The organism is Alloyangia pacifica, assembly GCF_003111685.1.
GTDB lineage: Bacteria > Pseudomonadota > Alphaproteobacteria > Rhodobacterales > Rhodobacteraceae > Salipiger > Salipiger pacificus_A.
The window spans coordinates 1,560,914-1,784,055 of the sequence record NZ_CP022189.1; the positions used below are offsets into that span (position 1 = coordinate 1,560,914).

General features: G+C 66.5%; 215 protein-coding genes, 4 tRNA genes, 1 other RNA gene and 1 pseudogene (2 of these 221 running past the window's edge). 111 read left to right on the forward strand and 110 right to left on the reverse strand.

What is annotated here, in order from left to right:
• From CEW88_RS07450 to CEW88_RS07460, 3 genes are all read right to left on the reverse strand, one after another.
• Positions 1–106 carry the start of a substrate-binding domain-containing protein gene (locus tag CEW88_RS07450; protein ID WP_108965564.1) on the reverse strand. The gene continues 935 nt to the left of window position 1, outside the view, so only the first 106 of its 1,041 coding nucleotides appear in the window; it begins with the start codon at positions 104–106; the stop codon falls past the left edge of the window.
• A 364-nt stretch (positions 107–470) separates the two neighbouring features.
• The gene (locus tag CEW88_RS07455) at positions 471–1,535 is read right to left on the reverse strand and encodes an ATP-binding protein (RefSeq protein ID WP_108965566.1); all 1,065 of its coding nucleotides are present in this window, start codon (positions 1,533–1,535) and stop codon (positions 471–473) included.
• Positions 1,535–2,716 carry a trans-sulfuration enzyme family protein gene (locus tag CEW88_RS07460; RefSeq protein ID WP_108965567.1) on the reverse strand — a complete coding sequence of 394 codons (1,182 nt, stop codon included), beginning with the start codon at positions 2,714–2,716 and terminating at the stop codon, positions 1,535–1,537. Before CEW88_RS07460 ends, CEW88_RS07455 begins: the two co-directional genes overlap by 1 nt.
• 313 nt (positions 2,717–3,029) lie before the next feature.
• Here CEW88_RS07460 and CEW88_RS07465 point away from each other — a divergent pair, with 313 nt between their 5' ends.
• A complete protein-coding gene (locus tag CEW88_RS07465; RefSeq protein ID WP_203594987.1) occupies positions 3,030–3,539 on the forward strand; it encodes a hypothetical protein in 510 nt (169 codons plus the stop codon).
• Positions 3,540–3,557: 18 nt separating this feature from the next.
• Here the strand turns inward: CEW88_RS07465 and CEW88_RS07470 are convergent, their stop codons facing one another.
• The 3 genes from CEW88_RS07470 to CEW88_RS07480 are packed head-to-tail and all read right to left on the reverse strand — an operon-like array spanning position 3,558 to position 5,606.
• Positions 3,558–4,079: a gamma carbonic anhydrase family protein gene (locus CEW88_RS07470; protein WP_108965569.1), complete on the reverse strand. Its 522-nt coding sequence runs from the start codon at positions 4,077–4,079 to the stop codon at positions 3,558–3,560.
• Positions 4,076–4,720, reverse strand: coding sequence for a guanylate kinase (gene gmk / locus CEW88_RS07475; protein WP_108965571.1), 645 nt, complete (start codon positions 4,718–4,720; stop codon positions 4,076–4,078). Before gmk ends, CEW88_RS07470 begins: the two co-directional genes overlap by 4 nt.
• Positions 4,721–4,727: 7 nt before the next feature.
• A complete protein-coding gene (locus tag CEW88_RS07480; protein ID WP_254694364.1) occupies positions 4,728–5,606 on the reverse strand; it encodes a YicC/YloC family endoribonuclease in 879 nt (292 codons plus the stop codon).
• Positions 5,607–5,885: 279 nt separating this feature from the next.
• On the opposite strand from CEW88_RS07480, the gene CEW88_RS07485 reads away from it, so the two are divergent.
• Positions 5,886–6,593: a PAS domain-containing protein gene (locus tag CEW88_RS07485; RefSeq protein WP_254694365.1), complete on the forward strand. Its 708-nt coding sequence runs from the start codon at positions 5,886–5,888 to the stop codon at positions 6,591–6,593.
• 108 nt (positions 6,594–6,701) lie between these two features.
• Here CEW88_RS07485 and CEW88_RS07490 read toward each other — a convergent pair whose 3' ends face one another.
• Positions 6,702–7,616, reverse strand: a complete 915-nt coding sequence (locus CEW88_RS07490; protein ID WP_254694366.1) for a UTP--glucose-1-phosphate uridylyltransferase — start codon at positions 7,614–7,616, stop codon at positions 6,702–6,704.
• Between the two features lie 450 nt (positions 7,617–8,066).
• Between CEW88_RS07490 and CEW88_RS07495 the strand changes: the two genes are divergently transcribed.
• Genes CEW88_RS07495 through ggpS form a run of 3 tightly spaced genes read left to right on the forward strand, consistent with a single transcriptional unit; the run spans position 8,067 to position 11,482 of the window.
• Positions 8,067–9,188 (forward strand): NAD(P)H-dependent glycerol-3-phosphate dehydrogenase, encoded by a 1,122-nt coding sequence (locus CEW88_RS07495; RefSeq protein WP_235940072.1) that lies wholly within the window; start codon positions 8,067–8,069, stop codon positions 9,186–9,188.
• Positions 9,185–9,961 carry an HAD-IIB family hydrolase gene (locus tag CEW88_RS07500; protein ID WP_108965581.1) on the forward strand — a complete coding sequence of 259 codons (777 nt, stop codon included), beginning with the start codon at positions 9,185–9,187 and terminating at the stop codon, positions 9,959–9,961. The genes CEW88_RS07495 and CEW88_RS07500 overlap by 4 nt, the downstream gene beginning before the upstream one ends.
• Before the next feature lie 3 nt (positions 9,962–9,964).
• Positions 9,965–11,482 (forward strand): glucosylglycerol-phosphate synthase, encoded by a 1,518-nt coding sequence (gene ggpS / locus CEW88_RS07505; RefSeq protein ID WP_108965583.1) that lies wholly within the window; start codon positions 9,965–9,967, stop codon positions 11,480–11,482.
• Between the two features lie 166 nt (positions 11,483–11,648).
• Here the strand turns inward: ggpS and CEW88_RS07510 are convergent, their stop codons facing one another.
• Positions 11,649–13,019 carry a class II 3-deoxy-7-phosphoheptulonate synthase gene (locus CEW88_RS07510; RefSeq protein ID WP_108965585.1) on the reverse strand — a complete coding sequence of 457 codons (1,371 nt, stop codon included), beginning with the start codon at positions 13,017–13,019 and terminating at the stop codon, positions 11,649–11,651.
• A gap of 260 nt (positions 13,020–13,279) precedes the next feature.
• Here CEW88_RS07510 and CEW88_RS07515 point away from each other — a divergent pair, with 260 nt between their 5' ends.
• From CEW88_RS07515 to CEW88_RS07550, 8 genes are all read left to right on the forward strand, one after another.
• The gene (locus CEW88_RS07515) at positions 13,280–14,281 is read left to right on the forward strand and encodes a GlxA family transcriptional regulator (protein WP_108965587.1); all 1,002 of its coding nucleotides are present in this window, start codon (positions 13,280–13,282) and stop codon (positions 14,279–14,281) included.
• Between the two features lie 202 nt (positions 14,282–14,483).
• Complete coding sequence (locus tag CEW88_RS07520; RefSeq protein ID WP_108965589.1) at positions 14,484–15,668, forward strand: ABC transporter substrate-binding protein; 1,185 nt, start codon at positions 14,484–14,486, stop codon at positions 15,666–15,668.
• A 127-nt stretch (positions 15,669–15,795) separates the two neighbouring features.
• Entirely contained in the window at positions 15,796–16,578 is a 783-nt protein-coding gene (locus tag CEW88_RS07525) for an ABC transporter ATP-binding protein (RefSeq protein WP_108965591.1), read from the forward strand.
• Positions 16,575–17,399 carry an ABC transporter ATP-binding protein gene (locus tag CEW88_RS07530; protein WP_108965593.1) on the forward strand — a complete coding sequence of 275 codons (825 nt, stop codon included), beginning with the start codon at positions 16,575–16,577 and terminating at the stop codon, positions 17,397–17,399. The genes CEW88_RS07525 and CEW88_RS07530 overlap by 4 nt, the downstream gene beginning before the upstream one ends.
• The gene (locus CEW88_RS07535; protein ID WP_108965596.1) at positions 17,392–17,814 is read left to right on the forward strand and encodes a hypothetical protein; all 423 of its coding nucleotides are present in this window, start codon (positions 17,392–17,394) and stop codon (positions 17,812–17,814) included. The genes CEW88_RS07530 and CEW88_RS07535 overlap by 8 nt, the downstream gene beginning before the upstream one ends.
• Complete coding sequence (locus tag CEW88_RS07540; protein ID WP_108965598.1) at positions 17,814–18,824, forward strand: branched-chain amino acid ABC transporter permease; 1,011 nt, start codon at positions 17,814–17,816, stop codon at positions 18,822–18,824. Before CEW88_RS07535 ends, CEW88_RS07540 begins: the two co-directional genes overlap by 1 nt.
• Complete coding sequence (locus CEW88_RS07545; RefSeq protein WP_108965600.1) at positions 18,821–20,113, forward strand: branched-chain amino acid ABC transporter permease; 1,293 nt, start codon at positions 18,821–18,823, stop codon at positions 20,111–20,113. Before CEW88_RS07540 ends, CEW88_RS07545 begins: the two co-directional genes overlap by 4 nt.
• A 226-nt stretch (positions 20,114–20,339) precedes the next feature.
• Positions 20,340–20,570: a hypothetical protein gene (locus CEW88_RS07550; RefSeq protein ID WP_108965602.1), complete on the forward strand. Its 231-nt coding sequence runs from the start codon at positions 20,340–20,342 to the stop codon at positions 20,568–20,570.
• Between the two features lie 52 nt (positions 20,571–20,622).
• Here the strand turns inward: CEW88_RS07550 and CEW88_RS07555 are convergent, their stop codons facing one another.
• Positions 20,623–21,243, reverse strand: coding sequence for a helix-turn-helix domain-containing protein (locus CEW88_RS07555; protein WP_108965604.1), 621 nt, complete (start codon positions 21,241–21,243; stop codon positions 20,623–20,625).
• Positions 21,244–21,331: 88 nt separating this feature from the next.
• Here CEW88_RS07555 and CEW88_RS07560 point away from each other — a divergent pair, with 88 nt between their 5' ends.
• On the forward strand, positions 21,332–22,843 hold the full coding sequence (locus CEW88_RS07560) for a class I adenylate-forming enzyme family protein (RefSeq protein WP_108965606.1): 1,512 nt from the start codon (positions 21,332–21,334) through the stop codon (positions 22,841–22,843).
• A gap of 37 nt (positions 22,844–22,880) precedes the next feature.
• On the opposite strand, the gene CEW88_RS07565 is transcribed toward CEW88_RS07560, so the two are convergent.
• The 5 genes from CEW88_RS07565 to pdxH all read right to left on the reverse strand — a co-directional run bounded on the left by CEW88_RS07565 (position 22,881) and on the right by pdxH (position 28,890).
• Entirely contained in the window at positions 22,881–26,483 is a 3,603-nt protein-coding gene (locus CEW88_RS07565) for a vitamin B12-dependent ribonucleotide reductase (RefSeq protein WP_108965608.1), read from the reverse strand.
• A gap of 584 nt (positions 26,484–27,067) precedes the next feature.
• Positions 27,068–27,144, reverse strand: a tRNA-Pro gene (locus CEW88_RS07570).
• Between the two features lie 48 nt (positions 27,145–27,192).
• Positions 27,193–27,663: a DUF192 domain-containing protein gene (locus CEW88_RS07575; RefSeq protein WP_108965610.1), complete on the reverse strand. Its 471-nt coding sequence runs from the start codon at positions 27,661–27,663 to the stop codon at positions 27,193–27,195.
• Positions 27,639–28,178: a cold-shock protein gene (locus CEW88_RS07580; RefSeq protein ID WP_095880456.1), complete on the reverse strand. Its 540-nt coding sequence runs from the start codon at positions 28,176–28,178 to the stop codon at positions 27,639–27,641. Before CEW88_RS07580 ends, CEW88_RS07575 begins: the two co-directional genes overlap by 25 nt.
• A 106-nt stretch (positions 28,179–28,284) precedes the next feature.
• The gene (gene pdxH / locus CEW88_RS07585; protein WP_108965612.1) at positions 28,285–28,890 is read right to left on the reverse strand and encodes a pyridoxamine 5'-phosphate oxidase; all 606 of its coding nucleotides are present in this window, start codon (positions 28,888–28,890) and stop codon (positions 28,285–28,287) included.
• Between the two features lie 115 nt (positions 28,891–29,005).
• Here pdxH and fabI point away from each other — a divergent pair, with 115 nt between their 5' ends.
• Together fabI and gpt are read left to right on the forward strand one after the other, a co-directional pair.
• Positions 29,006–29,812 (forward strand): enoyl-ACP reductase FabI, encoded by an 807-nt coding sequence (gene fabI, locus CEW88_RS07590; protein ID WP_108965614.1) that lies wholly within the window; start codon positions 29,006–29,008, stop codon positions 29,810–29,812.
• A 72-nt stretch (positions 29,813–29,884) separates the two neighbouring features.
• Complete coding sequence (gpt, locus tag CEW88_RS07595) at positions 29,885–30,394, forward strand: xanthine phosphoribosyltransferase (protein ID WP_108967619.1); 510 nt, start codon at positions 29,885–29,887, stop codon at positions 30,392–30,394.
• Between the two features lie 96 nt (positions 30,395–30,490).
• On the opposite strand, the gene CEW88_RS07600 is transcribed toward gpt, so the two are convergent.
• Positions 30,491–31,372 carry an SDR family oxidoreductase gene (locus CEW88_RS07600; protein ID WP_108965616.1) on the reverse strand — a complete coding sequence of 294 codons (882 nt, stop codon included), beginning with the start codon at positions 31,370–31,372 and terminating at the stop codon, positions 30,491–30,493.
• A 102-nt stretch (positions 31,373–31,474) separates the two neighbouring features.
• Here CEW88_RS07600 and CEW88_RS07605 point away from each other — a divergent pair, with 102 nt between their 5' ends.
• The 5 genes from CEW88_RS07605 (at position 31,475) to CEW88_RS07625 (ending at position 37,087) form a co-directional block, all read left to right on the forward strand.
• Positions 31,475–31,918, forward strand: coding sequence for a winged helix-turn-helix transcriptional regulator (locus CEW88_RS07605; protein ID WP_108965618.1), 444 nt, complete (start codon positions 31,475–31,477; stop codon positions 31,916–31,918).
• A gap of 63 nt (positions 31,919–31,981) precedes the next feature.
• Positions 31,982–33,208 carry an aminotransferase gene (locus CEW88_RS07610; protein ID WP_108965619.1) on the forward strand — a complete coding sequence of 409 codons (1,227 nt, stop codon included), beginning with the start codon at positions 31,982–31,984 and terminating at the stop codon, positions 33,206–33,208.
• Between the two features lie 37 nt (positions 33,209–33,245).
• Positions 33,246–35,093, forward strand: a complete 1,848-nt coding sequence (locus CEW88_RS07615) for a peptidyl-prolyl cis-trans isomerase (protein WP_108967622.1) — start codon at positions 33,246–33,248, stop codon at positions 35,091–35,093.
• 4 nt (positions 35,094–35,097) lie between these two features.
• The gene (gene trpE / locus CEW88_RS07620) at positions 35,098–36,612 is read left to right on the forward strand and encodes an anthranilate synthase component I (RefSeq protein WP_108965621.1); all 1,515 of its coding nucleotides are present in this window, start codon (positions 35,098–35,100) and stop codon (positions 36,610–36,612) included.
• Positions 36,605–37,087 carry a GNAT family N-acetyltransferase gene (locus tag CEW88_RS07625; protein ID WP_254694367.1) on the forward strand — a complete coding sequence of 161 codons (483 nt, stop codon included), beginning with the start codon at positions 36,605–36,607 and terminating at the stop codon, positions 37,085–37,087. The genes trpE and CEW88_RS07625 overlap by 8 nt, the downstream gene beginning before the upstream one ends.
• 39 nt (positions 37,088–37,126) lie before the next feature.
• Here CEW88_RS07625 and CEW88_RS07630 read toward each other — a convergent pair whose 3' ends face one another.
• The gene (locus CEW88_RS07630) at positions 37,127–37,627 is read right to left on the reverse strand and encodes a superoxide dismutase family protein (protein WP_108965623.1); all 501 of its coding nucleotides are present in this window, start codon (positions 37,625–37,627) and stop codon (positions 37,127–37,129) included.
• 215 nt (positions 37,628–37,842) lie between these two features.
• Here CEW88_RS07630 and CEW88_RS07635 point away from each other — a divergent pair, with 215 nt between their 5' ends.
• Together CEW88_RS07635 and bmt are read left to right on the forward strand one after the other, a co-directional pair.
• Entirely contained in the window at positions 37,843–38,916 is a 1,074-nt protein-coding gene (locus CEW88_RS07635; protein WP_108965625.1) for a site-2 protease family protein, read from the forward strand.
• Between the two features lie 106 nt (positions 38,917–39,022).
• On the forward strand, positions 39,023–40,036 hold the full coding sequence (bmt, locus tag CEW88_RS07640; protein WP_108965626.1) for a betaine--homocysteine S-methyltransferase: 1,014 nt from the start codon (positions 39,023–39,025) through the stop codon (positions 40,034–40,036).
• A gap of 163 nt (positions 40,037–40,199) precedes the next feature.
• Here bmt and CEW88_RS07645 read toward each other — a convergent pair whose 3' ends face one another.
• Positions 40,200–41,285: a PA0069 family radical SAM protein gene (locus tag CEW88_RS07645; protein WP_108967628.1), complete on the reverse strand. Its 1,086-nt coding sequence runs from the start codon at positions 41,283–41,285 to the stop codon at positions 40,200–40,202.
• Between the two features lie 138 nt (positions 41,286–41,423).
• Between CEW88_RS07645 and CEW88_RS07650 the strand changes: the two genes are divergently transcribed.
• The 3 genes from CEW88_RS07650 to CEW88_RS07655 all read left to right on the forward strand — a co-directional run bounded on the left by CEW88_RS07650 (position 41,424) and on the right by CEW88_RS07655 (position 43,143).
• The gene (locus tag CEW88_RS07650; protein ID WP_108965628.1) at positions 41,424–42,134 is read left to right on the forward strand and encodes a corrinoid protein; all 711 of its coding nucleotides are present in this window, start codon (positions 41,424–41,426) and stop codon (positions 42,132–42,134) included.
• A 144-nt stretch (positions 42,135–42,278) separates the two neighbouring features.
• The gene (locus CEW88_RS24720) at positions 42,279–42,452 is read left to right on the forward strand and encodes a hypothetical protein (protein WP_193989020.1); all 174 of its coding nucleotides are present in this window, start codon (positions 42,279–42,281) and stop codon (positions 42,450–42,452) included.
• Complete coding sequence (locus CEW88_RS07655) at positions 42,436–43,143, forward strand: DUF1638 domain-containing protein (protein WP_108965630.1); 708 nt, start codon at positions 42,436–42,438, stop codon at positions 43,141–43,143. Before CEW88_RS24720 ends, CEW88_RS07655 begins: the two co-directional genes overlap by 17 nt.
• 69 nt (positions 43,144–43,212) lie before the next feature.
• Here CEW88_RS07655 and CEW88_RS07660 read toward each other — a convergent pair whose 3' ends face one another.
• Positions 43,213–44,967 carry a divergent polysaccharide deacetylase family protein gene (locus CEW88_RS07660; RefSeq protein ID WP_159099570.1) on the reverse strand — a complete coding sequence of 585 codons (1,755 nt, stop codon included), beginning with the start codon at positions 44,965–44,967 and terminating at the stop codon, positions 43,213–43,215.
• Between the two features lie 174 nt (positions 44,968–45,141).
• Here CEW88_RS07660 and CEW88_RS24455 point away from each other — a divergent pair, with 174 nt between their 5' ends.
• The 7 genes from CEW88_RS24455 to lexA all read left to right on the forward strand — a co-directional run bounded on the left by CEW88_RS24455 (position 45,142) and on the right by lexA (position 50,737).
• Positions 45,142–45,723 (forward strand): anthranilate synthase component II, encoded by a 582-nt coding sequence (locus CEW88_RS24455; RefSeq protein ID WP_159099571.1) that lies wholly within the window; start codon positions 45,142–45,144, stop codon positions 45,721–45,723.
• Positions 45,720–46,742: an anthranilate phosphoribosyltransferase gene (gene trpD, locus CEW88_RS07665; protein WP_108965633.1), complete on the forward strand. Its 1,023-nt coding sequence runs from the start codon at positions 45,720–45,722 to the stop codon at positions 46,740–46,742. The genes CEW88_RS24455 and trpD overlap by 4 nt, the downstream gene beginning before the upstream one ends.
• Positions 46,739–47,392, forward strand: a complete 654-nt coding sequence (locus tag CEW88_RS07670; protein ID WP_108965635.1) for a uracil-DNA glycosylase — start codon at positions 46,739–46,741, stop codon at positions 47,390–47,392. The genes trpD and CEW88_RS07670 overlap by 4 nt, the downstream gene beginning before the upstream one ends.
• 32 nt (positions 47,393–47,424) lie before the next feature.
• Positions 47,425–48,228, forward strand: coding sequence for an indole-3-glycerol phosphate synthase TrpC (gene trpC / locus CEW88_RS07675; RefSeq protein WP_108965637.1), 804 nt, complete (start codon positions 47,425–47,427; stop codon positions 48,226–48,228).
• Entirely contained in the window at positions 48,225–48,701 is a 477-nt protein-coding gene (gene moaC / locus CEW88_RS07680) for a cyclic pyranopterin monophosphate synthase MoaC (RefSeq protein ID WP_108965639.1), read from the forward strand. Before trpC ends, moaC begins: the two co-directional genes overlap by 4 nt.
• Entirely contained in the window at positions 48,698–49,864 is a 1,167-nt protein-coding gene (locus CEW88_RS07685; RefSeq protein WP_108965641.1) for a molybdopterin molybdotransferase MoeA, read from the forward strand. Before moaC ends, CEW88_RS07685 begins: the two co-directional genes overlap by 4 nt.
• 174 nt (positions 49,865–50,038) lie before the next feature.
• Positions 50,039–50,737, forward strand: a complete 699-nt coding sequence (lexA, locus tag CEW88_RS07690) for a transcriptional repressor LexA (RefSeq protein WP_108965643.1) — start codon at positions 50,039–50,041, stop codon at positions 50,735–50,737.
• Here lexA and CEW88_RS07695 read toward each other — a convergent pair.
• The gene (locus CEW88_RS07695; protein ID WP_108965645.1) at positions 50,731–52,812 is read right to left on the reverse strand and encodes a ComEC/Rec2 family competence protein; all 2,082 of its coding nucleotides are present in this window, start codon (positions 52,810–52,812) and stop codon (positions 50,731–50,733) included. The two genes, lexA and CEW88_RS07695, sit on opposite strands and share 7 nt — an antisense overlap.
• Positions 52,813–52,890: 78 nt before the next feature.
• Here CEW88_RS07695 and gltX point away from each other — a divergent pair, with 78 nt between their 5' ends.
• Both gltX and gltA read left to right on the forward strand, forming a co-directional pair.
• Entirely contained in the window at positions 52,891–54,321 is a 1,431-nt protein-coding gene (gene gltX, locus CEW88_RS07700; RefSeq protein ID WP_108965647.1) for a glutamate--tRNA ligase, read from the forward strand.
• A gap of 107 nt (positions 54,322–54,428) precedes the next feature.
• On the forward strand, positions 54,429–55,724 hold the full coding sequence (gene gltA / locus CEW88_RS07705; protein WP_108965649.1) for a citrate synthase: 1,296 nt from the start codon (positions 54,429–54,431) through the stop codon (positions 55,722–55,724).
• Between the two features lie 62 nt (positions 55,725–55,786).
• Here the strand turns inward: gltA and CEW88_RS07710 are convergent, their stop codons facing one another.
• On the reverse strand, positions 55,787–56,914 hold the full coding sequence (locus CEW88_RS07710) for a citrate synthase family protein (RefSeq protein ID WP_108965651.1): 1,128 nt from the start codon (positions 56,912–56,914) through the stop codon (positions 55,787–55,789).
• An 85-nt stretch (positions 56,915–56,999) separates the two neighbouring features.
• Between CEW88_RS07710 and CEW88_RS07715 the strand changes: the two genes are divergently transcribed.
• Positions 57,000–58,337: a CoA transferase gene (locus tag CEW88_RS07715; protein ID WP_108965653.1), complete on the forward strand. Its 1,338-nt coding sequence runs from the start codon at positions 57,000–57,002 to the stop codon at positions 58,335–58,337.
• 4 nt (positions 58,338–58,341) lie between these two features.
• Here CEW88_RS07715 and CEW88_RS07720 read toward each other — a convergent pair whose 3' ends face one another.
• From CEW88_RS07720 to CEW88_RS07755, 8 genes are all read right to left on the reverse strand, one after another.
• Complete coding sequence (locus CEW88_RS07720; RefSeq protein ID WP_108965655.1) at positions 58,342–59,118, reverse strand: enoyl-CoA hydratase-related protein; 777 nt, start codon at positions 59,116–59,118, stop codon at positions 58,342–58,344.
• Positions 59,119–59,202: 84 nt separating this feature from the next.
• The gene (locus tag CEW88_RS07725; RefSeq protein ID WP_159099572.1) at positions 59,203–59,382 is read right to left on the reverse strand and encodes a DUF2087 domain-containing protein; all 180 of its coding nucleotides are present in this window, start codon (positions 59,380–59,382) and stop codon (positions 59,203–59,205) included.
• A 215-nt stretch (positions 59,383–59,597) separates the two neighbouring features.
• Positions 59,598–60,095, reverse strand: coding sequence for a cytochrome c-type biogenesis protein (locus tag CEW88_RS07730; RefSeq protein ID WP_108965659.1), 498 nt, complete (start codon positions 60,093–60,095; stop codon positions 59,598–59,600).
• Positions 60,092–62,059, reverse strand: a complete 1,968-nt coding sequence (locus tag CEW88_RS07735) for a heme lyase CcmF/NrfE family subunit (RefSeq protein ID WP_108965661.1) — start codon at positions 62,057–62,059, stop codon at positions 60,092–60,094. Before CEW88_RS07735 ends, CEW88_RS07730 begins: the two co-directional genes overlap by 4 nt.
• A gap of 97 nt (positions 62,060–62,156) precedes the next feature.
• Positions 62,157–62,708: a GNAT family N-acetyltransferase gene (locus tag CEW88_RS07740; protein WP_108965663.1), complete on the reverse strand. Its 552-nt coding sequence runs from the start codon at positions 62,706–62,708 to the stop codon at positions 62,157–62,159.
• A 111-nt stretch (positions 62,709–62,819) separates the two neighbouring features.
• Positions 62,820–63,089 (reverse strand): 50S ribosomal protein L27, encoded by a 270-nt coding sequence (rpmA, locus tag CEW88_RS07745; protein ID WP_108965665.1) that lies wholly within the window; start codon positions 63,087–63,089, stop codon positions 62,820–62,822.
• A gap of 23 nt (positions 63,090–63,112) precedes the next feature.
• Complete coding sequence (rplU, locus tag CEW88_RS07750; protein WP_095883877.1) at positions 63,113–63,676, reverse strand: 50S ribosomal protein L21; 564 nt, start codon at positions 63,674–63,676, stop codon at positions 63,113–63,115.
• 271 nt (positions 63,677–63,947) lie between these two features.
• A complete protein-coding gene (locus CEW88_RS07755; protein ID WP_108965667.1) occupies positions 63,948–64,757 on the reverse strand; it encodes a DUF2059 domain-containing protein in 810 nt (269 codons plus the stop codon).
• A gap of 185 nt (positions 64,758–64,942) precedes the next feature.
• Here CEW88_RS07755 and CEW88_RS07760 point away from each other — a divergent pair.
• Positions 64,943–65,032: transfer RNA gene (locus tag CEW88_RS07760), tRNA-Ser, on the forward strand.
• A gap of 311 nt (positions 65,033–65,343) precedes the next feature.
• Here the strand turns inward: CEW88_RS07760 and CEW88_RS07765 are convergent.
• Positions 65,344–65,853 carry a hypothetical protein gene (locus CEW88_RS07765; protein WP_159099573.1) on the reverse strand — a complete coding sequence of 170 codons (510 nt, stop codon included), beginning with the start codon at positions 65,851–65,853 and terminating at the stop codon, positions 65,344–65,346.
• A gap of 175 nt (positions 65,854–66,028) precedes the next feature.
• Positions 66,029–66,114: transfer RNA gene (locus CEW88_RS07770), tRNA-Leu, on the reverse strand.
• A gap of 164 nt (positions 66,115–66,278) precedes the next feature.
• Here CEW88_RS07770 and CEW88_RS07775 point away from each other — a divergent pair.
• From CEW88_RS07775 to CEW88_RS07810, 8 genes are all read left to right on the forward strand, one after another.
• A complete protein-coding gene (locus CEW88_RS07775; protein ID WP_108965670.1) occupies positions 66,279–66,857 on the forward strand; it encodes a YqaA family protein in 579 nt (192 codons plus the stop codon).
• 4 nt (positions 66,858–66,861) lie between these two features.
• Entirely contained in the window at positions 66,862–67,329 is a 468-nt protein-coding gene (locus tag CEW88_RS07780) for a disulfide bond formation protein B (protein WP_108965672.1), read from the forward strand.
• A gap of 144 nt (positions 67,330–67,473) precedes the next feature.
• Positions 67,474–67,722: a PepSY domain-containing protein gene (locus CEW88_RS07785; RefSeq protein WP_108965674.1), complete on the forward strand. Its 249-nt coding sequence runs from the start codon at positions 67,474–67,476 to the stop codon at positions 67,720–67,722.
• A gap of 74 nt (positions 67,723–67,796) precedes the next feature.
• On the forward strand, positions 67,797–68,348 hold the full coding sequence (locus CEW88_RS07790; RefSeq protein WP_368074591.1) for a cytochrome b/b6 domain-containing protein: 552 nt from the start codon (positions 67,797–67,799) through the stop codon (positions 68,346–68,348).
• Entirely contained in the window at positions 68,345–68,881 is a 537-nt protein-coding gene (locus CEW88_RS07795; protein WP_108965677.1) for a helix-turn-helix transcriptional regulator, read from the forward strand. Before CEW88_RS07790 ends, CEW88_RS07795 begins: the two co-directional genes overlap by 4 nt.
• 31 nt (positions 68,882–68,912) lie before the next feature.
• Entirely contained in the window at positions 68,913–69,056 is a 144-nt protein-coding gene (locus tag CEW88_RS24725; protein WP_193989021.1) for a hypothetical protein, read from the forward strand.
• Positions 69,057–69,141: 85 nt separating this feature from the next.
• Positions 69,142–70,143, forward strand: a complete 1,002-nt coding sequence (gap, locus tag CEW88_RS07800) for a type I glyceraldehyde-3-phosphate dehydrogenase (RefSeq protein WP_108965679.1) — start codon at positions 69,142–69,144, stop codon at positions 70,141–70,143.
• 669 nt (positions 70,144–70,812) lie between these two features.
• Positions 70,813–70,974: a glyceraldehyde-3-phosphate dehydrogenase gene (locus CEW88_RS07810; protein WP_108965682.1), complete on the forward strand. Its 162-nt coding sequence runs from the start codon at positions 70,813–70,815 to the stop codon at positions 70,972–70,974.
• 10 nt (positions 70,975–70,984) lie between these two features.
• Here the strand turns inward: CEW88_RS07810 and coaD are convergent, their stop codons facing one another.
• From coaD to CEW88_RS07825, 3 genes are all read right to left on the reverse strand, one after another.
• Positions 70,985–71,482 (reverse strand): pantetheine-phosphate adenylyltransferase, encoded by a 498-nt coding sequence (coaD, locus tag CEW88_RS07815; protein WP_108965684.1) that lies wholly within the window; start codon positions 71,480–71,482, stop codon positions 70,985–70,987.
• Between the two features lie 103 nt (positions 71,483–71,585).
• A complete protein-coding gene (locus CEW88_RS07820; protein ID WP_108965686.1) occupies positions 71,586–72,020 on the reverse strand; it encodes a CBS domain-containing protein in 435 nt (144 codons plus the stop codon).
• Between the two features lie 124 nt (positions 72,021–72,144).
• Entirely contained in the window at positions 72,145–73,041 is an 897-nt protein-coding gene (locus CEW88_RS07825; RefSeq protein WP_108965687.1) for a LysR family transcriptional regulator, read from the reverse strand.
• A 97-nt stretch (positions 73,042–73,138) separates the two neighbouring features.
• Between CEW88_RS07825 and CEW88_RS07830 the strand changes: the two genes are divergently transcribed.
• The 15 genes from CEW88_RS07830 to CEW88_RS07900 all read left to right on the forward strand — a co-directional run bounded on the left by CEW88_RS07830 (position 73,139) and on the right by CEW88_RS07900 (position 85,519).
• Entirely contained in the window at positions 73,139–74,638 is a 1,500-nt protein-coding gene (locus CEW88_RS07830) for a CoA-acylating methylmalonate-semialdehyde dehydrogenase (protein ID WP_108965689.1), read from the forward strand.
• A 260-nt stretch (positions 74,639–74,898) separates the two neighbouring features.
• The gene (locus CEW88_RS07835) at positions 74,899–75,249 is read left to right on the forward strand and encodes a hypothetical protein (RefSeq protein ID WP_254694368.1); all 351 of its coding nucleotides are present in this window, start codon (positions 74,899–74,901) and stop codon (positions 75,247–75,249) included.
• 127 nt (positions 75,250–75,376) lie between these two features.
• Complete coding sequence (locus tag CEW88_RS07840) at positions 75,377–75,793, forward strand: hypothetical protein (protein ID WP_108965693.1); 417 nt, start codon at positions 75,377–75,379, stop codon at positions 75,791–75,793.
• Positions 75,794–75,843: 50 nt separating this feature from the next.
• Positions 75,844–76,193: a transfer-messenger RNA gene (ssrA, locus tag CEW88_RS07845) on the forward strand.
• Between the two features lie 83 nt (positions 76,194–76,276).
• Positions 76,277–76,942 carry a DUF1194 domain-containing protein gene (locus CEW88_RS07850; RefSeq protein WP_108965695.1) on the forward strand — a complete coding sequence of 222 codons (666 nt, stop codon included), beginning with the start codon at positions 76,277–76,279 and terminating at the stop codon, positions 76,940–76,942.
• A gap of 67 nt (positions 76,943–77,009) precedes the next feature.
• The gene (chrA, locus tag CEW88_RS07855; RefSeq protein ID WP_254694369.1) at positions 77,010–78,236 is read left to right on the forward strand and encodes a chromate efflux transporter; all 1,227 of its coding nucleotides are present in this window, start codon (positions 77,010–77,012) and stop codon (positions 78,234–78,236) included.
• A 107-nt stretch (positions 78,237–78,343) separates the two neighbouring features.
• Entirely contained in the window at positions 78,344–78,814 is a 471-nt protein-coding gene (locus tag CEW88_RS07860) for an SspB family protein (RefSeq protein ID WP_095883724.1), read from the forward strand.
• Between the two features lie 226 nt (positions 78,815–79,040).
• The gene (gene fumC / locus CEW88_RS07865; protein WP_108965699.1) at positions 79,041–80,435 is read left to right on the forward strand and encodes a class II fumarate hydratase; all 1,395 of its coding nucleotides are present in this window, start codon (positions 79,041–79,043) and stop codon (positions 80,433–80,435) included.
• 136 nt (positions 80,436–80,571) lie between these two features.
• Entirely contained in the window at positions 80,572–80,772 is a 201-nt protein-coding gene (locus CEW88_RS07870) for a DUF4169 family protein (RefSeq protein WP_108965701.1), read from the forward strand.
• Positions 80,769–81,002: a ribbon-helix-helix domain-containing protein gene (locus CEW88_RS07875; RefSeq protein WP_108965703.1), complete on the forward strand. Its 234-nt coding sequence runs from the start codon at positions 80,769–80,771 to the stop codon at positions 81,000–81,002. The genes CEW88_RS07870 and CEW88_RS07875 overlap by 4 nt, the downstream gene beginning before the upstream one ends.
• Before the next feature lie 224 nt (positions 81,003–81,226).
• Entirely contained in the window at positions 81,227–82,534 is a 1,308-nt protein-coding gene (purB, locus tag CEW88_RS07880; RefSeq protein ID WP_108965705.1) for an adenylosuccinate lyase, read from the forward strand.
• A 168-nt stretch (positions 82,535–82,702) separates the two neighbouring features.
• Positions 82,703–82,858: an adenylosuccinate lyase gene (locus CEW88_RS07885; RefSeq protein ID WP_108965707.1), complete on the forward strand. Its 156-nt coding sequence runs from the start codon at positions 82,703–82,705 to the stop codon at positions 82,856–82,858.
• A gap of 131 nt (positions 82,859–82,989) precedes the next feature.
• The gene (locus CEW88_RS07890; RefSeq protein ID WP_108965709.1) at positions 82,990–84,039 is read left to right on the forward strand and encodes a flagellar motor switch protein FliG; all 1,050 of its coding nucleotides are present in this window, start codon (positions 82,990–82,992) and stop codon (positions 84,037–84,039) included.
• Positions 84,040–84,184: 145 nt separating this feature from the next.
• Positions 84,185–85,084 carry a lysophospholipid acyltransferase family protein gene (locus tag CEW88_RS07895; protein ID WP_108965710.1) on the forward strand — a complete coding sequence of 300 codons (900 nt, stop codon included), beginning with the start codon at positions 84,185–84,187 and terminating at the stop codon, positions 85,082–85,084.
• Positions 85,085–85,171: 87 nt separating this feature from the next.
• The gene (locus tag CEW88_RS07900; protein WP_108965712.1) at positions 85,172–85,519 is read left to right on the forward strand and encodes a hypothetical protein; all 348 of its coding nucleotides are present in this window, start codon (positions 85,172–85,174) and stop codon (positions 85,517–85,519) included.
• Between the two features lie 30 nt (positions 85,520–85,549).
• Here the strand turns inward: CEW88_RS07900 and CEW88_RS07905 are convergent, their stop codons facing one another.
• A complete protein-coding gene (locus tag CEW88_RS07905; RefSeq protein WP_108965714.1) occupies positions 85,550–86,257 on the reverse strand; it encodes a DUF1223 domain-containing protein in 708 nt (235 codons plus the stop codon).
• Positions 86,258–86,474: 217 nt separating this feature from the next.
• Here CEW88_RS07905 and acnA point away from each other — a divergent pair, with 217 nt between their 5' ends.
• Together acnA and CEW88_RS24460 are read left to right on the forward strand one after the other, a co-directional pair.
• A complete protein-coding gene (gene acnA / locus CEW88_RS07910; RefSeq protein ID WP_108965716.1) occupies positions 86,475–89,246 on the forward strand; it encodes an aconitate hydratase AcnA in 2,772 nt (923 codons plus the stop codon).
• A gap of 312 nt (positions 89,247–89,558) precedes the next feature.
• Positions 89,559–89,699, forward strand: coding sequence for a hypothetical protein (locus tag CEW88_RS24460; protein WP_159099574.1), 141 nt, complete (start codon positions 89,559–89,561; stop codon positions 89,697–89,699).
• Between the two features lie 114 nt (positions 89,700–89,813).
• Here the strand turns inward: CEW88_RS24460 and CEW88_RS07915 are convergent, their stop codons facing one another.
• The 4 genes from CEW88_RS07915 to CEW88_RS07930 all read right to left on the reverse strand — a co-directional run bounded on the left by CEW88_RS07915 (position 89,814) and on the right by CEW88_RS07930 (position 93,534).
• Positions 89,814–90,248, reverse strand: coding sequence for a PACE efflux transporter (locus tag CEW88_RS07915; RefSeq protein WP_108967634.1), 435 nt, complete (start codon positions 90,246–90,248; stop codon positions 89,814–89,816).
• Positions 90,249–90,417: 169 nt separating this feature from the next.
• Entirely contained in the window at positions 90,418–91,446 is a 1,029-nt protein-coding gene (locus CEW88_RS07920; RefSeq protein WP_108965718.1) for an LLM class flavin-dependent oxidoreductase, read from the reverse strand.
• Positions 91,447–91,537: 91 nt separating this feature from the next.
• A complete protein-coding gene (locus CEW88_RS07925) occupies positions 91,538–92,866 on the reverse strand; it encodes an ATP-binding protein (protein ID WP_108965720.1) in 1,329 nt (442 codons plus the stop codon).
• Positions 92,867–92,871: 5 nt separating this feature from the next.
• Positions 92,872–93,534 carry a response regulator gene (locus tag CEW88_RS07930; protein ID WP_108965722.1) on the reverse strand — a complete coding sequence of 221 codons (663 nt, stop codon included), beginning with the start codon at positions 93,532–93,534 and terminating at the stop codon, positions 92,872–92,874.
• Between the two features lie 286 nt (positions 93,535–93,820).
• Between CEW88_RS07930 and CEW88_RS07935 the strand changes: the two genes are divergently transcribed.
• Entirely contained in the window at positions 93,821–94,576 is a 756-nt protein-coding gene (locus CEW88_RS07935; RefSeq protein ID WP_108965724.1) for a L,D-transpeptidase, read from the forward strand.
• A gap of 139 nt (positions 94,577–94,715) precedes the next feature.
• Entirely contained in the window at positions 94,716–95,273 is a 558-nt protein-coding gene (locus tag CEW88_RS07940) for a L,D-transpeptidase (protein ID WP_108965725.1), read from the forward strand.
• 94 nt (positions 95,274–95,367) lie between these two features.
• On the opposite strand, the gene xylB is transcribed toward CEW88_RS07940, so the two are convergent.
• The 13 genes and pseudogenes from xylB to CEW88_RS08005 all read right to left on the reverse strand — a co-directional run bounded on the left by xylB (position 95,368) and on the right by CEW88_RS08005 (position 107,898).
• Positions 95,368–96,816: a xylulokinase gene (gene xylB / locus CEW88_RS07945; protein ID WP_108965727.1), complete on the reverse strand. Its 1,449-nt coding sequence runs from the start codon at positions 96,814–96,816 to the stop codon at positions 95,368–95,370.
• Positions 96,817–96,820: 4 nt separating this feature from the next.
• On the reverse strand, positions 96,821–98,287 hold the full coding sequence (locus CEW88_RS07950; RefSeq protein WP_108965729.1) for a mannitol dehydrogenase family protein: 1,467 nt from the start codon (positions 98,285–98,287) through the stop codon (positions 96,821–96,823).
• 11 nt (positions 98,288–98,298) lie between these two features.
• Complete coding sequence (locus CEW88_RS07955; RefSeq protein WP_108965730.1) at positions 98,299–99,075, reverse strand: L-iditol 2-dehydrogenase; 777 nt, start codon at positions 99,073–99,075, stop codon at positions 98,299–98,301.
• Positions 99,072–100,076, reverse strand: a complete 1,005-nt coding sequence (locus CEW88_RS07960) for an ABC transporter ATP-binding protein (protein WP_108965732.1) — start codon at positions 100,074–100,076, stop codon at positions 99,072–99,074. Before CEW88_RS07960 ends, CEW88_RS07955 begins: the two co-directional genes overlap by 4 nt.
• A 14-nt stretch (positions 100,077–100,090) precedes the next feature.
• Complete coding sequence (locus CEW88_RS07965; RefSeq protein ID WP_108965734.1) at positions 100,091–100,921, reverse strand: carbohydrate ABC transporter permease; 831 nt, start codon at positions 100,919–100,921, stop codon at positions 100,091–100,093.
• 85 nt (positions 100,922–101,006) lie between these two features.
• Positions 101,007–101,879 (reverse strand): carbohydrate ABC transporter permease, encoded by an 873-nt coding sequence (locus CEW88_RS07970; RefSeq protein WP_108965735.1) that lies wholly within the window; start codon positions 101,877–101,879, stop codon positions 101,007–101,009.
• Positions 101,880–102,165: 286 nt separating this feature from the next.
• The gene (locus CEW88_RS07975) at positions 102,166–103,482 is read right to left on the reverse strand and encodes an ABC transporter substrate-binding protein (RefSeq protein WP_108965737.1); all 1,317 of its coding nucleotides are present in this window, start codon (positions 103,480–103,482) and stop codon (positions 102,166–102,168) included.
• Between the two features lie 130 nt (positions 103,483–103,612).
• Positions 103,613–104,575, reverse strand: coding sequence for a sugar-binding transcriptional regulator (locus tag CEW88_RS07980; RefSeq protein WP_108965739.1), 963 nt, complete (start codon positions 104,573–104,575; stop codon positions 103,613–103,615).
• 2 nt (positions 104,576–104,577) lie between these two features.
• Positions 104,578–105,261, reverse strand: coding sequence for an HAD family hydrolase (locus CEW88_RS07985; protein ID WP_108965741.1), 684 nt, complete (start codon positions 105,259–105,261; stop codon positions 104,578–104,580).
• A 173-nt stretch (positions 105,262–105,434) separates the two neighbouring features.
• Positions 105,435–106,232, reverse strand: a complete 798-nt coding sequence (locus tag CEW88_RS07990; protein WP_108967637.1) for an ATP-binding protein — start codon at positions 106,230–106,232, stop codon at positions 105,435–105,437.
• A gap of 41 nt (positions 106,233–106,273) precedes the next feature.
• Complete coding sequence (gene tatC, locus CEW88_RS07995) at positions 106,274–107,200, reverse strand: twin-arginine translocase subunit TatC (RefSeq protein WP_108965743.1); 927 nt, start codon at positions 107,198–107,200, stop codon at positions 106,274–106,276.
• Positions 107,197–107,678 (reverse strand): annotated as a pseudogene (gene tatB, locus CEW88_RS08000) (Sec-independent protein translocase protein TatB). Before tatB ends, tatC begins: the two are co-directional and overlap by 4 nt.
• 4 nt (positions 107,679–107,682) lie before the next feature.
• Entirely contained in the window at positions 107,683–107,898 is a 216-nt protein-coding gene (locus tag CEW88_RS08005) for a twin-arginine translocase TatA/TatE family subunit (RefSeq protein ID WP_108965744.1), read from the reverse strand.
• Positions 107,899–108,160: 262 nt separating this feature from the next.
• Between CEW88_RS08005 and CEW88_RS08010 the strand changes: the two genes are divergently transcribed.
• Positions 108,161–108,823: a helix-turn-helix transcriptional regulator gene (locus CEW88_RS08010; protein WP_108965746.1), complete on the forward strand. Its 663-nt coding sequence runs from the start codon at positions 108,161–108,163 to the stop codon at positions 108,821–108,823.
• Positions 108,824–108,829: 6 nt separating this feature from the next.
• Here CEW88_RS08010 and CEW88_RS08015 read toward each other — a convergent pair whose 3' ends face one another.
• From CEW88_RS08015 to CEW88_RS08025, 3 genes are all read right to left on the reverse strand, one after another.
• On the reverse strand, positions 108,830–109,297 hold the full coding sequence (locus tag CEW88_RS08015; RefSeq protein ID WP_108965748.1) for an SRPBCC family protein: 468 nt from the start codon (positions 109,295–109,297) through the stop codon (positions 108,830–108,832).
• Between the two features lie 248 nt (positions 109,298–109,545).
• Positions 109,546–110,118 (reverse strand): YceI family protein, encoded by a 573-nt coding sequence (locus CEW88_RS08020; RefSeq protein ID WP_108967640.1) that lies wholly within the window; start codon positions 110,116–110,118, stop codon positions 109,546–109,548.
• Between the two features lie 304 nt (positions 110,119–110,422).
• Positions 110,423–110,641 carry a hypothetical protein gene (locus CEW88_RS08025; protein ID WP_108965750.1) on the reverse strand — a complete coding sequence of 73 codons (219 nt, stop codon included), beginning with the start codon at positions 110,639–110,641 and terminating at the stop codon, positions 110,423–110,425.
• A 305-nt stretch (positions 110,642–110,946) separates the two neighbouring features.
• Between CEW88_RS08025 and rpsF the strand changes: the two genes are divergently transcribed.
• The 3 genes from rpsF to rplI are packed head-to-tail and all read left to right on the forward strand — an operon-like array spanning position 110,947 to position 112,178.
• The gene (gene rpsF / locus CEW88_RS08030) at positions 110,947–111,309 is read left to right on the forward strand and encodes a 30S ribosomal protein S6 (protein WP_108965751.1); all 363 of its coding nucleotides are present in this window, start codon (positions 110,947–110,949) and stop codon (positions 111,307–111,309) included.
• 23 nt (positions 111,310–111,332) lie between these two features.
• A complete protein-coding gene (gene rpsR, locus CEW88_RS08035) occupies positions 111,333–111,560 on the forward strand; it encodes a 30S ribosomal protein S18 (protein ID WP_089844216.1) in 228 nt (75 codons plus the stop codon).
• Between the two features lie 12 nt (positions 111,561–111,572).
• On the forward strand, positions 111,573–112,178 hold the full coding sequence (gene rplI, locus CEW88_RS08040; RefSeq protein WP_108965753.1) for a 50S ribosomal protein L9: 606 nt from the start codon (positions 111,573–111,575) through the stop codon (positions 112,176–112,178).
• 84 nt (positions 112,179–112,262) lie between these two features.
• Here rplI and CEW88_RS08045 read toward each other — a convergent pair whose 3' ends face one another.
• The 5 genes from CEW88_RS08045 to CEW88_RS08065 form a co-directional block, all read right to left on the reverse strand.
• On the reverse strand, positions 112,263–112,946 hold the full coding sequence (locus tag CEW88_RS08045; RefSeq protein WP_108965755.1) for a DUF2270 domain-containing protein: 684 nt from the start codon (positions 112,944–112,946) through the stop codon (positions 112,263–112,265).
• 155 nt (positions 112,947–113,101) lie between these two features.
• Positions 113,102–114,433, reverse strand: coding sequence for a trigger factor (gene tig, locus CEW88_RS08050; protein WP_108965757.1), 1,332 nt, complete (start codon positions 114,431–114,433; stop codon positions 113,102–113,104).
• A gap of 268 nt (positions 114,434–114,701) precedes the next feature.
• The gene (locus CEW88_RS08055; RefSeq protein ID WP_108965759.1) at positions 114,702–116,135 is read right to left on the reverse strand and encodes an NAD(P)(+) transhydrogenase (Re/Si-specific) subunit beta; all 1,434 of its coding nucleotides are present in this window, start codon (positions 116,133–116,135) and stop codon (positions 114,702–114,704) included.
• A 15-nt stretch (positions 116,136–116,150) separates the two neighbouring features.
• Positions 116,151–117,728 carry a Re/Si-specific NAD(P)(+) transhydrogenase subunit alpha gene (locus CEW88_RS08060; RefSeq protein ID WP_108965761.1) on the reverse strand — a complete coding sequence of 526 codons (1,578 nt, stop codon included), beginning with the start codon at positions 117,726–117,728 and terminating at the stop codon, positions 116,151–116,153.
• Positions 117,729–117,864: 136 nt separating this feature from the next.
• Complete coding sequence (locus tag CEW88_RS08065) at positions 117,865–118,317, reverse strand: methyltransferase family protein (protein WP_108965763.1); 453 nt, start codon at positions 118,315–118,317, stop codon at positions 117,865–117,867.
• Positions 118,318–118,633: 316 nt separating this feature from the next.
• Between CEW88_RS08065 and kynU the strand changes: the two genes are divergently transcribed.
• Complete coding sequence (gene kynU, locus CEW88_RS08070) at positions 118,634–119,779, forward strand: kynureninase (RefSeq protein ID WP_108967643.1); 1,146 nt, start codon at positions 118,634–118,636, stop codon at positions 119,777–119,779.
• Here kynU and CEW88_RS08075 read toward each other — a convergent pair whose 3' ends face one another.
• The 5 genes from CEW88_RS08075 to CEW88_RS08095 form a co-directional block, all read right to left on the reverse strand.
• Positions 119,780–120,565, reverse strand: a complete 786-nt coding sequence (locus CEW88_RS08075; RefSeq protein WP_108967646.1) for a gamma-glutamyl-gamma-aminobutyrate hydrolase family protein — start codon at positions 120,563–120,565, stop codon at positions 119,780–119,782. It abuts the gene before it with no gap.
• A 65-nt stretch (positions 120,566–120,630) separates the two neighbouring features.
• A complete protein-coding gene (locus CEW88_RS08080; protein WP_108965765.1) occupies positions 120,631–121,059 on the reverse strand; it encodes a GlcG/HbpS family heme-binding protein in 429 nt (142 codons plus the stop codon).
• Positions 121,060–121,189: 130 nt separating this feature from the next.
• A complete protein-coding gene (locus CEW88_RS08085; protein ID WP_108965767.1) occupies positions 121,190–123,343 on the reverse strand; it encodes a malate synthase G in 2,154 nt (717 codons plus the stop codon).
• A 304-nt stretch (positions 123,344–123,647) separates the two neighbouring features.
• Positions 123,648–125,459: an ABCB family ABC transporter ATP-binding protein/permease gene (locus CEW88_RS08090; RefSeq protein ID WP_108965769.1), complete on the reverse strand. Its 1,812-nt coding sequence runs from the start codon at positions 125,457–125,459 to the stop codon at positions 123,648–123,650.
• 178 nt (positions 125,460–125,637) lie between these two features.
• Positions 125,638–126,948: a LysM peptidoglycan-binding domain-containing protein gene (locus CEW88_RS08095; protein WP_108965771.1), complete on the reverse strand. Its 1,311-nt coding sequence runs from the start codon at positions 126,946–126,948 to the stop codon at positions 125,638–125,640.
• Positions 126,949–127,054: 106 nt separating this feature from the next.
• Between CEW88_RS08095 and CEW88_RS08100 the strand changes: the two genes are divergently transcribed.
• The gene (locus tag CEW88_RS08100) at positions 127,055–127,606 is read left to right on the forward strand and encodes a TIGR00730 family Rossman fold protein (protein WP_108965773.1); all 552 of its coding nucleotides are present in this window, start codon (positions 127,055–127,057) and stop codon (positions 127,604–127,606) included.
• A gap of 92 nt (positions 127,607–127,698) precedes the next feature.
• Here CEW88_RS08100 and CEW88_RS08105 read toward each other — a convergent pair whose 3' ends face one another.
• The 7 genes from CEW88_RS08105 to CEW88_RS08135 form a co-directional block, all read right to left on the reverse strand.
• A complete protein-coding gene (locus CEW88_RS08105; RefSeq protein WP_108965774.1) occupies positions 127,699–128,154 on the reverse strand; it encodes a baeRF12 domain-containing protein in 456 nt (151 codons plus the stop codon).
• Positions 128,155–128,177: 23 nt separating this feature from the next.
• The gene (locus tag CEW88_RS08110) at positions 128,178–128,405 is read right to left on the reverse strand and encodes a hypothetical protein (protein ID WP_108965776.1); all 228 of its coding nucleotides are present in this window, start codon (positions 128,403–128,405) and stop codon (positions 128,178–128,180) included.
• 183 nt (positions 128,406–128,588) lie between these two features.
• A complete protein-coding gene (locus CEW88_RS08115; protein WP_108965778.1) occupies positions 128,589–129,494 on the reverse strand; it encodes a fructose bisphosphate aldolase in 906 nt (301 codons plus the stop codon).
• A gap of 102 nt (positions 129,495–129,596) precedes the next feature.
• The gene (locus CEW88_RS08120) at positions 129,597–130,955 is read right to left on the reverse strand and encodes a cytochrome P450 (RefSeq protein WP_108965780.1); all 1,359 of its coding nucleotides are present in this window, start codon (positions 130,953–130,955) and stop codon (positions 129,597–129,599) included.
• Positions 130,952–132,202: a hypothetical protein gene (locus tag CEW88_RS08125; protein ID WP_108965781.1), complete on the reverse strand. Its 1,251-nt coding sequence runs from the start codon at positions 132,200–132,202 to the stop codon at positions 130,952–130,954. Before CEW88_RS08125 ends, CEW88_RS08120 begins: the two co-directional genes overlap by 4 nt.
• A 94-nt stretch (positions 132,203–132,296) precedes the next feature.
• Positions 132,297–133,049 (reverse strand): cytochrome c biogenesis CcdA family protein, encoded by a 753-nt coding sequence (locus CEW88_RS08130; protein ID WP_108965783.1) that lies wholly within the window; start codon positions 133,047–133,049, stop codon positions 132,297–132,299.
• A 187-nt stretch (positions 133,050–133,236) separates the two neighbouring features.
• A complete protein-coding gene (locus CEW88_RS08135) occupies positions 133,237–136,089 on the reverse strand; it encodes an Rne/Rng family ribonuclease (RefSeq protein ID WP_108965785.1) in 2,853 nt (950 codons plus the stop codon).
• 604 nt (positions 136,090–136,693) lie between these two features.
• Between CEW88_RS08135 and CEW88_RS08140 the strand changes: the two genes are divergently transcribed.
• On the forward strand, positions 136,694–137,512 hold the full coding sequence (locus CEW88_RS08140; RefSeq protein WP_108965787.1) for an HpcH/HpaI aldolase family protein: 819 nt from the start codon (positions 136,694–136,696) through the stop codon (positions 137,510–137,512).
• A 3-nt stretch (positions 137,513–137,515) separates the two neighbouring features.
• Here CEW88_RS08140 and CEW88_RS08145 read toward each other — a convergent pair whose 3' ends face one another.
• Positions 137,516–138,388, reverse strand: coding sequence for an NAD(P)-dependent oxidoreductase (locus tag CEW88_RS08145; protein WP_108965789.1), 873 nt, complete (start codon positions 138,386–138,388; stop codon positions 137,516–137,518).
• A 128-nt stretch (positions 138,389–138,516) separates the two neighbouring features.
• Here CEW88_RS08145 and CEW88_RS08150 point away from each other — a divergent pair, with 128 nt between their 5' ends.
• A complete protein-coding gene (locus CEW88_RS08150; RefSeq protein ID WP_108965791.1) occupies positions 138,517–140,982 on the forward strand; it encodes a penicillin acylase family protein in 2,466 nt (821 codons plus the stop codon).
• A complete protein-coding gene (locus CEW88_RS08155; protein WP_108965793.1) occupies positions 140,979–141,917 on the forward strand; it encodes a phosphotransferase family protein in 939 nt (312 codons plus the stop codon). The genes CEW88_RS08150 and CEW88_RS08155 overlap by 4 nt, the downstream gene beginning before the upstream one ends.
• Before the next feature lie 27 nt (positions 141,918–141,944).
• On the opposite strand, the gene hflX is transcribed toward CEW88_RS08155, so the two are convergent.
• The 9 genes from hflX to dusB all read right to left on the reverse strand — a co-directional run bounded on the left by hflX (position 141,945) and on the right by dusB (position 153,915).
• Positions 141,945–143,198 carry a GTPase HflX gene (gene hflX / locus CEW88_RS08160; protein ID WP_108965795.1) on the reverse strand — a complete coding sequence of 418 codons (1,254 nt, stop codon included), beginning with the start codon at positions 143,196–143,198 and terminating at the stop codon, positions 141,945–141,947.
• A gap of 17 nt (positions 143,199–143,215) precedes the next feature.
• Positions 143,216–143,455: an RNA chaperone Hfq gene (hfq, locus tag CEW88_RS08165; protein WP_092420842.1), complete on the reverse strand. Its 240-nt coding sequence runs from the start codon at positions 143,453–143,455 to the stop codon at positions 143,216–143,218.
• A gap of 152 nt (positions 143,456–143,607) precedes the next feature.
• Positions 143,608–145,122, reverse strand: coding sequence for a TrkH family potassium uptake protein (locus CEW88_RS08170; protein ID WP_108965796.1), 1,515 nt, complete (start codon positions 145,120–145,122; stop codon positions 143,608–143,610).
• A gap of 3 nt (positions 145,123–145,125) precedes the next feature.
• The gene (gene trkA / locus CEW88_RS08175; RefSeq protein WP_108965798.1) at positions 145,126–146,502 is read right to left on the reverse strand and encodes a Trk system potassium transporter TrkA; all 1,377 of its coding nucleotides are present in this window, start codon (positions 146,500–146,502) and stop codon (positions 145,126–145,128) included.
• Positions 146,503–146,656: 154 nt separating this feature from the next.
• The gene (gene ntrX, locus CEW88_RS08180) at positions 146,657–148,075 is read right to left on the reverse strand and encodes a nitrogen assimilation response regulator NtrX (RefSeq protein WP_108965800.1); all 1,419 of its coding nucleotides are present in this window, start codon (positions 148,073–148,075) and stop codon (positions 146,657–146,659) included.
• Complete coding sequence (locus CEW88_RS08185) at positions 148,072–150,321, reverse strand: sensor histidine kinase NtrY-like (RefSeq protein ID WP_108965802.1); 2,250 nt, start codon at positions 150,319–150,321, stop codon at positions 148,072–148,074. The genes ntrX and CEW88_RS08185 overlap by 4 nt, the downstream gene beginning before the upstream one ends.
• 148 nt (positions 150,322–150,469) lie before the next feature.
• Positions 150,470–151,843, reverse strand: coding sequence for a sigma-54-dependent transcriptional regulator (locus tag CEW88_RS08190; protein ID WP_108965804.1), 1,374 nt, complete (start codon positions 151,841–151,843; stop codon positions 150,470–150,472).
• Positions 151,844–152,935: a two-component system sensor histidine kinase NtrB gene (locus CEW88_RS08195; protein WP_108965806.1), complete on the reverse strand. Its 1,092-nt coding sequence runs from the start codon at positions 152,933–152,935 to the stop codon at positions 151,844–151,846. It abuts the gene before it with no gap.
• Positions 152,932–153,915 (reverse strand): tRNA dihydrouridine synthase DusB, encoded by a 984-nt coding sequence (dusB, locus tag CEW88_RS08200; protein WP_108965808.1) that lies wholly within the window; start codon positions 153,913–153,915, stop codon positions 152,932–152,934. The genes CEW88_RS08195 and dusB overlap by 4 nt, the downstream gene beginning before the upstream one ends.
• A gap of 175 nt (positions 153,916–154,090) precedes the next feature.
• Between dusB and CEW88_RS08205 the strand changes: the two genes are divergently transcribed.
• Genes CEW88_RS08205 through CEW88_RS08215 form a run of 3 tightly spaced genes read left to right on the forward strand, consistent with a single transcriptional unit; the run spans position 154,091 to position 156,212 of the window.
• Positions 154,091–155,248: a bifunctional 2-C-methyl-D-erythritol 4-phosphate cytidylyltransferase/2-C-methyl-D-erythritol 2,4-cyclodiphosphate synthase gene (locus tag CEW88_RS08205; RefSeq protein ID WP_108965809.1), complete on the forward strand. Its 1,158-nt coding sequence runs from the start codon at positions 154,091–154,093 to the stop codon at positions 155,246–155,248.
• Entirely contained in the window at positions 155,245–155,730 is a 486-nt protein-coding gene (locus CEW88_RS08210) for a phosphatidylglycerophosphatase A family protein (protein WP_108965811.1), read from the forward strand. Before CEW88_RS08205 ends, CEW88_RS08210 begins: the two co-directional genes overlap by 4 nt.
• An 8-nt stretch (positions 155,731–155,738) precedes the next feature.
• Positions 155,739–156,212: a CinA family protein gene (locus CEW88_RS08215; RefSeq protein ID WP_108965813.1), complete on the forward strand. Its 474-nt coding sequence runs from the start codon at positions 155,739–155,741 to the stop codon at positions 156,210–156,212.
• A 21-nt stretch (positions 156,213–156,233) separates the two neighbouring features.
• Here CEW88_RS08215 and CEW88_RS08220 read toward each other — a convergent pair whose 3' ends face one another.
• The gene (locus CEW88_RS08220) at positions 156,234–156,680 is read right to left on the reverse strand and encodes a type II toxin-antitoxin system RatA family toxin (RefSeq protein WP_108965815.1); all 447 of its coding nucleotides are present in this window, start codon (positions 156,678–156,680) and stop codon (positions 156,234–156,236) included.
• A gap of 70 nt (positions 156,681–156,750) precedes the next feature.
• Between CEW88_RS08220 and hpt the strand changes: the two genes are divergently transcribed.
• The 6 genes from hpt (at position 156,751) to gluQRS (ending at position 161,683) form a co-directional block, all read left to right on the forward strand.
• Positions 156,751–157,305: a hypoxanthine phosphoribosyltransferase gene (gene hpt, locus CEW88_RS08225; RefSeq protein WP_108965817.1), complete on the forward strand. Its 555-nt coding sequence runs from the start codon at positions 156,751–156,753 to the stop codon at positions 157,303–157,305.
• 378 nt (positions 157,306–157,683) lie between these two features.
• Positions 157,684–158,145, forward strand: a complete 462-nt coding sequence (locus CEW88_RS08230; protein WP_108965819.1) for a c-type cytochrome — start codon at positions 157,684–157,686, stop codon at positions 158,143–158,145.
• 3 nt (positions 158,146–158,148) lie between these two features.
• Entirely contained in the window at positions 158,149–159,042 is an 894-nt protein-coding gene (locus CEW88_RS08235) for a c-type cytochrome (protein WP_108965821.1), read from the forward strand.
• Positions 159,043–159,238: 196 nt separating this feature from the next.
• Positions 159,239–160,591 (forward strand): methylenetetrahydrofolate--tRNA-(uracil(54)-C(5))-methyltransferase (FADH(2)-oxidizing) TrmFO, encoded by a 1,353-nt coding sequence (gene trmFO, locus CEW88_RS08240; RefSeq protein WP_108965823.1) that lies wholly within the window; start codon positions 159,239–159,241, stop codon positions 160,589–160,591.
• Positions 160,588–160,809, forward strand: coding sequence for a hypothetical protein (locus CEW88_RS08245; protein ID WP_092420792.1), 222 nt, complete (start codon positions 160,588–160,590; stop codon positions 160,807–160,809). Before trmFO ends, CEW88_RS08245 begins: the two co-directional genes overlap by 4 nt.
• Position 160,810: 1 nt before the next feature.
• On the forward strand, positions 160,811–161,683 hold the full coding sequence (gluQRS, locus tag CEW88_RS08250; RefSeq protein WP_108965825.1) for a tRNA glutamyl-Q(34) synthetase GluQRS: 873 nt from the start codon (positions 160,811–160,813) through the stop codon (positions 161,681–161,683).
• A 76-nt stretch (positions 161,684–161,759) separates the two neighbouring features.
• On the opposite strand, the gene hisI is transcribed toward gluQRS, so the two are convergent.
• Entirely contained in the window at positions 161,760–162,122 is a 363-nt protein-coding gene (gene hisI, locus CEW88_RS08255) for a phosphoribosyl-AMP cyclohydrolase (protein WP_108965827.1), read from the reverse strand.
• A gap of 69 nt (positions 162,123–162,191) precedes the next feature.
• Here hisI and CEW88_RS08260 point away from each other — a divergent pair, with 69 nt between their 5' ends.
• Positions 162,192–162,656 carry an iron-sulfur cluster assembly scaffold protein gene (locus CEW88_RS08260; RefSeq protein ID WP_108965829.1) on the forward strand — a complete coding sequence of 155 codons (465 nt, stop codon included), beginning with the start codon at positions 162,192–162,194 and terminating at the stop codon, positions 162,654–162,656.
• Positions 162,657–162,879: 223 nt separating this feature from the next.
• On the opposite strand, the gene CEW88_RS25105 is transcribed toward CEW88_RS08260, so the two are convergent.
• The 5 genes from CEW88_RS25105 to sciP all read right to left on the reverse strand — a co-directional run bounded on the left by CEW88_RS25105 (position 162,880) and on the right by sciP (position 168,909).
• Positions 162,880–163,002 carry a hypothetical protein gene (locus CEW88_RS25105; protein WP_255455521.1) on the reverse strand — a complete coding sequence of 41 codons (123 nt, stop codon included), beginning with the start codon at positions 163,000–163,002 and terminating at the stop codon, positions 162,880–162,882.
• Positions 163,003–163,209: 207 nt separating this feature from the next.
• Positions 163,210–165,300 carry an ATP-dependent DNA helicase RecG gene (gene recG, locus CEW88_RS08265; protein ID WP_108965831.1) on the reverse strand — a complete coding sequence of 697 codons (2,091 nt, stop codon included), beginning with the start codon at positions 165,298–165,300 and terminating at the stop codon, positions 163,210–163,212.
• Between the two features lie 7 nt (positions 165,301–165,307).
• On the reverse strand, positions 165,308–167,581 hold the full coding sequence (gene ligA / locus CEW88_RS08270) for an NAD-dependent DNA ligase LigA (RefSeq protein WP_108965833.1): 2,274 nt from the start codon (positions 167,579–167,581) through the stop codon (positions 165,308–165,310).
• 65 nt (positions 167,582–167,646) lie between these two features.
• On the reverse strand, positions 167,647–168,354 hold the full coding sequence (gene ctrA / locus CEW88_RS08275; protein ID WP_108965835.1) for a response regulator transcription factor CtrA: 708 nt from the start codon (positions 168,352–168,354) through the stop codon (positions 167,647–167,649).
• A 282-nt stretch (positions 168,355–168,636) separates the two neighbouring features.
• Complete coding sequence (sciP, locus tag CEW88_RS08285) at positions 168,637–168,909, reverse strand: CtrA inhibitor SciP (RefSeq protein WP_108965839.1); 273 nt, start codon at positions 168,907–168,909, stop codon at positions 168,637–168,639.
• 456 nt (positions 168,910–169,365) lie between these two features.
• Between sciP and mnmA the strand changes: the two genes are divergently transcribed.
• Together mnmA and CEW88_RS08295 are read left to right on the forward strand one after the other, a co-directional pair.
• A complete protein-coding gene (gene mnmA / locus CEW88_RS08290; RefSeq protein ID WP_108967649.1) occupies positions 169,366–170,508 on the forward strand; it encodes a tRNA 2-thiouridine(34) synthase MnmA in 1,143 nt (380 codons plus the stop codon).
• Positions 170,509–170,576: 68 nt separating this feature from the next.
• Entirely contained in the window at positions 170,577–170,909 is a 333-nt protein-coding gene (locus CEW88_RS08295) for a DUF1992 domain-containing protein (RefSeq protein ID WP_108965840.1), read from the forward strand.
• Here the strand turns inward: CEW88_RS08295 and CEW88_RS08300 are convergent.
• The 5 genes from CEW88_RS08300 to CEW88_RS08320 form a co-directional block, all read right to left on the reverse strand.
• Positions 170,906–172,744, reverse strand: coding sequence for a putative bifunctional diguanylate cyclase/phosphodiesterase (locus CEW88_RS08300; RefSeq protein ID WP_108965842.1), 1,839 nt, complete (start codon positions 172,742–172,744; stop codon positions 170,906–170,908). The genes CEW88_RS08295 and CEW88_RS08300 overlap by 4 nt on opposite strands.
• A gap of 265 nt (positions 172,745–173,009) precedes the next feature.
• A complete protein-coding gene (locus CEW88_RS08305; protein ID WP_095883317.1) occupies positions 173,010–174,344 on the reverse strand; it encodes a sigma-54-dependent transcriptional regulator in 1,335 nt (444 codons plus the stop codon).
• A gap of 72 nt (positions 174,345–174,416) precedes the next feature.
• A complete protein-coding gene (locus CEW88_RS08310) occupies positions 174,417–176,180 on the reverse strand; it encodes a sensor histidine kinase (protein WP_108965844.1) in 1,764 nt (587 codons plus the stop codon).
• Between the two features lie 46 nt (positions 176,181–176,226).
• Positions 176,227–176,895: a phosphoribosylformylglycinamidine synthase subunit PurQ gene (gene purQ, locus CEW88_RS08315; RefSeq protein ID WP_108965846.1), complete on the reverse strand. Its 669-nt coding sequence runs from the start codon at positions 176,893–176,895 to the stop codon at positions 176,227–176,229.
• 48 nt (positions 176,896–176,943) lie between these two features.
• Entirely contained in the window at positions 176,944–177,981 is a 1,038-nt protein-coding gene (locus tag CEW88_RS08320; RefSeq protein WP_108965849.1) for a zinc-binding dehydrogenase, read from the reverse strand.
• Positions 177,982–178,256: 275 nt separating this feature from the next.
• On the opposite strand from CEW88_RS08320, the gene CEW88_RS08325 reads away from it, so the two are divergent.
• The 5 genes from CEW88_RS08325 to CEW88_RS08345 all read left to right on the forward strand — a co-directional run bounded on the left by CEW88_RS08325 (position 178,257) and on the right by CEW88_RS08345 (position 182,740).
• On the forward strand, positions 178,257–179,216 hold the full coding sequence (locus tag CEW88_RS08325; RefSeq protein ID WP_108965851.1) for a homoserine O-succinyltransferase: 960 nt from the start codon (positions 178,257–178,259) through the stop codon (positions 179,214–179,216).
• A 3-nt stretch (positions 179,217–179,219) separates the two neighbouring features.
• Positions 179,220–180,164, forward strand: a complete 945-nt coding sequence (locus tag CEW88_RS08330; RefSeq protein ID WP_108965853.1) for an alpha/beta fold hydrolase — start codon at positions 179,220–179,222, stop codon at positions 180,162–180,164.
• Between the two features lie 54 nt (positions 180,165–180,218).
• On the forward strand, positions 180,219–181,088 hold the full coding sequence (gene ppk2 / locus CEW88_RS08335) for a polyphosphate kinase 2 (RefSeq protein WP_108965855.1): 870 nt from the start codon (positions 180,219–180,221) through the stop codon (positions 181,086–181,088).
• Positions 181,081–181,698 carry a TetR/AcrR family transcriptional regulator gene (locus CEW88_RS08340; protein WP_108965857.1) on the forward strand — a complete coding sequence of 206 codons (618 nt, stop codon included), beginning with the start codon at positions 181,081–181,083 and terminating at the stop codon, positions 181,696–181,698. Before ppk2 ends, CEW88_RS08340 begins: the two co-directional genes overlap by 8 nt.
• A gap of 178 nt (positions 181,699–181,876) precedes the next feature.
• A complete protein-coding gene (locus tag CEW88_RS08345) occupies positions 181,877–182,740 on the forward strand; it encodes a sulfotransferase family protein (protein WP_108965860.1) in 864 nt (287 codons plus the stop codon).
• Here the strand turns inward: CEW88_RS08345 and CEW88_RS08350 are convergent.
• The 4 genes from CEW88_RS08350 to CEW88_RS08365 form a co-directional block, all read right to left on the reverse strand.
• Complete coding sequence (locus CEW88_RS08350) at positions 182,727–183,761, reverse strand: glycosyltransferase family 2 protein (RefSeq protein WP_108965862.1); 1,035 nt, start codon at positions 183,759–183,761, stop codon at positions 182,727–182,729. The two genes, CEW88_RS08345 and CEW88_RS08350, sit on opposite strands and share 14 nt — an antisense overlap.
• 155 nt (positions 183,762–183,916) lie before the next feature.
• Positions 183,917–184,405: a 30S ribosomal protein S9 gene (gene rpsI, locus CEW88_RS08355; protein ID WP_095883698.1), complete on the reverse strand. Its 489-nt coding sequence runs from the start codon at positions 184,403–184,405 to the stop codon at positions 183,917–183,919.
• Positions 184,406–184,407: 2 nt separating this feature from the next.
• On the reverse strand, positions 184,408–184,866 hold the full coding sequence (gene rplM, locus CEW88_RS08360; protein ID WP_108965864.1) for a 50S ribosomal protein L13: 459 nt from the start codon (positions 184,864–184,866) through the stop codon (positions 184,408–184,410).
• A gap of 190 nt (positions 184,867–185,056) precedes the next feature.
• Positions 185,057–186,484: a PLP-dependent aminotransferase family protein gene (locus CEW88_RS08365; protein ID WP_108965866.1), complete on the reverse strand. Its 1,428-nt coding sequence runs from the start codon at positions 186,482–186,484 to the stop codon at positions 185,057–185,059.
• Between the two features lie 70 nt (positions 186,485–186,554).
• Between CEW88_RS08365 and CEW88_RS08370 the strand changes: the two genes are divergently transcribed.
• Positions 186,555–186,782, forward strand: a complete 228-nt coding sequence (locus CEW88_RS08370) for a DUF1127 domain-containing protein (protein WP_108965868.1) — start codon at positions 186,555–186,557, stop codon at positions 186,780–186,782.
• Positions 186,783–186,977: 195 nt separating this feature from the next.
• On the opposite strand, the gene aroB is transcribed toward CEW88_RS08370, so the two are convergent.
• Together aroB and CEW88_RS08380 are read right to left on the reverse strand one after the other, a co-directional pair.
• The gene (gene aroB / locus CEW88_RS08375) at positions 186,978–188,108 is read right to left on the reverse strand and encodes a 3-dehydroquinate synthase (protein ID WP_254694370.1); all 1,131 of its coding nucleotides are present in this window, start codon (positions 188,106–188,108) and stop codon (positions 186,978–186,980) included.
• Entirely contained in the window at positions 188,108–188,677 is a 570-nt protein-coding gene (locus tag CEW88_RS08380) for a shikimate kinase (protein ID WP_108965870.1), read from the reverse strand. The genes aroB and CEW88_RS08380 overlap by 1 nt, the downstream gene beginning before the upstream one ends.
• A 94-nt stretch (positions 188,678–188,771) precedes the next feature.
• Between CEW88_RS08380 and CEW88_RS24730 the strand changes: the two genes are divergently transcribed.
• From CEW88_RS24730 to CEW88_RS08390, 3 genes are read left to right on the forward strand one after another with little or no spacing between them, the layout of a single operon-like run.
• Complete coding sequence (locus tag CEW88_RS24730; protein WP_176476714.1) at positions 188,772–188,921, forward strand: hypothetical protein; 150 nt, start codon at positions 188,772–188,774, stop codon at positions 188,919–188,921.
• Positions 188,911–190,494 (forward strand): hypothetical protein, encoded by a 1,584-nt coding sequence (locus CEW88_RS08385; protein ID WP_108965872.1) that lies wholly within the window; start codon positions 188,911–188,913, stop codon positions 190,492–190,494. The genes CEW88_RS24730 and CEW88_RS08385 overlap by 11 nt, the downstream gene beginning before the upstream one ends.
• Positions 190,491–191,417 carry a site-specific tyrosine recombinase XerD gene (locus CEW88_RS08390; RefSeq protein ID WP_108965874.1) on the forward strand — a complete coding sequence of 309 codons (927 nt, stop codon included), beginning with the start codon at positions 190,491–190,493 and terminating at the stop codon, positions 191,415–191,417. Before CEW88_RS08385 ends, CEW88_RS08390 begins: the two co-directional genes overlap by 4 nt.
• Before the next feature lie 117 nt (positions 191,418–191,534).
• Here CEW88_RS08390 and pyrH read toward each other — a convergent pair whose 3' ends face one another.
• A complete protein-coding gene (gene pyrH / locus CEW88_RS08395) occupies positions 191,535–192,260 on the reverse strand; it encodes a UMP kinase (RefSeq protein WP_095883193.1) in 726 nt (241 codons plus the stop codon).
• 97 nt (positions 192,261–192,357) lie between these two features.
• Between pyrH and miaA the strand changes: the two genes are divergently transcribed.
• The 3 genes from miaA (at position 192,358) to CEW88_RS08410 (ending at position 195,776) form a co-directional block, all read left to right on the forward strand.
• Complete coding sequence (gene miaA, locus CEW88_RS08400; protein ID WP_254694371.1) at positions 192,358–193,251, forward strand: tRNA (adenosine(37)-N6)-dimethylallyltransferase MiaA; 894 nt, start codon at positions 192,358–192,360, stop codon at positions 193,249–193,251.
• A gap of 141 nt (positions 193,252–193,392) precedes the next feature.
• Positions 193,393–195,063: an ABC transporter substrate-binding protein gene (locus tag CEW88_RS08405; RefSeq protein ID WP_108965878.1), complete on the forward strand. Its 1,671-nt coding sequence runs from the start codon at positions 193,393–193,395 to the stop codon at positions 195,061–195,063.
• 113 nt (positions 195,064–195,176) lie between these two features.
• A complete protein-coding gene (locus CEW88_RS08410; protein WP_108965880.1) occupies positions 195,177–195,776 on the forward strand; it encodes a glutathione S-transferase family protein in 600 nt (199 codons plus the stop codon).
• Between the two features lie 4 nt (positions 195,777–195,780).
• Here the strand turns inward: CEW88_RS08410 and CEW88_RS08415 are convergent, their stop codons facing one another.
• Positions 195,781–196,947 (reverse strand): cytochrome-c peroxidase, encoded by a 1,167-nt coding sequence (locus CEW88_RS08415; RefSeq protein WP_108965882.1) that lies wholly within the window; start codon positions 196,945–196,947, stop codon positions 195,781–195,783.
• Positions 196,948–197,125: 178 nt separating this feature from the next.
• Positions 197,126–197,746 carry a lytic transglycosylase domain-containing protein gene (locus CEW88_RS08420; protein WP_108965884.1) on the reverse strand — a complete coding sequence of 207 codons (621 nt, stop codon included), beginning with the start codon at positions 197,744–197,746 and terminating at the stop codon, positions 197,126–197,128.
• A gap of 278 nt (positions 197,747–198,024) precedes the next feature.
• Here CEW88_RS08420 and ssb point away from each other — a divergent pair, with 278 nt between their 5' ends.
• Positions 198,025–198,552 carry a single-stranded DNA-binding protein gene (gene ssb / locus CEW88_RS08425; protein WP_108965886.1) on the forward strand — a complete coding sequence of 176 codons (528 nt, stop codon included), beginning with the start codon at positions 198,025–198,027 and terminating at the stop codon, positions 198,550–198,552.
• 117 nt (positions 198,553–198,669) lie between these two features.
• Here the strand turns inward: ssb and CEW88_RS08430 are convergent, their stop codons facing one another.
• Positions 198,670–200,754 (reverse strand): hybrid sensor histidine kinase/response regulator, encoded by a 2,085-nt coding sequence (locus tag CEW88_RS08430; RefSeq protein ID WP_108965888.1) that lies wholly within the window; start codon positions 200,752–200,754, stop codon positions 198,670–198,672.
• 326 nt (positions 200,755–201,080) lie between these two features.
• On the opposite strand from CEW88_RS08430, the gene CEW88_RS08435 reads away from it, so the two are divergent.
• Positions 201,081–201,389, forward strand: coding sequence for a hypothetical protein (locus tag CEW88_RS08435; RefSeq protein WP_108965890.1), 309 nt, complete (start codon positions 201,081–201,083; stop codon positions 201,387–201,389).
• 252 nt (positions 201,390–201,641) lie between these two features.
• Positions 201,642–202,970, forward strand: a complete 1,329-nt coding sequence (locus CEW88_RS08440; protein WP_108965892.1) for an HlyC/CorC family transporter — start codon at positions 201,642–201,644, stop codon at positions 202,968–202,970.
• On the opposite strand, the gene CEW88_RS08445 is transcribed toward CEW88_RS08440, so the two are convergent.
• The gene (locus tag CEW88_RS08445) at positions 202,927–204,093 is read right to left on the reverse strand and encodes a histidine kinase dimerization/phosphoacceptor domain -containing protein (RefSeq protein WP_108965894.1); all 1,167 of its coding nucleotides are present in this window, start codon (positions 204,091–204,093) and stop codon (positions 202,927–202,929) included. The genes CEW88_RS08440 and CEW88_RS08445 overlap by 44 nt on opposite strands.
• Before the next feature lie 315 nt (positions 204,094–204,408).
• On the opposite strand from CEW88_RS08445, the gene CEW88_RS08450 reads away from it, so the two are divergent.
• Positions 204,409–205,023, forward strand: a complete 615-nt coding sequence (locus CEW88_RS08450) for a nucleotidyltransferase family protein (protein ID WP_108965896.1) — start codon at positions 204,409–204,411, stop codon at positions 205,021–205,023.
• Between the two features lie 138 nt (positions 205,024–205,161).
• Here CEW88_RS08450 and CEW88_RS08455 read toward each other — a convergent pair whose 3' ends face one another.
• The 3 genes from CEW88_RS08455 to purC all read right to left on the reverse strand — a co-directional run bounded on the left by CEW88_RS08455 (position 205,162) and on the right by purC (position 209,151).
• The gene (locus tag CEW88_RS08455) at positions 205,162–207,270 is read right to left on the reverse strand and encodes an Ig-like domain-containing protein (RefSeq protein WP_108965898.1); all 2,109 of its coding nucleotides are present in this window, start codon (positions 207,268–207,270) and stop codon (positions 205,162–205,164) included.
• An 800-nt stretch (positions 207,271–208,070) separates the two neighbouring features.
• Entirely contained in the window at positions 208,071–208,301 is a 231-nt protein-coding gene (gene purS, locus CEW88_RS08460) for a phosphoribosylformylglycinamidine synthase subunit PurS (RefSeq protein ID WP_095881779.1), read from the reverse strand.
• 88 nt (positions 208,302–208,389) lie between these two features.
• On the reverse strand, positions 208,390–209,151 hold the full coding sequence (purC, locus tag CEW88_RS08465) for a phosphoribosylaminoimidazolesuccinocarboxamide synthase (protein WP_108965900.1): 762 nt from the start codon (positions 209,149–209,151) through the stop codon (positions 208,390–208,392).
• A 162-nt stretch (positions 209,152–209,313) separates the two neighbouring features.
• On the opposite strand from purC, the gene CEW88_RS08470 reads away from it, so the two are divergent.
• Positions 209,314–209,625, forward strand: a complete 312-nt coding sequence (locus CEW88_RS08470) for a DUF1476 domain-containing protein (protein ID WP_108965902.1) — start codon at positions 209,314–209,316, stop codon at positions 209,623–209,625.
• Between the two features lie 46 nt (positions 209,626–209,671).
• Here CEW88_RS08470 and CEW88_RS08475 read toward each other — a convergent pair whose 3' ends face one another.
• Positions 209,672–210,955 carry an ATP-binding protein gene (locus CEW88_RS08475; protein WP_108965904.1) on the reverse strand — a complete coding sequence of 428 codons (1,284 nt, stop codon included), beginning with the start codon at positions 210,953–210,955 and terminating at the stop codon, positions 209,672–209,674.
• Positions 210,956–211,009: 54 nt separating this feature from the next.
• On the opposite strand from CEW88_RS08475, the gene CEW88_RS08480 reads away from it, so the two are divergent.
• From CEW88_RS08480 to CEW88_RS08490, 3 genes are all read left to right on the forward strand, one after another.
• Positions 211,010–211,924 carry an MBL fold metallo-hydrolase gene (locus tag CEW88_RS08480; protein WP_108965906.1) on the forward strand — a complete coding sequence of 305 codons (915 nt, stop codon included), beginning with the start codon at positions 211,010–211,012 and terminating at the stop codon, positions 211,922–211,924.
• 80 nt (positions 211,925–212,004) lie between these two features.
• Positions 212,005–212,079: transfer RNA gene (locus CEW88_RS08485), tRNA-Asn, on the forward strand.
• Positions 212,080–212,345: 266 nt separating this feature from the next.
• Positions 212,346–214,319 carry a site-specific integrase gene (locus CEW88_RS08490; protein WP_159099575.1) on the forward strand — a complete coding sequence of 658 codons (1,974 nt, stop codon included), beginning with the start codon at positions 212,346–212,348 and terminating at the stop codon, positions 214,317–214,319.
• A gap of 271 nt (positions 214,320–214,590) precedes the next feature.
• On the opposite strand, the gene CEW88_RS25190 is transcribed toward CEW88_RS08490, so the two are convergent.
• On the reverse strand, positions 214,591–214,818 hold the full coding sequence (locus tag CEW88_RS25190; RefSeq protein ID WP_108965910.1) for an MbcA/ParS/Xre antitoxin family protein: 228 nt from the start codon (positions 214,816–214,818) through the stop codon (positions 214,591–214,593).
• Between the two features lie 137 nt (positions 214,819–214,955).
• Between CEW88_RS25190 and CEW88_RS24465 the strand changes: the two genes are divergently transcribed.
• The 3 genes from CEW88_RS24465 (at position 214,956) to CEW88_RS08505 (ending at position 218,926) form a co-directional block, all read left to right on the forward strand.
• Positions 214,956–215,171, forward strand: coding sequence for a hypothetical protein (locus CEW88_RS24465; protein WP_159099576.1), 216 nt, complete (start codon positions 214,956–214,958; stop codon positions 215,169–215,171).
• A gap of 6 nt (positions 215,172–215,177) precedes the next feature.
• Entirely contained in the window at positions 215,178–216,494 is a 1,317-nt protein-coding gene (locus CEW88_RS08500; protein ID WP_108965912.1) for a hypothetical protein, read from the forward strand.
• A 143-nt stretch (positions 216,495–216,637) separates the two neighbouring features.
• Positions 216,638–218,926 carry a hypothetical protein gene (locus tag CEW88_RS08505; RefSeq protein ID WP_108965914.1) on the forward strand — a complete coding sequence of 763 codons (2,289 nt, stop codon included), beginning with the start codon at positions 216,638–216,640 and terminating at the stop codon, positions 218,924–218,926.
• 510 nt (positions 218,927–219,436) lie between these two features.
• On the opposite strand, the gene CEW88_RS08510 is transcribed toward CEW88_RS08505, so the two are convergent.
• A complete protein-coding gene (locus CEW88_RS08510; RefSeq protein ID WP_108965917.1) occupies positions 219,437–220,147 on the reverse strand; it encodes a Crp/Fnr family transcriptional regulator in 711 nt (236 codons plus the stop codon).
• Between the two features lie 122 nt (positions 220,148–220,269).
• Between CEW88_RS08510 and CEW88_RS08515 the strand changes: the two genes are divergently transcribed.
• The 3 genes in view from CEW88_RS08515 to CEW88_RS08525 are tightly spaced (at most 9 nt apart) and all read left to right on the forward strand, a layout consistent with a single transcriptional unit that may run on beyond the window.
• Positions 220,270–222,090 carry a DUF3604 domain-containing protein gene (locus tag CEW88_RS08515; RefSeq protein WP_108965919.1) on the forward strand — a complete coding sequence of 607 codons (1,821 nt, stop codon included), beginning with the start codon at positions 220,270–220,272 and terminating at the stop codon, positions 222,088–222,090.
• Positions 222,091–222,099: 9 nt separating this feature from the next.
• Positions 222,100–222,969, forward strand: a complete 870-nt coding sequence (locus tag CEW88_RS08520) for a peptidyl-prolyl cis-trans isomerase (protein WP_108965922.1) — start codon at positions 222,100–222,102, stop codon at positions 222,967–222,969.
• Positions 222,966–223,142: the start of a HupE/UreJ family protein gene (locus CEW88_RS08525; protein WP_217626429.1), read on the forward strand. Its footprint extends 816 nt past the window's final position; 177 of the gene's 993 nt are visible here — the first part of the coding sequence; it begins with the start codon at positions 222,966–222,968; the stop codon falls past the right edge of the window. Before CEW88_RS08520 ends, CEW88_RS08525 begins: the two co-directional genes overlap by 4 nt.

Here is a 223,142-nt window from a genome sequence, read left to right on the forward strand (position 1 = left end):
GCACGGTCGACGAGCCGGCAACCTGCACATTGTCACGTGCGGCAGCAGCCGTGGCCGAAGCAGCGGCGAGCGCGAGTGCCGAAACGGCGAGTTTCACGGATTGCATAGGAATGCTCCTGTTGGGTCAGATACAGCCCCCCGGTCGGGGACCTCGAGGCGGTGCCTAGGCGTCCTGCGCAATCCTTTTGTGACACTAGCGTAACGGTTTTATGACAATAGAAGGAGAGTCAGAAGAAAGCTCCTCAAGAAGAGTCCAATTACTAGTTATTTCAATTACTTAATCAACTCACACCGATATGAGAAATTCTGTAATTTTCCGCGACGGAAGCCCGCAGGTGCAAAGCTCTCGCGGGCATACGGCAGATTTTTACACGCAGAAGCTGCGCATTCATGACAGCCCGCCGCGACAACGGGAAGCGCCTCTGCGGCGCCAACAAAAAGAGCGGTCAGCAGAATCGCCGTAGCGGGGGTCAGGCCTCTTCGCCGCGGGGTGGGCCCGCCCGCAACGGCAGGATTACCCGAAAGGTGCTTCCCTTGCCGGGGGTGCTCTCGATGCGCAGCCGGCCGCGATGGCGGTTGACGATGTGCTTGACGATCGCCAGCCCAAGTCCGGTGCCGCCCATCTCGCGCGATCGGTGGCTGTCGACCCGGTAGAAGCGCTCGGTCAGGCGCGGGATATGCAGCGGATCGAAGCCAGGGCCCGTGTCGATCACTTCGACCTCGACGCCATCGGCGCGCAGCCGGGGGTGGTAGGCGGGTCCCGAGAGCCGCAGAGTCACCTGCGCGCCCTTCCCGGAGTATTTCACCGCATTCTCGACGAGATTCACGAAGACCTGCCGCAGCTGGTCCGGGTCTCCGGCGATCTCGAGCGGCGTCTCGGGCAACTCGGGGATCAGCGTCACCCCGGCCTCTGCCGCCACCGGCGCGAGGCTGCTGAGCACGGAGCTCAGAAGGTCGGCCAAGTCGACAGGGTGGGTCGGGCGCACCCGTTCTTCGGCCTCGAGCCGGCTGAGCGACAGCAGATCGCCCACAAGGCGCTCCATGCGCCCGGCCTCGTTGCCCATGATCTCGAGAAAGCGCTCGCGGGCGGCGGCATCCTCGCGCGCCGGGCCGCGGAGTGTCTCGATGAACCCCAGAAGCGCGGTGAGCGGCGTGCGCAGCTCGTGGCTGACATTGGCGACGAAGTCGCGGCGCATCTGCCCCGCCTGCTCCATCTGCGTCACGTCGGCGAAGGTCAACAGCACCCCCGGCCCCTTGGACAGCGCGACGGCGCGGCACGAAACGTCGAAAGTGGTGTCCTGCCGCCCGTCGCTTGTCAGGTAACGGGTCTTGCGCGGCGCCCCGTCGCGCATCGTCCCTTCGATCGCATCGAGCAGCACCGGCTGACGCAGCACGGTGATGAAGTGGCGCTCCACGAGCCCCTCGCCCAAAAGGGCGACGGCCTCGGCATTGGCGGCATCGATCCGCTCGTCCCAGCGGATCAGCACCGCCGGGAGTGGCATGGCAGCGATCAGATCGCGCGCCTCGGCATGCATCAGAGCGCGCTCGCCGCCTTGAGGCCGGCCTCGAAGACCTCGAGCAGCGCCTCGGGCTCCTCAAGGCCGACCGACACGCGGAAGAAGCCCTCGGAGATGCCGAGCGCGGCCCGGCCCTCCGGTGTCAATGCGCGGTGTGACGAGGACGCCGGATGCGAGAGCGTGGTGCCCACGTCGCCCAGCGTCGGGGCAAAGGCGATGCCCTGCGCCGCCTCGGTAAAGGCATTTGCCGCGGCGCGCCCGCCCTCGAGCTCGAAGCTCAGCATGTTGCCGGGGTTGCCGCGCAGCACCGATTGCGCGCGGGCGGCATCGGGGTGGTCGGCGCGGCCCGGATAGAGCACGCGCTTCACACCGGGCTTACCGGTGAGGAAGTCCGACAGGCGCTGCGCCGTCTCCTGGCTCTGACGGAAGCGCATCGGGAAGGTCATCAGCCCGCGCTCGGCCAGCCAGCAGTCAAAGGGGCTGGCGGTCAGGCCTGCGGTGACTGCAAAGACGCGGAGGCGCTGGTTCAACTCGGGGTCCTTGGCCGCGACCCAGCCCAGCGTCACGTCGGCATGGCCCGCAAGCAGCTTGGTCACCGAATGGATCACGATGTCCGCCCCGCGTTCGACCGGCTTGATCGCTGCGGGCGTGGTGAAGGTGTTGTCCACCGCCAGCAGCACGCCTTTGTCCTTGCAGAGCGCGGCGATGCCGTCGAGATCGGCGATGCGCAGCGTCGGGTTCGACACCAGCTCGATCAGCACCAGCTTGGTCTCGGGGCGGATCGCGGCGGCGAAGGCGTCAATGTCGGTCGGATCGGCCAGAGATGTCTGGATACCCAAGCGCGGCAGATCCTCGGCCATCATCCGCAACGAGCGCCCGTAAAGCTGATCGGCCCCCAGCACGTGGTCGCCGCTCCGCAACAGGCCCAGCAGGACGGCGGTAACCGAGGCCATGCCCGAGCCCATGACGATGCCGCCGCTCATCCCTTCCAGCGCGTCGATACGCTGCGCAAGAACGTCGGCGTTGGGATGACCCTCCCGCGCGTAGGTGTAGCCGGAGGTCACGCCATTGTACTGGTCGTCGAGCGAGTCCGGGCTGTCCGAGGCGTAGACCACCGCCGGCATGATCGGCGTCACAACCGCCGAGGAGACCGAGCCGGGAACGGCGATTGGGCGGATGAGCGTCTTTCGGGTGTCCATGGGGCCTCCATATTTCGGCCACAGGCTTTGCACAGCGCCCCCGTCAGGACAAGGGTGAGAATGTCGGCGACTTTCCGCCCAGGTCGGTTGGTAAACAAAGCCCAGAGAATGCCCGACTTTCACTGACAAAGGGTCGCTTTCATCTTCACAAATGGAGACAAAGATACGATTTTTGTGAGACTGTTTACTGTCGCCTGATTTACACTCATGTAAGGAGAAGTTTGCAAAAATTTGGGTTGCCTTTTGCCCAATTCTTAACACATCCTTAAGGTGTAGGTGGGGGCACCTACAACCCACAGGAGCGTCGATAGAGATGCAGAACGATCCTCTCGATGTACGCTGTAGTGAGTGTGGAAAGGCTGCTCAGTTCTTCGAGCCTTTCCGGTTTACCTGTGTCGTACGGCTCCCTGAAGTGCCGGAGAACTCCCACGTCTGGGGCCGTGTCATCGTCGAAGAACTCTTTCCCGAGCAGTTTAGCTGGGAACAACCTGCCTGCGACAAGCCGAAATTCCTGCAGCCGGGAGAGACCGGCGAAGGCTACAGGCTGAACACGCGCGGCATGGTGTGGTGCAAGGCCTGCAAGACCTTCGAGGCCGCCACGATCTCTTGGCCGGAAGACGCTTTCTGGAAACTGAACGTGAAGGGCCATGAGCTGGTTGCCCGCAATCGCGAGCACGCCGAGCAAATCCTCGGGTTCCTGCAGGAAACGCAGCGCGCCCCGAACCGGAAGCCCGCCCTGCGCGGCATTCCGACCGCCCTGCTCACCCGCCGGCTTCAACAGGAAGTCAGCAGCAGGCTGGAGCGTGCGCTGGCCACCGCGTGACGGCCAGCAAAACTCTTGTCAGATGGCACAAAGCCCGGCGCGGAAGCGTCGGGCATTTTTCTGGTAGCCCTTCGCCGATTTGCGCAGGCCCTCGATGGCGGCCTCGTCGAGCTGACGTACCACCTTGCCCGGCATGCCCATCACCAGGCTGCCATCCGGGATTTCCTTGCCCTCGGGGATCAGCGCGCCCGCGCCGATCAGGCAGTTGCGGCCGATCTTCGCGCCGTTGAGGATCGTCGCCCCCATGCCGACCAGGGAGTTCTCGCCGATCGTGCAGCCGTGAAGCATGGCCTTGTGGCCGATGGTGCACCCCGCGCCGATCACCAGCGGATAGCCCATGTCGGTATGGCACACGACGTTTTCCTGAATGTTGGAGCCGGCGCCGAGGCGAATCTCCTCGTTGTCGCCGCGCAGGGTACAGCCGAACCAGACCGAGCTGTCTTCTTCCAAAACGATCCTGCCAATCAAGTTTGCATCTGGCGCCACCCAGGCGCTCTCGTGCACCTCGGGGGCGACGCCGTCCAGCGCGTAGAGAGTCATTGATCGCCCTCCTCGAATTCCGCCTGCAGCGCCCGCACGTGGTTCAGCAGGCCCGGCTGCTGGGTGCGGCGCAAGCGGGTCGCGGTGATGATGCTCTTGAGCTGCGCCTCGGTTTGGTCGAGATCCTCGTTCACCAGCACGAAATCATACGAGCCCCAGTGCGAGATCTCGTCCCAGCTCTTCTGCATCCGGCGGTCGATGACATCCGCGCCATCCTGGCCGCGCGCCTCGAGCCGGCGCTTGAGTTCGGCGATCGACGGCGGCAGCAGGAAGATCGACAAGGTATGCAGCCCCAACTCGGAGTTGGTGATCTGCTGCGCGCCCTGCCAGTCGATGTCGAAAAGCACGTCCTGCCCGTCGATGATCGCATCGCGCACCGGCCCCTTGGGCGAGCCGTAGAAATTGCCGAAGACATGCGCGTGCTCGAGCATGTCGCCGTGCGACACAGCCTTCTTGAACTCGCTCTCGGTCATGAAATGGTAGTCGTCGCCATCCACCTCGCCCGGCCGGGCGTCGCGGGTGGTGGCCGAGACCGAGAAAATGATCGAGGGGTCCCAGGCGCGCAGCCGCTTTGCCAGGGTCGATTTGCCCGCGCCCGAGGGCGACGAGAGGATGATCAGGAGGCCGCGCCGTTCATTCATGTTGGTCTTACTCCACGTTCTGCACTTGCTCGCGCATCTGGTCGATGACCGTCTTGAGGGTCAGGCCGATCTGCGTCAAGGCGGCGGAGCCGGATTTCGAGCAGAGCGTGTTCGCCTCCCGGTTGAATTCTTGCATCAGGAAGTCCAGCCGCCGCCCCACCGCGCCTTCGGCGGCCAGAAGCTCGCGCGCGGCGCCGATATGGGCGGTCAGCCGGTCCAGTTCCTCGGTGACGTCGGATTTAACCGCGATCAGCGCCAATTCCTGCGTCAAACGGGCCTCGTCAAACCCATGGGCCGGATCCAAGACCCGCGCAAGTTGGGCGCGCAGCCGCTCGGCCTGCTCGTCCTTGCGTGCCTCGACCGCCACAGCCGCCTGCTCCACCAGCGCCTCGACCTCCTCGAGCTGTCCGGTCAGGATCTCGGCCAGCGCCGCGCCCTCGTGGCGGCGCATCTCTCCGAATTCCGCCAAGGCCTCGCCAAAAGCCACCATCAGCTCCTCCCGGAGCGGCCCGACATCCGCCGGCGTCGCGTTGCTGCTGAGCACCCCGCGCAGGGCCACGACCTGCGCAGACGTAGAGGGCGACAGCACCAGCCCCCTCCCCGCGGCCGCGCCCTCGATCCGCGCCATCGCGGTGAGAATGCGCGTCAACACCGCCTCGTCGAGTTCCGCGGAGCTGTCCTCGCCGCCGCCCTGCACCCGCAGCGAGATCTGCACGCTGCCGCGGGTCAGCGCCTTCTGCGCGGCGGCGCGCACCAGCGGCTCGAGCCCCTCGATCCAGTCTGGCAGGCGTAGGCGCAGCTCCAACCCCTTGCCGTTGACCCCGCGCAGCTCCCAGCCCCAGCGCAGCCCCGCTGTCTCGCCGCTGCGCGATGCGAAGCCGGTCATAGATTGCCGCATTTGAGCCCCTTTCAAAATTCACCCCGGGCAAATCCAACCGCCCGCTTTTCAATCGCCTATCCGTCTCGCGCCGCCCTGTCCACCCGGCAGGCCAAAGCGGACGTTAACCTTTCAGCCACAATTGGGGCGAAAACAGGTCGCATTTGAGGTAACTTCGTCTCCAATGCTCGTCAGACTGTTTCGGGGGTACAGCCGGGCTGCGCAAATGTTACGATTGGAGTAAGCAAGATGTTCGGACTGGGTGGCAGTGGCGAAGGTGTGGTATCGATGACGGAGCGTGAACAGGAGCGGCGCCTCGCCCCCCTGCGGCAGATCGAGTCCTATTGGCGGAATCTTCTCGGCGATGAGGGTCAAATCCCGCTGCGCAGCCAGATCGACCCGAGGAACATCGAGGAAGCCCTCGAGTACGCCTTTCTCGGCGAGCGCATTGCGCCGATGCTGGCCAAGGTCCGCGTTGCTGGCACACATCTCAATGACCTCATGGGCCTCGACATGGCGGGCATGCCGCTCTCGACGCTCATCGCCCCCGAGGACCGCGAGCAACTTGGCGCCGCGGTGAGCAAGCTGTTCTCCGACGGGCTGGTGATCCGGCTGCATCTCGTTGCCGAAGAGGGCTTCGGCAAGGGCCGATTGAGCGGCGACATGTTGCTGCTGCCCTTACGCTCGGATCTGGGCGACATGAGCCGCATGATCGGCGCGCTTGTGACCCACGGGCGGATCGGCCGCACGCCGCGACGATTCCGGATCGAGAGCATCTCCATGCAGGCTCCGAGGCAAGGCGAGGCCGTGCCCGCCCCAGCGCCTTCGGAAAAGCCAGATCCCGCACCGAGACCCGTGTACAAGCCAGCGCTCAAGCCCGCTGCTGCGCCCCGCGGCCTCGCAGAAGGCGCCACCCCCTTCCGCGGGGCACCGCCGAAGGAGACCAAGGACAAGCGTCCACCATACCTGCGCCTGATCATTTCCAACGACGACTGAGCGGGTTTTGCTCCCCGCCTCACACCATGAGGCGCGACAAAAAAGGCGCGGCACCCATCGGGGCCGCGCCATGTCACTCGCCAATCAGACTTCTCTGAACGCCTGCTGTCACTCCGCGGCCATCGGCATCGGCTGCATCTCCTGCAGCACCGGATGGAATTCCTTCTGCGTGCCAGCATAGGCCAGCGTTGCGCGCAGCATCCCAGCCTTGGAGCCACAGTCGAAGCGGTCGCCAGAGAAGCGGAATCCGCAGAGGCCCACCTTTCCTGCGCCGAGCGCGATGGCGTCGGTCAACTGGATCTCTCCGCCACGACCTGCCGGCAGGCCGTCGAGTTCCGCAAAGATCGACTCGTCGAGCACGTAACGCCCGACCACTGCCTGTAGCGACGGCGCCTTGTCGGCCTCGGGCTTCTCCACCATGCCGGAGGCGCGCAGCATCTGGCCCTCGGGCTCGCCTTCCGGGACGAGCACGCCGTAGGCCGACACCTCGTCGCGCTTGACTTCCATGGTGGCGACCATGTGACCCGGTTCGCTCGTCTCATAGGCGGCGATCATCTCGGAAAGGCACCCCGGCTCGCTGATGATGAGATCGTCGGGCAGGATCACTGCCACCGGTCCCGGCAGCGCATGCTCGACCGCGCAGAGCACGGCGTGGCCCAGTCCTAGCGGCTCGGGCTGCATGACAAAGAACACCTCTTCCTGCTCGGGGTCGATCGCCGCCGCGTGCAACGTGTCGGCGATCTGGTGTTTGCCGCGCTCGCGCAGGGTTGCGCAGAGGTCCAGGTCTTGGGTCACGTAGCGCTCGATGGCCCCCTTGCTGGGGTGCGACACGAAGATCATCCTCTCGATGCCGGCGGCACGCGCCTCGTCGATGGCGAACTGCAGCAGCGGCTTGTCGAGCACCGGCAGCAATTCCTTCGGTGTCGCCTTGGTGGCGGGCAGGAAACGTGTGCCAAGGCCGGCAACGGGGAAGATCGCAGTGCGGACCTTTGACTTGCTGGTCTTTTTCTTGGGCGTGCTCACGTCGTGGTCTCCTTTCGTCAGCCCGGTCGGGGCCGAGAAGCTGATGAGGCCGCATCCTCGCTGGGGCGCCTGAGGGCGCATCCGCTGCGCTGCGGCGAATGGGTAAGAGCGTATGGCCATTTCTGGCCAGGTCAAATCCGGGCACTCACACATGAGCGGCGCACCGCCCAAGTCATTGTAATTGCGTACGTGAGGTAAACGCCCAAGCCGCCAAAATGGTTCCATGCCTAAAATTTAGGCACTCACTGAGGGTGGAAACATCCCTTTCACGACAGGGGTTTGGCGAAAAACGCTCTCGCAGCTGCAGAAAAATCACGCGTGCAGCGGTGGCCATCGGGGAACAAAGCCCTATTGTCAGCGTTATCAAGCAAACAGAACGGAGAGAGCCCTCAGGGCCGTCAACGATGCCATTTCGGCAGCGGCCCCTCATGTGTCATGGACGGACAGAGCATGCAAACCCCGCCCGCGCAGCCTCGCGGCCTCACCGGCCCGCGCCGCGCCACGCCCTACTCCCGCCTCACGGTGATCGGCATGGGGAGCTGGGGGACCGCCCTCGCAGCCACCGCCGCGCGTGCTGGATGCGACACCCGGATTTGGGGACGCCGCCCCGATCTCGCCCGCGCCATGGCCGAGACCGGCGAAAACACCGACCACCTGCCCGGCATCAAGCTGCCGGCCACGCTGAGGCCCACCTCGGACCTGCGCGAGGCGCTTGAAGGTACCGAGGCGGTGCTGCTGGTCACCCCGTCGCATACGCTGCGCGACGTCGCCCGCTCGATGCGGGACTTCCTGCCCGCGGGCGTCCCGCTGGCGCTCTGCTGCAAGGGCATAGAGCGCGGCACCGGTTATCTGCTGAGCCATGTGGTCGAGGAAGAACTGCCCGGCCATCCGGTTGGCGCCCTCTCCGGCCCGACATTCGCCACCGAGACCGCGCTGGGGCACCCCACCGCCGCCACAGTCGCCTTCAACTTCAGTCACCACGACCGCATCGAGCCGGAAAAAGCGCCTGCCGCCCGGCTGGCGCTGACCATGCAGACCGATGCGTTCCGCCCCTATGTGTCCGACGATCTTGTCGGCGTCGAGGTTGGCGGCGCAGTGAAGAACGTGATTGCCATCGCCTGCGGCATGATGACCGGCGCCGGTTTTGCCGAAAACACCCGCGCCGCGCTGATCACCCGCGGCATGGACGAGATGAAATTCCTCGCCGAAGCGCTCGGCGGGCGCCGCGAGACCGTCACCGGCCTTTCCGGGGCGGGCGATCTCACCCTCACCTGCTCGTCCACCACCTCGCGCAACATGGCGCTCGGCACCCAGCTCGGGCGCGGGCTGGCGCGCGAGGAGTGTTTTGACGGCAAGCCGGTTGTGGTCGAGGGCGAGGTCAACGCGGTCTCTGTGGTCGATCTTGCACGGCGGCTCGGTGTCAGCATGCCGATCTGCGAGGCGGTGCATGCCGTCCTGCACGAGGGCGCTCCGCTTACCGCCACCTTCCAGCAGCTCTGGGCCGCCCCGATCGAGGGCGAGCCCCGCGCGCTCGATCTTTTCCTGCATCCCCACGAAGGAGACCCCGCATGAGCCTCGATACCACGAAGGCCCGAGACATCGCCACCTGCCGCTTCGTGCTGGCCACCGATCTCGACGGAACCTTCCTCGGGGGCTCCGAAGAGGACAGGAAAACGCTCTACGATTGGATCGAGGCCAACCGCGACACGGTCGGGCTGATCTTTGTCACCGGACGCGACCCGCGGTTCATCCGCGAGCTCTGCGACGGCGGCGTGCCCTGGCCCGAGTTTGTCGTGGGCGACGTCGGCACCACGATTGCCGAGGTCGTGGATGGCGAGATCCACCCCATCGAGCGGCTCGAGGAAGAGATCGCCGAGACCTGGGGCAACGCCGGCGACACCGTCCGCGCTGCGCTTCATGGCCATCCCGGCCTGACGCTGCAGCCCACCGACTTCCGCTACCGGGTGAGCTACGATCTCGATGCAGAGGCCTATGACGGCGCGGCCCACGACAAGGTCCGCGAAATGGGCCACGACCCGCTGGTGTCTGACAACCGCTATTTCGACGTGCTGCCGCGCGGCATCTCAAAAGGGCCGTCGCTGCGGCGGCTGGTCTCGCATCTGAAGATCGAAGAACGCCGGGTGCTTGCCGCCGGGGACACGCTGAACGACCTGTCGATGCTGCAATGCGGCCTGCCCGCCGTTGCCGTCGGCGGTGCCGAGACCGCGCTTCTCAAGGAGGTGAACGCCCTGCCCCATGTCCACAAGGCCGAGCGCATCGGCGCCGCGGGCATCCTCGAGGCGATCCGCACCTTCCAAATGCACGACCTTCCGAAAGGAGCCTGAGCCATGTCCAGTGATCTGGTGATCGTCTATCATCGTCAGCCCTACGAAGAAGTCGAGGTCGACGGCAAAATCGAATACCGCGAGAACAAGAGCCCGAACGGCATCGTCCCCACGCTGAAGAGTTTCTTCGGCTCGGTCGAAAAGGCTGCGTGGGTCGCGTGGAAAGAGGCCGAGGATCCCTCCAACCCCGGCTTCGACCGCGTGGTGGAGATCGAGGACAGCTTCGGAGAGTACACCGTCTCGCGCCTGCCGTTGACCGCCGAGCAGGTGCGCAGCTTCTATCACATCACTTCGAAAGAGGCGTTCTGGCCGATCCTTCACGGCTTCAAGGAGAAGTACAACTACGACCCCGTCGACTGGCCGACCTTCCGCGAAGTGAACTGGGCCTTCGCCGAGGCGGCGGCATCGGAGGCCGCGCAGGGCGCATCGGTCTGGGTGCACGACTACAACCTCTGGCTGGTGCCCGGCTACCTGCGCCAGATGCGCCCCGACCTGCGCATTTCGTTCTACCACCACACCCCCTTCCCGGCCGCCGATATGTTCAACGTGCTGCCGTGGCGCGGCGAGATCATCGACTCGCTGCTGGCGGCCGATGTCGTCGGCTTCCACATCCCGCGCTATGCGGCGAACTTCCTGAGCTGCGTGCGAAGCCTGCGCGATGTCGGCAACGTACCTCGCGCCAAGGTGGCCGATGACATGATCTCGGAGGGCTCTGCCCTGTCCGACCGCACTGTGCCCACCGAAATCCACATGGATGACGGGCACATCGTGCAGCTCGGAGTGACTCCGGTGGGCGTCGACGTCGAGTACATCAAGGGGCTTGCCGGCACCGAGGACACGGACAAGCTTGCCGCCCGCTTCCGGTCCGAGATCGGCGACGGCAAGCTGCTGCTCTCTGTTGGCCGCACCGACTACACAAAGGGGGGCGCCGACCAGCTGCTTGCCTTCGAGCGCCTGCTGGAACGCCGACCCGAGCTGCGCGGCCAGGTCCGCCTGCTCCACGTCTCGGTCCCGGCCAACCGGAATATGACCGTCTACGAGCCGATCCAGAAAGAGCTCGAAGAAATCGCCGGCCGGATCAATGGTCGCTTCGGCAGCTTTACCTTCCAGCCGGTCGCGCTGATTTCCCGCGCGATACCCTTTGTCGAACTGGTGGCATGGTACCAAGTGGCGGATGTCGCCTGGATCACCCCGCTGGCTGACGGGATGAACCTCGTGTGCAAGGAATACGTCGCCTCGCGCAAGGATGGTGACGGCGTGCTGGTGCTCTCGGAATTCGCAGGTGCGGCAGTGGAGATGGGGGCGGCCGTGCTCACCAACCCCTGGTCGACCCGCGCCATGGATTTCGCCATCGATCTCGCGCTCGACATGCCCGAGGAAGAACGCCGCGCCCGCATGGCCCTCCTGCGTGCGGCGGTCGAGAAGCGCGACACGCGGCATTGGGCGTCGGACCAGTTGTCGCTGCTGTCGCCGGAGAACTTCGGCAAGAAAGCCGGAAAGGGCGAGACCGAAGCCGCCTGATCCCCTTCGGACATCGCTTGATCACCCCGCCGCGACCAGCGCGCGGGGTGATTTGTGTTTGCCCGCGCCCGGCGCGCAATGAACAAACGGAAAAGGCGGGCCCGAAAGCCCGCCTGATCACATTCGTCTGACACCTGCCCGTCTGGGACGAAGGCCGCAGCCCGCCTCAGGCGGAGGCCACATCCCCTTGGGTTTCGCGCATCGCCGTCAGCTCCTGCGCGACGAGGAAGGCGAGCTCCAGCGACTGCGAGGCGTTGAGGCGCGGATCGCAGGCGGTGTGGTAGCGGTCCGACAGGCTCTCGTCGGAGACGGCATAAAGCCCGCCGGTGCATTCCGTCACGTCCTGGCCGGTCATCTCGAAATGCACGCCGCCGGGCACGGTGCCCTCATCGCGGTGCACTGCAAAGAACTCGCGCACTTCACTCAGCACCGACTCGAAGGGCCGCGTCTTGTAGCCCGAGGCCGACTTGACGGTGTTGCCGTGCATCGGATCGCAGGTCCAGAGCACCTTGGCGCCCATTTCCTTGACCGTCTTGATCAGGCGCGGCAGATGATCGCCCACCTTGCCCGCGCCGAAACGCGCGATCAGGGTCAGGCGGCCCGCCTCGTTCTCGGGGTTCAGCTTCTCGATCAGGACCTTGAGATCCTCAGTGGTCATCGAGGGGCCGCACTTCAGGCCGATTGGGTTCAGCACGCCGCTGGCGAACTCGACGTGCGCGCCGTCGGGCTGACGCGTGCGGTCCCCGATCCAGACCATGTGGCCCGAGCCCGCGAGCCACTTGCCCGAGGTCGAGTCGACCCGTGTCAGCGCCTCTTCATATTCCAGCAGCAGCGCCTCGTGGCTGGTGTAGAAGTTCACCTGGTGCAGCGCCGCCGAGCGCGAGCTGTCGATGCCCGCGGCCTTGATGAAGTCGAGCGTGTCCGACAGGCGGTTGGCCATCTCGCGGTAGCGCGTGGCTTTCTCGCCCTCGACGAAGCCGAGTGTCCAGGAATGCACCTGGTGCACGTCGGCGTAACCGCCGGTCGAAAACGCGCGCAGCAGGTTCAGCGTGGCGGCGGCCTGGGTGTAGGCCTGCAGCATCTTCTGCGGGTTGGGCTGGCGCGCTTCGGGGGTGAAGGCCAGTTCGTTGATGATGTCGCCGCGGAAGCTCGGCAACTCGACACCGTTCACCGTTTCGGTGGGGGCAGACCGCGGCTTGGCGAACTGGCCGGCCATACGGCCCACCTTCACCACCGGCACCTTGGCGCCATAGGTCAGCACCATTGCCATCTGCAGCATCACCTTGAAGGTGTCGCGGATGGAGTTTGCCGAGAACTGTTCAAACGCCTCGGCGCAGTCCCCGCCCTGCAGCAGGAACGCTTCGCCGCGCGACGCCTTGCCAAGCTCTTCGCGCAGCCGCCTGGCTTCGCCGGCAAAGACCAGCGGCGGATACTTCGCAAGCTGTGCCTCGACTGCGTTCAGCTCTGCCTGGTCCTGATAGTCCGGCATCTGAATCCGCGGTTTTGCTCTCCAGCTCGATTTGCTCCACTCGGTCATGGCTCTCTCCCAGCGACACTCCGTTAGCGTAAACGTCTTGGTAAAAACGTCCTGTGGCTATACCGAAGAGGCGGTCCTAAAGCCATAGGAAAAAGCGCCCGATCTGCCTCGGCGGAAGGCGCCCCCGGACGCGCAGAAAAAAAGCACTTCACTCTGCATCTTTTGTCACGAAAACGACATCCCTTGACGCTGCGTGGCTTTCCTGCCCATGTGACCTTCGCCCGCCCCCGCGCGGCGGGTGCCCATCAAGGATCCGCGCGATGTCCGACCCGCGAGTGCCCGCCGCACCAGCCAGCGTCCCGAAGCCGCGCCGCTTCGTCTTTGTCCTGCTTCAGGAATTTACCCTTCTGAGTTTCTCGGCCGCCATCGAGACACTGCGGATCGCCAACCGCATGGCGGGGCAAACGCTCTACGACTGGCGCCTCACCGGCGCCGAGGGCGACAGCGTGCGCTGCTCGGCGGGGGTCGAGTTCCGGCTCGATTGCGCGCTGCCCGAGCTCAGCCGCGACGACACCATCATGGTCTGCGGCGGCATCGACGTGCATCTCGCCACCACCCGCAAGCTGCTGGGCTGGCTGCGCCGCGAGGCCCGGCGTTGCCAGGCAGTGGGCGGGCTCTGCACCGCGAGCTGGACGCTGGCCAAGGCCGGGCTGCTCGACGGCAAGCGCGCGACCATCCACTGGGAGAACCACGACGGCTTCTCCGAGGAGTTCGAGGAGGTCGAGCTTTCAAAGCGAATCTTCGTGATTGACGGCAACCGGATGACCGCCGCGGGCGGAACCGCCTCAATCGACCTCATGCTGAAGATCATCGCCGACGACCACGGCTCTGATCTGGCGAACGCGGTGGCGGACCAGCTGGTCTACAGCTCGATCCGCACCGATCAGGACACCCAACGCCTGTCGGTGCCCACCCGCATCGGCGTGCGCCACCCCAAGCTGAGCCAGGTCATCCACCGCATGGAGGCCAATATCGAAGAGCCGGTCAGCCCCGCTGTGCTGGCCAAGGAAGTGGGCATGTCCACCCGCCAGCTCGAGCGGCTGTTCCGCCGCTATCTCAACCGCTCGCCCAAGCGCTACTATATGGAGCTGCGCCTGCAGAAGGCGCGCAACCTGCTGATGCAGACCGACATGAGCGTGATCAACGTCGCACTGGCCTGCGGCTTCGCCAGCCCGTCGCATTTCTCGAAGTGCTACCGCGCGCATTACCAGACAACGCCCTATCGCGAGCGCGGCACCTCCGGCACCCGCGCCGAGGAATAACGCCGCGCGCCCTCCGGCGCCCGAGACGCAGAGGCGCCGCACTATAATCCCCCTGCTCAGCGCGCACGCCATGGTTTGCGCAGCGGTATCCACATTGACGTTACTGGAGCGTATTTTTGCTGCGCTGAACGCTCTTTTCTTTTGCAATTTGCCCGCATAGGCTCCCGACTTAATAACAAGTAACCAATTCGGGAGATACTACATGAAGAAGTGGCTTCTGGCCTCTGCGCTTCCGCTCGTCACCGCCGGTGCCGCCTATGCGGATGAGGCCAAGATCGGCGTCATCCTCGGCTTCACCGGCCCGATCGAATCCCTGACGCCCTCGATGGCGGGGAGCGCCGAGCTGGCGCTGGCGGAAATCAACGAGAGCGGCAACTTCCTCGAAGACGTGACGCTGGTTCCGGTCCGCGCCGACTCCACCTGCATCGACAGCGCAGCCGCCACCGCCGCGGCCGAACGACTGGTGACCACCGATGGCGTCGTCGCCATCATGGGCGCGGACTGCTCGGGCGTGACAGGCGCGGTTCTGTCGAACGTAGCCCTGCCGAACGGCGTGCCGATGATCTCGCCCTCGGCGACCTCGCCGGCGCTGTCGGCGGCCGAAGACAACGGCCTGTTCTTCCGCACGTCCCCCTCGGACGCCCGTCAGGGCGAAGTGCTCGCCGGCATCCTCGGTGAGCGCGGCATTTCGTCGGTGGCGGTGACCTACACCAACAACGACTACGGCAAAGGCTTTGCCGATGCCTTCGAGGCGGCCTTCAAGGACGCCGGCGGCGAGATCACCCTCGCCTCCCCGCACGAAGACGGCAAGGCCGACTACTCGGCCGAAGTCGGCGCGCTGGCCTCGGCCGGCGGCGACGCGCTGGTGGTGCTGGGCTACTCGGACCAGGGCGGCAAGGGCATGATCCAAGCCTCGCTCGACACCGGTGCCTTCGACACCTTCGCGCTGGGAGACGGCATGTATTCCGACGCGCTCCTCGCGGACCTCGGCAGCGACATCGACGGATCCTTCGGCTCGGTGCCGTGGGCGGAAGGTGAAGGTGCAGAGAAGTTCAAGGCGGTTGCGGAAGCCGCCGGCGTGAACTCCGAAAGCTCCTACACCCGCGAAAGCTACGACGCCGCGGCGCTGATCGCGCTGGCGATGGCCAAGGGCGGCGAGCCCTCCTCGGCCGCGGTCGCCGCGAACATCCTCGACGTCGCCAACGCACCGGGCGAGCCGATCCTGCCGGGCGAGCTGGGCAAGGCCCTCGAGATCCTCAAGGCGGGCGGCGAGATCGACTACGTCGGCGCCACAAACGTCGAGCTGATCGGACCGGGCGAAGCCGCCGGCACCTACCGCTATTACGAGATCAAGGACGGCGCCTTCGAGACCGTCTCGTTCAAGTAAGCGAAAGACCACAGCGCCCGGAGCCAGAGCTCCGGGCGCTTCTCAACGCAAGGCCGCGGAAGAACACGCGCCGCGAAGAACCAAACAAAAACACGGGCAAAAAACGGGCCCGCTGGGAAAACAAGATTTGATCCGCGTCGAAAACCTTCACCGCCATTTCGGCGGTTTTCGTGCCGTTGACGGGGCCAGCCTGGAGATCGCCAAGGGCTCGATCACCGGGCTCGTCGGGCCCAACGGCGCCGGCAAGACCACGCTGTTCAACGTCGTCGCCGGGGCGCTCGCGCCCACCTCGGGCCGGGTGCTCATGGATGGCGAGGACGTGAGCGGGCTGCCGCCGCACGAGCTCTTCCATAAGGGGCTGCTGCGCACCTTCCAGATCGCGCATGAATTCAGCTCGATGAGCTGCCGCGAGAACCTGATGATGGTGCCGGGCAGCCAGTCGGGCGAAAGCCTGTGGAACGCCATTTTCGGCCGCGGCCGCATTGCCCAGGAAGAGGCCATGCTGCTGAAGAAGGCCGACGAGGTGCTCGACTTCCTGACCATCTCGCACCTCAAGGACGAGAAGGCGGGCAACCTTTCGGGCGGTCAGAAGAAGCTGCTCGAGCTCGGCCGCACGATGATGGTCGACGCCAAGATCGTCTTCCTCGACGAGGTCGGCGCGGGGGTCAACCGCACGCTGCTCAACACCATCGGCGACGCCATCCTGCGGCTCAACCAGGAGCGCGGCTACACCTTCTGCATGATCGAACATGACATGGATTTCATCGGGCGGCTTTGCGACCCGGTCATCGTCATGGCCGAAGGCAAGGTTCTGGCCGAGGGCACGGTGGACGAGATCAAGGCAAATGAGGCGGTGATCGAGGCCTATCTCGGCACCGGACTGAAGAACAAGGAGATGATCGGCGGATGAGCGGCGAGATCTACGGCGATCGCGGCAACAAGGACCGCTCGATCACCAATCCCAAGGGCATGGGCGACGCCTGGCCGGTGAAACCCGGCGGCGCAGCCCATGCGGCCCCCGGGGGGCCCTTCCTCATCGGCGATGCGATGACCGGCGGCTATGGCAAAGGCGCGGACATCCTGCATGGCTGCACCATCGCCGTCGAACGCGGCGAGATCGCCGTCATCGTCGGACCGAACGGTGCCGGCAAGTCCACCGCCATGAAGGCGGTCTTCGGCATGCTCGATCTGCGGTCGGGCTCGGTGCGACTTGATGGCGAGGACATCACCGAGCTCTCGCCGCAGGACCGCGTGCGGCGCGGCATGGGCTTCGTGCCGCAGGTGCGCAACATCTTCCCCTCGATGACGGTGGAAGAGAACCTCGAGATGGGCGCCTTCATCCGCAAGGAAGATTTCCGCCAGACCATGGAACAGGTCTACACGCTGTTCCCGATCCTGCGCGACAAGCGCCGGCAGGCGGCGGGCGAGCTCTCGGGTGGCCAGCGTCAGCAGGTGGCCGTGGGCCGCGCGCTGATGACCCGGCCCAAGGTGCTGATGCTCGACGAGCCGACCGCGGGCGTTTCGCCCATCGTCATGGACGAGCTTTTCGACCGTATCCTCGAGGTGGCGCGCACCGGCATCCCGATCCTCATGGTCGAGCAGAATGCCCGGCAAGCGCTGGAGATCGCCGACAAGGGCTACGTGCTGGTACAGGGCGGCAATGCCTTCACCGGCACCGGCAAGGAGCTGTTGGCCGATCCTGACGTGCGGCGGAGCTTCCTCGGTGGTTGATCTGCATCGCCGGCTGACCGGCGCAGCGATCTGCGGGGCACTCTCCCTCGCGGCGCTGCCCGCCTTCGCGGAAGGCGCGCGCGTCTCGCTCGCGTGCGATCGCGTCACCGTCTGCTCCGAGGCGGGAACCTGCGCCGATGCGGAGGGCCAGGTCAGCTTCGTTCTGGCGCCGGTCGACACCGATGCCACCGGCGCGGGCGCCTACGAGCTCACCATCGACGGCGGCGCCTCCCTGGCGGCGCAGGCGATGAGCTTTGCCGGTCCCTATCTCTGGGCCCCGGCGCTCGGCCACCGAGAGACGCTGACCTTCACCAGTGAAACCTCCGCGCTCTGGCTCCGCCAGACCATCGAGACCGGCACCACTGCGCCGCCCTCGGCGGAGATCGACTTTCTGACATGCAGGATCCTACCCTGATGGACTTCCTCAACGCATTCGTGGCCTTGGCCAATTTCGTCATCGTGCCGGCGCTCGCCTACGGCAGCCAGCTGGCGCTCGGCGCGCTCGGCGTGACGCTGATCTACGCAATCCTGCGTTTCTCCAACTTTGCCCATGGCGACACCATGGCCTGGGGCACCATGTGCGCCGTGCTGGCCACCTGGGGCCTGCAGGCCGCGGGGATTAGTCTCGGACCGCTTCCGACCGCCCTGCTCGCCATCCCCGCCGGCATCGCCGGGGCCGCGGTGCTGGTGCTGGCGACCGACCGCGTGGTCTACCGCTTTTATCGCGCGCAAAAGGCCAAGCCGGTGATCCTGGTGATCGTCTCGATGGGCATCATGTTCGTCTACAACGGGCTCACGCGCTTCGTGATCGGCCCCGATGACCAGAACTTCGCCGACGGCGAGCGCTTCCTGATTTCTGCGCGCGACTTCAAGGCGATGACCGGCCTCGATGAGGGCCTCGCGATCAAGACCACCCAGGCGCTCACCGTTGTGGTGGCGCTGATCACCGTCTCGCTGCTGTTCTGGTTCCTCAATCGCACGCGCACCGGCAAGTCGATGCGCGCCTATTCCGACAACGAGGACCTGGCGCTGCTCTCGGGCATCAACCCCGAGCGTGTGGTCACCGTGACCTGGCTGATCGTGGCGGCGCTGGCGACCATCGCCGGGGTGCTCTACGGGCTCGACAAGAGCTTCAAGCCCTTCACCTACTTCCAACTGCTGCTGCCGATCTTCGCGGCGGCCATCGTCGGCGGCATAGGCAACCCGCTCGGTGCCATCGCCGGCGGCTTCGTCATCGCCTTCTCCGAGGTCGGCATCACCTACGCCTGGAAGAAATTCCTCACCTACTTCCTGCCGGAGAGCATGGCGCCCGACGGGCTCGTGCAGCTGCTTTCCACCGACTACAAATTCGCGGTCAGCTTCGTGATCCTGGTGATCGTTCTGCTGTTCCGCCCGACCGGACTGTTCAAGGGGCAGACCATATGACCCGCACCATTGGTCTTTTCGCGCTGGTCGCAGCGCTGATCCTCGGCACCGGCTTCCTGCAGAGCTGGAACTCGGCGCTGATCATCCTCAACATGGGCCTCGTGAGCGCGATCATGGCGCTCGGGGTGAACCTGCAGTGGGGTCTTGCCGGTCTCTTCAACGTCGGCGTCATGGGCTTTGTCGCCGTCGGCGGCCTGGCCGTGGTGCTGGTCTCGATGGCGCCGGTCCCCGAGGCTTGGAATGCTGGCGGCCCCCGCGTCATCGGCGCGATCCTCTTCGGCATCGCCGTGGTCGTCGCGGCCGTGCTGGCCTGGAAGAAGCTCGGCACCGGCGTGCGCGGCTGGGCCGTGGCGGCAATCACCGTGGCGGGCTTCTTCGCCTACCGCGCGCTGCTCGACCCGGCGGTGGATGCCATCGAGGCGGTGAACCCCGCAGCCACCGGCTATCTCGGCGGGCTCGGCCTGCCAGTGCTGCTGGCCTGGCCGGTGGGCGGCGTGATGGCGGCGGGTGTGGCCTGGGCGATCGGCAAGACCGCGCTCGGCCTGCGTTCGGACTACTTGGCCATCGCGACGCTGGGCATTGCCGAGATCATCATCGCGGTGCTGAAGAACGAGGACTGGCTGGCGCGCGGCGTGAAGAACGTCATCGGCCTGCCCCGCCCCGTTCCCTACGAGATCGACCTGCAGGCCGATCCGGGCTTCGTCGAAACCGCCGGCTCGCTGGGCCTTGATGCCACCACGGCCTCGACGCTGGCGGTGAAGCTTGGCTACTCGCTGCTCTTCACCGTGGTGCTGGTGGTGCTGCTGATCCTCGCCCAGCTGGCGCTGAAATCGCCCTGGGGTCGGATGATGCGCGCGATCCGCGACAACGAGACCGCCGCCGAGGCCATGGGCAAGGACGTCACCCGTCGCCACCTGCAGATCTTCGTGCTCGGCTGCGCGCTCTGCGGCATGGCGGGGGCGATGATGACCACGCTCGACGGCCAGCTCACCCCGGGCACCTACCAGCCGCTGCGCTACACCTTCCTCATCTGGGTGATGGTGATCGTCGGCGGCTCCGGCAACAACCTTGGCGCGGTGCTCGGCGGCTTCCTGATCTGGTTCCTCTGGGTGCAGGTCGAGCCGATGGGCCAATTCGCGATGAACCTGATCACCTCGGGCATGGCCGACGGCTCGGCGATCAAGGCCCATCTTCAGGACAGCGTCCAGCACATGCGGCTGCTGACCATGGGGGTGATCCTGCTGCTGGTGCTGCGCTTCGCACCGCGCGGGCTGCTGCCCGAGAAGTAAAACGTGCCGCTGACCCCGCCCCCGGCGGGGTCAGCGACCTTTGGCCGAGAGCCTCCCCGGGGCTGCGCGGGCTTTGGCCGAACGGACAGCGTGTCGCAGCCTAAGACTATGGTAATCTGCCCGTTTCATCTTAGGTGGACGTCACCGCCGACGAACCTGCCCTCCGCCGGTGCGCAAGAGGCCGGGAACATCGTCCCGGCGCATTCGTTCAGGAGTCATGAGACACATGAATTGGCAAAGCATCACCCGCAACTGGGGCCTCACCGCCGAACGCCTCCCGCAACGCTTCCCGCATCTCGACAGCGACGAGCTGCGCGCACGCCCCCGGAGCCGCGAGGAACTCACCGCCGAGATCGCCCGGCGCCACGACCTGACCCTGCAAGAAGCGGAACGCGAGCTCGACGATTGGGCCTTCGCGCTCGGCGCGGCCCAGAAGCTCGACCGACTTGCTGGCTAAGCCATCCCGAGGACTGTGTGGCCGGGCCGCGTGACCCCGCCCGCGCGCCGTTTCACCCCAGCGAGGTCACCCAGAGGATGCTCGCATCCTCGGCACTGACCGACACCACGTTGTGCCCCATCGAGGCGTCGTAATAGGCAGAGTCGCCGCGGCGCATCTCGATGGGCTCATAGAACTCGGTGTAAAGCGTTACGACGCCCGTGAGCACGTAGAGGAACTCTTCTCCGTCGTGCCGAACCCAGCCGTCGAATTCGTCCATGGACCGGGCGCGCACCCGCGCGCGGTAGGGCAGCATCTTCTTGCGGGTCAGCGATTCCGCCAGCAGTTCATGCTCGTAGGTCGTAGTGACCTGCCGCAGCCCCTCGCCGTCCTTGACGTGCACCATCCGGCCCGAGACCTGCTCGCGCTTCGGCGGGGTGAAAAGCTGGGGCACTGATATTCCCAGCCCTACCGCCAGCTTCTTGAGCGCCTCGTAGGTCGGAGACATCTGCCCGTTCTCGATCTTCGAGAGCGTCGAGCGCGCCAGCCCGGCTTGCTTGGCGGCCTGTTCCAGCGTCCAGTCCCGTTCCTTGCGCAGCTCGCGCACGCGCGCGCCCAGATCGAGCGGCTCGGCGGAGTGTTCCTGCCCGGACTCGCGGGCAATGCGGATGAGGGTACGGGGATCACGCGACATGAAACTGCCATAGCCTTCCGCCGCCACGCTTGCAATGCCGCTTGCGGCGGGGTTGCGCGACTCCCGCCGCCCGCCTAAGCCTTTAGCCATGCTGTCCGTTTTCGATGAGGGCGCCTTTGCCCCCTGTCCCGCCCGCTTCAATCTCGCCGCCCATGTGCTTGCGGCGGGCGCGGCCACGCCCGACAAGATCGCTTTGTCGATCCTGCGCCCCAGCGCGGCCGAGCACTGGTCCTACGCGCGGCTCATTGCTGCGGTGCGGGGCACCGCAACCGGGCTCCTGCAGGCGGGGCTCGAGCCAGGGCAGATCCTGCTGCTGCGGCTGGGAAACACGGTGGATTTTCCAATCAGCTACCTTGGCGCCATCGCCGCAGGCATCGTACCAGTGCCGACCTCCTCGCAGCTGACCGAGCCCGAGGTGGCCCGCATCGTCGCGCAGCTTTCCCCCGCAGCGATCCTGCTGGGCGAAGGGATCGCCTGTCCCGCCACGGAAATCCCGACCCACACACCCGAGCGTTTCACCCCCTGGCACGACCTGCCGCCCGCAGACTACGCCGTGGGTGATCCGGAGCGGCTTGCCTACATCATCTACACCTCGGGCACCTCCGGCGTACCCCGCGCCGTCGCCCATGCGCATCGCGCGATCTGGGCGCGACAGATGATGATGGAGGACTGGTACGGTCTGCGCACCGACGACCGGCTGCTGCACGCCGGCGCCTTCAACTGGACCTACACGCTGGGCACCGGCCTCATGGACCCCTGGACCCGCGGCGCCACTGCGCTCATCCCCAAGGCCGGCACCGATCCTGCGCAGCTTGCAGTGCTGATGAAGCGCAACGATGCCAGCATCTTCGCCGCCGCGCCGGGCGTGTTTCGGCAGGTGCTGAAATTCCCCCTCCCGCCTCTGCCCGAACTGCGCCACGCGCTCTCCGCCGGAGAGAAACTCTCCGACCCGATCCGCGAGCGCTGGCGCGCGGCGACGGGCAGCGAGATCTACGAGGCCTTTGGCATGTCCGAATGCTCGACCTTCATTTCGGAATCCCCCGAAAGGCCCGCCGCCGCCGGCACGCTCGGCCGTCCGCAGAGCGGGCGGCGCGTGGCCGTTCTCGGCCCGGACAACGCGCCGGTCCCACTCGGAGAAGCCGGTACGCTCGCGGTGCATCGCACCGACCCGGGCCTCATGCTCGGCTACCTCGGGGCGCCCGAGGAAACCCGGGCGCGGTTTGCCGGCGACTGGTTCCGTACCGGCGATCAGGCCGCAATGGCCGAGGATGCCTCGATCAGCTACCTCGGCCGTGGCGATGACATGATGAACGCCGGCGGCTACAGGGTCTCGCCGCTGGAAGTCGAGGCGGCGCTGGCGGGTCTGCCGGGAATCCTCGAACTGGCGGTCACCGATCTTGCGGTGAAAGAGGGCGTGCGGGTCATTGCCGCTTTCTACGTCGCCGAAACCGAGCTTGATCCGGACATGCTCAAGGCTGCCGCGGCCCAGAAACTCGCGCGCTACAAGCAGCCCCGCGCCTGGGTGAGGGTCGAGACCCTGCCCCGCAACGCCAATGGCAAGCTGCGGCGCAAGGCGCTTCAGCTGTTCGCACCGGAGTGACGATAGGGGCCGGGCGCGGTGCCCGGCCGCCGATGGCTCAGCTGCAGCCCGACGTGCCGCCGCACGTGTTGCACTTCATGCAGGTGCCGTTGCGCACCAGCGTATAGTTGCCGCATTCGCCGCAGGCCTCGCCCTCGTAGCCCTGCATGCGTGCCTTTGTGCGCGCGTCCATGGCGAGCGACGAGGTGCTCATCGCCACGGAGCTCACCGCCGGGCGCTCCTCGGAGATCAGCGTGCCGAGCGCCGAAAGCTCCTGCGGCAGCCGCTTGCGCAGATACCCCGACGAAGAGATATGCTTGAGCACCTCTAGCGAGCGGGTTGCGGCGCTTTCGCTCAGTTCTTCGACATTGCCGAGCCCGTCTTCCTCGCCGCGTCCGAGATCGTCGAAGGACGCGCCCGAGGGTTTCACATGGGCGAGATCCGTGCGGTCGAGATAGGACACCGCCAGCTCGCGGAACACGTAATCGAGGATCGAGGTCGCGTTCTTGATGCTGTCGTTGCCCTGCACCATGCCCGCCGGCTCGAACTTGGTGAAGGTGAAGGCGTCGACGAATTCCTCCAGCGGCACGCCGTATTGCAGGCCCACCGACACCGCGATGGCGAAGTTGTTCATCATCGCCCGGAAGCCCGCGCCTTCCTTGTGCATGTCGATGAAGATCTCGCCAAGCGAGCCGTCGCCGTATTCGCCGGTGCGCAAATACACCTTGTGGCCGCCGACAACCGCCTTCTGGGTGTACCCCTTGCGGCGGTCGGGCATCTTTTCGCGGTGCGAGCGCACCAGCTCCTTGATCACCACCTTCTCGATGACCTTCTCGGCCAGCACCTGCGCCTTGGCGGCGGGGGTGCCGGTCTCCAACACCTCCTGCGCCTCCTCGTCATCCTCCACCAGCGCCGCGGCGAGCGGCTGACTGAGCTTGGAGCCGTCGCGGTAGAGCGCATTGGCCTTGACCCCCAGCGACCACGACAGCTCGTAGGCCTTCTGGCAATCCTCGATGGTGGCCGAGTTGGGCATGTTGATGGTCTTGGAGATCGCCCCCGAGATGAAGCTCTGCGCCGCGGCCATCATCTGGATGTGGCTGTCGACACTGAGGTAGCGCTTGCCCCTCTTGCCGCAGGGGTTGGCGCAGTCGAAGACGCCGAGATGCTCGTCCTTGAGGAAGGGCGCACCCTCGAGCGTCATGGTCCCGCAGACATGGTCGTTCGCCGCCTCGATCTCGGCCTTGCTGAAGCCGAGGTGCCGCAGCAGGTCGAAGCTGGGGTCCGAGAGCTTCTTGGCCGGAATGCCCAGCGTGCCGCGGCAGAACTCCTCGCCCAGCGTGAACTGGTTGAAGACAAAGCGGATGTCGAAGGCGGTGGCCAGGGCGGCCTCGATCTTCTCGAGTTGCGCCTTGCCGAAGCCATGGCCAATCAACGCCGTGTGGTTCACGCCCGGCGCATTGCCGAGCGAGCCGTGGCCGACTGCATAGGCGGTTATCTCCTCGATCTGGCTGGGTGTGTAGCCAAGACCCGCCAGCGCTGCAGGCACCGAGCGGTTGATGATCTTGAAATACCCGCCGCCTGCGAGCTTCTTGAACTTCACCAGAGCAAAGTCGGGCTCGATGCCGGTGGTGTCGCAGTCCATCACGAGGCCGATCGTGCCGGTCGGTGCGATCACCGTGGTCTGGGCATTGCGGTAACCGTGTTTCTCGCCCAGCTCCAGCGCCTCGTCCCATGCGGATTTCGCAAGCTCGACAAGGGCTTGGTCGGGACAGTTCGCGTGATCCAGCGGTACGGGTGTGACTGCCAGCGCCTCGAAGCCATCCGACTTGCCGTGGGCGGCGGCGCGGTGGTTGCGGATCACCCGCAGCATGTGTTCCCGGTTGCGGTCGAAGCCTGCAAAGGTGCCCAGTTCTGCGGCGATCTCGGCCGAGGTGGCATAGGCCGTGCCGGTCATCACGGCGGTCAGCGCGCCGCAGAGCGCCCGACCTGCGGCGCTGTCGTAGCTCAGCCCCATGGTCATCAGCAGCCCGCCGATGTTGGCATATCCAAGTCCAAGGGTACGGAAATCATAGGAAAGTTGGGCAATTTCCTTGCTCGGGAACTGCGCCATCAAGACCGAGATCTCGAGCGTCAGCGTCCAGAGCCGCGTGGCATGCACATAGCTGTCCGCGTCGAACTTGCCGTCCTTGAGGAAGGTCAGCAGGTTCATCGAGGCGAGATTGCAGGCGGTGTCGTCGAGGAACATATACTCCGAGCACGGGTTCGAGCCACGGATGGCGCCGTCCTCGGGACAGGTGTGCCAGGCGTTGACCGTGTCGTGGAACTGGATCCCCGGATCGGCGCAAGCCCAGGCAGCATGCCCGACCTGCTCCCAAAGATCGCGCGCTTTCAAAGTTTTGGCGATGGTTCCGTCGGTGCGCCGGATGAGCTTCCAATCGGCATCGTCCCTCACGGCCTGCAGGAAGGCATCGGTGACGCGAATCGAGTTGTTGGAGTTCTGTCCCGAGACGCTGGCATAGGCCTCGCTGTCCCAGTCGGTGTCGTAGGTCGGGAACTCGATGCTGGCGTAGCCCTGCTTGGCGTAATCCAGCACCCGCTTGATGTAGGTCTCTGGAATGGCGAGCTTTTTCGCATCGCGCACCGCCGTCTTCAGCGCCGTGTTGACCGTGGGCTCATAGCCATCCGCCTCGGCCCCATCCCATTGCCGGATCGCGTCGAAGATCGCGTTGAGCATCTTTTCGTGCATCTTCGAGCCCGCAACGATGCTGGCGACCTTCTGCTCTTCGCGGACCTTCCAGTTGATGAAGTCCTCGATGTCCGGGTGATCGGCATCGACGATCACCATCTTCGCGGCGCGGCGGGTGGTGCCCCCGGACTTGATCGCCCCGGCAGCGCGGTCGCCGATCTTGAGGAACCCCATGAGGCCGGAGGATTTGCCGCCACCCGAAAGCCGCTCGTTCTCGGCGCGCAGCGACGAGAAGTTGGTGCCGGTGCCCGAGCCGTATTTGAACAGCCGCGCCTCGCGCACCCAGAGGTCCATGATGCCGCCCTCGTTCACCAGGTCGTCGCTGACCGACTGGATGAAGCAGGCATGCGGCTGCGGGTGCTCGTAGGCAGACTTGGACTTGGTGAGCTTGCCGGTCTTGTGGTCGACGTAGAAATGTCCCTGGCCGGGGCCGTCGATGCCGTAGGCCCAGTGCAGCCCGGTGTTGAACCATTGCGGCGAGTTCGGCGCGGCGGTCTGGCTGGCCAGCATGTGGCGCATCTCGTCGAAGTAGGCCCTCGCGTCGGCCTCGGCGGTGAAATAGCCGCCCTTCCAGCCCCAGTAGGTCCAGGCACCTGCCAGACGATCGAAGACCTGCTTGGCCGAGGTCTCGCCGCCGCGCGGTGTATCGGTCTCGGCGGGAATCGCGCGCCAGAGGAACTCGGGAACACCGGCTTCCCTCACCTTCTTCAGCGCCGAGGGCACGCCCGCCTTGCGAAAGTACTTCTGCGCGATCACGTCCGAAGCAACCTGGCTCCAGCCGGCGGGCACCTCCATGCCCTCGAGCTTGAAGACCGAACTGCCGTCTGGGTTACGTATTTCGGAGGTGGTGGTGACGAAGTCGATGCCCGCATAGGCGTCCTGCCCCGCCGTGGTATACCGTCTCTCGATCTTCATGGTCTCTGCCCCTGCCTGCTGACCCTAGTCAGAATTCGGACTGCAAGGCACGGGAGGCCCGACGACGGACGCACTCTCGCACGCGCCGCCGTGTTCTGGCGTTTCCATATGGTCTGTCCCTGCGGAAGGCCACTACATATTGTGGCTCTTGGTCCGTTGATAACAAGTTGGCTCACATCCCCGTCATCGGTCAACGGAAAATTCCGGCCACAGTCATATATTTGGTGATGCGCCAGAAATAAGGCACTATGGCTATGGGCCCTCCAGAGGAGTGGCGAAATTCCGGTGCCTACAGCAGCCCCGGCCACCTTCGAAGGTTCAGACCTTATCTGACACAGTCTGTGTCAGATAAGGACAAGATGTGGTTTATTGTCTCTTACGGCGCCACAGTGGCTTTAGCTTCGCCGGACCGGGTGTGATGCACGAAAGACACGCGTTTCTGCCCAGCATTTAAGCAAGACGCCACGTCACAATCCGAGTGCAAAACGCGCGACAGCGCCATCCTCCTGACGATTGCGATGCAACGGACGTCGATGTGAGGAGAGGAGGATGTCGATGTGAGGAAGGGTGAGCGCCTTGCGCTGTGGTCGGGGCGAGAGGATTCGAACCTCCGACCTACGGTACCCAAAACCGTCGCGCTACCAGGCTGCGCTACGCCCCGACAAGAGAGCCAATACAAGGCTCTTCCGGGATTGAAAAGCCGAAAATCCTAGTCGCAGGGCCAAGCCGCTTCGGTGATTGCCGGGTGTTGCATCTGGCTGCCTTCGGCGATGCCGAGACGGGCCGCCATGCCGCCGTTGATCTCGAGCACGTATTGGGTCGGCGCTTTGCTGTCGATGCTCGTGAGATCGCCCGGAATCGCGTTCTCATGCACCGAGACCACGACGCCACGCGCGTCAGCAAAGACCATATCAAGCGGGATCAGCGTGTTCTTCATCCAGAAGGACACCGGATGCGCCTCGTCATAGACGAAGAGCATCCCGGCTGCGGACGGCATCTGCTCGACGAACATCAGCCCGCGCGCGCGTTCCTCGACGCTGTCGGCCACGGCGACGGCGAAACGGGCGCTGCCCCAGTCGCCGCGGAGTTGCACCTCATTGACGTCGCAGGCGGCATAGGCCGCCTGCCCGCCGATCAGCAGCGCCGCCGCGAGGCTCAGTGCTCCACCGCGGTTTCCCATGCGCAGACCTCCGTGGCCATCTGGCCTCGCTTGCCCTGGATCACCCGGATGGCCAGCGCCTCTCCCGGCTGCAGATCCGCGAGCCCCGAGCGCCGCAGCACCTCGATGTGGATGAAGACGTCCTGGTCGCGACCGAAGACATTGGCAAAGCCGAAGCCCTTGGCCTTGTCGAACCATTTCACCCGGGCCGGCTCGAGCGGCGCCGACCGAATGATCTCGGGGTCTATCTCCTCGAAATCAGCCAGGGGAACACCTGCGGGCGCCTCGGGCGGTTCAATCCTAAAGACCTCGGTGGCCTGGATGCCACGTTCGGTGCTCTGGACACTCACTTCAATGCGGGCGGCGTCAGCCACGGAACTCTGGCCGAAATTGCGCAGCACGTTCGCATGCAGCAATATGTCCGGTCCTCCCTCGTCCGAGATGACGAAGCCGAACCCCTTCACGGGGTCGAACCACTTCACCCGGCCAAGAACGCGCCGCGTTTCACTCTCTTCTTGTGTCAAATGCGTTTCCACTGGTCGTCTTGCGTATCCCCGCCCCCAATTGCGTTAGGGTGACGTAAAATTGCAAGTCATTGAAACCTATATTTTCTACCAAATTGCTTTTCGCGTATGATGATTTTTACGGATTTAGCCTGGTCACTGTCCACTGATCCGAAACACTTGTGCGCCTCCAGACGAACCGGTCATGCAACCGGAACGCGCCATCGGCCCAAAATTCAATTTCTACGGGAGTGATACGAAATCCCCCCCAAAAATCGGGCCGCGGCGGGTTCGGCCCCTTCGTTGCCGTAATCTTGGCAACCTCCGCCATTAGCGATGCCCGTGACGCTAGAGGCCTGGACTGCTTGGACGCCCATGCCCCTAAACGAGATTTCAGCGAGCGCGACGCGTAATATGCGTCTGCCTGCGGGCCATTCTCCTTAATAACATGTCCACGAACCCGGACCTGACGCCGCAGTGTTTTGGAGTGTAACACAAAGGCTGCCTTGCTGCTGCCCAAAATTTCCTCTGCCTTCGCACTTTCGTAATTAGTGTAGAAAACGAAGGCATTTGCCTCGATTTCCTTCAGCAGAACCATGCGCACGTTGGGCATTCCCTCGGCGTCCACCGTCGCCAGCGCGATCGCATTGGGATCGTTGGGCTCGGTCGCCTCGGCCTCGGTGAGCCAGCGTTGCGCGATGACGAAAGGGTCGTCTCCTGCAAAAATTCCGCCCCGATCGCTCATCTGTCGTCTCCTTTTCCCGCCGGGCGTTGCCCGGAACGGACGTCCAAACTCTTGATGCCTCCGGGCCAATCGCCTAAAGGACACAAATAAAATCAATGCCGGGTAGAGGTCAGGTATGTCAAACACTCTGATGGCCGGGAAGCGCGGCCTGATCATGGGTCTCGCCAACGACAAGTCGATTGCCTGGGGCATCGCGAAGAAACTGCACGAAGCGGGGGCGGAGCTTGCCTTCTCCTACCAGGGCGAGGCGCTGAAGAAGCGCGTCGATCCGCTGGCCGCGCAACTGGGCTCGGACATCGTGCTGCCCTGCGACGTCTCCGACGAGGCTTCGATCGACGCGCTGTTCGACGGGCTGAAGGAGCGCTGGGACAACCTCGATTTCGTGGTCCACGCCATCGGCTTCTCGGACAAGAACGAACTGCGCGGCCGTTATGTCGACACCAGCCGGTCGAACTTCAACCTGACCATGGACATCTCGGTCTACAGCTTCACCGCGGTGATGCAGCGCGCCGAGAAAATGATGAACAACGGTGGTGCCGCGCTGACGCTCACCTACTACGGCGCCGAGCGGATAATGCCCCATTACAACGTGATGGGCGTGGCCAAGGCGGCGCTTGAGGCGTCGGTGCGTTATCTCGCCGAGGACCTCGGCAAGGATGGCATCCGGGTCAACGCCATCTCGGCCGGCCCGATCAAGACGCTGGCCGCCTCGGGCATCGGCGACTTCCGCTACATCATGAAGTGGAACGAGTACAACTCGCCCCTGCGCCGTAACGTGACCATTGACGACGTCGGCGGATCGGCGCTCTACCTGCTGTCCGAACTCGGCGCAGGTGTGACCGGCGAGACGCACCACGTCGACGCGGGCTACCATGTCGTCGGCATGAAGGCCGTCGACGCGCCCGACATTTCCAAGGGCTGAGCCCGTTCACCTGACCAAGGGCCCAGCCCTTCCGACCGACAGACATCCGACAGGGAGAGCCCCATGCCCGAGATGACCGACCGCCTGCCCCATGAAAAGGGCTTCCACGTCAGCTGGGACCAGCTGCACCGCGACAGCCGTGCACTGGCCTGGCGCCTGCAGAGCCACAAGCCCGAGGGCGGCGGCGATTGGCGCGCCGTTGTCGCGATCACCCGCGGCGGCATGGCCCCGGCGATGATCGTGGCACGCGAACTCAACGTCCGCATCGTCGACACGATCTCGGTCAAGAGCTACAACCACCAGGCGCAGTCCGAGCCCAAGGTCATCAAGTTTCCGGACATGGAGGTGATGGGCGACGGCGAGGGCGTGCTGATCATCGACGATCTGGTCGACACCGGCCGCACCCTGGAAGTTGTGCGCAAGCACCTGCCCAAGGCGCATGTGGCCACCGTCTACGCCAAGCCGATGGGCCGCCCGCAGGTCGACAGCTTCATCACCGAGGTGAGCCAGGACACCTGGATCTTCTTCCCTTGGGACATGGCCCTGCAATACGTCAAGCCGTTCCACGGCACCAACGACTGACCTTCGGTCTGAATGATTTCTTAAGGGGCGCGGTCATGCTGGCCGCGCCCCTTTCCGTTTGCAGAACCCGCGTCGCGAAAGCTGCGCTCGACTGGCTCAGGACTCGACCGTGACGCCGGCGGCCAGAGTGTCCTTCCACGGCGTCGTCGGGCGCCCGATCAGCGTCGAGAGCGTCGTGTTCTCGCTGAAAAGTCCTCCCTGCGCCGCGCCGTTGTCACTGTCGGCGAGCATCTGCGCCACCGGCACCGGCAGGCCAGCACCTTCAAGCGCCGCGGCGTAGTCCGCCTCGCTCATGTTCACATAGGGAATTTCCCTGCCCGCGATCTCCGACAGCGCCGCCGCGAATTCTGCCAGCGTGTAGCTCTCGGTCCCCGCCAGCTCATATATCGTGCCGCGGGCTGGCGTCGCGCCGGTGAGGACCGCAACGGCGGCCGCCGCATAGTCGGCCCGCGCCGCAGAGGAGATGCGGCCTTCTCCGGCGGCCCCGATCAGCGCTCCGTGCTCCAGCGCCGCACCCGCGCCCATGACGTAATTCTCTGTGTACCAGCCGTTGCGCAGCAGCGCGTAGTCGAGGCCAGAGGCGGCAAGCGCCCGTTCAGTCGCCACGTGCTCCCCCGGAAGCACGGTCAGCGGCGAGCTGTCCGCATTGAGGATCGAGGTGTAAGCTACGAACCTCACGCCAACTTTCTTCGCCGCATCAATCACCTTCGCATGCTGATCCGCACGTTTGCCGACCTCGCTCGAGGAGATGAGGAGCAATTTCTCGACCCCGGCGAAAGCCGTTTCCAGCGCCGCCGGATCGTCATAGGCAGCAACGCGCACCGTGAAACCCTGTGCTTCGAGAGCGGCGACCGCTTCGGGGCGGCGCACAAGCGCGCCGATGGTTGCATCCGGCGCAGCCGCCTTGAGCTGCTGCAGAACCAGCGCGCCGAGTTGGCCGCTCGCACCGGTGATGAGGTAGTCGACTGTGTCGGACATGGTCTTTCCTTTCCAAGGTCCCGCACTGGCGCAGGGTTCCGATTCGAGATATGGTCTCATAAATAGACCTTCTATCCCGACCTTGTAAGGAGGCACTTTCACATGACAAGGATACACGCAGGGAACCACCTCCCAGAGATCTCGGATCCTGTCCGCGCAATGCTCGACAGCATGGCCGCCTGGACGGGCGCGCCCGAGGACGAGGCGCAATGCCCCGTGCGCGACGTACTCGACCGGGTCGGCCAGAAGTGGACGCTGCTGATCCTCGTCGCTCTGGAGCCGTCCCCAAAACGATTTTCGCAACTGCAGCGACAGGTTGGCGACATTTCCAAACGCATGCTGACGCAAACCCTGAGGCAGCTCGAGCGTGATGGGCTTGTCTCCCGGCAGGTCTTCCCGACCAAGCCCCCATCGGTGGAATACGCGCTCACCGAGCTTGGCCGCTCGGCGCTGGCGCCCATTGGCGCGCTGCTGGTCTGGGCCGACAGCAACCACCAGACGATCCGTGCCGCGCGCGCCGCCTTTGACGCAGAAGAAGTCTCCTGAGCCCTCTTCCCCCTGACTTGAGCCGCTGATAGCGTCCGCGCAACACTCAGGGAGAGACAGCACATGACCAGCAAGAGCCGCACCCAAACCACCTTCGCCCCACCGGTGATGGAGGCGCGGCGCTGGCTCGACGGCGTCACGTTTTCTGCAGACCGGCCCCTGATCAACGTCAGCCAAGCCGCCCCCATCGACCCGCCGCCCGCGCCGCTTGTTGCCGCCATGGGCGAGGCGCTGGCCGATCCGGCCACCCACCTCTACGGACCGGTGCTCGGCATGCCCGAGCTGCGCGAGGAACTGGCGCGCCATTGGTCCGCCCATTATGGCGCAAATGTGTCAGCGGAAAACGTCGCAATTACATCTGGTTGCAACCAGGCCTTCGCGGCCTGCATTAGCGCGCTCTGCGGCGAGGGGGATGAGGTTCTGCTACCGACGCCCTGGTATTTCAACCACAAGATGTGGCTCGACATGTCCGGCGTCACGACCGTGCCGCTGCCCACTGATGCCGAACTCTTGCCGCAGGTGACGACGGCCGCTTCCCTCATCACATCAAGAACGCGCGCCATTGTTCTGGTTTCCCCGAATAATCCCGGCGGCAAGGAATACCCGGCAGAGACCCTGAGGGCCTTCTTCGACCTCGCACGCGCGCACGGGATTAAGCTGATCGTCGATGAGACCTACAAGGATTTCGACAGCCGCAGCGGCGCGCCGCACGACCTGCTGAACGCGCCCGAGGACCGTGACACGCTGGTCCAGCTTTACAGCTTCTCCAAGGCATACCGCCTCACCGGCCACCGGGTCGGCGCGATCATCGCCAGCGAAGACCTCCTGCCCGAGGTTGAGAAGTTCCTAGATACTGTCGCCATTTGCGCGACGCAGCTCGGGCAGCGCGCGGCGCTCTGGGGGCTGCGGAACCTTGCCCAATGGGTCGCGGGCGAGCGCGACGAGATCCTCGACCGCCGCGCCGCCATTGCCGACAACATGCCGCGGCTCGACGCCAAAGGGTGGAAGCTGCTCGGCCTCGGCGCCTATTTCGCCTATCTTGAGCACCCCTTCGCGGAAAGCTCGGCGCAGCTCGCACCAAAGCTGGTGAGAGAGGCCGGCGTCCTCTCTCTTCCGGGCACCATGTTCATGCCGGAGACCGACCCGCGCGGCGCCCGGCAATTCCGCTTTGCCTTTGCCAATGTGAACCGCGCAGAGATCGGCGATCTTTTCGGACGGCTCGAAGCGCTGGACTGGCCAGTCCGGCCGCAGCGCGCGACAGCCCTTGCGAGCAAGGACTTGGCCCAGTAAACCCCGACGCCAGAAACACATGATCAAGAGGCAGCGCATGGCACGCGGCAAGAGCAGCATCGGCAAGACTCTGGTATGGGGTCTTCTGATCCTCGTGGTGATGGGCTTCGGCGCCTTCGGCACGGTGAATTTCAGCGGCGGCCTGCGTGGGATCGGTTCGGTCGGCGACACCGAGATCTCGGTGAACGACTATTCGCGCGCGCTGCAGAACGAGATGCGCGCCTTCGAGGCGCAGACCGGCCAGCCGATGACCCTTGATCAGGCACAGCAGTTCGGTCTCGACCGCCAGGTTCTGGCGCAGGTGGTGACCAATGCCGCGCTCGACGACGAGGCCGCCCGCATCGGTCTTTCGGTCGGCGACGACCAGGTGGCCGAAGCGCTGAGCCAGGTCGGCGCCTTCCAGGGTCCCGACGGCAAGTTCAACCGCGAGAGCTATGCCTTCGCGCTGCGCAACACCGGCCTCACCGAAGCCGAATTCGAAGACGACCTGCGCAGCGAAAGCGCCCGGAACCTCCTGAACTCGGCGGTTTACTCCGGCACCACCCTGCCCGACACCTATGTCGACACGCTGCTCGGCTGGGCCGGCGAGACCCGTGATTTCACTTGGGCTCGCCTTGGCGCCGACGCGCTGAAAACCGGCCTGCCGGTGGCCACCGACGAGGAGCTTCAGACCTGGTACGACGCCCATGTCGCGCAGTTCACCCTGCCCGAGACCAAGGTCATCACCTATGCCTGGATCACCCCGGACATGATCGTCGACAGCGTCGAGCTGGACGAGGCGACCCTGCGCGCCGCCTATGACGAGCGCAGTGCCGAGTTCAACCTGCCCGAGCGCCGCCTGGTCGAGCGCCTTGTCTTCGGCAACGAGGCCGAGGCGCAGCAGGCAATGGACCGCATCACCTCGGGCGAGATTGGCTTCGAGGGGCTGGTCGAGGAGCGCGGCCTGCAGCTGGCAGACACCGATCTCGGTGACGTGACCAAGGGCGAACTCGACGAAGCCGGTGACGGCGTCTATGCGCTCGACACCGGTGAAGTCGCGGGCCCGCTGCCCTCGAACCTCGGCCCGGCGCTCTACCGCGTCAACGCCATCCTGCACGCGCAGGAGACCCCGTTCGAGGAAGCCGTGCCGTCGCTGCGCGATGAACTGGCGCTCGACCGCGCCCGCAGGGTGATCGAAGGCATGGCGCAGAGCCTCGACGACGAACTGGCCGGTGGCGCGACGCTGGAAGAGCTGGCAAGCGACACCGAGATGGAGCTTGGCACGATCGCCTGGACCCAGCAGAGCGACGAGACCATCGCCGGATATGACGCCTTCCGCGAGGCCGCGCAGGCGGTGACCGCGGACGACTACCCCTCGATCTCCGATCTCGGCGACGGCGGCGTCTTCGCGCTTCGTCTCGACGAGATCCGCCCGCCCGCACCGCGCCCCTTCGAGGAAGTGCGCGACGAAGTTGCCGCGGGCTGGGACAAGGACAAGACAACCGAGATGCTTGTCGCGCAGGCCGAAGAGCTGGCGCAGCAAATCGCCGGCGGTGCGAGCTTTGCCGACCTCGGTCTCGAGCCGATGCAAGAGCAGACCCTGACCCGCGACGCGCAGATCCCCGACATGCCGGGTGGCCTGCTCGAGGCTGCCTTCGAGATGCAGCCGGGCGAGGCACGCGCGCTTCCGGGCGACGGTGCGGCGCTGATCATGCAGCTCGACGCCGTGACCCCTGTCGACCGCGAAAGCGACGCCTCCAAGCAGCTCGAGGGGCTGCTGAAGGATCGCGCCGCGAGCAGCGTGGCGCAGGATCTCTTCCGCGCCTTCGTCACCGACATTCAGGAACGCGCCGGGGTCAACATCGACCAGCAGGCGGTGAATGCCGTCCACACCAACTTCCGATAAGACCATGGCATCTCTGACCCCCTCCTATGACGACTTCGCCCGCGCCTACGAGGCGGGCGAGAACCAGGTCGTCTACACAAGGCTCGCCGCCGATCTCGACACGCCTGTGTCGTTGATGCTCAAGCTCACGGGGGCAGCGAAGGACGCCTTCATGCTCGAGTCGGTCACCGGCGGCGAAGTCCGCGGGCGCTACTCGATCATCGGCATGAAGCCCGACCTCGTGTGGAAGTGCCACGGCAAGGAGGCGCGGCTGAACCGCCAGGCGCGCTTCGACCCCGAGGCCTTCGACGACGAGCCCCTCGATCCGCTCGCTTCGCTGCGCGCGCTGATCGCCGAGAGCAAGATCGACCTGCCCGAAGACCTGCCGCAAGCCGCGGCGGGTCTTTTCGGCTACCTCGGCTATGACATGATCCGGCTGGTCGAGCGTCTGCCCAACGTGAACCCCGACCCGCTCGGCCTGCCCGACGCGGTGATGCTGCGCCCCTCGGTGGTCGCGGTGCTTGACGGGGTGAAGGGCGAGGTGACCGTGGTTGCCCCGGCCTGGGTGCAGTCGGGACTTTCCGCCCGCGCCGCCTATGCGCAGGCCGCCGAGCGGGTGATGGACGCCGTGCGCGACCTGGAGCGTGCCCTGCCGCAGGCGGGCCGCGAGCTGGGCGAGGCACGCGAGGTCGGGGAGCCTGTGTCGAACTTCACCCGCGAGAGCTACAAGGCCGCGGTTGAAAAGGCCAAGGACTACATCCGCGCGGGCGACATCTTTCAGGTGGTGCCGGCGCAGCGCTGGACGCAGGATTTCCCGCTGCCGCCCTTCTCGCTCTACCGCTCGCTGCGGCGCACCAACCCGTCGCCCTTCATGTTCTATTTCAACTTCGGTGGCTTCCAGGTGATCGGCGCGAGCCCCGAGATCCTCGTGCGGGTCTTCGGTCGCGAGGTCACCATCCGCCCGATCGCCGGCACCCGCCCGCGCGGCGGGACCCCCGAGGAGGATCGCGCGCTCGAGGCCGACCTGCTGGCGGACAAGAAGGAACTTGCCGAGCACCTCATGTTGCTCGATCTGGGCCGCAACGACACTGGCAAGGTCTCGAAGATCGGCACCGTGCGCCCGACCGAGCAGTTCACCATTGAGCGCTACAGCCACGTGATGCACATCGTGTCCAACGTTGTCGGTGAGTTGGCCGAGGATCAGGATGCGCTGTCGGCCTTCTTTGCAGGCATGCCCGCGGGCACCGTCTCGGGCGCGCCCAAGGTCCGCGCGATGGAGATCATCGACGAGCTCGAGCCCGAGAAGCGCGGCGTCTACGCCGGCGGTGTCGGCTATTTCAGCGCGGGCGGCGATATGGACATGTGCATCGCCCTGCGCACCGCCATCGTGAAGGACGAAAAGCTCTATATCCAGGCGGGCGGCGGCGTGGTCTATGACAGCGACCCCGAGGCCGAGTACATGGAGACCGTCCACAAGTCGAACGCCATCCGGCGCGCGGCGGCGGATGCGGCGCGCTTCACCGGCTCGGGCAATGGCTGAGGCAGACGCGCTGACGATCCGCCGGGCGGTCCCGGAGGATGCGCCCGCGCTCTCGCGCTTGCTGCAGGACCTGGTGTCCGCCGGCACGCGCAGCGCACGGGCGGACGCGGAATTTGTGCTGTCGCAATACGTGCAGAACCCCGATGGCATCTGCTGCTTTGTCGCCGAGGATGCCGACGGTGCGTTGCTCGGGCTGCAATCCATGAAGCGCACCGCCGAGGGGAATGAGTATGGTACGCCCGGCGGCTGGGGCTTCATCGGCACGCATGTCTCGCCGAGCGCGGCGCGACGCGGCGTCGGCTCGGGCCTCTTCCGCGCCACCCGAGAGGCGGCGCAGACTGCGGGGGTACCTGCCATCGAGGCTTATATTGGCGCCGGCAATGCAGGCGGTCAGGCCTATTACGAGGCGATGGGCTTTCGCACCTGGCGCAAGCCCGAGGGCGCGGTCTGCAAGCGCTACGATCTGGCCCCTTGATGCGCCGGCGAGGCGCCTAGGCGCCCCGCCGATGTTGCGTCACTCGCTCTCGAAGACCCCGCAGGCGAGCCGGCTGCCCGCATCACCCGAGGGCTGACTTTCGTAGTCGTCGGGTCCCGCGTGCACGATGAAGGCCGAGCCGTCGTCATCCAGAAGCATTTCGGTAACGTCGAAATCGGGGAGGAAGGCTTCGACGGTCAGCGATCCATCCGGCGCGATGTGCGCATTGGGCAGATCCCCCGGGTGCGGGCCGTTTTCGGCCATCACGCCGTGATCCGCGTCCCCTGCGAGATGACCCCCCGCAGAGGTGAAGTCGCTCGCCGAACAGTCGCCGGTTTCGTGGATGTGAATGCCATGCGCCCCCTCCGGAAGTCCCTGCAACTCGGCAACGACATGGCCCATGCCCGAAGGTGTGTCGGTGACAGTGACGGTTCCGATGTTGCTGCCATCGGTCCCCGCGAGCTGCGCGGTGGCGGTGGCGGCGATGGCCGGGGCACCGGCAAGCCCGAAAAGAGCGGTGGCAATAGCAATGGTTTTCATGACATCCTCCGTTGGCAAAGGGCGCGGCGACGCGATAAGCCCGCCTCCTGCCCTGCAGTCCCAACGCGGGGCAAGAGCCTCGGTTGCGCGGGCACGCAGAAAAGACCTCGGCGGCGGGACGTGTCGGTGCATGGCCCCTTACCTGACGGCGCGACGACTTTATCTTTGTCAAAGAGGCCCGGACGAGTTTCGCCACAGCCCCAAGGAGACGCCCCATGCACTGGTCTTTTCCAATCGGCCGCCTCTTCGGATCGGAGCTGCGTGTCCATGCGACGTTCTTCCTGCTGTTGCTCTGGATCGGCGTCGCCGCATGGTCGGCGGGCGGTATGGCGGCGGCGGTGCAGAATGTGCTCTTCATTCTCGCGCTCTTCGCATGCGTCGTGGCGCATGAGTTCGGTCACGCGCTGACCGCCCGGCGCTTCGGCATCAAGACCCCGGACATCACCCTGCTGCCCATCGGCGGGCTCGCCCGGCTCGAGCGCATGCCCGAGAAACCCGCGCAGGAGATCGCCGTCGCCATTGCCGGCCCGCTGGTCAACGTGGCGATCTGGCTGGTTCTGCTGTTGCTCGGCGCGAGCTCCGACATGGGCGCTCTGTCGCGCCTTGGCGAGGGGACCGGCGCCTTTCTCAGCCAACTCGCCTCGATCAACCTCGCGCTGGCGCTCTTCAACATGCTCCCGGCCTTTCCGATGGATGGCGGGCGGGTTCTGCGCGCGGTGCTCGCACTGCGCACCGACCGGGTGAGCGCGACCCGCGCAGCGGCGATCACCGGCCAGATCCTTGCCTTCGGTCTTGCCTTCTGGGGTCTGAGTTCGGGCAATTTCATCCTGATCCTCATCGCCATCTTCGTCTTCTTCGCCGGTCAGGCCGAGAGTCAGGACGTTGCCAGCCGCGCCGTTGCGCATGACCTGCTGGCGCGCGATGCGATGATCACCAGCTTCGAGACCTTGCGGCCCGAGGATACGCTGGCCACCGCCGGCCAGACCTTGATCAGGACCACTCAGCACGAGTTCCCCGTGCTAACCCCGGATGGACAGCTCGCCGGTTTCCTGACCCGCGACGCGCTCTTTCGCGGCATCGCCGAGGACCACGCCACGCGGCGCGTCTCTGAATTCATGACCGAGGTGCCCCAGTTGCCGCTCGCCGCGCCGCTGCAATCGGTGCTCGACGCGCTGGCGCAGGCACCGGCGGTGGCGGTGATCGACGCGGGCAGCCACGTGCTGGGCTACGTCACCCGGGAAAACGTCGGCGAGCTCATGGTGCTGCGCGGCCCCGGCATGGCCGGCTGAGACACGCCGGGCATGAGCGCCCCGCCGCTTGCCCCGCACCAACGATTGCGGCCCACAGCAGGATGTGGAATTCCCCGACCCGAAGAAGATTTTCTAGAGGCATTTCATGACCGACGCGCTTTCCACGCTGCTTGCAAAGCGGGACTGGCTGCTCGCCGACGGCGGTATCGGCACCAGCTTGTTCAGCATGGGTCTGACACCGGGCGACGCCCCGGAATTCTGGAACGAGACCTATCCGGACCGCATCCGCGCACTGTACCAAGGCGCGGTCGACGCGGGCTCCGACATTTTCCTCACCAATTCCTTCGGCGCCAATGCCGCGCGGCTCAAGCTGCACGAGGCTGCGCCCCGTGCCCGCGCGCTGTCGCGGAGTGCCGCCGAGCTGGGGCGCGAGGTGGCCGAGTCCGCCGGGCGTCCGGTCGTCGTGGCGGGCTCGGTCGGCCCCACCGGCGAGATCCTCGCGCCCATCGGCCCGTTGCCGCACGCGCTGGCGGTAGAGATGTTCGAAGAGACCGCGGCGGGCCTCAAGGAGGGCGGCGCCGATGTGCTCTGGCTCGAGACCATCTCGGCACCCGAAGAGGTCCGCGCCGCTGCCGAAGCCTTCGCGACCGTCGGCCTGCCCTGGTGCTGCACAATGAGCTTCGACACCGCCGGGCGTACGATGATGGGGCTCACCGCTGCCGACTTCGCGCGGCTCGTCGAGACGCTGCCGGCACCGCCGATCGCCTTTGGCGCGAACTGCGGCACCGGACCGTCGGACCTGCTGCGCAGCGTGCTTGGCTTCGCGGCAAGCGGCACCGAACGACCGATCATCGCCAAGGGCAACGCCGGCATCCCGCGCTACGAGAACGGGGAACTGCATTACGACGGCACACCCGAGGTGATGGCGGACTACGCGGTCATGGCCCGCGACGCCGGGGCACGGATCATCGGCGGCTGCTGCGGCACCACGCCCGAGCACCTGCGCGCCATGCGTGCGGCGCTCGAGAGCCGCCCGCTCGGGCCGCGCCCGACGCTGGAGCGGATCGCCAGCACGCTGGGCGCCTTCAGTTCGGAAAGCGACGGGCTCGGCGAAGACGGTCCCCAGCGCGTCCGGCGTGGCGGGCGCCGCCGCAGCTGAGCCGGTTCGGCGCGCATCCCCAAGGACGTGGCAGGGTGACCGCATGACGGCCCCGCCGCGTGCGATTGAATCCGACGCGTGGCCGCGCACTCTCGGCCTCAGCCGCGCTGCGGCACAAGGCGAAGGCTACGCTCGGCCCCTCCATCGTTGGGGTGAGGCCAATTCAGAAAAGCGACAGCTGGTCCCCCGCCCGCGGCGGCGGGCGAAACAGATCGCTGCGCAGCGCCGGCTGTTCCGCATCCAGTCCCAGCCGCCGCACCGCCTTGTCGAAGCGCTGCGCGATGAGCTGCGCATAGATGCCCTCCCCGCGCATCCGCCGGTGCCACTGCGCCGAGTAATCCTGTCCGCCGTGCATCTCGCGCAGCCGCGCCATGACCCGCGCGGCGCGGCCCGGATAGTGCTCCTCGAGCCAGGCGCGCCAGAGCGGCGCGACCTCGAGCGGCAGGCGCAGCATGATCCAACTCGCCGAAACGGCCCCCGCCTCGGCCCCGGCCTGCAGGATGTGTTCTAGCTCGGGATCGGTCAGCGCGGGCACGACGGGCGACGCCATGACCCGTACCGGGATCCCCGCCTCGCTCAGCCGTCGGATCGTCGCAAGCCGCCGGATCGGCGAGGGCACACGCGGCTCCATCCGGCGCGCGAGATCGGCGTCGAGCGTGGTGACCGAAAGGCCCACGCGCGCCAACCCCTGCGCCGCCATCTCCGAGAGGATGTCGATGTCGCGCTCGATCAGCGTGCCCTTGGTGACGATGGCAACCGGGTGGCGGAAGTCGCGCAGCACCTCGAGGCAGGCGCGCATGATGCCCCGGTCCCGCTCGATCGGCTGGTAGGGATCGGTATTGGTGCCGATGGCCAGCGGCGCGGGCGCGTAACGCTTGGCCCCCAGTTCACGCGCCAGCACCTCGGGCGCATCGGGCCGGGCGATGAGCTTGGTCTCGAAATCCAGCCCCGGCGAGAGCCCCAGATAGGCGTGGCTAGGCCGGGCGAAGCAGTAGATGCAGCCGTGCTCGCAGCCGCGATAGGGATTGATCGTCCGGTCAAAGGGCAGATCCGGCGAGCGCACGTAGTTGATCAGGCTGCGCGGGCGCTCTTCGCTGACCTCGGTGCGCAGCACTGGCAGCTCCTCGGAGATTTCCCAGCCGTCATGGGCATCCTCATAGGCAAGCCGCTCGAAGCGCCCGCTGTCACGGGAGCCGGCGCCGCGCCCCTTGCGGCGCTCCTTTTCGATGGATCGGCTGGCGGCGCACATGCGCCAGATATGGAACATATAGAGAACATTGACAAGCCCCACCGACGCGGCGTCGCCTCCGTCCCCGGCCATGTCGCAATCGGCCATGTGGCGCAAGCGTCCGGGGCGCAGGCTGGAGGGAGCGCAAGGGAGGTGCCCATGTCCGAAGACGAACCCGGCGAAGAGATCATCCTGGCTGATCTCGACGATGCGGAGCTGGTCGAGCAGATGTTCGACGATCTCTACGACGGCATGCGCGAAGAGATCGAAGAGGGCGTGCGGATCCTGCTGGACCGGGGCTGGCCGCCCTACAAGGTCCTCACCGAGGCGCTTGTCGGCGGCATGAAGATCGTCGGCGAGGATTTCCGCGATGGCATCCTCTTCGTCCCCGAGGTGCTGCTGGCGGCGGGCGCGATGAAAGGCGGCATGGCGATCCTCAAGCCGCTGCTGGCCGAGACCGGGGCGCCGACCATCGGCAAAATGGTGATCGGCACGGTCAAGGGCGACATCCACGACATCGGCAAGAACCTCGTGTCGATGATGATGGAGGGCGCGGGCTTCGAAGTGATCGACCTCGGCATCAACAACGCCGTCGAGTCCTACCTCGAGGCGATGGAGGCGGAGAAGCCCAATATCCTTGGCATGTCCGCCCTGCTCACCACCACGATGCCCTACATGAAGGTGGTGATCGACACGATGGTCGCAAAGGGCCTGCGCGACGATTACATCGTACTGGTCGGCGGCGCGCCTCTCAACGAGGACTTCGGCCGGGCCATCGGCGCCGACGCCTATTGCCGCGATGCGGCGGTCGCGGTGGAGACTGCAAAGGCGCTCATCGCGCGGCGCCACGACCGGGCCGCAGCGGGATGAACCCGCGCCGCTCTGGCTCCGAAGCCCATGCCGATAAGCGAAAATTTGCAGGGCTTTGCGCGGAGAACGTGACGGAAATTTGGATTTCTCTTTGCTTTCGGGGGGTCCGGCACCTATCTTCAATAGCAGGGAAAGGAGACCCCGATGCCGGTGACCACTCTTGTAACGCTTCTGATCGCGGTGATTGCCTCCGCAGGCTTCACCGTCTGGGCCCTGTTTGCCTGGGGGGCGAGCAAGGTCATCCCGCTGTTGCTCGGCATCGCCCTGCTGATCCGCTGGGGCATGGCCTCGGTGCCCGCGGATGACACCCGCGCCTGACGGCGCCCAAGCCGCCGAAGCCCACCAGAATTCCGAATTCGCGCCTTCTGACCAGGCGCTTGCCGAGCGCTGTTTTGGGCTGTCCACGGCGCGTCGTTGCACGGGCCGCATCCTGCTCATTGCCTGCGGCGCGCTCGCCCGCGAGGTGCTTGCGGTGACCCGGCAGAGTGGGCTCGACCACCTCGACCTCGTCTGTCTGCCCGCCCAATTGCACAATACGCCCGAGCGCATCCCCGGCGCCGTGCGCGCCGCCGTCGCCCGTCACCGCGGGACACATGCCGAGATCAAGCTGCTCTACGCCGATTGCGGCACTAGCGGGCAGCTGTCCGCGCTTTGCGACGAGCTGGGGATCGAAATGCTGCCCGGCGCGCATTGCTATGCCGTCTTCGACGGAGTCGCGCGCTTTGCCACGCGCGGTGAGATGACCAGCTTCTACCTCACGGATTTCCTGGTGCGCCAGTTCGACGCTTTCGTCTGGCGCCCGCTTGGCCTCGACCGGCACCCGCAGCTAAGGGACGCCTATTTCGGGAATTACCGAACCTTGGTGCATCTCGCGCAGGTGGAGGACGCGGCGACAGCGGGCCTGGCCGCGCAGCACGCCGCCCGGCTCGGGCTCGCCTTCGAGCGGCGGGTCACCGGCTACGGCGATCTGGGCGCCTCGCTGGAAGCCTGGGCGACGCCGCGCGATTAAAGAAGGCTCCACTCCGCGCGGCTCGGCGTTTCTAGCACTCGGACGCTTGCGCCCCTAAGATCGCGCCGGTCAGTCTTGGCGCGCCTGCCGGAGCAGCAGCGCCGAGACCGGGACCAGGGCGACGCTGTTCGCGCGGTCCTGCAGCCCCCAGAGCAGCAGCGCCGAGACCGTGTCGGCGCGCAGACGGCCCAGCATCACCACGTTCTCGTCCTGCCGCGCCCGGAAGGCCGCCTGGTCGAGGAAGCGCCGCATGACCCGCGGCTCCTGCCCCTTGCCGTCGAAATCGCGGAAAACCGTCAGGCTCGGCACGCCGGCGCGGCGGGCCAGCGCCTCGGCGGTGTTCAGCCCGTTTGGCATCATCACCAGCCCGTGGCCGGAGTCGGCAAGGAACTCCGCCGCCTGCTCCGAGATCGCCCGGTTGTGTTGCAGCGCCAGATCCGCGCTCTCCAGCACCGCGACCGCGCCGGGAACGGTGCTGAGCGCGCCTTCGAGCGCGATCTCCGTGTCGGAGGGGATCGCATTCTCGGGCAGCGCGGCCAGGGCCAGAACCTCGAAACCGCGCGCGCGATAGGCCTCGGCGGCGCTGGCGGGATCGGGATGCGAGGGCGCGATCGCGAAGCTCACCGGGAAGGGAAAGGCCTCGACCGTTTCCGGACCAAGCGGCCCGGTGCCGTCGTCGATGAGCAAGATGGACATGGCCGCGTCGCCGGGAGCAAGGTCGGAGGCGGCGGCATAGAGCTGCAGCGGTGAGGCCCCGGCGTCAGGCGTGGCCGCGGGAGCGTCTTCGGTGATCACCGGCAGGCGGCTATCCGGCGAGGAGCCGATGCCCGGCGAGGCAGGTTCTGCCGCTTGTTGCGGGGTGTCTTCGGGCGCACGGGTGATCAAGGATGACGCCGGCGTGCCGACGCTCGGTCCGTCGGAGGGGAGCGGCTCCGCCGGGCGGCCTGGCACAAGAGTGGTGACCCGGGGGAGCGCGGCCCCTGCAGGCGGTGCCTCCTCCGGCGAGATGACAGGCATTTCGGGCTTTTCCGAAACAGCCTCCCCGGTGGGTGCTTCCACGGCAGCCTCAGGCGTGGGCTCGGTCACGGGCTGCGGCTCTGGCTCGGGCGCGAGGCCGCTGTCCTGGGTCGGAGTTGGCGGCTGCGCGGGATCGGTCGAGAGCGATGGCTGCGCCTCGACCAGGGGGGCTTCCGGTGGGAGCGCGGGCAGACCGGGCTGCACCGGGGCGTCGCCGCCGACCGCGAGCCGTGCAGCCTCGGAGGCGCCGGGCGCATCCGGGGCATCGGGCATCGGGATCGGGTCGGGACGCTGCAGCGGATTGGTGTCGGGAGCGCTGCCCTCGACGAGCGAGGGCGCCGCGAGCGTCGGTCCCGCGTCGGAGGGAGCCACCCCCTGCTCCTCGGCAGGGCGGTGCGCCGGCGGCGGCGTTTCGGCGTCTTCCGAGGTGGCGCCCGGCGCGGTTTCGACCGGAGGCTCTTCGGCGCGTGCCTGAGAGTCTTCGGCGCGTGCATCCGGAGCCGCCGCCGTGTCTTCCGAGCTTCCAGTTTCCGACGCGCTGTCCGCCCCCTCGGTCGCTGGCGCAGAGTCCGGCCGTTCGGCCGTCTCCTCTGCGATGTCCGGCGCATCGCTCTGGGGCGCTCGGGTGACCGGTGCGGCGCGCTCGCCCAGGCTGTCGACCGCCTCGGCAACGGGATCGGTGGCGATGGGCATCTCGGGGCGGGTCGGACGGTTGGCGGGCGGCCCCATGGCCACCGACAGCACTCCAGCGCCCACGCCCGAGACCACCAGACCCCAGATCGCCCCTGCCAAGAAACCGCGTGCCATGTCCCTGCCCGTCCTCTTCTCTGCCGCGGGTCCCGTTGCCGGACCCTTTGTCGCCGTGCTACGGCGCGCGTGCCGGTCCCGATCAGAGTTCGGGACATGGCCTTGACGCTGCACCACCTGCGGGCGCATGTATACCCCCACCGCGGGTGCGCCCGCCAGTCTGAAGAGTCTACCATGCTGCTTCTCATCGACAATTACGACAGTTTCACCTGGAACCTCGTGCATTACGTGGGCGAGCTGGGCGTGGAGACCAAAGTCGTGCGCAACGACCAGATCGACGTTCAGTCGGCCATGGCGCTGAAACCCGCGGGCATCCTGCTCTCGCCGGGGCCCTGCACACCGACCGAGGCAGGCATCTGTCTCGCGCTCACCGAGGCCGCCGCCGAGACCGGCACGCCGCTTTTCGGCGTCTGCCTCGGCCACCAGACCATCGGCCAGGCCTTCGGCGGCACCGTGAAGCGCCACGACGAGATCGTGCACGGCAAGGTGGGGCTGATGCATCACGACGACACCGGGGTGTTCGCCGGGCTGCCCTCGCCTTTCGAGGCGACGCGCTATCATTCTTTGGTCGTCGCCCGCGAGGACCTTCCCGAGGAGCTGATCGCCAATGCCTGGCTCGAGGACGGCACGATAATGGGCCTGCGCCACCGGGAGCTGCCCATCCACGGCGTGCAGTTCCACCCCGAGAGCATCGCCTCCCAGCACGGCCATGCGCTGATCGAGAATTTCCTGAAGACCATGAAAGTCCCTGCATGAGCGATCGACTGAAGCCGCTGATCGGCGCCGCCTGTACCCGTCCGCTGAGCCGGCAGGAGGCCGAGGCGGCCTTCGAGATCCTCTTTGCGGGCGAGGCCACCCCGGCGCAGATCGGCGGGCTGCTGATGAGCCTGCGCACCCGCGGCGAGACGGTCGAGGAGTACGCCGCCGCCGCCGCGGTGATGCGCGCCAAGTGCAACAAGGTTGTCGCGCCCGCGGGCGCCATCGACATCGTCGGCACCGGCGGCGACGGCAAGGGCACGCTGAACATCTCGACCGCCACCGCCTTTGTGGTGGCGGGCGCTGGCGTCACCGTGGCCAAGCACGGCAACCGGAATCTCTCGTCGAAGTCGGGCTCGGCGGATGCGCTGGGACAGATGGGCATCAACGTGATGCTGCCCGCCTCGGCCATCGCGCCCATCCTCAACGAGGTCGGAATCTGCTTTATGATGGCCACCATGCACCACCCGGCGATGAAGCACGTGGGCCCGCCGCGCATGGAGCTGGGCACGCGCACGATCTTCAACATTCTCGGGCCGATGACCAACCCAGCCGGCGTGAAACGCCAGCTGACCGGCGCCTTCTCGCGCGATCTCATCCGGCCCATGGCCGAGGTTCTGGGCCAGCTCGGCTCGGAGCGCGCCTGGCTGGTGCACGGCTCGGACGGCACCGACGAGCTCGCGATCTGCGGCGTGAGCTGGGTTGCGGCGCTGGAAGAGGACGGCTCCATCCGCGAGGTCGAGCTGCACCCCGAGGACGCGGGGCTTCCTGCACACCCCTTCGAGGAGATCATCGGAGGCGACCCGGCCGAGAACGCTGCGGCAATGCGGGCGCTTCTGGACGGCGCAGAGAATGCCTACCGCGATGCGGTGCTTCTGAACTCGGCCGCGGCGCTGGTGGTCGCGGGCAAGGCGGCCGACCTGCGCGAGGGCGTCGCCATGGCCCGCGAGAGCATCGACAGCGGCGCGGCCAAAGCCAAGGTCGAGGCGCTTGCCAAGGCGAGCCAAGCCGCCGCATGAGCCTGCCTGAAAGCTGGGGCCACCTGCCCTTTTTCACCAAGGAGTTCCCGCGTATCGCCGCCGCGCTGGCAGAGGAGACGCGGGAGATCCTGCCGGCGGAGCCGCTGCGCTTCGCGGCGCTCGACGCCTGCGCGCCCGAAGAGGTGCGGGTGGTGATCCTCGGACAGGATCCCTACCCAACGCCCGGCCACGCCCATGGGCTCGCCTTTTCGGTAGAACCCGAAATACGGCCCCTGCCGCGGTCGCTCACCAATATCTACAAGGAATTGCAGGAAGAATTCGGCGCGGTCCCGCCGAACGGCGACCTGCGCTTCTGGGCCCGTCAGGGCGTGCTCCTGCTCAACACCGCGCTCTCGGTGCCCGCCGGCAACGCGGGCGCACACGCCAAGCTTGGCTGGTCGACCCTGACCGCGCAGGTGCTCGAGGCGCTCTCGGACCAGCCGCGCGCCTTCATCCTTTGGGGTGGCCACGCGCAGAAATTCGCGCCGTACATCCGCGGCGAGGATCACCTGATCCTCACCTCCGCCCACCCCTCGCCGCTCTCGGCGCGACGCGGCTTTTTCGGCTCTCGCCCCTTTTCCCGCGTCAACGACTGGCTTAAAGCCAGAGGGGAGACGCCGATCAACTGGACCACGCCCGGCGCGGCCTGACCGACCGGCCCGAGAACGATACGGAGCCCGCCATGACCCAGACGATCCTCGACAAGATCAAGGCCTACAAGCTCGAAGAGGTCGCCGCCGACAAGGCCGCGAAACCGCTGAGCGAGGTCGAGGCGGAGGCCCGTGCCGCAGACCCCGTGCGCCCCTTCGCGCAAGCGCTCTTCGAGGCTGCCAAGACCGGCTATGGCCTGATCTCGGAAGTAAAAAAGGCCTCGCCCTCCAAGGGGCTGATCCGCGAGGACTTCGACCCCGCGACGCTGGCCCGGGCCTATGAACGCGGCGGTGCCACCTGCCTGTCGGTGCTCACCGATACACCGTCGTTCCAGGGGGCCAAGGCCTTCCTGACCGAGGCGCGCTCGGCCACCAACATGCCCGCGCTGCGCAAGGACTTCATGTACGACCCCTACCAGGTCGCCGAAGCCCGCGCGCTTGGTGGTGACTGCATCCTGATCATCATGGCCTCGGTCTCCGACACGCTGGCCGCCGAACTCGAGGATGCCGCTTTCCACTGGGGCATGGACGCGCTGATCGAGGTGCATGATGCCGAGGAGTTGGAGCGCGCGCTCACGCTCAAATCGCCGCTGATCGGGGTCAACAACCGCAACCTCAAAACCTTTGAGACCACGCTCGACACCACCCGCGTGCTGTCGAAGGGGGTGCCCGAGGGCCGCTTCCTGATCTCCGAGTCAGGGCTCAACACCCCGGCCGATCTGGCGGACATGGCGCACTACGGCGCCCGCGCCTTTCTCATCGGCGAGAGCCTGATGCGGCAGCAAGACGTCGAATCCGCGACCCGCACGCTGCTCGCCGACCCGGTGCCCGCATGAGCGGCCTCACACATTTCGACGCCAAGGGCGATGCGCATATGGTCGACGTTTCGGACAAACCCGTAACGTCCCGCATCGCCACCGCTGCCGCGTGGATCCGCATGGAGCAGGCGACTTTCGAGCTGATCTCCGAGGGCAAGGCCAAGAAGGGCGACGTCCTCGGCGTGGCGCGTCTCGCCGGGATCATGGGCGCCAAAAAGACATCCGAGTTGATTCCGCTCTGCCACCCGCTTCCGGTGACGAAGGTCACCGTCGAGATCACTGCGGATGCCGCGCTGCCGGGCCTGCAGATCGAAGCCACCGTCAAGACCACCGGCCAGACCGGCGTCGAGATGGAGGCGCTGACTGCCGCCTCGACCGCTGCGCTGACCGTCTACGACATGGTCAAGGCGGTGGACCGCGGCATGGAAATCGGCGGGTTGCGCGTGCTCCTGAAGGACGGCGGCAAGTCGGGGCGCTACGAAGCCAAATGATCCCCGTCTCGGAAGCGCTCGACCATCTCTTCGCCCTTGCCCGCCCATTGGATGTGGAGGAGGTGCCCCTGCGCGAGGCCGGTGGCCGCGTGCTCGCGCGGTCGGTCGCGGCCCGCCGCGACCAGCCGCCTTTTGCGGCATCGGCGATGGATGGCTACGGCGTGACCGAAGCGGCGCCGGGTCTGCGCTTCACCGTGATCGGCGAAGCTGCCGCGGGACGCGGCTTCCAGGGAAAGGTCGGCGCCGGCGAAGCGGTGCGCATCTTCACCGGCGCGCCGGTGCCGGACGGGGTGAAAACCGTTGTCATTCAAGAGGATGTCACCCGCAACGGGGATGTCATCACGATTACCGACCAGCTTGCTGCAGGCGACAACATCCGCCCCTACGGCAATGACTTCCGCGCCGGCCTCACACTCGATGCCCCCCGTCTTCTCGGCCCCCAGGACATCGCCCTTTTGGCCGCGATGAACATCGCCCGCGTGCCCGTGACGCGCCGCCCGAAGGTCGCCCTGATCTCAACCGGGGACGAGCTGGTCATGCCCGGCGAAGACCCTGGCCCCGACCAGATCATCGCGTCGAACACCTTCGGCCTTTACGTGCTGATGCAGCAGCTCGGCGCCGAGCCGCGCCTGCTTCCCATCGCCCGCGACAACGAGGCCTCGCTGCGCACGGTCTTCGGCATGGCCGGTGACGCAGACCTCGTGGTGACCATCGGTGGCGCCTCGGTCGGCGATCATGACCTCGTGGCCCGCGTGGCCGAGGGCATGGGGCTCGAGCGGGCCTTTCACAAGGTCGCCATGCGCCCCGGCAAGCCCCTGATGTCCGGCCGTTTCGGCGAGGCGATGATGGTCGGCCTGCCCGGCAACCCGGTGTCGGCCATGGTCTGCGGACATATCTTTCTTGCCCCGGTGGTCCGCGCCATGCTCGGCCTCGGCGCTGCGCCGGCCCGGCGCGAGACGCTGCGCCTCGCGGCGCCGGTCAGCGAAAACGGCCCGCGCGAGCACTATATGCGAGCCCGGATCACGCCCGAGGGGGTCTCGATTTTTGATCGTCAGGACAGCGCCTTGCTGAGCGTTCTCGGCGCCGCCGATGCGCTGGCCGTGCGCCCTCCGCGCGATCCCGCCCGCGCCGCCGGGGACGAGATCGAGGTGATCCGCCTCTGAGGCACCTGTCCGCTTCATCCGAAACGCAAGGTTTCCCGGTCGAAGCATTTGGATAGCCTCAAGAATTAATCTCGCTTTAACCTTGCATTAATGATCACGGGGATTGACACAAAACGGGAACAGGTCTAGAACAAATTCGAACATCTCTTCAGGCAAAGACTCGGGACAACGCGCATGCTGACCAAGAAACAGCTCGATTTGCTGGATTTCATCAACAGGCGCATGGCGCGCGACGGCGTTCCGCCCAGCTTTGACGAGATGAAGGATGCGCTGGACCTGCGCTCCAAGTCGGGCATCCACCGGTTGATCACGGCGCTCGAAGAGCGCGGCTTCATCCGCCGCCTCGCCCACCGCGCCCGCGCGATCGAGATCGTGAAACTGCCCGACAGCCTTGCGGGGCGCCCCACCGGCTTCGTGCCACAGGTGATCCAGGGCGCCCGCGGTGCCGCTCCGAAACCGCCGGCCAATGACACCCTGGAAGCCGTCGGCGCGATGGAGCTGCCGCTGATGGGCCGGATTGCCGCGGGTGTGCCCATCGAGTCGATCTCCGATATCCCGCCGAATGTCGCCGTACCCTCGGCCATGCTGTCCAGCAGCGGCCGCCACTACGCGCTCGAGGTCAAGGGCGACTCGATGATCGAGGCCGGGATCAACGATGGCGACGTGGTGATCATCCGCGAGACCAGCTCGGCCGACAACGGGCAGATCGTCGTCGCACAGGTCGAAGGCTACGAATCCACCCTCAAGCGCTTCCGCCGCAACGGCAGCAGCATCGTGCTCGAAGCCGCAAACCCTGCCTACGAGCCTCGCGTGCTGCCATCGGGGTCGGTTTCGGTGCAGGGCCGCCTCGTCGGGCTGATCCGCTCCTACTGATCGCCCCCTGCGCCGCCCTCCCACAGGCGCGGTGGATGGCCGCGCGAGGGGTGCATCTTCAGACCATCGGCGCCTCGTCGAAAGGCGACGGCCCCGGTGGTCCTGAGCCTCTCGACATCGAAGACCTCGCAGTGCAGCCCCTCCAGGATTGACACATTTGCCACGAGGATCCCGGCGCCTCCACAGCCCGAGATGCTGCCAGCGGCCCGGTGTCCGGAGACATGCAGCACCTCGACACCCTCGACAAGCGCACGGCGCAGCCGCCCTGCCGCATCGGGCCAGAGTGCCGCGGCAGCGGCCTGATCCGCGGGCTGTCCATCGTTCTCGAGCCAGAGCTTGGCGACGAACCCCTCTCCGACATCGCGCGAGAGCGCGCGGCCTTTTTCGGTCATCACGCCGACCAGCCCGCCGCTTTCCGAGATCAGCAGCGCCGGGCGCTCGGACTGCACCCAGACCCCCAGCGCCAGCGCCAGCGGCAGCAGCCCGCCCCAGCGCCCGCGTCCCTGCCAAAGCAATAGCAAGAGCCCGCCAGTCGTGATCAGCGGCAGCACCGCGGGACCCGGTGCCACCACCTGACCGACGGCGCCCTCCCAGCCGGAGGCGGTCTGCGCCACGCTCAGGATCCAGTGCAGCGCCAGCGCCATCCCCCGCAACGCCACCCCGTCTAGCCCGAGCGGCATCAGGACCGCCGCCAGCACCGCCATCGGCACGGCGACAAGTCCCATGGCCGGCACCGCCAGCAAGTTGGCCAGCAACCCGTAGCGCGAAACGAGATTGAAATGCGCCATCGAGAATGGCGCCGTCGCGGCAGAGGCGACGGTCGACGAAAGCAGCAGCGCCAGCAGCGGCCGCGCCCATCGCGGTCCGGCAAGCCGTGTCTCGACCTTGCCGAACACGCAGATCAGCGCGGTTGTGGCGGCGAAGGACATCTGGAAGCCCGGGCCGAGCAGCGCCTCCGGGCGCAGCAGAAGCACCAGCAGAGCCGCCAAGGCCACCGCCCGCAGGGAGAGCGCCCGCAGGTCCGCGAGCACCGCCCCCAGCATCACCGCCACCATGATGAAGGCGCGCTGGGTCGCGACATTGCCCCCTGAAAGGGCTAGGTAGCCCGAGGCCGCCGCCAGCGCTCCCACCGCCGCGATCTTCTTGCCGGGCCAATGATGACGGCTGAGCGGGACCAGCAGCAGCGCCACGCGCAGGGCAGCGAAAACGAAACCGGTCAGCAGTCCCATGTGCAGGCCGGAAATGGCCAGAAGATGCGCGAGGTTCGAGCGGCGCAGCGCGTTCAGCGTCTCTTGCCCGATGCCACTGCGGTCGCCGGTCATCAGCGCCGCGGCGAAGCCGCCGATTTCGCCCGGCAGCCGCGTCTGCACGTGCCGTGACAGCGCCAGACGCAGGCGCAGAAGCCGCTGGCTGCCCGCGGCCTCCCTCAGAACCACCGGCGTTCGGCTGTAGCCCACCGCCCCGATCCGCTCGAACCAGGCGTGACGGCGGAAATCGAAGCCGCCAGGCTCCACCGGGCCTCCGGGCGGGACGAGGTGGCCGGTCAGCGCCACCCTCTGCCCAGGCGCCAGGTCGAGCGCACGCCCCTGCAGCTCGGGCGGCACGTGCAGCGAGACGCGGACCCTCGCCGGAGTGCTCGCAGGGGCGACCCGCAGCAGCGTTACCTGATCGAGCGTCAGCCGCGGCACGTCCGAGGCGGAGCGGTCCAGCGCGATCACCCGCCCTTCGATCGGGCCGTAGTATCGAAATCCAAGCTGCGGGGCGGCGACCAGATGCGCCCGCGCCCCGGCATGCGCCAGACCGAGAAGAAGCACCCCCGCGCCAATCGCGATCGGCGCAACTTCGGCCGGGAGTCGGCGCGACCACAGCAGGAGAGCGGCCCCGACGCAGGCGCAGGCAAGGAGCCAATGCGCCGCCAGTTCGAGCGGCAGGGCAAAATAGACCCCGATACCGGCACCGAGGAAGACCGGCACCCAGGCGAAGAGATGCCCCCGCTGCGCCGCCAGCGCCGCCCCGGCCCGGCGCGGCAGGCGCAGAGCCCGGAAGACCGCCAGCAAGGTCAGCAGCCGGCCCATGCTTGCCCCCGCCCCCCGCGCTGTTTAAGGAACCTGCAAAACCCTAGGCCCACCACGGTTACCGCGAGGTTAATTCCCATGACGAGCCCCTCTCCGAGCCCCCAGGCAGTCGTTACCCGTTTCGCCCCTTCTCCGACCGGCTACCTCCACATCGGCGGTGCCCGCACGGCGCTGTTCAACTGGCTCTACGCCCGTGGCCGCGGCGGAAAGTTCCTGCTGCGCATCGAGGATACCGACCGCGCGCGCTCGACCCCGGAGGCGACCGCCGCGATCCTCAAGGGACTCGACTGGCTCGGGCTCGACCATGACGGCGAGGTGATCAGCCAGTTCGAGCGCGCGCCGCGCCACGCCGAGGTGGCGCACGAATTGCTCGCCAAGGGCGCGGCCTACAAGTGCTTCTCGACCCAGGAAGAAATCGAGACCTTCCGCGAGGCCGCCCGCGAGGCCGGGAGCTCGACCCTGTTCCGCAGCCCTTGGCGCGACGCCGACCCGGCGAGCCACCCCGATGGACCCTACGTGATCCGCCTGCGCACTCCCGAAGAGGGCGAGACGGTGATCGAGGACCAGGTGCAGGGCACCGTGCGGATCCGCAACGACCAGCTCGACGACATGATCCTGCTGCGCTCGGACGGCACGCCGGTCTACATGCTCGCGGTGGTGGTTGATGACCACGACATGGGCGTCACACATGTCATCCGCGGCGACGACCACCTCAACAACGCGGCGCGACAGATGGGCATCTACACCGCCATGGGCTGGCCGCTGCCGGTCTATGCACACATCCCGCTGATCCACGGACCGGACGGCAAGAAGCTCTCGAAGCGTCATGGCGCGCTCGGCGTGGACGAGTACCAGAAGCTCGGCTACCCGGCCGCCGGAATGCGCAACTATCTCGCGCGGCTCGGCTGGAGTCACGGCGATGACGAATTCTTCACCGATACTCAGGCACAAGAATGGTTCGACCTGTCGGGAATCGGGAAATCGCCCGCGCGGCTTGATTTCAAGAAACTGGAAAACATCTGCGGCCAGCACATCGCGGTCGGAGACGATGCCGCGCTGCTGCATGAAATCGAGGCATATCTGGATGCGGCGGGTCTGCCCGCCTTCACCGAGGCACAAAAATCCGGGATGACGCGGGGTATGTACTGCCTCAAGGACCGCGCCAAGACTTTCCCGGAACTTCTTGAAAAGGCTCACTTCATCCTGACGGAAACCCCGATCGTCCCGGATGAGAAAGCGGCCAAGAACCTCGATCCAGTATCCCGTGGTATACTGGTCTCGTTGACGCCGCAGTTGCAAAGTGCTAGCTGGTCGCGAGAAGAGCTCGAGGGGGTAACGGCGCGCTTCGCCGAGGAACAGAACACGAAATTCGGAAAGCTGGCCGGGCCGCTTCGCGCGGCGCTTGCAGGCCGCTCCGTCACCCCGAGCGTGTTCGACATGATGCTGGTACTCGGCCGCGAGGAAACGCTCCTCCGGCTCGAACAGGCAGCGGCTTCCGAGGCGGCGTGACGGTCTGGCAAACCGGCCTCTCCGACCCCGCCACGGGCCATGTGTGACAATACCGACCGGGCGCGCCCGACGCGCCTGGCCTTATCCAGATGAAGGGACAAGCAAGCATGGCTGACACAGCGAAAAGCGCGACACTGACCATCGGCGAGCAAAGCTACGACCTGCCGATCTATTCGCCCACCGTGGGCCCGGACGTGGTCGACATCCGCAAGCTCTATGGCCAGGCCGGGGTGTTCACCTACGACCCGGGCTTCACCTCCACCGCCAGCTGCGACAGCACCATCACCTTCATCGACGGCGACGAAGGCGTGCTGCTGCACCGCGGGTATCCGATCGACCAGCTCGCGTCGAAGTCGCATTACCTCGAAGTGTGCTACCTGCTGATGTACGGCGAACTGCCGACCGCGGCTGAGCTCGAGGACTTCGAGAACACGATCACCCGTCACACGATGATCCATGAGCAGATGCACAACTTCTTCCGCGGTTTCCGCCGCGACGCGCATCCCATGGCAACCATGGTGGGTGTGGTCGGCGCCATGTCGGCCTTCTATCACGACAGCACCGACATCTCGGACCCGCGCCAGCGCGAGATCGCCTCGCACCGCCTGATCGCCAAGATGCCGACCATCGCGGCGATGGCCTACAAGTACTCGATCGGCCAGCCCTTCGTGTACCCGCGCAACGATCTCGATTACGCGGCGAACTTCCTGCACATGTGCTTCTCGGTTCCGGCCGAGAAATACGAGGTGAACCCGATCCTCGCCCGCGCCATGGACCGGATCTTCACCCTGCACGCCGACCACGAGCAGAACGCCTCGACCTCGACCGTGCGTCTCGCCTCTTCCTCGGGCGCGAACCCGTTTGCCTGCATCGCGGCCGGCATCGCCTGCCTTTGGGGCCCGGCCCACGGCGGCGCCAACCAGGCCTGCCTCGAGATGCTGAAAGAGATCGGCTCGGTCGACCGCATCCCCGAGTTCATCGCCCGCGCCAAGGACAAGAACGATCCGTTCCGTCTGATGGGCTTCGGTCACCGCGTCTACAAGAACCGCGACCCGCGCGCGACGGTGATGAAGCAATCCGCAGACGAGGTGCTCGACCTGCTCGGCGTCGAGAACAACCCGATCCTGCAGGTGGCCAAAGAGCTCGAGAAGCAGGCGCTGGAAGATCCGTATTTCATCGACAAGAAGCTGTTCCCGAACGTCGACTTCTACTCGGGCATCATCCTCGAGGCGATGGGCTTCCCGACCTCGATGTTTACCCCGATCTTCGCGCTGTCGCGCACCGTCGGCTGGGTTTCGCAGTGGAAAGAGCAGCTCGCCGATCCGCAGCACAAGATCGGCCGTCCGCGCCAGCTGTACCTTGGCTCCGCGCAGCGCGACTACACGGACATCGAAAACCGCTGATCCGGATTTCATTGAGACCAAAGGCCCCGCTCTGGCGGGGCCTTTTGCTTCTCGGCAGGGAATTATTCTGCCGCGTAACGCGCCCTGGGCCGGATCGGCGCGCCGCTGCTGGCCTGCTCGAGCGCATGGGCGATCCAGCCCGCAAGCCGCCCCGCCGCAAAGATCGTGAAGCCCGCGTCTCGCGGCAGGCCCCAACCCAGCTCCAGCGCCGCCAGCCCGGTGTCGACGTTCGGTGCCAGCCCGAGCGTCCGGGCAAGCTCGCGCTGCGCCTGGCGCACCGGATGGTCATGGGGCAGTCGCTCGAGCAACAGCCGCGCCCGGGGATCGCCGTCGGGATAGAGCGGGTGGCCATGGCCGAAGCCATAGGGAGACTGGCCCGTCCGCGCTGACAAAAATGCCTCTAAGTCGCCCTGCAGCGCGGCCTCCAATGCGGCGCGCGCAAGCGCTGAGGCACCGCCGTGGCGTGGCCCGCTCAGCGTCGCCACTCCGCAAAGCAACGCCGCCGGCAGGCTCGCCCCGGTCGAGGCCGCGATCCGCACCGCGAAGGTCGAGGGGTTCAGCTCGTGATCGCTCAGCAGCACCAGCGCCCGACGTATCTCGTCCTCGCCGCCTCGATCCAGCCCCCAGGCTCCAGCGAAACGCGCTTGCAACGCGCCGCCTCCAGCCTGCCCCAGCAGCGCGTTGATCACCAGCGAGATCAGCCGACCTGCCTCTGCCGCCCGTTCGCTTGCGCCGAGGTCAGCGATCGGAACCGCCCCGCCGACCGCGCCCGCGAGCGCCTGCATGGCCCGTCCGACTGGCGTGCCGCCTTCGCCGGACCATGGCACGTCGGGCAAATCCAGCCGATCGAAACCGCAAAGATGGGCGGCCATTTGCTCGGGGGTCATGGTCTCGGCGCAGGCCTCGACCGAACGCCCACGCAGCCACAGCATGCCGTCCCGAACCTCGGAGATAGCGGTCACCAACACCGGATCGCCCCAGCGGATCGCCTGTTCGGCAACTTCGGAGCGCGCGCGCGGGCGGCGGTTCTGGCGCAGCAGAGCCTCGACGTCGGGACGGAAGTAGAGGCTGCGCCGCGCATCCTGCGAATCCGCCTCGGCCCGCAGCTGGCCGCGGCTGACATAGGCGTAAAGTGTCTGGGGCTTCACCCCGAGCAGGGCGCAGGCCGCGCTGGCGTCGATCCAATCCATGACATTCATATTGATTATATTGATCAAGATTTACAACCGGTCAATCCGCGCGCTTGATGGGGGCAGACAAGACTAGGAGGCCGTGATGACATCCCCTTTCGATCCACAGATTTCCCTGGCACTCGGCACGGATCTGCCGCCCGGCCCCGAGGTAGACGAGCATGGAAACGCCGAGCTGCCCTCCTGCTTTCAGGTCTCGGAACTGGCCACCGCATCGCTGAAAGCGGCGACGCGGGAGATGGCTGCGCTGACCGGCGCTCGAAGGGCGACACTCGACCGGTGCCTCGCCTCGATGTGGTTCGATCGGACGTTGCGCCCCGTCGGATGGGAGTTGCCCGCGGCCTGGGACCCGATCGCCGGAGATTACGCGGCGCAGGATGGCTGGATCCGGCTGCACACCAACGCGCCGCACCATCGTGACGCAGCGCTCTCGGTGCTCGGCTGCGCCGCCGAGCGCGCACAGGTCACCGAAACCGTTTCGAGATGGGAGAAATCCGCGCTCGAAGCCGCCGTTGTGGCGGCCGGGGGCGCCGCGGCGGCGATGCATGCTCTGGACGAGTGGGCCGCACATCCGCAGGGCGAGGCGGTGGCCGCCGAGCCGCTGATCGACTGGCGCGAGACCGGAAGCCGCGCGGCCCCCGTCTCGATGCAGGGTCTGCGGGTGCTCGACCTGACCCGCGTGCTCGCTGGGCCGGTGGCGACGCGCTTCCTTGCCGGCTACGGCGCCGAAGTGCTGCGCATCGACCCGCCCTGGTGGAACGAGCCAGGCGTCGAGCCGGAAGTCACCTTGGGCAAGCGCCGTGCCGGACTCGACCTGACCCAGAGCGCAGACCGCGCGACCTTCGAGGACCTGCTGAGACAGGCCGACGTGCTCGTCCACGGCTACCGCCCGGGCGCGCTGGAGAGGCTGGGCTACGGCGGGCGCAAGCTGGTTCCCGGGCAGATTGAGGTGAGCCTTTGCGCCTATGGCTGGACCGGCCCCTGGGCCGGGCGGCGGGGCTTCGACAGCCTCGTGCAGATGAGCTGCGGCATCGCCGACGAGGGCATGCGCCGCAGGCAGGCCGCGCGCCCGGTGCCGCTGCCGGTGCAGGCGCTCGACCATGCCACCGGCTATCTCATGGCCGCGGCGGTGCTGCGCGCGCTGCGTCGCCGGCAGGCGAGCGGACAGATATTCTCGGCCCGGCTGTCGCTGGCACGCACGGGCGCCCTGCTGGTCTCGGGCGGGATCCGCGACGTCACCGGCGCGCCCATCGAGGTCACCGAGGCCGATCGATCCACGCAGGTCGAGGCAACCGGCTGGGGCGCGGCGCGGCGGCTGCGGTTCCCGGCGACACTGGATGGCCACCCCCCGCGTTGGGATATTCCTGCGGGACCGCTGCGGGTGGATGCGCCGTGCTGGCGGTCGACGCTGACCGCAGGCTAGGCGCTCAGCGCCCTTCGAACTTCGCGGGGCGCTTTTCGTGGAAGGCCACCACGCCCTCCTTGAAGTCCCGCGTCATGCCGCATTCCCCCTGCAACTGCGCTTCAAGCAGCAGCTGGCCGTCGAAATCCTTCTCGAAGGTCCCCCGGATCGCGCGCTTGATGCGGGCATAGGCCTCGGAGGGGCCCTGCGCCAGATGCGCGGCGCGGGCCTTCCAGATCGCCTCGAACTCGGCGTCCGGCACCGCCTCCCAGATCATCCCCCAGCGTTCGGCCTGCGCGGCGCTGATGCGGTCGGCAAAGAGCGCAGCGCCCATGGCCTTGGCGATGCCCATCTGCCGCGGCAACATCCACGTGCCTCCCGCGTCAGGCATCAGTCCGATGCGGGTGAATGCCTGCATGAAGAAGGCACTTTCGGCGGCGATTACCACGTCGGCCGCCAGCGCGAGGTTGGCCCCGGCGCCCGCTGCCGCGCCGTTCACCGCGGCGATGGTCGGGCGCGGGCAGTCCACCAGCGCGCTCAGCATCGGCATGTATTCGTCGCGCAGCACCCGCTCGAGATCGATGTTCGCCGCGCTCTCGCGGTCCCCCAGATCCTGCCCCGAGCAAAAGGACCGGCCGTCGCCGGTCAGCACCACCACCCGCGCGTCCTTGCCACCCGCTTGGATGGCATGGGTCAGCTCGGCCCGCATCGGCGCCGAGAGCGCGTTCATCACCTCGGGCCGAGCCAGGGTGATCAGCGCCACGTCGTCGGCGATTTCGTAACGGATGGTGTCATAGTGCATGGGATCCTCCGGATTGGCGCGGCCGCGCAGGGAAACTCTCCCCCGCGCACGCCCGGGGTGCAAGACCCCTTGGCCATAGCCGTCTCAGACCTGCCAGAGCGCCGCGATCAGCGCCAGCGCGTCCGCGCTCGGGCGGGCCTCGATGCGGGTGTAGACAGCCTCGTGGCGCGTACGCTCAAGCATGCGGTTCTCGACCATTGTCCGGCGGATCTGAGCCGCGTCGCGGAAGGCGCGGAACCCATGAGACGCGCTACGGGTCAGCACGCGGGGCCGTCGTGGTCTGCGCGCGCAGGTGCGGTTAATTGCGATACCCCGCTGCCCGGGCAATCAACCCGAGTATCTTCTGGTGCGACGGCAGGGTCTCGAGCCCGGCACGCAGCCGTCGGGCGAATCCCGAAAGGTCGCCTATGGAAAGCGGGGATGCTGGTGCGTTTCTGGGCGTCACCCCTCGGATCCTCCCGACCCTGCCGGCAGTCCTGTCAGGAGGAGGGGTGTTCGTCCAGAATGCGCTTCAGCCGGGCCTCTTCCTCGGGGCTGAGCCCGGCCTCGGTGCTGGCCTCGGCACGCGAGCGGCCGCGCAGGTAGGCCCCTGCAAGGATCAGCGCGATCACGAAGAGGATCGGCCCGGCGGCCCAGAGCAGCCAGTTCCAGCCGCGCGTCGTGGGCTGCAGCAGGACGAACTCGCCATAGCGGTCGACCAGGTAAGCGACCGCCTCGTCGTCGGTGTCGCCCGCCACAAGCCGCTCGCGCACCAGCAGGCGCAGGTCGCGGGCGAGCGCGGCGTTGGAATCGTCGATGTTCTCGTTCTGACAGACAAGGCAGCGCAGGTGCTTTGAGAGCTCACGCGCCCGCGCCTCGAGTGTGGGGTCCGAGAGCATCTCGTCAGGCTGCACGGCATGCACCACCGCCGTCTGCACCAGCGGCAGCGCCAGAAGCGCCAACAGAAGCAGCGCGCGGAAGGGTTTCAGCACGGTCATTCGGCCGGAACCCCCTGCGCCGAAGCGGACTTGCGCGCTCCGGCGGCGACGCGGAAACGTCGGTCCGAAAGGCTGAGCGCCCCGCCGATCGCCATGAGCAGCGCCCCGCCCCAGATCCAGTTGGCGAGCGGTTTGACGTAGACCCGCATCGTCCAGCCGCCGCCCGCCTGCGCATCACCGAGCACCACGTAGACGTCACGCAGGAAGCCGTTGTCGATCGCCGCCTCTGTGGTCGGCATCCCAGCAACCGGGTAGCTGCGCTTCTCCGGGTAGAGATGCGCGATCTCGGCGCCGTTCCTGCGCAGCGAGACCTCGCCCATGTCCGAGACATAGTTCGGCCCTTGCACGCGGCTGACACCAAGAAGGTCCAACTCGTAGGCGCCCACAGCGAAGGGCTCCCCCACCTGCGCAACCCGGATGTCTTCCTCTTGCCAGGCCATCAGCCCAGCAATGCCCAGCATGGTCACGCCGAGGCCCGCATGGGCCACGGCCTTGCCCCAGTCGGCGCGCGGCAGCCGCGCGAGGCGGCGCCAGTCGCGGCTCTGGCCGATGCGGCTGAGAAGATCGGTGATCGACCCCGCCACCAGCCAGGTGCCGAGGAAGACCCCCACCGGCCCCATCAGGCTGCGCCCGCTCTGCATCGCCCAGACCAGCCCGGCAAGCGCCACCGCCAGCACCAGCGCCGGCACCAGCTGCTGCACCGCGCGGCCCAGCTTGCCGCGCTTCCAGCTCAGCAGGCCGCCGATCGGCAGCACCAGCCCCAGCAGCACCATGAAGGGGGTGAAGGCCATGTTGAAGAAGGGCGCCCCGACCGAGAGCTTGCGGCCAAAGAGCATCTCGGCGACCAGCGGCCAGAGCGTGCCGGTAAAGACCACGAAACACGCCACGGCAAGCAGGATATTGTTCACCACGAGTGCCGACTCGCGGCTGACGAGGCCAAAGACCCCCTTGGCCTGCATCACGCCCGCGCGGGCCGCGTAAAGCGTCAGCGCGCCGCCGGTGAAGAAGACGAGGATGCCGAGGATGAAGACCCCGCGCTGCGGATCCGAGGCAAAGGCATGCACCGAGGTCAGCACGCCGGAGCGCACGATGAAGGTGCCGATCAGCGAGAAGCCGAAGGCGAGGATCGCGAGCAGGATTGTCCAGCTCTTCAGCGCCTCGCGCTTTTCCACGACGATGGCAGAATGCAGCAGCGCGGCTGCCAGCAGCCAGGGCATGAACGAGGCGTTCTCGACCGGATCCCAGAACCAGAAACCGCCCCAGCCAAGCTCGTAATAGGCCCACCAGGAACCGAGCGCGATGCCGATGGTCAGGAACACCCAGCTCAGCAGCGTCCAGGGGCGGACCCAGCGACCCCAGGCGGCGTCGACCCGTCCCTCGATCAGCGCCGCGACGGCGAAGCTGAAGCAGATCGAGAGGCCCACATAGCCGAGATAAAGGAACGGTGGGTGGAACGCGAGCCCCGGGTCCTGCAGCAGCGGGTTGAGGTCCTGCCCGTCAAAGGGCGGCACCGCGAGGCGCAGGAAGGGGTTGGAGGTAAAGAGGATGAAGGCGAAGAAGGCCACCGCGACCGAGGCCTGCACCGCCAGCACGCGCGCCCGCAGCGTCGGCGGCAGGTTGCCGCCGAACCAGGCCGCCATCGCCCCGAAGAGCGCCAGGATCAGCACCCAGAGCAGCATCGAGCCCTCGTGGTTCCCCCAGACGCCGCTGATCTTGTAGAGCAAGGGCTTGGCGGAATGCGAGTTCAGCACCACCAGCCGCAGCGAGAAGTCGGCAACAATGAAGGCGTGCATCAGCGCGCCAAAAGACAGCGCGACGAGCAGGAACTGGGCGGTTGCGGCGGGCTCGGCGACGGCCATCCAGCCGGGCCAGCGCTTCTGCGCCCCGATCATCGGCACCACCGCCTGCACGCAGGCGACGAGGAAGGCGAGGATGAGCGCGAAATGTCCGAATTCGGTGATCATGCCTTGCTTATAGGCGGCAAGACAACGCCCGGCCAACGGAATTCGTCGGCCGGGCGGGATCACTTTGTCGCGGGGCTGCGCGGGCCGAGGCCTACGTTCAGTCCATCCGGCGCAGATAGGTCCAGGTGGGCACGGCCGAATTGCGCGCCACCGAAAACGCCTCGGCATCACCGATGTACTCGAAACCGCAGTTGGTCAGCACCCGGGCCGAGGCGGCGTTGTCCTGGAAGACCGAGGCGAACATCGTCGCGCTGCCGAAGGGATTGGCCTGCACCATGGCACGCACCGCCTCGGACGCGTGGCCGGTGTTCCAGAACGGCGGCGCGACCCAGTAGCCGATCTCGGCCTGGTTGCCATCCGTCAGGCGCTCGAGCGAAATCAGCCCCATCACCTCGGCGCCGCCCTGCTCGGAGGCATCCATCGCCCAGACGTCCTCGACCCTGTTGGTCTCCGTGGCTCGGGTGATGAAGGCCTCGGTCGCGCCCGGCGGCAGCGGGTGCGGAATCGAGGTGGTCATGCGCGCGAGGCGCAGCTCGGACGTGTAATGCGCAATCAGCCCGGCATCCGAGCGGCGCAGCGGCCGCAGCAGGAAACGGGGTGTCTCGATGACCGGTTGCGCGGTCAGCTGGTCGTCTTCGGCCAGGCTCATCGTCTTACTCCTCTTGTGCGAGAAATCTCGCGGGCCGCTTCGTCTCCCCCCGAAACGGAGAAGGGGACCGGCCCGTGCCGATCCCCTCCAATTTTTCGATCCGGGATCAGCTTACTCAGCAGCCTCCGCCACCGGCAGGACGGATACGAAGGTGCGGCCCTTGAGGCCCTTGTGGAATTTGACCGAGCCTTCGGCCACGGCAAAGATCGTGTGATCCTTGCCCATATCCACGCCCTCGCCCGGCCAGAACTTGGTGCCGCGCTGACGGATGATGATGTTGCCCGGGTTGGCCGCCTGGCCACCGTAGAGTTTCACGCCGAGACGGCGGCCAGCGGAGTCGCGGCCGTTACGGGAGCTACCGCCTGCTTTTTTATGTGCCATGGGTTGGTCTCCTTAACTGTCTATCAGGCCAGGGTCTTGGCCTGTTCAACCCACTCGGGCTTCACCTTGACGGCGTCGAAGCTCTCGGGGTCAACGGCTGCGAGCTGTGCGAAGGTGGCGATGCCGGCTTCGTTCAGCTTCTTGGCGGCGGCGGGGCCGACACCGGTGATCTTGGTCAGGTCGTCGCCTGCGGCAGCAGCAGCCGCCTTAGGAGCAGCGGCTTTCGGTGCGGAGGCGGCGCCAGCGGCGGCTTTCACGCCGGTGCCTTCGGCGCCGGATGCGAGGATCTCGGTCACGCGCAGCAGGGTGAGCTGCTGACGGTGGCCGCGGGTACGCTGCGAGCCGTGCTTACGGCGACGCTTGACGAACTTGATGACCTTCTCGCCCTTGATCTGGTCGATCACGGTCGCCTGAACGGCAGCACCGGACACGAGCGGAGCACCCACGGTGACGCTGTCGCCGCCGAGGATCAGGACTTCGTTGAACTGAACGGTTTCACCCGCGTCTGCAGCCAGCTTCTCCACGCGGAGCACGTCGCCCGCCTGGACCTTGTATTGCTTGCCGCCGGTTTTCATCACCGCGAACATCTGCGTCTTCCTTTGTCTACCGCGTCCTGTGGCGCCCCGGTTTCTTGGGGACTTCGTGGTGCGGGTTGGTCCGCTCCGCCGTCGAACAGCGCGCCCTTGCGGGCTGTATGGATGTAAGAATCGAAAGCGGGGCGCGCAATGGCCCCGTCACGAGGCCCGGCTTATCGGGGCAATTTGCCCATGTGTCAACCCGCGCACAGCGGTTTTCCCGCCATATTTTGCAGGTGGTCCACCCCGGCTTTCTGCCCCGAGCCGCCCGGCCCGCCCCGCCTCAGAGGTCCTGCGCCAGCATCTCCTGTGCGGCCGCGAGGCCGAGGCCATAGGAGATCTCGTTGTACATCGCGTTGAACCCGGCAAACAACGCCCGGTTCATCGCCTTTCCCTCGGGCGTCGCGGAAATATCGATATAAGCGTCAAGCTCCGCGTCGCTCAGCGGCCGGTAGGCCAGCAGGAGATAGCCATAAAGCCATTCGAGCGTGTCGGCGCGGGTGACCTCTTCCTGCATCCAGACCTCCTCGAGGATCTCGGGCTCGGTCATCTCGAGCCCGCCGCCGTCGACGAGGCCGAGATAAAACTGGAAGCTGGCGTTGAGCGCGCCGACCACATTGGTCTCTAATAGGTCGTTGGCCTCGACGAATTCATCGAGTTGGTCCAGCCGCGTATCGCCGCTCCCTGCCCGTTCACGCCAGGCTTCGCGCGCCGCCGACTCGACGTCAGGATCGACCATCGCGCGCCGGGCCTCGATCTCCAGCGTCACGACCTTCTGCCCGGCTTCGCTGGCGAAATACGCCAGAAGCGTCGCGGGATCGGTGTCACCGAAGCTCTCGAGGAATCCCGCGCGCACCACTTCCTCCATGGCGTTGGGCGTGTAGAGCCGGTCGACCGACTGCCGCCATGTCTCGGATTCGCCCGCCGGAAGCAGGTCCGTCGCCATCTCCTCGGCATAGCCCTGCCCCTCAATTCGCATGAGTTCGACGATCTCGTCGATCTTGAGCGCGTCCAGCAGATCCCCTGCGGGTTCCGCGCGAACGGGCATGGCTAGGATGACGGCAAAACCGCAGGCGGCGAGACGCGAGAACATGGGACAGGACAACTCCGGATATGGCTGACGACAAGCCTAGGGCCCGGCCGCGGCATTTCCAAGGTGAGCAAAAAGCCCACTGGCGGAGCTTCGCCGGAAAAGAAATCCGCCCGGATGAAAAAACTTCAAAATTCCCTGTTGCACCCCCCCGAGCTTGTCGTTAAACGGCCCCCCACGACCCCCGCGGAGAGGTGCCGGAGTGGTCGAACGGGGCGGTCTCGAAAACCGTTGACCCTTCACGGGGTCCCAGGGTTCGAATCCCTGTCTCTCCGCCACTTTCCTTCGGGAAAGTCGCCACTTACTTCGGATAGTGCCATGGTTGTCCAGCCGCGTTTCAACAGCGCCGCTGGTCACCATGGCCCTCTGGATCCACCTTCGGATACATCCCCAAGAATGCCGCTCCGTGGCCCGCGCACCTGCTTCCTCCGTTGCCCCTACAGCATCGGCGAACGGGTGCTGCGTTCCGCCCGGAAACCCGCCCGCTCGCGAGACGAACGACGCGGGACAGACCGCCCGAAATGACAACGCGGCGCACGGGGTCTTCCGCACGCCGCGTGTCTGGGTGCCCGCCCTGGGGCAGCCCGGTTCAGGCCTCGACGCTGGCGCGTTGCGGCGCGCGCTCCCCGGCTTCCGAGGCGCGGGTGGTGGCGTAGCCTTCGGCACCGCGGCGCAGCCGTTGGGCAAGTCCGTCCTCGTCGGCGCCGGCGCCCATCTGGGCGATCACCAGGGACTTCATGAAACTCTCCTGAGTGGCGAGCGCCTGCGCGCGCGCCTTTGCGAGCGACTCCGTGGTCTCGAGCTCGTCATCCACCGCGCGCGAGTCGGCCTGTGCCGCGACCTCGGGAGCTTTGACATTGGCTGCCGCAGCCTGTCCGCTCTCGGTCGCCGTCGGCTTGGAACTGGCATTTTTGACCGGGCTGGCCTCGGCCGCGACGACGGTTTCCCCTGTCTCCGCTTCGCGCGACGCCTCTACAGCCTGCGCCCCGTCCTCCTTGGACACCGCGCCGGTCTGCCGCCCCGCGTTGATCGCATTGGCGATCCCGCCGAAGAGACCGGCATAGCCCCCAGACCCGGAGCCCGAAATCAAACCTAACATTCAGATAGACCTTTCTAGTCAGTGCCGGGACGGTCTGATTTCGAAATGAGGAACAAATACGGCAGCAGCGCGGTGTCTCCGCGGCGCGACGAGGAAATTCTGTCGCGGAACCAGCCCCTACGCGCTTACCCTTGCGGCTGCGCATCGGATCTTCGACACGACGGGATGCGGGATGTGGTACCCAAGGTCGGACTCGAACCGACATGACCTCACGGCCGGGGGATTTTGAATCCCCTGCGTCTACCATTCCGCCACTTGGGCACTGACCCCGATTTATCCGCCACGCCGCGCCGCGTAAAGCGGCAATCGTCACCTGTGACGCCGCACTGACGGAACTGTCACAGCCAATGCCGCTTCAATGGGTTGCACACCGCCGCCCCGCGTGCTTCCTGCCATACAAACAACCGCCGGAGACCTGCCCTTCGATGCTGCGCCGCCTCTACGACTGGACGATGTCGCTTGCCGATCACCCCAAGGCGCTCTGGGGCCTGGCGGCAGTCTCCTTCATCGAAGCTTCGGTCTTCCCGATCCCGCCGGACGTGTTGATGATCCCGATGATCCTCGCGGCGCCGCGCCGTGCCTGGCTGATCGCGCTGGTGGCCACGCTTGCCTCGGTGGTCGGCGGGCTCTTCGGCTATGCCATCGGGCACTTCTTCTTCGACAGCATCGGCCGGCCGATTCTCGAGACCCTCGGCAAAGCCGACTCGATGGAGGCGTTCAACGCCCGCTTCAACGGCGTCGGCTTCTGGGCGGTGCTGATCGCCGGAATCACCCCCTTCCCGTTCAAGGTGATCACCATCATGTCGGGCTGGACCGCGATGCCGCTGGGCGTCTTCGTCACCACCGCCATCATCGCCCGGGCCTTCCGATTCTTTATCGTCGCGGGGCTGCTGCGGGCCTTTGGCGCGCCGATCCGCGATTTCATCGAAAAGCGGCTCGGCCTGGTGTTTACTGTTTTCGTGCTGCTGCTCGCCGGTGGCTTCTTCTTGGTGAAATACCTCTGAGCCCATGACTGACCTGCGCAAGTTCCTCATCCTGATCGCCGCCGGCGGATCGGCTGCCGTGCTGCTCGCCGCGATCGGCTCGCAGTACATCGGCGGGCTGGCGCCCTGCCACCTGTGCATCCTGCAGCGCTGGCCCCACGCTACGGCCGTGCTGATCGGCGCCCTGGCGCTGGCCTTCCGCGCCCGCATCCTGCCGCTGCTCGGCACGCTCGCGGCGCTGACCACCTCGGGCATCGGCATCTATCACACCGGCGTCGAGCGCGGCTGGTGGGAAGGTCCGACCACCTGCACCTCGGGCCCGGTTGGCGGCATGTCCACGGACGATCTTCTGAACCAGATCATGAACGCGCCGCTGGTGCGCTGCGACGAGGTCGCCTGGCAACTCTTGGGCCTATCGATGGCCAGCTGGAACGCCTTGATTTCCTTTGGTCTTGCGCTGGTCTGGGTTGCCGTCTGGCGCCGGACCGCCTGAGGTCCCCCACCGGAAGACTCATCTGAACCAAAGTTGCAGGGGGCGGTTTCTGCCCCCCGAGTGGCATGGCGGAGGCGCTAAGGCCGCGTCAGATCGGTCTTCGAGGCGCGGATGCCCCGCGTCTTTCCTACAGGAGACCCATAGATGACCTACCGCCTTCTGACCTCCGGCCTCGTCGCCGCCCTTCTCACCGCCGGCACCGCCTTCGCCTCCCCCGAGATCCCCGAACAGACCCAGGCCCAGGTGCGCGAGAAGCTCACCGCCGAGGGCTACGAGGTCCGCCGCATCGACAGCGAGGACGGGATGATCGAGGTCTATGCCATGAAGGACGGCCAGAAGGTCGAGCTCTACCTCGACCAGACCCTGCAGATCGTGCGCAGCAAGACCGACTGACGCCCGCCCGGCCCCGCCACCGCGCGGGGCCGCGCCGCCTGATCTGTCCACCCTTCCCTTCAAGGACCGCCCCGATGCCCGAGCGCATGACACGTCATTTCGTCTGGGACCCGCTTCTGCGGATCTTCCATTGGAGCCTGGTGACCCTCTTTGCCGCCAACGCACTCTTCGACGACCCCGAATCTTCCCTGCACCGCTGGGTTGGCTACACCATCGGAGGGCTGATTCTGCTGCGGCTGATCTGGGGCTTCACCGGCCCTCGTTCGGCCCGTTTCTCGAGCTTCTTTCCCACCCGCGCCGGCCTCATCCGGCAGATCACCGACATGGCCACCGGACGGCGCCGCGTGCATCTCATGCACACGCCGCTCGGGGCGCTGATGATCTTCAACCTGCTGCTCACCCTCTGCGGCATCATCGCCACCGGGGTGATGATGACCACCGACGCCTATTGGGGAATCGCTTGGGTCGAAACCCTGCATGAAGCGCTGGTAACCTGGGCCGAGGTCTCGGTGGTGCTGCACCTGGGCGCAGTGCTATGGGAAAGCCGCCGCACCGGGGTAAATCTGCCCAAGGCCATGGTTACGGGTGTCAAATGCGTCCCGGATGACGCAAAGATCGAGGTATGACGCCGCAAAGCTCCGAACGCCCGATCATCCTCACCCTGTTGATCGCCGTGCAGATGATCTGCACGGCCTTCTTCGTGGTCGACGTGATCTTCGATGCTTCCGAGGCCGGGTGGAACCCGGTGGCCGACCCCGAGGCGTTTCTCGAGGGCAGCATGGTGCTCTGTCTCGCCGCCGCGATCTGGGTCGAGTTGCGCTTCCTGATGCGGCTGCTGCGTCACAATGCACATCTTGCGCGCCAGGTCTCGCTGGCCACCGGCGCCTTCCACGAGATCGTCGAGGCACAGTTTTCGGCCTGGGAACTGACCGGCGCGGAACGCGACGTCGCCATGTTCACGCTCAAGGGTCTGACCATCCCCGAGATCGCCGCGCTGCGCGGATCGGCGGAGGGGACGGTGAAATCGCACCTCAATGCAATCTACCGCAAGGCGGGCGTGTCGGGGCGCGGCGCGCTTCTGAGCCACTTCATCGAGGAGTTGATGAGTGGGGCCGAGCCTTCCGACTCCCCCGCCGCAGCCACGCAAGAATGCAGATGACATTGCGTCAAGTCTCTGGCATCACGACAAAATGACCAACCGCATCGCCGTCTGGCTCGCAGCCCTCCTGATCCTTGCAATTGCGCTGGATGTGACGCTCTTCGACAGCCGCCACCTGCTGTTCCTGGGCCGGAAGGTTTTCATTCTGCTCGACTGGATGGCGTTTTGGCGGTGAGCGCTAACAGTCCAAGTATTGACTTGCCTGACGTATCCTGTTGACCTCTGGGCAATCCCAGACTCTCGGACAGCGAGGAGACATCATGACCGTCAAGGTAGCGATCAACGGCTTCGGCCGCATCGGGCGCAACGTGCTGCGCGCAATCATCGAATCCGGCCGCACCGACATCGAGGTCGTGGCGATCAACGACCTTGGCCCGGTCGAGACCAACGCGCATCTGCTGCAGTTCGACAGCGTGCACGGACGCTTCCCGCACCCGGTCAGCGTCTCCGGCGACACGATCGACGTTGGCCGCGGCCCGATCAAGGTGAGCGCCGAGCGCAACCCCGCCGACCTGCCCTGGGCGCATGTGGACGTGGTGATGGAATGCACCGGCATCTTCACCGACCGTGAGAAGGCCGCCGCGCATCTTGCCAACGGCGCCAGCCGCGTGCTGGTCTCTGCCCCCTCGGCCGGGGCCGACAAGACCATCGTCTACGGGGTGAACGATGACACGCTGACCAAGGATGACCTCGTCGTCTCGAACGCGTCCTGCACCACCAACTGCCTGTCGCCCGTCGCCAAGGTGCTGAACGACACCGTCGGCATCAAGAAGGGCTTCATGACCACGATCCACAGCTACACCGGCGACCAGCCGACGCTGGACACGATGCACAAGGATCTCTACCGCGCGCGCGCCGCGGCCATGTCGATGATCCCGACCTCGACCGGCGCGGCAAAGGCCGTGGGGCTGGTCCTGCCCGAGCTCAACGGCAAGCTCGACGGCGTGGCGATCCGCGTGCCGACGCCCAATGTCTCGGTTGTCGATCTGGTGTTCGAAGCCGAGCGCGAGACCACCGTCGAAGAGATCAACGACGCGATCCGCGTCGCCGCCAACGGCAAGCTCAGCGGTATCCTGGGATACACCGATAAGAAGAACGTCTCGATCGACTTCAACCACGACTCGCACAGCTCGATCTTCCACACCGACCAGACCAAGGTCATGGAGGGCACGATGGTGCGCATCCTGTCGTGGTACGACAACGAATGGGGCTTCTCGAACCGCATGTCCGACACCGCCGTGGCGATGGGCAAGCTCATCTGACCACGCGGCGCGGCCCGGAGCCGACAGAAATATCCCAGACTGCAGGGCGGGGCTTTCGGGCCCCGCCCTTTTGCTTGTGCAGCGGTGGCGCGCCGACGCGCCGGTGGACGTCATTCCCGGACGATTCCCAACGCTGCGCCGTATCCACGTTCCGCAAGCAGCCCCGCCGGCCGGCCGCGGGGCCGCACCTCAGACAGCATCGAGAGCGGCAACACATGCGTGCTCACCGGGACCGGCGGCGGCAGCGGGCGGTGCGCCGCCGCCGCCGAGCCGGTCGAGGGCGCGGCCCGTGCGGAGGGTTTTCTTGGAAAATTGGGCCGGGCATAGCCGGCGCTGTCGCGCGGGATTTCCATCGCCTGTTTCCCTTCTGGCACAGCTTGCGCCGGGCTTCTCCAGCGCTGCGTCGGGGCGCGGCACGCCCCTTTCATCTGGGAGTAAGGTTAATCGGCAATCCTTTACAAAGGCTTGCCCTGCACCTTCCGCGGCGCTGCATGTCGCCATGCACAAAGCGCAAGGCGGGTGTGGGAAACCGACAATTGTTCTGCAGCGCGGCAAGACCTAGGTTAGCGCCAACGCAGACGGAAACGTCCGCCAGAGTTTTCAACCGGTGCCAACCGCAAACGCAGCGCCTTCCCGATGGAGGTGCCCCCGATGAGATGGAACAGAGCCATGACCAAAGCCATCAATGCCGTCCGTGACAGCTTCGCCCGCCGCTTCGCCTATCGCCGCACCCACCAGGCGCTGATGTCGCTGCCGATGCGCACCCGCATCGACTGTGACCTCCTCGGCCGCGAAGAAGAAACCGCCCGCGCCGCCGTCTACGGCCGCTGATCCGCCCGGATCAGCCCTTCGCGAAGCGCATCTTCAGCGCTTCGTTGACGGTGGGCGTGACGAATTTGCTCACGTCACCGTCAAGCCGCGCGATCTCCTTCACCAACTTGGAGGCAATCGCCTGGTGCTTGGCCTCGGCCATCAGGAAGACCGTTTCGATACTGGTGTCGAGCGCGCGGTTCATCCCCACCATCTGGAACTCGTATTCGAAATCCGCCACGGCGCGCAGCCCGCGGATGATGATCTGAGCCCCCACGTCGCGGGCGCAATCGATCAGCAGGTTCTCGAAAGGATGCGGGACGATTTCGGTCCCCGTCTCCTTCGAGAGTTCCGCGCATTCCATCTCGATCATCGCCACGCGCTCTTCGAGGGTGAAGAGCGGTCCCTTGTCGCGGTTGATCGCGACCCCGATCACCAGCCTGTCGACCAAGGCCGCTGCGCGGCGAATGATGTCCATATGGCCCAGCGTGATCGGATCAAAGGTGCCGGGATAAAGGCCGATGCGCATGAGGGTCCTCCAGGAGTGCCAGCCGGGGCGGTCCGGCGCACGCAACGATATTGCGTGCCGGAATGCAACCCCGAAACCGGCAGTTCCCGAGCGCAGTCCCCGCTCAGAACCCCATGATCATGCCCTGCAGGGCGTCCTTCTCCATGGCGAGTTCGGCGATCTGCGCCTTGACCACATCGCCGATCGAAATGATGCCGACCAGCATGCCATCTTCAACCACGGGCATGTGGCGGAACCGGCCCTCGGTCATCCGGGCGAGCACGACGTTGGTATCCTCGTCGCGGGTGCAGACCTGCAGCTTGCGAGTCATCAGATCCTCGCAGGTCAGCGACAGAACGCTTGCGCCCTGCGCGGCCAGCGCGCGCACGATGTCGCGCTCTGAAAGGATCCCCAGCGGAGTTTGCCCGTCTTCCGAGATCACCACCCCGCCGATCCGGCGTTCGGCCAGCACCTGCGCGGCGTCACCGACGCTGCTGCCGGGGGTGACGGTGACCACGCCGTCGTCGGACTTGTCCTTGAGAATCTGTTGTACCTGCATGCGGCTTTCCTCCTAAGCGCTGCTCACATTCCCTAGCGTCCGCCCGACGCGAACTTCTGTCAACACCGACATCCGGTCGATCCCGCACCCCGCCGTTTGACGCCCAACCGAAGACTGCCCGGCATCAGGCCGCCGCTTCGAGCGCCGCGAGTTCGCGCCGGACAGAGTCGGCGAGAAGCGCTGCGAATCCGTTAAGCCGCGCGTGACGCCGGTCGTCGGCATGGCGCACCAGGTAGAAACTGCGGGTGAGCGAGACCTCCTCGGGCAGCACCCGGCACAAGCCCGGCGCCGCGGGCAACGCGAAGTCGTGCACGATCCCCAGCCCCGCGCCGAGCCGCAGCCAGTGGAACTGCACGGACACCGAGTTCGACGCCAGCCGCACGCGTTCCAGTCCGAGATCGCTGAGGTAATCGAGCTCGCGGTCAAAGATCATGTCGGGGATGTAGCCGACGATGCGATGCCGCTGCAGGTCATCGCGGGACCGGATCGGCGGGTGCTGCGCGAGATACTGCTCCGAGGCCGCGAGATGTAGCCGGTAGTCCGAGATCTTCTGCACCACCAGCCGCCCCGCCGTGGGCGCCGAAACGGCGATCGCCATGTCCGCCTCGCGCCGCGACAGGTTCACCACGCGCGGCAGCGAGACGATCTGCAGGTCGAGCCCGGGGTTGGCCTCGGCGATCTTGGCGCAGACTTGTGGTAGCAGGAAGTTGGCGCAGCCGTCGGGCGCGCCAATGCGAATCTGCCCGGCAAATCCCTCGGACGAGCCCATGAGCGCCTGCGCGCCCTGCCCCAGCGCCTGCTCGGCGCTCTCGGCGTGGACCAGCAGACGAGCGCCTGCCTCGGAGAGCGTGTAGCCCTGCGGCGACTTGGCGAAGAGCGGATGCCCCAGCGCCTGCTCGAGCCGTGCGACGCGCCGCCCGACCGTGGCCGGGTCCATGCGCAGCACCCGCCCCGCCGCCGAGAGGCTCTCGCCCCGCGCCACGGCAAGAAAAATCCGCAGGTCGTCCCAGTTCTCGCGCATCGCGCACCTATATTTTTGCAAAACCTCTTTGTTGAATTACCCCTGTCGCCTGCATTTCCGCAAGGCTACTGTGCTGCTCAACATATAGGAGGCTGCAATGCAGGAACTGACCCATTTCATCAACGGCGCGCATGTGAAGGGCACCTCGGGCCGCTTCACCGACATCTTCAACCCCGCCACCGGCGAGGTTCAGGCCAAGGTGCCGCTGGCGACCGTCGAAGAGCTGAACGAAGCGGTGGCCAAGGCCGCCGAGGCGCAGAAGGCCTGGGGCGCGACCAACCCGCAGCGCCGCGCCCGCGTCATGATGAAGTTCGGCCAGCTGATCAACGAGCACATGGACGAGCTCGCCGAGCTGGTTTCGCGCGAACACGGCAAGACCCTGCCCGACGGGCGCGGCGACGTGCAGCGCGGTCTCGAGGTGGTCGAGGTCTGCATGGGCGCGCCGCACATGCTCAAGGGCGAGTTCACCGATGACGGTGGCCCGGGCATCGACCTCTACTCCATGCGCCAGCCGCTCGGCGTGGTCGCGGGCATCACCCCGTTCAACTTCCCGGCGATGATCCCGCTGTGGAAGATGGCCCCGGCGTTGGCCTCCGGCAACGCGATGATCCTCAAGCCCTCCGAGCGCTGCCCTTCGACCTCGCTGCGTCTGGCCGAGCTGATCACCGAGGCCGGCCTGCCCGCGGGCGTGCTGCAGGTGATCAACGGCGACAAGGAAGTGGTTGACGCGATCCTCGACAACGAGACCGTGCAGGCCGTGGGCTTCGTCGGCTCGACCCCGATCGCACAGTACATCTACGGCCGCGCCGCCAGCAACGGCAAGCGCGCGCAGTGCTTCGGCGGCGCGAAGAACCACATGATCATTATGCCCGACGCCGACCTCGACAAGGCCGCCGACGCGCTGGTGGGTGCCGGTTACGGCGCCGCGGGCGAGCGCTGCATGGCGATCTCGGTGGCCGTGCCGGTGGGCGCGGAAACCGCCGATGCCCTGATCGAGAAGCTGGTGCCGCGCGTGGAGAAACTGAAGGTCGGCCCCTATACCGCCGGCGAAGACGTGGACTACGGCCCGGTCATCACCGCCGCCGCCAAGGAGCGGATCAACGGCCTCGTGACGTCGGGTGTCGAACAGGGCGCCAAGCTGGTCATCGACGGCCGCGACTTCTCGCTGCAGGGGTACGAGGACGGCTTCTTCGTCGGCCCGTCGCTCTTTGACAACGTCACGCCCGACATGGACATCTATCGCGAAGAGATCTTCGGCCCGGTGCTGAGCACGGTCCGCGCGGACTCCTACGAGGAAGCGCTCGAGCTGGTGATCGACAACCCCTATGGCAACGGCACGGCGATCTACACCGCCGATGGCGACACCGCGCGCGACTTTGCGCACCGGGTCAACGTCGGCATGGTCGGCATCAATTTCCCGATCCCGGTGCCGCTGAGCTACCACACCTTCGGCGGCTGGAAGAAATCGGCCTTCGGCGACCTCAACCAGTATGGCCCCGACGCCTTCCGGTTCTACACCAAGACCAAGACCGTCACGGCGCGCTGGTTCTCGGGCATCAAGGAAGGCGGCGAGTTCAACTTCAAGGCCATGGACTGACCCCGGCGCCTGGTCCGGCCTAGAAGAGCGAGACCTTTGGTTGAAACGCGGGCCGTCCGGACTCTTCCGGGCGGCCCATCTGTACGCGCGGGCGGAGGGTTCACCGCTAAAATATACATTCAAAATTTACCATTGACGTTAACGAAACCTCACCGCAACCATCCCCCAAGCCTAATGTCTATCGGTGGGAAATGTCCGTCAGCTTCCGCATTCTTAGGACTCACGGTCTTGTCTATGTGCGATATGAAGGTCGCGCCAGCTTGACCGACACGACCCGGGCTCTCGGAGACTACCTGTCGCATCCCGATTACCGCCGCGGACAAAAGCAGCTCGTGGACCTGTCGCGGCTGACCGGCTGGGACAGCGACTATCCCGAGCTGATGAAAGTCCAAGCCCTGAAAGCCGAGGCATTCTTTGGAGGCGAGAATGCCACGCTCCTGCTCTATTTCGCTCCCACCCCGCTGAGTTTCCAACTCAGCAAGCTGGCCATCAATTCCTGGGACGGGCTCGACAGCGTCGTGGCGCGGGTGCAGCAGAGCGAACTCGGCTGCCTGACCCTCTTGGGCCTGGCGGAAAGCAGTTTCGCTCAATTGCTGGAAAACACGGAATGACTTCACTTCCGTTCGGTCACGCCACCACAAATGTCGCATAGGCGACATACCATTTGACACCGGCTTCCGGACATAGGAAACGACTCAAAGGCTCACCCCCTTTTTCCTCGTCTTCGGGAGAGACAATATGCCAGGACATTTCAAGGTTTATGCCGAGCACCGATTGGCATTTTTGAAATTTTCCGGCGCCGCCCACATCGACGACTGCTTTGAAATAGTATCGGCGCTCATTGCTTCGCCCGAGTGGTGCTCCGAATACGCGATATTCATCGACAATTCCGGGGTCACGACCTACACCGGCGATTTCGAGGACCTGCAGCGCTTTTGCGGTCACCTCACGGATACCGGCGCCTTCGAGAACCCGCGCATGGATGTCGTGTACTATGCCCCCTCCGATCTCTCCTTCGGTATCGCACGGATGACCCAGCAGGTGCTCGGCCCGCGCTTTCCCTTCCGGATCCATGTCTATCGCGATGCGGGGCCGGCGCTGGCCAAGCTCGGCCTAGAAGGGACGGACCTCGCCAAGTGTTCCACCTTCGCCTGACCCTTCCCCTGCGCCCGCCGGAGCCATCCTAGCCACCGCTGCGCAGATCCCCCATTGAAAGCCGCGCGGCCCCGTCCTATATCAGTCTTGTTCCGCAAGGGACTATGGGCATAAACGCGCATGTAATAAACGGATCGGACCCGGGGGCGGTACCCGGCGGCTCCACCAATAAACCCTTGTTGGGGGTTCATGGGGCCGAAATAGGATCGACGAACGCGTAAAGATGTAGCTTTGTCCCGGTGAGATACCACCGTTATCGGTTCATAAAGCATAGTTGCCAACAACAATCGTGCTCCGGTTGCTCTGGCTGCGTAAGCAGTCCGAAAAACCGAAAATTAAGCCCTTGGGCCTAGCAGCTTAAGGCGGGGTTCGCAGGTACCTGGCAACAGAAACCTGCACTTCTCTCCCCCTTCATCCGCGACATTCGGCCAGCGCATTTCGGCGTGATTGACCGAACGGTGACCGCCTGTCAGCATGACCGGCATGGCCCCGGTGTCCGTTGTCAGTATCGCCCTGCTCGCAGCGCTTTGCGCGCCGAGGCTCCACGCCTGCGAAACCGCGCTGCTGCTGGCCATGGATGTCTCCAACTCCATCGATCCTTCCGAATACGCCATCCAGACCGAGGGTCTTGCCCTTGCCCTGGCCGACCCAGAGATCGCTGCGATTATGGTCGATGACCGCGTCGCCCTCGCCGTCCTGCAATGGTCCGGCCCCGGCCACCAGGTGCTCACGCTGGGCTGGACCGAGATCGCCGAGCCCGCCGATCTTGCCGGTTTCGCCGCTGCCGCCGGCGCCATGGAGCGCGCCTTTGTCCTGTCGGACACCGCGCCCGGCGCCGCCCTCGGCGCGGCGCTCGACGCCATCGAGCGCGCCCCGCCCTGCAAGCGGCGGGTGATCGACGTGTCGGGCGACGGCACTCCGAATTCCGGACCCCCGGCGTCGGCGGCGCGGGTGCGGGCCGAGCGCATGGGGGTGACGATCAACGGGCTGGCCATCGAGGGTCCGGGCAGCGGCCTGCCAGTCAGCAACTACTATCGGCAAGTGCTGATCACCCGCGACGGCTTCGTGATGACCGCGCGCAGCCACCGCGCCTATGCCGAGACCCTGCGCCGAAAAATCCTGCGCGAGATCGCGCAGATCCTCGGCTGAGCGCGTCATGAAAACGTCACGGGTGCCGGTGCACATGCCTGCTATGGCGTCTTTTTCCCAGTTATTCATGACCTTCCTGCGGATCGGGTTGCTAAGCTTCGGCGGCCCCGCCGCGCAGATCGCCCTGCTGCACCGCGAAATCGTCGAGGAGCGTCAGTGGCTCAACGAGCGGCAATACCTGCAGGCCCTCTCGTTCTGCATGCTGCTGCCCGGCCCCGAGGCCATGCAGCTTGCCACCTGGATCGGCTGGCGGCTGCGCGGCACCCTCGGTGGGCTGATCGCGGGCGGGCTTTTCTTGCTGCCCGGCGCGGTGCTGATCGCGGTTCTGGCGCTGGCCTATTCCAGCTACGGCGCCCGCCCCGAGGTCGCCGGGCTGATGCTCGGCGTCAAGGCCACGGTGATCGCGCTTGTCGCACAGGCGCTGCTCAAGCTCGGGCGCAAGGTGCTGCGGCGTCGCGGCGCGCTGCTGATCTCGCTCGCCGCCTTTGCTGCGCTCTACGTGCTGCACCTGCCCTTCCCGGTGGTGATCGCCTGCGCCGCGCTGACAGGCTGGTTCAGCCAGCCCTCCGGACCGGCCCCAGACGTGCAGCCCGTTCCCGCCCCGGTGACCGACCGGCTCTGGGTCTGGCCGCTCTGGGTGACGCTCTGGTTCGCGCCGATGATCGCCGCGGCGCTGGCCGGGCAGACGCTCCTCTATGACATCGGCATGCTCTTTTCCAAGCTGGCGGTCTTCTCCTTCGGCGGCGCCTACGCGGTGCTGGCCTGGCTGGCGCAGGAGGCGGTGACCGCCCGCGGCTGGCTCGAGGCCGCGCAGATGGCCGATGCGCTGGGTCTGGCCGAGACCACCCCCGGTCCGCTGATCCTGGTGACGCAGTTCGTCGGCATGATCACCGGCTTCGCCGCGGGCGGCTGGCCCATGGCACTGGCGGCGGGCGGCATGGTGCTTTGGGTCACCTTCATCCCCTGCTTCCTGTGGATCTTCGCCTTTGCCCCGCATCTCGAGCGGCTGCTCGCACGCCCCCGGCTCCAGGCGGCGCTCGAGGCGATCACCGCCGCGGTGCTCGGCGTGGTGGCGAATCTGGCGCTATGGTTCGCGCTGCACGTGCTCTTTGCCGAGACCCGGATTCCGCACCTCGGCCCGCTCGCCCCGGAGCTGCCCGTGCTGCAAAGCCTGCAACCCGCCGCGCTCGGCCTGACGCTTCTGGCGGCGCTGCTGCTAGGCCCGCTGCGCCGCTCCGTGCCGCTGACCCTTGCCCTCACGGCAACCGCATCCTACGCACTAACCAATTATTAAAATTACAATTTTCATGAAATAGCGCACCCATGGTATTTTTCCATCATGTCCCCTTTTCCTCGCCGCCAAATCTAATATGGTGAAAAGAAAGCGACGAGGAGCAGCCAATGCCCGGCGGCATCGACTATGGCAATCTCATGCACCGCGCCATGCGCGGGCTCATCAACGACGTGCTCGCAGGGGTCCAGGAGACCGGTCTTCCGGGCGATCACCACTTCTTCATAACCTTCGACACCCAGCACCCCGACGTGGAACTGGCCGACTGGCTCTCGGACCGCTACCCGGGCGAGATGACCGTGGTCATGCAGCATTGGTACGAAGACCTCGAGGTCACCGAGGACGGCTTTACCGTCACGCTGAACTTCGGCGATGCGCCCGAGCGGCTCTATATCCCCTATGACGCGATCAAGACCTTTGTCGATCCGTCGGTGGAATTCGGTCTGCGCTTCGAAACCCACGAAGAAGAGGATGACGACGACGACGAGCCGACCCCGCCCGAGGGTGGCCCGGACGACGGACCGCGCGAGACGGTCAAGCAGGATGCCGAGGTCGTGCGCCTCGATTCTTTCCGCAAGTGAGCCGGCGGGGCCCTCTGCGCCCCTGCCGCTGCCCCTGCCTAGGTCCAAGTCCAGCGCGCCGGTCCCCACGGGTCCCGGCGCGTTTGCATTTCTGCCCCCAGGTCCGGGAGGCCCCAAACCCGCGTTTTCGTGGCGCTAACAGCCGCATTGCCCGCCGCTTGCCCGTTGCCCCCGGACCGGGAGGCGGCTAAACGGCACACAATGGTATGCTTTGCAGGAGGCACAGATGGCCAACACCCGCACCGAGACCGACAGCTTCGGCCCGCTCGAGGTTCCCGCCGACAAGTACTGGGGCGCACAGACCCAGCGGTCGATCATGAACTTCCCCATCGGCTGGGAGAAGCAGCCGGTTCCGATCATCCGCGCGCTCGGCGTGGTGAAAAAGGCCTGCGCCATGGCCAACAAGGAACTGGGGACCATGGAGGCCGAGGTCGCCGACGCGATCATCGCCGCCGCCGGTGAGGTCATCGAGGGCAAGTTCGACGACAACTTCCCGCTGGTGGTCTGGCAGACCGGCTCGGGCACCCAGTCGAACATGAACGCCAACGAGGTGATCAGCAACCGCGCCATCGAGATGCTGGGCGGCGAGATGGGCTCTAAAAAGCCCGTGCACCCGAACGATCACTGCAACATGGGCCAGTCGTCCAACGACACCTTCCCGACCGCCATGCACGTGGGCATCGCCATGCAGGCACGTGACGTGCTTCTGCCCGGCCTGCGCAAGCTGCACGCCGCGCTCGAGGCGAAGTCCAAAGAGTTCAAGGACATCATCAAGATCGGCCGCACCCACACGCAGGATGCCACCCCGCTGACGCTGGGCCAGGAATTCGGCGGCTATGCGCATCAGGTGAAAAAGGGCATCGAGCGGGTCGAGGCCTGCCTCGGCGACATCTACGAGCTGGCGCAGGGCGGCACCGCCGTGGGCACCGGGCTCAACACCCAGAAGGGCTGGGCCGAGATGGTCGCGAAGAACATGGCAGAAATCACCGACCTGCCCTTCGTCACCGCCCCCAACAAGTTCGAGGCGCTCGCCGCGCATGACGCGATGGTGATGTTCTCGGGCGCGCTGAAGACCGTGGCGGCCTCGCTGTTCAAGATCGCCAACGACATGCGCCTGCTGGGCTCCGGCCCGCGCTCGGGTCTGGGCGAGCTGATCCTGCCGGAAAACGAGCCCGGCTCGTCGATCATGCCCGGTAAGGTCAACCCAACCCAGGCCGAAGCGCTGACCATGGTCTGCGCCCATGTCATGGGCAATGACGCCGCCGTCGGCTTCGCCGGCAGCCAGGGTCACTTCGAGCTCAACGTCTACAACCCGATGATGAGCTACAACGTGCTGCAGTCCATGCAGCTGCTCGGCGACAGCGCCTCGGCCTTCACCGACAACATGGTGGTCGGCACGCAGGCCAACACCGCGCGCATCGACAAGCTGATGAAGGAATCGCTGATGCTGGTGACGGCGCTGGCGCCGACCATCGGCTACGACAATGCCACCAAGGTCGCCAAGACCGCGCATAAGAACGGCACCACGCTGAAGGAAGAGGCGATCGCCCTCGGCTTCGTCGACGAGGAAACCTTCGACCGCATCGTGCGCCCCGAGGACATGATCGGCCCGAAGGGCTGATCCCTCCCTGAACGAGATCGAGAACGGGGCCCGCGTGGCCCCGTTTTTCTGCGCGCCGCGCGAAGCCGCCCGACCCTGCCCGGCTTTTCCGCCTTGGCCATTGCCGCTCTGCGGCGCCACGCTATTCTTCCCAGCCATGACCAACGTGATCAACCTCAACCGCTTCCGCAAGGACCGCGCCCGCGCCGAGAAACGCGCGCAGGCCGACGAGAATGCCGCGCGCCACGGACGCAGCAAGGCCGAGAAGCAGCACGAGGCCGACGCGGCCGCGAAATCCGCGCGCGCGCTCGAGGGTCACAGGCTCGACGCTCCGGGCGACGAGAAGCCCGAGACATGACGGGCCGCCCGGTCAAGCACTCTCTCACCATCCGTGGCCACCGCACATCTGTGTCGCTGGAGACGCCGTTCTGGGACGAGTTCCGCCGCCTTGCCGAGGCCGAGGGCAAGACCCTGAACGCGCTCGCCACCGAGATCGACGCCGGACGTGGTGTCGAGGCGGGCCTGGCCTCGGCGATCCGCGTGCATGTGCTTGAACACCTGCGCGCGCGCCTCGACCAGCTGAGCTGAACCCCGTCGCGGCCCGCACGCCCGCGCTTTCTTCCAGACGAAAAATACCCTCGGGGAGTTTGCGCAGCCGAGGGGGCAGAGCCAGCAGGGGCGCCATCACCCGACAGTCCCGAAGGGCACCGGCGCCACGCCCCGACCCCGCCGCGCCGTCACCGGTCTTGCCGCCGCGCGACTTCCGCCCTATGACGCCCGCGTCTGCCCTGCACAAGACGGAAGGTTAGCCGATGATCCCCCGCTACGCCCGCCCCGAGATGACCGCCATCTGGGAACCTGCCACCAAGTTCCGCATCTGGTACGAGATCGAGGCGCATGCCTGCGACGCCATGGCCGAGCTGGGGGTGATCCCCAAGGAAAACGCCGAGGCCGTCTGGAAGGCCAAGGACGTGGAATTCGACGTCGCCCGCATCGACGAGATCGAGGCCGTCACCAAGCATGACGTCATCGCCTTTCTGACCCACCTCGCCGAGCACGTGGGCAGCGAGGAAGCGCGCTTCGTGCACCAGGGCATGACCTCCTCGGACGTGCTCGACACCTGCCTCAACGTGCAGTTGGTGCGCGCCGCCGACATCTTGCTCGAGGGCATGGACAAGGTTCTGGCCGCGCTCAAGAAGCGTGCCTTCGAGCACAAGATGACCGTTCGCGTCGGCCGCAGCCACGGCATCCATGCCGAACCCACCACCATGGGCTTGACCTTCGCGCGCTTCTACGCCGAGATGGACCGCAACAAGAACCGCCTCGAGAAAGCCCGGTACGAGATCGCCACCGGCGCGATCTCGGGCGCGGTCGGCACCTTCGCCAACATCGACCCGGCGGTCGAAGAGCACGTCTGCGAAAAGCTGGGCCTGCGCCCCGAGCCGATCTCGACCCAGGTGATCCCCCGCGACCGCCACGCCATGTTCTTCGCCACGCTCGGCGTCATCGCCAGCTCGATCGAGAACGTCGCCATCGAGATCCGCCACATGCAGCGCACCGAGGTGCTCGAAGGCGCAGAATTCTTCTCGATGGGCCAGAAGGGCTCCTCGGCGATGCCGCACAAGAAGAACCCGGTGCTGACCGAGAACCTGACCGGCCTCGCCCGTCTCGTGCGGATGACCGTCATCCCGGCGATGGAGAATGTTGCCCTCTGGCACGAGCGCGACATCTCGCACAGCTCGGTCGAGCGCGGCATTGGCCCCGACGCGACCATCACCCTCGACTTCGCGCTGAACCGCCTCGCGGGCGTGGTCGACAAGATGATCATCTACCCGCAGAACATGCTCGACAACATGAACAAGTTCCCCGGCCTCGTGATGAGCCAGCGCGTGCTGCTGGCGCTGACGCAGGCGGGCGTGAGCCGCGAGGATGCCTATTCCATGGTGCAGCGCAACGCGTTGAAGGTCTGGGAAGAGCGCGTCGATTTCCGCGAGCAGCTGCTGGCGGACGAGGATGTGGTCAAGGCGCTCGGCGTCGAGCAGATCAACGAGAAGTTCGACATGGGCTATCACACCAAGCACGTGGACACGATCTTCCGCCGGGTCTTCGGCGAGAGCTGATCCTGCCAAGGCGTGCGGGGCTTCTGCCCCGGACCGGGATATCTGGACCTGAACGCAAGGGCCGGCGCCACGCTCGCGGAAACGTGAGGAAAGGCGCCGGCCCGTTTCGTTTTGGCAGATGAGGCAAGCCGTGGTAGCCTTCTTCCCAGTCACGACGGAGGACGACGCATGACGATCAAGATCCTGCTGACTGCCGCGGCTCTCGTCGCCGCCCCGCTCTCTGCCTGGGCGGACTGCAGCTATCACAATGAGGCCAAGATGACCTGCGCCGGCGGATCGGAATACGATTCCGCCACCGGCACCTGCAAGGTCGTCTCGGGCTGACCGCAGAGCCCGCACATCCGATCCCACGTCAAAGGGCAGCCCGCCGAGGTTGCCCTTTTCCGTGTGGGAATGAGGGATCGTTAACCTCGCTGCGTTAGCTCTGGCAGTCGCAAGAGCCCGGATGTCCCGCCATGTCGCAGCTGCCTTCCCCGTCCGATCTCGCGCCTGCCGGCGGACGGCGGCCGCTGTCGCGACGCGCCAAGGCGGCGATCATCGTGCAATTCCTGCTCAACGAGGGGGCGGATGTACCGCTCTCCGCCCTGCCCGAGGATCTGCAGGCCGAGCTGACGCTGCAGCTCGGGCGCATGCGCTACATCGACCGCGCCACGCTCAACGCCGTGGTCGAGGAGTTCTCCGAGGAACTCGACGGCGTTGGCCTCTCCTTTCCCGGCGACATGGCCGGGGCGCTTTCCGCGCTCGAGGGCAAGATCAGCGCGCGCACCGCCGCACGGCTGCGCAAGGAAGCGGGCGTGCGCCAGAGCGGCGATCCCTGGGAGCGCATCGGTGCCCTGCCAGAGGAGCGCATAGCCGCCATCGCCGGCGCCGAGGCGATCGAGGTGGCGGCGGTCATGCTCTCGAAGATCAACACCGCCAAGGCCGCCGCCGTGCTGGCGCAGATGCCCGGCGACCGCGCCCGGCGCATCACCTATGCCGTATCGATGACCGCAGGCATCTCTCCCGAGGCGGTGGACCGCATCGGCCTGAGCCTCGCCGCCCAGCTCGACGCCGAACCGCCCCGGGCCTTTGCCAAGCGCGCCGACGAGCGGGTGGGCGCGATCCTCAACTACGCCGCCTCGGCCAAGCGTGACGAGGTTCTCGAGGGGCTGGAAGAGACCGACAGGGATTTCGCCGAAGCGGTGCGCCGCGCGATCTTCACTTTCGCCGACATCCCTTCACGGCTGCGCAAGCAGGACGTGCCGAAGATCACCCGCGACGTGGCCCCCGAAGATCTCACCGTCGCCATCGCCGCCGCCAGCTCCGACGCCGATCTACCCGCCGCCGAATACCTGCTTGAAAACATGTCGAAACGCATGGCTTCCGCGCTCCGCGAGGACGCGGCTGGCATGAGCGTCAAGGGCAAGAAGGGCGAGGCCGCGATGAACGCCGTGGTCAGCGCCATCCGCGAACTGGTCAGCGTCGGAGAGATCGAGCTGAAGTCGGACGATGACGACGAGGACTAGTCCCGGAACTTGTGCCGCGCCCATCCTCGGCTTAAGTCTGCCGCTCAGACCAGCGGAGCGGGATGTGACCAAGGGCACGACACATAGGCCAGCAAAAGACGACGGCGCGACCCCGGCCAAGGCGGCCGTGCAGGACCGCGGCAGTATGGGCGATTTCCTGTCCGACAAGGCGCTGCGGGCGATGATCCGGCTCGCGCTGCTGCTGCCAGCCACGCTCCGCGGCCGGATGATGGCAACATTGGTCTCGCGCGTGCTCGCCCCGCTGACCGGCTACCGGGACCGCGCCATGGCCAACCTCGCCCACGTCTGGCCCAAGATGCCCGAGGACGAGCGCCGCCGCATCGCCCGCGAGGTGGCGCAGAACGCCGGGCGTACGATGATCGAGAATTACGACATTCCGGGGCTGCTCGAGCGCATGAAGCACACGCCGGTCACCGGCGAGGGCGTTTCAGCCATCGAGGCCGCGCAAGCCGAGGGCAAGCCGATCCTCTTCGTCACCGGCCACTACGGCAACTTCGAGGCGCCGCGCGCCGCGCTGGTCGCCCGCGGCTGGCGCATCGGCGGGCTCTACCGGCCCATGGCCAATCCTTTTTTCAACGAGCATTACGCCGCCAACATGCACGCGCTCAGCGATCCGGTCTTCGAACAGGGCCGGCGCGGCACCATGGGGCTGCTCAAACACATCCGCGGCGGCGGCATGGGCGTGCTGCTCTTCGACGTCTACGACAGCGCGGGCGTGCCCATCGATTTCCTCGGCCAGCCCGCCCCCACGCTGACCTCTGCCGCCGAGATCGCGGTGAAGACCGGCGCGCTTTTCGTGCCGTTCTTCGGCATCCGCCAACCCGACGGGGTGAACTTCGAAGCGGTCTTCGAGGCACCGATCCCGCATGGAGATCCGGTCGAGATGATGCGCGAGCTCACCCGGAGGCTCGAGGCGCGGATCGAGGCGGACCCCGGTCAATGGTTCTGGATTCACCGCCGCTGGAAGCCGAAGCGCCAGCGCAAGCGAGCGGAAAAACGCGCGCGACAGCAGGACGGCAGGTGAAGCTCCCAGCGGCCTCTTGATCGCCGAACAAGGCAAGCCCTAAGCTGTATCACTGCCATTGTTCAGAAAATTTCGAGGACCCCTTACATGCCATTCATCAGGTCAGCAGCCGTGCTCGCCGCGATCACGCTCGTCGCCGCCTGCGACGGTACCGCCACCCCCTCTGCCAGCGCGCCGATGCCCGCGGCTCCGGGCGGACCGCCCTTCATCGAAACCATGGCCCCCGAGGTGACCAACGCCGCGGTGTCGTCATGCCAGTCCGCGCTCGAGGCGCAGACCGAGGGCGGTGTCATGGTGGTGGGCAGCGAAACCTCCGAGGCGGCCACCGCGATCTACATGCGGGTCGGCACAAACGGCGCCCCCTGGCGCTGCCTCGTCGCGCCGGACGGCAGCGGACCGGACCTGATGTTCATGGGAAGTGAAGGCGCGGCCTGAGGTCGCGGACGGTGCCTTTGCTGGCGCGGCTCAGTCGCGCCAGCGCGCGGCGGCCAGCACCGGGCCGAAGGGCGGCTCCTGCACCAGCACCACCGCCGGATCGTCGCCCTCCAGCGGCACCGAGGTCTCGTAGGCGCCCTGCCCGTCCCAGCTGCCGATCACCTGCCAGCCATGCGCGATATTGGTGTAAGTCATCTCGAGCCCGGCGTTCTCGCCATCCTCGATGTCCACCGTCTTTTCCGGCGCGTAGCGCACCAGATGCACCACCGTCTCGGGCGGCAAGGGAGCCAGCGGCTCGGCGCGGATCACCAGCGTGTCACCGTCGCGCGCCAGCAGCAGCTTCACCGGAGGCGGGGTCTTGGCGGCGGCGCGGATCGCATCCACCACCTTCATCGGGCGCGAGCCGACGACGTCGTAGCGGCCCGCCACGATCATCTGCGGCGTGTAGAGCGAGCGGCGGCCGGCGGCGCGAGCATATCCCTTCTGGCGCTTGGTAAAGGCCGGATCGGCGAAATCGTCCTTCCAGCCGATGTAATCCCAGTAGTCCACATGCAGCGCCAGCGGGATGACATCCTCGCGCCCGCTCAGCTCCGAGAGCACGGCATCGGCGGGCGGACAGGCGGCGCAGCCCTGTGAAGTGAAGAGCTCGACGAGGACCGGCGTGTCCTGCTGCGCCTGCGCCACGCTGACGGAAAGCAGCATGGCTATGGGCGCCATCCAAGTCGTGAGTCGGATCATCTGGCCAGCTTTCCCCGTAGCTTCTCCCCAATTGGGGTACAAAACCCTCATTGAAATAACCAATCAAGGTTTTGCGAGAGCGGGTGATGGTGGTTTTTCGGCAAATGTATACCATCGAATACAATTTATATCCCTACGGACTTGATCCAACATGGTCTCTGCGCCATCTACCCGGTAGCGACCCAGTTTTTCTCCACCCAAGAAGAGGGAGCCACACATGCCCATCACGGTTGGTCAGGATACATCCAAGACGCGCAAGACGCTCGAGGTGAATGGCAAGACCATCGCCTATTACTCGATCCCCGCGGCAGAGGCCGCCGGGCTCGGCGACTTCGCAAATCTTCCCGCAGCGCTCAAGGTTGTGCTTGAGAACATGCTCCGCTTCGAAGACGGCAAGACCGTCTCGGTGGACGACATCAAGGCCTTTTCCGAATGGGGCAAGCAGGGCGGCAAGAACCCCCGCGAGATCGCCTATCGCCCTGCCCGCGTGTTGATGCAGGATTTCACCGGCGTTCCGGCGGTGGTCGATCTGGCCGCCATGCGCGATGGCATCAAGGCGCTGGGGGGCGATCCGCAGAAGATCAACCCGCTGAACCCGGTGGATCTGGTCATCGACCACTCGGTAATGATCGACGAGTTCGGCAATCCGCGCGCCTTCCAGATGAACGTCGACCGCGAGTATGAGCGCAACATCGAGCGCTACGAGTTTCTCAAGTGGGGGCAATCCGCCTTCAACAACTTCCGCGTGGTGCCGCCGGGCACGGGCATCTGCCACCAGGTGAACCTCGAGTACCTTGCGCAGACCGTCTGGACCGATGAAGACCAGACCGGCACCGAGGTCGCCTACCCCGACACGCTGGTCGGCACCGACAGCCACACCACCATGGTCAACGGCGCCGCCGTTCTGGGCTGGGGCGTTGGCGGCATCGAGGCCGAGGCAGCGATGCTGGGTCAGCCCATTTCCATGCTCATCCCCGAGGTCGTCGGCTTCAAGCTGACCGGCGAGATGATGGAAGGCACCACCGGCACCGACCTCGTGCTCAAGGTCGTCGAGATGCTGCGCGCCAAGGGCGTGGTCAGCAAGTTCGTGGAATTCTACGGCGACGGGCTCGACAACCTGCCGCTGGCGCAGCGCGCCACCATCGCCAACATGGCCCCCGAATACGGCGCCACCTGCGGATTTTTCCCGATCGACTCCGAAACCCTGCGCTATCTCGAGCAGACCGGCCGCGACAAGGACCGCATCGCGCTGGTCGAAGCCTATGCCAAGGAGAACGGCTTCTGGCGCGGCGCGGACTACGATCCGATCTACACCGACACGCTCGAGCTCGACATGGGAACCATCGTGCCCGCCATCTCCGGGCCGAAACGCCCGCAGGATTACATTGCGCTCGACGGCGCGGCGACCGCCTTCGGCGAGTATGTGAAAGGCGTACGCGACGGCAAGGATGCCTCGGCCAACGCCGAAGTGCGCTGGGAAGGCGAAGGCGGCGCTCCCGAGCCGCGCGACGTCCCCGGTGACGAGGGCCACCATAAGAAAGGCTGGTACAAGTCCGACGACAATGCCTACCAGCTGCACGACGGCTCGATCGTGATCGCCTCGATCACCTCCTGCACCAACACCTCGAACCCCTACGTGATGATCGGCGCCGGTCTCGTCGCCCGCAAGGCACGCGAACTGGGGCTCAATCGCAAGCCCTGGGTGAAGACCTCGCTGGCGCCGGGCTCGCAGGTCGTCTCGGAATACCTCGAGGCCGCGGGGCTGCAGGAAGATCTCGACGCGGTGGGCTTCAACCTCGTGGGCTACGGCTGCACCACCTGTATCGGCAACTCCGGTCCGCTCGATGCGCCGATCTCCAAGGCGATCAACGACTACGACCTGATCGCCACCTCGGTGCTCTCGGGCAACCGCAACTTCGAGGGCCGCATTTCGCCCGACGTGCGCGCCAACTACCTCGCCTCGCCGCCGCTGGTCGTGGCCTACGCGCTGGTCGGTGACATGAACGTCAACATCGCGACGGATGTGATCGGTCAGGACAAGGACGGCAACGACGTATACCTCAAAGACATCTGGCCCTCGAATGCCGAGATCGCCGAGCTGGTCGAGAAAACCGTGACCCGCAAGGCGTTCCAGGAGAAATACGCCGACGTCTTCAAGGGCGACGAAAGGTGGCAGGGCGTGGAGGTGAAGGGCGGCGAGACCTATGACTGGCCGCCGACCTCGACCTACGTGCAGAACCCGCCCTACTTCCAGGGCATGTCCAAGGATCCGGGCGTGATCACCAACATCGAGGGCGCGCGCATCCTTGCCGTGCTTGGCGACATGATCACCACCGACCACATCTCGCCCGCCGGTTCGTTCAAGGAAAGCACCCCGGCCGGCCAGTACCTTGTCGAGCACCAGGTGCCCGTGCGCGAGTTCAACTCCTATGGCTCGCGCCGCGGCAACCACGAGGTGATGATGCGCGGCACCTTCGCCAACATCCGCATCAAGAACGAGATGCTGGACGGAGTCGAAGGCGGCTACACCAAGGGGCCCGATGGCCAGCAGACCTCGATCTACGAGGCGGCCATGGCCTATCAGGATCAGGGCACGCCGCTGGTGATCTTCGGCGGCGAGCTCTACGGCGCCGGCTCCTCGCGGGACTGGGCAGCCAAGGGCACGGCCCTTCTGGGCGTCAAGGCAGTGATCGCCGAGAGCTTCGAGCGTATCCACCGCTCCAACCTCGTCGGCATGGGGGTCATCCCCTTCGAGTTCACCGGCGGCGACACCCGCAAGTCGCTGGGCCTGACCGGCGAGGAAACGGTGAGCATCGAGGGGCTCGACACGGTGACCCCGCTGGCCGAGGTGCCCTGCACCATCACCTTCAAGGATGGCTCGACCAAGACCATCCAGCTCAAGTGCCGCATCGATACGGCGATCGAGAAGGAATACGTCGAGCACGGCGGCGTGCTGCACTACGTGCTGCGCGACCTCGCGGCCTCCTGATATCGCCGCGGCGGCCCGCCCCCGGGCCAGGTCGCTTGGACAACTTGTCGCAAATTGACCGCCCGGAGCTCCCCGCTCCGGGCGGTTTTTGGTGTTCTGGCGCAACGTCAGGCGCAAATACGTGACATCAAGGCCACATTCTGCTGGATTTTCGCGCAAATACTCAGGATTTGAGCAAAACTCTGCGCTCACGTCGCAATCGCGACACCGGCCTGTCCGCACCCTGCTGTATTCTGGCGGAAAGCTCTCCATCTGAGGGAGCAACAAAGGGACTGGGGCAACGACCCCGACTTTCCCGGACGAGGCAGAAAAATGAAACGAACAACCCTTATCCAGTTGGGGGCGCTGGTGGCCCTTGCCGTCTTTGGTGCCTACCAGGGCGCCCGCGCGCAAAACCCCGCACCAGCGCCCGCGCCGCTTTTTGCCGAGGCAGAGGACAGCTGCGCGCTGTAGGTCGAAGTAGCGTCCTCCCGCTGGGTCGAGGCGGGCCGCCCCGCCGCGTGATGCGCGGCGCTCTAGAGTAGTCTTGCGAAGAGGAAGGCTTGGAGCGGCACGACGGCGACCGCCTCAGCCGCGCGCCTCGGCCCGGGCCTGCGGGATCGGGAAGACGAGATCGTAGAGCCAGTTGAAGACGAAGGCATAAACCAGGTAAAAGCCCGCGAAGCCCATGTCCATGACCAAGGCATGGCCAAGGCTCACCCCCAGCTCCCAGGCGATATAGGGCGCCAGCGCCACCAGCAGGCCAAGCTCGAACAGCACCGCGTGCCCGACGCGCAGAAGGACGCTCTTCCGCGTGTGGCCATAACGGCGGCTCATCCACAGATCGAAGAGCAGGTTGTAGACGTAGTTCCACCCCATCGCCACAGTGGCGCAGACCAGCGCGACGAGGCCGATCTCGTGCATGTCGCGATCAAAGGCCCAGGCTCCAAGCGGGGTGACGAGGGCAAGGCCGAGCAGCTCGAAGCTGAGGGCGTGACGAATACGATCGGACCGGCTGCGCATGACACTCTCCATGGCGTCGGGCCGTCCCGTCTGCTGTCCCAGTATGGGGGAGGTCGTCCTCTCTCGGGCAAGTTACCTAGAGGCCCCGGCGCGGCAAATCAAGCGCGCCGAAGGCAGGGCGGTGTTGCACCGGCAGCAAATCACGCCACCGGCGCCGGGGTCGCAGCGGTCAGCCGGCCTTGCGCAACTCCGGGGCGACCTTCGTGCCCAGCACCTCGATCGCCTTCAGCATCTCGGCGTGTTCGATGACACCGATGGCCATCTGGATGGTCACCCGGTCGAAGCCGAGATCCTCGCGCAGCCCGAGGATCTTGTCGACCAGCTGCGCCGGGCTGCCGACGAACATCGACCCCTCTGCGCTCATGCTCTCGTCGTATTGCGCGCGGCTCTGCGGTGGCCATCCGCGCTCGCGGCCGAGCTGGTCCATCACCTGCTTCTGCGCCGGGAAGAACAGGTCGGCGGCCTTCTTGCTGTCCTCGCCGACGAAGCCATGCACGTTGAGCGAGACACGCGCCTGCTCGGCGTGACCGGTCTGCGCGGCGGCCTTGCGATAGAGGTCGGCCAGCGGCTTGAAGCGGCGCGGCTGACCGCCGATGATCGCCAGTGCCAGCGGCGCCCCCAGCGCGCCAGCGCGCACCATGCTCTGCGGTGTGCCCCCCGCCGCAATCCAGATCGGCAGCTTGTCCTGCGCGGGACGCGGGTAAACCCCGAGCCCCTCGACCTTGGGCGTATGTGCAGTGCCCGGCCAAGACAGCCGTTCCTGCTCGTTGATGGCGAGCAGCATCTGCAGCTTTTCCTCGAACAGCTCGTTGTAGTCGTCGAGATCATAGCCAAAGAGCGGGAAGCTCTCGATGAAACTGCCCCGTCCGACCATGATCTCGGCCCGCCCGCCGGTCAGGTTGTCGAGTGTCGCATACTGCTGGTAGACGCGGATAGGATCGTCCGAACTGAGCACCGTGACCGCCGAGCTGAGCTTGATGGTCTTCGTGGTGCGCGCCGCGCCGGCCAGCACCGTGGCGGGCGACGAGATGGCGTAATTCGGGCGGTGATGCTCGCCGAGGCCGAAGACATCGAGCCCGACCTGGTCGGCGAGCTCGATCTCTTCCATCAGGTTCTGCAGCCGTTTTGCCGCGTCCACCGTCTCGCCGGTGACCGGGTTCTTGCCCACGTCGCCGAATGTGTAAAGTCCGAGTTCCATTGCACTCTCCTTGTCTTGGAGCGCAATCTAGGGCGCCCGACGGCGGCGGGACAGCCCCCTGCCGCGCACATGCCATGTGCGGCAAGGAAGATCAGGCTGCGGGCAAGTGCAGCTCGGCCCGCTGGCCCTGCCCGGCGCTCGGCGGCAGCTCGAGCCCTCCGCCGAGCCGCTCCATCGCCGCGCGGGCAATGGCGAGCCCCAGACCGCTGCCGTCGCCGCCCCGGGTGCCGCGCACGAAGCGCTCGCAGGCGCGGGCGCGCAGGGTCTCGGGGATGCCCGGACCGTCATCCTCGACCAAGAGCACCGCGCCGCGCCGCGATATCCGAACCTTACCGCCCTCGGACGACGCCTGCAGGGCGTTTTCCACGAGGTTGCGCAGGGCGGTGTGCAGCAGGAAGCCGCTGGCGGGCAGCGTCTGCTCGCTGCCTTGGGGAATGTCACAGATCAGCGCAACGCCGCGCGTCTCGGCCAGGGGGGCAAGATCGGCGCAGATCTCGGCGCTGAGCTGCCCGAGATCCACACGCTCCGCCGCCGCACCCTCGCGCTCGACCGCCGAGAGTTCCAGCAGCTGCCGCACCAGCCGGTCGGTGCGGTCCACCGAGCGCTCGATGCTCTGCAGCGCGCGGCTGCGCGTGGCCTCGTCGGGGGCAATGCGGGCGATCTGCGCCTGCGTCCGCAGACCCGCCAGAGGCGTCTTCAGCTCGTGCGCGGCAAAGGCGGTGAAGTCGCGCTCGGCCTCGCGCGCCTTGGCGAGCCGGGCGAAGAGATCGTCGAGCGCGCCGCGCATCGGGCGCATCTCGGCGGGCACCGGTCCGGCTGGCAACGGCGACAGATCGGAAGGGCTGCGCAAACGCAGCGCCTCGGCCAGCCGGTGCATCGGCGCCAGCCCGCGCCCCAGGCTCACCCAGAGCGCCGCCGCCAGCAGCGGCAGGATCAACGCCATGGGCAGCAGCAGCCCCTCGATCACCCCCGAAACCAGACGATCGCGCACCCCGAGGCTGTCGCCCACCATGACCCGAACCCCGAGCGCGGGGTTCTCGACGGTGTAAACGCGCCAGGTCTCGCCCCCGACGGTGCTTTGCGAATAGCCCGTGCCCTGCGCCCCGGTGAGCTGGACCTGCGGCGCGCCCTCGGACTGGCCGACCAGCGTGCCCTGCAGCGACCAGATCTGGCACGACAGCTGATGGGCGTAATCACCGTGCGGATCGAGCGGAATCGCCACCGGCGCGCCGTCTCCGGCCATGGCAATGCGCCGATCCTCGAGCAGCGACGAGACCATCCGCGCCGCCTCGGCCAGCCGCGCGTCGAGCACGCGGGTCACCTGCGCGCGGGTGGAATGCTCGATCCAGATCACCGCCGAGAACCAGATCGCGCCGGTCGCCAGGGCGAGGATCAGGAAAAGGCGCAAGCGCAGGGACATGCGGCTCATCCCTCGGCGGCGACGCGGTAGCCAAGGCCCCGCACCGTCTCGATGAATCCACGGCCGAGCTTGGCGCGCAGGTGGTGGACATGGACCTCGACGGTGTTGCTTTCGATCTCCTCCTGCCAGCCGTAGAGCCGCTCTTCCAGCGCCGACTTCGACAGGATCTGCCCAGGGCGTTCCATCAGCGCATGCAGCACCGCGAACTCGCGGCGCGAGAAGCTGATCGGCGCGCCGTTGAACTCACCGCGCATCCGCGATGGGTCGAGCTCAAGCCCGTTCCAGCGCAGAACCGACGCCGCGCGACCCTCGGCGCGGCGCAGGATGGCGCGCAGCCGCGCCGCCAGCTCGTGCAGGTCGAAGGGCTTTCCGAGGTAGTCGTCGGCCCCGGCATCCAGCCCCTCGATCCGGTCGCGCACCTGGTCGCGGGCGGTGAGCAGCAGCACCGGCAACTCCGAGCCGCCACGGCGGATCTCCGAGAGCAGCTCCAGCCCCGAGCCATCGGGCAGCATCAGGTCGAGCACCAGACCGGCGAAGTCCGAGCCCGCCAGCGCCGCGCGCGCGTCGCCCAGCGTGGCCACGGCGTCGGCGGTGAAACCGGACAGGCCGAGGCCGACCGAGAGTCCCTCGGAAAGCACAGGGTCATCCTCGACGATCAAGATGCGCATGAAACCTCCTTGCGCGGGCGGGCTCGCTGGTCAACCTTAAGACTTACTTAAGCACCAATTCCTAGTTGCCTCCGATGTGTCCCAGAGCCTTTCCCCAGCAGCGCGCCGCGCGCGCAGACCCTTTTCCTGTTGCCCGCCCGCCACAGGCTGGCACCAGCCAGCGGACAACCGCCGAATTCACCCTACTTCCGTCCCATCGACGTGACGCCGCGCCCCTCGCTGCGCCACACGCACCCCGGCGCGCAGCCGCCCTGCGCCCCAATTCCAAGAGCAACGGACCCGCCAGATGACAGACACCCTCTCCGGCCGCCTTACACGACGCCTCCCCCTCGCCGCCCTTTCGCTGAGCCTCTTCGGCCTGCTGTCGGCCTGCGCCACCACCTCTGCCCTGCCGCCCAACACGCCCGGCGCGATCACCGACGAGACCCGGATGATGTATGCCGAAGTCCAGGACGGTGACATCACCATCCCGGCGATCGAAGACAAGTACCTAACCGAGGAGAAGAAGCGCCAGGTGGTCGACTACTGGTCCGACGAGAAGCCCGGCACGATCATCGTCGATCCCGGCGCGCGCTGGCTGTACCAGGTTCAGGAGGGCAACACGGCCATGCGCTACTCGGTCGCCGTGGGTGCCGAGGGTCTGGCCTTTTCCGGCAATGCCAACGTGGCGCTGAAACGTCACTGGCCCAACTGGACGCCGACCGCCAACATGATCCGGCGTGAGCCCGAGACCTACAAGCCGCTGGCAAACGGGCTTCCGGGCGGGCTCGAGAACCCGCTCGGCGCGCGCGCGCTCTACCTTTACAAGGGCGGCCGCGACACGCTCTACCGGATCCACGGCACCCCCTCGCCCTGGACCGTCGGCCATGCCACCTCCTCGGGCTGTATCCGCATGTTCAACCAGGATTCGCTCCACCTTTACGAGAACACCCCGAAGGGCACCAAGGTCGTGGTCCTGCCCGCGGAGCGCTCCGGCGAAGGGACCGTGCCGCCCTCTGACATGCTGTCGATGAGCGGCGATGTCGTGGAAAGTGGCGCCTGATCCGCGACACGCGCCCACGCGGGATCGCATTCGCGTGAGGCGCGGCAGGCGGCGGTGAAAGCTTAAGCTTCGGTTAAGCAGGGGCCGGTCTCACGCGGCAAGGACGGGGCATACCCCCGCCGCAAGACAGGAGACCAAGATGAGCCCCTCGCTGACCCGCCGCGCCGCCCTGCGCGGCTCCTTCGCCGCCGCCTCGCTGCTGGCCACCCCCGCGCTGCTGCACGCGCAAGGCGCCTCGCGCCGCAACGCCTCGAGCTGGGTGCGGCAGGACTGGCGCGACCATTTCGACACTCTGGGCAAGGCCACGCTCGTTGCCGATACCGCCTCGCGCACCCTGCACTACTGGAATTCGGACGGCGGCGACTACCGCGCCTACCCAACCTCGGTGCCCCTGACCGAGGAGCTGACCAAGCGCGGCTACACATCGATCGTGCGCAAGAAGGTCGGCCCGTCCTGGACCCCGACCGCCTCGCAGATGGAACGCTACCCGGATTGGAAGCCGATCGGCCCCGGCCCCGAGAACCCGCTCGGCACGCATGCCATGTACCTCAGCTGGCCCGCCTACATCATCCACGGCACCCATGACACCCGCAAGATCGGCCGCCCCTCGTCGGACGGCTGCATCGGGCTCTACAACGAGAAGATCGCCGAGCTGTTCCAGCTCTGCCCGGTGGGCACACAGGTGCGGGTGATCTGAGGCTCCGCTTCCAGAGGTGCAGTATCCGTCCCCGCCGCCCCTTGCGGCTCCGGCGGGGATAGTCTTGCGCGGAAGGAAACGCCTGACCGGGCGGTCACTGGATCTCGCGGATCGCCCGATAGGCCGGGCCGAAGCGACGGTATGCGGCCTCATAGGCGTCCACCAGCTCGGCCACGGGCTCGATCACCTCGGCGGTGGCGGGCGGGGTGATCACCTCTTCGGGCGCGGCGCCGGTGGCGGCGAGCTGGCCGAGCCGGGCGGCGCCAAGTGCGGCGCCGAACTCTCCCGAGGCCGGCAGGTGCAGCGGCATGTTCAGAACCGTCGCGATGAGTCGCAGCCAGTACCGAGAGCGGCTGCCGCCGCCGATCGCCAGCAGATGGCCGAGCTCCGCCTTGGCACCGCGCAACGCCTCGGCGCTGTCGCGCAATCCGAAGGCGACGCCCTCGAGCACCGCACGGGTCATGTCGTCTCGCCCGGTCTCGGCGCCGAGCCCGGTAAAGGCGCCGCGGATCATGGCATCGTTGTGCGGCGTGCGCTCCCCCGACAGATACGGCAGGAAGCGCACCCGCCCCGGCGGCTGCAGCGCCTCGCCCAGGGGCGCGGTCAACTCGGCGGGCCGCATCCCCGCAATGCGGGCGAGCCAGTTGAGGCTGTCGGTGCAGGAGAGCATCACCCCCATCTGGTACCAGCGCCCCGGCACCGCGTGGCAGAAGGTATGCAGCGCACTGCCGGGCAGCGGGTGGTAGCCGCTGCGCGCTGCGAGCAGCACGCCCGAGGTGCCGAGCGAAACGAACCCCTGCCCCTCGTCGAGCGCGCCGGTGCCGCAGGCCGCGGCGGCATTGTCGCCCGCCCCGCCGGCGACGGTGACCTGCGGGCCGAGCCCCCAGGCCTGCGCCAGCGCCGGGCGCAGGCGGCCGGCCGCCGCGCACCCCTCGACCAGCCGGGGCATCTGCGCGCGTGCCATGTGCCCGGCCTCGAGCAACGCCTCGGACCAGTCCCGCGCGCCGGTGTCGAGCCAGGCGCTGCCGGCGCTGTCGGACATGTCGGCCACGTGATCGCCGGTCAGGTAGAGGTTGAGATAGGCCGCCGGCAGCAGCACCTTGGCGACCTGCGAAAAGATCTCGGGCTCATGCGCGCGCACCCATTCGAGCTTGGGCGCGGTGAAGCCGGGAAAGACGATATTGCCCGAAAGCGCGCGGAACGCCGGGATGGCATCGAGCTGCGCGGCCTCGGCAAAGGCGCGGGTGTCGTTCCAGAGGATGCAGGGACGCAGCACCGCGTCATCTGGCCCCAACAGGACCGCGCCGTGCATGTGCCCCGCGACGCCGATGCCGCGCAGCCCTGCCCAGGCCGGGTGATCGCGCAGTTCGCCCAACGCCCCCTCGAGCGCGGCAATCCAGTCGGAAGGGTCTTGCTCGGACCAGCCGGGGTGCGGGTGGCGCGCCTCATAATGGCGCTCGGCGCTGGCGACGGGCACCCCGGTCGCGTCGCAGAGCAGCGCCCGGAGGCCGGAGGTCCCGAGGTCGATGCCGAGATAGGACATGAGATCAACCGTTCAAATAGGTTTCTATGCTGCGCCGAGCGCCATCGGACCAGAGCAGGTGCAGCCACTTCGAGAAACTCTCTTCGAAGCGCGCATCCCCCTGAACCTCGCCGTAGACCGCGCGCTGCGTCAGCCAGACCGCGGGGGTCTCGCGGGCCTGCGCCGCCAGGGTGGTTAGGGACTCCCAGTTGGGATCGTTGGGTGCGATCTCGGTACCGTCCTCGAAGCTGCCCGCGCAGTAGCGGCACCAGAGCGCGCTTTCCAGCGCCAGCCCCTCGATCGGCGTGCCCTTGCGCAGCCCGTCGGCAATCGAGGGCACGATGAACTTCGGCTGGCGGTTCGACCCGTCGAGGCAAAGCCTGCGGATCGTGTCCTTGACCGCCGGGTTGGCAAAGCGCTCCTCGATCAGCTCAAGGTAGGCTGGCGGCGCGAACTCGGGCACCGGCGCAACATGCGGCAGGATTTCCTCGGTCTCGACCTTCCGCAGGTAGGCGCTGACCAGCGGGTGCGCCATGGCATCATGGGCGAATTCGCAACCGAGCAGCGCGCCGGCATAGGCGATGATCGCATGCCCGCCGTTGAGGATGCGGATCTTCATCCGCTCGTAGTCATGCACATGCCCGGTGAAGGTGACCCCCACCTCCTCGAGCCGCGGACGACCTTGCGGGAAATTGTCCTCGAGCACCCATTGCCGGAAGGGCTCGCAGGTCACCGGCACCGAGTCGTCGAGGTCAAAGTCACGCGCCAGCGCACGCTCGCCTTCGCCGGTCGCGGGCGTGATGCGGTCGACCATGGAGTTCGGAAAGGCGACATTGGTCTCGATCCACAGCGCGAAGTCGGGGTCCGACAGCCGCGCCGTGCCCGCCACCGCGTCGCGGGTCACCTCGCCGTTGCCGGGGATATTGTCGCAGCTCATCACGGTAAAGGGTGGCAGTCCCGCCGTGCGGCGCGCCTTGAGCGCGGCGACGATGGCGCCGAAGACGGTCTTCGGGCGTTCGGGCGCGGCGCCATCGGCAAGGATGTCGGGATGGCTGGGATCGAAGGTGCCGGTGGTGGCATCGACGTAGTAGCCGCCCTCGGTCACCGTCAGCGAGACGATCCGCGTCGCGGGATCAGCCATGCGGTCGATGAGCGGGCCGTTCTCGGGGTCGACCGGGCAGAAATCCACCATGGCGCCGATGATCCGCGGGCGCGGACCCGAAGGATCGAGTTCGATCACCGTCGAGAGGTAGTCCTGCGCCGCCAGCGCATCGCGCATCTTGCCATCTGGTGCGCGCACGCCGGCGCCGCAGATCGCCCAGTCGTGGTCGAGCCCCTTGGCGAAGAGGTCGTCGAGGTAGACCGCCTGATGCGCGCGGTGGAAATTTCCAAGGCCGACGTGCACGATGCCCGGCGTCAGGGAGGACCGGTCGTAGGCCGGGCGGGAGATGCGGGGATCAAGCGCGTCAAGCGCGCCGGTGTGGAGTTTCATGAGACTCTCCGTCAGCTCATCCATTGGCCGCCGTCGACGTTGTAGGTCTGGGCGACGATGTAGTCGGCCTCGTCCGAGGCAAGAAAGACGGCCATGCCGGTGAGATCCTCGGCACGGCCCATGCGGCCGTAGGGCACGGCCAAGCCGACCTCGCGCTTCTTCTGGCCGAGCGGCTTGTTCTCGCACTTGGCGAAAAAGGCATCGACACCATCCCAATGCTCGCCATCGACCACGCCGGGGGCGATGGCGTTGACGTTGATGCCGTGCTCGATGAGGTTCAGCGCCGCCGATTGCGTCAGGCTGATCACCGCCGCCTTGGACGCGCAGTAGACCGCCACCAAGGGCTCGCCACGGCGTCCGGCCTGGCTTGCCATGTTGATGATCCGCCCTCCGCCGCCGCGTTCGATCATGTGTTTCGCCACGGCCTGCATGGTGAAAAGCACGCCGGCGACGTTGATGTCGAAGACCCGGGCGTACTCGGCGCGGGTGATCTCGACCAGCGGCGCGGCGCTAAAGAGCGCGGCGTTGTTGACCAGGATGTCGATGCGACCAAGCCGGGCGACGGTCTCGGCGACCGCGCTGTCGATGCTGGCCTGATCGGTGACATCCATGTGCACCGCGACCGCCCCCTCGCCGAGCGCCGCCGCCGTGGCCTCGGCCCGCGCAAGGTCGATGTCGGCAATCGCCACCTTCGCCCCCTCGCGCAGGTAAGCCTCGGCGAAGGCCGCGCCGATGCCGCGGGCCGCGCCGGTGATCAAGGCGCATTTGCCTTGCAGGCGCGTTGTCATGCCCGCAGCCCCTGCTTGTCGAAGCGGTGCAGCTTGCTTTCGTCCGGGGTCAGGAAGATGCGGTCGCCATGGCGCACGGGCATTTCGCCGTCCACCCGCACGGTCATCGGCTCGTCGCCCAGCCCGTGGTCATGCACATGCAGGAAGGTGTCGGACCCGAGATGCTCGGCCACGCCCACGGTGCCCTGCCAGAGGCCGCCCTCGGTCGACGCCGCAAGATGCTCGGGGCGGATGCCGATGGTCGCGACGCCGTGCTTCTCGGCCTCCGCGCCGCGGATCAGGTTCATCTTCGGCGAGCCGATGAAGCCCGCGACAAACTCGTTCTGCGGCCTGTGGTAGAGGTCCAGCGGCGAGCCGACCTGCTCGATGTTGCCCGCCCGCAGCACGACGATCTTGTCGGCCATGGTCATGGCTTCGACCTGGTCGTGGGTCACGTAGATCATCGTTGTCTTGAGCGCGTTGTGCAGTTCCGAGATCTCGAGCCGCATGTTCACCCGCAGCGCCGCGTCGAGGTTCGACAGCGGTTCGTCGAAGAGAAACGCCGAAGGCTCACGCACGATGGCCCGGCCGATGGCAACGCGCTGACGCTGGCCGCCCGAGAGCTGGCCGGGGCGCCGGTCGAGGTAGTCGGTCAGGTTGAGCGATTTCGCCGCCGCGTCGATACGGCGGTTCTGCTCGTCCTGCGGCATCCCCGCCATCTTCATCGGAAAGGCGATGTTCTTGCGCACCGACATGTGCGGATAGAGCGCGTAGCTCTGGAACACCATGGCCAGTCCGCGCTTCGCGGGAGGCATGTTGGTGGCGTCCGCGCCGTCGATGCGGATCTGGCCCGAGGTCACATCTTCGAGCCCCGCGATCAGCCGCAGCAGCGTGGACTTGCCGCAGCCCGAGGGGCCGACGAAGACCACGAATTCGCCGTCGTCGATGGTCAGATCCAGAGGCGGGATGACGTTCACGTCACCGAAGCTCTTGGTCACCTTGTCGAGGGTGATGCGTCCCATGTCTGGCTCCTATCTTATTTCACCGCGCCGAAGGTCAGGCCGCGGACAAGTTGCTTCTGGCTGAACCAGCCCATGATGAGGATCGGCGCGATGGCCATGGTCGAGGCCGCCGAGAGCTTGGCGTAGAACAGGCCCTCGGGGGACGAGTAGCTGGCGATGAAGGCGGTGAGCGGCGCCGCCCTGGCCGCCGTCAGGTTCAGCGTCCAGAAGGCCTCGTTCCACGCCAGGATGATGTTGAGCAGCAGGGTCGAGGCGATCCCGGGCACCGCCATCGGCGTCAAAACGTGGATCAGCTCGTTCTTCAGCGAAGCGCCGTCCATGCGCGCGGCCTCGAGGATCTCGCCGGGGATCTCCTTGAAGTAGGTGTAGAGCATCCACACGATGATCGGCAGGTTGATCAGCGTCAGCACGACGACCAGACCGAGGCGTGTGTCGAGCAGGCCGAGGTTGCGGAAGATCAGGTAAATCGGCACCAGCACGCCGACGGGGGGCAGCATCTTGGTGCTCAGCATCCACATCAACACGTCCTTGGTGCGCTTGCCGGGCACAAAGGCCATGGCCCAGGCCGCCGGGATGGCGATCGCGAGGCCGATCAACGTCGAGCCCAGAGAGATCACCACCGAGTTCCAGAAGTGCCGGACGTAGTTCGACCGCTCCTGCACCGTGGCGTAGCTCTCGAAGGTCCAGGCCGAGCTCAGCACCTCGAAGGGCGTCTTGATCGCGTCACCCTCGGATTTGAACGAGAGGATGAATATCCACAGGATCGGGAAGAAGATCGCGAGCCCCACGAGCCAGGCCAGCACGGTCACCACGGCCTTGCGCCGGTTTGTCACTTTGCGTGCCATGTCATCCCCTCCCACTCAGTTTGTCGATAATTTGCGGGGCCTTGGCGGCAATGCCCGCGCGCGGATTTGCAGGTACCGGCATCGCTCAGGTCTCCAGGTTCTTGCCGATCATCCGCATCAGGAAGATCGCCACGATATTGGCGAGGATGATCGCCACCACGCCCCCGGCCGAGCCGCCGCCCACGTCGAACTGCAGCAGCGACTGCATGTAGATGAGGTAGGTGAGGTTGGTGGAGGCCACGCCCGGCCCACCGTTGGTGGTCACGAGGATTTCGGCGAAGACCGACAGCAGGAAGATGGTCTGGATCAGGATGACCACGGTGATCGCCCGCGCCAGGTGCGGCAGCATGATGTAGAAGAAGCGCGACAGCGGTCCCGCCCCGTCCATCTCGGCGGCCTCGAGCTGTTCCTGGTCGAGCGACTGCAGCGCGGTCAGCAGGATCAGCGTGGCGAAGGGCAGCCATTGCCAGCTGACAATAAAGATGATCGAGCCAAGCGGCGCCTGCGCGAGGAAGTCATAGGGTTGCAGGCCGAAGAATTTCGCCAGATGGGCGAAGAGCCCGTTCACCGGGTTCATGAACATGTTCTTCCAGACCAGCGCCGAGACGGTGGGCATGACGAAGAAGGGCGCGATCACCAGGATGCGCACGATGCCCTGCCCCCAGAATGGCTGGTCCATCAGCAGTGCCAGCAGCGTGCCGCCGATGGTGGTGATCAGCAGCACCCCCCCCACCAGCAGCAGCGTGTTCCACAGCGCCGCGGTGAAGGCGGGATCGGTCAGAAAGAACTTGTAGTTGGTCCAACCGGTGAACTCTTCCATCCCCGGCATCAGCAGGTTGTAGCGCAGGAAGGAGAAATAGAGCGTCATCGACAGCGGCACGATCATCCAGCCGAGCAGCAGCAGGACCGCGGGCGAGATCATGAGCCGGGCAGCGGCGCGGGAAGCTTTGGTGGCCATGGCCTGTCTCCCTGGGACTTGGGGCTTGGGTATCGGGTCTTTGAGGTGGGGAATGAGCGCTTCCGGGGCGCCCGCGCTGGGGTGGGCCGGCGCGCGTTGCCCCGGAAGCAGTGGACACCGACCGACCGCCGCCGCCCGGGTGAGGACGGGAGGCGCGGAGCCCCAGGGCGCGGTCTTGCGCCGCGTTTCCAGGGTCGGCCGGGCCGGGTGTGCCATCGGACCTGGAGGGGGCGGGCCCGTCGATCCCCGGAGGGCCCGCCGGTCCGTGGCTGTCCGCGAGGCGGGCTTACTTGATGTAGCCTGCCTTCATCATTTCACGCTCGGTGAGCATCTGCGCCGACTGCAGCGCCTGTTCGGCCGTCACCTGCCCCGCGAGCGCGGCAGAGAACTGCTGGCCAACCGCGGTGCCGAGCCCCTGGAATTCGGGGATGGCGACGAACTGGACACCCACGTAGGGCACTTCGTCGACGGTCGGGTTCTGCGGATCGGCCGCGTTGATCGACTCCAGCGTCATCTCGGCGAAAGGCGCGGCTTCGAGATACTCGGGGTTCTCGTAGAGCGAGGTGCGGGTGCCCGGCGGCACGTTCGCCCAGCCCTCTTTCTCGGCGACGAGCGCGAGGTACTCTTTCGAGGTCGCCCATTCGACGAAGGCCTTGGCCGCGTCTTCCTTCTGGGTGCCGGCGGGGATGCCGAGGTTCCAGGCCCAGAGCCAGTTGCCGCGCTTGCCGAGACCGTTGTCGGGCGCCAGAGCGAAACCGACCTGATCGGCCACCGAGGATTCCTCGGCATTGGTCACGAAGGAAGCCGCCACGGTGGCGTCGATCCACATGCCGCATTTGCCCGACTGGAACAGCGCGAGGTTTTCGTTGAAGCCGTTCGACGAGGCACCCGGCGGGCCGTAGTTGTTCATCAGATCGAGATAGTCGGTCAGCGTCGCCTTCCACTCGGGGCTGTCGAACTGCGGCTTCCAGTCCATGTCGAACCAGCGCGCGCCATAGGAGTTGGACATGGCGGTCAGGAAGGCCATGTTCTCGCCCCAGCCGGCCTTGCCGCGCAGGCAGATGCCATAGACTTCGCCTTCCTTGTCGGTCATCGCCGCCGCGGCTTCCTTGATGAAGTCCCAGGTCGGCGCCTCGGGCATCTCGAGCCCGGCGGCCTCCATCAGGTCCTTGCGGTACATGACCATCGAGCTTTCGCCGTAGAAGGGCGCGGCATAGAGATTGCCCTCAACCGTCAGACCGCCGCGGATGGCGGGCAGGATGTCATCGGCATCGTAGCTTTCGGGCAGGTCATCGAGGCTGACCAGCCAGCCGCGCTCGCCCCAGATCGGAACCTCGTAGGTGCCGATGGTCATCACGTCGAACTGACCGCCCTTGGTGGCCACGTCTTGGGTCACGCGCTGGCGCAGCACGTTCTCTTCCAGCGTCACCCATTCGACTTTGATGTCGGGGTGCGCCTCGTAGAAGGCGTCCATCAGACCCTGCATGCGGATCATATCGCCGTTGTTCACCGTTGCGACGGTGATCGTGGTCTCTGCAAGCGCCGCAGTGCCGAGGGCACCCAAAGCGCACGCGCCCATGAGAGCGCGGATGGTAACTGACATGAGAAATCCTCCCTGAATTCCGACACTGGGCTTGCGCTCGCTCTCCCTTTGGTGAGCAACTGCCCGCGTGATGGGCAAATGCTCACTCAAAGCCATGAGTCGAGTCAAGCCCATTTTGGACGCAGAGCCTTTAAGAAGTGCTGAGGATTTCCGCGGCGGTGAGTTCGTCGGTGATCAGGCCCTGGATCAAATGCCCCTTAAGAGCGGCCCGCAAGGCCTTGATCTTGCTGACACCTCCGGCAACGCAGATCACCGGATTCTGGTTCTGCGGCACGCGCACGCCAACCATGAATTCATTGACAGGATGATCGAGGTACCGCCCTTCGGCGTCGAAGACATGGCCCCCAAGTTCCCCTGCGGCCCCTGCCGCCCGCAGGCTAGAGAGCTCTTCGGCGGTGATAAACCCGTCGACGAGGAGCGGTGCATCATCCGCCATCTGGCCGATTCCGACGATCGTCACATCCGCCTCCTTGGCCAGCGCGCGCGAGCTCACCACGTGCGGGAGGCTGCGGTAGGTCGCGAATTCCTCGGCGTCGCGGGCCATCACCGGCACCGACATCGGGTAGTGCGGCGCGCCGGTCTTGTCGGCGATGCGCATGATGACCTCGTAGAAGGAGGCCGAGCCGTCGGGCGCCACGTTGCCGATCAGCGAGACCATGCGGTGGTGCCCGGCCGAGATGGTCTGCATCTGGTCGATCATCGCCCGCAGCGTCCGCCCGGTGCCGAGCGCGATGAGCTGCGGCGTCTCCTGCGCAAAGATCCGTTCCATCTCGGCGGCGGCAAAGGGCGCGATGGCGCGCAGCGCGTCCTGCCCCGAATCCGCCCGCGGTGCGACGCGCGCGCGCGACAGCCCGAAGCGCTGGCGCAGCCCGCGTTCGAGCTCGAGACAGTCGGCGATCGGATGGTCGATGCGAACCTTCACCAGACCCTCGGCCACGGCCCGGGCCACCAGCCGCTGCGCGCGCTGGCGCGAGATGCCAAGCTCATCGGCGATCTGGTCCTGCCGCAGGCCCCCCACGTAGTAGAGCCAGGCCGCGCGCGCCGCCAGATCGTCGGGAGAGGCGTCATCGCTGTCGAGGGTGCGCAGGGCCATGGTCACGTGCCTGTGAGAAAGAGATCAGGGGCAAGATGCGGGAGTTCCGCGAAACTTGCAAATTGACGGTGCGGCAGCGTCTGGGGGTCCTGCGGCACCGCCCCGTTCGCAAGGTGGCTGCCGCCGGTGAACTGCCAGACCGCCATGCCCGCCGCCAGCCCCGCGCCGATGCCGGCCAAGGAATCCTCGATCAGCAGGCAGCGCTCCGGGGGCACGCCTGCCTTTTCGGCGGCGCGCAGCGGCAGGTCGGGCGCGGGCTTGCCGCGTTTGACCTCAGAGGCCGTGGTGATCCGCCCTTCGAAGGCCGCCGTCAGCCCGGTCATTGCAAGGCTCGAGGCAACCCGCGCCGGGCTCGAACTGGTGGCAAGGCAATAGGGCACCGCGAGCGCCCCGAGCACCTCGCGCAGGTGCGGCATGACTTTCAGCCCCTCGGCCTCGAAGGCGGCGATGAGCCGGGCGCGGTAGTCGGCCTCGAAGCCAGCGGGCAGCGTGATGCCGAATTCCTCGCGGATCTGCGCGATCACCGTGGGGTAACTGCGGCCAAGGAAATGCCGCGCGACATAGGGGATGTCGACCGTGACGCCCTGCTGCGCCAGTTCGGTCACCAGCATGCGCAGCGAGATGATCTCGCTGTCCACGACGACACCGTCGAAATCAAACAGCACCAGCTCTATCGGCTGCGACATGCCTAGGCCCCCAAAAAGTCTTGCGCATTTCGCCCGAAGGGCCACCCGGCTGCAACCTCGGAGTCGCGCATTTCCGAAAAGACGAGAGGGCGCGCAACGGTAAAGAGGGCCGGAAAAAAGGCCGGGGAAGATCCCCGGCCCTTTGCTTTCTAGTCAAATACCCGATCGCGGCCTCAGCCGATCGTCACGCCCTTGCGTCCCGCGAGATCGAGGAAATACTGCCAGGCCACCCGGCCCGAGCGGGCGCCGCGCGTCGCCTGCCATTCGATCGCCTCGGCCCGCAGCGTCTCGTCGTCGATCTCGACGCCGTGCTCGGTGCAGTAGCCCCGGATCATCGCGAGGTACTCGTCCTGCGTGCAGGGATGGAAGCCCAGCCAGAGCCCGAAACGGTCCGACAGCGAGACCTTCTCCTCGACCGCCTCGGAGGGGTTGATCGAGGTGCTGCGCTCGTTCTCGATCATGTCGCGCGGCATCAGGTGCCTGCGGTTCGAGGTGGCGTAGAAGAGCACGTTCTCGGGCCGCCCCTCGATGCCGCCGTCCAGCACCGCCTTGAGGCTCTTGTAATGCTGGTCGTCATGGCTGAACGACAGGTCGTCGCAGAACAACACGAAGCGGTACGGCGCGCCGCGCAGCAAGTTCAGCAACCGGCCCACCGAGGGCAGGTCCTCGCGCTGCAGCTCGACCAGTTTCAGCGGCTGGCCCTTCGCACGAACTTCGGCGTGCACCGCCTTGACGATGCTCGATTTTCCCATCCCGCGCGCACCCCACAGAAGGGCGTTGTTGGCGGGCAGTCCGCGGGCGAACTGCAGCGTGTTGGACAGCAGCGTGTCGCGCGAGCGGTCGATGCCGACAAGCAGTTTGAGGTCGATCCGGTTCACCTGCGGCACCGGCTCGAGCCGGTCCGGCTCAGTGTGCCAGACAAAGGCATCCGCCGCGCCGAACTCCGGGGCGGCAAGAGGCGCCGGAGCCATTCGCTCCAGCGCCTCCGCGATGCGTTTCAACGCGTTCTTCTTCACGTGGTGCGGTCCTCCTCGACCTCTTCCTCGTCATCTTCGAACCACAGGCCTTGGGCGCGCAGCTCCTTCTCGCGCTTCTTCTCGACCAGGCGGACGAGGAAGATCGAGATCTCGTAAAGCCCGTAGACCACCACGAAGAGGATCACCTGCGTGGTCACATCCGGCGGGGTGACCAGCGCGGCCAGCACGAGGATCGCGACCACGGCGTATTTGCGCACCGAGCCCAGGCCCTCGGCCGAGACCAGCCCGGCCTTGCCCATCAGCGTCAGCAGCACCGGCAGCTGGAAGCACAGGCCAAAGGCGACGATGAACTTGAGCGTGATGTCGAGGCTTTCATTCACCTTGCCGAAGAAGGTGATCTTCATGCCCTCGGCGGTCTCGGGCACGACGGCGGTGTCCGCAGGCAGATCGGCGGGCATGCCGTCGGTCGCACGCTGCAGCAGGTCGGCGAAGATCGAACTCACGTCGGCAAAACCGAGGAAGAACTGCATCGCCAGCGGCGTCACGATGAAATGGGCAAAGCTCGCGCCGAGCAGGAACATGATCGGCGAGGCGATCATGAACGGCAGGAAGGCGTTCTTCTCGGATTTGTAGAGCCCCGGCGCGACGAAGCGCCAGAGCTGGAACGAGATCACCGGGAAGGCCAGGCCGAAGCCGAAGACCATCGAGATGCGGAACAGCGTGAACAGGTATTCCTGCGGCGAGGTGTACTGCATGGTGGGCGACGGATCGCCAAGCGCGCGCAGCGTCTCCTCGATCGGGCCCAGCAGGAATTGCAGCAGCGGCTCGGCCACGGTGAAGGCCAGCACGATGCCCACGATGAACGCCAGAACAGCCCGGATGAGCCGCGTGCGCAGCTCAGCCAGGTGCTCGATCAGCGGCGCCGAGCTGTCGTCGATTTCGTCATGGTCCAGTTGGCTCATGCGTCACCGTCTTTCTTAAGGTGCGATTCCAGCTCCTCGGCCTTCTTCGCGGACTCTTCTGCGCGCTTCATCGCCGCTTCCGCCTCGCGCTTCTGGCGCTCGGCGGCGGCGCGGGCGGCGCCAGCCTCGATCTTCTGCTTGTTCGCGGCCCGCTCGGTCTCGAGCGCGCCGGGATCCTCTTTCAGCCCCTCGGTCTTCTTCGGGGGGTGGGGTCGGTCATCGACTTGGCGGCATCGCGCACCCCGTCCATGGCCGAGCTCATCGGGTTGGTCGCCGTCTTGAGGGTCTTGGCAACGTCGCGCACGCCCGCCTCGTCCGCCGCATCGTTCATCGCGCGGCTGAACTCGCGCGCCATGCCGCGCGCCTTGCCCATGAAGCGACCTACATTGCGGAACAGCACCGGCAGATCCTTGGGGCCCACGACAATGAGCGCCACGATCCCGATGACCATGAGTTCCGACCAGCCAAGATCGAACATGGGATCAGACCTTGTCCTTCTCGCTCTCCGGGGTCACGTCCTTGGCCCCGTCGGCCTTTTCGTCCTCGAGTTCCTTCGAGCCCTCGCTCACGCCCTTCTTGAAGGCGGTGATGCCCTTGCCGACTTCGCCCATGAGGTTGGAAATCTTGCCGCGGCCGAACAGAACCAGCACCACGACGGCGATGAGCAGAAGGCCCGGAAGGCCGATGTTGTTGAGCATGTCCTTAGTCTCCCTTAGGCCGCTCCAACCCTGTGCGGGCGTCCCCGAAGCGGCGCGTCGAAATCTGTTCCCGGGTTGTAGGATCCTTCCCGGCGGCGCGGAAGGCGCAAAGCCGGGCTGCCTGGCACGTCGGAGGGGTTTTCTTTCTGCTTTATGACAGTATTCTGTCAGGTGACAATAATATGTCAGTTGGGGCGCTCCCGCGCTTCGCCGCTCGCGCGAATCGACCCGCCCTGGATGCCCTGCCCCCGGAACGCCACAGATGAAGAAGTCCGACCGCCTCTACACGCTGATGACCCGCCTCAAGGATGGAACGCTGCACACTGCCGAGGCGCTGGCCGAGGAACTGGGCGTCTCGGTGCGCACCATCTATCGCGACATGGACACGCTGGCGGCCTCTGGCGTGCCGATTGAAGGCGAGCGCGGGCGCGGCTACACCGCCCGCGCGGCCTTCACCCTGCCGCCGCTGAACCTGAGCGAGCTGGAACTGGAGGCGCTGCACCTTGGGCTCGCCGCCGTCGGACAGGGCGGCATGGCCGACCTCGCCGAAGCCGCCGAGGCGCTCTCGGCCCGGATCGACGCGCTGCTGCCCGAGGATGGCACCACGGGCGGCGCCTTCGGCTTTGCCACCTACCCCTTTCGCGAGGCCGCCGAGGGATTCCGCTTCATGCCCGACTTCCGCGCCGCCATCCGCGCCCGGCAGAAGCTGCGGGTCACGCTCAAGGATCGCGCCGGCCCGCAGGACCTGCGTCCATTGCACATGGATTACTGGGGCCGCATCTGGACCTGCGTCACCTGGAACGAGACCGCGCGCGGCTTTGAAACGCTCCGCATCGACCAGGTGACCGGCGTGACACCCCTGCCCGGGCTTTTCGTCGATGAGCCGGGCAAGAGCCTTGCCGACTTCCGCGCCGGACGTGGCTGAGCGCGCTCAGCGCAGGGTCTTGGCGTAGGCCTCGAGCTGGGTCGCCACGGCGCCCCAGCCGTCGTAGAAGCCCATCTGCTCATGCGTCTGGCGCGACTCCGCGCTGCGATGGCGGGCGGTCGCGGTGTAGAGCGTGCCGCCCTTGCCGTTGTCCTCGAAGTCGATGATGGCGGTCATGAACGGGTCGGGCGCCGGCTTCCAGCCCTCGGAATAGCTGTCGGTGAAGACCAGGCGGCGGTTCGGGACCACCTCGAGCCAGACCCCGGTGTTCTGCATCTCATTCCCCTCGACCTCGAAGGTCGTGTTGAAGCGCCCGCCAACCTTTAGGTCGATATCGCAGGAGGTGACCTTATGTGGTTTCGGCACGAAGAAGTGCTTGATGTGCTCGGGGGTGGTCCAGCACGCGAAGAGCACCTCGGGGCGCGCGTCAATATCGCGGCTGAAGGTCAGGTCCGTCTCGGGGTCGAGGGTCATCGGGGTCGCTCCTTGCTGCCCGGCCCTCCGGGCGTGGCGTCGAAGGGCGGTTGGCACCGCCCACCCCGAGTAGAGCGCAGGCCGCGCCGCTTTGACAATCACCCGTTCGCGCGCCTGCAGCTTTGCAGGGCTGTGCATAAAAAACCACCCCCCGAAGCCATGGGCTCCGGGGGGCACTGGTAAAGCTCTTGACGCGTCTGCTCGTTACCAAAGACACCCTGTCCCCGCGGGGACAGGGTCAAACGGCCTTACTCGGCCTTCATCGCCTCGATCGAGATCTCGACCTCGACCTCGTCGCTGACGTAGGGCGCGAACATGCCGAGGTTGTAGTCCGAGCGGATCAGCGTGGTGGTGGCGTGGAAGCCGAGCCAGGGCTTGCCTTCCATCGGGTGTTCGCCCGCCTGGGTCAGGACCGCGTCGAGCACGACCTCCTTGGTCACGCCGTTGAGGGTCAGATCGCCGGTGATCAGGCCGGTGTCATCGCCGGTCACTTCAATGGACTTCGAGGTGAAGGAGACGGTCTTGTCATCCGAGGCGCCGAAGAAATCGTCGCTCATGAAGTGCTCGTAGCGGCCTTCCCAGCCGGTGAGCATGGTGGTCACGTCCCAGGAGGTGGTGACGCTGGACGCGGCCGGGTCTTCGGCGTCGTACTGGATCTCACCCTCGAAGCCGCCGAACATGCCGTAGCCGGTCGAGAAGCCGAGGTGGTTGTAGGAGAAGACAATCTGCGTGTGGCTTGCGTCGAAGACATAGGTCTCGGGGGCGGCAAAGGCTGCGATCGGGGCGAGCGCGACGGCGCCGGCGAGAAGAAGGGATTTCATATCGGATATCTCCGGGAGGATTGCGTTGCGATGCCCGACCATGTCGTCATTCGCCGCGCCGCGGCAATCCGGCCTGCCTCCACAGGGTCTGTGGAAAATCGAACAGTTGTCGGCGCGCCCCGTCGCACAGGTCGGACCGGGGCTCGAGCCGGCGCCCTCTCCGGCCACACGAGACCAGCCCCGCGAGAGCCAAGCCGCGAAACCCCAAGAAGGCCCGGGATATCCCGAGCCCTTCCCGTCCGCCGATCCTATTTTTTGTTTGCCCGCCTATCGGCCCAGATACCGGCCCGACGAAATCCGCGTTCTAGCGCCGGTCAGCACAGAGCAGAACGGCACTCACCCCGGTGAGCAGCAACGTCAGCGAGAGCAGCAGCCGCCCAAGGGAGAGCCCCTGCTCCGCCTCGGGCACCAGCCACAGCGCGAAGGCCGAAAGCGCCAGGGCAAATCCGACGAACTGGCCGCCGAGGCGAAGCAGATGGGCCGTGGCCTCCCGTTCGGGGTTATGAAAACTGCCAAGGGACATCCTGCCCGTCTCCTTCACTCGTCACGCCGTACGCCCCCAGAACTGACGCCCGATCGCGACAGCATTGGGGCAATTCCGCGAAGCTATGCCGGCGTTTTTCAGCTCTGCCGCAAGGTTATCGGGCCGAACTCTTGAGAAACCATTAATCAATCTGTCCGCGCCCGATGGAGGCTTGTATCCCCGGGCTGAGCGTGTATAGAGCACCATCCCTCTGCAAGATGATGTGAACCGCGCAGACTCTCGTGGGCAGGAGCGGAGTGGATTGCCTGCCCTATGAAATGCGCCCGGATAGAAATGGAGCACACATGCCGCTTTATGAGCATGTTTTCATTGCGCGTCAGGACCTTTCCAACGCGCAGGCTGAAGGTCTCGTCGAACATTTCGGCACCGTCCTCTCGGACAACGGCGGCAAGGTCGTCGAATCCGAGTACTGGGGCGTGAAGACCATGGCCTACAAGATCAACAAGAACCGCAAGGGCCACTACGCCTTCCTCAAGACCGATGCCCCCGCATCGGCCGTGCAGGAAATGGAGCGTCTGATGCGCCTGCATGACGACGTTATGCGCGTTCTGACCATCAAGGTCGATGAGCATGCCGAGGGCCCCTCGGTGCAGATGCAGAAGCGCGACGAGCGCGAGGGCCGCGGCGACCGCCGTCCCCGTAACTGATCTGAACGAGAGGAGCTAAAACCATGGCTGCAAAACCGTTTTTCCGCCGCCGCAAGGTCTGCCCCTTCTCGGGCGACAATGCACCCAAGATCGACTACAAGGACACCCGTCTGCTGCAGCGCTACATCTCTGAGCGCGGCAAGATCGTCCCGTCCCGCATCACCGCAGTGTCGGCAAAGAAGCAGCGTGAACTGGCCCGTGCCATCAAGCGCGCCCGCTTCCTCGCCCTGCTGCCCTACGTCGTGAAATAAGGAGAGAGACCCATGCAAGTCATTCTTCTGGAGCGCGTGGCCAAGCTCGGCCAGATGGGCGATGTCGTCGACGTCAAACCCGGCTATGCACGCAACTACCTGCTGCTGCAGGGCAAGGCGCTGACCGCCTCGAAAGAGAACATCGCCTCCTTCGAAGCGCAGAAAGCCCAGCTCGAGGCGCGCAACCTCGAGACCAAGCAAGAAGCCGAAGCGCTCGGCGCAAAGCTCGACGGCCAGCAGTTCGTCGTGATTCGCCAGGCGTCGGACGGCGGCAACCTCTACGGCTCGGTCACCACCCGTGACGCCGCAGATGTCGCCACCGCCGAAGGCTTCTCGCTGGACCGCAAGCAGGTGGTCATCCGCCAGCCGATCAAGGAACTCGGCGTGCACGAAGTCGAGGTGCACCTGCACCCCGAGGTGATGGTCACCATCAACCTCAACGTCGCACGTTCGCCCGAAGAGGCAGAGCTCCAGGCATCGGGCAAGTCGATCCAGGAACTGGCCGCCGAGGAAGAGGCTCAGGCCGAATTCGAGATCTCCGAACTCTTCGACGAACTCGGCAGCGCCGCGTCGGACGAGGACGAAGCCGCTCCGGCGTCGGACGACGAAGAGGCCTGATCCGCTTTCGGATCGCCGCTTGAAACATGGAAAGCCGCGCCGGTCCCCCCGGCGCGGCTTTTTCTTTGCCCGGAATTGACGCGCTCAGCCCATGCTGGTCTTGTCGTGGCGCATTCCGGCGCGGCGCATGTCGTCGCGCCAGCTCCAGAGCGCCGCAGCGCCCCAGACCAGGCAGTAGAGCAGCCCCGCGGCCAGAACGAAGCCGCCGTGGATGGGCCCCACCGAGGCGCGCGCCACGAAGTCCCCGGCCGAGGTCAGCGGCTCGGGATGGACCAGCAGCTTGCCGATGTAGGCGATGCTCTGGATCAGCAGAATCCACACGTAGTTGCGCCTTATCCGTCGGCCGATCGCAACGCTGACCGAGACATGGTAGCGCGGCTTCCAGTAGTCCTGCGCCAGCACCTCCTGCCATCCCTCCTCCATGTGCAGATCGCCGTCATGCAGCATCGGCGCGAAGAAGTGGGTCTCCATCCAGCGGCAGCGGGCGCGCCAGACGTTGAAGTAGCGGTAGCGCCGCGCCTCGAGCATCAGGAAAAAGAGGATCAGGATGCCGACGAGGATCAGTGGCAGCGGCGAGGCGGCGGGCGAGCTGTAGGAGATCGAGAGCGCGATGCCGAGCGTGACCACCGCCCAGTTCGTCGTTGTGTCAAGCCGGGTGCGCCAGATCGTCGAGCGGTAAACCTCGCCGCGGTAGAGATGCGCCAGCGCGCCGATCTCCGCCGCATCCAGCACCTTGCGGCGCGCGTCACCTGCGTGCGTTGACTTCATCGGGCGCCCTCCCTGACCGCAGGATCACATGCAAGCGCGCGATCCGGCAAGGAAATTCCCTGCCGCAGATGCAGCCTGTCCGGCGAAGGCCACGCCGCACATGCAAAAGGGCCGCCCCGGAGGGCGGCCCTTCGTTCCGGCGCTGAGGCGCGGAATTACTCTTCGTCGAGCGCTTCGACAGCCTTCATGAGGTCGTCCTTGGAGACCTCTTTCTCGGTCACGGTCGCGCCTTCGGCGATGTGGTCGATGACCTTGTCTTCGAAGATCGGCGCGCGCAGCTGCTGCTGCATCTGGGCGTTCTGGCGCACGAAGTCGAAGAAGGCACGTTCCTGGCCCGGGTACTGACGCGCCTGCATCATGATCGCCTGGGTCATTTCCTGATCGGTCACCTCGATTTCGGCTTTCTGGCCGATCTCGGCGAGCAGCAGGCCAAGGCGCACGCGGCGCTCGGCGAGCTTGTTGTGCTCGTCGGTGGGTTCGATCTCGCCGTGGTCGTGGCCGTGATCGTCCGGGTGCTCTTCGTGGTAGAGCTGGTGCGCGATCTGCTTGGCTTCGGCTTCAACGAGGCTCGGCGGCAGCTCGAAGCTGACTTCCTTGTCCAGGGCGTCGAGCATGGCGCGCTTCAGCACCTGGCGCGAGGCACCGGCGTATTCGGCTTCGAGACGCTCGCGGATCTGGCCCTTCAGCGCTTCGAGATCCTCGGCACCGAACTTCTTGGCCAGCTCATCGTCGATCTCGGCGGCAACCGGCTCTTTCACGGCCTTGACGGTCACGTCAAAGACGGCAGCCTTGCCGGCGAGGTGCTCTGCACCGTACTCCTCGGGGAAGGAAACCTCGACGGCCTTCTCTTCCTCGGCTTTCAGGCCGACCAGCTGCTCTTCGAAGCCGGGGATGAAGGAGTTCGAGCCCAGCACCAGCGGGTAGTCCTCGGCGGAACCGCCTTCGAAGGCCTCACCGTCGACCTTGCCGACGAAGTCGATGACCACCTGGTCGCCGTCTTTCGCCTTGGAGCCCTTGCGGCGGTCCTTGAAGTCCTGCGCGTTCTCGGCGAGCTGCGCCAGCGCCTCGTCGACGGCGGCGTCATCTGCCTTCACCACGAGCTTCTCGAGCGACAGTTTCGACGCGTCGATTTCCGGAACTTCCGGCAGCTTCTCGTAGCTCATCTCGACGGTGACGTCGTCGCCTTCTTTCCAGTCGTCGTTGGTCATCTTGACCTGCGGCTGGAGCGCCGGACGGTCGCCGGTCTTCTCGAAGTGCTCGTTCATCGCACCGTCGATGGCTTCCTGCATGCTTTCGCCCAGCACGCGCTGACCGAACTGCTTCTTCAGCAGCGGCATGGGGACCTTACCCTTGCGGAAGCCCTTCATCTCGATTTCCGGCTGCGCCTCGACGAGCTTTTCGTTCACCTTCGCATCGAGCTCTTCCGCGGTGAGGATGAGTTCGTAGGCGCGCTTCAGACCTTCGTTCAGCGTCTCGTTGACCTGCATGCCAATTCCCTTGTGGTCGTGATACGGGGGCACGGACTCCGGCCCACCGCGAAATTCGAATTTGCGGTCTTCTATGCGTCCCAGAGGGTCCATGCAAGGCGGAAACGCTCTGTATGACAGGCCAAGGCGCCGCGAAGCGGGTAAACCTCCGATTTCGCGAAAAAGCCGCGGGCCGGCGGCGCGGCGCCCTGCCCCCATGCCGCAATGCAGCAACGCAAAGGGCCCCGCCATCGCTGACGGGGCCCCCTGTCTCGATCGTTCAACCGGGTCAGCTGATCTTGTTCAGCAGCTCGCCGATCGACTGTTTCGCGTCACCGTAGTACATCCGCGTGTTGTCCTTGTAGAACAGCGGGTTCTCGATGCCCGAGTAGCCGGTGCCCTGACCGCGCTTCGACACGAAGACCTGCTTGGCCTTCCACACTTCCAGCACCGGCATGCCGGCGATGGGAGAGTTCGGGTCTTCCTGCGCCGCGGGGTTCACGATGTCGTTCGAGCCGATGACGATGACCACGTCGGTGTCGGGGAAGTCCTCGTTGATCTCGTCCATTTCGAGAACGATGTCATAAGGCACCTTCGCCTCGGCCAGCAGCACGTTCATGTGGCCCGGCAGGCGCCCTGCCACGGGGTGGATTGCGAAGCGCACCTCCTTGCCCTTGGCACGCAGCTTGCGGGTGAGTTCCGCGACGTTCTGCTGCGCCTGTGCCACGGCCATGCCGTAGCCCGGCACGATGATGACGCTGTCGGCTTCCTCGAGCGCCGAGGCCACGCCGTCGACGTCGATCGCCACCTGCTCGCCCTCGACCTCCATCGCGGGGCCCGAGGTGCCGCCGAAGCCGCCCAGGATCACCGACACGAAGGAGCGGTTCATCGCCTTGCACATGATGTACGACAGGATCGCACCCGAGGAGCCCACCAGCGCGCCGACGACGATCAGCAGATCGTTCGACAGCGAGAAGCCGATGGCCGCCGCGGCCCAGCCCGAGTAGCTGTTCAGCATCGAGACCACCACCGGCATGTCGGCGCCGCCGATGCCCATGATCAGGTGGTAGCCGATGAAGAGCGCGCAGAGCGTCATGATCAGCACGGGGAAGAGCCCGCCGGTGTTCATGTACCAGATCAGGCAGATCACCGAGAGCGCCGCGGCGCCCGCGTTGAGCAGATGCCCGCCCGGCAGCTTCTCGGCCTTGGAGGTCACCTTGCCGGCGAGCTTGCCATAGGCGATCACCGAGCCGGTGAAGGTCACCGCACCGATGAAGATGCCGAGGAACAGCTCGACCTGCAGGATGCTCAGCTCGACCGGCGTCTTATGCGCGACCAGTTCGGCGAAGGTGCCGTGCACCGCCTCACCGGCGGCACGCGCCTTCTCGACCGTGCGCATGGTGAGATGCGCGTTGAAGCCGACGAAGACCGCCGCGAGGCCGACGAGGCTGTGCATTGCGGCCACCAGCTGCGGCATCTCGGTCATCTCGACCTTCTTGGCCACATAGGTGCCGATGATGCCGCCCGCCGCGATCAGGATGACCGACAGCAGCCACAGACCCGAGCCCGGGCCGATCAGCGTGGCAAAGACCGCGAGGCCCATGCCGACGATGCCGTACCACACGGCGCGCTTGGCGCTTTCTTGCCCCGAGAGGCCACCCAGCGACAGGATGAACAGAACGGCCGCGACCACATAGGCCGCCGTCGTGAATCCGAATTCCATAGTCCCCACCTCTCCTTACGATTTCTGGAACATGGCGAGCATGCGCCGTGTCACGAGGAAGCCGCCGAAGATGTTGATCCCGGCCATGAAGACCGAGAGCGCGGCAAGGATGATCACCAGCCAGTTGCCCGAGCCGATCTGCATCAGGGCACCAAGAATGATGATCGAGGAGATGGCGTTGGTGACGGCCATCAGCGGGGTGTGCAGCGAATGCGAGACGTTCCAGATCACCTGGAAGCCAACAAAGACCGAGAGCACGAAGACGATGAAGTGCTGCATGAAGCTGGCGGGGGCAACGAGGCCCACGGCGAGCAGCAGCACCGCACCGATGGTCAGCAGGGTGACCTGCTGCTTGGTCTGCGCCTTGAAGGCGGCCACTTCCTGCGCGCGCTTCTGTTCCGGCGTCAGTTCGGGCGCCTTTTCCTTAGGCTTCTGCGCTGCGATCGCCTTGGTCTTCGGCGGCGGCGGCGGGAAGGTGACGTCTTTGCCGTGCGCGATGGTCGCGCCGCGGATCACGTCGTCTTCCATGTTGTGCACGACGGTGCCGTCGGTCTTGCCGGGCGTCAGGTCGGACATCATGTGCCGGATGTTGGTGGCGTAGAGCGTCGAGCTCTGCGTCGCCATGCGGCTGGGGAAGTCGGTGTAGCCGATGATGGTCACGCCGTTGTCGGTGACGATCTTCTCGTCCATGACCGTCAGCTTGCAGTTGCCACCGCGCTCGGCCGCCAGATCGACGATCACCGAGCCGGGCTTCATCGCCTTGACCATGTCCTCTGTCCACAACTCCGGGGCTTCCCGGTTGGGGATCAGGGCGGTGGTGATGACGATGTCCATCTCGGGGGCAAGTTCACGGAACTTGGCGAGCTGGGCTTCGCGGAACTCGGGGCTGGAGACCGAGGCATAGCCGCCCGAAGCAGAGCCGTCGGCCTGCTCTTCCTCGAAGTCGAGGTAGACGAATTCGGCGCCCATGCTCTCGACCTGCTCGGCCACTTCGGGCCGCACGTCGAAGGCGTAGGTGATCGCGCCGAGCGAGGTCGAGGTGCCGATGGCCGCAAGACCGGCCACGCCTGCGCCGACAATCAGCACCTTGGCGGGCGGCACCTTGCCGGCGGCGGTCACCTGACCGGTGAAGAAGCGGCCGAAGTTGTTGCCCGCCTCGATCACCGCGCGGTAGCCGGCGATATTGGCCATGGACGACAGGGCGTCCATCTTCTGCGCGCGGCTGATGCGCGGGACCATGTCCATCGCGATCACGCTGGCGCCCACATCGGCGGCCTGCTTCATCAGTGCCTCGTTCGAGGCAGGATAGAAGAACGAGATCAGCAGTTTCTCGGGCGTCAGATGCGCCACTTCCTCTTCGCTCGGCGGGCGGACCTTGGCGACGATATCCGCCTGCGCCCACAGGGCGGCGGCATCCTGAACCACGGTCACGCCAGCGGCCTCATAGGCCGCGTCGGCAAAGCCTGCCTTCGCGCCGGCGCCTGACTGGATCAGGCAATCATATCCCAGCTTCTGCAGTTGCAGCGCCGAGTCCGGGGTCATGGCGACGCGCGCCTCTCCCTCGAAAATCTCTGTCGGCGTTCCGATCTTCACTTAGTTCGTCCCCCTTTTAGGCCGAGTGTCCGACCCTTCCTGGTGTCTTGGTTGCTGTTCGGTTGACGTATGGTCTACCCGCGCGGTGCCATGCTCACAACCGGAACGATCCGGTTAAACACATGGCGAAGAAAATTCAAAGCCACCTTCTGGTTTGTGTCTCATACTTACGGAATTCCGCAACAAACTTTCGTCGCAAACGCGCCTCCTCCGGCTCGATGAAGCGCTTTTCGAGCAGCCAGACGTAAATCGGCAGCAGCACAAGCGATGGCACCGCGTCCCAGAAGAGGAGGAAGCCGGCCAGAATCATCACGTCTCCCAGATAGATAGGATTGCGCGACAGGCGGAACACGCCAGAGGTGACAAGCCGCTCCGGCTCCTGGTGCGGCATGAAGGTAGTTCGGGCGCGCCGCAGGTCCAGCAGCGCCAGCAGCGACAGTAGCACGCCGCCCCCGACCAGCAGCCCGCCCAGCAGGTCGGCCCAGACCGGGCCGAAGCCAAGCCCCAAAGGTAGCAGGCTCTTTTGCACCCAGGCAAGGCAGAGGCAGCCCAGAAGCCAGAGCGGCGGCAAATCGACTTTCCTGAGCATCCCGTCTCGCCTCCTATGCCCGCGCTGGTGTGTCTGCGCTTGTCCAACGCGCGGTTCCGATAGAGCTTTTCGATGTCTAGCGCGGTGTTGCCGCGACGTCGCGCAGGCGATATGCCGCAGCCCGATCTTGCCTCCCCGGCAAATCCCGGCCACTTTCCCCGCCAACACTCAAGGGGCCGCAGGAGGCACCGCGCGGACACCCGGGGCTCCGGGCCCGCTGCGCAGACCGGCCCCGCATTGCAGGAGGCGCATCTTGACCACCCCCACAGGCTCCATCTTCGACTGGACCAAGGAGCAGTTCCACCTTCCGCTCGGGATGATCTATCTCGACGGCAACTCGCTGGGGCCTCTGCCCAAGGCGACCCCGGCCCGCATCCAGAAGATGCTCACCGAGGAATGGGGCGAGCACCTCATCACCGGATGGAACGCCTGCAGCTGGATGGAGATGCCGACCCGTCTCGGCGACCGAATCGGCCGACTGATCGGGGCGGAGACCGGCCACACGGTGGTCGGCGACACACTGTCGATCAAGGTTTTCCAGGCGCTAGCCGCCGCCGTGGCGCTGAACCCCGGGCGCAAGGTGATCCTGTCCGACACCGGCAACTTCCCGTCGGACCTCTATATGGCCGAGGGGCTGATCGAGCTGCTGGGCGAGGACTACGAGCTGCGCCTCGCCGAGCCGCATCGGCTGGAAGAGGAAATCACCGAGGAGGTCGCCGTGCTCTTGGTGACCGAGGTCGACTACCGCACCGGTCGCCGCCACGATGTCGCTGCGCTCACCGCCAAGGCACACGAGATGGGCGCGCTGGCGATCTGGGATCTGGCGCATTCGGCCGGCGCCGTGCCGGTCGACGTGGCGGGCGGCAAGGCTGACTTCGCCGTCGGCTGCACCTACAAGTACCTCAACGCCGGCCCCGGTGCGCCCGCCTTCATCTACGTCGCCCCGCGCCACGCCGAACACGCCGAGCCGGCGCTCTCGGGCTGGCTCGGCCATGACACGCCCTTCGCCTTCGAGCGCAGCTACCGCCCCGCCCCCGGCATCGAGCGGATGCGCGTCGGCACCCCGCCGGTGATGCAGATGGCGGCGCTCGACGCGGCGCTCGACGTCTGGGACAGGCTCGACATGGCCGAGGTCCGCAAGCGCTCGCTGGCGCTGACCGGGCTGATGATCGAGGAGGTCGAAACCCACTGCCCGGGCCTCAAGCTTGCCACCCCGCGCGACAACGACATGCGCGGCAGCCAGGTCAGCTTCCGCTTCGAGCATGGCTACGCGGCGATGCAGGCGCTGATCGACCAGGGCGTGATCGGCGACTTCCGCGCCCCCGACATCATGCGCTTCGGCATCACCCCGCTCTACATCGGCGAGGACGAGGTGCGCGAGGCGGTCGAAATCCTCGCCCGCATCCTGCGCGGCGCACTCTGGGACCAGCCCAAGTACCAGCAGCGCAAGCGGGTCACCTGATCAGGCAGACGCCACCTGGGGGGCCTGGTGCCCCTCGGCCCGGCCGGCCCAGGCCCGCACAGCATCGCCGAAGGCGGTGAACAGCGGCCGCGAGACCGGATCGTTGGCGGCATCCCACTCGGGGTGCCATTGCACCGCCATGGTGAAGCCCGGCGCGCCCTTCACGTAGAGCGCCTCGGGGGTGCCGTCGGGGGCGTGTCCCTCGATCTCGATGCGCGCGCCGGGGCGGTTGATGCCCTGCCCATGCAGCGTGTTGGTCATCACCTCGGTGGCACCGAAGAGCTTGTGAAACCGCCCGCCCTCGCTCAGCGTCACCTTGTGGCGCAGGGCGAACTTCTCCTCGAGCGTGCCATCGGGGGGCATCCGGTGGTTCATCCGCCCCGGCAGGTCGCGGATCTCGGGGTAGAGCGTTCCGCCCATCGCCACGTTGACCTCCTGGAAACCGCGGCAGATGCCGAGGAACGGCTGGCCCCGCTCGACACAGGCGCGCACCAGCGGCAGAACGATGGCGTCGCGGGCGCGGTCGAAGGCGCCATGCGCCTCGGTCGCCTCCTCGCCGTATTCCTCGGGGTGCACGTTGGGCCGCCCGCCGGTGAGCAGGAAGCCGTCGCAGGTTTCCATCAGCTCCTCGACCGAGACGAACCGCGGGTCCGCCGCGACCAGCAGTGGCAGGCAGCCCGAGACGCATGACACCGCTTCGGTGTTCATCACGCCGCCCGCATGGGCGGGATAGGTCTCGTTGATCAGGTGCTGATTGCCGATGATACCGACGACGGGGCGGGTCATTTCCATGCCTCTCCTTGCCTGTTTCGGTCAAACATAAGGCACGGAGAGGCACTTAGAAAGATGGCTCAGATGAGTGCCGTCAGCCCCACCGCCTCGATGCCCGCTTTTGCGGCAGCCGCATCGTTGTCCGAGCTGTCGCCGGTGACTCCCACCGCGCCCAGAGTGCGGCCCTTGGAATCCTTGACCAATACGCCGCCCGGCACCGGGATCAGCTTGCCGCCGAACGCGCCGTTGGCGGCGGCGATGAAATAGGCCTGGCTTTCGGCCCGCGCCATCTGCGCCGAGCCGGGCATCCCCAACATCACCGCGCCATAGGCCTTGCCGAAGGCGATCTCGAAGCGCCCGGGCGAGGCGCCGTCCTGCCGCTCGAAGGCCTGCACGTGGCCGCCCTCGTCGAGCACCACCACCGACAGCGGCGCCATGCCCGCCTCTTTCCCGGCCTCGAGCGCCTTGCGGATGATCGTCCGCGCCCGGCTCAGCGAAATTCCAGCCATCTTCTCTCTCCCTGTCTTCCGGCAGACGTGCCGCGTCCGCCCTGTCTTTTAGGTGACGATATCCTCGGGGACCCGCGAGGGGGCAGACCGCCCCCTCGCGATGGCGCACATCACAGGCGCTATGCCCTGATCAGCCCGCCTTCAGCTCCAGCCGGCGCTTGTGCAGCACCGGCTCGGTGTAGCCCGAGGGCTGTACCCGGCCTTCGAAGACCAGGTCGCAGGCGGCCTTGTAGGCCACGGAGTCGAACCCCGGTGCCATCGGGGTGTAGGCCGCATCCCCGGCGTTCTGACGGTCCACCACGACGGCCATCTTCTCCATAACGCCGCGCACTTCGTCGGTGGAAACCACGCCGTGGTGCAGCCAGTTCGCCAGATGCTGCGAGGAGATGCGGCAGGTCGCGCGGTCCTCCATCAGCCCGACGTCGTGGATGTCCGGCACCTTGGAGCAGCCGACACCCTGGTCGACCCAACGCACCACGTAGCCAAGGATGCCTTGCGCGTTGTTCTCGATCTCCTCGCGGATCTCCTCGTCCGACCAGTTCGCCCCGGCGGCGACCGGGATGGTCAGCAGGTCCTCGAGCGTGCCGCGCGGACCGCCCGCGGCGATCTCGGCCTGGCGGGCAAGCACGTCGACCTGATGGTAATGCAGCGCGTGCAGCGTGGCGGCGGTGGGCGACGGCACCCAGGCGCAATTGGCCCCCGCCTTGGGATGGCCGATCTTCGCCACGAGCATGGCCTCCATCAGGTCGGGCATGGCCCACATGCCCTTGCCGATCTGCGCCTTTCCGCGCAGCCCGCAGGCGAGACCGATATCGACGTTGCGATCCTCGTAGGCGGCGATCCACTTGGTGCCCTTGATGTCGCCCTTGCGCAGCATCGGGCCCGCTTCCATCGCGGTGTGCATCTCGTCGCCGGTGCGGTCGAGGAAGCCGGTGTTGATGAAGGCCACGCGGTTCTTCGCGGCACGGATGCACTCCTTGAGGTTGGCCGAGGTGCGGCGCTCCTCGTCCATGATCCCGAGCTTCACGGTGTATTGCGGCAGGCCGAGCGATGTTTCGACGAAGCTGAAGATCTCATCGGCGAAAGCCACTTCTTCCGGCCCGTGCATCTTCGGCTTCACCACGTAGACCGAGCCTTCGGTCGAGTTGCGCGGACCGCTGTCCTTGGCCAGATCGTGCTTGGCGATGAGCGTGGTGATCATCGCGTCCATCAGCCCCTCGAAGATCTCCGAGCCGTCCTTGAGCAGGATCGCCGGGTTGGTCATCAGGTGACCGACGTTGCGTACCAGCATGAGGGCGCGGCCCTTCAGCACCAGCTCCGAGCCGTCCGGCGCGGTGTAGCTGCGGTCTGCGTTGAGGGTGCGGGTGACCTGTTTGCCGCCCTTCTCGAAGGTGTCCGACAGGTCGCCCTTCATCAGGCCGAGCCAGTTGGTGTAGGCCAGCGTCTTGTCTTCACCATCAACGCAGGCGACCGAGTCCTCGCAGTCCATGATCGCCGAGACGGCGGATTCCATCAGCACGTCCGCCAGCCCCGCGGCGTCGTCCTTACCGATGAAATGGGTGTGGTCGATGACCAGTTCTACGTGCAGCGCGTTGTTGACCAGCAGCACTGCTTCCGGGGAGGCCACCTCGCCACGGTAGCCGGCGAATTGCTCGGGCTTGGCAAGCGGCTTGCCCCCCACCAGCAGCGCGCCGCCCTCGACGGCGTATCCCGCCGCCTCGGCGTGGCTGCCGCCCGCGACCGGGAAGTTCTTGTCGAGGAAGGCCTTGGCCTTGGCGACGACCTCTTTGCCACGCGCCGCATCGAAACCACCCTTCGGCGGCAGCGAGCCCATGGCGTCGGTGCCGTAGAAGGCATCATAGAGCGAGCCCCAGCGCGCGTTGGCGGCGTTGAGCGCATAGCGCGCGTTGGTGATCGGCACCACCAGCTGCGGGCCGGGCACCGAGGCGAACTCGGGATCAGTGTTCTCGGTCTCGATGTCGAAGTCCGGCCCCTCGGGCAGCAGGTAGCCGATCTCCTCAAGGAAGGCGGTGTAGCTCGGCAGGTCGGGCACCCCGGGGTTGGCCTTGTGCCAGGCGTCGATTTGCGACTGCAGATCGTCGCGCTTGGCCAGCAGCGCCGCGTTGCGCGGGCCGAAGTCATGCGCCAGCTGCGACAGCGCCGCCCAGAAGGCATCCGCCTCGACGCCGGAGCCCGGCAGGGCCTTTTCCTCGACGAATGTGCAGAGCACCGGGTCGATCTGCAGGCCGTGGCGATCGATGCGGGCGGACGTGCTGGCAGTCATGGGAACTCCTCCTTCGGAATCTTGGTCATGTCACGTTTAGGAAACAAGTTTCCGATAGGCAACAAGGGTGGTCAAAAATTCTAACCAAAATACGCAGCTCACCCTTTGGTGGGCCAGACCTCGGCCCCCCACCATGCCTCCGGTGCCCATTTCTCTGGGTGCAAAGGATAGGCAAGGGCCGGCGCAACCGCCAAGTCCAATACGGAAATCGTCGGGCGCCAGAAAATGAAAAGAGGCGTATGCTTGCCGCATACGCCCCTTGTTTGATCCCTCCGGTCTGATCCCTCCGGCAGGCCCGCTGCGCTCAGGCCGCGCGCTCCTCGGCCTGCTGCAGCGCCCATAGTTGCGCGTAGCGCCCGGCGCGGGCGAGCAGCGCCTCGTGGGTGCCCTCCTCGACCACCTCGCCCTTTTCCAGCACGACGATGCGGTCGGCATCGGCGATGGTCGACAGGCGGTGCGCGATGGTCAGCACCGTGCGCCCCTCGCCTGCCCGGCGCAGCGCGGTCTGGATCGAGGCCTCGGTCTCGGTGTCGAGCGCCGAGGTCGCCTCGTCGAGCAGCAGGATCGGCGGATCTTTGAGCAGCGTGCGGGCGATGCCGACGCGCTGCTTCTCGCCGCCCGAGAGCTTCAGGCCGCGTTCCCCGACCATCGTGTCGTAGCCCTCGGGGAGCGAGCTGATGAACTCGTGGATCTGCGCCGACTTCGCCGCGGCGATGACCTCGGCCTCGGTGGCGTTGTCCTTGCCGTAGGCGATGTTGTAGCGGATCGTGTCGTTGAACAGCACCGTGTCCTGCGGCACCACGCCGATCGAGGCGTGCAGGCTGTCCTGCGTCACATCGCGCAGATCCTGCCCGTCGATGCGGATCGCCCCGCCCGAGACGTCGTAGAAGCGAAACATGAGCCGCCCGATGGTGGACTTGCCCGAGCCCGAGGGGCCGACCAGTGCAACGCTCTCACCCGCACCAACGCTGAGCGAGATGCCCTTGAGGATTTCCCGCTCGCGGTCGTAGCCAAAACGCACCTTGTCGAACTGCACCGCGCCGCCGCCGACGTGCAGTGCCGCGGCGCCGGGCTTGTCCGAGACCTCTGCGGGCTGGTCGAGCAGGTCGAACATCTGGCCCATGTCGACGAGGCTCTGGCGGATCTCGCGGTAGACCGTGCCGAGGAAGTTGAGCGGCATGGTGATCTGGATCATGTAGGCGTTGACCATGACGAAATCGCCCACCGTCAGGCTGCCGTTCTGCACCCCCATCGCCGCCATCACCATGACCGCCACCAGCCCGAGGTTGATGATCAGCGCCTGGCCGAAGTTCAGCATGGCGAGCGAGGTCGCGGTCTTCACCGCGGCATCCTCGTAGCCCTCCATGGCATGGTCATAGCGCGCCGCCTCGCGGTGCTCGGCGTTGAAGTATTTCACCGTCTCGAAGTTGAGCAGGCTGTCGATCGCCTTCTGGTTGGCGTCGGTGTCCTGCGCGTTCATCTTGCGGCGCAGGCGCACGCGCCATTCGGTCACCGCGAAGGTGAACCAGACGTAAAGCGCGATGGTCACCGCGACGACTGCCAGATACCACACGTCGAAGAGCCAGAAGAGCACGATGCCGACGAGCAGAAGCTCGAGCACCAGCGGGCCGACCGAGAAGAGCATGAAGCGCAGCAGGAAGTCGACGCCCTTGACCCCGCGCTCGATGATCCGGCTCAGCCCGCCAGTCTTGCGGGTGATGTGATAGCGCAGCGAGAGCCTGTGTATGTGGGTGAAGGTTTCGAGCGCCAGCTTGCGCAGCGCGCGCTGTCCGACCTTGGCAAAGACCCCGTCGCGCGCTTGCTGGAACGCGGCGTTGAGGATGCGGGCCATGCCATAGGCGAGCGTCAGCCCGACCGCGCCCAGAAGCAGCGTCGGGGTCTCGCCGCCCAGCCGGTCCACCGCCTGCTTGTAGAGCATCGGCGTGCCCACGGCGATGAGCTTGGCGGCGACCAGCATCAGCAGCGCGATCACCACCCGGCGCTTTACCCAAGGTTCGCCCTCGGGCCAGAGATAGGGCGCGACGCGGCGCATGGTCCGCAGGGCGGAGCGGCGTTCGGCGTCTTCGACGGCGGTCTGATCGGTCTCGGGAGGCATGGCTCGGCTCTCTTGGCTTGGCGGATCATGCCCTTATCGCGGCCACCGGCCGAAGGCCATAGGACCGGAGCGCACAGGCTCCTGTGCACGTCCGGCTGTGGTTTCGAGGGCAGCGTCGGAACCCCCTTTCAGGACACCCGGCTGCCGCGCGCTTCGAAGCCGGGCTCAGCGGCCGCGATCACTCGGGAAAGGCAAAGACCTGCCCCGGGTAAATCAGGTCGGGGTCGCGTATCTGCGTCTTGTTGGCCTCGAAGAGCCGCACGTAGGCCGTGCCGTCGCCGTAGCGTTCGCGGGCGATGGCCCAGAGCGTGTTGCCGGGCTGGACGGTCACCGCGGTGACCTCCTCGGCTCCCGGCAGCTCGGCGGCGGCTGCGGCAAGCTTCTCGGGCGGTTCGCGGCGGAACGGGCTCTCGGCGCGGGCCGAGACCTTGCCGCCCGCGTCGATCTGGTCCACGCGCAGCGTGTAGGTGCCCGCCGCGATCTGCGGCAGCGCCACCTGCCAGCGTCCGTCCGCGGCAACCTGCAGCGTGGTGACCTCGCTGTTGTCGAGGTAAACCCGCAGGAAGGCCTCGCCGCTGCCGCGGCCCGAGAGCGCGACGCCGCCCTCGTCATCGTAGGTGATCGCGTCTATGGCCACGCCTCCCGGCGCCATGGCCTGGGCGCTCTGCATCACCTCGACACCGCCCGCATCCTGCAGCAGCACGGTAGGCGCGGCCTGCTCCTGGCGGCCGCCGGTCTCGACCGAGGCAAGCTCGGTGCCCTCACCCGCCTCGGTGCCCTCCTCCGCCACAATCGACGGTGCGGGCGGGGTGAGGATCACTTCCTGTCCCGACTCTATTTCGTGGCCATTCAAGCGCATGAGCAGACGTAGCACCTGCGGCTCGGTCGCGGCGGGAAGATCGAAGAAGGCGGCGAAACGCCCGTCGCCTCCGACGGGGCTCGTGAGTTCCTCCTTGCCGTCGAGCAGCAGGACGACCTCACTGCCCGGCTCGGCGCGGCCCGCCACGGTCACCAGCCCGCCGGGCTCGGCGCGGACGAGGTCGAAGCTGGGCACCGCCGGTCCGGCCGGCGCCTCGGCGCTGCTGGCGGGCGCCTCGGTGCTCGGCGGCTCCGTCACGCGCGTCTCGCCTTCAGCAGGGGCGACCATCGCGATCTCTGGCTCAACCCCCGGCTCAAGAGCAGTGGGCTCTGCGCCATCGGTTTTTGGGTCCGCACCCTTGCCCTGTTCGGTCCCTGAGGGCGCGGCGGCCTCGGCGACCTCCTCCGGACCGGGTGCAGGAGCCTCTGCGGTTTGCTCCGGCGCTCCGGCTGGTGCGCCAGATGCCGGAGCGGTATCCTTGGTTTGAGACACGGCGGGCTGTTCGGTCACCGGCATCACGGCCGGAAGGCTCCATTTGGTGGGTTTCGGTCCGATCACCCCGCTTAGGTAGAGCGCACCGGCAACAGCCGCCGCACCCACGCCGATCCAGACCCAGAGTTTCTCGTTCATCTCGTTATCCCACACACGGCGCTCCACCCATCCACATGAGCGCGGTTGAGAACCTATAACAATCCCGTTATCACCCGTCAAAACAGCATTTTTTTGGATTATCCACATGACCGCCAGATCTGTCTGCATTTATTGCGGCTCGCGCCACGGTACTGCATCCAGCTACGCCGCCGATGCCAAATTGCTCGGCACATCCATTGCACAACAAGGATGGCGACTTGTCTATGGCGCCGGCGACGTCGGGCTGATGGGAGAGGTCGCGCGCGCCGCGCAGGAGGCTGGCGGGGACACGTTCGGGGTCATCCCGACGCACCTTCTGTCGCGCGAGGTGGGCAAGACCGACCTCACCCGCTTCGTGATCACCGAGACCATGCACGAGCGCAAGAAGGTCATGCTGATGAACGCCGACGCGGTGGTGCTGATGCCCGGCGGCGCGGGCAGCCTCGACGAGTTCTTCGAGGCGCTGACATGGCGTCAGCTCGGGTTGCACGACAAGCCGATCGTGCTGCTCGACACCGAGGGCTTCTGGGGGCCGCTGAAGGTGCTGCTCGACCACGTCGTGGCGCAGGGCTTCGCCGAGGCCTCGCTTCTGGATTTCGTGCACTGCGCGGAGAGCCCAGAGGGGGTGATGGAGATCCTCGCACGCGAGCTGGCCTGAGGCGGCACGTGAGAAAAGGCGCTTAAAGCTCTGACAAAAAAGAAAACGCCGCCCTATTGGAGCGACGTTTTGCATTCGATCTAGCGGCGCGATCAGGCCGGAGCGAACTCATCGCGGAGCAATTTCTCGATCTTGTCGAGCGGATGGTTGGTCAACGTCTTGTCGACTTCCGCCACGACCTTGTCGGCGACTTCCTTGTGCAGCTTGGCCCGCAATTCGCCCAGCGTGGCGGGCGGAGCGACCAGCACGATGCGCTCGAAACGGCCTTTGTGGGCCAGCTTATAGAGTATGTCCGCCAATTCGTCGGCGAAGCGTTCCTTGGCCAGTTCGTGCCAGTCGGTGTCATCGAGCGCCGACTTCTGGCCCGGCCCGCCGTCGTTCATCCTGCCGGGCCGATTGGCCGATTGCTCTCGATCCGAGGGGTTCTCCTGGGTCTCGATGCGCACAACGTTCAGGTCGGGATCCTGCTCGTCGACGTCGTTGCGCAAGAACAGCGCTTTTTCGCCGTCCGCGACCAGAACCCAGGTGCCATTGGTGAGAATCGCCATCGTGTTTCCTCCTTGGGGTCTCTTCAGACCTTTTCCTTGTCGCCGCTTTTGTCCTGATCCTGCGCCAGTGCGCGCGTGGCTCCGGCGGAGGTCTCATCCACGCGCTTTTCCTCGTCGCGGGTGCCGACCTTGCGGGCGATCTCGCCGCCGTCGCGGCCCTGCTGCGCGGTGGCGCCCGGCGTGACCGGCTGGCCGTCGAGGAGTTCTGCGGTTTCGCTGCGCCCGTCCTGCGATCTCTTGCGTTCAGACATGGGGTTCTCCTTTGCATCTGTATCCACAACGCAAGGATGTGCGTCCGCGTTCCACCCGCAGCACCCGGCAGGGCTCACGCCCGGTCACGCCCGCGCGGGGCCAAACGACAACACCCGGCCCCTCTGGAAGAGGCCGGGTGTGCTTGGCCCGTCCGGGCCGCTCGCGATCGGGCGTTCAGCAGCTCAGAGCGACGCCTGGTAGATCTTGTCGATGTTGCTGCCCAAAAGCGCGTTGAACTCATCGTCCGACTGCTTCTTCGACAGGCCCTCGGCCAGCGCGCGGCTGAAGGAGGCGATCATCTTGCTGTTCTTCGACAGGCGCTCGCAGGCATCGTCGGTGCTGTAGCCGCCCGAGAGCGCCACCACGCGCACCACGCGCGGATGATCGGCGAGACCGTCGTAGAGACCGGCGATCGAAGGGATGGTCAGCTTGATCATCACATCCTCGCCATCGTCCAGCGTGTCGAGGTGCACCTTGAGCGCCGCCTCGAGCATCTTCTCGGCCTCTTCCTTGTTTTCGGAGTGGATGTTCACCTCCGGCTCGAGGATCGGCACCATGCCCGCGGCGATGACCGCGCGGCCGACTTCGAACTGCTGCGCGACCACGGCCTCGATCCCTTCGGCATTCGCCTCGTGGATCACCGAGCGTTCCTTCGTGCCGAAAATGCCGAAGTTCTGCGCCGCGTCGCTCAGCAGCTCTTCGAGGCCCGGCATGGGCTTCATCACCTGCACGCCGTTCTCCTGATCCGCCAGACCCTTGTCGATCTTCAGGAAGGGCACCACGCCGCGCTTTTCCCAAAGGTACTGGGCGGTCGGAAGACCCTCGATCTCGCCGCGCATGGTGCGCTCGAAGAGGATCGCGCCGAGCACCTTGTCATTGGTAAAGTCGGGTGCAGTGATGATGCGCGTGCGCATCTTGTGGATCTCGCCGTACATCTCGGCTTCGCCGTTGTACTCGCTTTCCTCGACGCCGTACTGAAGCAGCGCTTTGGGGGTCGAGCCGCCAGACTGGTCGAGCGCGGCGATGAAGCCCTTGCCCGTTGCCATCTGGTCTTTTTGCTTTGCAAAAACGGCCTTGTCCTGTGCCATGGAAGATCCTCTGTAAGATCGTTAAAATTGGATTACCAAAGACTTAGCCCAAGCCGCACGCATTGGGTAGCGCCAAGCGCGCGTTTATCGCTACCATTAGCGCTAGCGGGGCGAGATGCGCAGCCATATGCCGTCGCGCGCCCGCACCGTGAGAAAGGCCACCGGCTCCGGGGTCTTCCCGGGCACGATCTCCAGCTTCAGGTCGCGCAGGATCAGCGAGAGCAGCAGCACCCCCTCGACCATGGCAAAGCCGGCCCCGGTGCAGACCCGCGGACCCGCGGAAAACGGCATGTAGGCCTCTCGCGCGCAGTGCTTGCCATTCGCAGTGCCCCAACGGGCCGGGTCGAAGCCGTGGGGATTGTCCCAGAGCCTTTCGTGCCGGTGCTGGTGCCAGGGGCTGAGCACCACCTGCGCGCCCTTCGGCAGATCGCGATCGCGAAATCGCTCGGGACAGGTGGTTTCGCGCACCATCATCGGCACCGGCGGGTAGAGCCGCAGTGCCTCGCGGAAGACGTCGCGCGAGACGCGGAGCTTGGCGATATCGGCAAAGTCCGGCGTGTCGCCGAGCGCCTGCGCCTCCGAAGCGAGCCGCTCCTGCCACTCGGGATGCGCCGCCACCAGCCAAAGCGCCCAGGCCAGCGCCGAGGCCGAGGTCTCGTGCCCGGCAAGAAAGAAGATCGCCACCTGGTCGACCATCTCCGAGGTGCTGAAGCGCGCGCCGGTCTGCGGGTCGGTGGTGGTCATGATCTTTGTCGCAAGATCATCTGGCGCGCGGCCCGCGGCGATCTCGGCCTGCCGCGCGGCGGTCAACTCGGTGATCAGCCCCCGGATGCGCCGCGCCGCCGATCGCGTCGAGCGGCGATGAAACCGCGGCATCCAGCGCGGCAGCGGCAGGAAGGCGGCAAGGTTCAGGATCGGCTGCGTGCGCTGGTAGGCGCGGAACGCGTGAAAAACCTCCTGCGCCACCGCGTGCTCGATCGGCAGCGAGAAAAGCGTGCGGAAGATCACGTCGGCGGCGGCGTGGCTGGTGTGTTCCTCGATCTCGACCTCGGCCCCCGCGCCGACCTCTGTCTTAAGCCGCGCCAGCGCCGCCTGCGCCGCCTGCCACATGGCCGGATAGGTCTCTTTCAGTCGCCCGCCCTCGAAGGCCGGGTCGATGATCCGGCGCTGCCGCTGCCAGGTCTCGCCATTGGTGAGGAATACCGAATTGCCCAGCAGCGGCCGCAGCCCCTCGGCGATGCGCCCGGACTTGGGGAAGTCCATGGGCCGGTCCCTCAGCACGGTCCTCACCAGCTCGGGCTGGTTGATCAAGTAGGAGCGGAAGAAGGGCGTGCGGAACTCGGCCATCCACGCCCGGTAGAGCCGGGAGGGCTGCGCCGACAGAAGGTCGGCCCGAAAGAGTTTCAGATAGCGCAGCAGCGAGACCTTGTCGGGACGGGATTTCGGCTTGGGGGGGATCATAAGGCGCGGGTTCCGGAGCCGGCGGGCTCGGTGGACGCAAACCGATTGACCGGCGTCTCCAGTCGGCTCGCCGAGGGCGGCCGCTGCGCGTAGCGCGCCGCCAGCGTCATCGGCCCGGCGGTGACGCGGAAATAGTCGTAGTCCAGCGGCGCGTCGAAGGCGCAGAGATACTGGAAGTGCAGCCGGAAGAAGCGCCAGCGCAACTCCTTCCAGCGCGCCGGGCTGAGCGAGCGGGTGAACTGCGCCGAGAAGACCAGCGGCCACTGCTTGCCCTCGGGCGCCACACCCGAGACGGCCACCGGATCGCAGAGTGCAAAGGCGCAGCCATCTCCGGGCGCGGTGACATCGACCCATGTCAGCTCGGCCCGGGTCGAAAGATAGGCAAGGTCCGCCCGCAGCCGCCACGCCCCGCGCAGGAAGGAGACCATAGGCACCACCTGCCCGAGGCTCAGGAAGGCCAGCTTCGGCCCCTCGGCGGACACCCTGCCCGACCGGATCAGATCGGCAAGGACCGACACCGCAAGATGCGCGCCCGAGCTGTGGCCGACCACCAGAACCTCATCGACATCCTTGCGCAGCGCCATCGCAATGGTCTCGCCGAACTGCGCCATTCGGGCCTCGAGCTCGGGCGGGGTCGCCCCCCGGTGACGGGCGGAATAGGCATAATCGTGCATGAGATAATAGGCGAAGAGCTTGCCGTCCTTGCGCTGGAACCAGCGCAGCAGCCCCCAGATGGCCGCCAGCGCCAAGCCGCCACCGAGCAGCCGCGCCGCAGGACCGATCCAGGGCGCGGCGCGCACCGCCAGCGCGTAGACCGCCCATCCCGCGCAGAGCGCCAATGCCAGTTGCAGCAGCAGCATCCCCACCGGGTAGAGCGCCGCGATCACCGGCCCCTTGCGCAGCCGCATCAACCGGAAGAGCGCGCCAGTAGAGATATACTCCCACGCCGTGAGCAGAAGTTGCAGGTAGGTCGCGGGGACGGAATTCGACATGCTCGACCGGACGATGTCGGACCAGACCAGCACCTCGACATCCGCCGCGACCTGCGCCCCGTCCATCTCGGCCTCGACGTGCCAGCCATAGGCGCCGCCGCCGGTCTTGGGGCTCAGCGACAGCGCATAGCCCGAGATCGCTGCCTGCGCCGCGCCCTCCTTGCGGTAGAGCTCGCGGTAGCGGCGCGGGTGAATGGGATCGTAGCCGGGGATGTAGAACACCCGCCTGCGCGCAACCCTGTCGCTGTCCCTCATACCGGTGCCCTCGTTCCCCTGACCGGACGATGCCTGCGGCGGGCGCCAAGGGCAAGACGGTGGTGAAACGAGGCGGCGCGGGTGTGGCTCGGGATCAGCCGAGCTGGCCGAGGGCCGGGAAGGTCTCGAGAAGCCAGAAGGAGAAGGCCGAGAAGGCGCCGGTCAGCAGCGCGAGGCCGACAACGATGAGCAGCACGCCCATGATCCGCTCGATAGTCTTCATGTGGCGCTTGAGCCGGTTCATCAGCCCCATGGCACGGCTCAGGAAGATCGCCGCCAGCAGAAACGGCAGCCCCAGACCGAGCGCGTAGACCCCCAGCAGTAGCGTTCCCCGGGCGACCGAGGCCTCGGTCGCGGCGAGCGACAGGATCGCGCCGAGCTGCGGGCCGATGCAGGGCGTCCAGCCGAAGGCGAAGGCCAGGCCCAGCAGGTAGGCGCCAAAAGCCGAGCCGCCCGCCTCGCCCGCGTCCAGCCGCGCCTCGCGGTCGAGGAAGGGAATGCGGAAGACATGCAGGAAATGCAGCCCGAAGACGATCACCACCACACCCGAGATCCGCGCCAGAAGGATCTGGTTCTGCAAGAAGAAGGTGCCGAGCCAGGAGGCGGTGAAGCCCAGCAGGATAAAGACAGTCGACAGCCCCAGCACGAAAAAGAGAGCCGCGATGAAGGCGCGCCAGCGGGCGCTGCCTCCGGCCTGCATCTCCTGCAGCGACACGCCCGACATGAAGGCGAGATAGGGCGGCACGATGGGCAGAACGCAGGGGCTCAGGAACGAGATAACCCCCCCGAAAAGCGCCACGATCATGGCAGGGAGCAGGCTTGCGTCGATGATCTCGATTCCGAACATGCCCTCCGAATAGGCGATCAGGCGCGCCTCGTCACGCGGCAGCGCCTCACGTCTGCGTTCCCCGGCTGAAATGATGTGCGCGGGCCACGCCCCGCCCGCGCCGCCCGCCCCGCAAGCGACGGTTCCTGAACGCAAAACGCCCCGGCGCTCGGGCCGGGGCGTTTTCTCTAGCTCTGTCGGCGGGGCCTCAGCGGCTCCACCAGCCCCTGCGCTTGGGCTTGGACGCGTCGTCCGCCTCGGCGGCGACGGGCTCCGGGGTGCGCTCGGGCTCGGGCTCGGCCTTGGCCTCCTCGGCGACGGGCACTTCAGCGACCTCTTGAGCCACCTCGTCGGCAACCGGGGCATCGCCCTCGGTTTCGACCGGGGTGTCCTTGGACGTTTCCGCGGCGGCCTCTGCAGGCGCCTCAGCGACCGGTGCATTGACGGCGGTTTCGGTCACCTCTGCGGGCGCAGCCGCCTCTTCGGCAACCGGTTGTTCCACCGGTGTCTCTGCGGGGGCCTCGGCTTCGACAGGCGCTTCCACCGCAGCTTCGACCACACCCGGTTCGGGCTGGGCTTCGACCGGGGTTTCAGCCGGCGCTTCCTCAGCGGCGACCACGGTCACCTCGGGCTCGGCCTTCTTTCGGCTGCGCGAGCGGCGGGTCCGCTTGGGCTTCTCGGCGGACGCCTCCTCGGCGGCGGGAGCATCCGCGGCTTCGGCTTGAGCCGGAGCCTCTGCCGGAGTTTCTGGCGCAGCCTCGGCGACCTCCTCGGCGGCCACTTGGCGCACCGCTTCGCCGTGCGCCTCGGGCTTGGCCTCGCTGTTGCCCTCGTCGTCAGCACCGGTCTCGTCGCCGTTCTGACCATCCCGGTTCTTCGACCGCGAGCGGCGGCGGCGGCGGCGGCGCTTCTTGGGCTTGCCGTCGGAATCCTCGTCGCTGGACCCATTGTCGCCGGACCCATTGTCGCTGTCGGTCTCGGACTGTGCCTTGGCTTCGGCCTCCGCCTCGATCAGTTCCTCGTCCTCGTCTTCCTCGCCGGGGTAATCCTCGTCGACTTGGTCCATGAGCGAGGCGGTCGCCGAGACCACCGGCGCAACCACTTCGGGCACGTTGCGCGTCGCGGTCTTGAACTTCTCCATCGAGAAGTCGGGGCTGACGAGATGCGTGTCCCCCTCGATGCGCACGGCCATGCCGTAGCGCGCCTCGATCTGGGCGACGTGTTCGCGCTTTTGGTTCATCAGGTAGTTGGCGATGCCCACCGGGCATTTCACCAGCACCTCGCGGGAGCGGCGGCGCACGCCCTCTTCCTCGATCTGGCGCAGGATGTTCAGCGCCATGTTGTCATCCGAGCGGATCAGGCCGGTGCCGTGGCAGGCCGCGCAGGGCTGCGTGGTGGCCTCGATCATGCCCGGGCGCAGGCGCTGGCGCGACATCTCGAGAAGGCCGAAGCCCGAGATGCGGCCGACCTGGATGCGGGCGCGGTCGGTCTTGAGCTTGTCCTTCAGCTTCTTCTCGACGGCGGCGTTGTTCTTGCGCTCTTCCATGTCGATGAAGTCGATGACGATGAGGCCGGCAAGGTCGCGCAGACGCAGCTGGCGCGCCACTTCTTCGGCGGCCTCCAGGTTGGTCTTCAGCGCGGTCTCCTCGATCGAGCCTTCCTTGGTGGCCCGGCCCGAGTTCACGTCGATCGCCACCAGCGCCTCGGTGACGCCGATCACGATGTAGCCGCCGGATTTCAGCTGCACGGTCGGGTTGAACATGCCGCCGAGGTAGGTCTCGACCTGGTAGCGCGCGAAGAGCGGCATCGGGTCGAGGTAGTGCTTCACGTTCTTCGCGTGGGACGGCATGATCATCTTCATGAAGTCCTTGGCGTTGCGGTAGCCGCGCTCGCCTTCCACGTGCACCTCGTCGATCTCGCGGTTGTAGAGGTCGCGGATCGAGCGCTTAATGAGATCGCCCTCTTCGTAGATTTTCGCGGGCGCCACCGATTGCAGCGTCAGCTCGCGGATCTGCTCCCAGAGGCGTTGCAGGTATTCGTAGTCGCGCTTGATCTCGGTCTTGGTGCGCTTGGCGCCGGCGGTCCGGATGATCAGCCCCGCGCCTTTCGGCACGTCGATGCTCTGCGCGATCTCCTTCAGCTTCGAGCGGTCGGCAGCATTGGTGATCTTGCGCGAGATGCCACCGCCACGGGCGGTGTTCGGCATCAGCACGCAGTAGCGACCGGCGAGCGACAGATAGGTGGTCAGCGCCGCGCCCTTGTTGCCGCGCTCTTCCTTGACGACCTGCACCAGCAGGATCTGGCGGACCTTGATCACTTCCTGGATCTTGTACTTCCGCGCCCGCGGCTTGCGCGCCGGGCGGATGTCTTCCTCGGTGTCGTCGTCGGCGACGGACTCGATGCTATCATCCGACTTCGCCGCGTCGAGCTCGTGGTCATCGTCCTGATCGTCGGCCTCGGGCGCTTCGTCCGGCGCCTTGAGATCGGTCTCTTCGGCGACGGGCTCCTCGACCGGGGTTTCGGCCACGGTTTCCATCGGCGACAGACCTTCGTCGTCGCGCGTGTCGAGAACATCATCCCCGAGGTCGATGGTTTCCATGCCCGAGATGCCCTCGGACACGTCGCCCGAGACCTCTTCCGAGACTTCGCCGGTGACCAGCTTGTCGCCGGTGCTCGCCTGCTCCGCCTTGCTGCGCGAGCGCGAGCGGCGGGTGCGCGACCGCGCGTTCTTCGAGCGCGACTTTTCCTTGTCGTCCTCGTCCTCTTCGGCCGCCAGAGCAGCCTCTTCCTCCATCAGCGCCTGACGGTCGGCAACGGGGATCTGGTAGTAGTCGGGATGGATTTCCGAGAAGGCGAGGAAGCCGTGGCGGTTTCCGCCGTAATCCACGAAGGCTGCCTGCAGCGAGGGCTCGACCCTGGTGACTTTCGCCAGGTAGATATTGCCTGCTAGCTGGCGCTTGTTTTCCGATTCAAAATCGAATTCCTCGACCTTGTTTCCGTCGACCACCACAACGCGGGTCTCTTCCGCGTGGGTGGCATCGATGAGCATTTTCTTTGCCATGTTTTCCGTGTGCACGGCACATGCGCCAGAAACCCGGGCGGAGCCGGGCTGCGAGGTGATGTGGCGTGGCTTGTCTGGGCGGTGAGCGGCGCGCAGGCACGGGAAGACAATCTGTCTTCGCCCAGGTGCCTGATCTGCGTCGCGCGCTTCATCGCGGTTCTTCTCCGACACCGTCAGGGCGAAACGCCTCGCGGTGCCTTGTTGCGGCCCGTCGCCTTGGGCGGTCCGGGCAATGTGCTTGGCCTTGCGGCCTGATCGGTCTGCCCGGGGTCCTGTGGCGGACGGCTCCGAAGCAGCGAAACTCTTTGGCACAGTGTCACGCGGATGGCGCAAAACCCACTGGCCTAATGGGTACCATAGGGGAATCGCCGCCCCAATGACAATATGGAATGTGACGGCTGCATGATTTCATCCACAGGGCTGCCGCCATCTCGCGCGGTCGCGGCGCCCCGCCTTAGACACCCGCCCTGCCCGCCGCGGACCCCGGTGATCCCGCCCGCGCATTTTTGGTATACCACATCTATTGACCTTGCGTCGCGCTGCGTATTCAACTCGGCCCGACCTGCCCCGGACACATCGCCGCGGCACAGACGAGGAGAACTTCATGACCGGAAGAAACAGGCTCAAGGCGCGGCTCAGGGCCGGAGAAACGGTCACCGCGGCCTGGTTCGAGCTGGGCTCGCCCGAGGTGGCCGAGCTGCTGGTCTACAGCGGCTGGGACGTGCTGGTGATCGATTGCGAGCATGGCTCGGCGGGGCTCGAGGCGGGGTTGAACCTGCTGCGCGCAGTCGAGGGGGCCGGCGGCGAGGCGGTGATCCGCGTGCCCGACGCATCCGAGGCGACGCTGAAGCGCGCGCTCGACCGCGGCGCCCGCTCGATCATGGTGCCGATGGTGCATACCGCCGAGATGGCGCGCGAGATCGCTTCCTACTGCCTCTATGCGCCGCGCGGACGGCGGGGCTACGCCGCCCCCATCGTACGGGCCACCAACTGGGGCAACCTGCCCGGCTATGGTGCCACCGCGCATGAAGAGCTGCTGCTGATGGCGCAGGTCGAGCATGTGGACACGGTGGCGGAAGTCGCCGAGATCGCCAAGGTCGAGGGCATCGACATGGCCTTCGTCGGCCCAAACGATTTCGCCGCCTCCATGGGCCTGCTCGAGCAGACCGAGCACCCCGACGTCCGCGCCAAGATCGCCGAAGCGGAAAAGGCGGCGCTCGACGGCGGGCTTCTGCTCGGCACGATCACCGGCGTCGCTGGTCCGGGCCGAGGCTACGGCGAGCTGCGCGAGGCGGGGTATCGCTTCATCGTCGGCCCGAACGACGTTGGCCTTCTGGCCGGGGCCGCCCGTGCCGCAAAGGCGCAGGCCGCCGACGCGCTTGGCGAGGCGGCACCAGAGACCGCCCCGCGCGCGAGCTACTGAGGCTCAGTCGAAGGCCTTGAGACGCTTGATCAGCGAGGACGTGTCCCAGCGGCCGCCGCCCATGGACTGCACGTCCTTGTAGAACTGGTCCACCAGCGCCGTCACCGGCAGCGAGGCGCCGATCTCGTTGCCGGTGGCAAGGCAGATGCCCAGATCCTTGCGCATCCAGTCCACCGCGAAGCCATGCTCGAACTTGTCGTCGAGCATCGTCTCGAACCGGTTCACCATCTGCCACGAGCCTGCCGCGCCGCCGCCAATCACCTCGACCACCGCGCGTCCGTCGATCCCCGCCTTCTCGGCAAAGGCCAGGCCCTCCGAGAGCCCCTGCACCAGCCCGGCGATGCAGATCTGGTTGACCATCTTGCACAGCTGGCCCGCGCCGCTGTCGCCGAGGCGCTTGCACATCTTGGCATAGGCGTCGATCACCGGCTCGGCGGCGTCATAGTCGCCCTGATCGCCCCCGCACATCACCACGAGCTGGCCATTTTCGGCGCCCGCCTGGCCACCCGAGACCGGCGCGTCGACGAAACCGAAGCCGTTGTCCTTGGCCACCTGCCAAAGCTCGCGGGTGACCATCGACGACACCGTGGTGTGATCCACAAAGACCGCGCCCTCGCCCATGCCGGCAAAGGCGCCTTCCGCGCCGAGGCAGACCCCGCGCAGGTCGTCGTCATTGCCGACGCAGGCCATGACAAAATCGGCGCCCTCCGCCGCCTCGCGCGGCGTCGGGGCCATCTTGCCCCCGAATTCGGTGACCCATTTGTCGGCTTTCGCGGCGGTGCGGTTGTAGACGGTCACCTCGTGACCGGCCTTGGCCATATGCCCCGCCATGGGGTACCCCATCACGCCAAGCCCCAGAAATGCGCATTTCGCCATGGATCAACCTCCTGTTACGTTTGTCGTTGCGGGAGTTGTCGCGCCTCGCCCGCCCCTTGGCAAGGGGGCGGGTCTTGGGTAAGCCCGTCAAGAGCGGGCAATCCAAGCGGGCAAACTCGGGGCAGAACATGGCAACACTCTTCCGCTGGCTACTCAGGCTCGTCAGCGTGGCGATCCTGCTGGCCGTCGTCGGCGTCTCGCTGGCATATTACCTGGCCTCGCGCTCGCTGCCCGACTACGACAAGACGCTCGAGGTCTCGGGCACCGCCGGCGACATCGAGATCGTCCGCGACAACGCCGGGGTGCCGCATATCTTCGCGCCGGTCGACCGCGACGTCTTCTTCGGCCTTGGTTACGTGCACGCGCAGGACCGCCTGTGGCAGATGACCCTGCTGCGCCGCACCGCGCAGGGCCGTCTGTCCGAACTCTTTGGCCGCCGCACCGTCGATACCGACACGCTGATGCGCCGGCTCGACCTCTACACCCAGGCGCGCCTCTCGGTGGAAGCGCAGGACGGTGAGACACGCGACGCGCTCGAAGCCTATGCCGCCGGGGTCAACGCGCGTATCGACGAGATCAACTCCGACAGCCTTGGCCGTGGCGCCCCCGAGTTCTTCCTCTTCAACGCGCCCATCGCCCCCTGGCAGCCGGCGGATTCACTGGCCATCGTCAAGCTGATGGCCCTGCAGCTTTCGGGGCAGTTCCGCGACGAAATTCTGCGCGCCCGCACCTCGCTTGCCCTGCCCGAGCCCGAGATGATCCAGGACATCCTGCCCGACATCCCCGGCCCGGCCATCGCCGAGCTGCCGGAATACGCCGCGCTCTTTCCGGAGAAGCGGCTGCCGCGCTTCGCCGAGGCAAGCCGTCCCTCCCCCGCGATGATGCCCGTCGCGCCGCGCGGCATGGCCGGCGCCTCCAACGCCTGGGCCGCGGCGCCGGACCGGTCAGCGGGGGGCGGCACTCTGCTGGCCAACGATCCGCACCTCGGCTTCACCGCGCCATCGACCTGGTATCTCGCGCGGCTGCAGCTCTCGACCGGCGGCGTCATTGGCGGCACCATCCCCGGCGTGCCCGCGGTCATGCTCGGCCGCTCCGAGCATATCGCCTGGGGCCTCACGTCGTCCTACCTCGACGACCAGGACCTCTATATCGAGGAGCTGGACCCCGAGAACCCCGAGCGCTACCGCACCCCCGACGGTTTCAAGAATTTCCGCACCCGTCGCTCGATCGTCGACATCAAGGGCGCGCCGCCGGTCACGCTCACCTTGCGCTGGACCGACAATGGCCCGGTGCTGCCGCGCAAGGCGTTCGACCTTGACCGGATCACCCCGCAGGGCGACGTGGTTTCGCTTGCCTGGACCGCGCTCAGCGACCGCGACAGCTCGATGACCGCCGCCATCGGCCTGATGAAGGCGCAGAACGTCGATGAGGCGCTAGAGGCCAGCAAGGCCTTCGTCGCCCCCTCGCAAATGCTGACCCTGGTCGACGATGCGCATATCGCGATGAAGCTGATCGGCGCCATGCCAGAGCGCGACCCGCAGAGCCAGACGCAGGGCCGCATGCCGAGCCCCGGCTGGATCGCCGCCAACCGCTGGCGGGGCATTCTGCCGGACAGCGACAACCCTGTGTTCAAGGACCCCAAGGGCGGCATACTGGGCAATACCAACAACAAGATCGTCGACCGCCCCTTCCCCCATCACGTCAGCTTCGACTGGGGCGACAGCCAGCGGATCATGCGTTGGAGCGCGCTGATGCAGGGCCGCGAGGTGCACACCCGCGACAGCTTCATCGAGGCACAGCTCGACACCGTCTCGCCCGCCGCGCGCACGCTGCTGCCGCTCATCGGCCGCGACCTGTGGTTCACCGGCGAGGCCGCCCCCGAGGGCACCCCGCTCCGCCAGCGCGAGCGGGCGCTCGACCTGCTGGCCGAGTGGAACGGCGAAATGAACGAGCACATGCCCGAGCCACTGATCTACGCCGCTTGGCTGCGCGCCCTGCAGGACCGGCTGATCCGCGACGAGATCGGCCCGCTGGCGGATGAATACACCCATGTCGACCCGCTCTTCATCGAGCGCGTCTTCCGCAACATCGGCGGTGCCGGAAAATGGTGCGACGTGCTGCGCTCGGCCCCCAAGGAGACCTGCACCGACATCGCCCGCATGGCGCTGGACGACGCGCTGGTCTGGGTCGGCGAGCGCTACGGCACGCAGCTCGAGAGCCTGCGCTGGGGCGATGCGCACCAGGTCACGCACAAGCACAGCGTGCTGGGCGACGTGCCGCTGCTGAACTATTTCGTCAACATCCGCCAGACCACCTCGGGCGGCGATTTCACCCTGCAGCGCGGCGTGACCGCAGGGAGCGGCCCCGATCCCTTTGCCAACGTGCATGGCGCCACCTACCGCGGGGTCTATGATTTCGCCGATCCCGACAGCTCGGTCTTCGTCATCTCGACCGGCGAGTCGGGCCACCTGCTGTCGCGCCATTACGACGACATGGGCACGCTCTGGCGCCGCGGCGAATACATCCCCATGTCGCTGGACGAGAACCTCGCCCGCGCCGCCTCGGTCGGCGTGACGCATCTGGTGAAACCGTGACCGACCCCGCGCGCCTGACCCGCCTTGAGGCTAAGGTGCTGGCGCGCGAGGTCCTGGCACACCACCGTCCCGGCCGAGCCTATGGACTTGGCTGCCTTAAAAACCTCGACCGTCCGATGCGCGCGCAGGTCTTCTGCGCCGCCCACCCCAGCGAACGCCTGGTGGTCAAGGTCTTCGCCCCCGCCTTTGCCGAGAAGGCCCGCGCGCAGGCCGCGCGGCAGCGCGCCGTTGCCGCACAGATGCACGAAGGCCCGTGGCGCGCACCCGAGGTGCTGTTCTTCGACGACGTGCGGCTGGCGCTGGGCATGGACTATGCGCCGGGCCCGAGCCTCGCCGAGCTCTGGCCGCAGCTGCCTGCCGAAAAGCGCGATGTGCATCTGGAAGCCGCGGGCAGATGGCTCGCCGCGCTGCACCGCCCGACGCTGGAGCCGCGCAAGCTGCGCCCGCGAGGACAGCTCGACTGGCTCGCCGGACGGCTGCTGCGGGCACAAATGGACGGTGACGCCTTTCCCGACATCGAGAATTTTTCCCACGCCCTTGCAGAGTTCGAAGCGCTCTTTTCAGAAGCCCGTGGCCTGCCCGCCCCCCGTGCCGTCACCCACCGCGACCTGCACCTAGCCAATCTGGTCAGCGCCGAGGGCGCGCTCTGGGGCCTGGATTTCGAGAATGATGCGCCCGACGCCCCCTATCGCGATCTGGTTGCCCTGCTGATCGACGCGCTGGCCTCTGCGCCCGAGCCCGACGCCCCGCGCTTCGCCGCCGCTCTCGCGCGCGGCTACGGCGACGAGATCACCGCTCCCGCCGCCCGGCTCTTTGCGCAGCGCGCCTATGCGCTCGGCACCTGGGCGCGCACGCCGGCCGATCCGTCGCTGCGCCAGCGCGCACGGCTGAAGGCGGCGAAGATGATCCTCGCCGCCGACAAACCCCTGTTCTAGGGGCACGTCTCTACGAAGAGAGATGCGTCACACCGTCTCGAACTGAGCGCGGTCCTTGGCGGTCCAGCGCAGGTGCAGGAGGTAGCCCTCCTCGTCCTGCTCCTCGGACAGCACCAGCCCTTTCTGGAAGAGCCACGCCCGGCGCTTGCCCTCGCCGAAGCCGATCCGCACATCCTCGTCGATCGAGGCCCCCTGCAGCCGCTCGGTCACCGCCTCGAGCAGCCCGTCAAGCCCCTCGCCGGTAATCGCGCTGACCGCGAAGATGCCTTCGTCGCGCGCTGCACGGGCGAGCGCCGCCTCGCGATCCTCCGGATCAAGCTGGTCGATCTTGTTCCAGACCTCGATCTGCGACACGTCCTCGTTGACGCCCAGAGAGCGCAGGATGGCGTAGACGTCTTCGGCCTGTTCCATCGTGCCCGGGTGCGAGATGTCGCGCACGTGCAGCACTAGGTCGGCGGCCAGCACCTCTTCGAGCGTGGCGCGGAAGGCAGCAACCAGCTCGGTCGGCAGGTCAGAGATGAAGCCCACCGTGTCGGACAGGATCACATCCATGCCCGTCGGCAGTTGCACCGCCCGCATCGTCGGGTCGAGCGTGGCAAAGAGCATGTCCTTTGCCAGCACCTCTGCCCCGGTCAGCCGGTTGAAGATGGTCGACTTGCCGGCGTTGGTGTAGCCGACCAGCGCGACGATCGGATAAGGCACCTTGGCGCGCGCCTTGCGGTGCAGGGCGCGGGTCTTGACCACCTTGTCGAGCTGCCGGCGCAGGCGCACGAGTTGCTCGTCGATGGCACGGCGGTCGGCCTCGATCTGGGTCTCGCCGGGGCCGCCGACGAAGCCGAGCCCACCCCTCTGGCGTTCGAGGTGGGTCCAGGCCCGCACAAGGCGCGTGCGCTGGTAGCTCAGTGCCGCCATCTCGACCTGCAGCACACCCTCGCGGGTCGCGGCGCGGTCCGAGAAGATCTCGAGGATCAGCCCGGTCCGGTCGAGAAGTTTCACCTTCCACTCTTTTTCGAGGTTGCGCTGCTGCACCGGCGTCACCGGGCCATCGACGAGCACCAGCTCGACCTCGGCCTCTTTGAGACGTTCCTTCAGCTCGGCAATCTTGCCAGAGCCGAAGAGCGTGCCGGGATGCGGGTCGCGCAGCGGCACAACCTCGCTCCCCACGACCTCGAGGTCGGGGAGAGCGGCGGCCAGGGCCACGCCTTCTTCAAGCGCCATCTCCGCATCGCGGCGATCACGGTCTGCCTTGATATCGGGGTGCAGGACCCAGGCGCGGGTCACATGCGGATCATGTTCGTTCAAGCGGTATCGTCGCCGTCATAAAGGTTGATCGGCTGCGACGGCATGATGGTCGAGATCGCGTGTTTGTACACGAGCTGCGACTGACCGTCGCGGCGGAGGAGAACGCAAAAATTGTCGAACCAGGTGATGACACCCTGCAATTTTACACCGTTGATCAGGAAAACCGTAACCGGAACCTTGGTTTTCCGAACATGGTTAAGAAATGCGTCCTGTAGATTTTGTCTGTCTGAAGCCATTAATTTAGCCTTTTTTTCTTGCTGCAGCCGTTCTCAGGCGCTCCCTCGTTCTTGGCGAGTATGTATCGCAAGTTGCGGAACTTCCAGAGCAAAAATACCGACCCCGCGGCGGGTCGGCCGGCGCTCAGCGCAAAGGCGCCGCAAGCCCCTGCTCAATCGCGCCAAATGTCAGGCGTTAGCAGCACGATGATGCCCAGCACCTCGAGCCGTCCGAGCACCATGGCCGCCACAAAAAGCCCCTTCGCCGCGTCGCCCATCTCGCTCAGCGGGATCGGCTGCTCGGCGGCGGCGCGGATCAGCGGACCGCAATTGGTGAGCGCCGCGACCGTGGTGACCATGGCGTTCTCGAAATCCAGCCCCGAGAGAGCGAAGAGCAGCGAGAAGACCGCGATCGTCATGGCAAAGAGCATGAAGAACACCCAGGCGACAAAGGCCCCCTGCCGGCGGATGCGCCGCGCCATGACGCCGGAGCGGCCCAGCGAATGCGGGTGCACCAGGCGTTCCATCTCGCGCACGCCGGCAAGATAAAGCGCGTAGATCCGCAGCAGTTTCACGCCGCCGGCCGTGGTCGCCACCCCGCCCCCCATGATCGCCAGCCCAAGCAGAATCACCCCCGGCGTCTGCAACCCCGACCAGCCACGCACCGCGCCCCAGTCGGCGCTCTGGAAGCCGGTGGTCGACAGAAATGAAAGCGCCGTGAAAAGCCCGCCCCAGAGCGAGCGCAGCCCGGCGGCGAGATTGGTCTCTGTGCCGATCTCGAAAGAGGCGATCCAGTGCCGCAGGAAAAGCGCGGCGGGCAGGACAAGCACGATCAGCAGCCCCAGGCGGAACTCGGGATCATGGCTCAGCTTCGACCCCGCGAGACCCTTCGTGTCACCAGAGAAGGTCAGCCGCGAGAGGGCAAAGAACAGGAAGAGGAAGATGATCATCTCGCCCGCCATGCCGCTCTGCGCCGTCTGCGGCCCGCCGATGGGAGAAATTCCCGAAGTCGAGAGTGTCGACATGGCATGGCTGAGCGCCACCAGCGGTTGGTCGCCCGCCATCAGCAGCATCACCCAGAGCGCCACCGTCAGGCCGACGTAGATCGGCGCCAGCACCCGCGCCGAGGCGGCAAGCCGCAGCGCCGGGTCGGTCACGTCGCGCCGCGCTGCGCCCGCGTCAACGCTCTGGCCGGGCTCACCCGAGGCGGTAACCTCGAAGCCCCCCAGCGTCAGCGGCGCCAGCAGCGCCGCCGAGCTGACCCAGATCAGCAGCCCGCCCATCCAGCCCACCTGCGCGCGCCAAAGGTGCTCGGCCGCCGAAAGGCGCTCGGGGGCAAAGAGCGTGGCCCCGGTGGTCGTCAGGCTCGAGACCATCTCGACATAGGCGTTGAGAAAACTGGTGGTCCGCACCGCCTCGTGGAACGGCACGGCGAGCATGGCAGGCAGCAGCAGGAAGGTCGCGAGCAGTGCCAGCAGCTGCCGCGGCGCCGAGCGGTAATGGGTCCGGGTCGCCTGGGCGATGCCGATCAGCGTGGTCAGCACCAGCCCGACGATGCCCGCGTAGAAGAAGCTGCGGGCGTCGTGGAACTCCTCATGCGCCAGCGCCACGGCGGCGGGGGCGATCATCGAAGCACTGGCGATGCTCGCGAGCAGGATCAGAAGGGGCGTGCGGCTGAGCGTGCGCATCGATCAGAAGAAGTCGATCGAGACCTGCAGGAGCCGCTCGACCTCCGGCACGTCCTTGGCCAGCGCGAACATGACGATGCGGTCGCCCTCTTCGATGCGCAGCTCGCCGGTGATCTTGATCACCTCGCCGTCCTTCATCACCGCGCCGACCAGCACGCCTTCGGGGAATTCGATCTCGCGGATCATCCGCCCGGCGATGGACGAGGTCGAGAGCACCTCGGCCTCGATCACCTCGGCCTCGGCGTCACCGATCGAGTAGACCGAGCGCACCCGGCCGTGGCGGATATGGCGCAGGATCGAGCTGACGGTGGTGGCGCGCGGGTTGATATGGGCGTCGACTCCCATCGGCTCCATCAGCGGCACCAGCGTGGGGTCGTTGATCAGCGCAATGGCCATGGGGCAGCCCTCGGCCTTGGCGCGCACGGCGGCCAGCAGGTTGGTCTTTTCGTCGTCGGTCACGCACAGCACGGCGTCGGCGCGGCTGATGCCTGCCTCGCGCAGAAGCGCGGTGTCGAGCGCGTCGCCATGCAGCACGATGGTGCGCTCCAGCGCGTCGGCGGCGCGTTCGGCGGCGGCGCGGTCCTTCTCGATCACCTTGGCGCGGATGCGCTCGGCACGGCTTTCCAGCGCGCGCGCCACCGCAAGGCCGACGTTGCCGCCGCCCAGCACCACGATCCGCTCTTGCTTGCGCTGCGCCTTGCCGAAGATCTCGAGCGTGCGCTGGATGTCGTCGGCGTGGACCAGCACGTAGCAGGCATCCCCGACGAAAATCTGATCACGCGGCTCGGGGGCAAACAGCGTGCCCTCGCGGCGGACGCCCACCACCACCGAACGCAGCGTCGAGAAGAGGTCCGAGAGCTGCCGCAGCGGCGTGTTGATGATCGGGCAATGCTCGTCGATGGTCAGGCCGAGAAGCTGCGCCCCGCCCTCGAGAAAGCGCTCGGTGTCAAAGGCCGCAGGGGCTGAGAGGCGCTGCAGCGCGGCCTCGGCGACCTCCTTCTCGGGCGAGATCACCACGTCGATCGGCAGGTGGTCGCGGCGATAAAGGTCCGAGTAGATCGCCGTCAGGTAGCTCTGCGAGCGCAGGCGGGCGATCTTGCGCGGGATGGCAAAGATCGAATGGGCCACCTGGCAGGTGACCATGTTGACCTCGTCCGAATAGGTGGCGGCGATGATCATGTCGGCGTCGCGCGCGCCGGCCTTGTCGAGCACATCGGGATAGGAGGCGAAGCCTGCGATCCCCTGCACGTCGAGCGTGTCGGTCGCCCGCCGCACCAGGTCGGGGTTGCTGTCCACCACGGTGACGTCGTTGCGCTCGCCCGAGAGATGACGGGCGATCTGCCAGCCGACCTGGCCCGCGCCGCAAATGATGACTTTCATGTCGTCTGCCCAAATTGCTGGCCCGAGGCCCCGAGTGTGCCCGGCATGACATGCCCGGTGCGAGCGGTCAATGCACGGGCGCCCCCAGGGCGTTTCCAGCCCCGCCCACGAGGCGGAACTGTCCCGGAATTAAACCCTTTATCCGGCGCCGCTCTCAGGAGGCGGAGGTCACCTGGTCTTCCTCGATATAGGCGATGCGCCCGCCGGATTTCGCCCCGGTCACCACGCCCAGCGACTTCAGCTTGCGGTGCAGCGCCGAGCGCTCCATGCCGACAAAGGCCGCGGTGCGCGAGATGTTTCCGCCGAAGCGGTTGATCTGGGTCAGCAGGTACTCCCGCTCGAAAGCCTCGCGCGCCTCGCGCAGCGGCAGGGTCGCCAGCGTGCCCGAGAGCACCACGCGGCCCTCCTCGTCCTCGCCCGCCGGGCCGTCCTGCGGCAGTTCGCGCGCCTCGATCGGGCCGCTTCCGTCGCCGAGGATCAGCACGCGCTCGATCAGGTTCTTGAGCTGGCGCACGTTGCCCGGCCAGATCATCGTCTGGAGGAGCGCGACCGCGTCGTCCGAAAGCTCGCGCAGCGGCAGGCCCTGGGTGCGGTTGAAGCTCTCGATGAAGTGGCGCGCCAGCAGCGGGATGTCCTCGCGCCGGTCCTCGAGCGAGGGCACGGCGATCGGCACCACGTTGAGCCGGTGGTAGAGCTCCTGCCGGAAGGTGCCCGCGGCGATCTCGGCTTCGAGGTCGCGGTTGGTCGAGGAGATCACCCGCAGGTCCACCCGCACCTTGTCGGCGCCGCCGACGCGGGTGAAGCTCTGGTCGACCAGCACCCGCAGGATTTTCGACTGGGTGCCGAGCGGCATGTCTGCGACCTCGTCGAAGTAGATCACCCCGCCGTGCGCCTGCTCGAGTAGACCCGGCTCGACGCCGCGTTCGGCGCTCTCGCGGCCGAACAGCATCTGCTCCATGTTGTCCGGTGCCACCCCGGCGCAATTGACGGTGACGAAGGGCGCCGAGGCACGGCCGGAATTTGCGTGGATGAAGCGCGCCGCCACTTCCTTGCCGCAGCCCGCGGGGCCGGTGAGCATCACCCGGCCGTTGGACTTGGTGACCTTGTCGATCTGGCTGACAAGACCCCGGAACATGGCGCTTTCACCGATCATCTGCGCGACCTCGGTCTCGCGGCGACGCAGCTGGCTGTTCTCGCGGCGCAGGCGCGAAGTTTCCATCGCGCGGCGGATCACCACCAGCAGCTGATCGATGTTGAAGGGCTTCTCGATGAAGTCATAGGCGCCCTGCTTGATCGCGGCGACGGCGATCTCGATGTTGCCGTGGCCCGAGATGATGATGATCGGGATGTCGGGATTGTCGCGCTTGACGGTCTTGAGGATGTCGATCCCGTCCATCTTGCTGTCCTTCAGCCAGATATCGAGGATCATCAGCGCGGGCGGTTCGGAGTTGACCTCGTTCATCGCCTCGGAGGAGTTGCCGGCCAATCGGGTGGTGTAGCCTTCATCCTCGAGAATATCCCCGATCAGCTCGCGGATGTCGCGCTCGTCGTCGACGATCAGGATGTCGCTCATGTCTGCCTCTCCAGTTCCGAAATGCTCTTGTCAGACGTCTCCGGCACGTCGCCGGTTGTGCCGAGCGGCAGGCGGATGACCGCCATGGCCCCGGCATGGTCCGCGCCGCCAAACGGCGGTGCGTCCTCGAGCGCCAGCGTTCCGCCGTGCTCCTCGATGATCTTCTTGACGATGGGCAGGCCAAGGCCGGTGCCCTTGTCGCGGGTGGTGACATAGGGCTCGAAGAGCCGCGCGCGGTCCTCGGGCAGGCCGATGCCATTGTCCATGATGCGGATCACCGCGCGCCCGTCCTCTTCGGTCAGGCTGACGCGGATCTCGGGGCTGTGGCCCTCGGGGGCGCCCTGCTCGCCGAGGCTCTCGATTGCCTCGCCGGCGTTCTTGATCAGGTTGGTCAGCGCCTGGCCGACCATGGTGGCGTCGAGTTCGGCAGCCATGGCGCGCGCCGGCAGGTCGCTGACGAAACGGATCGCCGGCTGGCCTGTCTCCTGCAAAAGCACTGCGCCGCGCAGCAGCGCCACCACGTCCTCGGGCTTGCGCTGCGGCTCCGGCATGCGGGCGAACTTGCTGAACTCGTCGACGATGCGGCGCAAATCCTCGGTCTGGCGCACGATGACCTCGGTCATCTGCGCCAGCTTCTCGGCGTCCGCCGCCTCGAGCTGGCGCGAGAACTTGCGGGTGATGCGTTCGGCCGAGAGCCGGATCGGGGTCAGCGGGTTCTTGATCTCATGCGCGATGCGCCGCGCCACGTCACCCCAGGCGGCCATGCGTTGCGCGCTGACAAGATCGGTCACATCGTCGAAAGCCACCACGTAGCCCTCGAGCGCGCCGTCCTGCCGCCGCCGCACCGAAAACCGCACCAGAAGATGCTCGAGCCGCCCCTCTCGGCTGACCTTCACCTCTTCCTGCGCGGTCTCGAGCCCGCTCTCGCGCAGCCGTTCGTAGAGCGGGCCGAACTCGGGCACGGCCACGGTCAGCGGCACGTCGGCGCGGGGTTCGCGCCAGCCGAGCAGCCGCTCGGCGGGGCGGTTGACGAAGGTCACCCTGCCCTCGGCATCCAGCCCGACCACCCCGGAGGTGATCGACGACAGCACGGAATCGAACAGTCGCTGGCGACGCTCGATCTGGCGGGTGTTCTCGAGCAGGGTCTCGCGCTGGCCCTTGAGCTGGCGGGTCATCTGGTTGAAATAGCGACCGAGCATGGCGATCTCGTCGTCGCCCTCGCCCTCGATCACCTGCACGTCGAGGTCCCCCGCCCCGACCCGCTGCGCCGCGCCGGTGAGCCGCCCCACGGGCTGCGCCATGCGCTCGGCGAACCAAAGACCCAACCAGACCGCCGCGAGGATCAGCAGCAGCGCAAAGCCAAGATAGAGCAGCGCGAAATCAAAGAGCCTCCGGCCGCGCTCGGTCTCCTGCTGCTGGTAGAAGCGCGCGGTCTCCTGCGTCTCGTCGAGCAGGTTCAGCAGGTTGCCGTCGACGACGCGGCTGACATAGAGGAAGCGGTCCGCAAAGGCCGAGAGCGGCACCAGCGCGCGCAGCTCGTGGTTGTCCCAGTCCGGGATCAGCACCAGCCCCTCGGCCCGGGCGCGGTCAAACTGCGCGACCGTGGGCTGCTCGTAGTAGAACAGATAGGAGCGCTCGCCACGGGCGCGAATCTCGCCACCGCCATCGATCACGTAAGCCTCGCGCAGGCCGCGCTGGATCTGCGCCTGTCCCTGCCCCAGCACCTGCCGCACGTCGCCATCATCGAGCGCGAAATTTGCCCGGCGCGCACCGTCGACGAAACGCGCCAGCGCCTGCACATCCTCGATCAGCCCGACGCGCTGCTCTTCTTCATAGGCCTCTGCGGCGGCCATCGAGGCCCCGACCACGTTCTGCACGCGGCTGGAGAACCATGTCTCGAGACCGATGTTGATGGTGAGAACGGCAAAGACCGCGACGGTGACCGTGGGCAACAGCGCCATCAGCGCAAAAAGCCCGGTCAGGCGCAGGTGCAGCCGCGAGCCTGCCGATTGCGCCCGGCGCTCCGAGATCATCCGCACCAGCCGCGCCAGCACCAACGTGGCGATCAGCAGCACGTAGACCATGTCGGCCAGCAGCACGAGCCGCAGGCTCAGCTGCGTCGCACGCTCGCCGCTGCCGAGCGGGCCAAGCACCAGAAACGTCAACACCGCCAGAACCGGCCCGAGCAGAACCAGCCCGAGCGTCGCCGCGTTCTGAACGCGCCGTTGTCGGCGCAGCCTGTTCATGCGCGCCCAAGTCGTGCTCCGTGCCCGGGTGGCCACAGATTCACCTCATACTGATTGGCTGCTCGAGGCAGCGTCGCCATGTGCTGTGGCTTCTCATGAATGCGCCGCCCCGAGGGCGGCGCATCGCGGCCACATGCCTGTGACGGTTTTACATCAGTTTGCGGCGCCGTGTCACGCGAATATCAAGATCGGTGATCTTCTTGCGCAAGGTATTGCGGTTGATGCCAAGCAGATCGGCACATTTCGCCTGATTCCCGCCGGTGGCTTCCAGCGCGATCTCGATGAGCGGCGCTTCCACTTCCTTGAGGATGCGGGTGTAGAGCCCCGGCGCTGGCAGCATGTTGCCATGCAGGTCGAAATAGCGGCGCAGGTGGCGGGCCACCGAGGTGCTGAGTTTCTCGCTGTCGCCGCCGCGCAGGATCGGGCCGGTGTCGGGCTGATTGCCCAGAACCGCCTCGACTTCGGCGCGGCTGATTTCCTCGGCCCGAGAGGTCAGGCTCAGGCGGCGCACGGCGTTTTCCAGCTGCCGCACGTTGCCGGGCCAGCTGTAGGCGCGGAAGAGCTCGGCGGCATCCTTCGACAGCCAGCGCTTGGAGGCCCCCTCGCGCTCGGCGCGCTGCAGGAAATGCTCGGTCAGCAGGGCGATGTCCTCGACCCGCTCGCGCAGGCTCGGCACGTTGATGGTCGCGCCCGACAGGCGGTAATAGAGGTCCTGACGCACCGCGCCCTCCTCCATCGCCTGCGCCAGGTCGCCCTGGCTGGTGGCCATGAAGCGGGGCACGTGCTCGCCGGGGATGTCCATCATGCGCACGACGCGCGCCTGGATCTCGTCGGGGATGTCGGTGATCTCGTCGATCAGCAGCGTACCGCCCTTGACCCGCGCCAGCACCCGCGCCGGGCCTTCGAGATCCGACAGGTCGGCGCCGGTCACGGTGATGAAAGGCAGAGTGCGGCGGTCCGAGAAATCATGGATGGCGCGCGCGATCAGCGATTTGCCCGTGCCGCTCTCGCCCGAGATCAGCACCGGCAGGTCGGTGTTCATCACCTTGGCGACAAGGCGGTAGAGCGCCTGCATCGCCGGGGTCTTGCCGACCAGCGGCAGCTCGTCCGGCCCGTCGGCGCCGATCGTGGAGACTTCCTCGCGCTTGGCCGAGCGGTTGCGGTTGTCGAGCGCCTTGGCGGTGCGCTTCATCAGGTCCGGCAGGTCGAAGGGCTTGGGCAGGTAGTCGTAGGCCTCGGCCTCGGCCGCCTGGATCGCGGTCATGATGGTGTTCTGCGCCGAGATCACGATGACCGGCAGGTCGGGCCTGTCCTGGTGGATCTTCGGCAGCATTTCCAGCCCGTTGCCATCGGGCATGACGACGTCGGAGATCACCACGTCGCCCTTGCCCTCGCCGACCCAACGCATCAGCGTGGTCAGCGAAGAGGTGGCGTGCACCTTGCAGCCAGCGCGGGTCAGCGCCTGGGTCAGCACGGTGCGGATGGTGCGGTCGTCGTCGGCGACAAGTACGGTGCCGTCCATTTACCTGTTCTCCTCAATCTCGCGCGGGGCGCGTGGCAACGAAATGCGGAAGACCGTGCGGCCTGGAACGGAATCCACCGAGATCCAGCCGTCATGGTCGGAGATGATCTTTGACACCAGCGCGAGCCCCAGCCCGGTGCCGTTCTCGCGGCCCGACACGAAGGGGTCGAAGACGTCGCCCTTGATGTCCTCGGGCAGACCGGGGCCGTCGTCGATGACCTCGATCTGCAGCGGCAGCTTCTGGGTCGAGCCGTCCGGGCGGCGCATGCGGAAGCTGTGCTCGAAGAAGGTGTGCAGACGGATCGTGCCGCCCTCCTTGGGATCGGCCGCCTCTGCGGCGTTCTTCAGCAGGTTCAGCACCACCTGCAGCAGCTGGTCGGGATCGCCATAGGCCAGCGGCAGCGAGGGGTCGTAATCCTCGATGAACTTCATGTGGGCCCCGGCGCCGAGCTGGGTCGAGCGGCGCGCGCGGTCCAGCACGTCGTGCAGGTTCACCGGCTTGCGCTCGGGCGCCGAGAGATTGCCGAACTGCTCGACCTGTTCCAGCAGCTTCACGATGCGGCGGGTCTCGGCGACGATGAGATCGGTCAGCTCGAGATCGTCCTTGGTCAGGTTCATCGACAGAAGCTGGGCCGCGCCGGTGATCCCTGCGAGCGGGTTCTTGATCTCGTGCGCCAGCATCTCGGCCATGCCGATGGCGGATTTCGCGGCGGATTTCACCGAATGGCTCTGGGTCATCCGCCCGGCCAGCTCGCGCGGGCTGATCAGCATGATGAACCAGCCCGGGTAGTTTTGCACCGGCGCGAGTTGCAGGTTGCACACCAGCGGCGGGCGGTTGCCGGTACCCACATCGACGTCGTTGACGAAGAGCGGCGTGCCATGCTCACGCGCCCGGGCAAGGCTTTCCTCGATCGGCGCATCCACCGCGAGACGGTCCCAGATCGGCTGGCCGACCAGCCATTTCGCCGAGTTGTTCATGAAGCCCTCGGCGGCGGGGTTCATGTCGGCGATACGTTCCTCTGCATCAAGCAGGACGGCAGGCACCGGCAGCGACGACCACAGCTGGGTCAGGAGTTCGGTGTTGGTGCTCATGCGGCGACCTTCAGATCGCAGGCCAGCGCGGCGTCGAGAAGGTGCAGCGTCTCGGCCGGTTCGCGGGCGGTCAGCACGCGCTTGCGCAGATCCGCCGAGGGCGCGGCGTGATCCATGTACCACCCCAGGTGCTTGCGCGAGACACGGCCACCCAGCTCCTTGCCATAAAACGAAAGCATTGCCTCGTAATGCTCTGCGACCATTTGATAAAACGCCTTTCCTGTCGGCACGTCAGGTGCCGGTGTTCCGTAAAGCTCGGCCGCGATCTGGGCCAACCTCCAGGGCGCGCCCTGTGCCCCCCGGCCCACCATGATCCCCGCCGCACCAGAGGCCCCGAGGGCCGCCCGCGCGCTGGCCGCATCCACGATGTCGCCATTGGCGACCACCGGGATCGACACGGCCTCGACCACCTCGCGGATCGCCGCCCAATCGGCGGCCCCCTTGTAGAACTGGCAGCGGGTGCGCCCGTGGATGACAATCATTCGCACCCCCGCCGCCTCCGCCCGTTTGGCGATCTGCGCGGCGTTGAGGCAGTCACTGTCCCAGCCGAGCCGCGTCTTCAGTGTCACCGGCAGATCGACCGCTTCGACAACTGCCTCGATCAGCCGCAGCGCATGATCCGGCTCGCGCATCAGCGCCGAGCCCGACCAGCCGCCGGTGACCTTCTTGGCCGGGCAGCCCATGTTGATGTCGATGACCTTCGCGCCCATGCCCGCCACATGCCGCGCCGTCTCGGCCATGGGCTCAGGCGCGCGACCCGCCAGTTGCACCGAGGTGTTCTCGATTCCGGCGCCCAACTCCGCCTTCTCGCGCGTGCCGGGCCGCGCGGTGAGAAACTCGCCACTGGCGATCATCTCGGACACCACCAGCCCCGCACCAAAGCGCGACACAAGGCTGCGGAAGGGCAAATCCGTGATTCCCGCGAGCGGGGCCAGCAAGACCGGAGGGTCGATGAGTCTGTCGCCCAGCGAGAAGTTCAAGCGCCTATTCCTTGTGCAGATGCTTGGGAGTTAACGTGCGCGCGGCGCGTGTTCAATCATTTGGGAGCGCTACAGGCGCACGCCATGCGCGAGTGATGAAAAATTGAGCACAATGCCCCCGGTGATTGCACCGCCCCGCGGCAGCGCCTAGAGAGGGGCGCCGGAGGTCAACACCATGGAAACAGCCGCGGAAACAGCCGCCATCATCGTTGCCGCGGGGCGCGGCACCCGCGCGGGTGGCGGGCTCCCGAAACAATGGCGCGACATCGCGGCGCGGCCTGTGGCGCGCTGGACGCTCGAAGCCTTCGCCCCGCACTGCCCCATCGTCCTGGTGATTCACCCCGAGGATCGCGCCATCGCCGAGTCGGTGGCCGAAGGCCTGCCGGTGACGCTAGTGACCGGCGCCGCTGACCGCGCCGGCTCGGTCCGCGCCGGGCTCGACGCGCTGGCTGGCGCTCCCCCCGCCAAGGTCCTGATCCACGATGTCGCCCGCCCCTGCGTCACGCGCCGCACCATCGAGGCGGTGATCGCCGCGCTCGACGCCGCCCCCGGCGCCGCGCCCGCGCTGGCGGTGACCGATGCGCTTTGGACCGGAGCCGAGGCACAGGTGACCGGCACGCAGGACCGCACCGGCCTCTACCGCGCGCAGACGCCGCAGGGCTTCCGCTACGCAGACATCCGCGCCGCCCATGCCGCCCACCCCGGCGGCGCCGCCGATGACGTCGAGGTCGCCCGCGCCGCGGGGCTCGCTGTCACCATCGTTCCCGGCGACGGGCGCAATCTCAAGATCACCGGCCCCGAGGATTTCGAACGGGCCGCCAGCTACCTGACCAACCCCATGCAGGAGACCGCCATGGATATCCGCCTCGGCAATGGCTACGACGTGCACCGTTTCGGCCCCGGAGACCACGTGGTGCTTTGCGGCGTGAAGGTGCCGCACGGGCGCGCCCTCCAAGGCCATTCCGACGCCGACGTCGGCATGCACGCCGTCACCGACGCGCTCTACGGCGCGCTGGCGGAAGGCGACATCGGTCGCCACTTCCCGCCCAGCGATCCGCAGTGGAAGGGCGCCGCCTCGGAGATTTTTCTGCGCCACGCGGTCGAGCTTGCCACCTCGAAGGGCTACACCATCTCCAATATCGACGTGACGCTGGTCTGCGAGCAGCCTAAGATCGGCCCCCATGCCGAGGCGATGATGGCCGAGATGGGCCGGATCATGGGGCTGGCGAGCGACCGCGTCTCGGTCAAGGCGACCACCTCCGAACGGCTCGGCTTCACCGGCCGCGAAGAGGGCATCGCCGCCATCGCAACCGCAACGTTGGTGAAGCCATGAGACTGATCGCGACCTTCTTCTACGTGGGGCTGCTGCGCCCCGCCCCGGGCACCTGGGGCTCTTCGGCTGCCCTGCCCGCCGCCTACCTGCTGCTGGTGCTGGGCGGTTTCTGGCTGCTGCTGGCCGCCAGCATCGTCGCCTTCGTGCTGGGCTATATCGCTACCAAGGCGCTGACCGCGAGCGGCGAAGACGAGGATCCGTCATGGATCGTCATCGACGAAGTGGTGGGCATGTGGATCGCGCTCTTCCCTGTCGGCTACGGCGCCATGATGATGGGCGTGGATCTCTGGCGGCTCTGGCCGGGCTGGGTCTCGGGCTTCGTGCTGTTCCGGCTCTTCGACATCTGGAAGCCCTGGCTGGTGGGCTGGGCCGACCGCCGCGGCGACGCGATGGGCGTGATGCTCGACGACGTCATCGCGGGTGTCTTCGCGGCGCTGGTGAGTATCGTGCTCGCCGGAATCGCGCATGGCTTCCTGATGTGAGGCACGAGATGACCGACGCACTTGCACAAGACATCCTGACCCGCGCCATGGCGGCGGGCGTCACCGTCACCACCGCCGAGAGCTGCACCGGGGGCATGGTCGCCGTCGCGATCACCGACATCGCCGGCTCGTCGACCATCTTCGAGCGCGGCGTGGTCACCTACTCCAACGCCGCCAAGGTCGAGCTGCTGGGCGTGCGCCCCGCCACGCTGGAGGCATATGGGGCAGTCTCGGAAGAGGTCGCCGCCGAGATGGCCGAGGGAGCGCGGGGGCGCGCCGGGGCCGATCTGGCGGTGTCCGTCTCGGGCATCGCCGGGCCCGGCGGGTCCGAGCACAAGCCCGAGGGCCGCGTCTGCTTCGGCCTTGCCACGGTCGGTTGCACGCGGACCGAAACCGTGGAATTCGGCGCTCTCGGCCGCGCAGAGGTCCGCATGGCGGCGACCCGCCACGCGCTCACGCTGCTGCTGGCCGCGCTGCCCTGACCCGGACCCTGCGCGCGCGGCTCAGCCGTAGAGCTCTGCCGCCCGCCGCTCGAAGGCGCGCACGATGCGCTGCATCGCCTCGTAGAAGAACATCCCCGCCGCGCTCTGCAGCAGGCGGTTCTTGAACTCGAAATCCACGAAGAAATGCACGTCGACGCCGCCCTCGGGCGCATCCTCGAAGTGCCATTTCGAGATCATGTGCTTGAACGGACCGTCGAGATACTCGGTGTCGATCTTCTTCTCTTCGGGCCATAGCGTCACGCGGCTGCCGAAGCGCTCGCGGAACACCTTGAAGCTGATCACCAGGTCGGCCAGCATCACCTCGTGATCGCCCATGTCGTCGCGCGAACGAATCCGCGCCGCTGCCGTCCACGGCAGGAACTTCGGGTAATTCGCGACATCCGCCACGAGGTCATACATCTGCTGCGCCGTGTACGGCAGGCGCTTCGTCTCGGAGTGGGTCGGCATGTCGCCCCTTTATCGCGTGACAATGCCGGGACATTTCCTATGCTGCGCGCGGATTTTCAAGGGGAGAACCATGGCAGAAAAGCCATATGTGGTAGACCAGATGATTTCGGCCAAGGCGATCGCCGCCCGGATCGAGGACCTCGCGCACGCGATCGAGCAAGAATTCGCCGACACCGAGAAGCTGGTGGTGGTGGGCCTGCTGCGCGGCAGCTTCGTCTTCATCGCCGATCTGGTGCGCGAACTCGACCTCGCGGTGGAAGTGGATTTCCTTGAGGCCTCCTCCTACGGCGACGGCATGGAATCGAGCCGCGAGGTGCGCATCCTCAAGGACCTCCGCTCGCCGATCGAGGGCCGCGACGTGCTGCTGGTGGAAGACATCGTCGACACCGGCTTCACCCTCAGCCACGTCATCCACCTGCTGGACAGCCGCAAGCCGCGCAAGCTGCGTACCATTGCGCTGCTCGACAAGCCCGTGCGGCGCGAAGTCCCGCTCAAGGCCGACTGGATCGGATTCGAAATTCCGGACGAGTTTGTCGTGGGTTACGGCATCGACTTCGCGCAGCGCAACAGGAACCTGCCATTCATCGGCAAGGTGCGCTTCCCGGAGGACGCCGCGGCCGGCTGAGCCGCGCACCTGCGAGGCGGATGGCGTGGAGCTTGCGCCATCCGCAGCCGAAAATGCCGGCGCTCGCGACCGGGGATGCGTGTCCGCAGGGCCGGGCACAGGGGTCTACGACGCGCGAGAGGCCCTTCCCATCTCTGTCAGGCCGCGTGAGATTTTCCGTGATGCCCCGCGTTGGGCAGCGTGATCCATAGCCTCACGTTTACCTCGTAATTCACTGATCAAAATTACCTATTCTTGACGATCCCCGCCAGGGGGCGCACTGCGGCGGCCCGCAAACCCGTACCAATAGCCCTCTTGATCGAAATCCGGCCTCGGGTACCCTCGCCGCGGGATACGGTTTTCGAAAAACCCCGATTTCGGGAGGAAAGGGAGTTTCTTATGAAGTTCACCGCAACCAGTTTCGCGATGGCCACCGCCGTCGCCGCTCTTGGCACTGCCGCCTTCGCGCAAGACCTGCCCGCGCCGGTCAAGGCACGGCAGGGCCAGTTCAACATCCTTGCCATCAACCTCGGCATTCTCGGCGACATGGCCCGTGGCAAGGCCCCCTATGACGCCGAGGCCGCGCAGGGCGCCGCCGACACGATCGTCGCCGTCTCGATGATCCACGAGGCGCCGCTCTTCCCAGAGGGCACATCTGAAATGGACATCGACGGCACCCGCGCCAAAGCCGAGATCTGGGACGATTGGGACGGCTTTGCCGAGAAGTGGTCCGGTCTCGGCCAGGCCGCCGCCAGCCTGCAGCAGGTCGCGGCCACCGGGCAGGAGGCACTTGGTCCGGCGGTCGGCCAGCTTGGCGGCGCCTGCAAGGCCTGCCACGACACCTATCGGGCACCCGAGTAACCCATGCGCCGCCTGCTCGGCTTCCTGGCCCTGGTGGCGCTGTTCGCTGCCGGGGCGCTGTGGATGATCAGCGCCCCGGATCCGCTGCCTGCAGGTGAATTCGCCGATGATACGGGGGGCGATCCCGTCCGCGGCCAGGCGGTCTTCACCGCCGCGGGCTGCGCCTCCTGCCACCATGCCCCAGAAAGCGAGGACAAGCTGGTGCTGGCCGGCGGGCAACGGTTTCCTTCCGACTTCGGCACGTTCATCGCTCCCAACATCTCGCCCGACCCGCAGGACGGCATCGGCGCCTGGAGCCTGCACGACTTTGCCAATGCCCTGCTGCGTGGCGTTTCGCCGGAGGGCCGGCATTATTACCCCGCCTTCCCCTATACCTCCTACATCCGCATGGAGCCGCAGGACGTGGTGGACCTCTGGAGCTACCTGCGCACCCTGCCCGCCGCCAGCACGCCGAGCCAGCCGCATGAGGTCAGCTTTCCCTTCAATCTGCGGCGCGGCCTCGGCCTTTGGAAGCAGGTCTACCTCGACCCCGCCTGGATCGTGCCCGGCGCGGAACCTGGCGAGATGCGCCGCGGCCGCTACCTGGTCGAGGCGCTGGCTCATTGCGGCGAATGCCATACCCCGCGCGACGGCTTCGGCGGGCTTGAGCGGACCGCGTGGCTCGCCGGCGCCCCTGCACCGGGCGGCAAGGGCAGCATCCCCGCGCTCACCCCGGACAAGCTGACCTGGAGCGCCGAGGATATGGCCTATTACCTCGAGACCGGCTTCACCCCCGAATATGACAGCGCTGGTGGCCACATGGTCGAGGTGATCGCCAATTTCGCGCAGCTTTCGCCCGAGGACCGCCTCGCCGTCGCCACCTACGTCAAGGCGCTGCCTGCACCCGCCGCGGACTGATCCGGCGCCGCGCCGGGGGCAACGGCGGGATTTGCCTGTCTGAAAAGAGAAGAAGTTGCCGGCTCCGTGTCTAATGTCTCGGATGCAAGACTCTTGCGGGAGTCCGCCATGGGCAAGTGGGTCAGCCGCACGCTTTTCGACCGCTCGCGCCCCGCGCCCCCTTAACACCGGCGCACGGATCGCCTATCTGCCCGACATGGACAAAACTCTTAATATCGTGGGCGGCGGCATGGCCGGGTCCGAGGCTGCCTGGCAGGCGGCGCGGCTGGGTGTCGACGTGGTGATCCACGAGATGCGGCCCAAGGTGGAAACCTTCGCCCATCGCACCGGTAACCTCGCCGAGATGGTCTGCTCGAACTCCTTCCGCTCGGACGATCACGAGCAGAATGCCGTGGGTCTCCTGCATTGGGAGATGCGGCAGGCGGGCTCGCTGATCATGCAGACGGCGGGGGAACACCGGCTGCCCGCGGGCGGCGCGCTGGCGGTGGACCGAGATCCCTTCTCCGAGGCGGTGACCGCCAAGCTCCTCGCGCTGCCGAATGTGTCGGTGAGCGCCGAGGAGATTTGCGAGCTGCCCTCGGACGGGCATTGGATCTTTGCCACCGGTCCGCTGACCTCGGGCACGCTCGGCAAGGCGCTGCAAGCCGAGACCGGCTCCGAGGCGCTGGCCTTCTTCGACGCCATCGCCCCCATCGTCTATTTCGACACGATCGACATGGACACGGCCTGGCTGCAGAGCCGCTACGACAAGGGCGAGACCGAGGAAGAGCAGAAGGCCTACATCAACTGCCCGATGACCAAGGAGCAGTACGAGGGTTTCATCGACGCGCTGCTGGCCGCCGAGAAGACCGAGTTCCACGAGGGCGAGACAGCGGGCTATTTCGACGGTTGCCTGCCGATCGAGGTGATGGCCGAGCGTGGCCGCGAGACGCTGCGCCACGGGCCGATGAAGCCGATCGGCCTGACCAACCCGCACAAGCCCGAGGAAAAGGCCTATGCCGTGGTGCAGCTGCGCCGCGACAACGCGCTCGGCACGCTCTACAACATCGTGGGCTTCCAGACGAAGATGAAATACGGCGCGCAGACCGAGGTTTTCCGCCGCATCCCGGGGCTGCAGAACGCCAGCTTTGCGCGTCTCGGCGGCATCCACCGCAACACCTTCCTCAACTCGCCGACGCTGCTGGATGCACAGATGCGCCTGCGCTCGCGGCCGAACCTGCGCTTTGCCGGGCAGATCACCGGCGTCGAGGGCTATGTCGAGAGCGCCTCGATGGGGCTGCTGGCGGGACGGATGGCGGCGGCGGAGATCCTCGGGCATGAGCTGCCGCAGGTGCCGCAGGACACTGCCCATGGCGCGCTCATCCATCACATCACCGGCGGCGCCGAGGCCAAGACCTTCCAGCCGATGAACGTGAACTTCGGCCTCTTCCGCCCGCTCGAAGGGCTGCGCGGCGGCCGCCGCGGCCGCAAGGACCGCTACAAGGGCTACACCGACCGCGCCAAGACCGTCTGGCAGGAGTGGCTCGCCGCACAGGAGGTGCCCGCGTGAACTACGTCCTCGCCCTGCTGCTGCCGCCGCTCTCGATCCTGCTGACCGGCAGGCCGATCCTTGGCATCGTGGTCTTCGTGATCTGGGTGCCGGCGATCATCTTCTCGGGCGGGCTCACCCATCCGATGTTCATCCTTCTGGCCTGGGTGCTGATCTACCAGTCCGGCGAAGAGCGGCGCACCCGGCGGATCGAGAAAGCCTATCGCCGCGAGGACTGAGGTGCGCACGCGCTTTGCCCCTTCGCCCACCGGCCCGCTGCACCTGGGCCATGCCTATTCGGCGCTGCTGGCCGAGGGCATGGCGCGGGCGGCGGGCGGCGCGTTCCTGATGCGTATCGAGGATATCGACAGCACCCGCTCGCGCGCCCATTGGGAAGCGCAGATCTACGACGATCTGCGCTGGCTCGGCCTCAAATGGGACGAGGCGCCGATGCGCCAGTCGGACCGGCTGCCCGCCTATGAGGCGGCGCTCGACGCGCTCTGGGCGCGAGAGCTGATCTACCCCTGCCACTGCACCCGCCGCGACATCCAGGCCGCCGCCTCGGCGCCACAGGAAGGCACCGAGCCCGCCTATGGCCCCGACGGGCTGGTCTATCCCGGCACCTGCCGGCACCTGCTCGCCCCCGGCTACGGCGCGACGCCCCGACCGCGCGGCGCGGCACTGCGCCTCGACATAGCGCGGGCGCTGGACGAGATCGGCGCGGATCTGTGGTTCGAGGAGACCGGCGCGGGTCCGGACGGCGACACCGGGCGCATCGCGCTCTCCCACGATCAACTGCTCCGACAAGTGGGCGACGTGGTTCTGTCACGCCGCGACTTCCCCGGCTCGTACCACCTGTCGGTGGTTTTGGACGATGCGGCGCAGGCGATCACCCACGTGGTGCGGGGGCGCGATCTTTTCGAGGCGACGGCGATCCATGTGGTGCTGCAGCGGGTCTTGGGGCTCTGGACTCCGGTCTACCACCACCATGAGTTGATCCGCGACGAGGAAGGCAAGCGGCTCGCCAAGCGCGACGACGCGCGGGCCATCGCGACTTACCGCGCAGAAGGGGCCAGCCCGGAGGACATAAGGCGGATGGTCGGCCGCGAGTGATCGGGGGCCTGCCGCTCGCCGCTGCGCGCCTCAGCCCGGCACATTGGAAAAGAGGAGACGGGGCCGTACGGCGGCGTCAGCCCGCCATGGGCTGCAGGATTTCGACTTCCTCGCCATCGCGCAGCGCGGTGTAGAAGCAGCTGCGGCGGTTGGTGTGGCAGGCCGGGCCGGTCTGGCGCACGAGGGCCAGCAGGCAGTCACGGTCGCAGTCGACGCGCAGCTCGACCAGTTCCTGCAGATGGCCCGAGCTTTCGCCCTTCACCCAGAAACTCTGGCGCGAGCGCGACCAGTAGGTGACACGGCCGGTCTCGAGCGTGCGGGCGACCGACTCGGCGTTCATCCAGGCCATCATCAGCACCTCGCCCGTCGCCTCCTCCTGCGCGATGCAGGGGATCAGGCCGTTTGCGTCATAGACCAAGGTGGCGGGATCGAAGCTCATGGTGAAATTCCCTTTTGCAGGTGCCGGGCGCGCACCCTATCTATGGGGGGCGAGCCGAAAGGGAAACCCATGTCCGCCACCACCTCTGCCGAAACCGACCTGATCAAGCTCTACTCCTCGCGCATACTCGCGCTGGCGGCGGATATTCCCCGGACCGAGCGGCTGGAGCATCCCGATGCGACGGTGAAGAAGCGCTCGCCGCTCTGCGGCTCGACGGTGACCGTCGATCTCGCGCTGCAGGACGGGCGGGTCAGCGACTTCGGCCAGGACGTGAAGGCCTGCGCGCTTGGCCAGGCGGCGGCCTCGGTCGTCGGCGAGGCGATCATCGGCTGCACTCCCGAGCAATTGGCACAGGCGCGCGATGCGCTGCGCGCCATGCTCAAGGAGGACGGGCCGACCCCGCCTGCCCCCTTCGACGGGCTCGAGGTGCTGCGCCCGGCGGCGGCTTACAAGAACCGCCACGCCTCGATCATGCTGGCGCTGGAGGCGGCGACCGAAGCCGCCGAGGAAATCGTCGCGGCGCGCAGCGCCTGACGGCGCCCCGGCCCCGGTCGAGCCCAGAGATCAGAACACCCGACAAAAAAACCGCCGCACTCCGGGGATGGGAGGCGGCGGAAGTGGCGTGTCTTGTGGACTCCGGAAGAGCCGCTTTGCGTATCCGGGGATCAGGCGACCCGGAGTTGGGGAAACAATGCGTCGCATCGGGACAGTGATGCGGCGGCACCCGGAGCAAGACCGCAGGCAGAAATTCGAAGGCTCAGAGCAGCGGCAAATGCAGCGCCCCGACAAGGATCACGATCAGCGACACGGCCCCGATCATGTCGGTGACCAGCGAGCTGTTGTCGGCGCGGCTCATGGTGGTGCGGATGGTCTCAATCATCTTGGCGTTCCCTGTGTGCGTGCTGTGCGTGTTCTCTTGTTGCCCTTTTGTTCTCACGTGATGCGAGTCGAGTAAAGAACTTTTTAAGAACATTTGCGAACACCTGAGAACATGAGGCAGGAACACAAAGGCCCGGCGCGTCTCTCTGCGCGCCGGGACTTCTTTATTTTACTTAATTGACAGAGAGTTACAGGGTCGACGCGTCGATTACCCGACGCTGATCAGCTTGATCGCCTCGTCCTGCCGCATCAGCCAGAGCAGCATGCGCGCCGCCTTGCCCCGGTCGCTCTGCAGCTCCGGATCCTCGGCCAGCAGCCGCCGGGCATCGCTCTGCGCCATGGCCATCAGCGAGGCCTGGCTTTCGAGGTCAGCCACCTTGAAGCGCGGCAGGCCCGATTGCGCGGTGCCGATGAGATCCCCCGCGCCGCGCATCTGCAGATCGACCTCGGAGATGCGGAAGCCGTCCTCGGTCTCGCGCAGCGTCGTGAGCCGCTTCGAGCCGCTCTCGCCGAGCGGCGGCTGGTACATCAGCAGGCAGGTGGAGGCCGCCTCGCCCCGCCCGACTCGCCCGCGCAACTGGTGCAGCTGCGCCAGCCCGAAGATCTCGGCCCGCTCGATCACCATGATCGAGGCATTGGGCACGTTCACCCCGACCTCGATCACCGTGGTGGCGACCAGCACCTTTGTCTCGCCGGCGACGAAGCGCGCCATGGCGGCGTCCTTCTCGGCGGGCGGCATCTGGCCGTGCACCAGCCCCACCACCCCCTCGCCAAGTTCGGCGCGCAGGCGCTTGAAGCGCTCCTCGGCGGCGGTGAGGTCCGAGACCTCGCTCTCCTCGACCAGCGGGCAGACCCAATAGGCCTGCCGCCCCTCGGCAACGGCCTTGCGCAGATGCTCCACGACCTCGCCCATGCGCTCGGTCGAAACCAGCGCGGTCTGCACCGGCTTGCGCCCCGGCGGCTTTTCGTCGAGCACCGAGACGTCCATGTCGCCGTATTGCGCCAGCGCGAGGCTGCGCGGGATCGGAGTCGCCGTCATCACCAGCACGTCGGCGCCCTGCCCCTTGCGGCCCAGCTCGAGCCGCTGGCGCACGCCGAAGCGGTGCTGCTCGTCGACGATGGCAAGGCGCAGCGCCTTGAACACCACATCATCCTGAAACACCGCGTGGGTGCCCACGAGGATGTGGATATTCCCCTCCGCCAGTGCCGCGAGCTTGGCCTTGCGCTCGGCACCCTTGTCGCGGCCGGTGAGAATTTCCACCACCACCCCGGCGCTTTCGGCGAGCGGCTGCAGGCCTTCGAGGTGCTGCCGCGCAAGAATCTCGGTCGGCGCCATCATCACGCCCTGCCCGCCGGATTCCACCGCGACGAGCAGCGCCATGAAAGCGACCAGCGTCTTGCCCGCCCCCACGTCGCCCTGAAGCAGGCGGTTCATCCGGGTCTCGGCGGCCATGTCCTCGGCGATCTCGTCCATCGCCCTCAGCTGCGCGCCGGTGGGCCGGTAGGGCAGCGCCGAGAGCACGCGGCGGCGCAGGCGCCCGTCGCCCACGGTGGGATACCCCTTGCCCTTGCGGCGGTTGATCCGCGCGAGGCCCAGCGTCAGCTGGTGCGCCAGCAGCTCGTCATAGGCGAGCCGGGCGCGGGCCGGCGCGCTGGGGCTGAGCGCGGCCATGCCATCGGGGGCATGGGCCGCCTCGAGCGCGGCGTGCCAGTCGGGCCAGCCCTCACGGTCCTTCAACGGCCCGTCGATCCATTCCGCCAGCTCGGGCGCGCGGCTGAGCGCCCCGGCCACGGCGCGGGCCATGAGTTTCTGCGTGACCCCGGCTGTCAGCGGGTAGACCGGCTCGAAGAGCGGCAGCGTGTGGGCCTCCTCGGGCGGCAGCATGTGGTCGGGGTGGACCATCTGCGCCAAGCCGTCGAAAAACTCGACCTTGCCGGAGACCAGCCGCCGCGATCCCTCGGGCAGCACGCGGGTCAGGTAGTCGGCGCGACCGTGGAAGAACACCAGCTGAAACGTCGTCTCGGCGTCCTCGACCTGGATGCGGTAGGGCCGCCCCTTCACCGCGGGAGGCATGTGGCGCAGGACCTCCACCTCGACCGTCACCGTGCCGGGAAGGTCGGCCCCCTGCACCGAAGGCCGCGGGCGGCGGTCGATCACTGAATGCGGCAGCGTCAGCAGCAGGTCGCGCGGCGCGACAACGTCCAGCCCCTCCATCGCCTGCGCGGTCTTGGGGCCGACGCCGTCCAGCGTCTTGAGCTCGGCAAAGAGCGGCCAGAGGGCCTCGGGGCGCTGGCTCATGCCGCGCTCATCCGCCGATCAGCGCAAGCCATGCGTCCTCATCCATGAGCCGCACGCCGAGTTCCTTGGCCTTGGCCTCCTTGCTGCCCGCGCCGGGCCCGGCGACGACGATGTCGGTCTTCTTGGACACCGAGCCCGAGACCTTGGCCCCCAGCGCCTCGGCGCGGGCCTTGGCCTCGGCCCGGGTCATCTTTTCCAGCGACCCGGTGAACACCACGGTGAGCCCGGCGACCGGGCTGCCCTCCGTCGCCGGGCGCTCGGCGTCCTGAATGTCGAGATGCGCCACCAGCCGGTCCACCGAGGCGCGCTCGGCCTCCTGATGCAGCGAGGTCACCAGCGAGACGGCGACGATGGCGCCGATGCCGTCGATGCCCACCAGATCGTCCCAGGCGGCGCGCGCCTCCTGCGGCACCTTCGGCTCCTCGGCCCAGACCGCGTCCTGCGTCTCCTTGATGCGGGCGCGGCGGCCTTCTGCGGCGGCGGCCTTGCGCTCGTCCTCGACGGCGGCCTCGGCCTTGCGGTAGCGCTCGACCGCCGGGACCGCCTCGTCGACGGCAGAGATCATCGCGGCCCAGCCGAGGTAGTGTTTCGCCAGGTCCTTGGCGACCACCTCGCCGACGTGGCGCATGCCAAGCGCAAAGATCACCCGGTTGAGCTCTATCTTCCGCTTCTCGTCGATGGCGTCGAAAAGGTTCGAGGCGCTTTTCTCGCCCCAGCCCTCGCGGTTCTTGAGCTGCTGCATGCCCGAGCCGTAGCGTGTCTTCAGCTCGAAGATGTCCGCCGGCTCCTTGATCCAGCCGTCGCGATAGAACTGCTCGACCTGCTTGGCGCCGAGCCCTTCGATGTCGAAGGCAGCGCGCGAGACGAAGTGCTTGAGCTTCTCCACCGCCTGCGCCGGGCAGACGAGCCCGCCCGTGCAGCGGCGCACGGCGTCGCCCTCTTCTCGGATCGCCTCGGAGCCGCATTCCGGGCAAGTCGCGGGGAAGACGTAGGGCTGCGCGCCCTCGGGGCGTTTGCCGAGGTCGACGTCCGCCACCTTGGGGATCACGTCGCCGGCGCGGTAGACCTGCACCCAATCGCCGATGCGGATATCCTTGGCGCCCCCCTCGGGATCGGGGCGGATCACCTCCCCTTTGGCGTCGCGCCCGGCGATGTAATCCTCGTTGTGCAGCGTGGCGTTCGACACCACGACACCGCCCACGGTGACCGGGGTCAGCCGCGCCACCGGGCTGAGCGCGCCGGTGCGGCCGACCTGGATGTCGATCGCCTCGAGCCGGGTCCAGGCCAGCTCGGCCGGAAACTTATGCGCGATGGCCCAACGCGGGGTTGTCGAGCGGAACCCCAAACGCCCCTGCAGAGCCAGATCGTTGACCTTGTAGACGACGCCGTCGATGTCATAGCCGAGCGTGGCGCGCTGTTCCTCGATCTTGCGGTAGTGCGCGATCATCTCGCGCGGGCCGTCGCAAAGCTGCGTGAGCGGGTTGGTCTGGAAGCCCAGCGCCTGCAGCCGTTCAATGGAGCCCATTTGTGTTTCAGCCAGCGAACCCGAAAGCTCGCCCCAGGCATAGGCGAAGAAGCGCAGCGGGCGGGCGCGGGTGATCTCGGCGTCGAGCTGGCGCAGCGAGCCGGCGGCGGCGTTGCGCGGGTTGGCGAAGAGCTTTCCGCCGCGAGCCTCCTGCCGTTCGTTCAGAGCGGAGAAATCCTCGTGGCTCATGTAGACCTCGCCGCGCACCTCCAGCACGTCCGGCGCGCCGGTCAAGCTCTGCGGGATATCGGCGATGGTGCGGGCGTTGGCGGTGACGTTCTCCCCCACGGTGCCGTCGCCGCGGGTGGCGGCCTGCACCAGTTCGCCCTGTTCATAGCGCAGCGAGAGCGAGAGCCCGTCGATCTTCGGCTCGGCGGTATAGGCCAGCCCAGCGCCGCCTTCGAGAGCAAGGTAGCGGCGGATGCGGGCGTCGAACTCCTCGACCTCCTCCGGCTCGAAGGCATTTCCGAGCGAGAGCATGGCAACCGCATGGCGAACCTTGGAGAACCCTTCGGCCAGCGGAGCGCCGACCTGTTCGCTGGGACTGTCCTTGCGCTTGAGCTCGGGGAAACGCTCCTCGATCTCGAGGTTGCGGCGCTTCAGCGCGTCATAGTCGGCGTCCGAGATCTCGGGCGCGTCCTCGGTGTGGTAGGCGACGTTGGCCTGTGCAAGCAGATCGGCGAGCCGGGCAAGCTCGTCCCGTGCCTCCGTTTCGGTCAGTGCCTCTACCGGTTTCTCCGCCACGTTCTGGGCCATTGCCGCATTCCTTGCTCACGCCTTTTAGCAGACGTGATAGGGCGCGCGGCGGAGCACGTCCAGAGTCAGGCGTTCACCGCCAAGGCGCCAACCGGCGGCTCGGGATCGCGCAGCACGTATCCGCGCCCCCAGACAGTCTCGATGTAATTCTCGTCCCCCGTGGCTTCCGAGAGCTTCTTGCGCAGCTTGCAGATGAAGACATCGATGATCTTGAGCTCGGGCTCATCCATCCCGCCGTAGAGGTGGTTGAGAAACATCTCCTTGGTCAGCGTCGTGCCCTTGCGCAGCGAGAGCAGCTCGAGCATCTGGTATTCCTTTCCGGTCAGATGCACGGAGCGCTCGCCGACAGTGACGGTCTTGGCGTCGAGGTTCACCGACACCTTCCCGGTACGGATGATCGACTGCGAGTGTCCCTTGGAGCGGCGGATGATCGCATGGATGCGCGCCACCAGCTCGTCGCGGTGGAAGGGCTTTGTCAGGTAGTCGTCGGCGCCAAAGCCGAATCCCTTGATCTTGTTCTCGGTGTCGTCCGCTCCGGACAGAATCAGAATCGGCGTATTGATTCGCGCCATCCGCAGCTGGCGCAGCACCTCGTGCCCGTGGATATCCGGCAGATTCAGGTCGAGCAGGATCAGATCGTAGTCGTAGAGCTTCGCAAGATCGATGCCCTCTTCCCCGAGATCTGTGGCGTAGACGTTCAGGTTCGCGTGGTTCAGCATCAGCTCGATGCTCTTCGACGTGGTCGGATCGTCTTCAACCAAAAGGATGCGCATGGCCGTCTCCGCTAATCTCTACCCCTGCGCCGAGCCTGTCCCAATTTAGTTAATGGTTCTTTACCCCAGCCGAGATCAGTCTAGAGAACTTGAGTGGGCAATCAACTTTCGAAAGAATCTCATAAGGATAGGTCGCGCCAATTTCCGCACCGAGGTGAACCTGACCTTGCGTGCCAGGCAGGACGTCCGCCGTCCCCAAGGTAAAGCCAGCGATGCCGGGCGTTTCGCGAGCCCCCCAAAGCCCCATAAGCGCCATGAGCCCCATGTGTCGTCATTCGCCCCTCAGCGGAACCGCTGCACCAGCGTGGCCTTGAGCGCCTCCTCTCCGTGGCTGGAGACGGCCTTGACCCATTCGGCCAGTTCCTCGGCGCTGAGCGCATAGCGCTCCATCGCCTGCTGGTCTGTCAGGAGCCCATGACGCACGGCGCGCACGACGGCGGCCTTGCGGGAGGCCACCCAGCGCCGCGTCTCTGGCGGTGGGAGATCGGCCCGTGTCATGATCGAACCATCAGGCAACGTCACCGCGCGCGGGCCATCGATCTTCTTGAGGTACATGGTCGTCGTCCCGTGTGCTCGTCCGGTATGATCGCACCGTGAGGTCGTCTCCTCGGGTGGTCCTCGCCCCTCGTCGTCATCGCTCCGGCTGGAGGCCGCCCATTCGGTTGCCCCCCTCGTGCGAGTGTCCCCTGTTCTCACGTCCCATGCCTGCGTCCATGGCCCTCTATCGTGGCCCTCTATCGTGGGCTTTCCCATGGCCCGGCCATTGCCGCACCAGTTTCATCGGGGCGGCGCTTCGGCCATACTACTGTCGCGCAGGATGCCGGGTTTTTGCGGGTCTCTTCGGCGCCTCCCGTCGGGAGGATTCCAGCACCTCCACCGCCCCCCCTTCGCAGCGCGATCCAGCTATGGGGGTGACGCATAATGGCCTTGCGCGATTTAACGCTGTCTAAAACGCGCCCTTGTTAGTATGACGCATTTTCCTATATTCCCCCGGACTCCCGGAGATTGATGATGGCCCTCGATACCCAGACCCTGAACTCGCTTGGCTTTGCGAAATCCCCCGCCGACACGCGGGTGGTCGTCGCCATGTCTGGCGGCGTGGACAGCTCCGTCGTCGCCGCCATGCTGGCCGAGGAAGGCTACGACGTGGTCGGCGTGACGCTGCAACTCTACGATCACGGCGCGGCGCTGGCCAAGAAGGGCGCCTGCTGCGCCGGCGTCGACATCCACGACGCGCGCCGGGTCGCCGAGCAGATGGGTTTCCCGCACTACGTGCTGGACTACGAGAACATCTTCAAGGACGCGGTGATCGACGAGTTTGCCGAGAGCTACCTTGGCGGGGCCACCCCGGTGCCCTGCATCCGCTGCAACGAGCGGGTGAAGTTCAAGGACCTGCTGGAGACCGCCAAGGATCTCGATGCAGACTGCATGGCCACTGGTCACTACATTCAGCGCATGGATGGTGCCGAAGGCGCCGAGCTGCACTCGGCCGCCGATGCGAACCGGGACCAGAGCTATTTTCTCTTCTCGACCACCCCCGAGCAGCTCTCTTACCTGCGCTTCCCGCTGGGGCACCTCAAGAGCAAGGCCGAGACCCGTGCGCTGGCCGCCAAGTACGGGCTTTCGGTGGCCGACAAGCCCGACAGCCAGGACATCTGCTTCGTGCCCGACGGCAACTACGCCTCGGTGATCGAGAAGCTCCGCCCCGGTGCCGCGGAGCCGGGCGAGATCGTGCATGCGGACGGGCGCAAGCTCGGCACCCACAAGGGCGTCATCCACTACACCATCGGCCAGCGCCGCGGCCTTGGCATCGGCGGGCTCGACGAGCCGCTCTACGTGGTGAAACTTGACGTCGACGCCAAGCAGGTCGTGGTTGGCCCCAAGGAGATGCTGGCGACCCGCGTCATTCCGGTCCGCGAGATCAACTGGCTCGGCGATGAGCCCTTCACCAGCCGCGACGAATGGCACCTGAAGGTCAAGGTCCGCTCCACCCGCCCGCCGCGCGACGCGATCATCCGCCCGCTCAGCGACACCACCGCCGAGGTCGAACTTCTGACCCCAGAGGAAGGCGTCAGCCCGGGCCAGGCCTGCGTGTTCTATGCCCCCGAAGGCAGCCGCATCTTCGGTGGCGGCTGGATCTGGCGCGGCTACTGATCGCCGCACCCCTCTTGCTTCAGGCAATCCAAGGGCCCATCCTTTTTTATGAAAGGGTGGGCCTTGTCATGTCATGGCTGAACCGGCTCACGGAACGCCGGATCCTGAAGTCGCTGGTCGAGGGCAAGCTGCAGGGCCTGGAGGGTGAGGGGCGTCCCCTGCCCGATCGCAGCGGCGAGGCGCATCTCGACCCCGGCGAGGCCATGGGGTTCCGACTGATGGCCGAGGCCGGCGCCCTGCCCGAGGAAATCACCCTCAAGAAGCAGGTCGCCGCGCAGCAGCAGCGTCTGGCCCGACTGACCGACCCCGAGGCGCGCAAGGCGGCCATGGCCGAGCTTGCCGTTCTGCAGATGAAGCAATCCATGGCCGAGGAGGCCCGGCGCCGGTTCTTGCGCGACTAGCCCTCGTCCGGAGCCCATTCGCCGATTGGGTAGATCAGCGGCGCCTGCGCCAGCACTTCGCCGCAGAGCGGGGGAGAAATCATATGCCCCTGCCCTGCGTCGCAGCCCATGGCCCTGAGGTAGCTGAGCTGGCCGGGGGTCTCGATCCCCTCGGCCACGACGCGGAAGCCGAAGCGCCGCGCCATGCCGAGGATCGCCTCGACCACGGCGCGGTCGCGCGGATGCGCGCTGAGCCCCTGCACGAACTGACGGTCTATTTTCAGCATGTCGATCGGCCAAGCGCCGAGATGGCGCAGACTGCCGTAGCCGGTGCCGAAGTCGTCGAGCGCGATTTTTGCCCCGCAGGCGCGCAACTCACTCAATGACTCGAAGACACGCCCCCCTGTCTCTCCCAGGATCACCGTCTCGGGCACCTCGATCACGATCGCCTGCCAAGGCAGCCCGAGGTCCGAGAGCAGCCTTCCGAAATCGCCCGTGAAACGGGGGTTGTGCAGGTCGAAGCCGGTGACGTTGATGCCGATGCGCAGGGGGGCGCCCGCGACCGCCGTGCGCACTGGCAGCCCGCGCAGAATCTCGGTGGACTGCACGATCATGCTGCGGGTCAACTGTTCGGCCAGAACCGGGTTCTCGAAGATCGGGTAAAAGAGCTCGGGGCCGATGATCTCGCCGTTCTCACCGCGCCAGCGGGCCAGAACCTCGTAGCCGGTACACTGCCCGGTGGCGAGGTCGACCACCGGGTGAAAGACCGGCCCTATCTCTCCTGCGGCCAACGCCCCGGCGAAATTTCGCATGAGCTCGCGCAGGCTGAAACGCAGGTGGCGATGCGGATCGAAGATCACCGCGGCGCCGCGCCCGGCCTCCTTGGCCGCATAGAGCGCCGTGTCGGCCTGTTCGAACAGGGTGTCGTAGCTTTCGCCATGGCGCGGGTAAAGCGCAGCGCCCATGCTGATCCCGCCCAGCTCGGACTTTCCCATGGTCTCGGCCAAGCGGGCGCTCGCCGCGCTGCAGGCCCGCATCACTTGCAGCAGCGCCACCTCCGCATCCGCGGGCAGGCGCAGCAGCAGCGCAAACTCATCCCCACCGATCCGCCCGAGCCGGGAGTCGGACGGGACGCTGCCCTGCAGCGCCCTGGCGATGGCACGCAGGTAGATGTCGCCGAACTGATGCCCGTGCAGATCATTGATCTGCTTGAAGTTATCCAAGTCCATGAGCACCAGCGCATAAGGCCCGCGCCCCGCGCCCAGGGTCTCGCGCGCCTGCGCCCGGAAGGCGTCGGCATTGTCGAGCCCGGAGAGCGCATCCTTCTGCACCCGTCGCTGCAGTTCTGCCGCCTGACGCCCGAGCGCGGCCATGTCCTGCGCCATCGCGATCTTCCCGCGGCGCTCGACAAGCAGCGCAGCGAGCATGGCGATGAAAGGCGCCGAGGCCGTCTCTGCCGCGGCAATGCTGACCTCGTCGGCATTGAAGCCGAGCACGATGGTGCCCAGCGGCAACGCCGGATGCGAACTCCGGCCGCTGCCGATCCGCTCGATCAGGAAACACAGGCGCCGGCCCTTCACGACGGCTTCGACGGTCCGTCTGCGCTGTTGCAGCGCCAGCGCTTCGGGGCGATTGTCCACTAGGTTGCGCAGGCTTTCGGCAACGGGCCCCTCGAGCGGCGCCGCCAAGCGTACCGCGCGCGGTCCAACGACCTCGGGCGGAAGGTCCACAAGACAGGCGACGGCCCCGGTCAATGGCAGGGCCGAGGCGCCGATCCTGTCCAGAAAGGCGTCGAGTTCGGAAACCGGCAGGTCATCCTGGCCGAAGGCATCGTGGTCCGGCAAATCGCTAATCATGGAGCCGGCACCTCCGTTACGTGAAATCCCAAGTCGAAAACCCGGGGCGCAGACGCGGATGCCGGCCCCCAACACAATTCCCGCCACGCGCAGAGGCACGCCGGTTACATCAAGCTTTATGGAAAACCTTAAGGAGTTGTTAATAAGTGCCCCGGCCGAAGAGATATACGCCGCGCCTTGGCACAAGGCGGGCAAAGCGAAACGCCGCCCGGGAGCCGGGCGGCGTCGATCCTTGGTTCCGTGACCTCGTCTACGCGCGCGGCGCTCAGAGGTAGTCCGACCGCTGCAGGCCGTATTTGGCCATCTTCTCGTTCAGCGTCCGGCGCGGCAGGCAGAGCTCGTCCATCACCGAGGAGATCGAGCCCTTGTGGCGGCGCATGGTGTTGTCGATCAGCATCCGCTCGAACGCTTCCACGTATTCCTTCAGCGGCTTGCCCTCGGTGGTCATCACCGGCTGCATGTCCTCGTGGTCATTCATCAGCAGCGAGGCGATGGTGCCTGTCCCACGACGCGACTGCAGCACCGCGCGCTCGGCAAGGTTGATCAGCTGGCGCACGTTTCCGGGCCAGGGCGCCTGCAGCAGCTGCGCCGCCTCCTGAGCCGAGACCTGCGGCGCGTCGCAGCCGTATTCATCCGAGAACTGCTCGGAGAAGCGGGTGAAGAGCGTCAGGATGTCCTCGCCGCGCTGGCGCAGCGGCGGCACGGTGATCTTCAGCGCGGCAAGACGGTAGTAAAGGTCGGGGCGCAGCGCGGTCTCGCAGGTGCGGCCCTCGTCCTGCAGGTTGCAGATGGCGATGATGCGGGTTTCAGGTGGGGTGCCCTGATCGTTGATCACCGACAGGAGTCGCGCCTGCGAGGCGTCCGAGAGGCTTTCGATGTCCTCGAGCACCAACGTGCCGCCGCGCGCCTCCTCGATCGCCGGAAGACGGGTGTCCTCGGGCTGCATCGGGCCGAAGAGGCGGCGCATCAGCGCGTCCTCGTCCATCGCCGCGCAGGAGATCAGCACGAACTTCTTGCCGGCGCGCGAGCCCACCGCGTGCAGCGCGTGGGCGATCAGCGTCTTGCCGGTGCCGGTCTCGCCGTCGATCAGCACGTGGCCATCGGCCTGGCCCAGATCGAGCACGTCCTCGCGCAGCCGCTCCATCGCCGGGCTCTGGCCGATGAGCTTGCTCATCAGCTGGCCGCCGTCCGAAAGCTCGCGGCGCAGCACCCGGTTGTCGAGCGTCAGGCGGCGGGCATTGGTGGCTTTCTTCGCCAGCTCCGACATGCGGTCCGGGTTGAAAGGCTTCTCGAGGAAGTCATAGGCCCCGATCCGCATCGCCTCGACGGCCATGGGCACGTCGCCGTGGCCGGTGATCATGATGACGGGCAGCGCCGAGTCGTTGCCCATCAGCTTGCGCAGGAACTGGATGCCATCCATCCCCGGCATGCGGATGTCCGAGATCACGATGCCCGGGTAATCCGCGCCCACCGCGCCAAGCGCCTCTTCGGCGCTGGAGTAGGTCTCGGTGTCATAGCCAGACAGGGCCAGCCACTGGCTGATCGACTGGCGCATGTCCTTTTCATCGTCGACGATGGCGATCTTCATGGCTTTGGTCATTCGGTCTGGTCGCCTTTTGTTGTGGTCTTGGCGCGCGTCTTGCGCGGTAACTTACTCGTCATCGCCCGCGGCTCACTCTGCCGCGGCGGGGCTTTCGTTCAAGATAGGCAATTGCATCTCGAAAACAGCCCCCCCTTCGGTCCCGTTGCGTGCCGAGAGGCGTCCACCGAGGTCGGTGACGATCCCCGAGGAGATCGCGAGGCCGAGGCCGGTGCCGTCGCCGGGCTGCTTGGTGGTGTAGAAGGGCTCGAACAGCGCATCGAGATCCTCGATGCCGTGGCCGTTGTCGCGCACGCTGAGCGTCGCCGTCTCGCCGCTGGCGAGGATGATCTCGATCTCGGGGTTGGCAACGGATTTGGTCGCGTCGATGGCATTGCGCAGCAGGTTCACCAGGACCTGCTCGATGCGCATCCGGTCGCCCATCACCATCACTGGCAGGTCGGGAAGAATCTTGGAGATCCGCACCCGCCGCGCCTTCAGCTGCGGCTCCATCATCGACAGCGAGGAGGCCAATGCCTCGCCCATGTCGACCGGCACGAAATTCGCCTGCCCCTTGCGCGCGTAGCTCTTGAGCTGGCGGGTGATCGCCCCCATGCGCTCGATCAGGTCGTCGATGCGGGAAAAGGCGGTCATCGCCTCCTCGGGGCGGTTGCGCTTGAGCAGCAGCCGCGCCCCCGCGAGGTAGGTTTTCATCGCCGCCAGCGGCTGGTTCAGCTCGTGGCTGACGGCGGCGGACATCTCGCCGAGGGCGGCCAGCTTCGAGCTCTGCTCGAGCGTCTGCTCGGCACTGGCCAGATCCTTCTGCACCTTCTCACGCTCTGCGATCTCGCGCTGCAGCCGCGCGTTCAGCGCGCGCAGCTCGACGCTCTCGCGCTGGAAGAGGGCCATGCGCAGCGCGGTCTTGCGCGACAGCGCGTAGAAGGCCAGCGCGGTCAGCAGAGCAAAGGCCATGATCTCGAGCGCCAGCACGGCGTTCACCTTCTCGCGCACCGAGGCATAGGTGGTGAAGGTCGCCATGGTCCATCCGCGGAAGGGAATGCGCCCGTCGATGCGCATCACCGCCTCGCCGCGCAGGTAGGCATCGGCGGGCAGCGCGGTCCAGTCGGCGGTGGCCTTGATGGCGCGCTCGATGGCATTCTCGGCGGGCTGCTTTGCCAGGGCCTCGTCCATGGTGAGCCCGCGCCAGCGCGGCTCGGTGGCAAGGATGATCCGCCCCTCGGAATCGAGCACGGCGACGGCATCGGTGATCCCTGCCCAGGCCCGTTCAAACTTCGCCAGATCGACCTCGACCATGATCACGCCGATGGAGGAGTTCTGGCTCTCCATGCGCCGCGAATAGGTGAAGGCGTAGCCCCCCGCCTCGCGCTCCTGCACGGTAAAGACGGTGGTATTGGCACGCAGCGCGTCGACGTAATAGGCCTCGGAGCGGTGGTTCGAGCCAAGCCGGTTGCGGTCGGTGGCCGCCACGGTGCGCCCGTCGCGGTCGAGCAGCATCAGCGAGGCCGCCCCGATCTCGTCGACATAGGAAATCAGCCGCTGCGTCGACTGGCTGAAGTCTCCCGAGTTCAGCGCCCCGATCAGGGCCGGATCGCGCGCCAGCAACTGCGGCACGATGGCATTGCGGCGCAACTCGGACAGGATATTGCCGGAATAGAGCGCCAGCCGCAGCTCGGCGCGGTTGCGCGTCGAGGCGGTGGAACGGTCGGTGAGCAGGACGTTGGTGATCCACACCGTGCTGACCGCCAGCACCAGCAAAAGGATAAGCGCCGCCCGCACCCGCCAACTCAGCGGGCCCGAACGCCGTCTGTCTTTCTTGTCACGCGTGGTCTCCGACATGGCGCCCAACTTACGCCGGGCGCCGGGCCGGCTCAAGCGGTGCCGGTCAAGCCTCGGCGAGCGCCGCCGTCAGATTGGCGAAAAGACGCGCACCGTCCTCGTTGCCCTGCGACGGATCGCAGGCCCGCTCGGGGTGCGGCATCATCCCGAGAACACGGCGGTTTTCCGAAAGGATGCCGGCGATGTCGCGGTCCGCGCCATTGGGGTTGTCGGTGTAGCGGAAGGCCACGCGTCCCTCGCCCTCGAGCATGTCCAGCGTCGCAGCGTCGGCGGTGTAATTGCCGTCGTGATGCGCGATCGGGATGCCGATCTTCTCGCCCATCTCGTAGCCGCGGGTAAAGACGGACTGGCTCTCGGCCACTTCCAGACCCACCGTGCGGCAGATGTACTTGAGGTTCGCGTTGCGCAGCAGCGCCCCCGGCAGCAGCCCGGTCTCGGTGAGGATCTGGAAGCCGTTGCAGACGCCGAAGACGTAGCCGCCGCGCTCGGCATGGGCCTTCACGCCCTGGCAGATCGGCGAGTTGGCGGCGATGGCACCGCAGCGCAGGTAATCGCCATAGGAGAAGCCGCCCGGCAGGCCGACGATGTCGACGCCCGCAGGCAGCGTGGTGTCCTTGTGCCAGACCATCTCGACCTCGAGCCCGGCCTGTTCGAAGGCCATCTTCAGATCACGATCGCAGTTCGATCCGGGGAAGACGATGACGGCGGCTTTCATGGGCACTCTCCTGAACGGCCTTGCGACGCGCTGCGGCGCCGCCCCGCATCAGCGGGTGAAATCGGTGATCACGGCCACGCCCGGAGGCGTCGGCCCATTGAACGCCGCCAGCTCCGCCCCGGCCTGGCTGAGGGGAATCTCGCGCGCGATGAGAGGGCTCATATCCACCTTTCCCCGCGTGATCAATCCAAGCAGCGACGGATAGCGGTGCGAGGGCATCCCGCGCGTGCCGTAAAGCGCAAGATTGGCCATGTAGACGGCATTCATGTCCACCTCCTGCACGGCGTGATGCCCGACCGGCATCCCAACCTGTACATGCCGCCCGAGCGGGCGCAGGCAGCGGATCGAGGCGTTAACCGTCTGCGGAATACCCAGCGCCTCGACGCTGACATGGGCCCCGCCGCCGGTGATCTCCTTGATCTTCGCTGCCGCATCCTCCTCGGCGGCGTTCACCGCTGCGTCCATGCCGAGCGAGAGCGCGTGCTCAAGCTTCTCGGGCACGACGTCGACGACCACCACATGCGCGCCCAGAGCCCGGCCGAGGATCGCCGCGGAAAGCCCGATGCCGCCGGTGCCATGTACCGCCAGCCACTCGCCGCCCTGCAGCGCCGCGCGCCCGGTGAGCGCGTGCCAGGCGGTGGTCACCCGGCAGCCGAGACCCGCCGCCAAAGTCGGCGACATGCCCTCGGGCAGCCGGGCGAGGTTGAAATCGCGCGGCACGGCGACGTATTCGGCAAAGGCGCCCGGCTCGATGAAGCCCGGGAGGCGCTGATCGAAGCAGGTATGCTGCTGCCCCTCGCGGCACTGCGGGCAGGTGCCGCAGGCGAGGATGAAGGGCGCAACCAGCTTGTCGCCCACCTGCCATTGCGAGCCCGGCCCGGCCTCGACCACCTCGCCGCAATACTCGTGCCCCTGAATCTGCCCCGGCTTGACCCGAGGATGCTCGCCCGACCAGCCGTGCCAGTCCGAGCGGCAGACCCCGCAGGCAAGCACCTTCAGCACCACCCCGTCGTCGGGACAGGCGGGCATCTCCACCTCCTCGATCGACAAATCGGCGTTGTATTCTCTCAGGACGGCGGCGCGCATGAATGATCTCCTCCAGAATCTGGGATCACAGAACGACAGGCCGCGGCAAAACACAAGCCCCGCGCGGGCGGGGAATCCCGGCCTGCCTGCAGTGGGATATTTGGGCCCGAAGGCCCCCCGCGCCCTTATCCTAGGGGAGAGTCTTCCGCGGCAGCGCGGGTAGCGGACTGGCGCGTCGCCCTTCCGTCCGCCCTCTCCTGCGCCATCCCGGCGTGCCTCTTGAGCAATGGCCCCTGCAGGGATACATCTACGCAACTGACAAGAGGACGATTTCCATGCCCATCAAGCTGCCCGAAGACCTTCCCGCCTACGACGTGCTCTCGCGCGAGGGCGTGATGGTCATGTCCGAGGACAGCGCCTCGCGGCAGGATATCCGCCCCTTGCGCATCGCGCTGCTCAATCTCATGCCCAAGAAGATCCAGACCGAGAACCAGTTCGCGCGCCTCATCGGGGCGACGCCGCTGCAGATCGAGCTGTCGCTGATCCGCATGACCGAGCACCAGACCAAGAACACCGCCGCCGAGCACATGGAGGCCTTTTACCGGCCCTTCTCCGAGGTCGAGGCCAGCGGCGAGAAATTCGACGGGCTGATTATCACAGGCGCGCCGATCGAGCATCTGGAGTTCTCCGAGGTCACCTACTGGGACGAGCTCCGCAGAGTCTTCGACTGGAGCCAGACCCATGTGCACGCCACTTTCGGCGTCTGCTGGGGCGGCATGGCGATGATCAACTATTTCCACGGGGTGAAGAAGCACAGCCTGGATCACAAGGCCTTCGGCTGCGTGCGCCACCAGAATCTCGCCCCCGCCTCGCCCTTCCTGCGCGGCTTCTCGGACGACATGGTGATGCCGGTGTCGCGCTGGACCGAAATGCGCCGGGACGAGATCGAGGCCGCCGGCCTGCCTGTGCTGATCGACTCGCCCGAAACCGGCCCGGCGCTGGTCGAGGACAAGGCGCACCGCGCGCTCTACATCTTCAACCACCTCGAGTACGACAGCACCACGCTGAAGGACGAGTACGACCGCGACGTCGAGGCCGGCAAGCCGATCAACGTGCCGGCGAACTACTACCCGAACGACGATCCCAGCAAGAAGCCGCAAAACCGCTGGCGCAGCCACGCGCATCTGCTTTTCACCAACTGGATCTCGGAGATCTACATGACCACCCCCTTCGACCTCTCCCGCATCGGCAGCGAGTCCACCGACTGGCGTGCCGCGGCGAAGGTCGGGGCCTGAGCCATGTGGCAGGCGCTGCTTCCCGTCGTCGCGCTGCTGCTGGCAGGCTGCGGGCTGACCAGCAGCAAGGCCGTCAGGGAAGAGGCCGCCGCCGAAGCGGCCTTCCCGCCAGAGGGCCGTTTCCTTCAGGTGGATGGCCGCCGCGTGCACTACGTCGAGGCGGGCTCCGGCCCTGCACTGGTGCTGATCCATGGTGCCAGCGGCAACCTGCGCGACTGGACCTTCGACGCCGTCTCGCGGCTGAGCCCCGATTACCGCGTCATCGCCTTCGACCGCCCGGGGCTCGGCTATACCGAGGCCGAGGCGGATGGCGACAGCATTTTCGAGCAGGCTGCGCTGCTCTCGGCCGCGGCCACGCAGCTCGGCGCGACGCGCCCCATCGTGGTCGGCCAGTCCTACGGCGGCGCGGTGGCGCTGGCCTGGGCGGCGAACCACCCCGAGCGGGTCTCGGCGCTGGTGTTGCTGGGCGCCGCCTCGCAACCCTGGGAGGGCGGGCTGCCGTTCTTCTACAAGCTGACCGCCGGGCCGCTCGCGCCGCTGGCCAATCCCGCCATCGCCGCCTTCGCCCCTGATGACAGGGTGCAGGAGGCGATCACCGAGGTCTTTGCGCCCAACCCGGTGCCCGCGGGCTATGCCGCCCATATCGGCGCACCGCTGACGCTCCGGCGCGAGAGCCTCGACGCCAACGCCCGCCAGCGCGCCAGCCTCAAGGCCGAGATCCGCGCGCTCGCGCCCCGCTACCCGGCGCTCGATCTGCCGGTCGAACTGATCCATGGCGAGGCCGACACCACCGTCGGGCTGCAGATCCACTCGGTGCCCACGGCGGCGCAGATCCCCGGCGCCAACCTCGTCACCCTGCCCCGCGTCGGCCATATGCCGCAGCACGTCAGCCCGGCGCAGATGGATGCCGCCATCGCCCGGGCCGCCGCGCGCGCGGGTTTGCGCTAGGCGCGCCGAAGCGTCATATTGAGCGTGAGATTTCAACACGAAGGACCCAAGCCCGTGTCCAAGCCCTTCGACGGCGCGATCAGCGCCTATTTCGAGAAGAAGGCCCCCAAGGAAATCCGCGAGGCCATTCGCCGCGCCGACAAGGATGACATCCTCTCGGCCAGCTACCCCTACTCCGAGGAGATGAAGGGCAAGGCCTACGACAAGCAGATGGCGGCGCTGCAGATCGAGCTGATGAAGCTGCAGCGCCACGTCAAAGAAAGCGGCGAGCGCGTCGCCATCCTCTTCGAAGGGCGAGACGCCGCCGGCAAGGGCGGCACGATCAAGCGCTTTCGCGAGAACCTCAACCCGCGCGGCGCGCGGGTCGTGGCGCTCGGCAAGCCCTCGGACACCGAGGCGACGCAATGGTACCTGCAGCGCTACATCGACCACCTGCCCTCGGGCGGCGAGATCGTCTTCTTCGACCGCAGCTGGTACAACCGCGGCGTGGTGGAAAAGGTTTTCGGCTTCTGCACCGAGGCGCAGCGCGAGCATTTCTTCGCCCAGGTGCCGGACTTCGAGAAGATGCTGGTCGAGGAGGGAATCAAGCTCTTCAAGTTTTGGCTCAACGTCGGCCGCGCCGAGCAGCTGCGGCGCTTCCTCGCGCGGGAAAAGGACCCGCTGAAGCAGTGGAAGCTCTCGTCGATCGATGTCGAGGGGCTGAAGCTCTGGGACGAGTACGGCGCGGCGATCCAGGAAACCCTGTCGCGCAGCCATACCGCCGCCGCCCCTTGGACGGTGATCCGCTCGGACGACAAAAAGCGGGCCCGGATCGAAGCGATCCGCCACGTGCTCACCCATCTCGACTACGACAGCAAGGACGAGCGCAACGTCGGCGCGCCCGATCCCAAAATCGCCGGAGGGCCCGAAGTCTGGGATGGCTAAACGCGGCTACCACCACGGCAATCTCCGCCAGGCGCTGGTCGAGGCGGCGCTTGAACTGATCGAGGAAAAGGGCCCCACGGGCTTTACCCTCTCGGAAGCGGCGAAACGCGCCGGGGTCACCCCGGCCGCGGTCTACCGGCATTTCTCGGGGCGCGAGGATCTGATCGCCGAGGCGGCGCGGCAGGGCTACGAGATCTTCGGAGATCTCATGCAGTTCGCCTACGACAGCGGCCAGCCCTCGGCGCTCGCGGCCTTCGAGGCCACGGGCCGCGCCTACCTCGCCTTCGCCCGCCGCTATCCGGGCCACTACATCGCGATGTTCGAAAGCGGCGTGTCGGTGAACCATTCGCCCGAGCTTGCCAGCGCCTCGCGCCACGCCCGCGGCGTGCTCGAGAAAGCCGCCTCGGACCTCTCCCAGCACATCCCTCCGGAAAAGCGGCCACCCGCCGCGATGTTCTCGGCCCATATCTGGGCAATGAGCCACGGCGTCGTGGAGCTCTTCGCGCGCAACTCACCCGGCACGCAGTCGCCCTTCCCCGCCGATGAGCTGCTGGAAAGCGGCATCGGCATCTACCTGCGCGGCCTCGGCCTCATCCCGCCCGACGCCTGAGCATATTTCGAGCCAGAAACATCCGGGGGATCCGCGCGGTGCGCGGTGGGGGCGGCGCCGCCTCACAGATAAGTTGCCGCGCTGTGCGCGGCGGGGGCAGCGCCCCCTTACAGATAAGTTGCCGCGCTGTGCGCGGCGGGGGCGGCGCCGCCTCTCATCCCGCCTCAAGGACCGCGACATGACCCAAAAGACCTTTTACCTCGGCCTCGGCGGCCAGAAATGCGGCTCGACCTGGATCCAGGCCTACCTGAACCGGCAAGAGGGCAGCGACTTCGGCCGGCTCGGCGAGTACCAGGTCTGGGAGCCCCAGCTTGGCGGCGTCTTCGCCCGCTACAAGGTGCGCACGCCGCCGCTGAAGGAGCGGCTGCGGGCGCGGCTCAAGACCGCCGTGGGCGCCCACGAGCCGGCGCAGCATCTGCGCTGGCGGCTGCAGTCCGACCCCGAGGCGTATTTCGACTATTTCGCCGGGCTGCTGGCGCGTCCCGGCATCGTCCGCACCGGCGACATCACCCCCTCCTACGCCGCTCTGCCGCCCGAGACGCTGGCGCGCATCCGCGACGGGTTCGCCGAACGCGGCATCGCGGTGAAGGCAATCTTCTCGATGCGTGATCCGGTGGACCGGCTGCGCTCACACATGCGCATGGAAATGGCCAAGGAACGGCTTTCGGCGGAAGAGTCCAACGCCGCACCGCTGCGGGCCTTCTACGCCACCGAAGAGGCCGAGGCCCGCAGCCGCTACGACCGCACGATCGCCGCGATCGAGCAGGTCTTCGCCCCCGAGGATCGCTTTCTGTGCCTCTTCGAGGATCTCTTTACCCCCGAGGGGATCGCCGCGCTGTCGGATTTCGCGCAGGTCCCGTCCGATCCATCGCAGGGCGGACAGGCGGTCAACGCGCGGGCCAAGGGCTCGGGCAGCCTGCCCGAGGATCTTCTGGCCGAGATTGCGGCGCATTACCGGCCTGCCTACGAGGCCGCGGCCGAGCGTCTGCCGCGGGTGCGCGCGCTCTGGCCTTCGGCCCCCTACGCGCTCACCAGCGCATGAGGCCAAGCTCGACGAGCTGCTCCGGCCCCTCGTAACGCACGGAATTCTCGTCGAGAAAGCCGTTCTCCACCCCGTCCATCTTCTCCAGAAGCTCGGCGTAGTAGCGATACTTGGCGGCACCATTGGCATGCGCACCCCAGGAGATTGCCCGCGCGATCTTGGCCGCGAATTCGGACGTATAGACGAAATGCGCCAGCGTCAGCAGGATGGTCTGCGAGGGCGGCTGGTTGGCGTTGTGGGTGTCGATCATGCCGCTGTGCTTGCTGCGCAGGACCATCGGGGTCTTGTGCCGGGCAGCCTTCTGGAAGCTCTGCGCCTTGCGCACCCGCGAGGGCATGTAGATGCGGTGCCAGCCGCGGCGCTCGACCCTCGGCTTGACCGCGTAGCGCTCGAACAGCCGGGCGGTCTTGCTCTCGCCGACCAATTCCGCGCCCTGCGGCGACAGCTCCACCAGGCGCTCCGCCTGGAAATAGGGATAGGCCTCGAGCAGCCCGGCGAAGCTCTGCGGCAAAGGCCCCGCGAGCCCGCCCACCGAAGCCGGAAAGAACTCCACCACCGAGGCCACCGCCGCGGCCGCGCCCTCGGCCTTCAGCCGCGCGGCGATCTCCTGCAGCGAGCTCACCCCCGGAGGCAGGAAGAGGAACTCGTCGGCGTCGACATAGGTGACATAGCCGCCGTCCATCCACAGGTGCGGCAGGGCGATCTTGTAGAAGGTGCCGGCGCGCTGCATCCGCGGCGCCGCCCCCTCGATCTGGATTTCGATCTCGTCGCCATAGGGCAGCCACATGCTCACGACGCAGCAGTCGGGCTGCGCCTCGAGCCACGCGTGCGTGCCGTCGTCGGAGCGGTCGTCGATGATCAGGAACTGCTCGGCCCCGATGCTGCGGTAATAGTCGAAGAACGCCGGGCAGAGGGCCATCTCGTTGCGGACGATCGAGAAGATCGTCAGCTTGTCCGGATCGACCGGGCGCGAGACGCTCTCCACCAGCTCGGCCACGCGATCGATTGTGTATGGCACCATGTCGAGCCCCCTCTTGCCGAGATCATCCGCAGCGCGCCGGCCCGCGGTGAGCGGCCCGCCTGCGCATCCGGGTCAGCCCAGTCCTAACGCCTGCCCCGCAAAAGCAAAAGGCCGCTCCGGAGAGCGGCCTTCGCAAAATCGTATCGAGACGCGGATCAGCGCTTGGAGAACTGGAAGCTGCGGCGTGCCTTGCGCTTACCGAACTTCTTACGCTCGACGACGCGGCTGTCGCGGGTCAGGAAGCCTGCGGCTTTCAGAGCGCTGCGCAGCGACGGATCGTAGAGCTGCAGGGCTTTCGAGATGCCGTGCTTGACTGCACCGGCCTGACCCGAGAGACCGCCGCCCTTGACGGTGGCGTAGACGTCGAACTGGTCTTCGACACCTGCGATGGTGAAGGGCTGGCGCAGGATCATCTGCAGCACGGGGCGGGCGAAGTACTTCGACTGCTCCTTGCCGTTCACCACGACCTTGCCGGAGCCCGGCTTGATCCAGACGCGGGCAACCGCGTCCTTCCGCTTGCCGGTCGCGTAGGAACGGCCAAGCTCGTCACGGACGGGCTCGCGCGGGGTTTCAACGACTGCGGGTGCAGCTTCGATGCCGGCTGCGGCGCCGAGCTCTTCCAGGGAGTTGATCTGTTCTGCCATGATTACACCCGGGTGTTTTTCTTGTTCATCGACTTGACGTCCAGCACTTCAGGCGATTGCGCCTCGTGCGGGTGCGCCGCGCCTGCGTAGATGCGCAGGTTGGTCAGTTGCTTGCGCGACAGGCGGTTGCCCGGAAGCATACGCTTGACGGCCTGGAACACGACGCGCTCGGGGTGTGCACCCTCGAGGATCTGGGCCTTGGTGCGGGACTTGATGCCGCCCGGGTGGCCGGTGTGCCAGTAGAAGTTCTCTTCACGCTTCTTGCCGGTCATCTGCACCTTGTCGGCGTTGATGACGATGACATTGTCGCCCATGTCCATGTGCGGGGTGAAGGTTGCCATGTGCTTGCCGCGCAGACGCATGGCGATGATCGAGGCGAGACGGCCGAGAACGACGCCTTCCGCGTCGATCACGATCCACTTCTTCTCGATGTCTGCAGGAGTCGCAGAGAAGGTTTTCATCGTGGGTGCCCTTGAGCTGTTCAAATGGGGCCCGCCTGGGGGGCCCGAATTCCGATGGGCGGGTTATAAGCACGCCCACGGCACAGTCAAGCACCATGGCTTTGCATTTATTTATTAATTTCAATCACTTGCAAAAACGGTATTAAAATACCCCAAAGAATTCGACGCCGCCCCGGCCTCCGGAACCGTTTCACACGAGGATTTGCTCCGGCGGATCGTCCAGCAATCGCCGCAGCCGCAGAATCGCCTGCTCGAATTCCGCCAGCGGCACCTGCCCGTTCATCCCGATGCGCACCGCATGCGGGGCAAAGGCATCGCGCAGGGCAAAATCTTCCGCCGCCCGCACCTGCACCCCCTTGGCCTCGGCCGCCATGCAAAAGGCGGCCGCCCGCCAGCCCGGCGGCAACCGCAGCCAGACAAAGGGTGCCTCCTCGCTCCAGCGTAGCTCATGGCCGCCAAGGATGTTGACGGTGCTGCGCACGTAGAGCGCGTTGCGCTCGCGCACCGCGCGGACGATCTGCCGGGTCTCCTGCCGCGACAGCAGATCGGCCACGAGGTCCGCCAGCGGCAGCGCGAGCCCGAAGAACCCGTATTCCGCCGCCCGCCGCAGGTCGGCGCGCCGGGCGCGCGGGGCGATCGCAAACCCCACCCGCAGCCCCGGCGTCAGCGTCTTGGAGATCGACGAGACGAACCAGCCCAGCTCGGGCAGCATCGCCCGGTAGGTCTCGCAGCGCGCCTGGCCGAGAAAGGTGCTGTCATCCTCAAGGATGTGCAGACCGCAGCCGCGCGCCACGTCGGCGATCTCGCGCCGCCGCTCGGGCGGGGTGACGATGGTGGTGGGGTTGTGCAGCGCCGGCGAGGTGCACAGCAGCTGCGCCTCATGCCTGCGCGCCAGGTCGCGCAGCGCATCGGGGCGGATGCCCTTCTCATCCATCGGCACCGGCACCGGCTCGGCACGCAGCAGTTCGGCGGCGCGGCGGAACCCCGGATAGCAAAGCTCCTCGACAAGCACGACCGGCCGGCGCCCGCGCAGCACCGCCTGCATTACCAGCGAAATGCCGTTCTGCGCGCCGTGGCTGAGCACCAGGTCCTCGTGGTGAACCTGTCCCAGCGGCACATCCGACAGCCAGTCCAGCGCCACTTGCCGGGCCGGGGCGAAAGCGCGGCTGGTGGGGTAATCCATCAGCCCCGGTGCCGGGCGCGCAGCAATACGCGCCAGGGCCTCACGCACCAGCCCTACCTGCCCGAGATCGGGAATGCGCCCGGTGAAAAGGCTCACCATACGGTCGCCGTTCTCGGCAACCTCGCGCGGACCGCTCTCGATCAGCAGCGGCGCGGCGCTCTCGGCCTCGCCGCGCACAAATGTGCCGCGGCCGACCTCGGCCAGCAGCACATTCTCGTCGGTGAGGATTGTATAGGCCCGCGCCACCGTGCCGGGGGTCATGCCAAGGCGCCATCCCAGTTCGCGCACCGGCGGCAGCCGTGTGCCCGGCGGCAGTTTCCCCTGCGTGATGCCATCCCGCAAAGCGCTTGCGAGGACACGATATTTCGGGCCCGATGCCTGTTTCTCGAACAGATCGAAAATTGTATCGGTAACAATGTTTTGCTCGACGGTCATTTTTCCACAATGTATCAATTGGAGCATGAGATCAACATAATTGTACCGATACAAAACTGGAGACACACCGATGGCAGCCGCCGCACACGCCCCGCTCATTGCCTATCTCGACGCGCAGAAACCGCTGCCGCCGTTTGCAGCACTGGCGCTCCGCGTGGCGGTGGTTACCGCGCAGTGGTCGGAGCGTCGCCGCACACGCCGTGCGCTGATAGACCTCGACGACCACCTGCTGCGCGACGTCGGGCTCGAACGGCACGTCGCCCTGAGGGAGGCGCGTCGCAAGTTCTGGCAGGGCTGATCCCCGGACCTGACGGAACCTCTTCCCCTGGGCGCGAGGCATTCCCTCGCGCCTTTTTTATGCGCACCCGGCCCGCGCCGCGCCTACGGCGCTGCCGGATATGCGTATTTTCAGAAAGAAGAAGCCCGGAGATCATCGCGGACCTCCGGGCTTCTTCTCTTTTTCAGGTACGCCTCAGGGGCAGCAATGTGCCGCTCAGCGCCCGGCCAGGGCCTCGCGCAGCAGCGCCAGAACCGTCTCGCGCGGCACGTCGGCGGTGACAAAGGCGCGGCCGATGCCGCGGGCCAGGACAAAGCGGATGGCGCCGTCGAGCACCTTCTTGTCCTGCCCCATCAGATCATAGAGCACTTCTGCCGAAGGCAGATCGCCGGGGATGTCCGACAGGTCGCGCTTCATACCCATCTCGGAGAGATGCGCGCGCAGCCGCGACGGATCCTCCTGCGGGCAGAGCCCGAGCCGCGCCGAGAGCTCGAAAGCCAGCGCGCTGCCGATCGCCACGCCCTCGCCGTGCAGCAGCCGGTCCGAATAGCCGGTCGCCGCCTCGAGCGCGTGGCAGAAGGTGTGCCCGAGGTTGAGCAGCGCGCGGTCGCCCTGCTCGGTCTCGTCGCGCACCACGATCTCGGCCTTCATCTCCACCGAGCGGGTCACCGCATGAGCCAGTGCCGCAGGGCGGCGGGACAGCAGATCCTCGGCGCTCGCCTCTAGCCAGGTGAAGAACGTCGCGTCGCCGAGCAGCCCGTATTTGACCACTTCGCCGTAGCCCGCGAGAAAGTCGCGCGGCGTCAGCGTCTGCAGCACATCGATGTCCGCCAGCACCAGCGAGGGCTGGTGGAAGGCGCCGATGAGATTCTTGCCCGCGGGCGAGTTGATCCCGGTTTTGCCACCGACCGAGCTGTCGACCTGCGCCAGCAAGGAGGTCGGGATCTGCACGAAGCGCACGCCCCGGCGCAAGATGGCGGCGGCAAACCCCACGAGATCCCCGATCACCCCACCACCGAGCGCCACAACGATGTCGCGCCGCTCGACCTTCTGCGCCAGCAGCCACTCGGTGACCCGCTCGAGCTGGGCCCAGCATTTGGTCGCCTCGCCCGGGGGCAGAAGCAGCGCCTCGCAGCTGATCCCAGCGGCGGCGAGTCCCGCCTTCAGCGCCGGCAGATGCGCCGCGGCAACGGTCTCGTCGCTGACCACGACGATCCGCTTCCGGGTGCCCAGCAGCGGCGCGATCTCTGACCCGGCGCGCGCCAGCAGCCCGCTGCCAATGCGCACATCATAGGCCCGCGCCCCCAGATCCACATGCACGGTCCCCGCCTGCATCGCCTCGTTCATCAGCTTTCCTCCAGCACGTCCGGGCGTGTCTTCAACGTCTCGATCACCTTGCGGGCCATGGCATCGATCGACAGGCCCTGCTCCGATTTCACCGCCAGGTCCGCCAGTGCGTAAACCGGCACGCGGCGGTCGTAGATCTCGCTCAGGGTGGCCAGCGGATCGGGGGTGCGCAGCAGCGGCCGGGTGTCCTTGTGGCGCACCCGCCCCCAGAGCACCTTGAGGTCGGCATCGAGCCAGACGGCGACGCCCTTCTCGGTGATCATGCTGCGGTTGCCCTCGGCCATATAGGCACCGCCCCCGGTCGAAAGCACCGCCGGGCGAGCGTCGAGCAGCCGCTCGATCACCTGGGATTCCTTGCGCCTAAAGAAGGCCTCGCCGTCGCGGGCGAAGATCTCGGCGATGGTCATGTTGGCCGCCTTCTCGATCTCGGCATCCGAATCGCGAAACGGCACATTCAGGGCAGAAGCCAAGGCCCGGCCGACCGCCGATTTCCCCGCCCCCATCATGCCCACAAGCACAACTGTCTTTTTCAACTTCGGGTTCAATCCCCTTGTTTCTCGGCCTTGCATCGCCAATTCTGCCTCCTGAGGCCGTGAATGACGTGTCACTGCCAAAAAGGCTAGGTATAAGTGACAAAAAACATGAGGCAGGACTACTGAGCATATGGGACGATTGTTCAAACCCCTTCTGATCCTTCTTCTCCTCGCGGCAATCGCGCTGGTGGCCTACGCCTATGTCGGGCCCTATTTCGGCGCGGACTTCTCGCCGCCACAAACGGAGATCCGCCAGCCCGTGGAGCTTGATGCGAACTAGGTTCCTCCTTTGCACGCTCGCTCTGGGCGTGCCGACGGCCGTCGCCGCCGAGGCCCCGCTTGCCGCCATCGACTGGCTCAAGCGCGACCCGGGGATGAGCGCGGCCCTGCCCCTGCCCGATCCCGGGCCGCAGGGCGGAAGAGCCGTGCCGCACGCCGAGCGCCCGCGCCGCGACGAGCCCCCCGTGGCCGCCTCGGGTGGCACGCCCGACGTCGAGAGCGCACCGCTCGAGGCCCCCAGCGCCGAGTCGGCGGGGCTCCTGTCGAGCGCGCTGACCGGGCTGCCGCGGACGCTCTGGTCGGGCTCCGACGCAGCCCAGCTCGCCGCGCTCATCGCGCAGACGGAACCCGCGGTGCCCGCGCTCTCGGCGCAGCTTCTGACGCTGCTGCTGGCCGAGGCGGATGCGCCCGCGGGCAATGGCTCGCTGCTGGTGGCGCGGATCGACCGGCTGATGGAGGAAGGCGCGGTCGATGCCGCGCTGGCGCTGGTCGAGCAGGCCGGCGGCAGTTCCAACCCCGAGATCTTCGCGCGCTGGCTCGACCTGTCGCTGCTCGCGGGCAACGACGACGAGGCCTGCCGCACCCTGGCGCGCAAGCCCTATCTCACCAAGGACATCGCCACCCGCATCTACTGCGACGCGCGGGTCGGCAACTGGGAACACGCGGTCACCGTCTACGGCTCTGCCGGGGCGCTGGGGCAGATCGGCGCGCGCGATGCCGAACTGCTGGCGCGCTTCCTCGACCCCGAACTGGTCGATGCCTCCGAGCCGCTCAACCCGCCAGCGCGGCCGACGCCGCTGGAATTTCACCTCTTCGAGGCCGTAGGCGAAGCGCTGCCCACCCAGCCGCTGCCGCGCATGTTCGCCGCCGCGGACCTGTCGGGCAACAGCGGCTGGCGGGCACAGATCCTCGCCGCAGAACGCCTTGCGCGGCGCGGCACGCTTTCCGAGAACCGCCTGCTGGGCATCTATACCGACCGCGAGCCCGCTGCCTCGGGCGGGGTCTGGGACCGCGTCGCGGCGGTGCAGGATCTCGAGGCCGCGCTGAACGCCGGGCGCGGCGATCTGATCGGCCCCGCGCTGATCGCCGCCTGGCCACAGATGCGCAGCGCCGGGCTGCTGGTGCCCTTTTCCGAGCTTTACGCGGCGCGGCTGCAGGGGCTCGACCTCGAACCGCGCGCCGCGGCGCTGGCGCAGCGCGCCGCGCTGCTGTCGCCGGACTACGAGGAGGCTGCCCGCCGCCTGCCCGCGCGCAGCGGGCTGATCCGCGCGGTGCACGCCGTGGCGCAAGGCGAGATGCCCGACACCGTCCCCCTCGCCCCCGCCGCCCAGGCCATTGTCGAGGCCTGGCGCCCGGATGCCGAGGTGCCGCCGGAGTTGGCCAGCCTGCTACGTGACGGCAAGCTGGGCGAGACGATCCTGCGGGCCATCGCGCTTTTCCAGTCCGGTGCCGAAGGCAACCACGCCGATCTCACCGGTGCGCTGGCGACGCTGCGCCGGGTGGGGCTCGAGGACACGGCGCGCCGCGCCGCCATCCAGCAGATCCTGCTTTCGGACGAAGGCGCACCGCTGTGAGCGCCGCCAACTGGGTTTCGGCCTTCCTCGAGGCGCAGGCCGCCGAGCGCGGCGCCGCGGACAACACGCAGGCCGCCTACGCCCGCGATCTCGCGTCCTTCACCGGCTGGCTGGCAGCGCGCAAGCGCGACCTTGCCAGCGCGCAGCGCGGCGACGTTGAGGACTATCTGGTCGCCTGCGAAGCCGAGGGGCTTGCGGTCTCGACCCGCGCGCGTCGGCTCTCGGCGATCAAACAGCTCTACCGCTTCGCCTTCGAAGAGGGGCTGAGGGCCGACAACCCGGCAGTGCAGATCGCCGGGCCGGGCCGCCCCAAACGCCTGCCCAAGACGCTCTCGACCGAAGAGGTCGACCGGCTGCTCGAAGCTGCCGAGGCCCATGGCCGCAGCGCCGACGACCGGATGCGCAACACCTGCCTGATGCAGCTGCTCTATGCCACCGGCATGCGGGTGAGCGAACTGGTCACGCTGCCGCTCTCGGCGGCACGGGGCGATCCGCGCATGCTGCTGATCCGTGGCAAGGGCGGCAAGGAGCGCATGGTGCCGCTCTCGCCGCCGGCGCGCGTGGCGCTGGCCGAGTGGCTGAACCGGCGCGATGCGCAGGAAACGCTCAAGAAGACCGAGGGCAAGCCCGCCTCGAGCTTCCTCTTCCCGTCGCGCGGCAAGGCCGGGCATCTGACCCGCCATGCCTTCTACATCATGATCAAGGATATTGCCGTGGCGGCGGGCGTCTCGCCGGCCAAGGTCACCCCGCACACGCTGCGCCACGCCTTCGCGACGCATCTTCTGGCCAATGGCGCCGATCTACGCGCCATCCAGACCTTCCTCGGCCATGCTGATGTGGCGACCACCGAGATCTATACCCATGTTCTCGAAGAGCGTCTGCGCGAGCTCGTGCTCGACCATCACCCGCTCGCCCGGGACTGACGCCGCCGCAGCGCGCTTCGCCATGTCTCTAAAATAGGAGCCCGCCGCGCCCTTGCTTCCAGGCGGGAATATCGCGGGGGTGCGGGGGTCGAGCCCCCGCTCGCCGAACCTCTGGGATCAGGCGTGCACCTCGGTATAGGTGCCTTCGCCGGCCAGGATGCCGCGGAAGCCGCCCGGCTCGTTCAGCGAGAAGACGATCAGCGGCATCTTGTTGTCGCGCGCCAGCGCGATGGCCGAGGCGTCCATCACCTTGAGGTTGTCGCGCAGCACATCGTCGTAGGAGATGCGGTCGTAGCGCTTGGCCTCAGGGTTGGTCTTGGGATCGCAGTCGTAGATGCCGTCGACGTTCTTGCCCATGAAGATCGCCTCGCAGGCCATTTCGTTGGCGCGCAGCGACGAGGCGGTGTCGGTGGTGAAATAGGGGTTGCCGGTGCCCGCGGCAAAGATGCAGACCCGCTTTTTTTCCAGGTGGCGCACGGCCCGGCGGCGAATGTAGGGCTCGGCCACCTCGTCCATGCGGATCGCCGAGATCACCCGGGTGAAGACGCCCAGTTCCTCGAGCGCCGACTGCATGGCGAGCGCGTTCATCACCGTCGCCAGCATGCCCATGTAGTCGGCGGTGGTGCGCTCCATGCCCTGCGCCGAGCCGGCGAGACCGCGGAAGATGTTGCCGCCGCCGATCACCATGCAGATTTCGACACCCATGTCGTGCACCGACTTCACTTCGCGCGCGATGCGCTCGACGGTCGGCGGGTGCAGACCGTAGCCCTGGTCGCCCATGAGCGCCTCACCCGAGATTTTCAGCATCACACGCTTGAAGGTGGTTTGGGGCTGCTCGGTCATGTTGCGCTCCGTCTGTGCACGATCCAAATTGCGGCTATATGTGACCGAAAACATCCGCGTCTGCAATGCTGAGCGCCCCCGCAAGAAAGGATCGCCGGTGGCTGATCTGGTGAAACAATATGCGCCCGATCCGAGCCTTCCGGTGCTGATCGCGGGGCCCACCGCCAGCGGCAAGTCCGCGCTGGCGCTTGAAATCGCCGAATCTGCGGGGGGCGTCATCATCAATGCAGACGCGATCCAGGTCTTCGACGACTGGCGCGTGCTGACCGCTCGTCCCCCGGTAGAAGACGAGGCGCGGGTGCCACACATGCTTTATGGTCACGTGCCGGGCAGTCATGCCTATTCGGTGGGCGACTGGCTGCGCGATCTGCAACCGCTCCTTGGCGGAGCGCGGCCGATTATCGTCGGCGGCACGGGACTTTACTTCTCGGCGCTGACCGAGGGCTTGGCGGCGATTCCCGAGACCCCGTCCGAGGTCCGCGCCCGCGCCATGGCCCGGCTGGAGGCCGGGGAGCTGCAGGCCATGGTTGCAGAGCTTGATCCCGAGAGCCGCGACCGCATCGATTGCCACAACCCGATGCGGGTGCAGCGCGCCTGGGAGGTGCTGACCGCCACCGGGCGCGGAATCGCGGCCTGGCAGGCCGAGACGCCGCCGCCGCTGTTGCCGCTGGGGCAGGTTCAGCCGATCCTCTTCGACGTGCCGAAGGACTGGCTGAACGCGCGCATCGCGCGGCGCTTCCGGCTGATGGTCGAGGGCGGCGCTCTCGACGAGGCCCGGGCCAACCTGGAGAGCTGGCACCCCGCCCTTCCCTCGGCCAAGGCCATCGGCGCGGCCGAGCTGATCGGGCACCTGCGGGGCGAGCTGAGCTTGGACGAGGCGGTGGAGCGCGGCGCTATCCTCACCCGGCAATTCGCCAAGCGCCAGCGCACCTGGTTCCGCGCACGGATGAAGGACTGGCCACGCCACTGCCCCGCGGAGGCGCTGGCATGACACCGCGACGCAGCGGCGCACCGGCCTGCCGGAACCTCGAGTTTCACTGCGCAGCGATCGCGTTAGTCGATTGACGTAGCGTTGCAATTGATGCGCAATGGGCGGGCAGATGACCGCAGAACGAGCAAAGGGGAAACGCAGATGAGCCGAGGCCGTAACGCGCAGTGCATCCACCCCGCGGTGCGGCAGGAGCTTTGCGATTTCCGGCAGGGCCTCGTGACGCGACGAGAGTTTCTCACCCGGGCAACGGCGCTCGGCACCTCGGCCGTGATCGCGCGCGGCATGGTCGGCATGGCCGCTGCCGAAGAGACCCCCTCCGAGGCACCGCCGGGCACTGCGCTGCGCATCCAGATGGAGGTGCGCCCGCTCAAGGATCCGCGCACCTACGACTGGTCCGAAATCGCCAATATCTCGCGCGGGTGGCTCGAATACCTCGTCGAATATAACCGCGATGGCAGCCTTCGCGGCATGCTGCTCGAGAGCTGGGAGGCCAGCGAGGACGCCGCGCAGTACCTGCTGCATGTCCGCCCCGGCGTGACCTGGACCACCGGCGAGCCCTTCACCTCGGGCGACGTGGCGCGGCTCATGGGCTATTGGTGCGACCGCAGCGTCGAAGGCAACTCGATGGCCGGGCGGCTTGCCGCCCTTGGCGATCCGCAAACCGAGCGGCTGGCCGAGGGCGCGGTTGAAGTCCTTGACGATCTGACCCTGCGCCTCAACCTCGCCTATCCGGACGTGGCGATCATGGCGGGCCTGTCGGACTATCCCGCCGCCTGCGTCCACGCGCGGCACGATCCGGCGACCATGCTCACCGACCCCATCGGCACCGGACCCTACCTGCCCGAGGAGCTGGTCCCCACCCAGCGCGCCGTGCTGGTGCGCAACAAGGCCCATGCCTGGTGGGGGGCCGAGGCCGATGGCTGGGGCGGCGCCACGCTTGAGCGGATCGAGTTCCTCGACTATGGCACCGATCCGGCCTCCTGGCTCGCCGCCGCCGAAAGCGGCGAGATCGACATGCTCTACGAGAACGTCGGCACCTTCATCGAAGTGGCGGATCTGCTGGGCTGGCAGCGCTCCGAGGTGGTCACCGGCGCGACAGTGGTGCTGCGCGGCAACCAGCAGGCGCTGGTGGACGGCCGCGCGGCCTATGCCGACAAGCGCATGCGCAAGGCGCTCCAGCTTGCCATCGCCAACGATATCGCGCTGGAACTCGGACACGCCGGGCTTGGCACGGTGGCCGAGAACCACCACGTCGCGCCGATCCATCCAGATTATGCCGAGGTCGGCCCCACCGAGTACGACCCCGCCCTCGCCCTGCCGCTGGCGCAGGAGGCGGGCTTCGGCGATCTCGAGCACGAGCTGGTCACGCTCGACGACGGCTTCACCCGGCGCACCGGTGACGCCTGCGCCGCCATGCTGCGCGACGCGGGGTTCAAGGTGAGCCGCAAGGTGCTGCCCGGTTCGGCCTTCTGGCAGGAGTGGAAGGACTACCCGCTGTCGATCACCGAGTGGAACCACCGTCCCCTGGGCATCCAAGTGCTGGCGCTGGCCTACCGCAGCGGCGAAGCCTGGAACGAGACCGGCTACGCCGATGCCGAATTCGACGCCATGGTGGCCGAGGCGCTGACCATCGCCGATGCCGAGGCCCGCAAGGAGATCATGGCCCGCATCGAGCGCAAGCTGCAGCAGGACGCGGTGATCGTGCAGCCGTTCTGGCGCTCGCTCTACCGCCACGTCCGGCCCGGCGTGCTCGGGGCCGAGATGCATCCCTCGTTCGAAATCCACCTCTACAAGCTCGCGCTGGAGGTCTGAAGCTCGGCAGAGGGTTGCCAAGCGCCGCTGCCAAAGATGACAGCGGCGCGCTTCTCCGGCAGGCTACCGCCCGGAGGCAACGCCGCATTTCAGCCCCCTTGGAGGACACCCGCATGCTGACGCTCTACCATGCGCCGCGCTCACGCTCGACGCGCATTGTTCAATTGATCCGCGACATGGGCATCGAAGAGGATGTCGACCTTCGGATCGTGCAGATCCCGCGCCAGGACGGTTCGGGCGCGCGCGACCCCGACAATCCCCACCCCGAGGGCAAGGTGCCGACGCTGGTGCACGACGGTGCGCTCATCCGCGAGAGCAACGCGGTGATGCTCTATCTGACCGACCTCTATCCCGAGAGCCCCATGGGCCGCCCCGTCGGCCACCCGTCGCGCGGCGCCTACCTGTCCTGGCTGGCCTGGTACGGCAATGTCTTCGAGCCGGTCTACGTGCTGCAGGTCGCCGGGGTCTCGCATCCGATCACCCAGGTCACCTTCCGCGACGTGCCAGAGGCGGTGGCGCGGCTCTCGGAGGCCTTGGCCGAAAAGGACTGGCTGGTGGACGACCAGATCAGCGCGGCGGATCTTCTGGTGGCCTCGACCTATGGCTGGTTCCAAGACCTCGTCCCCGACGATCCGCGCATCAAGGACTGGGTCGCGCGCTGCCTGTCCCGCCCGGCCGTGACCTCGGTCATCGAAGAGGAGATGGCGCGCTGAAGGGTCAGTCCTCGAGCAGGTCCTCGTAGCGCGCGTCGGTCAGCGTCTTGAGGAAGGCCACCAGCGCATCCACGCGCTTGTCGTCGAGCGCGGGCCCGTCGGTCAGCTCGGGCGCAAGGTTCTCTGCGACCTCGGGGGGACCGAAGGGGGCATCGGTCTCGGGATTGATCTTCCGCGCTTCGTTGCGGGTGTTGTAGCTGTTGTAGAAGAGGATCACCGTCCGCAGATCCTCGAAGACCCCATTGTGCATATAGGGGGCGGTGACCGCGACGTTGCGCAGCGTCGGCGTGCGGAAGGCGCCCCGCAGGGTCTCGTCCGCCGGGCCGCCATCTTCGGTCAGATGCGCGTTCTGCAGCAGCCCGCCGTCGATGAAGCCGTCCTCGGACCCGTTCGACCCCCGCAGCACGCTGTTCGCCGGAACGCCAAGGTTGTGGAAGCGGTAATCCGAGAAGGTCTCGGCAGGGTCCACAGCGCTGCGCCGAAGCTGGTGGCACTGGTTGCAGTTGGTGAACTGTTGCGAGAAGAACAGCAGCCGTCCGAGCTCTTCCTGCTTGGTCAGTTCGGCCTCGCCGCGCAGGAATCGGTCGTATTTGGAATCGAAAGGCGCGAACTCGGGCCGCCGCTCGAATTCGGCGATGGCGTGGGTCATGGCGGCATAGCCCGCCTCGGGATCGTCCAGCGTGCCGGGACCGAAGAGCGCGCCGAAGGCGGCCACGTAGTCCGGGTTCTCGCGCAGGCGTGCCACCACCTCGGACTTGTCCCCCATGCCCATCTCGGCGGGGTTGAGCGGCGGGCCGCCCGCCTGCTCCTCCAGCGTCACCGCGCGCCCATCGTGGAACAGACCGCCGCGCCAGCGGCCGTCCTCGTCACGCGCCAGTTCGGGCACATGCGCGGCATAGCTCACCGTGGGCGCATTGCGGTCGCCGAGCGAGGCGCCATCATCGCCAATGGAGGCGGCGCCGCGCGGGTCGGCGAAGGCATAGGCCGGATCGTGGCACGTGGCGCAGCTTTGCGAGCGAGTCTTCGACAGGTTCGCGTCGAAGAAGAGCGCCTCGCCGAGCGCATCCATGCTGTCGAACCCGGACGAGGCCGCGGACACGCAGGCCACACCCAGCCCGCCCACACCAAGCGCAAGAACGGCGGCGGACGCAAGTATGGCGGCATGACGCATGAGAACTCTCCTGTGGACCTGTCAGCGGGGCTCGGCGGTGTCGATCCGACCAGTCTGGCCCTGCGCCGCGCGTAGCTCCTTGATCGGGATCAAATCCCTAGCCTTTATGTCAGGCATATCAGGCAAAGCCCTCCCTGCGTCAAGGGAGGCGGAGGTCACCGGGGCCTGCCGGATAGGATTACCGGCCCCAGATCACCTTCACGTAGTTCATCGTCTCGCGGTACGGCGGGATGCCCCCGTGCTTCTGGACGGCGCCCGGCCCGGCATTGTAGGCCGCCAGCGCCAGCTGCCAGGAGCCGAACTTGCGGTATTGCTGGATCAGGTAGCGCGCCCCGCCCTCGAGGTTCTGGGCCGGGTCATGCGGATCGACCCCGAGCTTGCGCGCGGTGAACGGCATGAGCTGCGCGAGGCCGATGGCCCCTTTGTGCGACAGCGCCTTGGGATTGAATCCGGATTCCTGCTGGACGAGGCGCAGGAAGAGATCCTCGGGCACGCCGTGCCGCCGCGCCGCCTGTCGGGCGAGATCGGCGTAGGGGCCACGATAGCTGCCCCGATAGCTCGGCACCGCGCCCTCGTTGCCGCCCATGGGGCCCCATTTCGTCGGGGTCACCACGCGGCTCGGCTGCAGCCGCACCGAGCTGTTGTATTGCTGAGACGCGCGCCCATCGAGCACGTTGGTCTGTTTGGAGAAGAGCCGCACCCGGCTCTTGGATGAAAGCACCTCTGCCGAGACCGAAGTTCCCGACAACACCAGAGCACACACCACTCCGGCCAGCGCCCGCGTTGCGTAATTGCGCATCACGTCCCTGTCCCGCTTCGCTGTTCCCTTGTCGCCCGACTATACAGATAAATTGACCCTAGGCCAGCTTGCCGGACACCCTCCTACCGGCGGATTTCCGCGCGACATTGAGCGCTTGGGCACATCGGGCCCGTGGTGTAGACCTGTGCAAACACTCCGCCTGCGGGGATTCGCAGACGTGCGAAAATCCCGGCCAGGCACAGGAAATCGCGCCGTCTGGGCAACAGGCGGCGACCAGACAAACGACCAGACGAAACGACCAAGAATAAGGGGATGACATGGCCGGCTCCGTGAACAAGGTGATCCTGGTAGGCAATCTCGGTGCGGACCCCGAGGTGCGCACCTTCCAGAACGGCGGCAAGGTCTGCAACCTGCGCATCGCCACCTCAGAGAACTGGAAAGACCGCAACACCGGCGAGCGCCGCGAGCGCACCGAGTGGCATTCGGTCGCGATCTTCAGCGAGCCGCTTGCGCGGATCGCCGAGCAGTACCTTCGCAAGGGCTCTAAGGTCTATATCGAGGGCAAGCTGGAGACCCGCAAGTGGCAGGACCAGTCCGGCCAGGACCGCTACACCACCGAGATCGTGCTGCGCCCCTTCGGCGGCGAGCTGACCCTGCTCGACAGCCGCCAGGGTGGCGGCGGCGGTGACTTCGGCGGCGGCTCGGGGGGCGGCTACGGCGGTGGCTCGGGCGGTGGCTATGGCGGCGGCAACGAGGGCGGCTACGGCGGCGGCTCGGGCGGCGGCTACGGCGGCGGCGCGGGCGGTGGCGGCTCGCGCGACATCGACGACGAGATCCCGTTCTGAGGCGTGTTTTCCACGGATGCGATCTCGCATCCGGGACACCGGAAATACGAAAGGGCTGGCCTGCGCCAGCCCTTTCTCTTTTGCACGAAGCCCCTCGGACCTATGCGGTCCTGCGGCCTACACAGGGTTGATCAGCTCACCGACCCTTCCAATGAGCACATCCAGATCGAAGGGCTTCTGCACGATCTCGACGTCCGCCGCAGGCAGCTCGCCCCCGAGCGCCGCGCTCTCGTCATAGCCGGTGACGAAGACGACCTTCAGCCCCGGCAGCTCGGCGCGCGCGGCCTCGGCCAGCTGGCGCCCGTTCATCCCGCGCGGCAGGCCCACATCGGTGAGCAGCAGATCGACCTGAGGCGTCCGCGCGAGCGCCTCCAGCGCCTCGGCCGCCGTGCCGGCCTCGAGCACGGAGTACCCCCGGTCCCGCAGCGCATCCACGACCACCATCCGCACCAGGACCTCGTCCTCGACCACGAGCACCGTCTTTTCCGGCGCCGCGGCCAGCTCGGTATCGCCGCGCTCTTCGGCGTCCTGCTCCACCTCGACAGCCTCGAAGCTCCTCGGCAGGTAGAGGCTCACCACCGTGCCCGCGCCAACCTCCGAAGTGATCTCGGCCGCGCCGCCGGACTGCTGGGCAAACCCGTATACCATGGACAGGCCGAGCCCCGTGCCCTCGCCCATCGGCTTGGTGGTGAAGAAAGGCTCGAAAGCCCGGTCGATCTGCTCGGCGGTCATGCCGCTGCCGGTGTCAGACACGCGGATGCGCAGGTAGTCCCCCGCCTCGAGACCCATGCTCTTTGCCTTGGTGCGCGCCATGCTCTGGTTCGAGAGGTGGATCGTCAGGCTGCCGCCCTCGGGCATGGCGTCGCGGGCGTTGATGCAAAGGTTCAGCAGGGCGTTCTCGAGCTGGTTCTGATCTACGAGCGACAGCCAGGGGGTCGCGTCGGCGGTTGTCCTCAGCTCGATGTGCGGCCCGACCGTGCGCTGCACCAGGTCGACCATCCCGGCGCAGAGCTTCACCACATCGGTCGGCCTGGGCGCGAGGGTCTGCTTGCGGGCGAAGGCCATGAGCCGCTGCGTGAGGTTCGCTGCGCGACTCGTCGCGTTCCGGGCCGCCGACAGATATCGCCCGATCTCGTCGAGGCGCCGTTCTGACAGCCGCGCACCGGCCATCTCGACCGAGCCGGCGACCGCCGCAAGAAGATTGTTGAAGTCATGCGCCAACCCGCCGGTGAGCTGGCCGACCGCCTCCATCTTCTGGGCGTGGCGCAGCTCTTCCTCCCGGGCCATCAGCGCGGCGGTCTGTTCCGACACTCGGCGCTCGAGGGTCTCGTTGAGACGGAAAAGCTCGGCCGTCACCCGATCGCGCTCGGCCTCGACCTCGCGCCGGCGGCTGACATCCATCAGCACCCCGGAAAAGGACTCGGACTTGCCGTGAGCATTGAGCTCGACCCGCCCGCTTGCTTCGATCCAATGATACTTGCGGTCCTCGCGCAGAACACGGAATTGATCGAAATAGGATCCTCCCTCGCGCAGCGCCGCCTCGATATCCGAGATCAGCCGCGGCTTGTCCTCGGGATGAACGTTCTCGACCAGGTCGTCGAGCTTGAGATCGCCAAGCTCGGTGACCTCGCGCAGCCCCATGGCCGAGGCGAGCGCCGCGTCGACGGTGAAGACGTCCCGAGGGACATCCCAGACCCAGGTGCCGACGATCGCCCCGGCCTCGAGCGCGAGGCCGACGCGGCGTTCGCTCTCGCGCGCGAGCTTCTCGCTGGCCCGTATCTCGGCCTCGGCACGTTTGCGGTTGGTGACGTCACGAAAGAGCACCGCGACCTGCCCGAGGCTCTTGGGCTCGACCCGCCGCGCCGAGACCTCGATGAACCGCCCGACCTCGGAGAAACTCCTCTCGAACCGGATTGGCGCGCCATGTTCCAGCACGTCGCCGTAGATCTTCACCCATTGCCGCCCGTCGTCGGGTGCAACGTCAAAGACGGTTTTCCCGACGATCCCCTTGATGCCGGTATGACGCTCGTAACCCGAATTCGCTTCGATATGCATGTAATCCGACAGTGGCCCATCCGGCCCGTCGATGAACTGGATGATGCAGAACCCGTCGTCGATCATCTCGAACAGCGCCTGACGACCGGCCTCGCGCGCGTCATCCTGGGCCGGCGCCCTCTCCGGCTCAAGAACGGGTGCCGGCATTCTACTCTTGATAAACGGCAGGCGCATCGCGGTGTCCGACATGTCAGGGGATATACCTCCTGCAATATAGAGGGGGTCCCTGCCGCGCAAAGGCCGCCCACTGGCAAACCTGGCCTGAACGTCATGAAATCCGTGGCTGACTTTGGGGAAACGCGACGATACCGCGCCCGGCCGGGCGGGCGATTGCGATGGAAAGGTGAGACGCGGCGAAGCGCGGATGTCCCGGCGCCCCTGCCAGAGCCCGAAGTTATCCTAACGGTATCTCGCGACCTGAGCTACCATGGCGTGATCTATTGATTGATTTAGCAACTTGGGGGACCGCATTCATGGAAGGTATTGCAGCAATAATCGTTCAGGCGATCGCGGGTATGGTCGGGGGCGGCGTGGCCGGTCAGCTCGTGAAGACCGTCGGCATGGCGGTGCTTCCAAAGCTCCTTTCCGGCGCCATCGGCGGCATCCTCGGCGGTTCCGCCATCGGTGCGATCCTCGGTGGCGGCGATCCGACCGCGGCCGCCGATGCGGCCGCCGCCGCGGGCGGCCTCGACATCGGCGCGCTGATCAGCCAGCTTCTGGGGGGCGCCGCCGGGGGCGGTGTTCTGACCGCGATCGTCGGCCAGTTCCTCGGCAAGAAGTAAGGCGCATCGAGGCGCGGGTCCGGCACGGCAGACGGGTCCGCGCCGAGGCGCAGAGGCTCCACCGCCTGCGCAGACCCACGCGCAGACATGGCCGCAGACAGGGACTGCGAGACCGCAGAGCGCGCCGGCACTGGCGCAAGGCCGGCACGACGCAGGCGATCCCTTTTGCCGCGGATCCGGCCAGAGCCTTGAAGACCAAGGCCGCGCGCCCCATAACTCTCTGAACACTCTTGAACATGAAAAGACGGACGTATGGACGCCCCTGCCACCGGAACACTCGACGCGGCCTTCTGGATGACCTCCGCCGCGATCCTGCTGCTCATTCTCTTCTCGGCTTTCTTCTCCGGCTCCGAGACCGCGCTGACCGCCGCCTCGCGCGGGAAACTGCGCGCCGCCATGGACCGGGGCTCGCGCGGCGCCGCGCTGGCGCTGAAGATCACCGAGGACAACGAGCGGCTGATCGGCTCGGTGCTGCTGGGCAACAACCTGGTCAACATCCTTGCCACCTCCCTCGCCACGGCGCTGTTCACCCGGCTGCTCGGCGATGGCGGCGTGGCGATGGCGACACTGATCATGACCTTCCTCGTGCTGATCTTCGCCGAGGTGCTGCCCAAGACCTATGCCATCACCAACCCCGAGGCCGCGGCCGCCACCGTGGCCCCGCCGATCCGTCTGGTCATCCTGATCTTCTCGCCCGTGGTGGCGGCGATCCGCGCGCTTGTGCGGGTGCTGCTCAAGCTCATCGGCGTACAGACCGACCCCGACAGCCAGATCCTCGCCGTGCGCGAGGAGATCGCCGGGGCGCTGCAGCTCGGCCACTCGGAAGGCGTGGTGGAAAAGGAAGACCGCGACCGCATTCTCGGCGCGCTCGACCTGGCCGAGCGCACGGTCGAGGAGATCATGCTGCACCGCTCGGGGATCGAGAGCATCGACGCCGAAGCCGAGCCGCGGGCGATCCTGCAGCAGTGCCTCGACAGCAACCACACCCGCCTGCCCGTCTACCGCGGCGAGCCCGAGAACATCATCGGCATGGTGCACGCCAAGGACCTGCTGCGCGCCATGTATGACACCATGGCGCAGGCTGGCGAGCGCGGCTTCGCGGCGCTCGACGACTTCCGCATCACCGAGGTGATGATGAAGCCCTACTTCGTGCCCGACACCACCACGCTCGCCGACCAGATGCGCAACTTCCTGCGCCGCCGCACGCACTTCGCGCTGGTGGTGGATGAATACGGCTCGCTGGAGGGGCTGATCACCCTCGAGGATATCCTCGAAGAGATCGTCGGCGAGATCGCCGACGAGCACGATCCCGACGCCGAGCATCAGGTCAGCGCCGGCGAAGATGGCTGGTTCTGGCTCGATGGCGCGATGACCATCCGCGATCTCAACCGGGCCGCCGACTGGTCACTGCCCGACGACGAGGCGAACACCATCGCCGGCCTCGTCATTCACGAGGCGCAGATGATCCCCACCGTCGGCCAGCGCTTCAGCTTCCACGGCTTCCGCTTCGAGGTCATGGAGCGCGAGAACAACCGGATCACCCGGCTGCGGGTGCGGCCCGTGGAGCCTTTGCCGGCGTGACCGGCGCATCGGCGGCAGGGTCGATCGGAAGCTCGGCCTCGAGCACGTAGCCGCCCGGCTCGCGCCGCTCGAGCACCGTGCCGCCCACCTGGCTCACCGCCGCCTCGAGCAACCGCGCGCCGAGCGCGGACGTGGCCAGCGCATCCAAGGTGGAGCCCGGCTCGGGGCCGGTGCCGTTGTCGCGGCAGGTAAAGAGGATCCGGTTCACCCCGGCCGGGCGCATCTCGAAGCGGACCACTGGCGCGGCGTCGCTGTCATGGAAGGCATATTTCATCGCATTGGCGGCGAACTCGTTGGCGATCACCCCAATCGAGGCCGCGACCCGCGATTCCACCTCGGTGCGGGGCACGTCGACCTCGAAACGCACCTCTGAAGGCGCATGACGCTGCAGCAGCGTGGCGACGCGCGTGAGATACGTGTCGAGCCGCACGAAGTGCATCTTGGACGTCAGGTTCAACTCGGCATGCAACTGCGAGACCGAATCCACCCGCCGCGCGATGGCGTCGAGCGCGTCGCGGGTCTCGGACTCGGCCGAGCGGGCGCGGTAGAGCCGGATGGTCGAGGCCACGGTCTGCAGCGAGTTCTTCACCCTGTGGTCGATCTCCTCGCGCAGGATCTCCTTGTTGTGCAGGGCGCGTTGCAGGTCGAGTTGACGCATGACTTGCCCGGCCATGACCTTGAGCAGCTTGCGCTGCTGGGCGGTCAGCTTGCGCGGCCTGTGGTCGAGCACGCAGAGCGTTCCGATGGTATGGCCGCTGCGGGTCACCAGCGGCGCCCCGGCGTAGAAGCGCATGGACGAAATCGGCCCGCAGCAAAGCGGGTTGTCGGCACTGCGCAGGTCAAGCAACGTGTCCTCGATCTCGAGGATCTCCTCCGACAGGATCGCATGGGAACAGATCGATTGCTCGAGCGGCGTCTGGCCCGGCTCCATCCCGAAACGCGCCTTGAACCATTGCCGGTGCTCATCGACGAGGCTGATCAGAGCGACCGGCACCTCGAGCAGCGAGGCAAGCAGTTCCACCACCTCGTCGAAGGCCGGATCGGGAGCGCTGTCGAGCACGCCAAAGCTGCGCAGCTCGGCGAGACGTTCGAGCTCATCATCCGATTTCCGTGCGAGTACCATTGTCCGAAATTGCCCCTTTTCACCGGAACCTGCGAGGCGCTGGGGGCGCGTGCCGCAGGCAGTCTCTCAGACATAGTAGCAGGCAAGGTACCGCCAAGGCCATTGTGCCTCCCGTTCGACCATCACGCCGCCAGAACCGCGGAGTCCCGGCGAGTTTACACATTTTTTGTGAATTTGTTGCTTAAGCTTGCGCGTCAGACCACCCCGCTTCACCAGTTTCCCCGCCCGCCGACCGCGCCCGCGGGATCACGCCGGACCTGCCCGACCGCCGAGAAAGCCCGTCGGGGTCTCTGGCTTTGCTGTATAAGGAGTTCCATGGGAGGAATCGCTGTTTTGATTCCCGCCGCCGGCGCAAGCAGTCGGATGCGCGGGGCCGACAAGCTGCTGAAGCAGGTCGGCGGCCGGGCGCTTCTGCGCCGTCAGGCAGAGGAAGCGCTGCGCGCGGCCAACCACGTGACGGTCACCCTGCCCGATCACGACCATCCGCGCGCCGCCGCGCTGGCAGGTCTGCCAGTGCAACTTGTTGCCGTCCCGGATGCCTGCCACGGCATGTCCGCCTCGCTGCGGCGCGGGGTCGGCATGCTGCCACCCGGGATCGACGCGCTGATCGTCTTGCCCGCCGACATGCCCGAGCTAACGTCCGAGGATATCCTCAAGCTCGTGCGGGGCTTTCGCGCCATGCCGCAGCCAACGCTGCAGCAGGGCTGTGCGGAAGATGGCACGCCGGGGCACCCGGTGCTGTTCCCGGCCGATTGCTTCTCGGCGATGCAGATGCTGGACGGGGACGAGGGCGCGCGCAGCGTGCTCGCCGCCAACCGCAACCGGCTGCGCCGCGTGACCCTGCCGGGGAACCGCGCGCTGATCGACCTCGACACGCCAGAGGCATGGCGAGACTGGGAACAACGCCAGGACGCGCTTGACCCCTGCTGAGCCGCGGCCTCCGCCCAACGTGCAAGAAAAAACCCCAGGACGCGCCGCGCCCCGGGGTCTTTGGTTCGCCGCAGCGCCGCCCCACCAGCGACGCAGCGACGAGCTGCATCCTTTGCGGCCTCCCGTTCAGCCGACCAGTCAGCCGACCAGCAGTTGCGCCTCGTGCTTCTTCAGCGAGCGACGGGCTGCGCCATAGGCCTGCAGGCCCTCTGCGTGCTCAAGCTCAGGGAAAAGTGCAAAAATCTCTTCGCGTTGCGCGTCGCCGATGCCCTTGAGCGTGTAGTCGCCGGGCTGGAAGCTCTCGGTCCAGGCGCCGTTCGACAGCACCATCTCGTGCTGGTCGAACATGAAGTGGATGTAGGCGACGCCCGTGGTGTCGACCTCGTCCACGCCCTTGAGCCCGGTCAAGTGCTTGGCGGCCGCGAGAACCTCGCGCTCTTCGAAGTAAAGCGCGGTGCGGTCATTGGCGACCAGAACGCGGTGGTTCGGCGAGACCAGCAGGTCATGCTCCGGAAGGTTTTTGCCGAGCGCACCTTTCTGGATCAGCACCGGGCGCAGATGCGGCTGGCGGGCCAGTTCGAAGCCGGTGAGCTCCTTGCGGCCGACCCAGCGGATCTCCTGGATGCCGTTGTCGCGGGTGATGACGCGGTCGCCGACCTTGAGGTCCTCGACCAGGCGCTCGCCCTGCGGCGTGGCGATCAGCGTGCCCGGGGTGAAGCAGGGCATCACCTCGACCGTGACATAGGCGGTGTCGGTGCCGCCGTGGCCATCGTCGATGGTATAGGAGAAGGCATCGTAGCCGGTGAAGCCCTCTTCGGCGGTGTAGGACACGGTGCCGTCGTCGTTGAGCGTGGCGGTGCCGTTGGTCGGCTCGCCGATGCTGGTGACGGTCAGCGTATCGCCGTCGGCGTCGCTGTCGTTCTCGGTCGGATCAAAGGTCGCCGTCGAGTTGCCGGTGGCCTGGTAAAGATCGTTCAGCGCGTCGGGCGGGGTGTTCTCGCCATCGGTCGGCGTGGTCGGGATGCCGGTGTTGACCGTGACGGTGCCGGTGTCGGTGCCGCCTTGGCCATCGTCGATGGTGTAGGCGAAGCTATCCTCGCCGGAATGCCCTTCGTTCGGCGTATAGGTGACAGTGCCATCGGCATTCAGCGTCACCGTGCCATTGCTGGCATCGCCCACGCCGGTGATGGTCAGATCATCGCCATCCACATCGGTGTCATTCACGGTCGGATCGAGCGTGACCGGGGTGTTGCTGCCGGTGGTGGCAAAGTCATCTTCGGCCACGGGATCGTCGTTCACCGGGTAGACGGTGATCGCCACATGACCGGTGGCGGAATTGCCCGAGGGATCCTCGACCGTATAGGTGATCTCGGCGTCGCCATTGTAATCGGCGTCGGGGGTGAAGGTCAGGGTGCCGTCGCCGTTGTTCACGACCGTGCCATGCGTGGCGGTGGCGGAGGTGACGGTCAGCGGATCTCCGTCGGGGTCGCTGTCATTGGCCAGCACGTCGATGGTGACGGCAACGTCCTCGTCGGTCTCGGCGGCGTCATCCTCGGCCACTGGTCCGCTGTCTGCGACGTCGCAGGTCGTGAAGCTCACGTCCGAAATCAGCACGCCCTGCGTCGAGTCTCCGCCGTTCCCGTAGACCACCTCGATGCGCGACACCGGACCGGCGATCGAGACAAGCACGCTGCCGTCCTGCTCGGCGAAGCCAGTAATGTCCTCGCCGATGGCGGTGCCGCCGCTGGTGCTGGTGCTGCCGCCAAGCGCGGTCAGGGTGACCTCGACTGGGGCACCCTCGGCGTCGAAGGCAAGGATCGTGACATTGTCCTGGAAGTCGATGCCGCCCGGCGTGAGGGTCGCGTCGCCGGCCAGATCCCCGAGGTCGGAGCCCGCGCCGCCATCCACGTCGTTGAGCACGAAGGAGACGTTCTGCACCTCGTCGGTGTAGAGTTCGTTCGAGGAACTGAAGTCGAGCACCGTGGTCGAGGTCGCCGAGACAGTGCCGCCATCCCCGCCTTCGCCGAAGAGCTTCAGGTGCGAATTGGGGTTGATCGAGGACCCTTCGGGCACGTAGCCGTCGTATGCGGCGGTGAAAGCCTCGGCCCCCGTGTCCTGCGCCTCGAAGGAGATGGCGACGTTGACGCCGCCGGTATCGACGGTGGTCGCGGAGCCACCGGTCGACGTGTCCGCCAGCGTGGTTCCCATCGCACCAAGCGATACCCAGTTCAGAAACAAGTCAGCCATCGTTACACCCTTCAACTCAAGAACGGGGACTTCCCCGCGCCGCGGCAGCGGCATCCGGCGCAACTGCGCCGCATCGCCCCGTCCCCGTCCTCTCCGCGTGTCCGGTGGCCTGCATGCCGGGCAGCGGCAAAAGCAGTGCGACTGGTGCCGGGCACATCTGCCCCACACCATCGGTCACATCCTCAGCGGATGACTTGAGATCGGCGGCCGCCCCCGGCCTGTCTTTCGTCGCCCCCCAGTCGGGCTTAACAAACTACTTAGAGCCAGGCCGCGCGTTAACAAAGCCAAAAGTGGCGCTCAGGTGGCGATTGATGTCCAAATATGGGCCGGTTTCTCCTGATCGTCGAGAAATCTGCCGCAAATGTGTCGAAATATTGTTTCCAATTTATTCTTCCCCGGAGACGCCGAAAGCTGCGTTTTCCCGCCATTTGCCGCAGGGTCCGCCGGGAAGGCCGCTCTGCGTTGTCCCCAAGGTGGAAACAGAGGTAGCGCCCAAACCCGCAGTCCACGCCTGCCGGTAGTCCGTCAAAATTACGGCACATCTGTCCCGACAAGCGAACCAATCTTACTCAAATTGAAAGATTGCCCCGGTGACCCCTGATTGAAGCGCCGATTTCTCCGAATCAAACCTGGGAATGTGACCGCAATCCGGCAGCGGACTCATGACCAACCGCCCCCCTCCCGCCGCCATATCCGAGCCTCATTGCGCAGCCCACCCGCCAAACGCAAAACGCCCCCGGCCGGAGGCCGGGGACGTCTGCATCTCACGATGGGCTTTTCGGCCGATCCGCCTGAGCGGATCAGAGCATCTCGATCTGGTAGCTCTCGATCACGGTGTTGGCGAGCAGCTTCTCGCACATCTCCTTGACCGTCGCCTCGCCGGTGCCTTCGGCCAGTTCCAGGTCGATCACCTTGCCCTGACGCACGGCGCCCACGCCTTCGAAGCCGAGCCCGCCAAGCGCGTGGCGCACGGCCTCGCCCTGCGGGTCGAGCACGCCCTCTTTCAGCATCACATGCACACGTGCCTTCATGGCCATCTCTCCGTTCTTCGCGAAGGGGCTTTGCCCCTCATCGTTCCCAAATCAGGTAAATCGCAGCGCCGCCTCCGGCGTTACGCTTTCAATTGATCAGCTTCGGCTTCGACACGTGGGTGGCCTGCTTCGGCATCACGCCCAGACGGCGCGCCACCTCGGTGTAGGCGTCGGTCAGCGAGCCGAGATCGCGGCGGAACACGTCCTTGTCGAGCTTCTGGCCTGTCTCGATGTCCCAAAGGCGCATCGAGTCGGGCGAAATCTCGTCGGCGACGATCAGCCGCTGGAAGTCGCCGTCATAGACGCGGCCGATTTCGATCTTGAAGTCGACGAGGCGAATGCCGACGCCATACATCAGGCCCGAGAGATAATCGTTCACCCGCAGCGACAGGCTCAGGATGTCATCCATGTCCTGCTGCCCGGCCCAGCCGAAGGCGGCGATATGCTCTTCGGTGACCAGCGGGTCGCCCAGCTTGTCGTCCTTGTAGCAATATTCGACGATCGGGCGCGGCAGCGCGGTGCCCTCTTCGAGACCCAGGCGCTTGGCCAGCGAACCCGCGGCGTAGTTGCGCACGATCACTTCCAGCGGGATGATCTCGCAGGCGCGGACGAGTTGTTCGCGCATGTTCAGCCGCTTGAGGAAGTGGGTCGGCACGCCGATGTTGTTGAGGCCGGTCATGAAGAACTCGGACAGGCGGTTGTTCAGCACGCCCTTGCCCTCGATCACGTCCTTCTTCTGCGCGTTGAAGGCGGTGGCGTCGTCCTTGAAGTACTGGACGATGGTGCCCGGCTCGGGGCCTTCGTACAGAATCTTTGCCTTGCCTTCGTAGATCTTCTTGCGCCGTGCCATGGGAATCCTTTCGCCCGGGGCCGCGTATCGGCCGCTGCGTCTTGTCCGCCCTCATAAATCAAGGCTGCCCTTGCCGCAAGCGGCCTGCTTTCACTTGAGCCAGCGCAATATCCAATACACCCGATCCGCGCTATAGTTGGGCATTCTCAGGAGGGGTTTCCAATGACGACTTTCGACAATCGAGAACAGGCGTTCGAGAACAAGTTTGCCCGCGACGCGGAGCTGCACTTCCAGGCCGAGATGCGCTGCAACAGGAAGCTCGCCCTCTGGGCCGCTGAATTGCTCGGGAAATCAGAGCCCGAGGCCGGTGACTACGTGGCACAGCTCATCAAGGCCGAGCTGGACGCGGCGGGCCATGCCGGAATCGCCCGGGTCGCGGGCGATCTCGGTGACAAGGCCAGCGCCGAGGAGATCGCCCGCAAGCGCGCGGCTTTGCTGGCCGAGGCGCGCCAGGAAATCCTCGACGAAGGCTGACATCGGGGGCGGGGCGCGCGATGTCCGGCGCGCCGCCCCTGCGCCATCAGCGCGCGATGACGATGTCCGCGCGCAGACCGCCAAGCGTGTCGCTCTCACCCAGCCGCAGCACGCCGCCATGGGCGCGCGCGACATCCGCCGCGATCGCCAGCCCCAGCCCGACGCCTGTGCCGCGGTCCTGGTTGCGCGCCGGGTCGAGCCGGGTGAAGGGCTTCATCGCCTCCTCGCGCCGCTCCGGCGCAATCCCCGGCCCATCGTCCTCGACCCGGATCCGCAGCGACTTGTCCGTGAGGGTCACCGAAACCTCGCAGCGGGTGCCATAGCGCACCGCGTTTCCGACGAGGTTCTCCAGCGCCCGGCGCAGCGCCACGGGGCGCACGCTCACCTCGCCCGTCCCCTCGATCTGCCCCAGGCTCACCGCCTTGCCGCTGCGCTGCGCATCGGCCACCACCGAGGCGGCCAGCGCCACCGGATCCACCGGCTCGGCCACCCCGTCCTGCGAATTGCCGCGGGCGAAGTCGAGGAAGGCGTCGATGAGCCGCTGCATGTCGTCAACGTCGCGCTCGAGCGGCTCGCGGTCCGCGTCGTCAAGCATCGACAGGCCAAGCCGCAGCCGGGTGATCGGCGTGCGCAGGTCATGGCTGACCCCCGAGAGCATCATCGTCCGCTGCTCGATCTGCCGCTCGATCCGGTTGCGCATGTCGAGAAAGGCACTGCCCGCCGCACGCACCTCGACCGCCCCGCCCGGCTGATAGGGCACATGCCGACCGCGGCCAAAGGCCTCGGCGGCCTCGGCCAGCCGGGTGATCGGGCGCAGCTGGTTGCGCAGGTAGAAAAAGGCGATCAGCGTCATCAGGATGCCGAAGACCATCATGTTGACCAAAAGCTGGTGCGGGTTCGAGGCCGAGGCGCGCTGGCGCGAGAACTCCACCTTGTAGAGCGTGCCGCGCGAGCCGCGCAGGTAGAGCTCGACGTCATTGTCATTGGGCAGCATCACCCGCAGCACGCCGGGCACGAAACCGCGCAGCGTCTGCGTGACCACGATGCCCGAGAAGTCGAACCAGCGCCGCTGGTCAGCCGGGGGCAGCGCCGCCTCGCCCACCTCCCGCATCTTCAGCCCGAGCGGCGCTGCGGCCGCCGGCGCGTGCAGCGCATAGCGCACGTCGCGCGCCACGCCGCGCGTCATCTGCTGCGAGACGCCCTCGAAATGGCGTTGCACAAACACCACCGAGACCACCAACTGAATGGTGAAGACCGGCAGAATGAGGATCAGCGCCGCACGCGCGTAGATGCCGCGCGGCATGTAACGTTTGAGCCACTGGAAGAACATGCGCTAACCCTAGCCGAGGCGCCGCGGCGCCACCATCTGCAAACGAGAGCCAAGATGATCGATCCCCAGCCCGACTTCCAGCCTGTTCCGGGCCACGCCGAGCCGCTTGCGCCCGGGCTGCGCCGGGTGCTGGCGCCGAACCCCTCGTCGATGACCTTTCGCGGCACCAATACATATGTGCTCGGCACGGGCGCGCTGGCGGTGATCGATCCCGGCCCGTGCTCCGAGCCGCATCTCGAGGCCATCCTCGCGGCGGTCGGACCGGGCCAGCACATCAGCCATATCCTCGTCACCCACGCGCATCTCGACCATTCCCCCCTCGCCCGCCCGCTCGCCGAGGCCACCGGCGCGCCGGTGCTGGCCTTCGGAGACGCCCGCGCCGGACGCAGCGAGATGATGCAGCAGCTTGCCGAGACGGGCCTCGCCGGCGGCGGCGAAGGCGTCGATGCGGGCTTCGCGCCCGATGAAGAGCTGCCCGACGGCGCGGTGATCGCCGCGGAGGGCTGGCGCATCGAAGCGATTCACACCCCGGGCCATTTCGGCAACCATCTGAGCTTTGCCTGGGGAGACGTTCTGTTCTCGGGGGATCTGGTGATGGGCTGGGCAAGCTCGCTGGTCTCGCCCCCCGATGGCGACCTCGGCGCCTTCATGGACTCGCTGGAACGGCTGCGCCGCACTCGCTGGTCACGGCTGCACCCCGGCCACGGCGCCCCGGTCGAGGCCCCCCTCGAACGGATCGACGCGCTGCGCGCCCATCGCCGCGCCCGCGAAGCGGCGATCCTCGCCGCGCTCGCCGACGGCCCCGCCGATGCCGCGAGTCTCGCGACCGTCATCTATCACGACACAAACCCCGCGCTTTTGCCCGCCGCAGCCCGCAATGTGCTGGCGCACCTCATCGACCTCACCCAGCGTAAAGCCGTGATTCCGCTAGGCAATCTCGAAAAGAACTGCGTCTTTTCAATGGCCTGAAAGAAAATTCACGCCAGAGCGAAAAAACTTCAAAAAGCCTCTGGACGCCCGGAGTCGCCATTGCTAAACACCCCCCACGTTCCGGCGTAGCTCAGCGGTAGAGCAGTTGACTGTTAATCAATTGGTCGTAGGTTCGATCCCTACCGCCGGAGCCAAAAATCTCTAAGTTACTGAGATTATTGGCAAAAATGCGATGAGAATCGCAGACGCTCTGAAATGTGCGACTCCTGTCCCCGCGATTGGCACAATCGTTGGCACAGGAGTCGCACATTTGCGTTTCAGGACCCCTTCACAGCCCCACCTCGAATACCGCCCCAGCGGGTTCCACTGGCGCAGACGCTGCCCCCAGTCCCGTAGGGACTGGGGGCCGGGCAGTGCCCCCAAAAAAATGTCACTCCTCTTTCCGCTCCGCTCCCATGTCATGCGCGACGCGAAGGTGCTCGCTCAAAAGCTCACGCTCTTGAGCGACATCGCATTCGCCGCACTGACGGAGAGAACGATGGCGATCGGGCCCGACATCATGGACACGCTCCTGCGAGAGCTCTGCCACTTCTTGATCGAAGCGGCAGAGACTGCGCGCGAGATGGCCCCGACACGCAGCCTCGAGACCGCGGCCTACGAGCTTGCCTGCGCCACCGCCGCAACCGACACGCTGCGCCAGGCCCTCTTCCTGCGCGACCGTGAGATGGCACGCGCGCCCCTCCGGCAAATCGCCGCCCGGCTCGGGGTCCCCCTCGACGAGTCTGACCCAGATTGGCAGCGGCTGGCCTATCGCGCCCTGCGCATGATGCTCGAGGCGCATGAGGAGGATTTGCGCCGCGACCAGGGGCAGTTCGAAACCCGCAGCCAAAGCCTTGAGCAAGCCCTGAATCCGGCGCGCCAGCTGGGCCACGCGCCTACAGCGCATCTTCCGATGCCGCCGGCGCTCCAGGTGATCCCGCCTGTCTCCGCCGCGGCAGGGCGCGGGCACTTGCCCGCCTCCGCGCCTGCAGCCCCAATTCCACCGACTGCAGAAGTGGCTTCGATCGCTCCCGTGATGCCCGACCTGGCGCATTCAGGCTTCCTGCCTGCGGTGCCGACGCGCCCGGCCCCGCAGGCCGACGCACCAACGCGCCAGAGCCCCACGAAAGTTGCCGCCACGACGCCATGTCCGACGATTTCGGAAGGAAGCAAGGACTACATTGCCCGTCGTTGCCAGGGCTATTCGTCCTTCAAGCCGACAGAGCAGCCCTCACCCGCCTCAGGAAAGAGCTGGGAGAAGAACTCCTCCGGAAACGTGAAATCGACCGCCCGCCTCATGGCCCGCATCCTTGGCGACCGGCCCTTCGATCAGATTCTCTCCGAAGAACTCACCGCAGCCTTCACGCTCATGCAGCGGATTCCCCGTAATTACCAGGCCGCGACAAGCCGGCTTTCCCCAAGGGAGGCGGCAGACAAGGCCGACGAGACCGAAACCAGAAGTGAAGCGCTCACCCGGGACCGATTGAAGAAGGAAGGCGCCAGCCCCGGGAAGATCGAGCTCACCGTCCTGCGCGAGAAATTGCCCCGTCTCAAGGCCGCAACAATCTATCGGCACATGCAGGACTTCCAAAGGATTTGCGTATTCCAGAAAGGACTTGGGCACCTCCGCGACAACATCATGGAAGGTCATATCTGGGAGAAGCGCGAGTATGATCGCCGTGTGCTCGAAGAGGCCGATACCGAGCGCCAGACGTGGTGTGGGCGCCTCGACGGTCTGTTCCGGACGCCCCTCTTCCAGGACAAGCTCGACGACGCGGGCGATCCGATGTTCTGGGCGCCTCTTATTTCGGTTCACTCCGGACTGCGCAGCGAAGAGGTCCTGCAATTGGCCACGGATGACGTCCAGGTCATCGACGGGATCCTGTGTTTCGTCCTGCGCCAGGGGCTCGGTCAGAACCTGAAAAGTGCCGCGGCCCGGCGCACCGTACCGGTCCACAAGAACCTTCTTGCGCTCGGCTTCATGCACCTCCTCGCCCTGCGAAAGCGTGAGGGAGAGCCGCGGCTCTTCCCATGGCTGACGCGCAGCGAAGCGAAGAAGACCTATACCGAAAATTTCTCCAAGCGGTTCACCTACTACCGGAAAACGCACAAGGTCTACGCCGCGCAACGGGATTTCCACTCCTTCCGCACCACCTTCAATCACCGCCTGATCGAGGCTGGATGCCCGGACACCCAGCGCCGCAGCCTTCTCGGACATGTCGAGCGCGACGTCGGGATTACCAACTACAACCCGGGCGGCTTCTCGAAAGCCCTGCTGCTTGGCCACGTCAACGCCATCGAGATCGACGTCTCGATGATCCGCCCGCCCTTCGGCGAAATTGAGGTCGCCGGCGTCACGCATCTTGCGGATCGTCGGCGACAGGTGGCCTCGTAGAGCGTGTTGCGAAGTGTGCCAGGCGCCTGCGCCCGGACCGGAAACCCGCCGTATGCCTGCCTTTACGTCATCACGCCAGAAGCCGCACTCCGGTTACCGCGGAGAATTTCGTCGACCGAACGCCCGAAGGGCTGCCCTGCTTCGCAACACGATGTGGGCGCGGCTGCGTTTTGCTGCCCTGGAGCTTCCCGATAGCACAACACCATCCCTGCCTCCGTCCACTTTCCCGAGCGGGATCACAGGCATATCCCGGCGTGCAATCGATATCGCCCTACGAAAAGCCGCCGACGCCAATCCGCGAGAGGTATCGCCTCACCGCCTCCGCGCGACCATCGCGCACGAGGTCTGCCGCGGTCTGACCACCAAACGAGGGGAGCGGCTGAGAGGTGAACCAAGCAATCGCCTCTGCCTCGCTCCCACCAGCCCACGGAGTCGCCAACTCGATCAACTCGAGTGTAGCTGTGCGTTCTTCTTCTGATGGGTGGTCCATAAATGCCATGCGCCAATCCTACCGCGCATTCTGCCTTGCGGCAACAAACACAGCCGCAGCCCAGAGACCGCCTCATCGCATACGGAAAAATATTCCGATGTGACCGGGGGTCCTGATCGGCTCGCGGGGCGCGGAGGCCCGCCAATTTGACCTGCCTGCTCGCCCATGTCGGGCCACCAAAGCCTGTGATGGTGGCGATTGTGGTGCTGCTGCCACGCCAAGAGGCCAATCAGTCAGCTCCAGGCGTCTTGCCATTCACAGTCTACAAGAGAGACGTGTTTTTAGGTCTTGCCATGCAAGTCAAGGAAATTTCCCGCGTGTGTCTGGCGGAGCAGGAACAAGGTCTTCAGGTGGAGGAGTAGCTGGTAATGGATGGTGCGGTTTCCTGGACGGAAATGGGGAGTGAGCGAGGGCTCGACCCGCTTGCAATGATCAATGTCATCCAGGAGCGCTACCAGTCGCTGCTTCCAGGATTTTCCTCGGTCACCACCAGGCTACGGAACTACAGCTTCTATTCCTGGCTCGTCGCGCACTATGCGCAGAACATCCACGACGCATCGCGGACGCGCTTTCACAGCTTCCTGCGTCGTTGCGAAGCCCTCTATGCCCTGGCCTCTGCCCAGGACTCGAAGGAGACCGGCGTAGCTGCACGGCTGTTTGCCAACGACTACCTCCGCGGCGACAATCCGGTGATTGACTTCATCCGGGCCACGGATGAGGCGACGCCGGCGGCCGAGCGCTACATGGACGCCAAGTCGGGAGTCTTCTACGCGGTCTACTTCCGTCAGATGGTCGATTTCGGTCTTCTCGACGAGCGCACAGAACATGGACTGCCAGTGCCGACCGAGGCGGGTGCGGCCCTCGCGGCCGCCTATAATGAGACACTCGGCAGCTTGTCCGCTACATTCTTCGCGGCCGCCGATGCGGGGACGGTCTCCAGGCAGGAGTTGGCTCCCATGGTCCTGATGCGGCCGAGCGCATTGGATCAGGACAGCACGGAAGCCGAACTCCTACGGGACCTGTTGCTGGGCTCGGATGGCCGGGAATCCTCTCTCGAGCGCCGCAAGACTCTCCTGCTCATTCTCAAGACGGCCCGATTCAGCCCAGCGCCGGTCGCCGTCGATGATCTGCGATGGTCGTGGCTGGAAACCGTGCCCGAAGGCGAACTTCAAGAAACCCACGCCGCCTGGCGTCACTATCAGACCGGGGACACTGTCCGCGTCGTCTACGAGGCTTTGATGCGGCATGCGACACGGGAGTTGATGGATCACCCACTCGGCTTGGCGCTCCCGGCCCTGAACGCGCTGGCGCTGAGGGACATTCCAGACGTGACCCTGAAAGACTTCTTCTTTGCTCTCGAGGCGGCCAATGACGGTCGCACCTTCCGGGAGCCACAGGGGGCTGCGTTGCGCGATGAGGCGCCGATCGCTGACATCCTTGCGCCGCTCGCGCGGCTTTGCACATTGTGGCGCGGCGATCTCGACCAGCTGAAGGAAAGCTTCCCGGACAAGCCTGGCTACCAGACCGGTTTGAGTGAGCTTCGCTGGCTCATTCAGAGCATGGATCAATCGGCGTCAGGTGTCCTGCAAACCCTCATTGGGGAGCGGGTCCTCAGGCGTCACCTCGAGGTGGCGGCGCGGAAGTTCCACCTGCAAAAGAAGTACACCTACCTGGTCGAAATCTAGGATGCCCAGCTTCGCGCCCGCCGCATCGCGATGGTCGAGGCAAGCGGCCCGAGGCTCGAAACCGCGCTGCAGTTCCTTGAGGATATCGGTCTGATGCAGGACGCATGCATCACCACCCGCGGCACCGCGCTTCTGGCGGCACAATGAGATACGACGAAGCCTTCTACGCGGACTCCTATCACTCCGCCCTGATGACGACCTTTGCCTTCGATCCGACGGTATTCGACAACGTCGTGCTTGTCGCGCTGCGCAGCCGGGGCTGCCGCAATATTGCAGTGATCGCTGATCGGGACATGCTCAACCAAACCCTTCGAGATGTCGGCGCGCCTCACGCCGCGGGCGTGAAGTATCACATGGCCAAGCGCGCGGTCGCGGGAAGCTTCCACCCCAAGATCGTCCTCCAGCTTGGACAGGATGGCGGCCGGCTCATGGTCGGGTCGGCGAACCTCACCGGCCCGGGCCTGGTGAGCAATTTCGAAGGCGTTTCGAGCCTCACCGTGACGGCGGCTGACAGGACCGCCGCGCCGCTGCTGGCTGCGGCGTTTGCCTATTTCGAGAGACATTGCGATCCGGCTGACCCGGCCATGCAGCGGGCGCTTGCGCGCGCCCGCCGGAGCACGCCCTGGCTTGCAGAGACCGAAGCCGCCACAGAGGTGGTGATCAAGGGCACGAAGGTCGCGCTCCTAACCGAGATGGAAGAGGGCGGCATCGCCGCGGCCATGTCGCGTTTCATCGACGGGGACACAATCCAGGACCTCGTCGTGGTGTCGCCCTATTGGGACGCATCGCTCGACGGGCTGAACTCCCTGCGCGAACTCCTGGGCAATCCTCAAGTGTCCTTGGTGGTGGACAGGGATGAGCAGGATTTCGATGCTGAGACGTTCCTGAACCTCGATGCCGCCCGGTTGCATTCTTCGGAGAAGCTGCCGCAGATCGCCGAGCGAAAGCTCCATGCCAAGCTCGTCGTCGCCAGGGGCCAGAAGGCCGACTATGTGCTCGCGGGCTCGGCAAATGCATCCAAGGCCGGCCTTCTGGGGCAGTTCGGGGGACCGGGCAACGCGGAGGCGTGCCTGATCCGGGCAGAAGATCCGGGCTCGTCCATTGCGCGCCTTGGCCTCGGGCAATGTCTTACCAGTGAAATGCCCCTCGCCGACCTCCGGTTGCGGCGCCGAGACGAGACCGGCTCCGGCAGCAGCGCACGGATCGTCGATGGGGGCATGTTCTGCCTCGACGGCTCCCGCCTACGTTGGACACCGCCGACGGGACGGCCGTCCGAAGGTGCAAGTATCTCCCTTCACGATCATGAGGGCATCGAAGTGCACCAGGGCATGCCCGTCCTCAGTGGGGAGGGCTGGGTCATCGAACTTGCTTCTGGCTCCAGCCAGCCGCGGCAGGCGATCGTTCATTTCCCTGATGGGGAGATCAGCATACCCTCACCGGTCGCGGTATTGTCGGACCTTGAGCGCAACGCGCGTGCCGCCAATCCTTCGCAGGTCGACCGAATTCTGGGGGAGATCGAGCAGTCTCTTGATGTTGACTTCGACATGCTGCGCCTGGCGCTCATGATCGATGGCGATGCGCGGCGCACTCCCGCTACGAAAGCCGACCGGCAGACACTCAAGGTCCGGAACGATGAGGCTCTGGAGGAAAACAATGCACCCACCTACACCTCGGAGGAGTTCAGGCGCGTTGCCGTGAGTGAGGATGCGGGCGGCCGTGCCGATGCGCGTCATGGTCCGCTCGGGGACCTGCGGGACATCATCAACCGGCGCCTAGGGCTCTTCGAGCAACACGGCGCAGAGGAGGTTGATGCCCTCTCGGCGATCATCGGTGGTGGTACGCCTCCGCCCACTCGTCCATCCTCCGCCGCCACCTCAAAGGCCAGGCCACCACGGAGCTTCCATGACGCGAAGCAACGGGCGAAAAAGCTGGTCGAGCATGTCAATCGAACCTGCCAGGTCTTGCGTGAACCTGACGTGGATGCGCTCTCCTATGGCAACTCGATCAGGCTTCGGCTCCTTGTGATGGCGGTACTGCGGGAGGCCTGCCCTGCAGGCGTCGCTCCCGGTCCGGACCATGGCCTATCCTCCACCGATCCCGCCCAGAGTTGGGTGCGAATGCTGGGACGCCTGATGGCAGAGGTGGTCAGGTCGCTTGCCAAATCCGAGACAGACAATCTCGACGACGAAGGCCTGGAAGCCTTGGCTCTCTTCCAGTTCGCCGCCAGCCTTGCTTCGGAGGTTGCCGTGCGACAGGACATGAACCTATCGGTTGCCAGACAGCTACAAGGGATCAACGGGGCCATGGCCAAGGCGATTCAGGAAAAGCTCACGAATACCGGTGCCTCAAATGACAAGCTTGCAAAGACCCTCGCCGCGCTATCGAGCCACTATGCGCATCTGTCTACGACGGCGGCGATGGCACAAGCCTGATTTCAGGGCCGCCGTCGCGCATTCAGGGGGTAATCACAAACAGTGGGGACTTGGGTCGCAAAATGAGAAGATGACCTTGCGCCTCGATTGTTCCGCGCCCGCTCCTTGTCAGGTCAATCTCGGCCAGCGCCTCTCCCGCAGTGGCTTCGGCTTCGCCGATGCCTCCTCGGGCCTTCGGGAGCGACTGCGCCCTCTACCCCTTCACCGTAAGCGCCACGCCGTTCCCCTCCTGCCATGCTGAGATTGACTGTGAGAGTCCTTCTCCTGTGAAGAGGCAGGATTGGACGGCAAAATGGGCGGCTATTTGGACGGCTCGACGGACGGCTACGCGGGCACCATCGAGGTTTTGGATGGGCGGTCCGGCCGCCGGCTTCGGAGCGAGGCGGAACGGGCACGGATATGCGGGACCTTTCAGACATTCGCTGCCACGCAGCGAGCCGGGTTCAAATCCAGGGTCTCGATCCTCATCCACAGAACTCGCCGAGCCAGTCGCTTGCCCTGCCAAGCGCGCTATGTCGACCCCAGCGCGCTCGGTTCCAGAACCTCGATTTCCCGATACCCGAGCCGGATCGCGCCGATTTGCGCCAAGTCCCTCAGCGCATCCCCCGCCGCGTTGCGCGAGAGGTTGGCGATCTCGGCGAACTCGATCTGCGAGATCGGCAGGACCGGAGGATCGAGCGGCGCGCCAGCCCCGAAGGGCAAACCGGCGCCGAGTAGGATGCGCAGGGTGAGCTTGCTGCGCTCGAGTGGCTGATGAGACCGGTTCGCCGCAAGCACGGCGAAGGCATGATCGATGACACCGACCGAGATGAAAGCAATGCTGCGCCAGATGTCGAGTCCTTCTCGGGCCATGCGCTCGGCCGCCTCGGCGGGCAGGTGCGCGATGCGGCAGGGTGTGCGAGCAACATGAGCGCCGCGCTTCGGGGTTTGCGTAAGCAGCGCACTGTCGCCGAACCACCAGCCGGTGGTCGCGACGTGGACCAAAGTGGGTTCCAAGGCGCCGGGTGAGATCAGCACGTCGAGCCAGCCGGAGATCAGCCCGAAGAGCCCGCCGTCTTCGCCGCCGAGGTGCATGGCGCTCTCGCCTCGGTCCAGCTCCATCACCGCGCAGGCGTCCAGCACGGCCGCGCGGAGCGCCTCGGGCTGGTGGTCGAGCCATCCCCGTCCCTCAAGCTTGCGCCTGTCGTCTGCCGTTAGGTCAATATTTTTCGAATTACCCATGGGTGGGCAGTGTTATCTCATTGGGCTGGCTAGTCTACTCCCGCTATGCGTGACCACATTGCGTGCTAAGCTGTCGATATTGCCAACCTTCGGATTTTCTTCCGGAACGAGGACATTTGATCATGACCCGACCCAATTTCCTGCCCCTGATAGGCCTTAGTGCCCTTCTTGCAAGCACCGCAACAGGCGCGCTGGCGCAGGCCACCGAGGCCGACGCCCCGACCAATCCGCTGAAGGAAGCCTATTTCGGCGAGCAGCACGTCCACACAGGCGTTTCGATGGACGCCTTCATCGGCGGCAGCCGACTGACCCCGGATGATGCCTACCGCTTCGCCAAGGGCGAGGAAATCATGGTCAACGGCAGCCTGCACAAGATCAAGCGCCCGCTCGATTTCGTTGCCGTCACCGACCACTCGGAATTCATGGGCGAGGCCTACAGCCTGATGACCGAGGGCGCGCCCGGCTATGATGACGAGATCGCCGTGGCCTTCCGCACTGCGCCGGATCTCGAGACGGCGCTCGGGCTTTACGGTAAATACGTGCTGACGCCGCTCGCTGGGGGCGGCGATCCTCATCCGCCCTTCTTCCAGGGCGAGGAGGCGATCAAGACCACATGGCAGAAGAACTTCGAGGCAACCGAGAAGCACTACGAGCCGGGCACCTTCAGCACGATCCATGCCTATGAATGGACCTCGGCGCCGGGCGGATCGAACCAGCACCGCAACGTTTTCTTCCGGGACACCAACGTGCCCGAGATGCCCTTCTCGTCGAACGAGGGCGCCGATCCCGAGATGCTTTGGTCCTGGATGCAGACCCAGCGTGACGACGGCAAGAAGGTTTTTGCCATCCCGCACAACTCCAACGAATCCAAGGGGCTGCTCTTTGCAGAAGCCAGCTTGACCGGCGTGCCGATCGGACAGGAGTACGCCGAGACCCGCGCCTCGATGGAGCCGCTGATCGAGATGATGCAGGTGAAGGGCAACTCCGAGGTGGTGCCGAATTTCTGGCCCAACGACGAGTTCGCCGATTTCGAGAACGCCGTGTCGATCCAGCGCTTCAACGGCCGTGGCTTCGTGAAGGAGAACTTCGTGCGCTACGGCCTCGGGCGCGGCATCAAGTACAACGCCGACCTCGGGGTGAACCCGTTCAAATACGGCTTCGTCGGCGGCACCGACAGCCACAACGGCACGCCGAGCAACGTCGAGGAGGACAACTTCGCCGTCGGCAGCCACGGCTATGCCGACCAGACCGCCGAAATCCGATCGACCTCAGTGCTCGAGGGCGAAATGCTGATCTCCGACGTGAACCCCGGCGCGCTGACTGCCGTTTGGGCCGAGTCCAACACCCGAGGCGCGATCTGGGATTCCATGCTGGCCAAGGAGACCTTCGCCACCTCGGGCCCGCGGATGAAGGTGCGCGTCTTCGCGGGGCAGGGCTTTGCCGAGAGCTACGACAGTTATGACGCCATGGTCACTGACGGCTACGCCAAGGGCGTGCCCATGGGCGGCGATTACACCGGCACCGAGGCGCCGCAGTTCCTGGTCTGGGCGATGAAGGACCCGATCGGGCCGAACCTCGACCGCATCCAGATCATCAAGGGCTGGTACGAGGATGGCGAGATGAAGGACACCATCTACGACGTCGTGGCCTCCGGCGACCGCCTACAGGCGGATGGTAGCGTCACGCCCGTCGATGCGCCGATCAACATGGAGACCGGGGAGTTCGATGCCGAGAAGGGCGATCCCGAGCTGATGACCGTCTGGACCGATCCCGACTGGAACCCGGACGTCGAGGCCTTCTACTACGTCCGCGTGCTGCAGCTGCCGACCGCGCGCTGGACGCTCTACGACGAGCTGCGCGAGGGGGTGAGCTACCCCGAGGACGTCAAGCGCGAGTTGGTCGAGCGCGCTTGGGCCTCGCCGATCTGGCACGAGGTGAACTGAGGCGCCCCCATGCTGAAGTCGATCCTCAGGGAGCCGCTCATCCATTTCCTCGTCCTGGGCGGGCTGCTCTTCGCCGCCTGGAACTGGCTGGCCCCGCAGGAGAGCGCGGGGTCGCAGGAAGAGGTCATCACGCTTGACCAGGCCCGGCTCGATCATTTGCAGACGCTCTGGACCGCGCAGTGGAAGCGCGATCCCTCACCCGGGGACCTGAAGGCGATCATCGACCGCCACCTGCGGCAGGAGGTCTTCTACCGCGAGGCCCTGCGCATGGGTCTCGACAAGGAAGACGACATCATCCGCACCCGTTTGGCGCAGAAGATGGAAGCGGTGTCGAGCGATCTGAGCATGCTCATGCGGCCGCCCACCGAGGAGCAGCTGCGGGCCTTCCACGCCGCGCGTCCCGATCTCTTCACCCTGCCGCAAGCCTACGCCTTCCGGCAGGTGCTCTACCTGCCTGCCGAGGCGGATGACGAGGCACTGGACGCGACGCTCGCCTCGCTGCAGGGGGGCGGAGAGGTCCCGCCCGGCCAGCGCGGCAAGCTGGCTGTGCCGACGGACTGGGCGCTGACCCCGGCGCAGGCGCTGGAGAATTCTTTCGGCGGCGGCTTCGCAGAGTCGCTCTCGGAACTGCCGGTCGGCATATGGTCCGGGCCCGTGCGCTCGGGGCTGGGACTGCACCTCGTGTTGGTGACGGAAAACCAGCCCGAGCATCTGGCCCCCTTCGATGAGGTCCGCGACTTCGTCGCCCGGCAGTACGAGTATTACACGGTGCTGGATGCGCAGGAGCAGATGTTCCGGGAGCTGCTGGACCGCTACGAGGTCCGCTTCGAGGCCGAGGGCGTGCCCGATGCGGTGCGGCAGGAGTACGCGCGGCCATGATCCTGCGCCTGTTCTCCATTCTGATCCTATGCCTTTGCGCGCTGGCCCCAGAGGCCCGCGCGCATGAGATCCGCCCGGCCTTCCTGCAGATCGACGAGGTCGCGCCGCAGCGCTACGACCTCCTCTGGAAGGTGCCGACCCGAGACGGCATGGTGCAGAACATCCGCCCCGCC

Bases quoted from the DNA above. Each gene is read 5' to 3' on its own strand.
- CEW88_RS07495 (WP_235940072.1), top strand. From the start codon at position 8,067: ATGCAAACCCCGCCCGCGCAGCCTCGCGGCCTCACCGGCCCGCGCCGC.
- fabI (WP_108965614.1), top strand. From the start codon at position 29,006: ATGTCAAACACTCTGATGGCCGGGAAGCGCGGCCTGATCATGGGTCTC.
- CEW88_RS08510 (WP_108965917.1), bottom strand. From the start codon at position 220,147: ATGGGTAATTCGAAAAATATTGACCTAACGGCAGACGACAGGCGCAAG.
- CEW88_RS08125 (WP_108965781.1), bottom strand. From the start codon at position 132,202: ATGAGGGACAGCGACAGGGTTGCGCGCAGGCGGGTGTTCTACATCCCC.
- CEW88_RS08310 (WP_108965844.1), bottom strand. From the start codon at position 176,180: ATGTCGGAGACCACGCGTGACAAGAAAGACAGACGGCGTTCGGGCCCG.
- rpsF (WP_108965751.1), top strand. From the start codon at position 110,947: ATGCCGCTTTATGAGCATGTTTTCATTGCGCGTCAGGACCTTTCCAAC.
- CEW88_RS07915 (WP_108967634.1), bottom strand. From the start codon at position 90,248: ATGCGCAGCCGGTCCGATCGTATTCGTCACGCCCTCAGCTTCGAGCTG.
- CEW88_RS07500 (WP_108965581.1), top strand. From the start codon at position 9,185: ATGAGCCTCGATACCACGAAGGCCCGAGACATCGCCACCTGCCGCTTC.
- ssb (WP_108965886.1), top strand. From the start codon at position 198,025: ATGGCCGGCTCCGTGAACAAGGTGATCCTGGTAGGCAATCTCGGTGCG.
- CEW88_RS08480 (WP_108965906.1), top strand. From the start codon at position 211,010: ATGATCGATCCCCAGCCCGACTTCCAGCCTGTTCCGGGCCACGCCGAG.
- fumC (WP_108965699.1), top strand. From the start codon at position 79,041: ATGGCCAACACCCGCACCGAGACCGACAGCTTCGGCCCGCTCGAGGTT.
- CEW88_RS08110 (WP_108965776.1), bottom strand. From the start codon at position 128,405: ATGTCTGAACGCAAGAGATCGCAGGACGGGCGCAGCGAAACCGCAGAA.
- CEW88_RS08210 (WP_108965811.1), top strand. From the start codon at position 155,245: ATGAGACTGATCGCGACCTTCTTCTACGTGGGGCTGCTGCGCCCCGCC.
- CEW88_RS07895 (WP_108965710.1), top strand. From the start codon at position 84,185: ATGGGCGATTTCCTGTCCGACAAGGCGCTGCGGGCGATGATCCGGCTC.
- CEW88_RS08330 (WP_108965853.1), top strand. From the start codon at position 179,220: ATGTGGCAGGCGCTGCTTCCCGTCGTCGCGCTGCTGCTGGCAGGCTGC.
- kynU (WP_108967643.1), top strand. From the start codon at position 118,634: ATGATCTATCTCGACGGCAACTCGCTGGGGCCTCTGCCCAAGGCGACC.
- CEW88_RS07710 (WP_108965651.1), bottom strand. From the start codon at position 56,914: ATGGATTGGATCGACGCCAGCGCGGCCTGCGCCCTGCTCGGGGTGAAG.
- CEW88_RS08325 (WP_108965851.1), top strand. From the start codon at position 178,257: ATGCCCATCAAGCTGCCCGAAGACCTTCCCGCCTACGACGTGCTCTCG.
- CEW88_RS08080 (WP_108965765.1), bottom strand. From the start codon at position 121,059: ATGGCTGGAATTTCGCTGAGCCGGGCGCGGACGATCATCCGCAAGGCG.
- CEW88_RS08185 (WP_108965802.1), bottom strand. From the start codon at position 150,321: ATGAACAGGCTGCGCCGACAACGGCGCGTTCAGAACGCGGCGACGCTC.
- CEW88_RS08120 (WP_108965780.1), bottom strand. From the start codon at position 130,955: ATGATCCCCCCCAAGCCGAAATCCCGTCCCGACAAGGTCTCGCTGCTG.
- CEW88_RS08345 (WP_108965860.1), top strand. From the start codon at position 181,877: ATGACCCAAAAGACCTTTTACCTCGGCCTCGGCGGCCAGAAATGCGGC.
- CEW88_RS08320 (WP_108965849.1), bottom strand. From the start codon at position 177,981: ATGCGCGCCGCCGTCCTGAGAGAATACAACGCCGATTTGTCGATCGAG.
- CEW88_RS07510 (WP_108965585.1), bottom strand. From the start codon at position 13,019: ATGACCGAGTGGAGCAAATCGAGCTGGAGAGCAAAACCGCGGATTCAG.
- CEW88_RS08190 (WP_108965804.1), bottom strand. From the start codon at position 151,843: ATGGACGGCACCGTACTTGTCGCCGACGACGACCGCACCATCCGCACC.
- hisI (WP_108965827.1), bottom strand. From the start codon at position 162,122: ATGAGCTTCGATCCCGCCACCTTGGTCTATGACGCAAACGGCCTGATC.
- mnmA (WP_108967649.1), top strand. From the start codon at position 169,366: ATGGCCCTCGATACCCAGACCCTGAACTCGCTTGGCTTTGCGAAATCC.
- CEW88_RS07530 (WP_108965593.1), top strand. From the start codon at position 16,575: ATGAGCGGCGAGATCTACGGCGATCGCGGCAACAAGGACCGCTCGATC.
- CEW88_RS08300 (WP_108965842.1), bottom strand. From the start codon at position 172,744: ATGATTAGCGATTTGCCGGACCACGATGCCTTCGGCCAGGATGACCTG.
- CEW88_RS08455 (WP_108965898.1), bottom strand. From the start codon at position 207,270: ATGGCTGACTTGTTTCTGAACTGGGTATCGCTTGGTGCGATGGGAACC.
- CEW88_RS07820 (WP_108965686.1), bottom strand. From the start codon at position 72,020: ATGCAGGTACAACAGATTCTCAAGGACAAGTCCGACGACGGCGTGGTC.
- ligA (WP_108965833.1), bottom strand. From the start codon at position 167,581: ATGGCCCAGAACGTGGCGGAGAAACCGGTAGAGGCACTGACCGAAACG.
- hpt (WP_108965817.1), top strand. From the start codon at position 156,751: ATGGCAGAAAAGCCATATGTGGTAGACCAGATGATTTCGGCCAAGGCG.
- CEW88_RS07990 (WP_108967637.1), bottom strand. From the start codon at position 106,232: ATGGCTCCGGCGCCTCTTGCCGCCCCGGAGTTCGGCGCGGCGGATGCC.
- CEW88_RS07785 (WP_108965674.1), top strand. From the start codon at position 67,474: ATGACCTACCGCCTTCTGACCTCCGGCCTCGTCGCCGCCCTTCTCACC.
- CEW88_RS07625 (WP_254694367.1), top strand. From the start codon at position 36,605: ATGGCTGAGGCAGACGCGCTGACGATCCGCCGGGCGGTCCCGGAGGAT.
- CEW88_RS08450 (WP_108965896.1), top strand. From the start codon at position 204,409: ATGGGAGGAATCGCTGTTTTGATTCCCGCCGCCGGCGCAAGCAGTCGG.
- purB (WP_108965705.1), top strand. From the start codon at position 81,227: ATGATCCCCCGCTACGCCCGCCCCGAGATGACCGCCATCTGGGAACCT.
- CEW88_RS07960 (WP_108965732.1), bottom strand. From the start codon at position 100,076: ATGGGACGCATCACCCTCGACAAGGTGACCAAGAGCTTCGGTGACGTG.
- CEW88_RS07955 (WP_108965730.1), bottom strand. From the start codon at position 99,075: ATGACAACGCGCCTGCAAGGCAAATGCGCCTTGATCACCGGCGCGGCC.
- hfq (WP_092420842.1), bottom strand. From the start codon at position 143,455: ATGGCTTCAGACAGACAAAATCTACAGGACGCATTTCTTAACCATGTT.
- CEW88_RS08340 (WP_108965857.1), top strand. From the start codon at position 181,081: ATGGCTAAACGCGGCTACCACCACGGCAATCTCCGCCAGGCGCTGGTC.
- CEW88_RS07460 (WP_108965567.1), bottom strand. From the start codon at position 2,716: ATGGACACCCGAAAGACGCTCATCCGCCCAATCGCCGTTCCCGGCTCG.
- CEW88_RS08045 (WP_108965755.1), bottom strand. From the start codon at position 112,946: ATGAAGTCAACGCACGCAGGTGACGCGCGCCGCAAGGTGCTGGATGCG.
- CEW88_RS08500 (WP_108965912.1), top strand. From the start codon at position 215,178: ATGGATGGTGCGGTTTCCTGGACGGAAATGGGGAGTGAGCGAGGGCTC.
- CEW88_RS08445 (WP_108965894.1), bottom strand. From the start codon at position 204,093: ATGGTACTCGCACGGAAATCGGATGATGAGCTCGAACGTCTCGCCGAG.
- CEW88_RS07810 (WP_108965682.1), top strand. From the start codon at position 70,813: ATGACCAAAGCCATCAATGCCGTCCGTGACAGCTTCGCCCGCCGCTTC.
- CEW88_RS07655 (WP_108965630.1), top strand. From the start codon at position 42,436: ATGACACCCGCGCCTGACGGCGCCCAAGCCGCCGAAGCCCACCAGAAT.
- CEW88_RS08305 (WP_095883317.1), bottom strand. From the start codon at position 174,344: ATGACCAAAGCCATGAAGATCGCCATCGTCGACGATGAAAAGGACATG.
- CEW88_RS24725 (WP_193989021.1), top strand. From the start codon at position 68,913: ATGACCAACCGCATCGCCGTCTGGCTCGCAGCCCTCCTGATCCTTGCA.
- CEW88_RS07775 (WP_108965670.1), top strand. From the start codon at position 66,279: ATGCTGCGCCGCCTCTACGACTGGACGATGTCGCTTGCCGATCACCCC.
- CEW88_RS07790 (WP_368074591.1), top strand. From the start codon at position 67,797: ATGCCCGAGCGCATGACACGTCATTTCGTCTGGGACCCGCTTCTGCGG.
- CEW88_RS07900 (WP_108965712.1), top strand. From the start codon at position 85,172: ATGCCATTCATCAGGTCAGCAGCCGTGCTCGCCGCGATCACGCTCGTC.
- moaC (WP_108965639.1), top strand. From the start codon at position 48,225: ATGAGCGGCCTCACACATTTCGACGCCAAGGGCGATGCGCATATGGTC.
- CEW88_RS07970 (WP_108965735.1), bottom strand. From the start codon at position 101,879: ATGGCCACCAAAGCTTCCCGCGCCGCTGCCCGGCTCATGATCTCGCCC.
- CEW88_RS07735 (WP_108965661.1), bottom strand. From the start codon at position 62,059: ATGATCACCGAATTCGGACATTTCGCGCTCATCCTCGCCTTCCTCGTC.
- CEW88_RS08470 (WP_108965902.1), top strand. From the start codon at position 209,314: ATGACGACTTTCGACAATCGAGAACAGGCGTTCGAGAACAAGTTTGCC.
- CEW88_RS08065 (WP_108965763.1), bottom strand. From the start codon at position 118,317: ATGCTCAGGAAAGTCGATTTGCCGCCGCTCTGGCTTCTGGGCTGCCTC.
- CEW88_RS08090 (WP_108965769.1), bottom strand. From the start codon at position 125,459: ATGCCTCCCGAGACCGATCAGACCGCCGTCGAAGACGCCGAACGCCGC.
- CEW88_RS08295 (WP_108965840.1), top strand. From the start codon at position 170,577: ATGTCATGGCTGAACCGGCTCACGGAACGCCGGATCCTGAAGTCGCTG.
- CEW88_RS07935 (WP_108965724.1), top strand. From the start codon at position 93,821: ATGACAGACACCCTCTCCGGCCGCCTTACACGACGCCTCCCCCTCGCC.
- xylB (WP_108965727.1), bottom strand. From the start codon at position 96,816: ATGTCCTATCTCGGCATCGACCTCGGGACCTCCGGCCTCCGGGCGCTG.
- CEW88_RS07780 (WP_108965672.1), top strand. From the start codon at position 66,862: ATGACTGACCTGCGCAAGTTCCTCATCCTGATCGCCGCCGGCGGATCG.
- CEW88_RS08095 (WP_108965771.1), bottom strand. From the start codon at position 126,948: ATGAACGAGAAACTCTGGGTCTGGATCGGCGTGGGTGCGGCGGCTGTT.
- pdxH (WP_108965612.1), bottom strand. From the start codon at position 28,890: ATGAGCGATCGGGGCGGAATTTTTGCAGGAGACGACCCTTTCGTCATC.
- rplI (WP_108965753.1), top strand. From the start codon at position 111,573: ATGCAAGTCATTCTTCTGGAGCGCGTGGCCAAGCTCGGCCAGATGGGC.
- CEW88_RS07560 (WP_108965606.1), top strand. From the start codon at position 21,332: ATGCTGTCCGTTTTCGATGAGGGCGCCTTTGCCCCCTGTCCCGCCCGC.
- CEW88_RS08365 (WP_108965866.1), bottom strand. From the start codon at position 186,484: ATGACCGTCGAGCAAAACATTGTTACCGATACAATTTTCGATCTGTTC.
- CEW88_RS07730 (WP_108965659.1), bottom strand. From the start codon at position 60,095: ATGACCGTGCTGAAACCCTTCCGCGCGCTGCTTCTGTTGGCGCTTCTG.
- gpt (WP_108967619.1), top strand. From the start codon at position 29,885: ATGACCGACCGCCTGCCCCATGAAAAGGGCTTCCACGTCAGCTGGGAC.
- CEW88_RS07605 (WP_108965618.1), top strand. From the start codon at position 31,475: ATGACAAGGATACACGCAGGGAACCACCTCCCAGAGATCTCGGATCCT.
- CEW88_RS08350 (WP_108965862.1), bottom strand. From the start codon at position 183,761: ATGGTGCCATACACAATCGATCGCGTGGCCGAGCTGGTGGAGAGCGTC.
- purQ (WP_108965846.1), bottom strand. From the start codon at position 176,895: ATGAAAGCCGCCGTCATCGTCTTCCCCGGATCGAACTGCGATCGTGAT.
- CEW88_RS08025 (WP_108965750.1), bottom strand. From the start codon at position 110,641: ATGTCCCTTGGCAGTTTTCATAACCCCGAACGGGAGGCCACGGCCCAT.
- recG (WP_108965831.1), bottom strand. From the start codon at position 165,300: ATGAGCCAGCGCCCCGAGGCCCTCTGGCCGCTCTTTGCCGAGCTCAAG.
- purS (WP_095881779.1), bottom strand. From the start codon at position 208,301: ATGAAGGCACGTGTGCATGTGATGCTGAAAGAGGGCGTGCTCGACCCG.
- CEW88_RS07470 (WP_108965569.1), bottom strand. From the start codon at position 4,079: ATGACTCTCTACGCGCTGGACGGCGTCGCCCCCGAGGTGCACGAGAGC.
- CEW88_RS08205 (WP_108965809.1), top strand. From the start codon at position 154,091: ATGGAAACAGCCGCGGAAACAGCCGCCATCATCGTTGCCGCGGGGCGC.
- CEW88_RS08075 (WP_108967646.1), bottom strand. From the start codon at position 120,565: ATGACCCGCCCCGTCGTCGGTATCATCGGCAATCAGCACCTGATCAAC.
- CEW88_RS07830 (WP_108965689.1), top strand. From the start codon at position 73,139: ATGCAGGAACTGACCCATTTCATCAACGGCGCGCATGTGAAGGGCACC.
- CEW88_RS07555 (WP_108965604.1), bottom strand. From the start codon at position 21,243: ATGTCGCGTGATCCCCGTACCCTCATCCGCATTGCCCGCGAGTCCGGG.
- purC (WP_108965900.1), bottom strand. From the start codon at position 209,151: ATGGCACGGCGCAAGAAGATCTACGAAGGCAAGGCAAAGATTCTGTAC.
- CEW88_RS24455 (WP_159099571.1), top strand. From the start codon at position 45,142: ATGCTGCTTCTCATCGACAATTACGACAGTTTCACCTGGAACCTCGTG.
- CEW88_RS24720 (WP_193989020.1), top strand. From the start codon at position 42,279: ATGCCGGTGACCACTCTTGTAACGCTTCTGATCGCGGTGATTGCCTCC.
- sciP (WP_108965839.1), bottom strand. From the start codon at position 168,909: ATGTACCTCAAGAAGATCGATGGCCCGCGCGCGGTGACGTTGCCTGAT.
- CEW88_RS07480 (WP_254694364.1), bottom strand. From the start codon at position 5,606: ATGACCGGCTTCGCATCGCGCAGCGGCGAGACAGCGGGGCTGCGCTGG.
- CEW88_RS08370 (WP_108965868.1), top strand. From the start codon at position 186,555: ATGGCAGCCGCCGCACACGCCCCGCTCATTGCCTATCTCGACGCGCAG.
- CEW88_RS07925 (WP_108965720.1), bottom strand. From the start codon at position 92,866: ATGTCCCTGCGCTTGCGCCTTTTCCTGATCCTCGCCCTGGCGACCGGC.
- CEW88_RS08515 (WP_108965919.1), top strand. From the start codon at position 220,270: ATGACCCGACCCAATTTCCTGCCCCTGATAGGCCTTAGTGCCCTTCTT.
- rplM (WP_108965864.1), bottom strand. From the start codon at position 184,866: ATGAAAACCTTCTCTGCGACTCCTGCAGACATCGAGAAGAAGTGGATC.
- CEW88_RS07520 (WP_108965589.1), top strand. From the start codon at position 14,484: ATGAAGAAGTGGCTTCTGGCCTCTGCGCTTCCGCTCGTCACCGCCGGT.
- CEW88_RS08475 (WP_108965904.1), bottom strand. From the start codon at position 210,955: ATGTTCTTCCAGTGGCTCAAACGTTACATGCCGCGCGGCATCTACGCG.
- tig (WP_108965757.1), bottom strand. From the start codon at position 114,433: ATGCAGGTCAACGAGACGCTGAACGAAGGTCTGAAGCGCGCCTACGAA.
- bmt (WP_108965626.1), top strand. From the start codon at position 39,023: ATGACCGACGCGCTTTCCACGCTGCTTGCAAAGCGGGACTGGCTGCTC.
- CEW88_RS07630 (WP_108965623.1), bottom strand. From the start codon at position 37,627: ATGAAAACCATTGCTATTGCCACCGCTCTTTTCGGGCTTGCCGGTGCC.
- CEW88_RS07455 (WP_108965566.1), bottom strand. From the start codon at position 1,535: ATGCATGCCGAGGCGCGCGATCTGATCGCTGCCATGCCACTCCCGGCG.
- CEW88_RS25105 (WP_255455521.1), bottom strand. From the start codon at position 163,002: ATGATTGAGACCATCCGCACCACCATGAGCCGCGCCGACAACAGCTCG.
- CEW88_RS08235 (WP_108965821.1), top strand. From the start codon at position 158,149: ATGCGCCGCCTGCTCGGCTTCCTGGCCCTGGTGGCGCTGTTCGCTGCC.
- CEW88_RS08385 (WP_108965872.1), top strand. From the start codon at position 188,911: ATGCGAACTAGGTTCCTCCTTTGCACGCTCGCTCTGGGCGTGCCGACG.
- trmFO (WP_108965823.1), top strand. From the start codon at position 159,239: ATGGACAAAACTCTTAATATCGTGGGCGGCGGCATGGCCGGGTCCGAG.
- CEW88_RS24730 (WP_176476714.1), top strand. From the start codon at position 188,772: ATGGGACGATTGTTCAAACCCCTTCTGATCCTTCTTCTCCTCGCGGCA.
- CEW88_RS08505 (WP_108965914.1), top strand. From the start codon at position 216,638: ATGAGATACGACGAAGCCTTCTACGCGGACTCCTATCACTCCGCCCTG.
- CEW88_RS07660 (WP_159099570.1), bottom strand. From the start codon at position 44,967: ATGGCACGCGGTTTCTTGGCAGGGGCGATCTGGGGTCTGGTGGTCTCG.
- lexA (WP_108965643.1), top strand. From the start codon at position 50,039: ATGCTGACCAAGAAACAGCTCGATTTGCTGGATTTCATCAACAGGCGC.
- rpsR (WP_089844216.1), top strand. From the start codon at position 111,333: ATGGCTGCAAAACCGTTTTTCCGCCGCCGCAAGGTCTGCCCCTTCTCG.
- CEW88_RS08020 (WP_108967640.1), bottom strand. From the start codon at position 110,118: ATGAAATCCCTTCTTCTCGCCGGCGCCGTCGCGCTCGCCCCGATCGCA.
- CEW88_RS08115 (WP_108965778.1), bottom strand. From the start codon at position 129,494: ATGGCACAGGACAAGGCCGTTTTTGCAAAGCAAAAAGACCAGATGGCA.
- rpmA (WP_108965665.1), bottom strand. From the start codon at position 63,089: ATGGCACATAAAAAAGCAGGCGGTAGCTCCCGTAACGGCCGCGACTCC.
- CEW88_RS08230 (WP_108965819.1), top strand. From the start codon at position 157,684: ATGAAGTTCACCGCAACCAGTTTCGCGATGGCCACCGCCGTCGCCGCT.
- CEW88_RS07615 (WP_108967622.1), top strand. From the start codon at position 33,246: ATGGCACGCGGCAAGAGCAGCATCGGCAAGACTCTGGTATGGGGTCTT.
- rpsI (WP_095883698.1), bottom strand. From the start codon at position 184,405: ATGGCAGAACAGATCAACTCCCTGGAAGAGCTCGGCGCCGCAGCCGGC.
- CEW88_RS07610 (WP_108965619.1), top strand. From the start codon at position 31,982: ATGACCAGCAAGAGCCGCACCCAAACCACCTTCGCCCCACCGGTGATG.
- CEW88_RS07890 (WP_108965709.1), top strand. From the start codon at position 82,990: ATGTCGCAGCTGCCTTCCCCGTCCGATCTCGCGCCTGCCGGCGGACGG.
- CEW88_RS07930 (WP_108965722.1), bottom strand. From the start codon at position 93,534: ATGCGCATCTTGATCGTCGAGGATGACCCTGTGCTTTCCGAGGGACTC.
- tatC (WP_108965743.1), bottom strand. From the start codon at position 107,200: ATGAGCCAACTGGACCATGACGAAATCGACGACAGCTCGGCGCCGCTG.
- CEW88_RS07740 (WP_108965663.1), bottom strand. From the start codon at position 62,708: ATGAGCCTGGCCGAAGACGACCAGCTGACCGCGCAACCGGTCATCGAG.
- CEW88_RS07515 (WP_108965587.1), top strand. From the start codon at position 13,280: ATGTCCGACCCGCGAGTGCCCGCCGCACCAGCCAGCGTCCCGAAGCCG.
- ntrX (WP_108965800.1), bottom strand. From the start codon at position 148,075: ATGAGCGACATCCTGATCGTCGACGACGAGCGCGACATCCGCGAGCTG.
- CEW88_RS08415 (WP_108965882.1), bottom strand. From the start codon at position 196,947: ATGCGTCATGCCGCCATACTTGCGTCCGCCGCCGTTCTTGCGCTTGGT.
- CEW88_RS07885 (WP_108965707.1), top strand. From the start codon at position 82,703: ATGACGATCAAGATCCTGCTGACTGCCGCGGCTCTCGTCGCCGCCCCG.
- CEW88_RS08140 (WP_108965787.1), top strand. From the start codon at position 136,694: ATGACCGGAAGAAACAGGCTCAAGGCGCGGCTCAGGGCCGGAGAAACG.
- CEW88_RS07795 (WP_108965677.1), top strand. From the start codon at position 68,345: ATGACGCCGCAAAGCTCCGAACGCCCGATCATCCTCACCCTGTTGATC.
- pyrH (WP_095883193.1), bottom strand. From the start codon at position 192,260: ATGACCGAGCAGCCCCAAACCACCTTCAAGCGTGTGATGCTGAAAATC.
- aroB (WP_254694370.1), bottom strand. From the start codon at position 188,108: ATGAACGAGGCGATGCAGGCGGGGACCGTGCATGTGGATCTGGGGGCG.
- CEW88_RS08380 (WP_108965870.1), bottom strand. From the start codon at position 188,677: ATGCAAGGCCGAGAAACAAGGGGATTGAACCCGAAGTTGAAAAAGACA.
- CEW88_RS07950 (WP_108965729.1), bottom strand. From the start codon at position 98,287: ATGAAACTCCACACCGGCGCGCTTGACGCGCTTGATCCCCGCATCTCC.
- gmk (WP_108965571.1), bottom strand. From the start codon at position 4,720: ATGAATGAACGGCGCGGCCTCCTGATCATCCTCTCGTCGCCCTCGGGC.
- coaD (WP_108965684.1), bottom strand. From the start codon at position 71,482: ATGCGCATCGGCCTTTATCCCGGCACCTTTGATCCGATCACGCTGGGC.
- CEW88_RS07975 (WP_108965737.1), bottom strand. From the start codon at position 103,482: ATGTCAGTTACCATCCGCGCTCTCATGGGCGCGTGCGCTTTGGGTGCC.
- gap (WP_108965679.1), top strand. From the start codon at position 69,142: ATGACCGTCAAGGTAGCGATCAACGGCTTCGGCCGCATCGGGCGCAAC.
- trkA (WP_108965798.1), bottom strand. From the start codon at position 146,502: ATGAAAGTCATCATTTGCGGCGCGGGCCAGGTCGGCTGGCAGATCGCC.
- CEW88_RS08440 (WP_108965892.1), top strand. From the start codon at position 201,642: ATGGACGCCCCTGCCACCGGAACACTCGACGCGGCCTTCTGGATGACC.
- CEW88_RS07715 (WP_108965653.1), top strand. From the start codon at position 57,000: ATGACATCCCCTTTCGATCCACAGATTTCCCTGGCACTCGGCACGGAT.
- CEW88_RS08100 (WP_108965773.1), top strand. From the start codon at position 127,055: ATGACCGCCAGATCTGTCTGCATTTATTGCGGCTCGCGCCACGGTACT.
- CEW88_RS07545 (WP_108965600.1), top strand. From the start codon at position 18,821: ATGACCCGCACCATTGGTCTTTTCGCGCTGGTCGCAGCGCTGATCCTC.
- CEW88_RS07600 (WP_108965616.1), bottom strand. From the start codon at position 31,372: ATGTCCGACACAGTCGACTACCTCATCACCGGTGCGAGCGGCCAACTC.
- CEW88_RS07870 (WP_108965701.1), top strand. From the start codon at position 80,572: ATGACCAACGTGATCAACCTCAACCGCTTCCGCAAGGACCGCGCCCGC.
- chrA (WP_254694369.1), top strand. From the start codon at position 77,010: ATGACCTTCCTGCGGATCGGGTTGCTAAGCTTCGGCGGCCCCGCCGCG.
- CEW88_RS07645 (WP_108967628.1), bottom strand. From the start codon at position 41,285: ATGTGCGCCGCCAGCCGATCCATCGAAAAGGAGCGCCGCAAGGGGCGC.
- CEW88_RS07940 (WP_108965725.1), top strand. From the start codon at position 94,716: ATGAGCCCCTCGCTGACCCGCCGCGCCGCCCTGCGCGGCTCCTTCGCC.
- CEW88_RS08145 (WP_108965789.1), bottom strand. From the start codon at position 138,388: ATGGCGAAATGCGCATTTCTGGGGCTTGGCGTGATGGGGTACCCCATG.
- CEW88_RS08520 (WP_108965922.1), top strand. From the start codon at position 222,100: ATGCTGAAGTCGATCCTCAGGGAGCCGCTCATCCATTTCCTCGTCCTG.
- CEW88_RS07650 (WP_108965628.1), top strand. From the start codon at position 41,424: ATGTCCGAAGACGAACCCGGCGAAGAGATCATCCTGGCTGATCTCGAC.
- CEW88_RS08005 (WP_108965744.1), bottom strand. From the start codon at position 107,898: ATGCTCAACAACATCGGCCTTCCGGGCCTTCTGCTCATCGCCGTCGTG.
- CEW88_RS08215 (WP_108965813.1), top strand. From the start codon at position 155,739: ATGACCGACGCACTTGCACAAGACATCCTGACCCGCGCCATGGCGGCG.
- CEW88_RS07755 (WP_108965667.1), bottom strand. From the start codon at position 64,757: ATGTTCTCGCGTCTCGCCGCCTGCGGTTTTGCCGTCATCCTAGCCATG.
- CEW88_RS07635 (WP_108965625.1), top strand. From the start codon at position 37,843: ATGCACTGGTCTTTTCCAATCGGCCGCCTCTTCGGATCGGAGCTGCGT.
- CEW88_RS07575 (WP_108965610.1), bottom strand. From the start codon at position 27,663: ATGGGAAACCGCGGTGGAGCACTGAGCCTCGCGGCGGCGCTGCTGATC.
- CEW88_RS07920 (WP_108965718.1), bottom strand. From the start codon at position 91,446: ATGGAACTCGGACTTTACACATTCGGCGACGTGGGCAAGAACCCGGTC.
- CEW88_RS07485 (WP_254694365.1), top strand. From the start codon at position 5,886: ATGACGGAGCGTGAACAGGAGCGGCGCCTCGCCCCCCTGCGGCAGATC.
- CEW88_RS07540 (WP_108965598.1), top strand. From the start codon at position 17,814: ATGGACTTCCTCAACGCATTCGTGGCCTTGGCCAATTTCGTCATCGTG.
- CEW88_RS07720 (WP_108965655.1), bottom strand. From the start codon at position 59,118: ATGCACTATGACACCATCCGTTACGAAATCGCCGACGACGTGGCGCTG.
- CEW88_RS08105 (WP_108965774.1), bottom strand. From the start codon at position 128,154: ATGGCGATTCTCACCAATGGCACCTGGGTTCTGGTCGCGGACGGCGAA.
- CEW88_RS07980 (WP_108965739.1), bottom strand. From the start codon at position 104,575: ATGGCCCTGCGCACCCTCGACAGCGATGACGCCTCTCCCGACGATCTG.
- CEW88_RS07465 (WP_203594987.1), top strand. From the start codon at position 3,030: ATGCAGAACGATCCTCTCGATGTACGCTGTAGTGAGTGTGGAAAGGCT.
- CEW88_RS08405 (WP_108965878.1), top strand. From the start codon at position 193,393: ATGAGCCGAGGCCGTAACGCGCAGTGCATCCACCCCGCGGTGCGGCAG.
- CEW88_RS08195 (WP_108965806.1), bottom strand. From the start codon at position 152,935: ATGAGCACCAACACCGAACTCCTGACCCAGCTGTGGTCGTCGCTGCCG.
- CEW88_RS07685 (WP_108965641.1), top strand. From the start codon at position 48,698: ATGATCCCCGTCTCGGAAGCGCTCGACCATCTCTTCGCCCTTGCCCGC.
- rplU (WP_095883877.1), bottom strand. From the start codon at position 63,676: ATGTTCGCGGTGATGAAAACCGGCGGCAAGCAATACAAGGTCCAGGCG.
- CEW88_RS08010 (WP_108965746.1), top strand. From the start codon at position 108,161: ATGAAGAAGTCCGACCGCCTCTACACGCTGATGACCCGCCTCAAGGAT.
- CEW88_RS07765 (WP_159099573.1), bottom strand. From the start codon at position 65,853: ATGTTAGGTTTGATTTCGGGCTCCGGGTCTGGGGGCTATGCCGGTCTC.
- CEW88_RS07550 (WP_108965602.1), top strand. From the start codon at position 20,340: ATGAATTGGCAAAGCATCACCCGCAACTGGGGCCTCACCGCCGAACGC.
- CEW88_RS08130 (WP_108965783.1), bottom strand. From the start codon at position 133,049: ATGTTCGGAATCGAGATCATCGACGCAAGCCTGCTCCCTGCCATGATC.
- acnA (WP_108965716.1), top strand. From the start codon at position 86,475: ATGCCCATCACGGTTGGTCAGGATACATCCAAGACGCGCAAGACGCTC.
- CEW88_RS08430 (WP_108965888.1), bottom strand. From the start codon at position 200,754: ATGCCGGCACCCGTTCTTGAGCCGGAGAGGGCGCCGGCCCAGGATGAC.
- CEW88_RS07825 (WP_108965687.1), bottom strand. From the start codon at position 73,041: ATGCGCGAGAACTGGGACGACCTGCGGATTTTTCTTGCCGTGGCGCGG.
- CEW88_RS07565 (WP_108965608.1), bottom strand. From the start codon at position 26,483: ATGAAGATCGAGAGACGGTATACCACGGCGGGGCAGGACGCCTATGCG.
- CEW88_RS08015 (WP_108965748.1), bottom strand. From the start codon at position 109,297: ATGACCCTCGACCCCGAGACGGACCTGACCTTCAGCCGCGATATTGAC.
- CEW88_RS07875 (WP_108965703.1), top strand. From the start codon at position 80,769: ATGACGGGCCGCCCGGTCAAGCACTCTCTCACCATCCGTGGCCACCGC.
- CEW88_RS07695 (WP_108965645.1), bottom strand. From the start codon at position 52,812: ATGGGCCGGCTGCTGACCTTGCTGGCGGTCTTCCGGGCTCTGCGCCTG.
- CEW88_RS08085 (WP_108965767.1), bottom strand. From the start codon at position 123,343: ATGACTGCCAGCACGTCCGCCCGCATCGATCGCCACGGCCTGCAGATC.
- CEW88_RS07985 (WP_108965741.1), bottom strand. From the start codon at position 105,261: ATGTCGCAGCCGATAGAGCTGGTGCTGTTTGATTTCGACGGTGTCGTC.
- CEW88_RS07860 (WP_095883724.1), top strand. From the start codon at position 78,344: ATGCCCGGCGGCATCGACTATGGCAATCTCATGCACCGCGCCATGCGC.
- trpD (WP_108965633.1), top strand. From the start codon at position 45,720: ATGAGCGATCGACTGAAGCCGCTGATCGGCGCCGCCTGTACCCGTCCG.
- CEW88_RS08435 (WP_108965890.1), top strand. From the start codon at position 201,081: ATGGAAGGTATTGCAGCAATAATCGTTCAGGCGATCGCGGGTATGGTC.
- CEW88_RS08055 (WP_108965759.1), bottom strand. From the start codon at position 116,135: ATGGAATTCGGATTCACGACGGCGGCCTATGTGGTCGCGGCCGTTCTG.
- ctrA (WP_108965835.1), bottom strand. From the start codon at position 168,354: ATGCGCATCCTTTTGGTTGAAGACGATCCGACCACGTCGAAGAGCATC.
- CEW88_RS08260 (WP_108965829.1), top strand. From the start codon at position 162,192: ATGTCCGCCACCACCTCTGCCGAAACCGACCTGATCAAGCTCTACTCC.
- CEW88_RS07965 (WP_108965734.1), bottom strand. From the start codon at position 100,921: ATGGCACGCAAAGTGACAAACCGGCGCAAGGCCGTGGTGACCGTGCTG.
- CEW88_RS08420 (WP_108965884.1), bottom strand. From the start codon at position 197,746: ATGCGCAATTACGCAACGCGGGCGCTGGCCGGAGTGGTGTGTGCTCTG.
- CEW88_RS07905 (WP_108965714.1), bottom strand. From the start codon at position 86,257: ATGATCCGACTCACGACTTGGATGGCGCCCATAGCCATGCTGCTTTCC.
- CEW88_RS08170 (WP_108965796.1), bottom strand. From the start codon at position 145,122: ATGCGCACGCTCAGCCGCACGCCCCTTCTGATCCTGCTCGCGAGCATC.
- CEW88_RS08220 (WP_108965815.1), bottom strand. From the start codon at position 156,680: ATGCCGACCCACTCCGAGACGAAGCGCCTGCCGTACACGGCGCAGCAG.
- CEW88_RS24460 (WP_159099574.1), top strand. From the start codon at position 89,559: ATGAAACGAACAACCCTTATCCAGTTGGGGGCGCTGGTGGCCCTTGCC.
- CEW88_RS08410 (WP_108965880.1), top strand. From the start codon at position 195,177: ATGCTGACGCTCTACCATGCGCCGCGCTCACGCTCGACGCGCATTGTT.
- ggpS (WP_108965583.1), top strand. From the start codon at position 9,965: ATGTCCAGTGATCTGGTGATCGTCTATCATCGTCAGCCCTACGAAGAA.
- trpE (WP_108965621.1), top strand. From the start codon at position 35,098: ATGGCATCTCTGACCCCCTCCTATGACGACTTCGCCCGCGCCTACGAG.
- CEW88_RS25190 (WP_108965910.1), bottom strand. From the start codon at position 214,818: ATGGCATTTATGGACCACCCATCAGAAGAAGAACGCACAGCTACACTC.
- CEW88_RS08135 (WP_108965785.1), bottom strand. From the start codon at position 136,089: ATGGCAAAGAAAATGCTCATCGATGCCACCCACGCGGAAGAGACCCGC.
- CEW88_RS08150 (WP_108965791.1), top strand. From the start codon at position 138,517: ATGGCAACACTCTTCCGCTGGCTACTCAGGCTCGTCAGCGTGGCGATC.
- CEW88_RS07670 (WP_108965635.1), top strand. From the start codon at position 46,739: ATGAGCCTGCCTGAAAGCTGGGGCCACCTGCCCTTTTTCACCAAGGAG.
- trpC (WP_108965637.1), top strand. From the start codon at position 47,425: ATGACCCAGACGATCCTCGACAAGATCAAGGCCTACAAGCTCGAAGAG.
- gltX (WP_108965647.1), top strand. From the start codon at position 52,891: ATGACGAGCCCCTCTCCGAGCCCCCAGGCAGTCGTTACCCGTTTCGCC.
- CEW88_RS07840 (WP_108965693.1), top strand. From the start codon at position 75,377: ATGCCAGGACATTTCAAGGTTTATGCCGAGCACCGATTGGCATTTTTG.
- CEW88_RS08490 (WP_159099575.1), top strand. From the start codon at position 212,346: ATGCGCGACGCGAAGGTGCTCGCTCAAAAGCTCACGCTCTTGAGCGAC.
- CEW88_RS07850 (WP_108965695.1), top strand. From the start codon at position 76,277: ATGGCCCCGGTGTCCGTTGTCAGTATCGCCCTGCTCGCAGCGCTTTGC.
- gltA (WP_108965649.1), top strand. From the start codon at position 54,429: ATGGCTGACACAGCGAAAAGCGCGACACTGACCATCGGCGAGCAAAGC.